General features: G+C 54.6%; 209 protein-coding genes, 1 tRNA gene and 2 pseudogenes (2 of these 212 running past the window's edge). 138 read left to right on the forward strand and 74 right to left on the reverse strand.

What is annotated here, in order from left to right; all coding sequences use genetic code 11:
- Window positions 1-1,154 carry the 5' portion of an RsiV family protein gene (locus tag DSD30_RS13265; RefSeq protein WP_114010138.1) on the reverse strand. Its footprint begins 541 nt before the window's first position, so 1,154 of the gene's 1,695 nt are visible here — the first part of the coding sequence; it begins with the start codon at window positions 1,152-1,154; the stop codon falls past the left edge of the window.
- Between the two features lie 146 nt (window positions 1,155-1,300).
- The gene (locus tag DSD30_RS13270; RefSeq protein WP_114010139.1) at window positions 1,301-1,891 is read right to left on the reverse strand and encodes a DUF1131 family protein; all 591 of its coding nucleotides are present in this window, start codon (window positions 1,889-1,891) and stop codon (window positions 1,301-1,303) included.
- Window positions 1,892-2,211: 320 nt separating this feature from the next.
- Here DSD30_RS13270 and DSD30_RS13275 point away from each other — a divergent pair, with 320 nt between their 5' ends.
- Window positions 2,212-2,721, forward strand: coding sequence for a ferritin (locus DSD30_RS13275; protein WP_114010456.1), 510 nt, complete (start codon window positions 2,212-2,214; stop codon window positions 2,719-2,721).
- Window positions 2,722-2,793: 72 nt separating this feature from the next.
- On the opposite strand, the gene DSD30_RS13280 is transcribed toward DSD30_RS13275, so the two are convergent.
- On the reverse strand, window positions 2,794-4,185 hold the full coding sequence (locus DSD30_RS13280; protein ID WP_114010140.1) for a dipeptidase: 1,392 nt from the start codon (window positions 4,183-4,185) through the stop codon (window positions 2,794-2,796).
- A 557-nt stretch (window positions 4,186-4,742) separates the two neighbouring features.
- On the opposite strand from DSD30_RS13280, the gene DSD30_RS13285 reads away from it, so the two are divergent.
- Both DSD30_RS13285 and DSD30_RS13290 read left to right on the forward strand, forming a co-directional pair.
- A complete protein-coding gene (locus DSD30_RS13285; RefSeq protein WP_245418467.1) occupies window positions 4,743-6,074 on the forward strand; it encodes an NAD(P)/FAD-dependent oxidoreductase in 1,332 nt (443 codons plus the stop codon).
- Window positions 6,075-6,097: 23 nt separating this feature from the next.
- Window positions 6,098-6,451, forward strand: coding sequence for a DUF5368 domain-containing protein (locus tag DSD30_RS13290; RefSeq protein WP_114010141.1), 354 nt, complete (start codon window positions 6,098-6,100; stop codon window positions 6,449-6,451).
- Window positions 6,452-6,528: 77 nt separating this feature from the next.
- On the opposite strand, the gene DSD30_RS13295 is transcribed toward DSD30_RS13290, so the two are convergent.
- Entirely contained in the window at window positions 6,529-7,350 is an 822-nt protein-coding gene (locus DSD30_RS13295; RefSeq protein WP_114010142.1) for a hypothetical protein, read from the reverse strand.
- A 203-nt stretch (window positions 7,351-7,553) separates the two neighbouring features.
- Window positions 7,554-9,143 (reverse strand): helicase HerA-like domain-containing protein, encoded by a 1,590-nt coding sequence (locus tag DSD30_RS13300; RefSeq protein ID WP_114010458.1) that lies wholly within the window; start codon window positions 9,141-9,143, stop codon window positions 7,554-7,556.
- Window positions 9,144-9,556: 413 nt separating this feature from the next.
- Between DSD30_RS13300 and DSD30_RS13305 the strand changes: the two genes are divergently transcribed.
- Window positions 9,557-9,934, forward strand: coding sequence for a DUF2267 domain-containing protein (locus DSD30_RS13305; RefSeq protein ID WP_114010143.1), 378 nt, complete (start codon window positions 9,557-9,559; stop codon window positions 9,932-9,934).
- A gap of 181 nt (window positions 9,935-10,115) precedes the next feature.
- A complete protein-coding gene (locus DSD30_RS13310) occupies window positions 10,116-10,526 on the forward strand; it encodes a DUF4332 domain-containing protein (RefSeq protein ID WP_114010144.1) in 411 nt (136 codons plus the stop codon).
- A 135-nt stretch (window positions 10,527-10,661) separates the two neighbouring features.
- On the opposite strand, the gene DSD30_RS13315 is transcribed toward DSD30_RS13310, so the two are convergent.
- Both DSD30_RS13315 and DSD30_RS13320 read right to left on the reverse strand, forming a co-directional pair.
- Window positions 10,662-11,405, reverse strand: coding sequence for an EF-hand domain-containing protein (locus DSD30_RS13315; protein ID WP_114010145.1), 744 nt, complete (start codon window positions 11,403-11,405; stop codon window positions 10,662-10,664).
- 237 nt (window positions 11,406-11,642) lie between these two features.
- A complete protein-coding gene (locus DSD30_RS13320) occupies window positions 11,643-12,137 on the reverse strand; it encodes a helix-turn-helix domain-containing protein (protein WP_157967701.1) in 495 nt (164 codons plus the stop codon).
- Between the two features lie 1,054 nt (window positions 12,138-13,191).
- On the opposite strand from DSD30_RS13320, the gene DSD30_RS13335 reads away from it, so the two are divergent.
- From DSD30_RS13335 to DSD30_RS13355, 5 genes are all read left to right on the forward strand, one after another.
- Window positions 13,192-15,015, forward strand: coding sequence for a methylmalonyl-CoA mutase family protein (locus DSD30_RS13335; protein ID WP_114010149.1), 1,824 nt, complete (start codon window positions 13,192-13,194; stop codon window positions 15,013-15,015).
- A gap of 19 nt (window positions 15,016-15,034) precedes the next feature.
- Entirely contained in the window at window positions 15,035-17,179 is a 2,145-nt protein-coding gene (scpA, locus tag DSD30_RS13340; protein ID WP_114010150.1) for a methylmalonyl-CoA mutase, read from the forward strand.
- A 138-nt stretch (window positions 17,180-17,317) separates the two neighbouring features.
- Complete coding sequence (locus tag DSD30_RS13345) at window positions 17,318-17,638, forward strand: heavy metal-binding domain-containing protein (RefSeq protein ID WP_114010151.1); 321 nt, start codon at window positions 17,318-17,320, stop codon at window positions 17,636-17,638.
- Between the two features lie 47 nt (window positions 17,639-17,685).
- The gene (locus DSD30_RS13350; protein WP_114010152.1) at window positions 17,686-18,273 is read left to right on the forward strand and encodes an LOG family protein; all 588 of its coding nucleotides are present in this window, start codon (window positions 17,686-17,688) and stop codon (window positions 18,271-18,273) included.
- Window positions 18,273-18,758 carry a GNAT family N-acetyltransferase gene (locus DSD30_RS13355; protein ID WP_157967702.1) on the forward strand — a complete coding sequence of 162 codons (486 nt, stop codon included), beginning with the start codon at window positions 18,273-18,275 and terminating at the stop codon, window positions 18,756-18,758. Before DSD30_RS13350 ends, DSD30_RS13355 begins: the two co-directional genes overlap by 1 nt.
- Here the strand turns inward: DSD30_RS13355 and DSD30_RS13360 are convergent.
- Both DSD30_RS13360 and DSD30_RS21560 read right to left on the reverse strand, forming a co-directional pair.
- Window positions 18,755-19,426 carry a haloacid dehalogenase type II gene (locus DSD30_RS13360; protein ID WP_114010154.1) on the reverse strand — a complete coding sequence of 224 codons (672 nt, stop codon included), beginning with the start codon at window positions 19,424-19,426 and terminating at the stop codon, window positions 18,755-18,757. The genes DSD30_RS13355 and DSD30_RS13360 overlap by 4 nt on opposite strands.
- Window positions 19,427-19,449: 23 nt before the next feature.
- Complete coding sequence (locus DSD30_RS21560; RefSeq protein WP_157967703.1) at window positions 19,450-19,749, reverse strand: hypothetical protein; 300 nt, start codon at window positions 19,747-19,749, stop codon at window positions 19,450-19,452.
- Between the two features lie 157 nt (window positions 19,750-19,906).
- Between DSD30_RS21560 and DSD30_RS13365 the strand changes: the two genes are divergently transcribed.
- Both DSD30_RS13365 and DSD30_RS13370 read left to right on the forward strand, forming a co-directional pair.
- Window positions 19,907-20,761 (forward strand): branched-chain amino acid aminotransferase, encoded by an 855-nt coding sequence (locus DSD30_RS13365; RefSeq protein ID WP_114010155.1) that lies wholly within the window; start codon window positions 19,907-19,909, stop codon window positions 20,759-20,761.
- Window positions 20,762-21,055: 294 nt separating this feature from the next.
- Window positions 21,056-21,403 (forward strand): hypothetical protein, encoded by a 348-nt coding sequence (locus DSD30_RS13370; protein WP_157967704.1) that lies wholly within the window; start codon window positions 21,056-21,058, stop codon window positions 21,401-21,403.
- Between the two features lie 123 nt (window positions 21,404-21,526).
- Here DSD30_RS13370 and DSD30_RS13375 read toward each other — a convergent pair whose 3' ends face one another.
- The 3 genes from DSD30_RS13375 to DSD30_RS21565 form a co-directional block, all read right to left on the reverse strand.
- Entirely contained in the window at window positions 21,527-22,126 is a 600-nt protein-coding gene (locus tag DSD30_RS13375; RefSeq protein WP_114010157.1) for a superoxide dismutase, read from the reverse strand.
- Window positions 22,127-22,342: 216 nt separating this feature from the next.
- The gene (locus DSD30_RS13380) at window positions 22,343-23,419 is read right to left on the reverse strand and encodes a glycosyltransferase family 4 protein (RefSeq protein WP_114010158.1); all 1,077 of its coding nucleotides are present in this window, start codon (window positions 23,417-23,419) and stop codon (window positions 22,343-22,345) included.
- 39 nt (window positions 23,420-23,458) lie between these two features.
- On the reverse strand, window positions 23,459-24,214 hold the full coding sequence (locus DSD30_RS21565) for a hypothetical protein (RefSeq protein WP_157967705.1): 756 nt from the start codon (window positions 24,212-24,214) through the stop codon (window positions 23,459-23,461).
- Between the two features lie 45 nt (window positions 24,215-24,259).
- Here DSD30_RS21565 and DSD30_RS21570 point away from each other — a divergent pair, with 45 nt between their 5' ends.
- Window positions 24,260-24,850 (forward strand): GNAT family N-acetyltransferase, encoded by a 591-nt coding sequence (locus DSD30_RS21570; protein ID WP_157967706.1) that lies wholly within the window; start codon window positions 24,260-24,262, stop codon window positions 24,848-24,850.
- A 67-nt stretch (window positions 24,851-24,917) separates the two neighbouring features.
- Here the strand turns inward: DSD30_RS21570 and DSD30_RS13390 are convergent, their stop codons facing one another.
- Window positions 24,918-27,038 carry a S9 family peptidase gene (locus DSD30_RS13390; RefSeq protein WP_114010160.1) on the reverse strand — a complete coding sequence of 707 codons (2,121 nt, stop codon included), beginning with the start codon at window positions 27,036-27,038 and terminating at the stop codon, window positions 24,918-24,920.
- 93 nt (window positions 27,039-27,131) lie between these two features.
- Window positions 27,132-27,641 (reverse strand): GNAT family N-acetyltransferase, encoded by a 510-nt coding sequence (locus tag DSD30_RS13395; RefSeq protein ID WP_114010161.1) that lies wholly within the window; start codon window positions 27,639-27,641, stop codon window positions 27,132-27,134.
- Between the two features lie 94 nt (window positions 27,642-27,735).
- Between DSD30_RS13395 and DSD30_RS13400 the strand changes: the two genes are divergently transcribed.
- On the forward strand, window positions 27,736-28,071 hold the full coding sequence (locus tag DSD30_RS13400; protein ID WP_114010162.1) for a 5-carboxymethyl-2-hydroxymuconate Delta-isomerase: 336 nt from the start codon (window positions 27,736-27,738) through the stop codon (window positions 28,069-28,071).
- Window positions 28,072-28,299: 228 nt separating this feature from the next.
- On the opposite strand, the gene DSD30_RS13405 is transcribed toward DSD30_RS13400, so the two are convergent.
- Both DSD30_RS13405 and msrB read right to left on the reverse strand, forming a co-directional pair.
- Window positions 28,300-28,830: a DUF3592 domain-containing protein gene (locus DSD30_RS13405; protein WP_157967707.1), complete on the reverse strand. Its 531-nt coding sequence runs from the start codon at window positions 28,828-28,830 to the stop codon at window positions 28,300-28,302.
- Window positions 28,831-29,012: 182 nt separating this feature from the next.
- A complete protein-coding gene (gene msrB / locus DSD30_RS13410; protein WP_114010164.1) occupies window positions 29,013-29,408 on the reverse strand; it encodes a peptide-methionine (R)-S-oxide reductase MsrB in 396 nt (131 codons plus the stop codon).
- A 567-nt stretch (window positions 29,409-29,975) separates the two neighbouring features.
- On the opposite strand from msrB, the gene DSD30_RS13415 reads away from it, so the two are divergent.
- The 8 genes from DSD30_RS13415 (at window position 29,976) to DSD30_RS13450 (ending at window position 36,782) form a co-directional block, all read left to right on the forward strand.
- Complete coding sequence (locus tag DSD30_RS13415; protein WP_114010165.1) at window positions 29,976-32,390, forward strand: putative monovalent cation/H+ antiporter subunit A; 2,415 nt, start codon at window positions 29,976-29,978, stop codon at window positions 32,388-32,390.
- Window positions 32,387-32,797 (forward strand): Na+/H+ antiporter subunit B, encoded by a 411-nt coding sequence (locus DSD30_RS13420; RefSeq protein ID WP_114010166.1) that lies wholly within the window; start codon window positions 32,387-32,389, stop codon window positions 32,795-32,797. Before DSD30_RS13415 ends, DSD30_RS13420 begins: the two co-directional genes overlap by 4 nt.
- A gap of 6 nt (window positions 32,798-32,803) precedes the next feature.
- Window positions 32,804-33,181, forward strand: a complete 378-nt coding sequence (locus DSD30_RS13425) for a Na+/H+ antiporter subunit C (protein ID WP_114010167.1) — start codon at window positions 32,804-32,806, stop codon at window positions 33,179-33,181.
- Window positions 33,182-33,195: 14 nt separating this feature from the next.
- On the forward strand, window positions 33,196-34,896 hold the full coding sequence (locus DSD30_RS13430; RefSeq protein ID WP_114010168.1) for a Na+/H+ antiporter subunit D: 1,701 nt from the start codon (window positions 33,196-33,198) through the stop codon (window positions 34,894-34,896).
- On the forward strand, window positions 34,896-35,372 hold the full coding sequence (locus DSD30_RS13435; RefSeq protein WP_114010169.1) for a Na+/H+ antiporter subunit E: 477 nt from the start codon (window positions 34,896-34,898) through the stop codon (window positions 35,370-35,372). The genes DSD30_RS13430 and DSD30_RS13435 overlap by 1 nt, the downstream gene beginning before the upstream one ends.
- Window positions 35,369-35,728 carry a cation:proton antiporter gene (locus DSD30_RS13440; protein ID WP_114010170.1) on the forward strand — a complete coding sequence of 120 codons (360 nt, stop codon included), beginning with the start codon at window positions 35,369-35,371 and terminating at the stop codon, window positions 35,726-35,728. The genes DSD30_RS13435 and DSD30_RS13440 overlap by 4 nt, the downstream gene beginning before the upstream one ends.
- On the forward strand, window positions 35,725-36,075 hold the full coding sequence (gene mnhG / locus DSD30_RS13445) for a monovalent cation/H(+) antiporter subunit G (protein WP_114010171.1): 351 nt from the start codon (window positions 35,725-35,727) through the stop codon (window positions 36,073-36,075). Before DSD30_RS13440 ends, mnhG begins: the two co-directional genes overlap by 4 nt.
- A 293-nt stretch (window positions 36,076-36,368) precedes the next feature.
- Complete coding sequence (locus DSD30_RS13450; RefSeq protein WP_114010172.1) at window positions 36,369-36,782, forward strand: Ros/MucR family transcriptional regulator; 414 nt, start codon at window positions 36,369-36,371, stop codon at window positions 36,780-36,782.
- 83 nt (window positions 36,783-36,865) lie between these two features.
- Here the strand turns inward: DSD30_RS13450 and DSD30_RS21895 are convergent, their stop codons facing one another.
- A complete protein-coding gene (locus tag DSD30_RS21895; RefSeq protein ID WP_245418469.1) occupies window positions 36,866-37,264 on the reverse strand; it encodes a DUF6477 family protein in 399 nt (132 codons plus the stop codon).
- A 242-nt stretch (window positions 37,265-37,506) separates the two neighbouring features.
- On the opposite strand from DSD30_RS21895, the gene DSD30_RS13460 reads away from it, so the two are divergent.
- Together DSD30_RS13460 and DSD30_RS13465 are read left to right on the forward strand one after the other, a co-directional pair.
- Window positions 37,507-37,914: a helix-turn-helix domain-containing protein gene (locus DSD30_RS13460; protein ID WP_114010173.1), complete on the forward strand. Its 408-nt coding sequence runs from the start codon at window positions 37,507-37,509 to the stop codon at window positions 37,912-37,914.
- A 41-nt stretch (window positions 37,915-37,955) separates the two neighbouring features.
- Window positions 37,956-38,786, forward strand: a complete 831-nt coding sequence (locus DSD30_RS13465; protein ID WP_245418470.1) for a DUF6456 domain-containing protein — start codon at window positions 37,956-37,958, stop codon at window positions 38,784-38,786.
- Window positions 38,787-38,800: 14 nt separating this feature from the next.
- Here the strand turns inward: DSD30_RS13465 and DSD30_RS13470 are convergent, their stop codons facing one another.
- Window positions 38,801-39,220: a SufE family protein gene (locus DSD30_RS13470; protein WP_114010461.1), complete on the reverse strand. Its 420-nt coding sequence runs from the start codon at window positions 39,218-39,220 to the stop codon at window positions 38,801-38,803.
- A gap of 312 nt (window positions 39,221-39,532) precedes the next feature.
- On the reverse strand, window positions 39,533-39,901 hold the full coding sequence (locus DSD30_RS13480; protein ID WP_114010175.1) for a DUF5330 domain-containing protein: 369 nt from the start codon (window positions 39,899-39,901) through the stop codon (window positions 39,533-39,535).
- A 624-nt stretch (window positions 39,902-40,525) separates the two neighbouring features.
- On the opposite strand from DSD30_RS13480, the gene DSD30_RS13485 reads away from it, so the two are divergent.
- The 3 genes from DSD30_RS13485 to DSD30_RS13495 all read left to right on the forward strand — a co-directional run bounded on the left by DSD30_RS13485 (window position 40,526) and on the right by DSD30_RS13495 (window position 43,774).
- Window positions 40,526-42,448, forward strand: coding sequence for a PAS domain-containing sensor histidine kinase (locus DSD30_RS13485; protein ID WP_114010176.1), 1,923 nt, complete (start codon window positions 40,526-40,528; stop codon window positions 42,446-42,448).
- 74 nt (window positions 42,449-42,522) lie between these two features.
- Window positions 42,523-43,377 (forward strand): peptidoglycan-binding domain-containing protein, encoded by an 855-nt coding sequence (locus DSD30_RS13490; protein ID WP_198662953.1) that lies wholly within the window; start codon window positions 42,523-42,525, stop codon window positions 43,375-43,377.
- Window positions 43,378-43,420: 43 nt separating this feature from the next.
- A complete protein-coding gene (locus DSD30_RS13495; RefSeq protein WP_245418471.1) occupies window positions 43,421-43,774 on the forward strand; it encodes a DUF1491 family protein in 354 nt (117 codons plus the stop codon).
- 63 nt (window positions 43,775-43,837) lie between these two features.
- Here the strand turns inward: DSD30_RS13495 and DSD30_RS13500 are convergent, their stop codons facing one another.
- Window positions 43,838-46,387 (reverse strand): hypothetical protein, encoded by a 2,550-nt coding sequence (locus DSD30_RS13500; RefSeq protein WP_245418472.1) that lies wholly within the window; start codon window positions 46,385-46,387, stop codon window positions 43,838-43,840.
- A gap of 102 nt (window positions 46,388-46,489) precedes the next feature.
- Window positions 46,490-46,879: pseudogene (locus DSD30_RS22035) on the reverse strand (DUF2336 domain-containing protein); the annotation flags it as partial.
- 398 nt (window positions 46,880-47,277) lie between these two features.
- Here DSD30_RS22035 and DSD30_RS13505 point away from each other — a divergent pair.
- Window positions 47,278-48,102 (forward strand): hypothetical protein, encoded by an 825-nt coding sequence (locus tag DSD30_RS13505; RefSeq protein WP_138149159.1) that lies wholly within the window; start codon window positions 47,278-47,280, stop codon window positions 48,100-48,102.
- 35 nt (window positions 48,103-48,137) lie between these two features.
- Here DSD30_RS13505 and DSD30_RS13510 read toward each other — a convergent pair whose 3' ends face one another.
- The 3 genes from DSD30_RS13510 to DSD30_RS13520 form a co-directional block, all read right to left on the reverse strand.
- A complete protein-coding gene (locus DSD30_RS13510) occupies window positions 48,138-48,698 on the reverse strand; it encodes a DUF1254 domain-containing protein (RefSeq protein ID WP_114010181.1) in 561 nt (186 codons plus the stop codon).
- A complete protein-coding gene (locus tag DSD30_RS13515) occupies window positions 48,695-49,270 on the reverse strand; it encodes a DUF1214 domain-containing protein (RefSeq protein ID WP_114010182.1) in 576 nt (191 codons plus the stop codon). The genes DSD30_RS13510 and DSD30_RS13515 overlap by 4 nt, the downstream gene beginning before the upstream one ends.
- 200 nt (window positions 49,271-49,470) lie before the next feature.
- Complete coding sequence (locus DSD30_RS13520) at window positions 49,471-51,657, reverse strand: transglycosylase domain-containing protein (protein ID WP_198662954.1); 2,187 nt, start codon at window positions 51,655-51,657, stop codon at window positions 49,471-49,473.
- A 251-nt stretch (window positions 51,658-51,908) separates the two neighbouring features.
- On the opposite strand from DSD30_RS13520, the gene DSD30_RS13525 reads away from it, so the two are divergent.
- The 36 genes from DSD30_RS13525 to DSD30_RS13695 all read left to right on the forward strand — a co-directional run bounded on the left by DSD30_RS13525 (window position 51,909) and on the right by DSD30_RS13695 (window position 88,293).
- Window positions 51,909-52,430, forward strand: a complete 522-nt coding sequence (locus tag DSD30_RS13525; RefSeq protein ID WP_114010184.1) for a YcgN family cysteine cluster protein — start codon at window positions 51,909-51,911, stop codon at window positions 52,428-52,430.
- A gap of 320 nt (window positions 52,431-52,750) precedes the next feature.
- Window positions 52,751-53,338, forward strand: a complete 588-nt coding sequence (locus tag DSD30_RS21575) for a hypothetical protein (RefSeq protein ID WP_157967708.1) — start codon at window positions 52,751-52,753, stop codon at window positions 53,336-53,338.
- On the forward strand, window positions 53,223-54,584 hold the full coding sequence (locus tag DSD30_RS13530) for a DNA-packaging protein (protein ID WP_114010185.1): 1,362 nt from the start codon (window positions 53,223-53,225) through the stop codon (window positions 54,582-54,584). The genes DSD30_RS21575 and DSD30_RS13530 overlap by 116 nt, the downstream gene beginning before the upstream one ends.
- 90 nt (window positions 54,585-54,674) lie before the next feature.
- Complete coding sequence (locus tag DSD30_RS13535) at window positions 54,675-55,931, forward strand: phage portal protein (RefSeq protein ID WP_245418473.1); 1,257 nt, start codon at window positions 54,675-54,677, stop codon at window positions 55,929-55,931.
- 1 nt (window position 55,932) lies between these two features.
- Window positions 55,933-56,115, forward strand: a complete 183-nt coding sequence (locus DSD30_RS13540; protein ID WP_114010186.1) for a hypothetical protein — start codon at window positions 55,933-55,935, stop codon at window positions 56,113-56,115.
- 184 nt (window positions 56,116-56,299) lie between these two features.
- Window positions 56,300-57,013, forward strand: a complete 714-nt coding sequence (locus tag DSD30_RS13545; RefSeq protein WP_114010187.1) for an HK97 family phage prohead protease — start codon at window positions 56,300-56,302, stop codon at window positions 57,011-57,013.
- Window positions 57,014-57,045: 32 nt separating this feature from the next.
- Complete coding sequence (locus tag DSD30_RS13550; protein WP_114010188.1) at window positions 57,046-58,305, forward strand: phage major capsid protein; 1,260 nt, start codon at window positions 57,046-57,048, stop codon at window positions 58,303-58,305.
- A gap of 116 nt (window positions 58,306-58,421) precedes the next feature.
- The gene (locus DSD30_RS13555; protein ID WP_114010189.1) at window positions 58,422-58,982 is read left to right on the forward strand and encodes a head-tail connector protein; all 561 of its coding nucleotides are present in this window, start codon (window positions 58,422-58,424) and stop codon (window positions 58,980-58,982) included.
- Between the two features lie 8 nt (window positions 58,983-58,990).
- Window positions 58,991-59,347, forward strand: coding sequence for a phage head closure protein (locus DSD30_RS13560; protein ID WP_114010190.1), 357 nt, complete (start codon window positions 58,991-58,993; stop codon window positions 59,345-59,347).
- Complete coding sequence (locus DSD30_RS13565) at window positions 59,337-59,606, forward strand: hypothetical protein (protein ID WP_114010191.1); 270 nt, start codon at window positions 59,337-59,339, stop codon at window positions 59,604-59,606. Before DSD30_RS13560 ends, DSD30_RS13565 begins: the two co-directional genes overlap by 11 nt.
- A complete protein-coding gene (locus DSD30_RS13570) occupies window positions 59,603-60,016 on the forward strand; it encodes a DUF3168 domain-containing protein (RefSeq protein ID WP_114010192.1) in 414 nt (137 codons plus the stop codon). Before DSD30_RS13565 ends, DSD30_RS13570 begins: the two co-directional genes overlap by 4 nt.
- Window positions 60,017-60,047: 31 nt before the next feature.
- Window positions 60,048-60,461, forward strand: a complete 414-nt coding sequence (locus DSD30_RS13575) for a phage major tail protein, TP901-1 family (protein WP_114010193.1) — start codon at window positions 60,048-60,050, stop codon at window positions 60,459-60,461.
- A gap of 14 nt (window positions 60,462-60,475) precedes the next feature.
- Window positions 60,476-60,808 carry a gene transfer agent family protein gene (locus DSD30_RS13580; RefSeq protein ID WP_157967709.1) on the forward strand — a complete coding sequence of 111 codons (333 nt, stop codon included), beginning with the start codon at window positions 60,476-60,478 and terminating at the stop codon, window positions 60,806-60,808.
- Entirely contained in the window at window positions 60,805-61,044 is a 240-nt protein-coding gene (locus DSD30_RS13585) for a phage tail assembly chaperone (RefSeq protein WP_114010195.1), read from the forward strand. Before DSD30_RS13580 ends, DSD30_RS13585 begins: the two co-directional genes overlap by 4 nt.
- Window positions 61,045-61,061: 17 nt before the next feature.
- Window positions 61,062-61,658 (forward strand): phage tail tape measure protein, encoded by a 597-nt coding sequence (locus DSD30_RS13590; RefSeq protein ID WP_114010196.1) that lies wholly within the window; start codon window positions 61,062-61,064, stop codon window positions 61,656-61,658.
- Window positions 61,659-61,981: 323 nt separating this feature from the next.
- Window positions 61,982-62,608, forward strand: a complete 627-nt coding sequence (locus DSD30_RS13595) for a DUF2460 domain-containing protein (RefSeq protein ID WP_114010197.1) — start codon at window positions 61,982-61,984, stop codon at window positions 62,606-62,608.
- Window positions 62,605-63,498 carry a DUF2163 domain-containing protein gene (locus DSD30_RS13600; RefSeq protein WP_114010198.1) on the forward strand — a complete coding sequence of 298 codons (894 nt, stop codon included), beginning with the start codon at window positions 62,605-62,607 and terminating at the stop codon, window positions 63,496-63,498. Before DSD30_RS13595 ends, DSD30_RS13600 begins: the two co-directional genes overlap by 4 nt.
- A gap of 4 nt (window positions 63,499-63,502) precedes the next feature.
- The gene (locus DSD30_RS13605; RefSeq protein WP_114010199.1) at window positions 63,503-63,985 is read left to right on the forward strand and encodes an NlpC/P60 family protein; all 483 of its coding nucleotides are present in this window, start codon (window positions 63,503-63,505) and stop codon (window positions 63,983-63,985) included.
- Complete coding sequence (locus DSD30_RS13610; protein WP_114010200.1) at window positions 63,982-67,875, forward strand: baseplate multidomain protein megatron; 3,894 nt, start codon at window positions 63,982-63,984, stop codon at window positions 67,873-67,875. The genes DSD30_RS13605 and DSD30_RS13610 overlap by 4 nt, the downstream gene beginning before the upstream one ends.
- Before the next feature lie 41 nt (window positions 67,876-67,916).
- A complete protein-coding gene (locus tag DSD30_RS13615) occupies window positions 67,917-68,123 on the forward strand; it encodes a hypothetical protein (protein ID WP_114010201.1) in 207 nt (68 codons plus the stop codon).
- Window positions 68,124-68,203: 80 nt separating this feature from the next.
- Window positions 68,204-68,449 carry a hypothetical protein gene (locus DSD30_RS21580; protein ID WP_157967710.1) on the forward strand — a complete coding sequence of 82 codons (246 nt, stop codon included), beginning with the start codon at window positions 68,204-68,206 and terminating at the stop codon, window positions 68,447-68,449.
- 268 nt (window positions 68,450-68,717) lie between these two features.
- Window positions 68,718-69,044, forward strand: coding sequence for a PepSY domain-containing protein (locus tag DSD30_RS13625; RefSeq protein WP_114010203.1), 327 nt, complete (start codon window positions 68,718-68,720; stop codon window positions 69,042-69,044).
- 62 nt (window positions 69,045-69,106) lie between these two features.
- A complete protein-coding gene (locus DSD30_RS13630) occupies window positions 69,107-69,772 on the forward strand; it encodes a response regulator transcription factor (RefSeq protein WP_114010204.1) in 666 nt (221 codons plus the stop codon).
- A gap of 77 nt (window positions 69,773-69,849) precedes the next feature.
- Window positions 69,850-71,199: an ATP-binding protein gene (locus tag DSD30_RS13635; RefSeq protein ID WP_157967711.1), complete on the forward strand. Its 1,350-nt coding sequence runs from the start codon at window positions 69,850-69,852 to the stop codon at window positions 71,197-71,199.
- Window positions 71,200-71,364: 165 nt separating this feature from the next.
- On the forward strand, window positions 71,365-71,838 hold the full coding sequence (locus tag DSD30_RS13640; protein ID WP_114010206.1) for an RT0821/Lpp0805 family surface protein: 474 nt from the start codon (window positions 71,365-71,367) through the stop codon (window positions 71,836-71,838).
- Between the two features lie 170 nt (window positions 71,839-72,008).
- The gene (locus DSD30_RS13645) at window positions 72,009-73,421 is read left to right on the forward strand and encodes a hypothetical protein (protein ID WP_114010207.1); all 1,413 of its coding nucleotides are present in this window, start codon (window positions 72,009-72,011) and stop codon (window positions 73,419-73,421) included.
- Window positions 73,422-73,661: 240 nt separating this feature from the next.
- Entirely contained in the window at window positions 73,662-74,891 is a 1,230-nt protein-coding gene (gene ccmI, locus DSD30_RS13650) for a c-type cytochrome biogenesis protein CcmI (RefSeq protein ID WP_157967712.1), read from the forward strand.
- 54 nt (window positions 74,892-74,945) lie between these two features.
- Entirely contained in the window at window positions 74,946-75,398 is a 453-nt protein-coding gene (gene ccmE / locus DSD30_RS13655) for a cytochrome c maturation protein CcmE (RefSeq protein WP_114010209.1), read from the forward strand.
- A 138-nt stretch (window positions 75,399-75,536) separates the two neighbouring features.
- Window positions 75,537-77,522 carry a heme lyase CcmF/NrfE family subunit gene (locus tag DSD30_RS13660; RefSeq protein ID WP_114010210.1) on the forward strand — a complete coding sequence of 662 codons (1,986 nt, stop codon included), beginning with the start codon at window positions 75,537-75,539 and terminating at the stop codon, window positions 77,520-77,522.
- Between the two features lie 38 nt (window positions 77,523-77,560).
- Entirely contained in the window at window positions 77,561-78,070 is a 510-nt protein-coding gene (locus tag DSD30_RS13665; RefSeq protein ID WP_114010463.1) for a cytochrome c-type biogenesis protein, read from the forward strand.
- A gap of 100 nt (window positions 78,071-78,170) precedes the next feature.
- A complete protein-coding gene (locus tag DSD30_RS13670) occupies window positions 78,171-79,421 on the forward strand; it encodes a bifunctional alpha/beta hydrolase/OsmC family protein (protein ID WP_114010211.1) in 1,251 nt (416 codons plus the stop codon).
- A gap of 139 nt (window positions 79,422-79,560) precedes the next feature.
- A complete protein-coding gene (locus DSD30_RS13675) occupies window positions 79,561-80,823 on the forward strand; it encodes an Hsp70 family protein (protein ID WP_114010212.1) in 1,263 nt (420 codons plus the stop codon).
- 414 nt (window positions 80,824-81,237) lie between these two features.
- Window positions 81,238-82,758, forward strand: coding sequence for a Do family serine endopeptidase (locus DSD30_RS13680; RefSeq protein ID WP_198662955.1), 1,521 nt, complete (start codon window positions 81,238-81,240; stop codon window positions 82,756-82,758).
- Window positions 82,759-83,003: 245 nt separating this feature from the next.
- Window positions 83,004-83,681 carry a response regulator transcription factor gene (locus DSD30_RS13685; protein WP_114010214.1) on the forward strand — a complete coding sequence of 226 codons (678 nt, stop codon included), beginning with the start codon at window positions 83,004-83,006 and terminating at the stop codon, window positions 83,679-83,681.
- A 79-nt stretch (window positions 83,682-83,760) separates the two neighbouring features.
- Complete coding sequence (locus DSD30_RS13690; RefSeq protein WP_245418474.1) at window positions 83,761-85,248, forward strand: HAMP domain-containing sensor histidine kinase; 1,488 nt, start codon at window positions 83,761-83,763, stop codon at window positions 85,246-85,248.
- Window positions 85,249-85,311: 63 nt separating this feature from the next.
- A complete protein-coding gene (locus DSD30_RS13695) occupies window positions 85,312-88,293 on the forward strand; it encodes a bifunctional [glutamine synthetase] adenylyltransferase/[glutamine synthetase]-adenylyl-L-tyrosine phosphorylase (protein ID WP_114010216.1) in 2,982 nt (993 codons plus the stop codon).
- 224 nt (window positions 88,294-88,517) lie between these two features.
- Here DSD30_RS13695 and DSD30_RS13700 read toward each other — a convergent pair whose 3' ends face one another.
- The 3 genes from DSD30_RS13700 to DSD30_RS13710 form a co-directional block, all read right to left on the reverse strand.
- On the reverse strand, window positions 88,518-90,935 hold the full coding sequence (locus DSD30_RS13700; RefSeq protein WP_198662956.1) for a PAS domain-containing sensor histidine kinase: 2,418 nt from the start codon (window positions 90,933-90,935) through the stop codon (window positions 88,518-88,520).
- A 342-nt stretch (window positions 90,936-91,277) separates the two neighbouring features.
- Entirely contained in the window at window positions 91,278-93,980 is a 2,703-nt protein-coding gene (gene pepN, locus DSD30_RS13705) for an aminopeptidase N (protein WP_114010218.1), read from the reverse strand.
- A 383-nt stretch (window positions 93,981-94,363) separates the two neighbouring features.
- Window positions 94,364-95,797, reverse strand: coding sequence for a helix-turn-helix domain-containing protein (locus DSD30_RS13710; RefSeq protein WP_114010219.1), 1,434 nt, complete (start codon window positions 95,795-95,797; stop codon window positions 94,364-94,366).
- A gap of 430 nt (window positions 95,798-96,227) precedes the next feature.
- Between DSD30_RS13710 and DSD30_RS13715 the strand changes: the two genes are divergently transcribed.
- The 6 genes from DSD30_RS13715 (at window position 96,228) to DSD30_RS13740 (ending at window position 107,046) form a co-directional block, all read left to right on the forward strand.
- Window positions 96,228-96,920 carry a response regulator transcription factor gene (locus DSD30_RS13715; RefSeq protein WP_114010220.1) on the forward strand — a complete coding sequence of 231 codons (693 nt, stop codon included), beginning with the start codon at window positions 96,228-96,230 and terminating at the stop codon, window positions 96,918-96,920.
- 354 nt (window positions 96,921-97,274) lie between these two features.
- Window positions 97,275-99,416, forward strand: coding sequence for a methyl-accepting chemotaxis protein (locus tag DSD30_RS13720; protein ID WP_114010221.1), 2,142 nt, complete (start codon window positions 97,275-97,277; stop codon window positions 99,414-99,416).
- Between the two features lie 270 nt (window positions 99,417-99,686).
- On the forward strand, window positions 99,687-101,831 hold the full coding sequence (locus DSD30_RS13725) for a methyl-accepting chemotaxis protein (RefSeq protein ID WP_114010222.1): 2,145 nt from the start codon (window positions 99,687-99,689) through the stop codon (window positions 101,829-101,831).
- Between the two features lie 400 nt (window positions 101,832-102,231).
- Complete coding sequence (locus DSD30_RS13730; RefSeq protein WP_114010464.1) at window positions 102,232-104,430, forward strand: anthranilate synthase; 2,199 nt, start codon at window positions 102,232-102,234, stop codon at window positions 104,428-104,430.
- A gap of 261 nt (window positions 104,431-104,691) precedes the next feature.
- Window positions 104,692-106,047: an amidase gene (locus DSD30_RS13735; RefSeq protein WP_114010223.1), complete on the forward strand. Its 1,356-nt coding sequence runs from the start codon at window positions 104,692-104,694 to the stop codon at window positions 106,045-106,047.
- A 552-nt stretch (window positions 106,048-106,599) separates the two neighbouring features.
- Entirely contained in the window at window positions 106,600-107,046 is a 447-nt protein-coding gene (locus DSD30_RS13740; RefSeq protein ID WP_198662957.1) for an Lrp/AsnC family transcriptional regulator, read from the forward strand.
- A gap of 312 nt (window positions 107,047-107,358) precedes the next feature.
- Here DSD30_RS13740 and DSD30_RS13745 read toward each other — a convergent pair whose 3' ends face one another.
- Together DSD30_RS13745 and DSD30_RS13750 are read right to left on the reverse strand one after the other, a co-directional pair.
- On the reverse strand, window positions 107,359-108,717 hold the full coding sequence (locus DSD30_RS13745) for a GH1 family beta-glucosidase (RefSeq protein ID WP_114010225.1): 1,359 nt from the start codon (window positions 108,715-108,717) through the stop codon (window positions 107,359-107,361).
- 74 nt (window positions 108,718-108,791) lie between these two features.
- Window positions 108,792-109,817, reverse strand: coding sequence for a LacI family DNA-binding transcriptional regulator (locus tag DSD30_RS13750; RefSeq protein WP_114010465.1), 1,026 nt, complete (start codon window positions 109,815-109,817; stop codon window positions 108,792-108,794).
- 388 nt (window positions 109,818-110,205) lie between these two features.
- Here DSD30_RS13750 and DSD30_RS13755 point away from each other — a divergent pair, with 388 nt between their 5' ends.
- The 5 genes from DSD30_RS13755 (at window position 110,206) to DSD30_RS13775 (ending at window position 117,057) form a co-directional block, all read left to right on the forward strand.
- Complete coding sequence (locus DSD30_RS13755) at window positions 110,206-111,561, forward strand: ABC transporter substrate-binding protein (RefSeq protein ID WP_114010226.1); 1,356 nt, start codon at window positions 110,206-110,208, stop codon at window positions 111,559-111,561.
- Between the two features lie 403 nt (window positions 111,562-111,964).
- Window positions 111,965-112,975 (forward strand): carbohydrate ABC transporter permease, encoded by a 1,011-nt coding sequence (locus DSD30_RS13760; RefSeq protein ID WP_114010227.1) that lies wholly within the window; start codon window positions 111,965-111,967, stop codon window positions 112,973-112,975.
- A 1-nt stretch (window position 112,976) separates the two neighbouring features.
- A complete protein-coding gene (locus tag DSD30_RS13765) occupies window positions 112,977-114,134 on the forward strand; it encodes a carbohydrate ABC transporter permease (RefSeq protein ID WP_114010228.1) in 1,158 nt (385 codons plus the stop codon).
- 55 nt (window positions 114,135-114,189) lie between these two features.
- Window positions 114,190-115,827 (forward strand): beta-galactosidase BglA, encoded by a 1,638-nt coding sequence (gene bglA / locus DSD30_RS13770; protein WP_114010229.1) that lies wholly within the window; start codon window positions 114,190-114,192, stop codon window positions 115,825-115,827.
- A 117-nt stretch (window positions 115,828-115,944) separates the two neighbouring features.
- A complete protein-coding gene (locus tag DSD30_RS13775) occupies window positions 115,945-117,057 on the forward strand; it encodes an ABC transporter ATP-binding protein (protein WP_114010230.1) in 1,113 nt (370 codons plus the stop codon).
- A gap of 78 nt (window positions 117,058-117,135) precedes the next feature.
- On the opposite strand, the gene aptA is transcribed toward DSD30_RS13775, so the two are convergent.
- A complete protein-coding gene (gene aptA / locus DSD30_RS13780; protein WP_114010231.1) occupies window positions 117,136-118,461 on the reverse strand; it encodes an omega-aminotransferase AptA in 1,326 nt (441 codons plus the stop codon).
- Between the two features lie 208 nt (window positions 118,462-118,669).
- Between aptA and DSD30_RS13785 the strand changes: the two genes are divergently transcribed.
- A complete protein-coding gene (locus DSD30_RS13785; RefSeq protein ID WP_114010466.1) occupies window positions 118,670-119,218 on the forward strand; it encodes a cupin domain-containing protein in 549 nt (182 codons plus the stop codon).
- A gap of 55 nt (window positions 119,219-119,273) precedes the next feature.
- On the opposite strand, the gene DSD30_RS13790 is transcribed toward DSD30_RS13785, so the two are convergent.
- The gene (locus DSD30_RS13790; protein WP_114010232.1) at window positions 119,274-120,161 is read right to left on the reverse strand and encodes a bile acid:sodium symporter family protein; all 888 of its coding nucleotides are present in this window, start codon (window positions 120,159-120,161) and stop codon (window positions 119,274-119,276) included.
- 414 nt (window positions 120,162-120,575) lie between these two features.
- On the opposite strand from DSD30_RS13790, the gene DSD30_RS13795 reads away from it, so the two are divergent.
- Window positions 120,576-121,160: a copper chaperone PCu(A)C gene (locus DSD30_RS13795; protein WP_114010233.1), complete on the forward strand. Its 585-nt coding sequence runs from the start codon at window positions 120,576-120,578 to the stop codon at window positions 121,158-121,160.
- Between the two features lie 78 nt (window positions 121,161-121,238).
- Here the strand turns inward: DSD30_RS13795 and menA are convergent, their stop codons facing one another.
- The 3 genes from menA to DSD30_RS13810 form a co-directional block, all read right to left on the reverse strand.
- Entirely contained in the window at window positions 121,239-122,165 is a 927-nt protein-coding gene (gene menA, locus DSD30_RS13800) for a 1,4-dihydroxy-2-naphthoate octaprenyltransferase (protein WP_114010234.1), read from the reverse strand.
- A 220-nt stretch (window positions 122,166-122,385) separates the two neighbouring features.
- Window positions 122,386-123,159 carry a CbiX/SirB N-terminal domain-containing protein gene (locus tag DSD30_RS13805; protein WP_114010235.1) on the reverse strand — a complete coding sequence of 258 codons (774 nt, stop codon included), beginning with the start codon at window positions 123,157-123,159 and terminating at the stop codon, window positions 122,386-122,388.
- 319 nt (window positions 123,160-123,478) lie between these two features.
- Window positions 123,479-124,081 carry a DUF4202 domain-containing protein gene (locus DSD30_RS13810; protein WP_114010236.1) on the reverse strand — a complete coding sequence of 201 codons (603 nt, stop codon included), beginning with the start codon at window positions 124,079-124,081 and terminating at the stop codon, window positions 123,479-123,481.
- Between the two features lie 233 nt (window positions 124,082-124,314).
- Here DSD30_RS13810 and DSD30_RS13815 point away from each other — a divergent pair, with 233 nt between their 5' ends.
- The gene (locus DSD30_RS13815) at window positions 124,315-126,132 is read left to right on the forward strand and encodes an ATP-binding response regulator (RefSeq protein ID WP_114010237.1); all 1,818 of its coding nucleotides are present in this window, start codon (window positions 124,315-124,317) and stop codon (window positions 126,130-126,132) included.
- On the opposite strand, the gene DSD30_RS13820 is transcribed toward DSD30_RS13815, so the two are convergent.
- The 4 genes from DSD30_RS13820 to phnF all read right to left on the reverse strand — a co-directional run bounded on the left by DSD30_RS13820 (window position 126,127) and on the right by phnF (window position 128,683).
- Window positions 126,127-126,750 carry a response regulator transcription factor gene (locus DSD30_RS13820; RefSeq protein WP_114010238.1) on the reverse strand — a complete coding sequence of 208 codons (624 nt, stop codon included), beginning with the start codon at window positions 126,748-126,750 and terminating at the stop codon, window positions 126,127-126,129. The two genes, DSD30_RS13815 and DSD30_RS13820, sit on opposite strands and share 6 nt — an antisense overlap.
- A gap of 130 nt (window positions 126,751-126,880) precedes the next feature.
- Window positions 126,881-127,219 carry a hypothetical protein gene (locus DSD30_RS13825; protein WP_114010239.1) on the reverse strand — a complete coding sequence of 113 codons (339 nt, stop codon included), beginning with the start codon at window positions 127,217-127,219 and terminating at the stop codon, window positions 126,881-126,883.
- Window positions 127,220-127,308: 89 nt separating this feature from the next.
- Window positions 127,309-127,773 (reverse strand): YbhB/YbcL family Raf kinase inhibitor-like protein, encoded by a 465-nt coding sequence (locus DSD30_RS13830; RefSeq protein ID WP_114010240.1) that lies wholly within the window; start codon window positions 127,771-127,773, stop codon window positions 127,309-127,311.
- A gap of 145 nt (window positions 127,774-127,918) precedes the next feature.
- A complete protein-coding gene (gene phnF, locus DSD30_RS13835; RefSeq protein ID WP_114010241.1) occupies window positions 127,919-128,683 on the reverse strand; it encodes a phosphonate metabolism transcriptional regulator PhnF in 765 nt (254 codons plus the stop codon).
- 272 nt (window positions 128,684-128,955) lie between these two features.
- Here phnF and phnG point away from each other — a divergent pair, with 272 nt between their 5' ends.
- The 16 genes from phnG to ppsA all read left to right on the forward strand — a co-directional run bounded on the left by phnG (window position 128,956) and on the right by ppsA (window position 144,967).
- Entirely contained in the window at window positions 128,956-129,444 is a 489-nt protein-coding gene (phnG, locus tag DSD30_RS13840) for a phosphonate C-P lyase system protein PhnG (RefSeq protein WP_114010242.1), read from the forward strand.
- Entirely contained in the window at window positions 129,444-130,094 is a 651-nt protein-coding gene (phnH, locus tag DSD30_RS13845; protein ID WP_245418475.1) for a phosphonate C-P lyase system protein PhnH, read from the forward strand. The genes phnG and phnH overlap by 1 nt, the downstream gene beginning before the upstream one ends.
- Before the next feature lies 1 nt (window position 130,095).
- Window positions 130,096-131,238 carry a carbon-phosphorus lyase complex subunit gene (locus DSD30_RS13850; RefSeq protein ID WP_114010243.1) on the forward strand — a complete coding sequence of 381 codons (1,143 nt, stop codon included), beginning with the start codon at window positions 130,096-130,098 and terminating at the stop codon, window positions 131,236-131,238.
- A complete protein-coding gene (locus DSD30_RS13855; RefSeq protein WP_114010244.1) occupies window positions 131,235-132,161 on the forward strand; it encodes an alpha-D-ribose 1-methylphosphonate 5-phosphate C-P-lyase PhnJ in 927 nt (308 codons plus the stop codon). The genes DSD30_RS13850 and DSD30_RS13855 overlap by 4 nt, the downstream gene beginning before the upstream one ends.
- A complete protein-coding gene (gene phnK, locus DSD30_RS13860) occupies window positions 132,158-133,015 on the forward strand; it encodes a phosphonate C-P lyase system protein PhnK (protein ID WP_114010245.1) in 858 nt (285 codons plus the stop codon). Before DSD30_RS13855 ends, phnK begins: the two co-directional genes overlap by 4 nt.
- Before the next feature lie 13 nt (window positions 133,016-133,028).
- On the forward strand, window positions 133,029-133,802 hold the full coding sequence (gene phnL / locus DSD30_RS13865) for a phosphonate C-P lyase system protein PhnL (RefSeq protein WP_198662959.1): 774 nt from the start codon (window positions 133,029-133,031) through the stop codon (window positions 133,800-133,802).
- Between the two features lie 9 nt (window positions 133,803-133,811).
- Window positions 133,812-134,447, forward strand: a complete 636-nt coding sequence (locus tag DSD30_RS13870; RefSeq protein ID WP_114010246.1) for a DapH/DapD/GlmU-related protein — start codon at window positions 133,812-133,814, stop codon at window positions 134,445-134,447.
- A gap of 184 nt (window positions 134,448-134,631) precedes the next feature.
- Window positions 134,632-135,477 (forward strand): phosphonate ABC transporter ATP-binding protein, encoded by an 846-nt coding sequence (gene phnC, locus DSD30_RS13875; RefSeq protein WP_114010247.1) that lies wholly within the window; start codon window positions 134,632-134,634, stop codon window positions 135,475-135,477.
- An 87-nt stretch (window positions 135,478-135,564) separates the two neighbouring features.
- The gene (phnD, locus tag DSD30_RS13880; RefSeq protein WP_114010248.1) at window positions 135,565-136,479 is read left to right on the forward strand and encodes a phosphonate ABC transporter substrate-binding protein; all 915 of its coding nucleotides are present in this window, start codon (window positions 135,565-135,567) and stop codon (window positions 136,477-136,479) included.
- A gap of 284 nt (window positions 136,480-136,763) precedes the next feature.
- Window positions 136,764-137,732 carry a phosphonate ABC transporter, permease protein PhnE gene (phnE, locus tag DSD30_RS13890; RefSeq protein ID WP_114010250.1) on the forward strand — a complete coding sequence of 323 codons (969 nt, stop codon included), beginning with the start codon at window positions 136,764-136,766 and terminating at the stop codon, window positions 137,730-137,732.
- A 14-nt stretch (window positions 137,733-137,746) separates the two neighbouring features.
- Entirely contained in the window at window positions 137,747-139,321 is a 1,575-nt protein-coding gene (gene phnE, locus DSD30_RS13895; protein WP_114010469.1) for a phosphonate ABC transporter, permease protein PhnE, read from the forward strand.
- Window positions 139,322-139,374: 53 nt separating this feature from the next.
- Complete coding sequence (locus DSD30_RS13900) at window positions 139,375-140,076, forward strand: DUF1045 domain-containing protein (protein WP_114010251.1); 702 nt, start codon at window positions 139,375-139,377, stop codon at window positions 140,074-140,076.
- Between the two features lie 79 nt (window positions 140,077-140,155).
- A complete protein-coding gene (locus tag DSD30_RS13905) occupies window positions 140,156-141,310 on the forward strand; it encodes an alpha-D-ribose 1-methylphosphonate 5-triphosphate diphosphatase (RefSeq protein WP_114010252.1) in 1,155 nt (384 codons plus the stop codon).
- A gap of 50 nt (window positions 141,311-141,360) precedes the next feature.
- Window positions 141,361-141,966 (forward strand): phosphonate metabolism protein/1,5-bisphosphokinase (PRPP-forming) PhnN, encoded by a 606-nt coding sequence (gene phnN, locus DSD30_RS13910; RefSeq protein ID WP_114010253.1) that lies wholly within the window; start codon window positions 141,361-141,363, stop codon window positions 141,964-141,966.
- 225 nt (window positions 141,967-142,191) lie between these two features.
- Entirely contained in the window at window positions 142,192-142,353 is a 162-nt protein-coding gene (locus tag DSD30_RS21585; RefSeq protein ID WP_157967713.1) for a hypothetical protein, read from the forward strand.
- Window positions 142,354-142,561: 208 nt separating this feature from the next.
- Entirely contained in the window at window positions 142,562-144,967 is a 2,406-nt protein-coding gene (gene ppsA, locus DSD30_RS13915; protein ID WP_114010254.1) for a phosphoenolpyruvate synthase, read from the forward strand.
- A gap of 62 nt (window positions 144,968-145,029) precedes the next feature.
- On the opposite strand, the gene DSD30_RS13920 is transcribed toward ppsA, so the two are convergent.
- Window positions 145,030-145,103, reverse strand: a tRNA-Gln gene (locus DSD30_RS13920).
- A gap of 595 nt (window positions 145,104-145,698) precedes the next feature.
- On the opposite strand from DSD30_RS13920, the gene DSD30_RS13925 reads away from it, so the two are divergent.
- The 3 genes from DSD30_RS13925 (at window position 145,699) to hemH (ending at window position 149,669) form a co-directional block, all read left to right on the forward strand.
- On the forward strand, window positions 145,699-147,465 hold the full coding sequence (locus tag DSD30_RS13925; RefSeq protein WP_114010470.1) for a Ppx/GppA phosphatase family protein: 1,767 nt from the start codon (window positions 145,699-145,701) through the stop codon (window positions 147,463-147,465).
- A 99-nt stretch (window positions 147,466-147,564) separates the two neighbouring features.
- Entirely contained in the window at window positions 147,565-148,287 is a 723-nt protein-coding gene (locus DSD30_RS13930) for an RlmE family RNA methyltransferase (protein ID WP_114010255.1), read from the forward strand.
- A gap of 347 nt (window positions 148,288-148,634) precedes the next feature.
- Window positions 148,635-149,669, forward strand: a complete 1,035-nt coding sequence (gene hemH / locus DSD30_RS13935; RefSeq protein WP_114010256.1) for a ferrochelatase — start codon at window positions 148,635-148,637, stop codon at window positions 149,667-149,669.
- 46 nt (window positions 149,670-149,715) lie between these two features.
- Here hemH and DSD30_RS13940 read toward each other — a convergent pair whose 3' ends face one another.
- Window positions 149,716-150,741: an adenosine deaminase gene (locus tag DSD30_RS13940; RefSeq protein ID WP_114010257.1), complete on the reverse strand. Its 1,026-nt coding sequence runs from the start codon at window positions 150,739-150,741 to the stop codon at window positions 149,716-149,718.
- A 166-nt stretch (window positions 150,742-150,907) separates the two neighbouring features.
- Between DSD30_RS13940 and DSD30_RS13945 the strand changes: the two genes are divergently transcribed.
- Window positions 150,908-151,990 carry a DUF2793 domain-containing protein gene (locus tag DSD30_RS13945; RefSeq protein ID WP_114010258.1) on the forward strand — a complete coding sequence of 361 codons (1,083 nt, stop codon included), beginning with the start codon at window positions 150,908-150,910 and terminating at the stop codon, window positions 151,988-151,990.
- On the forward strand, window positions 151,991-152,173 hold the full coding sequence (locus DSD30_RS13950) for a hypothetical protein (protein ID WP_114010259.1): 183 nt from the start codon (window positions 151,991-151,993) through the stop codon (window positions 152,171-152,173).
- 90 nt (window positions 152,174-152,263) lie between these two features.
- On the opposite strand, the gene DSD30_RS13955 is transcribed toward DSD30_RS13950, so the two are convergent.
- Window positions 152,264-153,019: an LOG family protein gene (locus DSD30_RS13955; RefSeq protein ID WP_114010471.1), complete on the reverse strand. Its 756-nt coding sequence runs from the start codon at window positions 153,017-153,019 to the stop codon at window positions 152,264-152,266.
- A gap of 223 nt (window positions 153,020-153,242) precedes the next feature.
- Between DSD30_RS13955 and DSD30_RS13960 the strand changes: the two genes are divergently transcribed.
- On the forward strand, window positions 153,243-154,835 hold the full coding sequence (locus tag DSD30_RS13960) for an MBL fold metallo-hydrolase RNA specificity domain-containing protein (protein ID WP_114010260.1): 1,593 nt from the start codon (window positions 153,243-153,245) through the stop codon (window positions 154,833-154,835).
- A 69-nt stretch (window positions 154,836-154,904) separates the two neighbouring features.
- On the opposite strand, the gene DSD30_RS13965 is transcribed toward DSD30_RS13960, so the two are convergent.
- A complete protein-coding gene (locus tag DSD30_RS13965) occupies window positions 154,905-156,728 on the reverse strand; it encodes a methyl-accepting chemotaxis protein (RefSeq protein WP_198662960.1) in 1,824 nt (607 codons plus the stop codon).
- A gap of 575 nt (window positions 156,729-157,303) precedes the next feature.
- A pseudogene (locus DSD30_RS13970) lies at window positions 157,304-158,238 on the reverse strand (integrase core domain-containing protein).
- 142 nt (window positions 158,239-158,380) lie between these two features.
- On the opposite strand from DSD30_RS13970, the gene DSD30_RS13975 reads away from it, so the two are divergent.
- Window positions 158,381-158,575, forward strand: coding sequence for a hypothetical protein (locus DSD30_RS13975; protein WP_114010262.1), 195 nt, complete (start codon window positions 158,381-158,383; stop codon window positions 158,573-158,575).
- Between the two features lie 101 nt (window positions 158,576-158,676).
- On the opposite strand, the gene DSD30_RS13980 is transcribed toward DSD30_RS13975, so the two are convergent.
- Together DSD30_RS13980 and DSD30_RS13985 are read right to left on the reverse strand one after the other, a co-directional pair.
- A complete protein-coding gene (locus DSD30_RS13980; RefSeq protein ID WP_114010263.1) occupies window positions 158,677-159,876 on the reverse strand; it encodes a M12 family metallo-peptidase in 1,200 nt (399 codons plus the stop codon).
- 202 nt (window positions 159,877-160,078) lie between these two features.
- Window positions 160,079-161,137, reverse strand: coding sequence for a site-specific integrase (locus DSD30_RS13985; RefSeq protein ID WP_114010264.1), 1,059 nt, complete (start codon window positions 161,135-161,137; stop codon window positions 160,079-160,081).
- A gap of 161 nt (window positions 161,138-161,298) precedes the next feature.
- On the opposite strand from DSD30_RS13985, the gene dusA reads away from it, so the two are divergent.
- Window positions 161,299-162,276, forward strand: a complete 978-nt coding sequence (dusA, locus tag DSD30_RS13990) for a tRNA dihydrouridine(20/20a) synthase DusA (RefSeq protein WP_114010265.1) — start codon at window positions 161,299-161,301, stop codon at window positions 162,274-162,276.
- A gap of 159 nt (window positions 162,277-162,435) precedes the next feature.
- Window positions 162,436-163,266: a sulfite exporter TauE/SafE family protein gene (locus DSD30_RS13995; RefSeq protein ID WP_114010266.1), complete on the forward strand. Its 831-nt coding sequence runs from the start codon at window positions 162,436-162,438 to the stop codon at window positions 163,264-163,266.
- A 19-nt stretch (window positions 163,267-163,285) separates the two neighbouring features.
- Here the strand turns inward: DSD30_RS13995 and DSD30_RS14000 are convergent, their stop codons facing one another.
- The 3 genes from DSD30_RS14000 to cobS all read right to left on the reverse strand — a co-directional run bounded on the left by DSD30_RS14000 (window position 163,286) and on the right by cobS (window position 165,415).
- The gene (locus DSD30_RS14000) at window positions 163,286-163,969 is read right to left on the reverse strand and encodes a retropepsin-like aspartic protease family protein (protein ID WP_114010267.1); all 684 of its coding nucleotides are present in this window, start codon (window positions 163,967-163,969) and stop codon (window positions 163,286-163,288) included.
- Between the two features lie 174 nt (window positions 163,970-164,143).
- Window positions 164,144-164,341 (reverse strand): DUF1289 domain-containing protein, encoded by a 198-nt coding sequence (locus DSD30_RS14005; protein WP_114010268.1) that lies wholly within the window; start codon window positions 164,339-164,341, stop codon window positions 164,144-164,146.
- A gap of 207 nt (window positions 164,342-164,548) precedes the next feature.
- Window positions 164,549-165,415, reverse strand: coding sequence for an adenosylcobinamide-GDP ribazoletransferase (cobS, locus tag DSD30_RS14010; RefSeq protein WP_114010269.1), 867 nt, complete (start codon window positions 165,413-165,415; stop codon window positions 164,549-164,551).
- A gap of 242 nt (window positions 165,416-165,657) precedes the next feature.
- Between cobS and cobT the strand changes: the two genes are divergently transcribed.
- Window positions 165,658-166,689, forward strand: a complete 1,032-nt coding sequence (cobT, locus tag DSD30_RS14015; RefSeq protein WP_114010270.1) for a nicotinate-nucleotide--dimethylbenzimidazole phosphoribosyltransferase — start codon at window positions 165,658-165,660, stop codon at window positions 166,687-166,689.
- 95 nt (window positions 166,690-166,784) lie between these two features.
- Here the strand turns inward: cobT and DSD30_RS14020 are convergent, their stop codons facing one another.
- Window positions 166,785-168,317: a sensor histidine kinase gene (locus DSD30_RS14020; protein ID WP_114010271.1), complete on the reverse strand. Its 1,533-nt coding sequence runs from the start codon at window positions 168,315-168,317 to the stop codon at window positions 166,785-166,787.
- Between the two features lie 214 nt (window positions 168,318-168,531).
- Between DSD30_RS14020 and DSD30_RS14025 the strand changes: the two genes are divergently transcribed.
- Both DSD30_RS14025 and DSD30_RS14030 read left to right on the forward strand, forming a co-directional pair.
- Complete coding sequence (locus tag DSD30_RS14025; RefSeq protein ID WP_114010272.1) at window positions 168,532-169,158, forward strand: uracil-DNA glycosylase family protein; 627 nt, start codon at window positions 168,532-168,534, stop codon at window positions 169,156-169,158.
- 191 nt (window positions 169,159-169,349) lie between these two features.
- On the forward strand, window positions 169,350-169,829 hold the full coding sequence (locus DSD30_RS14030) for an Lrp/AsnC family transcriptional regulator (protein ID WP_114010273.1): 480 nt from the start codon (window positions 169,350-169,352) through the stop codon (window positions 169,827-169,829).
- A 104-nt stretch (window positions 169,830-169,933) separates the two neighbouring features.
- On the opposite strand, the gene DSD30_RS14035 is transcribed toward DSD30_RS14030, so the two are convergent.
- The 8 genes from DSD30_RS14035 to mobA all read right to left on the reverse strand — a co-directional run bounded on the left by DSD30_RS14035 (window position 169,934) and on the right by mobA (window position 178,345).
- Window positions 169,934-170,806: an NAD(P)-dependent oxidoreductase gene (locus tag DSD30_RS14035; RefSeq protein WP_114010274.1), complete on the reverse strand. Its 873-nt coding sequence runs from the start codon at window positions 170,804-170,806 to the stop codon at window positions 169,934-169,936.
- Window positions 170,807-170,904: 98 nt separating this feature from the next.
- Window positions 170,905-172,977: a glycine--tRNA ligase subunit beta gene (glyS, locus tag DSD30_RS14040; protein WP_114010275.1), complete on the reverse strand. Its 2,073-nt coding sequence runs from the start codon at window positions 172,975-172,977 to the stop codon at window positions 170,905-170,907.
- Between the two features lie 144 nt (window positions 172,978-173,121).
- Window positions 173,122-173,976 carry an ABC transporter permease gene (locus DSD30_RS14045; protein ID WP_114010276.1) on the reverse strand — a complete coding sequence of 285 codons (855 nt, stop codon included), beginning with the start codon at window positions 173,974-173,976 and terminating at the stop codon, window positions 173,122-173,124.
- A complete protein-coding gene (locus DSD30_RS14050) occupies window positions 173,973-174,683 on the reverse strand; it encodes an ABC transporter permease (protein ID WP_114010277.1) in 711 nt (236 codons plus the stop codon). Before DSD30_RS14050 ends, DSD30_RS14045 begins: the two co-directional genes overlap by 4 nt.
- Window positions 174,684-174,750: 67 nt before the next feature.
- Window positions 174,751-175,524, reverse strand: coding sequence for an ABC transporter substrate-binding protein (locus DSD30_RS14055; RefSeq protein WP_114010278.1), 774 nt, complete (start codon window positions 175,522-175,524; stop codon window positions 174,751-174,753).
- 461 nt (window positions 175,525-175,985) lie between these two features.
- Window positions 175,986-176,762, reverse strand: coding sequence for a transporter substrate-binding domain-containing protein (locus tag DSD30_RS14065; RefSeq protein WP_114010280.1), 777 nt, complete (start codon window positions 176,760-176,762; stop codon window positions 175,986-175,988).
- A 243-nt stretch (window positions 176,763-177,005) separates the two neighbouring features.
- The gene (gene mobB, locus DSD30_RS14070; RefSeq protein ID WP_114010472.1) at window positions 177,006-177,593 is read right to left on the reverse strand and encodes a molybdopterin-guanine dinucleotide biosynthesis protein B; all 588 of its coding nucleotides are present in this window, start codon (window positions 177,591-177,593) and stop codon (window positions 177,006-177,008) included.
- A 5-nt stretch (window positions 177,594-177,598) separates the two neighbouring features.
- Window positions 177,599-178,345 (reverse strand): molybdenum cofactor guanylyltransferase MobA, encoded by a 747-nt coding sequence (gene mobA, locus DSD30_RS14075; RefSeq protein WP_114010281.1) that lies wholly within the window; start codon window positions 178,343-178,345, stop codon window positions 177,599-177,601.
- A 303-nt stretch (window positions 178,346-178,648) separates the two neighbouring features.
- On the opposite strand from mobA, the gene apbC reads away from it, so the two are divergent.
- Window positions 178,649-179,791 carry an iron-sulfur cluster carrier protein ApbC gene (gene apbC / locus DSD30_RS14085; protein ID WP_245418476.1) on the forward strand — a complete coding sequence of 381 codons (1,143 nt, stop codon included), beginning with the start codon at window positions 178,649-178,651 and terminating at the stop codon, window positions 179,789-179,791.
- Window positions 179,792-179,871: 80 nt separating this feature from the next.
- Here apbC and DSD30_RS14090 read toward each other — a convergent pair whose 3' ends face one another.
- The 3 genes from DSD30_RS14090 to moaA form a co-directional block, all read right to left on the reverse strand.
- Window positions 179,872-181,092 (reverse strand): multidrug effflux MFS transporter, encoded by a 1,221-nt coding sequence (locus DSD30_RS14090; protein ID WP_114010283.1) that lies wholly within the window; start codon window positions 181,090-181,092, stop codon window positions 179,872-179,874.
- A gap of 226 nt (window positions 181,093-181,318) precedes the next feature.
- A complete protein-coding gene (locus DSD30_RS14095; protein WP_114010284.1) occupies window positions 181,319-182,284 on the reverse strand; it encodes a DMT family transporter in 966 nt (321 codons plus the stop codon).
- A 68-nt stretch (window positions 182,285-182,352) separates the two neighbouring features.
- Entirely contained in the window at window positions 182,353-183,378 is a 1,026-nt protein-coding gene (gene moaA, locus DSD30_RS14100) for a GTP 3',8-cyclase MoaA (protein WP_114010285.1), read from the reverse strand.
- Window positions 183,379-183,597: 219 nt separating this feature from the next.
- Between moaA and DSD30_RS14105 the strand changes: the two genes are divergently transcribed.
- Window positions 183,598-183,954, forward strand: a complete 357-nt coding sequence (locus DSD30_RS14105; RefSeq protein WP_114010286.1) for a gamma-butyrobetaine hydroxylase family protein — start codon at window positions 183,598-183,600, stop codon at window positions 183,952-183,954.
- 76 nt (window positions 183,955-184,030) lie between these two features.
- Here the strand turns inward: DSD30_RS14105 and DSD30_RS14110 are convergent, their stop codons facing one another.
- Window positions 184,031-184,633, reverse strand: a complete 603-nt coding sequence (locus DSD30_RS14110) for a L,D-transpeptidase (RefSeq protein ID WP_114010287.1) — start codon at window positions 184,631-184,633, stop codon at window positions 184,031-184,033.
- Window positions 184,634-185,270: 637 nt separating this feature from the next.
- On the opposite strand from DSD30_RS14110, the gene DSD30_RS14115 reads away from it, so the two are divergent.
- Window positions 185,271-186,581 carry an autotransporter outer membrane beta-barrel domain-containing protein gene (locus tag DSD30_RS14115; RefSeq protein WP_157967714.1) on the forward strand — a complete coding sequence of 437 codons (1,311 nt, stop codon included), beginning with the start codon at window positions 185,271-185,273 and terminating at the stop codon, window positions 186,579-186,581.
- A gap of 167 nt (window positions 186,582-186,748) precedes the next feature.
- Here the strand turns inward: DSD30_RS14115 and DSD30_RS14120 are convergent, their stop codons facing one another.
- Entirely contained in the window at window positions 186,749-188,365 is a 1,617-nt protein-coding gene (locus tag DSD30_RS14120; protein ID WP_114010473.1) for a fumarate hydratase, read from the reverse strand.
- Between the two features lie 34 nt (window positions 188,366-188,399).
- Between DSD30_RS14120 and DSD30_RS21590 the strand changes: the two genes are divergently transcribed.
- The gene (locus tag DSD30_RS21590; RefSeq protein WP_138150274.1) at window positions 188,400-188,612 is read left to right on the forward strand and encodes a hypothetical protein; all 213 of its coding nucleotides are present in this window, start codon (window positions 188,400-188,402) and stop codon (window positions 188,610-188,612) included.
- 141 nt (window positions 188,613-188,753) lie between these two features.
- Complete coding sequence (gene fumC / locus DSD30_RS14125) at window positions 188,754-190,142, forward strand: class II fumarate hydratase (RefSeq protein ID WP_198662961.1); 1,389 nt, start codon at window positions 188,754-188,756, stop codon at window positions 190,140-190,142.
- A 142-nt stretch (window positions 190,143-190,284) separates the two neighbouring features.
- Here the strand turns inward: fumC and DSD30_RS14130 are convergent, their stop codons facing one another.
- The 4 genes from DSD30_RS14130 to DSD30_RS14145 form a co-directional block, all read right to left on the reverse strand.
- Window positions 190,285-191,238 (reverse strand): sugar-binding transcriptional regulator, encoded by a 954-nt coding sequence (locus DSD30_RS14130; protein ID WP_114010289.1) that lies wholly within the window; start codon window positions 191,236-191,238, stop codon window positions 190,285-190,287.
- A gap of 237 nt (window positions 191,239-191,475) precedes the next feature.
- Window positions 191,476-192,408, reverse strand: a complete 933-nt coding sequence (locus tag DSD30_RS14135) for a sugar phosphate isomerase/epimerase family protein (RefSeq protein ID WP_114010290.1) — start codon at window positions 192,406-192,408, stop codon at window positions 191,476-191,478.
- A 1-nt stretch (window position 192,409) separates the two neighbouring features.
- Complete coding sequence (locus tag DSD30_RS14140) at window positions 192,410-193,933, reverse strand: glycerol-3-phosphate dehydrogenase (protein ID WP_114010291.1); 1,524 nt, start codon at window positions 193,931-193,933, stop codon at window positions 192,410-192,412.
- Window positions 193,934-193,988: 55 nt separating this feature from the next.
- Window positions 193,989-195,530 (reverse strand): FGGY-family carbohydrate kinase, encoded by a 1,542-nt coding sequence (locus tag DSD30_RS14145; protein WP_114010292.1) that lies wholly within the window; start codon window positions 195,528-195,530, stop codon window positions 193,989-193,991.
- 468 nt (window positions 195,531-195,998) lie between these two features.
- Here DSD30_RS14145 and DSD30_RS14150 point away from each other — a divergent pair, with 468 nt between their 5' ends.
- From DSD30_RS14150 to DSD30_RS14190, 9 genes are all read left to right on the forward strand, one after another.
- Entirely contained in the window at window positions 195,999-196,667 is a 669-nt protein-coding gene (locus DSD30_RS14150; protein ID WP_114010293.1) for a DUF2291 family protein, read from the forward strand.
- A 74-nt stretch (window positions 196,668-196,741) separates the two neighbouring features.
- A complete protein-coding gene (locus tag DSD30_RS14155; RefSeq protein WP_245418485.1) occupies window positions 196,742-198,223 on the forward strand; it encodes a sugar ABC transporter ATP-binding protein in 1,482 nt (493 codons plus the stop codon).
- A 51-nt stretch (window positions 198,224-198,274) separates the two neighbouring features.
- Complete coding sequence (locus DSD30_RS14160) at window positions 198,275-199,321, forward strand: ABC transporter permease (RefSeq protein ID WP_114010475.1); 1,047 nt, start codon at window positions 198,275-198,277, stop codon at window positions 199,319-199,321.
- An 88-nt stretch (window positions 199,322-199,409) separates the two neighbouring features.
- Window positions 199,410-200,357, forward strand: coding sequence for a D-ribose ABC transporter substrate-binding protein (locus DSD30_RS14165; protein WP_114010295.1), 948 nt, complete (start codon window positions 199,410-199,412; stop codon window positions 200,355-200,357).
- A 338-nt stretch (window positions 200,358-200,695) separates the two neighbouring features.
- Complete coding sequence (locus DSD30_RS14170; protein WP_114010296.1) at window positions 200,696-202,237, forward strand: FGGY-family carbohydrate kinase; 1,542 nt, start codon at window positions 200,696-200,698, stop codon at window positions 202,235-202,237.
- Window positions 202,234-203,001, forward strand: coding sequence for a DeoR/GlpR family DNA-binding transcription regulator (locus DSD30_RS14175; RefSeq protein WP_114010297.1), 768 nt, complete (start codon window positions 202,234-202,236; stop codon window positions 202,999-203,001). The genes DSD30_RS14170 and DSD30_RS14175 overlap by 4 nt, the downstream gene beginning before the upstream one ends.
- Complete coding sequence (locus DSD30_RS14180) at window positions 202,998-204,695, forward strand: glycerol-3-phosphate dehydrogenase/oxidase (protein ID WP_114010298.1); 1,698 nt, start codon at window positions 202,998-203,000, stop codon at window positions 204,693-204,695. The genes DSD30_RS14175 and DSD30_RS14180 overlap by 4 nt, the downstream gene beginning before the upstream one ends.
- Before the next feature lie 328 nt (window positions 204,696-205,023).
- Complete coding sequence (locus tag DSD30_RS14185) at window positions 205,024-205,788, forward strand: DeoR/GlpR family DNA-binding transcription regulator (protein WP_114010299.1); 765 nt, start codon at window positions 205,024-205,026, stop codon at window positions 205,786-205,788.
- A 3-nt stretch (window positions 205,789-205,791) separates the two neighbouring features.
- Window positions 205,792-206,568: a triose-phosphate isomerase gene (locus DSD30_RS14190; protein WP_114010300.1), complete on the forward strand. Its 777-nt coding sequence runs from the start codon at window positions 205,792-205,794 to the stop codon at window positions 206,566-206,568.
- A gap of 278 nt (window positions 206,569-206,846) precedes the next feature.
- Here DSD30_RS14190 and derI read toward each other — a convergent pair whose 3' ends face one another.
- Window positions 206,847-207,302: a D-erythrulose-4-phosphate isomerase gene (derI, locus tag DSD30_RS14195; protein ID WP_114010301.1), complete on the reverse strand. Its 456-nt coding sequence runs from the start codon at window positions 207,300-207,302 to the stop codon at window positions 206,847-206,849.
- A gap of 351 nt (window positions 207,303-207,653) precedes the next feature.
- On the opposite strand from derI, the gene tkt reads away from it, so the two are divergent.
- The 4 genes from tkt (at window position 207,654) to DSD30_RS14215 (ending at window position 212,280) form a co-directional block, all read left to right on the forward strand.
- On the forward strand, window positions 207,654-209,663 hold the full coding sequence (gene tkt / locus DSD30_RS14200) for a transketolase (RefSeq protein WP_114010302.1): 2,010 nt from the start codon (window positions 207,654-207,656) through the stop codon (window positions 209,661-209,663).
- Between the two features lie 73 nt (window positions 209,664-209,736).
- The gene (gene gph / locus DSD30_RS14205; RefSeq protein ID WP_114010303.1) at window positions 209,737-210,393 is read left to right on the forward strand and encodes a phosphoglycolate phosphatase; all 657 of its coding nucleotides are present in this window, start codon (window positions 209,737-209,739) and stop codon (window positions 210,391-210,393) included.
- A gap of 145 nt (window positions 210,394-210,538) precedes the next feature.
- Window positions 210,539-211,192, forward strand: coding sequence for a fructose-6-phosphate aldolase (fsa, locus tag DSD30_RS14210; RefSeq protein WP_114010304.1), 654 nt, complete (start codon window positions 210,539-210,541; stop codon window positions 211,190-211,192).
- 428 nt (window positions 211,193-211,620) lie between these two features.
- Window positions 211,621-212,280 (forward strand): GntR family transcriptional regulator, encoded by a 660-nt coding sequence (locus tag DSD30_RS14215; protein ID WP_114010305.1) that lies wholly within the window; start codon window positions 211,621-211,623, stop codon window positions 212,278-212,280.
- A gap of 13 nt (window positions 212,281-212,293) precedes the next feature.
- Here DSD30_RS14215 and DSD30_RS14220 read toward each other — a convergent pair whose 3' ends face one another.
- Window positions 212,294-212,623, reverse strand: coding sequence for a hypothetical protein (locus tag DSD30_RS14220; RefSeq protein ID WP_114010306.1), 330 nt, complete (start codon window positions 212,621-212,623; stop codon window positions 212,294-212,296).
- 271 nt (window positions 212,624-212,894) lie between these two features.
- Window positions 212,895-213,569 (reverse strand): HAD family hydrolase, encoded by a 675-nt coding sequence (locus DSD30_RS14225; protein WP_114010307.1) that lies wholly within the window; start codon window positions 213,567-213,569, stop codon window positions 212,895-212,897.
- Window positions 213,570-213,990: 421 nt separating this feature from the next.
- Between DSD30_RS14225 and rpiA the strand changes: the two genes are divergently transcribed.
- The 7 genes from rpiA (at window position 213,991) to DSD30_RS14260 (ending at window position 219,959) form a co-directional block, all read left to right on the forward strand.
- A complete protein-coding gene (rpiA, locus tag DSD30_RS14230) occupies window positions 213,991-214,689 on the forward strand; it encodes a ribose-5-phosphate isomerase RpiA (protein ID WP_114010308.1) in 699 nt (232 codons plus the stop codon).
- Window positions 214,690-214,752: 63 nt separating this feature from the next.
- The gene (locus DSD30_RS14235; protein WP_114010309.1) at window positions 214,753-215,262 is read left to right on the forward strand and encodes a DUF2059 domain-containing protein; all 510 of its coding nucleotides are present in this window, start codon (window positions 214,753-214,755) and stop codon (window positions 215,260-215,262) included.
- Between the two features lie 252 nt (window positions 215,263-215,514).
- Window positions 215,515-216,894: a glutathione-disulfide reductase gene (gene gor, locus DSD30_RS14240; protein ID WP_114010476.1), complete on the forward strand. Its 1,380-nt coding sequence runs from the start codon at window positions 215,515-215,517 to the stop codon at window positions 216,892-216,894.
- The gene (locus DSD30_RS14245) at window positions 216,887-217,393 is read left to right on the forward strand and encodes a GNAT family N-acetyltransferase (protein ID WP_114010310.1); all 507 of its coding nucleotides are present in this window, start codon (window positions 216,887-216,889) and stop codon (window positions 217,391-217,393) included. The genes gor and DSD30_RS14245 overlap by 8 nt, the downstream gene beginning before the upstream one ends.
- A 42-nt stretch (window positions 217,394-217,435) precedes the next feature.
- Complete coding sequence (locus DSD30_RS14250) at window positions 217,436-218,074, forward strand: gamma-glutamylcyclotransferase family protein (protein WP_114010311.1); 639 nt, start codon at window positions 217,436-217,438, stop codon at window positions 218,072-218,074.
- A 244-nt stretch (window positions 218,075-218,318) separates the two neighbouring features.
- Window positions 218,319-219,020 carry a phosphatidylserine decarboxylase gene (locus DSD30_RS14255; protein WP_114010312.1) on the forward strand — a complete coding sequence of 234 codons (702 nt, stop codon included), beginning with the start codon at window positions 218,319-218,321 and terminating at the stop codon, window positions 219,018-219,020.
- 54 nt (window positions 219,021-219,074) lie between these two features.
- Entirely contained in the window at window positions 219,075-219,959 is an 885-nt protein-coding gene (locus DSD30_RS14260) for a CDP-alcohol phosphatidyltransferase family protein (protein WP_425359466.1), read from the forward strand.
- Window positions 219,960-220,045: 86 nt separating this feature from the next.
- Here DSD30_RS14260 and DSD30_RS14265 read toward each other — a convergent pair whose 3' ends face one another.
- From DSD30_RS14265 to DSD30_RS14275, 3 genes are all read right to left on the reverse strand, one after another.
- Window positions 220,046-223,387 (reverse strand): efflux RND transporter permease subunit, encoded by a 3,342-nt coding sequence (locus DSD30_RS14265; protein ID WP_114010313.1) that lies wholly within the window; start codon window positions 223,385-223,387, stop codon window positions 220,046-220,048.
- Between the two features lie 5 nt (window positions 223,388-223,392).
- On the reverse strand, window positions 223,393-224,514 hold the full coding sequence (locus DSD30_RS14270; protein WP_114010314.1) for an efflux RND transporter periplasmic adaptor subunit: 1,122 nt from the start codon (window positions 224,512-224,514) through the stop codon (window positions 223,393-223,395).
- 87 nt (window positions 224,515-224,601) lie between these two features.
- Window positions 224,602-225,210 carry a PadR family transcriptional regulator gene (locus tag DSD30_RS14275; protein ID WP_114010315.1) on the reverse strand — a complete coding sequence of 203 codons (609 nt, stop codon included), beginning with the start codon at window positions 225,208-225,210 and terminating at the stop codon, window positions 224,602-224,604.
- A 239-nt stretch (window positions 225,211-225,449) separates the two neighbouring features.
- Here DSD30_RS14275 and DSD30_RS14280 point away from each other — a divergent pair, with 239 nt between their 5' ends.
- Window positions 225,450-225,755 carry a hypothetical protein gene (locus tag DSD30_RS14280; protein WP_114010316.1) on the forward strand — a complete coding sequence of 102 codons (306 nt, stop codon included), beginning with the start codon at window positions 225,450-225,452 and terminating at the stop codon, window positions 225,753-225,755.
- Between the two features lie 297 nt (window positions 225,756-226,052).
- Window positions 226,053-226,373, forward strand: coding sequence for a hypothetical protein (locus DSD30_RS14285; protein WP_114010317.1), 321 nt, complete (start codon window positions 226,053-226,055; stop codon window positions 226,371-226,373).
- Window positions 226,374-226,430: 57 nt separating this feature from the next.
- Here DSD30_RS14285 and DSD30_RS14290 read toward each other — a convergent pair whose 3' ends face one another.
- Window positions 226,431-227,024 carry a hypothetical protein gene (locus tag DSD30_RS14290; RefSeq protein ID WP_114010318.1) on the reverse strand — a complete coding sequence of 198 codons (594 nt, stop codon included), beginning with the start codon at window positions 227,022-227,024 and terminating at the stop codon, window positions 226,431-226,433.
- A gap of 123 nt (window positions 227,025-227,147) precedes the next feature.
- Entirely contained in the window at window positions 227,148-227,888 is a 741-nt protein-coding gene (locus tag DSD30_RS14295; protein ID WP_425359467.1) for a cation efflux transmembrane domain-containing protein, read from the reverse strand.
- 106 nt (window positions 227,889-227,994) lie between these two features.
- On the opposite strand from DSD30_RS14295, the gene DSD30_RS14300 reads away from it, so the two are divergent.
- From DSD30_RS14300 to DSD30_RS14320, 5 genes are all read left to right on the forward strand, one after another.
- Window positions 227,995-228,405 carry a MerR family transcriptional regulator gene (locus DSD30_RS14300; protein ID WP_114010320.1) on the forward strand — a complete coding sequence of 137 codons (411 nt, stop codon included), beginning with the start codon at window positions 227,995-227,997 and terminating at the stop codon, window positions 228,403-228,405.
- Between the two features lie 102 nt (window positions 228,406-228,507).
- On the forward strand, window positions 228,508-228,960 hold the full coding sequence (locus DSD30_RS14305; protein WP_114010321.1) for a YtoQ family protein: 453 nt from the start codon (window positions 228,508-228,510) through the stop codon (window positions 228,958-228,960).
- A gap of 110 nt (window positions 228,961-229,070) precedes the next feature.
- Window positions 229,071-229,862 carry an AzlC family ABC transporter permease gene (locus DSD30_RS14310; RefSeq protein WP_114010322.1) on the forward strand — a complete coding sequence of 264 codons (792 nt, stop codon included), beginning with the start codon at window positions 229,071-229,073 and terminating at the stop codon, window positions 229,860-229,862.
- Window positions 229,862-230,158 carry an AzlD family protein gene (locus DSD30_RS14315; protein ID WP_114010478.1) on the forward strand — a complete coding sequence of 99 codons (297 nt, stop codon included), beginning with the start codon at window positions 229,862-229,864 and terminating at the stop codon, window positions 230,156-230,158. The genes DSD30_RS14310 and DSD30_RS14315 overlap by 1 nt, the downstream gene beginning before the upstream one ends.
- A gap of 39 nt (window positions 230,159-230,197) precedes the next feature.
- Window positions 230,198-230,686 carry the 5' portion of a type 1 glutamine amidotransferase gene (locus tag DSD30_RS14320; protein WP_114010323.1) on the forward strand. It continues 240 nt past the right edge of the window, so only the first 489 of its 729 coding nucleotides appear in the window; its start codon is at window positions 230,198-230,200; the stop codon falls past the right edge of the window.

Consider the following 230,686-nt stretch of genomic DNA (forward strand, 5'->3'; position numbering starts at 1 on the left):
AAATGGAAGGTCAGTCCGGCAATCTTGCCGGACAGTTTTGAGGGCACCAGCGTGAAGGTGTTGAGCAGATCAAGATCCGGGTTGAGATCCTTCAGCCATGAATCCTGTTCGATGCTGATTGTCGTACCAAGGCGTATGGACTTCTGGCGCACGATATCGGCGCGCATATAGGCAGCAATCAGATTGATCGTGGCCTTCAATGCGTCATCATTCTGGCTTCCGAACAAATCGCGCAAACCAAAGGCCTTCTGTGAGCGGTGATCGAAGTTGAAGCTCAGAAGCTGAACATGCTTGTGTGCATCGCTCTCGGTGATGGTTTCCTTGAGAAACAGCGAGCTGAGCTCCGAGGACGAAAAGCGGTCTTCCACCCGACCGGAAATAACCCGTTTCGGTCGATCTGTCCCGCTCGTGTTGCCCGGATTGGCTTTCTGCTGCGCGCGCAGCTCCTGCCATTGCGAAAGGGCTCTGTTTTCCAGTGTTCCACGCAGAATTCTGCTGATCCAAGGATGCTCTACCAGAGCATTCGGCATCAGATAGGAAATCGACGTATCTTGCGCATAAAGAAGGAAAGGACGTTGCTCGGTGAAAAGCACTGAAAAGCGCTGCCGTAAGCGGGGACCTTGCGGCACAATATTCGGTGCGCTGTCTTGTTGTGTATCCTTGGCTTCGGCTGTTGCGTCTGATGGTTTGAGCTGGCTTGCCGCCGCCGGCATGTCGGGGGCCTCTCCGACCGAGTCCTGCATTTGGCTTTTGTCGAGCGTGGTGGGCACATTCTCAAGGACAGGACTGGTCAGCGCCCGTGGCATGCTCTCAACTGGCACTGCCGGATCCGATGCGGTCTCCGATTTTCTCTTTGTAGCATCCGGGCCTGAAAGCTCGTTCTGCTGAGCCGGGGCAGCCTCAGTCCTGTTCTCAACCAGTTTGGCTGGCGACGGCTTGAGCGTCGGGGTGGAAGGCAACAGGTCAATGCCCAAATCCTGGGGAGTGTCTTGCACCATAAAGCTGACCGGTTCTGCCAGTCCATCTGCCAATGCAGTGCCGTTGAGCAGCAACCCGCCCAGCAAGGTCAGGGACAAAAACAGGCGAGCGGCACGGCTGGTGCCATGCGCATCCATGCATTTGCCCTGATTGATCACTGCAAGCGGATTTTGCATTTGGGAGAAGGTCCGATCCGAAAAGAAAAACACTTTAACTATAAACATGCATCTGCACATAAATGAGGCAAGGCCCAATGACGCTCTTTTGCTCACCTTTTAAACACTTTAGGCCGCAAGGAGGAGGATTGGGAGAGAAAATTGGATCAAGGTGTCCAAAGAATGCGTTGCAGGGTGGCCTGATCAAACTGATTGGCAGGAGGCAAACGGTCAAATGGGCCGGTGAAGCCGGAGATCGCGAAAATCAGCGTGACTTTTTCGGTGTTGGCCGCCTTGCAAATCCCCATGCCGCGCCAAAGACCAGTGCCCACCCGGCAGGCACTGCGTGGCAGACGTGATTGCGCAAAGGACATGCCAAGACGCTCGCCATTCGGTCCGGCCACCGCATCGCCAACGCCATGAACAACGCCGATCTTGCCGCCCGTGCCTTTGAAAATCTGAGCCATCTGCAAGCCATTGAGAAAGGCCGCATACGTCCATTGCGTTCCAGTTTCACCAGCGGTCTGAATCGTTTCGATCTGATAGCCCGGCATGGCCGCGCCAATAGCCTTCGGCCCATAGCTGGTCTCAGATGTTAGGCCCGCAACGCCTGCATCGGTCACACTCAACACTGCCTTGGGGGGCGGTGCTGCACCCTGATTGCCAATCGGCCCCATGGAAACACCGCAAGCTGCAAGCGTTGCGCTGACAAACACGAATGCCGCAGGGCGCAGAATTTTAGTAAGGAATGCACGCATGAACTGAACTGACTGCTTTCTTCTTTTGTTTTGATGGCCGCTTGAGAAACGCCCATATCCGGCCAATGACGGGCCTGACAACGTCGGGTCAACGGTTCGCTCAAGACCGTTAGAACGAGAGCCTAACACCTAGTCCCACCGGGTGAAAGTAGTCATGGCCGTCCAATGGGGATAAGCAAGGGGTTAACCATCATATTTGGATTGATCTTGACTTAATATGCGGCTTACATTCAACAAATCACGTAAAATGGCGCGATACCAAGCCCTTCACGTTCTGTTACCCGGGAACGGTGGCAGTCTCAAGACAAGGAATGACACGCATGCTTAATGATACTGTTGCTGAAAAACTCAATGCTCAAATCAATAGCGAGCTGTTTGCCTCTCACCTCTATATGTCGATTGCGGCCTATTTCGCCTCGCTCGATCTGACCGGCATGGCAAAATGGTTTCAGGCCCACTCGATTGAAGAGCATGAGCATGCCCGCAAACTGTTCAACTTCATGGAAAAAAGAGGCGGGCGCATCACCATCGGCAAGCTGGACGCACCCAAGGCGGAGTTTGACTCACCTGCGGATGCCTGGAAAACAGCGTATGAACATGAGAAGCATGTAACGGCCGCCATTCATGATATTTTCTCTGCCGCTGCAGAGGCTCGCGAATATGGCACCACGGCCATGCTGCAATGGTTTCTTGAGGAGCAGGTCGAGGAAGAGGATACCTTCCGCCGCAATTACAAATTGGCGCTGGCTGCGGGCGATGATGAGTGGAATCTTCAGGATATGGATGACCGTCTGGGGCAGCGAGCGCCAGCCCCGATGATCGAAGAATAAGCATGGCTTTGCCACAAAGGAACACAAAAAAGCCGGGCAACGCCCGGCTTTTTTGTCTTTCAATCAAGGCGATCAGGCATCAGCCAACGATGCAATCACCCGTGCCCAGGAGCGAATGCCCTTGTGGTAGCTCTTGAGATTATACTTCTCGTTTGGCGAATGGATATTGTCCTCGTCAAGCGCAAATCCGATCAGCATCGAATCCATGCCCAAAATCGTCTTGAACTCACCGACGATTGGAATCGAGCCACCCATGCCCATCAGAATGGCATCCTTGTTCCATTCATCCTTCAGGGCTTGCGCCCCTTTGGCCAGTGGCGGGAAGTCCGGCGACAGGCTGTGCGCTGGTCCAGCACCATGCTCTTCGAAGGTTACCGTACAGTCAGCCGGGACGCGCGCCTCGACAAAGGCTCGCAGATTGTCGCGGATCTTGTCTGGATCCTGCTGGCCCACCAGACGGCAGGAGACTTTTGCTGACGCCTTGGAAGCAATAACCGTCTTGAAGCCATCGCCGGTATAGCCACCCATAATGCCATTGAATTCGCAGGTTGGTCGCGCATTGATCTGTTCATAGACGCTGTAACCGGTCTCACCGGCCGGGATCGACAGATCAACTTCACCAAGGAAGCTCTTGCCGTCAAATGGCAGGGCATCCCATTGTGCCTTGACCTCTGGGGTCAACTCCTGCACGCCTTCATAAAAGTCCGGGATCTGAACGCGGCCATTCTCGTCATGCAAGTCGGCAAGGATTTTGCTCAGGATGCGGATCGGATTGGCAGCAGGCCCACCATACATGCCCGAATGCAAATCGCGGTCAGCCGCTGTGATGATGATTTCCTCACCAACCAGGCCACGCAACATTGTGGTGATGCTTGGTGTATCCGCATCAAACATGCCTGTATCACAGACCAGAGCCAGATCTTTTGACAGCTCGTCCTTGTTTGCATGCAGGAACGGCAACAGGCTAGGGGAGCCGCTTTCCTCTTCTCCCTCAAACAGGAAGGATACCGCCAGCGGCAGCGAGCCCGCAACGGCCTTATAGGCACGGCAGGCCTCAACAAAGGTCAGCAACTGTCCCTTGTCGTCCGATGTGCCGCGGCCCATCATCATTTTTACGCCTTTGCGCTCAACGATGGTTGGCTCGAACGGATCGGTGTTCCAAAGGTCGACCGGATCGACCGGTTGCACATCATAGTGACCATAAAACAGCACACTGGGACCGGCTTTTTCTGCTTGGTCAGCATCATGGGCAACGACCATTGGGTGGCCGGGTGTGTCCCGTACTTCTGCCGTGAAACCGATGCCATTCAGCTCGCCCGCCAGCCAGTCAGCGGCTTTTCTGCACTCGTCATTATAGGCTGGATCCGTCGATATGGATTTGAACCGCACCAGCGCTTCAAGACGGGACAGGGACTCATCGATATGAGCATCGATATGATCAAGTACGGCATCAAGTTTAGACATCGAACATCCTTGTTGGATTATGTGAGTTCGTCGGGGGGAGGGGCGCAAAGAGCCCAATTGGGAAGAGGTCAATCTAACAGCAAGATGCCTCACTTGCCAGACAGCGGGGAGTGCTTTTTCCATCTCATGCACCGGCGTAAGGGAATCACTTCCAGTCTGAGGTAGCCAAATTGAGACTTGGGTGTAGTCAAAAGTAGCATGTAATTTGCGTCTTTTTCTAAAGTTAGTATATTTCGCAAATAAGATAATTATAATATAAAGACGCCATAAAAGACCGAAAGGTCAGTGAATTTGACCGTTATGTCATGGAATTTTTGCTCTGAATTTACCTAAATAACTCAGTATTTCAGAGGGTTAAGCCTGTTTTGTGGCCCCTGCTATTCCGCAGGGCAGCTGTGCGACACGTGCGGCTGGTGGTCGCAAGACCGGGCTTTGCCAAACAGAGTGATGTGAATATGGCATAATCAAAGTGCAACTCAGGGGCGTTCATCCTTCCGCTGCGCACCGCGCATGGAGCGGGTGTCACCCCTCAACAGGCTCAGCACGGGAGGATCCAGATGTCCCAAATGCTCAAAGCGCTCACCCGCCCATCGCGCCGGGATCTGCTCAAATTTACCGCAGGCAGTGGTCTTCTTCTGACGGCAGCGGCCGCAGCATCCAACAGCAAGGCGCAAACCAAGACCAAGGCTCATATCGTTATCGCCGGTGCTGGGGCTGCCGGTCTTGCCGCGGCCAACCGGCTGGCCGCGCGGCTGGATGGGGTGAAAATCACCCTGATTGATGGTCGCAAACGTCATCTTTATCAACCAGGTTTCACGCTGATTGCTGCAGGCCTCAAACCGGCCAACTATTCCGTTTCCTCCACCCGGGAATGGATGCCATCGGGGGCGGAACTGATCGAGGAAGCCGTTGCGGAGTTTGACCCGGAAGGCAACAAGGTCATCACCCAGAGCGGCAAGGCCATTGCCTATGACTACCTGCTGGTTACAACCGGTTTGATGTTGGATTTCGATGCCATCGAAGGCTTCGAAAAGAGCCTCATCGGCAAGGACGGCATAGGGGCGGTTTATGCGGGGCCGGAAGAAGCTGAAGCCACATGGCGAGAAATGGACCGCTTCACAGATACAGGCGGCGTCGGTCTTTTCTACCGACCAGCGACCGGTATGAAATGTGCCGGTGCGCCACTCAAATATACCTTCCTGACCGATGATCGAGCCCGCCGCAAAGGAACACGCGGCAAGATCGAAGTCCATTATGCCGCGCACAATAATGGCTTTTTCGGTGTGCCGATCGTCAATGAAAAGCTGCGCATGCTATTTGCCGACCGCGGCGTCAAGCCTGTCTTCAATCATGTGCTCAAAGCCATCGATCCGGGCAAGAAGATCTGCACCTTTGCCACACCGGACGGTGACAAGGACATGCCTTATGACTTCACCAACGTCATCCCGCCCATGCGGGCACCCGACGCTGTGTTGAACAGCCCACTGCCGATCCATCCGGGCGATATGGCCAAAGGCGGCTGGGTGGATGTCGACAAATACAATCTGCGCCACAACCGCTTCAAAAATGTCTGGGCGGTTGGCGATGTTGCAGGCGTGCCAAAGGGCAAAACCGCTGCCTCGGTCAAATGGCAGGTACCGGTGGCGGTCGATCACATAATTGCCGACATCGAGGGCAAGACGTCCGACGAAGTCTATAACGGCTATACCTCTTGTCCGCTGATTACCAAGATCGGACGGGCGATGCTGATCGAGTTTGATTACAACAACAATCTGGTGCCCAGCTTCCCCGGTGTCATTGCACCACTCGAAGAACTCTGGATTTCCTGGTTGATGAAGGAAATTGCGTTGAAAGCCACTTATTTGGCCATGGTGCGCGGCCGCGCCTAACCCTCGGCAAAGGAGTTGAAACAATGAAAGAACTGACACTTTCCACCCTGCTGGCGGTTTTCGAGGAAGTTTTCGGCCCCGCCCTTTTCTGGGCGCTGGTTGCACTGGCAGTCATCGGCCTGATCGCCTTTCTTTATGTGCTGTTCCGGGAAAGGACACTCGCTTCGGGGCGCTTCCTGCGTTCCGAGATTGTCGGCGTCATTGGTGGCTTTGCGGCCATCTGGTTCGTCCAGACCATGACCTCTTCAGGCTATGGAGACATTGGCGGCCCGATCGATCTGATTATCCTCGCCTTGATCTGGATTGCCGGAGCGGTTGGTACGGTCATGGTGGCCTACACGCTCCAGGGACTGCTATTCAGCAACACCAAAGCCTGAGCAGTCTCTGACTTGAGAAAAACAAAACCGGGCTCTTGGCCCGGTTTTTTGCGTCTTGCGAAGGCAAGGGAAGGGGGTCACAGGAAAATTACCTCTTCCTCTGCCGAAGACCCACTGCGGCCCGGCGCTTTCAGGCGCTCGAGGGCGTCTTCGCGGTCCGGATCAGACGCCGGTTTTTCGCTTGGCTGACTGGCGGGCGATGGCTCGGGTTCTCTGCTTATGTCGCGCCGTGACAGGTTCAGAACATCGCTTTGGGACGGGGGCTCTTCCTCAGTGCCGTCAACAGCCAAGGTCTGGGATGCAGGCAAAGAAGCAGCTTGGCTTTCTCGGAACGCATCGGATTTCGCTGATGATTGATGAGTCTGACCTGATGGGATGGGAGAGGGCGAAGATATCGAACCAAATGCCGGATCGTCCTTTGGAGCTGGCATGGCTTTGGTTTCCCGATGCTCCTGAATTTTCGGGGCTGACCAGCCCAGCTCTTCATCGCTCATCGGGATATAGCGCGCGGCAAGCTCCAGATGCTTTTGCACGGTTCCAGTGGAGGCCGGCAGGATCACCAGCGAGGCAAAACCCAGCTTTCTGGCATTGAGCACATCCTGAGTCGTCGCTTTTTTGGAACACAGGATCAGGCACACCCCGCGCCCTCCCGCAAACTCGACATTGCGTGCCGGAATGAGAATGTTGGCAATGTCCTGCGGTCCATAGGCTTCATCAACAAACACCACATCAACTTGGCCTGCCCCAATTGTGATAGTGGCCTGCTTGATGTCGGTCATGGAGATCGGATTGCGAATGTCACAATTCTTCAGCAGTTCTGCCCACAATTGCCGGTCATGCTTGCGTGGTGCAAGAATGAGAACCGAGAGATCTTTGATTGGTTTTAAGCGACGCGACAAGATGGCCTCACACTTCGAGATATCTATGCCAAATCCTCCCGCAGCAAAGACAAAGCGCCACGAAAGGATAAATTGTTGGTCAATGACTAGACGCCCTGAACAGGCAAGCCAGCAAAGGGTTCGTCTAGTGTCCGCTAGAATTCCTTGGATTTCGTAAACAGATACAGTTACTTTTGACTAATCATAGCGGTCGAAAGTCGCAGTCATCGCCCGCTTTTCAGACTGCCCAGAATGCCGCGCACCAAAGCTTTGCCAAGCGAAGTGGCGACCGAACGGGCAACGGACTTCATGGCCGCTTCAGCGACCGATTGCCTGTTGGAGCGGCGGCTGGTCGTCCTGCGTCGTGATTGCCGTGTTGGACGGTCGTCGCGGCCGAAATCCGGCAATGAGAAGCCTGTACGGCCTCGTTTCATGCGGCCTTGCTCTTCGCGTTGTTTGTCTTCCTTGGCCCGCTGCGCCGCTTCGCGCTTGGCCTTTTCGGCCGCCTGTTCCTTGAGGATCTCATAGGCGCTTTCACGGTCAACGACAGTGTCATAGACCCCCAATACCGGGCTGTTATTGATCACTGCTTGCCGCTCGGCCGACGTGATTGGCCCCAGACGTGAGCTAGGAGGGCGGATCAGGGTTTGTTGCACCATGGAAGGCACGCCCTTTTTCATCAGCGTCGACACCAGAGCCTCACCAACGCCCATTTCCATGATCACCTGGCGGGTATCAAGCGCGGGATTGGGCCGGAAGGTATCAGCGGCCACCTTCACGGCCTTCTGGTCGCGGGGTGTGAAGGCACGCAGCGCATGTTGCACCCGGTTGCCAAGCTGGGAGAGAACCCCATCGGGCACATCGAGCGGGTTCTGGGTGACGAAATAGACACCGACGCCCTTGGAGCGGATCAGCTTGACCACTTGTTCGACTTTCTCGACCAGAATCTTCGGCGCGTCATCAAACAGCAAATGGGCTTCATCGAAGAAGAAGACGAGGCGAGGGCGGTCCCGGTCGCCGACTTCTGGCAGCTCTTCAAACAATTCAGACAGTAGCCACAACAGGAAGGTCGCGTAGAGACGCGGCGATTGCATCAACTTGTCTGCTGCGAGCACGGAGACCACCCCGCGTCCGTCACGGGTGGTGCGCATCAGATCAAGGATATTCAGCGCAGTCTCGCCAAAAAACTGCTCTGCGCCCTGTTGTTCGAGCACCAGCAGATCGCGCTGGATGGCGCCGATCGAGGCGGTGGAAATATTGCCATAGGCGGCAGACAGTTCCTTGCGTCGCTCTTCCATATTGACCAGCAAGGCACGTAGATCCTTTAGATCAAGCAGCAACAGACCCTCGTCATCGGCCAGTTTGAAAGCGATGTTCAAAACCCCTTCCTGCGTGTCATTCAGCCCCAAAAGGCGTGCCAGCAGCAACGGGCCCATATCTGTGATCGTGGTGCGGATCGGATGGCCCTGTTCGCCGAACAGATCCCAAAAAATGGTTGGCATGGCTTCAAACACATACTTGTCTGCAAAACCGATTTTCTCCGCCCGCTTGGCGAGGAAATCCTTCGGTTCGCCCGCCGCTGCCAAGCCGGACAGATCGCCCTTGACGTCGGCACAGAAGACCGGCACCCCTGCATTGGAAAAGCCTTCCGTCAGGATCTGGAGGGACACCGTTTTGCCCGTCCCCGTTGCCCCGGTAATCAGGCCGTGTCGATTGGCCAATGCCAGATTGAGATATTCTCCCTGACTGGTCTCGCTCCCGTCTGCATTGGTAAGAAAAGAAGTTCCCAGATAGACCTTGCCGTCCTGCAGCATGTGCTTTCCCCGTTCCTCATCCTGGTCCTGCGACCATTGGGCATCCTGATTTTGCATCCACTCCCATGATCTATTCATACAGCGTTCAGGCAGCGTGCGATAAGGCTGAATGCGACAGAAGAGATCAATCCCACACCGATTCTTTTACGGTGCTTGTCACAAGCCTGCAACCGGCTTTTCGGAAATTGCTCTCGCATTGTGTCGCTGGGCTTAGATGGATAAGACTTGTGTCTGAGACGGACCATCTATGCTCTTGCCTTTGATGCAAGCATGTGTAGGGTAACGTACACGTAAGGTTTGAATCGGGAGACGGACCACCTTCCCAAATGCTTTGGATGAGCGGGGAGCGACCGTCGAATTTGTTGAAGGCAGTCACCAGCCAAGGGGAAGGGACTGCTGCAAGGGAGACTAGAATGCAAGACGTCATTATTTCGCGCATCGCATCGGCCGCGGGTATTTCTGAAGAGATGGCTCAGGCAGCGGTGAAAATCATCCTCAACTTCCTTGCTAAGGAAGCCGACACCGACAAGGTGGAGCAGATTGCCGGAGCGCTCAATGCCAAGGAATTGCTTGAGGCAGAGAGCAATTCGGGCGGCGGACTGCTCGGTGGCCTGATGGGCGGCATGGGTGGTGCTATGGCCGCTATGAGCGAGCTGAACAGTGCAGGTCTCGGCATGGGCGAAGTGAAGTCCGTTGCTGGCGAGATGATTGACATTGCCAAGGAACATGTCGACGAGTCGATTGTCGATGAAGTGATTTCATCGGTCCCCGGCCTGAGCCAAATCATCTAGTCAGAAAGCGGCCCTTGCGGGTCGCTTTTTTTTGGCCCACTCTGGCTATGACGCGGTTGTTAACTGATCGGAACTTGATCAGTTGGCGACCACGGCGGGGATCAAATGGGGAGCCTGTCCAGTCTAATCATGAGCAAAAAGCTGGTTTGCAACGGACAGCGTTTGAACAGAGGAGAGAAGAATGTCGTCCTATCCAATTGCGAAAATCGAGGGTATCGGTCCAACCTATGCGGAAAAACTCAAAGCCGTAGGCATTTCCAACACCAAGGCTTATCTGGAGCGTGCAAAGGATCCGGCTGGCCGCAAGGCGCTGGAAACCGAGACCGGGATTGAGCATGCCCGCATTCTGAAATGGGCCAATATGGCTGACCTGATGCGGATCAAGGGTGTCGGTGAGGAATATTCCGAACTGCTCGAAGCCGCTGGCGTCGACACGGTCAAGGAATTGCGCAACCGCAATGCAGCCAATCTGACCGTCGCCATGAAAGAAGCCAACGAAAAGCGGAAGCTTGTTCGTCAGGTACCAGCCCAGAGCAATGTTGAACAGTGGGTGGCGCAGGCAAAAGAACTGCCGCCAATGATGACCTACTAAGCGAGTGCGAGCGGCTGGCCATCGCGGTTCGCGCGGTCAAAGGCTTGCCAGATGTGACAAGGAAAAGAGCTGGGCCAACCAACTATGATTGGCTCAGCTCTTTTTTTGCAAATGGCCGGTCTGAAACGGTAGGGATTATTGGGCTTGTTGTTGCCAGCGCATGCCCATACCGCGGCCCATTCCTCGGCCCATGCCCTGTCTCATCCCACGGCCCATACCGCGTTGCATGCCTTGTTTCATACCACGGCCCGGTCCCCAGGTCTGGTTGGACTGGCTGTTGTTGGCCATCTGCCCGTTGCGCGGCCCGAAGTCCGCGCTTGTCACTTTGCCGTCACCCGAACGATCCATACCGTCAAGCCAACGCTGGGTTTGAGCCAAGAATTCTTCCTTGGTCACGAAACCATCCTTGTTGGCATCATTGAAGGCGAGATCCATGCCAAACAGGCCACGCTGCCCATTGGTGGCTTCCTCTGGCGGCATTCTCTGGTTGGTCAGGAAGGCCGTGAACTCCTTGGCGACAATTTTGCCGTCTTCATCGTCATCCAGCACGCTGAAAAACTCGGCTCGACGCTCGTTGGCTTCTGCAAGGCTGACGGTGCCGTCTTCATCACTGTCCCAGCTATCGACGAACACCGGTTCTCCGGTGCGCTTACCACGGTTGGGGAAGGCGTTGGTCTGAGTCTGATTGAAGTCCATTCTGCGGCCCATTCCCTGCCGCATGCCTGGTCCCATTCCTTGCCTCATGCCGGGGCGTTGCATTTGGAATTGACCGTTATTCTGTGTCATTTGCTGGTTGGTCTGATAACCGGGGCCAAAGGCCATTGCTGCGCCGGTCATAGCAACTGCCGCAATCAGAGCTCCGCTGAGAAGAGTTTTCATGATGGTCTCCTGTGTCGAGTTGGTCTGTATATTCAGATCTTAGCAACAATAGGAGCGGTTGACGTGGCTCTGGCGCCAAACAGGCAAATGAGATCCCAGTTTTTTGGTAACCCACTGTATCGTGTTTCCGGACGGACAAGCTTTGTTACAAAACACAAAAAATGCCGCGATGAAGCGGCATTCTTTGCAAGGCAGACCGAGAATCGGTCTTGCTGTCATCATCGAAGAGCCTATTGCTCAGGCAAGTGAGATCTGGGCGTAACGCAAAGCTTCAACCACCGTCTGGGTCTTGTTGGCCGCTTGCATCTTCTCTGAAGCATTTTGCAGATGGGCATGCACCGTCCGCTGGGAAATTTCCAACTCAACGGCAATGTCATTGGCAGTCTTGCCTTCCGCCGTCTTGCTCAGAACCATCTTTTCGCGCACAGACAGTTCGCCGGGACGGGGCGGCAGCAATGGCTTGACGCTGTGCATCGCTTCCATATCGCGACTGATCATGCTCATGGCATTGCACAGGTCAGCATCGGAAATGGTAACGTTGGCGCCGGCCAGAAGGATCAGTATCTGCAACTGCTCGAGCGGAATATGCATGCCGATCAGTGAGTCGAAACCATTCTGGTCACCGCTATTGCGTTTAAGCAAACCATATAGAGGAGCGTTTGCCAGCCATTCGGTTTCTGCGCCATTTGATAGCAAGCGGACCGGCCTGTAAGCCACCGCAAGACGTCGCACGAGCGCATCATTACCGCGAATCTGTGACAATTGAACCGGCGTGAATGGCTCTTGGCCCCAATTTTGGTGAAGCACGAGCTTGCTCATGTCACGACCAGGAAGGGGGATGCCCGAAATCAGAACACGTTCCACACCATAAGTGCGAAATCGTTGCCCAATTTCCTGATATAAACCTTTTGTGCCACCGCGATTCTGTCCGGACAGAATCGCCTCGTTGGCAGACCATTGGGTATGGAACATTTATCTTTTTCTGCAATTCTGGTGTTGCGATCTGAGCGCCCCATCGAGACGCCTGATTTGTTATTTAAGGCAACATGAATCGCAATCCCGAACATTCAGGATCGAAATACAGTCGCTTTCCCCACTTTTACCCGTAGATATACCTGAACCATTGTTCCCTAAAGGGCAACCCAAAAGAGTGACAGCGCGACCATAAATATGGGGTTCTGAACAGATGTGAACGGCGGTTATAACGTTGGATTTGGCAAAAATGACGATGGTTTCGTCAAGTCTGCGAAAAAAACAATCGACCTATGCCTGTAAGACAAAGCGGAAATGCCAGATCACCGGTGCGATGATTCGTAACAGTCTGGACTAGGCAGGGGTTAGGCATTTTCCCTGAGAATTTCGCCAGTTTCCGCAGCCTGAGAAAATGTATTTGAGACATATCAAACCCAAACCGGACCATTTGGCCAGCTTGCGGAACGGACGGGTGGGTCTTAAACCATAGTTGGATCCCGACCAGTTCGGTCACCTTCAATCCGTCGTTGAATCGTTGGGCCAGAATGGCTTCCGATTTCGGGTCCACGGCATTCGACAAGAACATCATGAGAGCTGAGGAGAATAGCGCATCTTTGGACAGGGACTTGCGATATAACAAAGCGGTCGATGTTCAGTGCTCTATCATTCAGTTCAGATGCATGTTTCGCAAGGGAAGCGCCAAACCGCTGAGTGAGCGAGAGGGGCGGCGTTTGGGAAACTCAATCCGAGGTTGGAGCAGGGGCGCGAGCGGCGTGTTTCCTGTATTCATCTTTAACTAACTGGAGCGAACACGATGAGCGATGCTCTGAGGATAACTGACACTTTTCCTGGCTTCTCCCGTGATGAATGGGTTGCGGCAGTAGAAAAGGCCCTCAAAGGGAAACCTGTTTCCCGCCTGACCACCAAGACCGTTGATGGTCTTGAAGTGGAACCAATGTATCACCGTGCCAAAGGCAAAGAGCCTCTGGCCATGCGTGCAGACAACACCCCTTGGGCTGTTGCTCAGCGCGTCGACAATCCAGATGTCGCTAAAGCTAACAAGCAAGCGCTGGACGACCTGAAAAACGGCTCCAACATGCTGGTTGTTCCTTTCGCAGGCAGCGCAGCCGCCCGTGGCTACGGTATTGCCGCTGACAAGGACGCAATCGCCAAAGCACTCGACGGTGTCATGCTTGACGTCGTTAGCCTCCGCCTCGAAGGCGCTGGCCAGGCTGCTTTCGTAGAGTTCGTTGAAGCTAAGGGCGCTGCCCCAGCTGGTCTCTGCCTGTCCTTCGGTTTTGATCCTCTGGGCAATTTCGCTTCCACTGGTGGTGTTGCTACCGGTTGGGCAGCTGAACTGGCTGAAACCATCCGTGGCTTGCAGGACAAAGGCTTCAAAGGCCCATTCATCACTGTTGATGGCCGTCCTTACCATGATGCTGGCGCTTCCGATTCTCAGGAACTCGGCGCTGTTGTCGCAACCATCATCACCTATGTGAAGGCGCTTGAAGAAAACGGCTTTGACACCGCAGAGGCATTTGGTCTCATCGATGTCACCCTGTCCGTAAGCGCTGACCAGTTCGGTTCCCTGTCCAAACTGCGCGCCATGCGTAAACTGTGGGCGAACCTGCTGGATGCTGCTGGCGTTGAGTTCAAAGCGCTCAGCCTGCATGCTGAAACCTCCTTCGCTATGACCACCCGCCTGGATCCATGGGTAAACACCCTGCGCGTATCCACCGCTGGCTTCGCTGCTGGTGTTGGTGGTGCAAACAGCGTTTGCATCCTGCCACATGCCATCGCACTTGGCCTGCCAAATGCTCTGGGTCGTCGTATCGTTCGTAACCTGCAGATCATGCTGATCGAGGAATCCAACCTCTATCGCGTCACTGACCCTGCAGCTGGTTCGGGCTATGTTGAAGATCTGACCGACCAGTATGGCAACGCTGCTTGGGCTCTGTTCCAGGAAATCTTTGCTGCCGGCGGTATTGACGCAGCTCTGAAATCCGGTCTGGTTCAGGAAGCTATCGCCAAGTCGAGCGAAGTCCGTAACGCACTGATCGCCAAGCGTAAAGAAGCGCTGACCGGTTCTTCCGCATTCCCGAACATTCTGGAAGGCGAAACCGCTGTTGACGAAGCTGAACGCACCGAATTGGCTGCTGCTCCAGCAGGCGAATCTTGCGAACCTCTCAAAGTCTTCCGCTACTCCATGCCTTTCGAAGCGCTGCGTGATGCTGCCAAAGCTGCCGGTGAACCAACCGTCTTCTTTGCACAGATCGGTAAAATTGCCGAATTCACCGCACGTGCAACCTGGGCGAAAAACTTCTTCGAAGCCGGTGGCATCAAGTCTCTGTCCGATCAGAACTTCTTGGAAACTGGCGAAATCGGCGCAGCCTTCAAGGCTTCCGGTGCGAAAATCGCTTGTCTCGTAGCGTCTGATGCTCGCTATGAAGAAATGGGCGAAGAAGTTGCCAAGGAACTCAAAGAAGCTGGCGTTGAAATGCTCTGGCTGGCTGGTCGTCCTGCTGACATCATGGAAAAACTGTCTGCTGCCGGTGTTGAAGCTTACTGCTTCGAAGGCTGCGACGTTCTTGGTGAACTGCAGAACATCCACGCTCGTTTGGGCATCGCGCAGGCTTAAGGCTTAAGGAACTTGAATTATGAGCAAACTCCCTAATTTTGCCGACGTCGCATTCAAGCCTGAAGGCCCAGTGGCCAATGGCTCCGACGCTTCCTGGATGACCCCTGAGGGCATCGCAGTGAAGAACACCTACACCGATGCTGACATCGCATCCTACGACTTCCTGGACAGCTACCCAGGTATGGCTCCGTTCGCTCGTGGCCCATACCCGACCATGTATACCCAGCGTCCTTGGACTGTTCGTCAGTATGCCGGTTTCTCCACCGCTGAAGAATCCAACGCATTCTACCGTCGTAACCTGGCCGCTGGTCAGAAAGGTCTCTCCATCGCGTTTGACCTTGCAACCCACCGCGGTTACGACTCTGATCACCCTCGCGTGGTCGGTGACGTTGGTATGGCTGGTGTGGCCATCGACAGCATCTACGACATGCGCACCCTGTTCGACGGTATTCCGCTCGACAAGATGTCCGTGTCCATGACCATGAACGGCGCCGTTCTTCCAGTTCTGGCTCTGTACATCACCGCAGCTGAAGAGCAGGGCGTAGACCAGAAGTTGCTGGCCGGTACCATTCAGAACGACATTCTGAAAGAGTTCATGGTCCGTAACACCTACATCTATCCACCAGCACCTTCCATGCGCATCATTTCGGACATCTTTGCGTACACCTCGCAGAACATGCCGAAATTCAACTCGATCTCGATCTCCGGTTACCACATGCAAGAAGCAGGTGCGACCGCTGACCTCGAGCTGGCATACACCATCGCCGATGGTCTGGAATACATCAAGTCTGGTGTAGAAACCGGCCTCGACGTTGATGCCTTCGCACCGCGCCTGTCCTTCTTCTGGGCAATTGGCATGAACTTCTTCATGGAAGTTGCCAAAATGCGCGCTGGTCGTCTGGTATGGGCGAAATTGGTCAAGGAACGCTTCAATCCGAAGAATCCTAAATCCTACTCCCTGCGTACCCACTCCCAGACTTCTGGTTGGTCTTTGACCGCTCAGGACGTTTACAACAACATCGGTCGTACCGCGATCGAAGCAATGGGTGCGACCCAGGGCCACACGCAGTCCCTGCACACCAACGCGCTTGACGAAGCACTGGCTCTGCCAACTGACTTCTCTGCTCGTATTGCTCGTAACACCCAGCTGTTCCTGCAGCAGGAAAGCGGCACCACCAAAGTGATCGACCCATGGGGTGGCTCCAACTATGTTGAGAAACTGACTGCCGAGCTGGTAGAAAAAGTACTCAAGCATATCGAGGAAGTCGACGAACTGGGCGGCATGGCAAAAGCCATCGAATCTGGTGTTCCTAAGCTTCGCATCGAAGAAGCTTCTGCGAAAACTCAGGCTCGCATCGACTCCGGTTCCCAGACCGTTGTTGGCGTGAACAAGTATGTTCCAGAAGTTGACGAGCAGATCGAAGTTCTTAAAGTGGAAAATACGGTTGTTCGTCAGCAGCAGCTTGAAAAACTCGAGCGCCTGCGGGCCGAGCGTAGTCAGGCTGATGTCGACTCCGCTCTGACCGCTCTGACCAACGCATGTGCGGCTGGCGATGGCAACTTGCTTGACCTCTCCGTGAAAGCTGCTCGCGTTAAGGCAACTGTTGGTGAGATCTCCGACGCTATCGAGAAAGTCGTTGGCCGTCACAAAGCAGAGATCAAGTCCATCTCCGGTGTCTACCGTAAAGAGGCTGCTGCGATGTCCGACAAAATCGAGAAGATCGAAAAACTGGTTGCTGACTTCGAGAAAAACGACGGTCGTCGTCCTCGTATCCTCATCGCCAAAATGGGCCAGGACGGCCACGATCGCGGCCAGAAAGTGGTTGCATCCGGCTTTGCTGACCTCGGCTTCGACGTTGATATCGGACCTCTCTTCCAGACCCCAGAAGAATCTGGCCGTCAGGCAGTTGAAAACGACGTTCACGTCGTAGCAGCTTCCTCTCTGGCAGCTGGTCACCTGACCCTGGTTCCTGCTCTGAAGAAAGTGCTCGAAGACGAAGGTCGTGGCGACATCATGATCGTTGCTGGTGGTGTTATTCCTCCACAGGATTACGATGCTCTCTACGAAGCTGGCGCTGCAGCGATCTACGCTCCAGGCACCGTGATTGCAGACTCCGCAATCGACGTGATCGAAAAACTCAACGAGCGTCTCGGCTACAAATAAGTCGCCCAACGTTCGAACGAGATAGGAAAGCCGCCCCACGGGGCGGCTTTCTTTTTATCTGGCATCTTGATCCCCTTGTCACAGATCCCACCTATGGATGATCCAAGCCGCATTCAGCAGCCATAGGGGGATACATCCATGCTGATCACCACCACCGATAATGTCGAAGGCCACCAGATCGTTGACTATAAAGGCATGGTCAATGGCGAGGCCATTCTGGGTGCCAACGTCTTCAAGGACTTTTTTGCCGGAATCCGAGATATCGTCGGTGGTCGGGCCGGAGCCTATGAAGGCGAGTTGCAAAAGGCGCGGGACATTGCCCTTGACGAAATGACCGAATATGCCCAGCGCCTCGGAGCCAATGCTGTGATTGGCGTTGACGTGGATTATGAAACGGTCGGTGAGCGTGGCTCGATGCTGATGGTCGCAGCCTCTGGTACTGCTGTCGTCATCAAGTAACGAATCTGCAATAGTCTCACGCAAACAGAACAGACAAGAGACTTGCCATGAAGAGCATCTGCATTTTTTGCGGCGCCAGTTGGGGCCGCAAGAAGGAATTTGAACAAGCTGCCATCACCCTATCGAAGGAAATCGTGCGCAGAGGTTACCGCGTCGTTTATGGCGGCTCCTCGGTTGGTCTGATGGGCGTCGTCGCCGATGCCGCATTGGAAGCGGGTGGCGAAGTGATTGGGGTCCTGCCCGATGCCTTGATGCGCAAGGAAGTCGACCACAAAGGCCTCACCGAGCTGCATATTGTCGACAGTATGCATACCCGTAAAGCCATGATGGTCGAACTGTCCGATGGTTTTGTCTCGCTCCCCGGTGGGGCAGGGACCATGGACGAAATGTTCGAGGTCTGGACATGGGGCATGCTCGGTTGGCACGGCAAGCCATCTGCGTTGCTCAATGTCGATGGATATTATGACCATCTCATCAAGTTCTTCGACAACATGGTGGCCGAAGCCTTTGTCAAGCAAGGCCACCGCGATATGCTGATTGTTGAGGAACAGGTGACCGCATTGCTCGATCGCATGGAGGGCTATCAAGCCCCTCAGAATGTCGGCAAATGGATCACCAAGGAAAGCCTGACCTGATGACTGGTCTCCAGACTCTCGACTTCATTCGCCTGTCCGAACTGCCAGACCTTGCCGCACCATGCGCCGCCTTTCATGCGGATTTGAGCGGTGATGACAGCATAGAGGGCTATGAAATGCGCTTGGCTGCCTTCCGCAAGCTGGCGCTTGATGGTGAGCAGGAAGATGCGATTGTCGCTTACCGGGCAGACGGGGAGAAGGAAGGGCAGATTGTCGGGCTCGCGGCTCTGGTCCAGACCGATACCGAAGCCTTTGACGATCTTGGACCTTGGATTTCAGGCATCTCGGTTGCCCCTGATCTGAAAGGCTCGTCTCTGGCCCTCGATCTGGTCGAGAAGGTCGAGGCCATCGCCCGTGACTATGGCTTCGAAGAGCTGTTCATCGCCACTGGAGAGCCGGACCTGCACCGGACCAGCGGCTATCAGAAGATCGAGCCATTCGACAAGAACGGCTCGGAATTCTGGGTGTTGGGCAAGGCGCTTTAAAGATTCAGAAGCCCTGTCAGATCCTTCAGCTGCGCCAAGGGTGAGAAGTCGCGATACTCATCTGGTTGGCCGGTCCTGTTGATCCAGACCGTCTGGAAGCCATAGGCGCTCGCCCCGGCAATGTCCCAGCGGTTTGAAGACTGGAAAGACACCGCACTGGGGAAACAGCGAAAGGCAGTGGTCACCAGATCGTAGGTCGCCGGCTTTGTCTTGAAGGTGCGAATGCCATCGACCGACAGGACATGATCAAACAGGTCGCCAAGACCATTGCGCTCCACTGCCGACGACAGCATGGCGGGTGAGCCATTGGACAGAATCGCCAGTTCTTTCCCGCTTCCCTTCAGCTGCTCAAGAATGGTGCGCACTTCTTCATAGGCATCCAGCTCCTCATAGGCCGCCAACAAATCGCCGCGCACAGCACGGTCAACTTCGGGATATTTGCTAAAAGTAAAGTCGAGTGCGCGCTCGGTCAGAGCCCAAAAGTCGACATAACGCTCCATCAGGGCATAGATCCAGCTATATTCCAGTTGCTTTAGTCGCCACAGATCGGAAAATGCCTGTGCGTCTGGACCGAGACGATCGCCATGGCGGCGCACGGCAGAATGAACATCAAACAAGGTCCCATAGGCGTCAAATACGAAAATGGAGCATGGATCCTGTCCCGCCATGTCTCTCTCCCCCTTTTTTATCGTCAGGTTCTTTTTTTATTCAGGTTGGCTTTGCCTTCAGGCCGAAAGCCATTTTGACTTGTTGCCTCGGCGCCGCAAATAACAGGGCCGGAGCGGAAAGGCAGAGTTGCCCATGGTTGACCATATTTCAAGGGGGCAAAGGGTCGTAGGCACCCCATAGGCGAGATGGTGGGGTAAAAGTGCGTAGTTTGAGAAGGTTTCTTGCGCTTTCTTTGCTCTTTCAACAGAAGAGAGAATGATTTGCACCTTATTTCATCAATAGACAGGAATGTCTTGACCTCTGCGCCCAGTTTGGTTTCCATTCAGATCTGAAAAATATCCTGCCATGCCTGCCGAAAGGCACCCCGGACACATCGCAATGCAAAGGATCAGGCCGGCTCCCGTGAAGGGTCAAAGGCCGGGAAAGTACCTGTATGCGCGAACCAGACAAGGCATGGGACAACAACTGAGGGAAAGACGATGACGGAATTTTCAAAAACCTGGACCTGGTACAAAGGGGAATGGCATGAAGGCAATCCGCCACTGATGGGCCCTCGGGCCCACGCCTTCTGGCTTGGCTCGACGGTTTTTGACGGCGCCCGCGTGTTTGACGGTGTGATGCCTGATCTCGACCTTCATTGTGGTCGCACCAACGATTCGGCCTCGGCTCTTGGTATGAATCCGACCATGCAGGTTGGTGAAATGATGGAGCTGACCAAGGAAGGCGCGGCCAAATTCGACGCAGGCTCTGCCATCTATGTGCGCCCGACCTATTGGGCCGTTGGGCAGGGCAATGGTGTCATCGCCGCCCATCCTGATGAAATCGACTTTTGCCTGACGCTGTTCGATGCCCCCCTGAACAAGACTGGCAGCATCAGTGTCGGCACCACCTCATTCCGTCGCCCGACAATTGAAACCATGCCGGTCAACGCCAAGGCAGCCTGCCTCTATCCCAACAATGCTCGCTGTCTCAACGAAGCCATTGCCAATGGATTTGACAATGCGCTTGTTTGCGACATGTTGGGCAATGTGGCTGAACTGGCCACCGCCAACGTCTTCATCGTCAAGGACGGCATCGTCAAGACCCCGATCCCGAATGGGACATTCCTCAATGGCATCACCCGCCAGCGTGTCATCAAGCTGCTTCGGGAAGCCGGCGAAACCGTGGTCGAATGTACCCTGAAGCCGCAGGATTGCCTTGAGGCTGACGAAATGTTCTCGACGGGGAACTATTCCAAGGTCACCCCGATCCACACATTCTGTGATCGTGAGCTTGGTATCGGCCCCATCGCCGAACGTGCGCGTGCGCTCTATTGGGACTATGCCCACAAATAGAGGGCCAATGGAGCGTGAAAATTGGGCATTCACAAAGGGGAGCATTGCTCTCCTTTTTTTGTTCTTGGAGTTATTGCATCCGTTAACATCCAGTTGGGCTATTGCCCAGCTTTTGACATTTTGCTGATCTAGATATCCAGTGAGCGTCAGGAATGGACTGCCATTCTTGACAGGTTTCTGATCCTTGCAGTCTGCACCACGCCCATTGTGGCATGCCTGTCGGTCAAGTCAGGATCACGAAGACAGAATATTGAAGAGGTCCATCCCCGGATCTCTAATCTCAGGAGCTTGATTTTGGCGAGAAAGAGTCTTTATGCGTTTCTCTCATTGGCAATCACGCTCTCGGTCATAGCCGGACCGATGGTCATGCTCTCCTTGCCATCGCTCGCTGCCCAGCGCCCCAATCCCAAACCGGAAAAGTGCTTCGCGCTGGCCAAGCAAATCGGAGCCTCGCGGGTCTGGTGGGGGCGCCATGTAGGCTCGCGCGAGCGAGACACGATGTTTGACTGGGGGCCGCGCCGGGAATATTTCAATGCAATCGGCTGTTTCAAGAGCCGTCAGGATTGTGAGAATTGGCTTTATTGGAAGCGCACCGAATTTTATGACTTCCACGCCATCAAACCCTGCCGGCGCGGGCTCTGAGAGAGCGAAATTGGCTGAGGTGCAGCAGGCGAAGTAGAACAAGACAAAAAGAAACCCCGCCTCTTGAAGAGACGGGGTTTTCCTGTTTCTGAGGTCGTCAGTCAGAGACAGGTGCTTTTTCCCTTAGGAAGCAGCTTCCAGAAGCTCGGCGACATAGTCCCAGTTGATGAGATTGTCGAACCATGCTTCGAGATATTTCGGACGCGCATTCCGGTAGTCGATGTAATAGGAATGCTCCCAAACGTCACAGCCCAAGAGCGGCACGCCACCATGCACCAGCGGGTTTTCGCCGTTCGGGGTCTTGGTGACAGCCAGTTTGCCGTCAACCAGAGCTAACCAGCACCAGCCAGAACCGAACTGGGTCAGACCAGCATTGATGAAGTCGGCGCGGAACTTGTCCATGCCACCCAGATCAGATTCGATCTTTGCGGCCAGAGCGCCCGGTACACCAGCTTCCTTGGCGACCGGCTTCATCCATTTCCAAAAATGGATATGGTTGTAATGCTGAGCCGCATTGTTGAACAGGCCCGGATTTTTGCCGTAGCTTTCCTTGACGACTTCTTCGAGGCTCTTGCCTTCCAGACCGGAATCCTTCAGCAGGTTGTTGCCGTTGGTGACATAGGCAAGGTGATGCTTGTCATGGTGAAATTCGAGCGTTTCAGCGGACATGAAGTCACCGAGCGCGTCATAGGAATAAGGAAGTTCGGGAAGTTCAAAAGCCATCGAATATCTCCTTGTCGAAAAGCCAGCATCTCCGGGAAGGTTTTGCTGTTTGATTTAGGTCAAAATAGGGTCAAAGCGGTCCGAGAACAAGGGGGCAAGGTCAATTCTTCGACGAACTGCTAAAAAATTCACAATTGAAAAGAAAGAGATAGAGCAATTATTGCGTCTCTTTTGAGATGTGGCATCAAAATGGCTGCGGTCGTGCCTTCAAGGCACTCATCGCCCAGAGCGCGAAAGCAGCAGATTCTGCAATCGATAGGAAAAATGAGCACGTGAAAAATCCTCTTCGCGGATTCTCTCATAGCATGCCTTCTTGATGCGGTAGATATGCGCCCGATCGTCAAGCAACTCCTGAAGTTGTACCGCCAACATAAAAGCATCATCAATTGGCACCAAAGGCGCCACCATGCCACCTTTGAGAATATCCATCGCACCATTGGTGCAGGTGGCAACACAGGCAAGACCCGCATCCATCATACTGCACAAGTCAAGCGAGTAGGCAGTATCCCTTGAGGTCAGACAAAAAAGATCGATGCTGTTGGCCAACTCATAGCTCGATGCCACTCCGACAAACTCGATGAAGGGGGCGATATGATCCGCCAGTTCCTTCATGTCATGCTCGGTCGGTCCATTGCCAGCAACGACAAAGTGGATCTCCGGATGGCTCTGCTTGAGCAATTGCGCCATGTGAATGAAAACCCCAAGCCCGTCCCCCTCAAGGAAAGGAGCGGAGGTGCCGATGCGCAGCGGGGTCTGCTCGTCGGGCAAGGTTTTGACGCTATCAAACCGGCATTCATAGGGATAGGGCAGAACTTCAATCGGCGGACCATCCTCGATCAGGTCTTTCGCAAGGTCGGCAATGCCGGAATTCAGGACAATGATCTGGTTGGCTGCGCTGAAGCGCTCAACCTGATCATCGTGGCAAATGCCGACCACCTTGCGGGCAATCACCCCAAGACCGCGACAGGCATAGCCCTCATGAGTCAGCGCTATATCATAGCGCCAGCGCCGCATAGCAGTCAGGATCGGCCACAATTGGGGCGTGCGCATCAGCAGCTTGCGGGCAAAGTCAGACAGGGGATGCAACGTTAACCCCTCGGCTCGTGCCCTGTCTGCCAACCGTGAGCCATTGGGAGCTATAATCGTGATGTCAAACTGCTGTGCGTCCAGCAACTCATCGAGATACAGCATGTAGGCCGCCTCGGCGAGAGCGGCGTCCGCACGGTCCGGCGCAAAAAACAGTAGGCTCGGACGGTGGGCTGCCTGTTCATTGGCCATGACATCTTTATGCATAACGCTAACAACCTGAAGAACGCGCCCACAGAAGGCGAATCACACTGAAGTTCCGACAATGGCCTGATATGGCAGGTTTGCACAAATGCTGCAACACAGTCTGTGGTGCCCAGGCGTCTCACGAGCATGAACAAGCCAGTATGGAGTATCAGCTGCCATATTCTCTTTTCCCCAAGGCCGTTTGGCTTTCGTTAACCCTAAAGCCCTTTCTTTCTTGCGATCCGCAGGAGGGAAACATTCGGAAACACAATCTGAAGGTTTTTCGCCTAACTTTTGGGCAGACACCAGATGGTGGCTCAGGCGACGGACGTGGGGAGATATGTCGTGCCCAACAGGCATTGTTTTAAAATAGAATATCTTGATGCATTTGATTTTCTGAGCGAAGAATTTCAGACCTTGTATGAGACAAGCAACGCAACGGTGTTCCAGCATCCGTTGTGGCTGCATCTGATGTATCAGAATCTCATTCCCAAATGCGGCGTTGATCCCGTCATCATAACGGTTCGTGACCCAAACAATGGCAGCTTGAAATCTGTGCTGCCGCTGGTGCGCAGTTCCTATGTGGGACTGAGTTGTATCGAGCCTGCAGATTTGGGGATTTGCGACTATAATGCGGCGATCACGGTCAAGGAACTTGGCGACGATTTGCTTTCCGATGACAGGTTGCGAGAGAAGATTATCAATGAACTGCGCCCGGTTCATTTGATCTTTTTCCGGAAAGTCTCGAAAAGTTGTGAGGTCATAGAGCAGATGCTCGGTGAAGGCGACGTTGGAGTAATGGAAAGCTGCGCTCATGACGTCGACCTTTTCGCCCCGTATGAGGATTGGAAGAAGGCAATCATGTCTTCAAGCTTTCGTAAGACCTTGCGGCGCAATCGACGCAAGTTGGAAGAGTTCGGCGAAGTTTCCTATGAAGTGCTTGATGACCCAATAGAAATTCAGCTGGCAATGGATCTGATGCGCGAGCAGCGATCCGCGCGCTATGACGACGACCTGTTCCAGCAGGATGCTTTCTTTGACTTCTATTCGAAGGTTGCCAAGGAAGGGGCCCGGATCGGTCTGGCCCAAACATCGATCCTGCGTGCCGGGGGCGATGTTGTTGCAGTGGAATTTGGCCTGATCCATAACCATTGCTACCACTTCATTCTCGGAGGCATCACGGAAGGGCGGTATGCCAAATTGTCGCCGGGTATCCTGGCCATGGACTATGTGCTCGAATTTCGGGCCGAGCAAGGCGACCGTCGTGCGGACTTTACCATCGGGGATGAAGCCTACAAGGCACGCTTTGGGGCAACTCCAACCCCGCTCAAGCATATGGCGCAGGCTGAAAGCCTGATGGGATCATTGGCGCTTCAAGCCTATAATCAGGGCGGTCTGATCAAGACCATTGCCAAGAAGGTTGTCAACATGACCAGTCAACGCTTTGGTTGATCGCCATCGCTGAAGCCAAAATAAAAAAGCCGCCCAACATGGGGCGGCTTTTGTTTTTTGGGGGCCATCAGAGCTTGCCGCTGATCTTCAGAGCAAAGGCATATTCAAGTGCCGTTTCCTTCAGGCGATCAAAGCGCCCGGACGCGCCCGCATGACCGCTGTCCATATTGATCTTCAGCAGCAGCAAATTGTCGTCCTGTCGCTTTTCGCGCAGCTTGGCGACCCATTTTGCAGGCTCCCAATAGGTTACCCGAGGATCGGTCAATCCACCAACAGCCAGGATGGCCGGATAGGACTGTTCCCTGACCTGGTCATAGGGGCTGTAGGCTGCGATCGTGCGGTAGTCTTCTTCCGAAGCGATGGGATTGCCCCATTCTGGCCATTCTGGCGGAGTGAGGGGCAGCGTGTCATCGAGCATCGTGTTGAGCACATCGACGAACGGCACCAAAGCCAGAATGCCAGAGAAAAGATCCGGTGCCATATTGGCAACCGCCCCCATCAGCATACCGCCAGCCGATCCGCCTTCAGCCACAATCCGGCCGCGCGCGGTATATCCTTGTTCGACGAGGAACTCCCCTGCAGCAATAAAGTCCTTGAAGGTGTTTGGTTTCTTCTCGCGTTTGCCGTTGGAGTACCAGGCAAAGCCCTTCTCCTTGCCTCCGCGAATATGCGCAATGGCATAGACAAAACCGCGATCCACCAGTGAGAGCGCATTGGTCGAGAAACTGGCCGGAATGGAAATGCCGTAGGATCCGTAGCCATATAACAGGCACGGAGCCGAACCATCGAGCGGCGTATCCTTGCGATAGAGCAGGGTGACTGGCACCTCGACACCATCATGACTGGCAGCCATCAGGCGACGGGTGACATACTGTGAGGCATCATGTCCTGACGGGATCTCCTGTTCCTTGCGCAGGGTCCGCGACCGGCTGGCCATGTTATAATCATAGGTACGCGAAGGGGTCGTCATCGAGCTGTAGCTGAAGCGGATCACGTCGGTGTCAAACTCGAGCGAGCCTCCCAGCCCGAGCGCATAGGCCTCTTCCTCGAAGGCAATGGCATGTTGCGCGCCGTTGGCGATGTTGCGGATCTGAATCCGGGGCAGGCCATTGGCCCGCTCCATCCAGACCAAATGGCGCTTGAATATTTCATGGCTGAGGATCAACCGGCCCGGCTCATGGGCAATCATGTCTTGCCAATGCTCACGGCCCGACTGGGTCGGCGCAGCGGTGACCAGCTTGAAGTCCTCCGCTCCATCCGCATTGGTGAGAATATAGAGGATCCCCATGCCCTCATCGACGCTATATTCGATGCCAGACTCGCGAGCGGCAATCAATCGGGCCTTGGCCTCATTGTCCCGTGCGTCAAGCAAATAGCATTCACTGGTCTCATGGTCATGGCAGTCGATGATGATGTGATTGCCCGACTGGCTTTTGCCAATGCCGACAAAGAAACCGGGATCCTGCTCTTCATAGATCAGTGCGTCATCGCTTTGGGCTGTGCCGATCTTGTGGCGGAACACTTTGCAGGGGCGGTGGTTGTCATCGAGCCATGTATAATAGAAATGGCTGCTGTCCGCACTCCATATTGCTCCACCAGTGGTGCCTTCGATCTGATCAGACAAATCCTCACCGGTCGCCAGATTGCGCACCCGGATGGTGAAATACTCTGACCCCTTGGTGTCCACTGCCCAGGCAAGGCGCGCATGATCCGGGCTGTGAGCGGTCGACGCCAGCCGGAAAAAGGCATGCCCTTCCGCTTCCTTGTTGCCATCGAACAGGATCACTTCGTCGCCGCCTTCGCGCGGGGTGCGAACCACCAGAGGATATTGCCCGCCTTCAATGAAGCGCGAGCTGTAGGCAAAGGGACCGTCAGGGGAGGGAACGGAGCTGTCATCCTGCTTGATGCGCCCCTTCATCTCCTCGAACAAGGCATTTTGCAGGGTTTCCGTGTCAGCCATTTCCTGATTGGTATAGGCGTTTTCGGCCTCCAGGTAGGATTCAATGGCGTCGGGCAAGACCTCTCGGCCCTGATGCATAACCTCCTGCCAATTGTCCGCCCTGAGCCAGGCATAGGCGTCGGTCATTTCGATGCCATGATGGGTAACGCTGTAAGCGCGCTTCTCGGCGCGGGGAGCATCAAGCGGATAGGCGGCCTTGGTGGCTTTAGAAGCGGAAAACTGAGACATTATGCTTTCTTTGTTTCGGGTCCATTCGTGAAGTCCAGAGGTAAGGTCTCGCAGTACATTCTGCAAGCGCCCGCCTTGCGGCGCATCTGTTGTTCACGGGCTTTTGTTCAAATGGCGATAGACGAGGTCCTGTGGCTCTGGTCTTGCTGCATCCGGGTCGGGAACGGCCCCCATTCGCTCTGCAAGGCGCCGGGACCGGTCATTGGCCGGGTCCATGTAGCTGACAAGGCTTTGAAGCCCCAAAGAGGCGAAAGCCCAGTCCCGGAAAGCGCAGGCGGCTTCAAAGGCATAGCCTCGACCTTCTGCATGCGGATAGACAAACCAGCCCAATTCTTTTTCAGCAAAAAGCGGGCCATGATTGATGCCAACCTGACCGACGCACAGGCCGGTTTCTTTCTCCTCGATCATCAGGGCTCCGTGGCCAAAGAGCGGCCAGTTGGCGACATCATGGCAGAACATGCCCCATGCTGCAGCTATATCATGCGGCCCTCCCATATACTGGGCGCGGCTTGACTGCATCAGGGCAGAATAGTCTGGCCAATCCGAGATCATCATGGGACGTAGCCGTAAACGAGCGGTCTCGATTTCTGGGATCGGTGTCATCAAATTCGCTTTGCTGAAAAGTCTGTATTGAAAAGTCAGGTATAAATGCTAGCTATAAGAGCCTCAGGGACAAGCCGCAAGGAGGAGCAATCCGATGCCGCATATGGTAATTTCTTACGCCAAGCCGATTGAAGAAAAAGTTGATATCGCAAAAATGGTTCAACTTGTCTGGGACACAGCCGACAAGACCGGTTTGTTCAATCCCGCTGCTATCAAGGTGCGCGCCCTGCCGGTGGAACACTTTTTGACTGCCAATACAGATCAGCCCTTCATTCATATCGATGCAAAATTGTTTGCCGGACGCACCGATGCGCAGAAACAGGCGATGATTCAGGATCTGTTCAATGCGTTGAAAGGGCTGGTGCCTGACACGGTTTCGCTTAGTGTCGAGGCCATCGACATGGACCAATCCAACTATATAAAAAGCTGACTCACAGCGTGTGAGGCATGGTGAAGTAAGGCGAGATCCAGTTTCCACTCGTTTGGCTGGTGACGGTGTTGGCGACGCTGTGTCCGAGACAGCATCGCTGGCGGAGTGGGAGGCACTCTGAATGACCTTTCCGCTTTGCAAGGGTTCGGCAACTGATCGGGATTGGATAGCCAGAGTGATCGGCCGGTGGATCGGATCCCGCAATGCCGCGCAAATTCAGACAGCCATTCAGGCCGATTTGGCCTGACGTGCAACGCGCCGTCGCAGCAGGGTGATCAGGAAAATGGCCGTGGTCGTCAAGCCAATTGCAAGTCCTGCGGAAATGGCCTGCAACGGCCCGATCGTGTCTGACTTTCTCAATACGCTCTCAGCAGGTGCCTCAGGATTGTAATAGACGGTCACTTCGGAGCCTTGTGCCAGATCCTCGATCTCCGTTTCCGCAACCCCTTTCAAGGTGCGGTCCGGATGATGACGGCTCAGCTCAGTCCCGATCAGGAACGAACCGTCCACCTCATAGCGATAGCGCACCTGCGGCTGGAACATTTCCATCTTGGAGCCGTCTGCTTTTGTGGTTTCGATGCTGCCGACACTCACTGCCACAATCTGCCCCTTGCTCGTCTTCCAGTTTTCCGGGATCTGGGCTTCCTGATAGCCGATATAGCCAAGTCCCGCATAGACAAAGGCCCCAAACATAATGGCCAGCAGGGGCAATAGGACAAGAAGAGAAGAAGAGCGGCGAGGGGAAGTGTCTTGGGTCATGTTCCTGTCCAGCAAGTGCGAGTCGAACGCCATTCCCACGCTGAAAAAAGCGTGGGTGCAGATGGCGCGACTGTACCCGCCTCAAGGCGAAATGCAATGCCAAATAGGCCGGATGCTCAGGATCGGTAACAACTTGCGTCGAAGACCGAAGGACCGATGGATGGCAGAAGCGGTGAGCGCCTTCACGCCTCGGGTTCGAACTGCAGGGCCACCCCGTTCATGCAATAGCGTAGACCGGTCGGTGCGGGGCCGTCGTCGAACACATGGCCCAAATGGCTGTCGCAATCGGCACAGCGTATTTCGGTCCGTTTCATGAAGAGCTTGCGGTCGACATGCTCGGTGACAGCTTCCGCATTCGCCGGTGCATAAAAGCTCGGCCAACCGCTGCCGGACTCATATTTGGTGCCCGAATGAAAGAGCAAATTGCCGCATGCTACGCAATGATAATGCCCGTCCCGCTTTTCAGCATTCAGCGGCGATGTGCCGGCCCGCTCCGTGCCATGCTGGCGTGTAATTCTATACTGCTCGTCCGTCAAAAGGGACTTCCAGTCAGCATCGCTCTTTTCGATTTTGCTCATGATCTCCTCACCCTCATTTTTTTCGTTTCTGCATATTGTACTCACCGAAAAACGACAAATATACAATCTGTTACCGGACCGATACGGGATCCTTGTCAGGACTTGCGAGAAATCTGGCAGATTTTGCGCAGGTCCTATTTGTATCTGATCCATTCTACCACTGCATAACCTAGAGGTCGTTTCACGCTTTTTCACATATCAGATATTACGTGTATATACTTGGTGTTGGATTGAAGTGAATCGGAGAAAAGGAGAAGATCTTTAATTCCGAAACGGAAGGTTTTTTGTCAAAGAATGCGCAATAAGTCGAATTTGTGTAATTTTTTTGCTTTGTTTTATTGAATGGCTAACGGTTGAGGCTTTACCAATAGCGCAAAGGGCAGCATCCTTTGGTTCTAACACTAGAAAATGCGAATCTGTGAAACAAGCAGTTGCTACTGACTTGTGAGACTTGAAACTGCGAGGTTTGAGGTCTGACCAAGATGGAACGGGGCAGGTGCCCAGCGCGATTCAGGGGGGAGCCTGGGGCGCGAATAACAGACAAAGAAGCTGAATGGGGTTTGACGCATGGCGTTTGAATTCAGTGATGGATTATACTTTGCGATGGCTGCGCCCTTTGTCGCGGCTTTGATTGCGCCTCACTTATGGAGATTGATGGGTCACAATGCAGCATGGCTGCTGGCTCTCGTGCCCGCCTCGATCTTTGTCTATCTCTGCGGTTTTATCGAATTGGTGGCTCACGAAGGCGTTGGAGTGAAGCCGACCCCCATCACCTGGTTGCCGCAATACAATATTCAGTATTCGCTGTTTGTTGACGGGCTGAGTTTGCTCTTTGCCCTGCTGATTTCCGGCATTGGTATCTTCATCATTCTCTATGCGGGCGGCTTTTTGCGCAAGCATCCAGAGCAGGGGCGCTTCTTTTGCTTTCTGTTTCTCTTCATGGGGTCAATGCTGGGTGTGGTTCTTGCCGATAACCTTCTGACCTTATTTACCTATTGGGAGCTGACGTCCATCACGTCCTTCCTGCTGATCGGGTTCAACCATCTCAAGCGAGCGTCCCGGCGTGCGGCCATGCAGGCCTTGGTGATCACTGGCGGCGGCGGGTTGGCTCTGCTGCCCGGCCTCATTCTCATGGGCTATGCTGGTGGCACCATGGAAATGAGCGAGTTGATTGTGATCGGCGACGTTCTGCGCGAACACTCGCTCTATGTCCCGATGTTGATTCTGATCCTGCTGGGTGCGTTCACCAAATCGGCTCAATATCCGTTCCATTCCTGGCTGCGCAATGCGATGGAAGCGCCAACTCCGGTCTCCGCCTATCTCCATTCCGCGACGATGGTCAAGGCGGGAGTGTATTTCCTGATGCGCGTCCATCCGGTGATGGGCAGCACCGAATTGTGGATGTATACCCTGCAAATCGTTGGCGGCTTTACCATGCTGATGGGCACGCGCATGGCTCTGCGCCAACTCGATCTGAAGAAGGCACTGGCCTACACCACCATCGCCTCGCTTGGCCTGCTGGTTATGCTCGTCGGCACCTCGTCTGAAGCGGCCATTGCCGGTGCTGTGCTGTATCTCTTCGCCCACGCCTTGGCCAAAGGTGGCCTATTCATGATGGTCGGGACCATCACTGACAAATGCGGCACATCTGAAATCGCCGAATTGCGAGGTCTGCGCCACAAAATGCCGATCACATTCGTCGCGGCAAATCTGGGCGCGATGTCTGTTGGCGGCATCTATCCCTTCCTGGGCTTTGTTGCCAAGGAAGAGATCTATCGCGGACTGCAAGGTGGCTCATGGAACGAAATCCTGCTGACCATCATCGCAGTGGCCGGTAATTCGATGATGTTCGCGGCCGTTTTTGTGGTGTCGCTGAAACCATTCCTTGGCGAGGAAACCGAAAAGATGAAAGGCGCTCTGAAGGATTTTCAGCGCGGCCCGTGGTTGCTGTTGATCGGCCCGATAGCCCTGTCTTCGCTTGGTCTCCTTTTCATGTTCATCGGCCCGTTCCTCAGCGATAATTTGCTGACCCCGATGCTCTATTCGGTGCTTGGATACCATTCCTCGGCCAAATTGACCTTCGCGGTCCATTTCAATGAAGCGCTGATCCTGTCTCTGGTGACGATTGCTGGCGGTATCTTCATCTATTACGAGGCTGACTATATTCGCAGCATCCGCCAAGGGATTATTCGCACGATTGGCAAGGGGCCTGACGACTTTTTCGACACCTTTGTCACCGGCTTGATCCGCTTTTCTGCGCGTGTCACCCGTTTGTTGCAGACCGGCAATCTGGAAGTGTATCTGGCCGCAACCTTCGTTGTCGCCGCCGGCACCATGCTGACGCCAATGATCCTGTTTGACGAACTGCCCGACTGGCCCTCCATGCCGTCATTGCACTTTTACGAGTGGGCCGTGGTGTTACTCGCAGTCGTTGGACTGTTTGCGGTCATCATAGCCAAGACCCGACTGACAGCGATCATTTCGCTGGGCATTCAGGGTTTCTCGGTTGCTCTGATCTTCCTGATGTTCGGTGCGCCCGATCTGGCTTTCACCCAGTTCATGGTCGAAACCCTTTCTGTTGTCATCATTGCTCTGGTGATGAACCGGCTGTCGCTGGAAGAAAGGGACAAGCGACCGCTCGCCCAGACCGTTGGCGATTCCGCTGTGGCCATTGTCGTTGGTGGGTGCCTTGGCTTGCTGCTGATGTCTGTTACGCAAGGCTCCTTCGATACCAGCCTTCCAAACTTCTTTACCGACTATAGCCGCGTCATCGCCCATGGCCGCAACATCGTCAATGTCATCATCGTCGACTTCCGTGGCCTTGATACGCTGGGCGAGATCGCCGTGGTGATGATCACAGCACTCTGCGTCTTCACTCTGACCCTTGGTACCGCCAAGCAGTTCCGCGGCGGGCAGGGGGCAAAGGATGCCGCATTGCCGTCGACACAACAATCTCAGGATCAGAAGGGGGCGGATCAATGAACACTCTGATTTTCAGAACCATTGCGCCATTCATCGCCGCGCTGATGGTCCTCTTTTCGATCTTTGTCACCTTGCGTGGCCACAATGATCCCGGCGGTGGGTTTATTGGTGGCCTGATCGCAGCCTCTGCCTTCGCCATGTATGGCATTGCAGCGGGTGTTGAGAATGTGAGGCGTGCGCTCTACTTCCAACCGCTGAGTGTGGCTGCCTTTGGCTTGATGCTTTCGGCCCTGTCCGGTCTGTTGTCGATCACCCAAGGAATGCCATTTTTGACCAGTCAGTGGGCCTTCCCTTCCATCCTCGGGGTGGAAGTGGCTTTGTCGACACCACTCTTTTTCGATCTCGGGGTTTATTTCGTCGTTCTGGGCGGCATCACCTCAATCGCGCTGAAGTTGGAGGAGGAATAAGGCACCATGGAAACCATTCTCTCTATCCTGGTTGGCGTTTTCTTCTCCGTCAGCGTCTATCTGATGACCTCGCGGTATCTCATTCGCATCATTCTGGGCATTGCCATTCTAGGCAATGCGGTCAACCTGACGATCTTTACGTCCGGGCGATTGATGCGTGAAGTCCCGCCGATCATTCCGCTGGATGCGATGGTTCCCGCAGGGCCCACCGCCAATCCATTGCCGCAGGCACTGATCCTGACGGCGATCGTGATTTCCTTCTCATTCCTCGCCTTCCTGCTGGTGCTGGTCTATCGGGCCTATCAGGAATTGGGGACCGACGACGCAGTAGAGATGCGCGTGGCCGAACCGGCAGATGAAGACCTGCCGCCGGTAAGTTTCTAGGGAGACGCTGAGTTATGGCAGGAAATCTGGATCACGCCGTAGACTATTCTGCGGGCATGTTAATGGAAGCGACCCACATCGCGGACTGGCTGATCATTGCACCGATCATTCTGACGATCGTTGGTGGCGCCTTGCTTTTGATGCTGAGGGAAAAGACCAAACTGCATGGCGCTTTGGCGACCCTGATCATGGGCTTGCTGGTGCTGGTTGATGCCTTGTTGTTGGCGCGGGTGCTGGATGTCGGCCCTATTGCCATGACGATGGGACGCTGGCTGCCGCCCTTTGGTATCACCTTCACCGTTGATGCCTTCGGCGCTTTGATGGCTCTGATATCGGGCGTTGTGGCCCTTGCTGTTTGTATCTATTCACTGGTCGAGATTTCGGTCACCGGTCGCCGTTTCGGTTTCTATCCCTTGCTGATGCTCTTGATGACCGGGGTGACCGGCTCGTTCCTGACCGGCGATATCTTCAACCTCTATGTCTGGTTCGAGGTGATGCTGATCTCGTCCTTCGGTCTGCTGATCCTTGGTGGAGAACGGATCCAGCTCGACGGGGCGCTGAAATATGCCATTCTCAACCTGCTGGCAACAACCCTGTTCCTGATTGCCACCGGCTTGCTTTACGGTGCAGTTGGAAGCCTCAATATGGCTGACATTTCGCTGAAACTGCCCGCCGTACAGGAAGCAGGCGCACCGATCATCACCATCGGGGCGCTTTATTTCCTCGCCTTCGCCATGAAGGCTGCGGCCTTCCCGCTCAATTTCTGGCTCCCGGCCTCCTATCACACGCCCAATATCGTGGTGTCAGCCTTGTTTGGTGGTATCCTGACCAAGGTTGGCGTCTATGCCCTGATCCGGACGATGATCCTGTTGTTGCCGGACACCCGGATCATTTTGAGTGAAGTGATTGCCTGGGTGGCGGTCTTCACCATGATCTTTGGGGCTCTTGGCACATTGGCGCACAATGATATCCGCCGGGTCTTCGGCTATCTGGTCATTTCCGGTATCGGCCCCATGCTGGTCGGTGTCGCCCTTGGTTCGGAAGAAGCCATTTCCGGAGCCATCATGTATGCCGTCCATTCGATCATCGCGCTGACCGGGCTCTATCTCGCTTTCGGCATCCTGATGCGCAAGAATGGCGGAAAATACAATCTCTCCGACGTGGGGGGAGGCTACAAAGCCTCTGATGGCCTGTCGATCCTGTTTCTGGTCTTGGCCTTCGGGATTGTTGGCCTGCCACCATTCTCCGGTTTCTGGCCCAAATTCATCCTCGTCGATGCGAGCATTCATGCCGGTCATGGCTGGCTGGCCTTTGCCATCCTCTTCTCCGGTTTCCTGACCACCATCTCGGTTGGCCGCGTCTGGGCGCACGCTTTCTGGCGCGGTGGCCCCATCGGCACCACGGATGGCCAATTGGGCATGCCCTTGCAGGGTTTGACCAGATCGGTCCGCAGCAAAACCTACTTGCCGGTTGGTGCTTTGGTGGTGATTGTTTGTTTGATTGGGGTCTTTCCCTCGCCGCTGCTTTCCATCGTGCAGTCCGGTACCCAGTCGCTGCTAAATCCCGAGCGGTATGTCTCTGCGGTCTTTTCCGCAGCGACCGCACAGCAAAAGGCAAAACAGGCAGAGAAGGCACAACAGCCAAAAGACCATGAGGACACGGTCAAAGGCCATGACACCAAGACCGAGCCTATGAAACAGGAAGGAGCGCACTGATGCAGAATCTTCTTCTCGTCAATATCTTGCTGGCTTTGGTGTGGGCTGCCGTGAGCAGTTCCTTCACCGTTCCGAACCTGCTCTTTGGCTTCATGCTGGGTATGATCGTTCTGTTCATTCTGCGCGAACAGGTAGGTGCCTTCAGTTATCTGGGACGTGCTCGGCGGGTGCTGTCGCTTCTGATGCTGTTCCTGCGCGAACTAATGAAGTCCGCCTTCCGCGTCGCCAAATTGGCGCTGAGCCCCAAACTGGAATTGCGTCCCGGTTTCATCGCCTATGATCTGACCACTGACCGCGATATCGAAATCACCATTCTAGCCAACATGATCACCTTGACCCCCGGGACTTTGTCCGTCGACGTCTCCGACGACAAGAAAACACTCTATATTCATGCTGTTACTTTTGATGACCTTGAAGAGCTACGCTCCGAAATCCGTGACGGATTTGAGCGCAAGATCATGGAGGCATTCAGATGATGGAAGGTCTGACTTTTCTCGATATAATCATTTTACTCACCTTGGTGATCCTGTCGATTTCCTTCTTGTTGACCAGTGTCCGGATCATCAAAGGACCCAGTTTGTCCGACCGGATTGTCGGGCTGGATATGCTGGTGGCTGTTGGCATCGGTTTCATTGCAGTCTTCGGCGTGAAAACTGGCTATTTTCTCTATGTCGATATCGCGATTGCGCTTGGTCTGGTGGGGTTTTTGTCAACGGTTGCTTTCGCCCGTTTCGTCTTGCGTCACGGTGATGACTCCGTCTTCCATGACAAGAAAGAGGCCGCTGAGGCCGAGCAATTGGCAGAAAAAGCCAGAAAAGGGGATGCGTCATGATTCATGATTTCGTTGCCGGTTTGTTGTTGTTGATTGGGGCAGTCTTCATCTTGTCTGCATCCATCGGTCTTCTGCGGTTCCCCGACGTCTACACCCGTATGCATTCCGCTTCGAAGGCCGGGACCGTCGGGTCAGGCGTTCTGCTGCTGGCGCTCGCTGTCTATTCGATGGAGTTCAGCGTCGTTAGCCGAGCCTTGGCGGGAATAGCCTTTTTTCTGATTACCGCACCAATTTCTGCTCATCTGATTGCCCGTGTTGCCTATATCACAGGAACCAAACCATGGAAGGGCACGGTCATCGATGACTATGCTGCTAACGTCAATGAAAAGAAGCACAAACAGCCTTGATACCGTTAGGGAAGATGATGTAGAAAAAGTGGGGTGATCTGAAGGGATCTTCCCTTGAATTTATCTAATATGCTGTTTTCTCTGATTATAGTTTACTAATATTTTGCTTTGCATTGATGCGTTGCCCACAAGTGACCAAAGATTTGGTCGTTCTGTCTTGAAGTAAAAAGCGAGTTCCACTACTACTGTAGCAAATGCTTGCGGCTTTGCAGCCCCGCGTCAAAATGTTTAGCTCTAGCGTTTTCTCTCTCCACGAGAGATTGTGAGCAATTCAACAAGAAAGAATCCAAGAAATGTCGGAAAGCTCAGACAATAATGTGCTTATTGAACTGACCGCAGATATTGTGTCGGCCTATGTCAGCAACAATGCGGTCCCGGTGAACGATCTCTCGGGACTGATTGGTGACATTTACAAGGCACTGGAAGACACCAAGAAACCAGTGACCGAAGAAGTGGTCGAAGCTCCGAAACCAGCTGTAACCGTCAAGAAGTCGATTACACCTGATTTCATCATCTGTCTCGAAGATGGTAAGAAATTCAAGTCGCTCAAGCGGCATCTTCGCACCCATTACAATCTTTCCCCTGAAGAATATCGGGAAAAATGGGGCTTGCCTGCCGACTATCCAATGGTCGCGCCAAGCTATGCGGAAGCCCGTTCCAATCTGGCCAAGAAAATGGGCCTGGGACAACAGCGTCGTAAGAAATAGGTCTGCTCTCCAGCAGACGTCAGACAAGCTATGGAAAGGCAGCCTCTGGGCTGCCTTTTTTGTTTCGCGATCAAAGGACGCGCTCAATCCCGGCCTTTGCGCCTTTCATGCATCAGCCGCAGTTTTTCAGCCCGCAGCGCCTGACTTAGGCCGATGTGACGCGCGAGAGAATAGCGCCAATGACCCGTTCGGCCGCGGGCTCGCTCTCCTTTGACCAGCAGTGTCAGTTTTTGCAGCACTGCTTTGGATGACACCCGGTCCAGCCGGTCGATATCTGCCGGAAACAGATGTAAAAGACCCGGCAGATCTCGCCGACGATCGTAGATCTTCTCCCCGTGTCGCAAGCTTTGCTCCACTAGGTCAGGGCAGACAGCTTGTTTGGATGCAAATGGTTCGAGGAGTCGGTGGGCGGGGACAAGATCGCATTGCGCTGAAGCTTGTCCCTGCGCGCAGTCGTTGCGCCAATCCGTGCGTTTTGTCATACACACAGTGTCTACTGCAACCAAAGGGCGAGTATAAAGTGAGTGTTCGTATGACAGATTTCTTACATGAACAGCCGGGTTAACTGTCTGAAAAACAGAAATATTCACTTTATCAACGAGCTGAAGAATAAATTTTCAAAAAAATTTTAAGCCACAACTTATACCGAATGCACGTTAAAGTAGTATTGTCAGGGGTAAATTTTCCTAACAATTCTTTCGGATGGCAATAAGGGAGACTAATCATGAATATGCAGCTAAACAGCACACCTGCTGATAGTGAACTACGGTCTGTTGAACCAAGGGGATTTCTGGACCACGACAGAACAATCCCGGCATTGGTGATTGTCGATGAATTGGTGGCTCGCACCTACCGCATGCCGCGTTCGGCACTTTATGCAGATACCCGTTGCCGCAAAACGGTCGCCTTTGCTCGACAGGTTGCCATGTATCTCGCTCATGTCAGCCTCAGTTACCCCTTGAAACAGATTGCCGGCCATTATGGGCGCGATCGGACCACGGTCGCCTATGCCTGCCGGGTCGTTGAGGATCGTCGGGAGGAAGAAGAGACTGAACTGCTGATCAACAGCCTTGAAAGCGCCCTTGAAACCATGATGCTGATCACACCTCTGACCTGCCGGAGGCCAAAATGAACAGACGCAAGACGGAGAAGATGCACTCAAAGGGGAAACCGATGATGCGACCTTGTCTGTCTGTCTTGTCGGCAGATGAAGTGCGGCTGCTCAAAGCTTGCCTCAAGTCCAAGGCGGCCGGGGTGAAAGCCAAAGAACCAGCTGTTCTGCACGATTTGCTGAGCAAAGGCTGCCTGAAGCAAGAGGGTGAGCAGATTTCCGTTACACCGGAAGGACGACAGGCCTTGCGTCGCGCGCAGCTGGCAAAGGAAGAAGATCTGATCTTTGCCGCTCAACATCAAGTCCGCACACGGATGGTCAAGGATCCAGCAAACAACGATGTGTCCGACATGGACAGGGGGCAGCCTTTGCCCAAAGGCGCTGAGCATCAGCCCCGCCCATGGATCAATCGCAAGGAAAGTCCGCTGGCAGCACTGGCTCTGCGCAAGAAGCCAGATGGTAACCCGATGCTGTCTTCCTCTCAATTTGAAGCGGGCGAACGCTTTAGATTGGATTTTGAACGGGGACAAATGGCCCCGATGATGGGGATCAATTGGGATAAGCTCGGCAAAGCGGGCGGTGGAAAGGGGCAGGGGTCATTCGGGCGTATTGAGATCAGCGACAATGCCATGGGAGCCCGTCAACGCTTCAGCCAAGCCGCCCTTTACGTGGGTGACGAACTGTTCGGAATTCTGGTTGACTTTTGTTGTTTCCTGAAAGGGCTCGAAACCATTGAGAGGGAGCGGCAATGGCCAGCCCGGTCCGCAAAACAGATCCTCTCATTGGCCCTTGATCGCCTTGCCCGTCACTATGGCTTGTCTGAAAAAGCGCAGGGGCCTTTGCAAAATCTCATTCGACACTGGGGAACGGAAGACTACCGCCCGCAAGTCTGACCGAAGGGCGCCCCTCAGGCAGAAAGGGCGGTCTGTGCATCGGTCTTGATACGCCCGATCATTGCTGAGAGGCCGTTCGAACGCTGTGGCGTCAGATGGTCTCTTAGGCCGATCTGGTCGAAGACTGCTTCTGCATCAATGCCAACAATGTCTTTTGCTGGTTTGCCCGAGAAGGTTGCCAATGCGATCGCAACCAGACCTTTGACGATATGGGCGTCGCTGTCGCCCTTGAAGGTCAGAATCGGATTGGCGCTGTCCCCTGATTGTTCGGTCTTCAACCAAACCTGTGAGACACAGCCTTGAACCTTGTTGGCATCATTCATCTCTTCTTCTGCCAACGGCTCCAGTTCCCGGCCCAGCTCGATAACATAGCGATATCTTTCCTCCCAATCCTCGATGAAGGAAAAATTCTCGATCAACTCTTCGACGGTCATGGGCATGGTGGTGCAGTCTCTTCCTTTGGGCCTTTGTCCGCAGAGCAGACTAAACAAGCCTGTCACGACGAGCAAGATGCAGGAAGACAAAGACGAAAAGAAAAAGCGCCGAAATGAAAGGGCAATTTCATTTCGGCGCGGCCACTGGCCCAGTGGGACGAGTATGGTCAGTCTCCTGAAGGGACCTGAGTGATGAGGTGGTTGTCATGGGTTTGACATAGTGGTCTCATCAGGGGTCTGACCCGGGGAAACGGGCGGCTTTACGGTCTGGCCTCCCGAAATTTGGAAATATGGTGGTAAGACAGGGCGTCTCTATTGCTGCAGATCGTTGACCAAAGCTGTGAGTTGCTTTTGATCATGGGCCAAACGATCCGATGGTTGATTCTGTGCCAGTTCGGTTTCTGCTGGGGCCTTCTCGTCTGATTGATCATCAAGATAGACATACAATTGCTTGGCGCCGTAGCGTGCCTTGGCGGCGAAATTATCAAGCGCCACTTCTCCCGCTGCACAGACGTCAGGTTGCCGCGAGCAAAAGCCGGTGAAATCGCTCAGCGCTGCCTGTGCGGCTGAAATTGCCTGAGTCGTGGAAAGCGACGCGTCCGATTGCTCGCTTCCTGGCTCTGCAGGCAGAATCAGGATGACCAGGGAAAGCCAGAATGCTGCTCTGATCAGGAATGACATTGTTTTGCCCTTTCATTACCCATATGCGGAGATCCAAGCTCCGATACCGTCCCATAATTGTGCCCTTGCGGATCTCTTTTGGATCCTTGCTTGCCAGGGCCAGCTTCTAAGAAAATCCGGCTCCCTGTTGGGCTTGAGCCTCAAGATAGAGGAAAGATCTCAAAGTCAGTTTGAGGGATTGAGTCAAAATCAATTCAAATTCGATCTATTCTGTAAGACACTGGTAACACTTCGGAAATGTCGTGGATTCCTGCGGTATGGAAGGCCCGTGACAGGGCCGAAATGTCTCTCCACATCGAAGGGAAAACCGCATTGCCCAATCTTTTAGACCGTTATACCCACAGGACTAAACGACAGATATCTCAAAAGAAATAAGGGGTGGAGGCGTTTTCGGAAGGAGTTTGTTAACCATAAAAGCGCTTTCTGAGCCAAAAGTGCCCAAAATCGGTTGCTGCTGCTTTCACGTTCACTTCCCAATGCCGATTTTTAGCGTTCCTTAAAAGTCTGCATGGCACTCTATGGCTCACAATACCAATCGGATCGTCCTTCCGAGACCCTGAGTTTGTATTGCGTATTCTTTTGTGGCCAGACCTTCATTGGCCATAGTCCGGGCGAGGTAAGACAGTGCAAGACGCGTTTTGGGCCAATACTCCAATCCAGTCCGTCGTAGATGGCCTTCTGCATGCAAGCGGCAAAGAAAGTGACAGTGAAAAGGCCCGTCACAGGGTTTTTATCGCGGTGCATCTCTGCGTCGGTGTGGCTGCGCTTGCGTTTTTGCCGCTTGTGATCCTGTTGTCCGGCCAACTTGATCCAACGCTATCAACGACTCTGTCTCTTGTTCCTCTCTGGATGCTGGCGCCGCTCGTTTCTGTCGCTTATCTGTCCAAGACCGGCAAACTTGGCAATGCCTTCCTGCTGACAGCAACTCTGACAGCCACCTTCATTGGTTGGATCGCCGCGATGACCGGTGGACTCTATTCCCCTCATTTGATTTGGCTTGGCGTCATCCCATTGGAAGTGGCTTTGGCAGGCAACAGTCGAATCATCAAGCAGGCATTGCTAATTTGCTTTGCTGCCATTGCCTGTCTCTTCGGTGTGCAGGAAGGGCAGCTGCTGAGCACATTGCAAATCACAAGCTCGGCTCAATCTTTCATTGGCAGCATGTCCATCATTCTTGCCATTCTCTATGCCGGATTGCTGGCAGTGCGCATAGAACATCTGCACCGCTTCAGAGTGTCCAGCCTTTCTGCCAAGGAACTGCATTATCGTTCGCTGGCCAATACCGTGTCTGACATGATCACGCGCCACGACCGGTCCGGCGATGTGACTTATGCCTCAGATGCCAGCTTCTCGTTGCTTGGCATGCCGCCAGAAGCGCTCTCCGGCAATAACCTGTTTCATCAAGTGCATATCCCTGATCGCCCGGCCTATTTGCGGGCCTTGTCCGATTGCATGAACCAGCCTGCTGATTGCAATGACCCGGTAACCGTGGAATTGCAGGTCATGCGCAAGGTGGACCCGGCCAATGCCAAAGAGGAAAGCGCCGCCGCTCCATCCCTTCTCTGGGTGGAAATGAAATGCTCTCCCAAGCGCGATGACACAGGTTACATTGTTGGTGTGATCGCCGTGTCCCGGGACATTTCCCAGCGCAAGAAAAACCAATTTGCTATGGAAGAAGCCCGTGCTGAGGCCGAAAAGGCCAATGAAGGAAAAATCCGGTTTCTGGCCAATGTGACGCATGAGTTGCGCACGCCACTGAACACCATCATCGGCTTTTCTGAAATTCTCTGTCATCCAGAACTGTCCTGCGACAATGAAGAGCGCAATCGCGAATATGCTGAGTTGATCCACAAGGGTGGCAACCATCTGTTGCAGTTGGTCAACAGCCTGCTCGATATGTCGCGGCTGGAATCTGGTAATTTCGAAGTCAACGCTCAGGCCTTTGACCTCAATGATCTGGTCATCGGTTGCAGCCGTATGATGCAGGCTGAAGCTAATCGTCGCGGTATCACCCTATACAGCCAGTGTGGCAACGATCTGCCCGACGTCAATCTAGATCCGCGTGCCTGCCGCCAGATCGTTTTGAACCTGTTGTCCAATGCTTTGAAATTCAGTGACAAGGGCGATCAGGTCTGTATCTCCGTAGGCCGCGTGCGGCCATCAGTGAAGGACAATATGACGGCAACCGAGCTGTTGATGATCAAGGTGAGTGACACGGGCATTGGCATCGATAAGAAAGACCTTCCCAATGTGGCGCAGCCGTTTGTTCAGGCGGAGAGCAGTCTGCAACGTCGCTTTGAAGGCGCAGGAATTGGCCTGTCGATCACCCGTGGTTTGGCTGAACTGCAGCATGGCTCCTTCCACATCAAGAGCGATTTGGGCAAAGGGACGACTGTTACCATCACCCTGCCGGTCGATATGGAAAAAGATACCGTCAAAGAAGCGACAAATTCGGTGGCCACATTGAAGGAGCACGTTGGGGATGGCGGCGAAAAGGCAGTCGCTCATAACGGAACAGTAAGCATTTCTGGTAAAAAGATCGCCTGATCTGCCAATGGAATATACGCATCGCCGGCTGGATGAATGGACCCGGCATAATCTTGGAACGAGGTTACAATCAGATGTCTGATACCTATGATACATATGAAGACTGGGAAGAGGAGGCCAAGAACAGCCCGCTAACCCTGGTTGGCATATTGGTATTGGCTCTCACCAGTTCCGCGATCATTGGCAATGCTCTCTACAATCAGCCGAAATCAGCCGAAAGAGACATGATGAAGCGCACGGTCAAGCAGACCAGCGCGCCTCAGATCACCGGCACCGTTGGATCATCCCAACTTGACGGGTCAGCAATCAGCAAGGATCACGCAGCCCTCACCCTTGCGGTGCAGCGCCAACTCACCATGGCGGGATACTATGTCGGTCCGCTTGATGGTATGGAAGGGGCCCAAACCCGCGAAGCCGTGGCGGCCTATCAGGATGCCAATGGAATGACCACCGACGGGCGCGTTACTATGGCCCTTTATGATGTCCTGACCGGACGCAAAGCCGCGCCACAGCGGACCAAAACCCCAGTGGTGGCGTTGCCGCAGCCGCAGAACGCGTCATCGGATGCGGTCAAGCTGGAGACCATGCCGAAATCCAAACCGCGTTCCATTAAGCTTGCCAATCAAACGGCTCGATCGAACCGAGTGGCTGTTCCGATGCCTGCGAAGCCGCAGCAGACCAGCCTGGCACGCGGTCCGGTTCCGCCGCAGTCTATTCCCGTCTCAACACACGATCCAATGCTGGCCAAGGTGCAGGAAGCCTTGAAGACTGTTGGCTATGTCAATCTGTCTGTAGATGGCCTGATGGGAGACCGCACCAGCACGGCCATCGCCGATTTCCAGCGCAATCGCGGTCACCCGGTCACCGGTAAGGTCAATGATCGGTTGTTGCAGGAACTGATGATCATGGGTTATCTGGATCTCGGATAGTCAGTTTCTTCCAACACAATCACCATATGGAGACGGTTTGCCGATGCGCATTACATCGGACTTGTGGGTCGCGGCCTATTTGCGCACCCGAAATGCCAAACACAAACCGTCAGTCCTGATGCGCCGGGGGGCTTCGGAGGCGGGCGCCATTTTTCTGCGCGTCGATCGCCTCGATGGAACCTTTGACCTTTACCAGCCAGCAAGTCAGTTTGCCTATCGCGACGAGCATATTGCCAGGGGAGAGCGCCTGTTTGAACCCTGCTTGCAAGGCGTCAACGTGTTTGATGTGATGGACAAAATCGAGGCTGAGGAAAAGTTCGACGGTGATTTCTGGTTGCTCGAAACCGAATGCCCTGAAGGCTCACACGATCTCATTCTGGCTGACGAGATGGACTGAGCAAAAAGAAAACGCCCTGCAAAGACAGGGCGTTTCTAAAAATTCCATTCTGATTGATCGCCTCTAGGCGCGATCTGCATCCGGAAGGCGACGCCCGAATTTCGGAGTAACCTTTGCTGCGGCCTTATCGTTGTCAACAAACCCTCGTTGTCGAGCCGACGCTGAGCCCTTGCCTTCATCATGGATGGTTTGATGTACAAAACCGGGCTTTCTCACTTCACCAAACAGGTCACGGACAATCCGCGCGGCAGCTGCGGGGTACAGCTGATGATAAAGCGTCATCAACTGGGCAACCTTGTCATAGCTGTGCGAGACGGCATCCGGTCCATGCAGAACCATTGAAAGCGTGCTGCCTTCATCAAGTCCGATATGATAGAGGAAAGCAACAAGCGCTTCACCGCCCGTATCACACAGCAATGCATTCATCTGCACACGGCTATGGCCTGATAGTGTGTGCAGCATCTCCGACAGCTCTATGCGGTCATTGCTGAAGCGCGCCATAACGAGTTGCTGCGCCGTTTCTTCATCAATCAAGGTGCGCTGGTTTCGGTTCTCGCCAGCCATCGCAGCTTCTGGCAATGTCTGGGCCATAACTTCTTGAAGCAAGGTCAGTCGGGTCTCCTGATCCAATGCATAAAAGCTTTCCGACATCCCGTCTTCAGGCCGTGTCACCCCTTGAATTTCACGCAAATGTGGCGCATGGGGCAATGGTGTCGTGGCTTCGACCTCTGTTGGGATTGCGACCGTTTCTGCTGGTGTGTCTTCCCTTGCAGTTGCAGGCATGTCCGCGGCCTTGAGGCTTTCATATTCCTCAACATCGACCACCCTGTGGGCGGACATCTCTGGCAGATCCGTCATGTTTTCTGCTGCATTTGCAGAGGGTGGTGTGGTATCGGCTGCCAACGCGGCTTTTTCTCTTGCCAATTGCTCAAGCACCACCTGCATAGGTGCAATTTCCACCTCGGACAAAGCGTAAGAGCGGCCATTTTCATGGATCGTAATGTCGATTGGCTCGACCAGATCAACATAAGGCGTCACTCGTTGAGACTGCCCAAGCAGAAGCTCCGTCGCCGATGGTAAATCAGGGGTCGCTTCGACCAGATTAAGATCATCAAGGGACATCACCCTTGGTGCGAAACCGGTATTGACGTCAGTGCGTGTTGGGACAACCTTGGCATCCCTGTCAGTTGCGGCCGGCTTTGGGGTAAAAGCAGGATCAAGCGGACGGGAGTTAATTCGAATATGTTTGTCCTTGATCGCCTCTGCTTTGGCAGGCACCGCTTCAGGGACGTCGTCCACCTTGTCCGGCTCAGCGTGCGAAGCTGCAGCTGTGGCCACCAGATCCTTTGCCGACTTGGCTGGTCCTAAGTCCGTTGCTTGCACCGTTTCGACAAAGCCTGCTGTGGCACGGGTGGCACTCTCCGAATCGAAGTCCCGGTTCAGCTTTTCCAACGCACTTAGCCAGTCATCTTCAGTGGCTGATGACAACTCAACCTTTTTCGCTGCGCTCGCAAGCAGCGCGTCCGCCAATGCGTCGCTGTCTGCACTTGTCCGTTTGCGTATTGTGAGGGTGATTTGCGGTTTGCGCTTTTCCTGATCCTGCAATGTCGCAGGCTCTGTCCCTGCAGGCATTGTCTTCTCACTCGACAGAGAAGTTGAATGGGTGTGTGCAACGCTTGCGGTGGCCACTGTGACGTCTTGGGATTGCTTTGCAACCGAACGCTCAGGCTCGACAGGAGCCGCATCATGCAGCAAGGGTGCTTCGGCGGCAGCTTCCATGTCCAAACCATCAGGGGTCCGGAAAGAAATCGTCGCGGTTCTCAAAACCGGGTCGATCACTTCCAGCGGAGGGATGGGGGCATTGGTTGAATCGAATGCGCCGATGGTGAAGCGCATCTGGTCCGCATCAACGCCAGCGGCACCCATCGAGTCTGCTTCCATCCGCGCCAAATCTTCATCCGCAAGGGAGGCAGCCAGCGCTTCGATGGCGTCATCATCCAGTGTAGACCAATCGACCTCACCCGCAGTGATGGCCTCGTCCTCTGCTTGAATCAGATCGCTCTCAGCCAGCGTCTTGGCCATGGCGTCAATGGCGTCCTCATTGACTGCTGACCAATCGACTTGGCCTGCGGCAAGCGCATCATGATCCATTTGCGCCGAATTTTCCTTGGCCAGCGATCCGGCCAGTGCCTCGATGGCTTCGTCATCGAGCATTTCCCAGTCATCGCCGCCGAGTTTTTCAAGCAGCGCAAAGTCGCTTTCATTCAGAAAGTCTTCGTTTCCAGACGCGGTTTCAGAGATTGGCGCTTCGGCATCCGTATCAATCTGAGCCTCCGGTGCCACGGGAGTATTGGGCTTCATCGGGGCGTCTTCTGCTTCTTCAAACAAGGAATCGAGTCTCTGTTGCAATGTATCCGGCTCATCAAGGGTCAAAGAGGCGTCAGAGAGATGATCAGACTGGACTTGGTCGGTGGTGACACCTTGTTCAACAGGGTCGATGGAATCCCCTGAAACGGACGTGGCGTCAAGGGCGTTCGGCTGATAGTGGGCATACCAATCCTGCTCCATAGAAGAGACCAGTGTGTCCAGAGTGTCGTTCGTCTTGTTCGTCATCGCCTGCTGTCCCGTCAAGCTGGGTTCGATCCTGCCTATGCGTTTAATTCGTTGTTTGAGCCCATCCGATAGCCCCGATAGATACGCCATATTGTGGTAAAGGCGCTCGGCAACCGCTGCTTCACCAAATGAGAGCAAGTGTGACACCAGCACTGGCGGCAAGTCGTGCCGATGGGCAATTGCTTGTCGCTCTGCCGCCGTTCCCTGCAATATCTGCGTTGTCAGTTCAGCTTCGCCCAAAATGGGCGAGTGTGCAAGTATTGGCATTGCTACGCGTTTGTCGTCACAACAAAGCAGCGTCAGAACGTCGAGCGGGATATGGTGCGATTTGCAAATGCGGCTGGAAACTTGAATGCGTTCTTCGAGTTGGGCTGAGTTATAGAAGCGATGAAACTCCGACGAAAAACGCGCCTGCGTCTTTGCATCAAACCGGCCCGCCGACAAATAAAGAGCGGTGACCGAGGACAAGCTGGTTCTTTCAGAGCTGGTCATTTATTTGACCCCTCAATAAATCGAAAGAACAGAGTGCGGCGACGCTTAACCGACATTCACTTGATCCTGAACGCTTGTAATGTGAAATAATCCAACGCGGCAATCGTGGTCTGCAAACTTTAAATTCTTGTTAACCATGATCAAGACTGGACAATTATCCACCAACCGAACCACAGATAAAACCAAACGCCAGACGCTCGACAATCGCGACTTGGAAACTTTGGGCTTCTGAGAAACAATCAAACCGTGCGATTCGATCCAATCGGTTAAGCAAGTATAACTTGGTTGGTCCCGGATCAACTATAGGCAAGAGAACCTGTTTGGTTGCAGCATTGATTAGTCAACACAAAATTGCTGGCAAAAGACAAAAGCCACTTGGACGCCTCACGGCAAACAGCATGATCATGATTGCCGTTTGTGCAGGCCTTGTTGGATGCACGTCGACGCAAGGAGATCTTGGCCGGCCAGCAAAGAATGGCTTCGCGGAAAGCTTGATGGAGCTGGGTGGAGAGGCACGGGCCAAGCTTTCAGGTGAGCTTTACTCTGACTTCAACCGTACGGATGAAGAAAAGCTGATGCGTGACAAGGCGTGGATTCTGATCCGCCCGCCGCACGCAAAGGATTGGGTATCGCCTAATTTGTGGAATCTCTTTTCCATTCGAGATGTGACGGTTCACGTTCTGACCGAAACCCAGAGGACGCGTCTGACCAAGGAAGTCGACAGCGCTTTTGAATCGAAAAACTACTATCGCGCCCTTCGAACCGAACAATATGCCTCCCACCATGTGCGATATGATCGGGTGATAACGGACATAAATCAGGACCGCGAGGCATTTGCTGGCTTCGTACCGGTGGCCGAACGGGTGCTGGAAATGGACCGGCAGCGGATGGCTGCCCTTAGCCGCCTGTCCGACATGGATCCCCGGCAACTGGAAGATGCCTATGCTCGCGTGGACGAAAATCGACGATTTATTGGCTGGGTCTGGCGGGCGCTGCAATATCGTATGCGCGCCTATGCCTATGCGATCAAGAGACTCGAAGTCGAAACCCCTTCGCCCAAGGTGGCGGATGCTAGCCGCGCTTTGAAACGTCTTGAAGAGGATTTCCAGCGTCAGAATGGGGCAATGGATGCCGCGCCGAACGATCCTGATGCCTCAGCAGAGCGACGGTCACGTTACAGCCGTCGCCAATGGGCCAAGGATGATCCCAATCTGGTGAAATAGGGAGCCGGATCGGATTTGGCACGGGTCGGTGCTGGTTACTGCCCGGCCTCGGTTTCCCAGAGTGGTTCACAAGACACAAGGCGCATTGCCTCGGTGAGGCGCGCACGTTCCTTTTCATCATCAACGAAGCCACGCAGCAGCAAAAGCCCCTTATCGTCGTTGGCTTGAATGACAATGGTCGTGTCGTCGATCAGATCACGGCGCTCGCTGAGCAGACGATATTGCCCCTTTGTGCCTAGGATCACATTGATATTCGGGCCAGACACTTCGTTTGTCAGGCTATATTGGCTGCGGCCATAGCGGTCGAGATAATTGAGGCTCCAGAAGTCGGTTTGCAGATCCCCTTTCATGGCGATCGGTGCACCCGAAATGTCGGTTCGGCAAAGACCATAGACAAAGGTCGGGTCGAGATCGTCCGACAAGGCAACCGCCTCATGAGGGTCGGAGATAACCAACACCCGGTGCATCGGACCCATGGTCAGAACCCGGTGCCAGATATCATTGATCGAATAATAGGGAAGGGCGAAAATGGTCCCGATGTGAATGAGCACACCGGTCAGGAGTGCCGCTGCCAGGACATAGAGAACGCGGATCATTGGCAACTCACCCATGCAATCTTTGGCAACTCGATTTCGCCCAATCCGACTCCCGTTGTCAGCGACGTCTGATAGAGTCGCAAAACCAGCGAGTAGGATCCCACCGGATTGGTCATCAACCAGTTGCCACCCATGGCATCGGGCCCGGTCGTTACCTCAAATTCCTGCCCACTCAGCCAAGCCACATTGCGGCTGTGAACGCTGTAGCGCAGAGAGGGATTGTCAATCAGCTCCCCCTTTTCTGTCAGGACGGAAAGGCTCCAAAGTCGCGCGGGTAGATGTCCTCCGCGGATGTCATACTGGCACGCACCATCAAGCGGCGTGCCGTCGTCATCGCTGGTGGCAACAAAAACCAGACCCTCTCCGGCACCCATTGGCACCGAGCCACGGCGGGCCTGATCGGCGATTGTGTAGGGATTGGCATCCGGTCCGATGGAGTTTGGCCAAGAACGCCAAGCCCCCACCTTGAGTTGCTCCAACTGATCGGCATTGTTGACCGCAAAGAAGGCGCTGCCTGTGCCCAGACCCGCCGCAACGACGATGAACAGAAGTATGTCCCTCAACAACAACACGCCATACGATCCTTGCAGCGCTCCGCGAATGTCATTCTGACCTGTAGATCAGAATCCTGTTTCATGCCCGGGCATTAACCCGGCAAGAGTTTCAGTTCACATCCGTACAGGGATTTGCCGAAAGGTCAATTGGTGATTGGGAATAATGCGCAAAAGACTACGTGCAATTCAAGAGTTTGTGCCCGAAAAGTGCAGGTGTGTCAGTTGTTTTTCCAGTTGGCCTGCAGGTCGATGAGGCCACTTTGCGTCGGGGACTTCATCGGGATCAGGCCACTGAGTTTTTGCCGTCCACCCACGAAGCTGCTGGCTTGAGGAGTTGGCGAAGACTTCAGCTTTTGCGCTTCAGTTGAGCGGAACAAGCCCGAAAGCGTGTCAAGTTGCTTGACCACATCGGGACTCAGACGCTGGTTGCCGCGCTTGGTCTTGAGATCCTTGATCCGCCCGCCAGCGGCTAGCTGAATGGCGCTGTTGTGCTTCTGTAGACTATCCGCGTCATCGACGAAAGGCAGGGGCTTCAAGGCAATCTGCTGATGGGCGGCGCTCATGATGGCCTGCCAGGTCATAGCTGGCAGGCGCCCGCCGGTATTGCCTCTATAGGCCGAGGAGTTGTTGTCATTGCCGAACCAGACAGCGGCAGAATAGTTTCCGGTGAAGCCACAGAACCAGGCATCCTTATAACCGGTTGTCGTACCCGTTTTGCCCGCTGCCCGAATGCCCGGCAATTGTGCCCGTCTCCCGGTGCCGCTTTCAACCACCGTGACCAGCATCTGATTCATTCGAGCAATGGCTTCTTCCGGGATCACCTGCTCGATCTTGACGTCACGCTTGCGATCAAAGATGACCCGGCCTTTGCTATCGAGCATCTGCAGCACGGCATGCGGTTCAGACTTTTTGCCACCATTGGCAAACACCGCATAGGCCGTTGCCATTTCCATGACCGTAACCTCGGCTGCCCCCAACGGCAACGAGCGGGTGATCAACAATTCGGACTTGATCCCCATCTTGTGTGCAGTCTCGACTATCTTGTCGCGGCCAATCGCCTGTGCCAGTCGAACCGGCACTGTGTTGATTGATCGTTTGAGGGCATTGGTCAGGGTGACCGGGCCGGCATAGCTGCGGCCATAGTTACGCACCGACCAGTCACCAATGGTCAGCGGAGCATCCTGAATGACGGATTTCGGTGTATAGCCATTCATCATGGCCGTCGTATAGACAAAGGGTTTGAAAGAAGAACCAGGTTGTCGTTTGGCATCGGTTGCGCGGTTGAACTGGCTCTTGCCATAATCGCGACCACCGACAATCGCCACCACGGCACCATTCGGCTCCATCAGGACGGCTGCACCTTCGGTTACACCAACCTGTTTGCCATTTTCACGCAAAACGCGCTTGACCGCCTGTTCTGACTGCTTCTGCAAGGTCATATCGATCGAGGTCTTGACGGTCAGAACCCGGTGCTGACTACCCGCCAGTCGTTTGACCTCGTCAAAGGCCCAATCAAGGAAATGATTTGGTGTTTCCGCGTCATTCTTGTCAATCGGTGTTGCTGGATCACGCAAGGCGCCAACGATCTGACCCTCTGTCATGAAGCCAGCCTGAACCATATTGATCAGCACTTCCTTGGCGCGGGCACGGGCCCGTGGCAAATTGACATGCGGGGCATATTTGGTCGGCGCTTTGAACAGGCCTGCCAGCATCGCCGATTCTGCCAAAGTCAGATCCTTGGCCGATTTGCCGAAATAGAATTCTGCCGCCGCCGCAATGCCGTAAGCGCCGCCACCCATATAGGCGCGGTCAAGATAAAGCTTGAGGATCTCTCGTTTCGTCAGATGGGTTTCCAGCCACAGAGACAAAAAGGCCTCATCGATTTTGCGTTTCAGTGTTCGTTCGTTGGTTAGGAAAATATTCTTAGCCAACTGTTGCGTAAGGGTCGAGCCGCCCTGAACCACGCCGCCTGCGCGGGCATTTTCGACCATCGCGCGGGCAAGACCGAAGAAATCGATGCCGAAATGTTCGAAGAATCTTCGGTCCTCGGTCGCAAGAACCGCCTTGATGAAATGGTCCGGCAGGTCCTGCAATTCAAAGGAATCATCCTGCAAAATACCGCGGGTGCCGATTTCATTGCCAAAGCGATCAAGGAAGGTAACGGCATAGTCTTCCTGAGCTGGCAAACCATTCTCGGTCAGCTCGAAATTCGAAATTGCAAGGGAAAGGGCGAAAATCGAGCCGAACACCGCCATCGTCAAGCCACCGGACAGGGCCTGAACCAGCCAGAATTTCCAGCCATTGACCGAGAAGCGGCGCATGAAGCTGTTGCTGGTGTCGATGAAGCGTCCCAGCATGCCCCAGAAGTGGTAGACAGCTGTATCGATCAGGGCATCAAACGCCAAAAGCTTGGTCTTAAGCTTGGTTTTTGTCCTATTTTGATACGGATCGCGCAACATTCGGGGCAACTTCACTGAGGTTTAAAAGTTTAGGTATGAGTTTTTTCATATTTGGGGGGTGCTGTGCAAGCCTGATGCCAAGCAAACGCAAAAGAAATCTCTCAAGTGGGAAATCAGACCCTAAAAGCCTTCCTCCCTTGACAGTCAAAGCAAAGCGGGCCAGTCATCAGAGCTGACCGAAAACAGGACTTTCATCCATGACAGATTCCAACGATTTCCTGACACCTGCATCCAAGGCCGACGCTGAGACCAAACCGTTCTGGCAGCGAAAAAGCCTGTCGGAAATGTCAAAAGCGGAATGGGAATCGCTTTGCGATGGCTGCGGCCGCTGCTGTTTGAACAAGCTTGAGGACTGGGACACTGGCGAGATCATCTGGACCAACATTGCCTGCACGTTGCTGGATGATCAGACCTGCCGCTGCAAGGATTATGACAACCGGCTGGAAACCGTGCCCGATTGCGTGCCACTGAATGTCGAGAAGGTGCAAAGTCTATCCTGGTTACCACCCACTTGCGCCTATCGCCTGCTCGATGAGGGCTTTGACCTTTATTGGTGGCATCCCTTGGTATCCCGCGATCCCGATAGCATCCATCAGGCTGGCATTTCGGTGCGCGACAAGGTGGTGTCAGAAGATGGAATGGCGGTAGAGGAATATGAGCAGCATGTGGTTTTTTGGCCCGGATTCGAAGACGACGAGCCACCAAAGCCACTCAAGTGAGTGATTGGTTGTATTTGTTTGAAAAGTAAAGTCTTGAAATTGCAAGATAAATTGATTACTCAATTTAAAAATACAACTTTAACGATTATTATTGTTGACATGCGAACGCAGGTCGTATAGACATTAGGTACAGTCGGAGAGGTGCGAGAGTTCACCACTCTGAGCTGTTTGGATTGCGTTGATCCGCAATCATTCGAACAACCGCGCCCCCTAGGTGCGGTTTTTTTGTGGCTACGCTCTGGATCTCCGGGACGGTGCTGAGCATGGCTCGCGCCGGACAGCGGGGCGGTGGGGCAAAGGGCGCTATATCAGGAACATGCATGAGCAAGAAGAGGTCGGACGAACGAGACTGGCAAGCCATTCGGCGTGCCTGGGAGGTTGGCGACAAGCCTGTGGCCCAGATTGCACAAGCATTTGGGGTTCATCGCGACACGATCTATCGGCGGGCAAAAGTCTGGCGGCAGGACGCAGCGGACCAGACATCTCAAAAGGAGACCCAAAAACAGCCAAGACGGGCCTCCGCACGAGGACAAAAGACAAAAGCCGCCAGCGCAGAGGCGCAGGACCATCTGACCATGGTACAGCGGCTGTTCAACGCGACGGACCAGCAGATCCGCCATCTCGAACAGCAGCATGAAAGCGGAGAGGCTGCGTTCGATGAAAAAGAAGCCCGTATGCTAGGCACCATTGCCCGAACGCTTGACAAAATCATGGATCTGACAAGTCAAAAACCCGCCGAGAGCGACGGGGATGGAGAGAGCGTCAAATCAAACAAAGCCGGAGACAAAGTCAATGAGCGAAGTGAAGAGCAACTCGATCTTGACCGCCTCCGCCAAGACCTTGCGCAGCGCCTTGATCGATTGCAGCAAAGCGGATCGGGCCCAATTTCTGGCGAGCCTGTCGATTGATGAACTCAATGCTTTACTGAGTGACTGGGAAATCTGGGCCCGGCCCGACCAACTGCCTCCCCAAGGCGACTGGACCACATGGCTGGTAATGGGAGGTCGAGGCGCTGGCAAAACCCGCACCGGGGCAGAATGGATCAAGGCGCTGGCATTGGGGCGCGCACCCTTTGCGTCCCAGCCCCATGGGCGCATTGCTCTGGTGGGGGAAACCCTGGGCGATGCACGCGAGGTGATGGTAGAGGGTGTTTCCGGCCTCTTGGCCATTCATACCAGAGACGAGCGGCCCACATGGCACGCGACGCGACGTCGGCTCGAATGGCCGAATGGCGCGATTGCCCAGACCTTCTCGGCGGAAGACCCGGAAAGCCTGCGCGGGCCGCAATTTGACGCCGCATGGGGCGACGAACTTGCCAAATGGCGTCAGGCAGACGCCACATGGGACATGTTGCAGTTTGGTTTGAGATTGGGGGAGCGCCCTCGTCAGATCGTCACGACCACACCACGCCCAACCGCTTTACTCAAGCGCCTTCTGAAGGACCCGCGCACCGTGACAAGCCATGCGCCGACCAAGGCCAACTTGGCCAATCTGGCACCTGGCTTTCTCGACACCATCGTCAGCCGCTATCAGGGCTCGCGTCTGGGGCGACAGGAACTTGATGGCGAATTGATCGAGGAACGGGCGGATGCGCTCTGGCAGCGTGAGCAGCTCGACCGTTTGCGCGTCGAGAGGCCACCGGACGCACTGGAGCGGGTCATCGTCGCGATTGACCCACCAGCCACGTCAACCAAGCAAGCCGATGCCTGTGGCATCGTCGCCGCAGGTCTCGATACAGCTGGTCATGCCTACATTCTAAAAGATGCCTCGGAAGGGCAACTCAGCCCAACCGCCTGGGCCAACAAAGCGATTGGCCTGTACAAGCGACTGCAGGCCGATTGTGTGCTGGCCGAAGTCAATCAAGGCGGGGAAATGGTCACGACCATTCTGGCCAATATCGATCCTAGCGTGCCTGTGCGCACGGTCCATGCAAGTCGGGGAAAGTATCTGCGTGCCGAACCGGTCTCTGCTCTTTATGAGCAGGGCAGGGTGCGCCATGTCGGCAATCTGTCAGAACTGGAAGACGAAATGTGTGACTTTGGCGTCAATGGCCTGTCCGATGGACGCAGTCCTGACCGGTTGGATGCCATGGTCTGGGCGGTCACCCATCTTTGCCTCACCGGGCAGGCTCAGCCAAAAGTCAGAACCATCTGAGCCATTTGAGGCTCGCCCAAGTCTGCCCTCTGCATCGATCCGGTCGATGGTGGAGAACAGCAAAATCCATTCAAACAAAAGGAAGCGCGCATGTTTCGCTGGACCTGGAAGGGGCCGGAGCGGTCCAACGCATCCAAAAGCCTCAATGCAATTGATCAAAGCGAAGACACAGTGGAAGCCAAAAGCTCCCGCACAGGGGCAATTGTCGCGATGCATCAAACCGGACGCCCCCGCTGGACGCCCCGCGATTATGGGGCGCTTGCGCAACAAGGTTTTGCCCGCAACCCGATCGTTTATCGCTCGATCCGGATGATCGCCGAAGCGGCTGCTTCGGTGCAGATCCTTTGCCAATGCGGCGACGAGCGGTTGAATGACCATCCAGTGCTCGCTCTCCTGCGTCGCCCCAATGAGGGCCAAGCGGGCGTCGATTGGCTTGAAATGGTGTTTGGCCATTTGCTCGTCTCGGGCAATGCCTATGTCGAAGCGGTCTATGGAGCCAGCGCCTTGCGCGAGTTGCATGCCCTGCGCCCGGACCGGATGAAGGTGATCCCCGGGGGCGATGGTTGGCCGGAAGCCTATGCCTATAGCGTCGGCAGCAGGACCGTTCGCTTTGTTCAGGAAACCGATAGCCAGCCGACCAACCCGATTTTGCATCTGACTTTGTTCCACCCCCATGATGACCATTATGGTCTCAGCCCTCTGGAAGCGGCGCAAACGAGCCTTGATGTTCACAATGCGGCTGCGGGCTGGAACAAGGCGTTGCTCGACAATTCCGCCCGTCCGTCCGGTGCGCTGGTCTATGCAGCCAATGAAGCAGGCAATCTGAGTGATGAACAATTTGAGCGCCTCAAACGCGAGTTGGAAGAAGGCTATCAGGGGGCGCTTAATGCCGGTCGCCCCTTACTGCTTGAAGGGGGGCTCGATTGGAAGAGCATGAGCATGTCGCCCCGCGACATGGACTTTATCGAGGCGAAAAACAGCGCTGCTCGCGAGATCGCTCTGGCCTTTGGCGTGCCGCCGATGCTGCTGGGGATCCCCGGCGACAACACCTATGCCAATTACGCCGAAGCAAACCGCGCATTCTGGCGCCAGACTGTCCTCCCACTCGCCACGCGATGCCTGCAATCCCTTGCCATCTGGCTGTCGCCCGCCTTTGACGCACCGTTTGATCTCAAAGTCGATCTCGATCAAATCTCCGCTCTGGCCAGCGAACGAGAAGCCCTTTGGCGGCGGGTCGGCGATGCATCCTTCCTGAGCGATGATGAAAAACGCGCCGCTGTTGGCTATGCCCCATCCGTGCCGGATCCGGAGACACGTGATCCCGAAGACGGCGAGGGAGGGTCATGATGTGGGCGATGCTTTGCAGATTTTTGCCAACAAAGGCGATCTGGCCCATGTGGCTCTCTTTCTCTGGGCCAGTGCTGCCAGTGCCTTGTTGGTTTGGAGCCTCAGAGAGCAGGCCGCGTCCAACCAGCGCTTTCAGGACTTCGTGGAGGAAGTGGCGCGGATTACCAGTCTGCTGGACCCATAAACCACAATCAAGTTCATCGCGCTGGTCTGTTCGCTCGCACCAGCATCGGGAAGTCTTCGCCCAGTTTGCTGAGCGTCTGCACGCCCATCTGAGCAAGCCTCCGGTTGCACGCGCCCGATTCATGGTGATCGGTTGATTCAAGAAACGCATGTAACGATTTGAATTCACTTAAAAAGGATGATCAATGAATCGTCATCATTCCCAACTTCGCGAAAAGAAAGCCATTGCCGTCTCTCTGGATCAGGTCGACGAAAAGGGGCTTTTTGAAGGCTATGCCTGCCTGTTTGGCAAGGAAGATCTTGGCCGCGACATCATCCGCAAAGGCGCTTTTCGAGAGAGCCTGTCCAAACGCGGCATCGGTGGCGTCAAGCTGCTCTATCAGCATGATCCAGCCCAGCCAATCGGCCACTGGAAGACCATCCGCGAGGATGAACGGGGGCTGTTTGTGCGGGGGCAATTGGCGCTCGATGTCGGGAAGGCGCAAGAAGTCCACGCCATGATGCAGGCGGGCATTCTTGACGGTCTCTCCATCGGCTTTCGCACCCTCAAGGGACGCAAGGACCCCAAATCCGGCGCGCGGCATTTGCTCGCGCTTGATCTTTGGGAAATCTCCGTCGTCACCTTTCCCATGCAGCCGGATGCGCGGATATCTTCCGTCAAATCCGGCTTTCCTGACGGAGCCCCCGCCCATGGCCCCTTCAGCAAACGCGCCTTGGAACGAAAACTCATGCAGGACGCGGGGTTGTCTCGTTCCCAGACCCGGGCGCTTCTGGCGCACGGCTTTTCCGGTCTCACAGGCAAGCAGGACGCTGTCTCCACCGGTTATCCATCCCAGCTGACCCAACTGCATCGGCTGACGCTCTCCATGCACAAGGCCACCCGTAGTCTCCTCAGCTGATCAATCAACCTATTTGAAAAGAGGGATACCCAATGGATCATTCCATTCTGCCCGCTCCTGAAACCAAATCGCTGGGTGATGCCGATCTCGGCTCTGCCTTTGATGAGTTCCTGCGCTCCTTTGAAGCCTTCAAGGACGCCAATGACGAGCGTCTTGATCAGATCGAAAAACGCTCCGTCGATGTGCTGACCGAAAGCAAGGTAAACCGCATTTCGAAGTCCCTTGACGATCAGCAGGCCGCCCTTGACGGCCTGCTGCTGAAATCCCGCCGTCCGGGCCTTGGGGGCAATACGCGTTTGGCTGGTGCGGAGACAATCCACTCCATGGAACACAAAACCGCCTTTGATCGCTATATCCGTTCTGGTGTTGAGCAGGATCTGCGTCAGCTCGAAGCAAAGGCCATGGCGACGACGTCCGATCCGGATGGCGGCTATTTGGTGCCTGATCAGATCGAAGCCGAAGTCGGCAAACGTCTGGCGGCCATTTCGCCCATTCGCGCCATCGCCGATGTACGGGAAGTCTCCGGCTCGGTGCTGAAAAAGCCATTCGCCATCAGCGGCCCAGCGGTCGGTTGGGTGGGGGAAACCGCTTCCCGCCCGCAGACTGACGCCTCCACCCTGTCGGAACTGGCATTCCCAACCATGGAACTCTATGCAATGCCAGCAGCCACCCCAAGCCTGCTGGATGACGGGGCGATCAATATTGAAGAATGGATCGCGGCCGAAGTGGAGGCAGCCTTTGCCCAGCAGGAAGGCGCAGCCTTCGTCAATGGCGATGGCGTCAACAAACCAAAAGGCTTCATGGCCGAAACGAGCGTCGATGAAGCCTCCTGGAGCTGGGGCAATCTGGGCCATATCAAGACTGGTGCCGCCGGGGCCTTTGCCAGTTCCGATCCGGGTGATGCCCTGATCGAGCTGATCTATAGCCTCAAGGCGGGCTATCGCCAGAATGCCCAATTTGTGATGAACCGCCGCACGCAGGCCACCATCCGCAAACTGAAAGACTCGGACGGCAATTATCTCTGGCAGCCGCCAGCGGGCGTTGGTGCCAAGGCGTCTCTGCTCAACTTCGCCATCACCGAAGCGGAAGACATGCCGGACATCGCCGCCAGCTCCAATGCAGTCGCTTTTGGCGATTTCAAACGTGGCTATCTGATTGTCGACCGCCTTGGCCTGCGGATCCTGCGCGATCCATTCTCCGCCAAGCCTTACGTCCTCTTCTACACCACCAAGCGTGTGGGCGGTGGCGTACAGGATTTTGACGCGATCAAATTGCTCAATTTCGCAGCCTGATCCTCCCCGTAGGGGCGGCTTGCCGCCCCTCAACTGGGCCTCTGTTCCTTCCATACTTGAAAAGGGCAGGGGCTTCTTTTTGCCAATATCCAACCAAATCACGGAGGAGATCCGGCATGTCGGCGACTTTATTGACACCACCCCAGATCGAGCCCGTCAGCCTGTCTGACATCAAGGCCTATCTGAAGATCGACCATAGCGAGGAAGACGATTTGCTGCGTGCTTTCCTCACCAGTGCGCGCATCCACCTGGAACAGTTGATCGGCCAGCATCTGATCACCCAGACCTGGCGGGTTATTCTTGATTGTCCGTTCGAGCGTGTGATGAGCCTGCCTGTCGCCCCGCTTGGCGCCATTCTCAGTGCCGCTTTCCTGTCTTCCGATGGTGTTTTGGTGGATTTGGGCAGCGAAGCTTTTTGCATCAACCAACCAAGCGGCCCGGCAACCATTCGCGCCATTGGCGGTCAAGTGGCCTTGGCTGGCTATCGCCTGCAACTCGATGTCGAAACCGGCTTCGGTGCAACGGCAGAAGAGGTGCCCGCGCCCTTGCTGCAAGCCATCCGGATGATCACCGCCGAATGGTATGAACGCCGCCTGATTGCCGATCCCGGCTCTTTGCCCGCACTCTCCAAGGCACTTGCCCCATTGATCGCGCCCTATCGCGCTGTAAGGCTGTGAGGGATGCCATGACCGAGACAAACGCCACTTCCTTCGCCTTTGATCCGTCAGCCTTGCGTCATCGGATCTGCCTCAAAAAGCCAGCTGAGCCTAATGCAGACTGGCAAACACCTGAAAGCCTTGAGACCATTGCCACAGTTTGGGCTGGCATCCTGTCCGCGCAGTCGAGGCAAAATCTGGCCGCAGACCAAATCGACAATGCTGAAGAGATCAGCTTTGTGATGCGGTATCGCAGCGATCTCGATGGCATTGCGCATGTCGAAGAAGGAGGGCAAAGCTATGCGCTCCAATCCATGCATGACCCGGATCACCGCAAGAACTGGCTGATCCTTAAAGTGCGAAGCGAGATTGGTCATGGTCTCTAGCGCCCAAGCCATCAAACAACTGACGCAAAGACTTCTTGCCAAATGCGCGCCGCACCTGATGGGCGACATGCTGGCTGAGGCCGAACGCGCGGGGCTGACTCTGACGTCTGAATTGGAGCAAAGAGAGGAGAGGGCAAAAATCACCCTGTCAGGGTCCGATTTGCTAACCCACCACTATGGCACACCGGATGTGCCCGCAGACCATTCGATCACCCGTATTCTCACCGCATCCGCCAACAACAGGAGGCGTTCGCCATGACTCTTGCAGCCGCGCAACTGGAAACAGCCACTCATGCGTGCCTCATTGCAGACACAAGTCTGACCGACTTGCTCGGTGGCGCCAAGATTTACGCCCAAGCGCCCCGCAAAAGCGCCTTTCCCTATGTCACTCTCGCAGTAGCTCTGTCGCGAGATTGGAGCACCGGAACTGATGATGGGGAAGACCATCGCCTGATCCTTACGGTTTGGGCGGCGATTGATCGTCGTGGGCAACTGACGGCAATATTGGATAGGCTCTCAATCCTGATGCAAAGGGAAAACCTGACCCTTCCAAACCACCATCTGGTCAATCTGCATCACCAAAGCAGCGAAATCCGTGCCGACCCGCGCAATGGCGCTTTGCAAGCTCTGCTGCAAATGCGTGCAGTGACTGAACCGAACGCCAATTGATGTCCCTCTCACCCAATTCTGGAGATTTTTCATGACTGCACAACGCGGTAAAGACCTCTTGCTCAAAGTGCGCAACGAAGCCGACAGCGCCTTTGTCACCGTCGCGGGCCTGCGGGCGCGCAGCCTATCCTTCAATGCCGAAAGCGTCGACATCACCCACACGGAATCCGCAGGGCAATGGCGCGAATTGCTCTCCGGTGGCGGCATGCGGCGGGCAAGCCTGTCTGGCAGTGGCCTGTTCAAGGATGGCGAAAGCGATGATCGTTTGCGGTCTTTGTTTTTCTCAGGCGAAACGGTCCAGTGGCAGGTCATCATCCCAGACTTTGGCACATTGGAAGGGCCATTCCAGATTTCAGCACTCGAATATTCCGGCCAGCATGACAATGAACTGACCTTCGAGATCGCCATGGAATCCGCTGGTGCCCTCAGCTTCACAGCGCTTTAGGGGGAGCAAGGAAATTGGCAAACAAAAGACGCGGAGAGATTGATCTCACCCTCGATGGTAAGACGTATCCTCTTTGCCTGACCTTCGGGGCCTTGGCCGAATTGGAAGACAAGATGGGACTTGCCAATATCGGTGAATTGGCGGGCCGTTTTTCCAATGGACAGGTCCGCAGCGCGGATCTTATCAGGATTTTGGGCGTGGCCTTGCGTGGGGGCGGCAACGATGTCTCTGATCGACAAGCCGCCTCAATGCGTTGCGAGGGAGGGGCGGGTGCTTTGGCGGTGGCACTGGTAGAGCTGTTGCAACTCACCTTTAACCCGGAACCAAGCCCCCCAAAAACACCATGAGGGGAGCAGAAAGCCAGCATACGGGTGTCGCAGAAGTGGCTTTTCCGTGGACCTTATATTCTGCCATTGCCTTGCGGGGGCTTTGTTGGACGCCAGAGATCTTCTGGCAATCCACCCCGCGGGAAGTGTGTATGGCATTCGCGGTGAATCAGCAGATTTCGCCTCCCTTTGATCGCGCGACCCTTGATCAGTTGCAACAAGCTTTCCCCGATGAGGGGCAGTCCCAACAGTTTTGACGAAAAGAGGAAATGACATGTCCGCAGAAGTCGTGGAAACAGCGGTCATCGAAGTGGAAGCCGATCTCAAGTCCTTCACCAGGGATCTCAACGCCGCCAAAAAGCAGGCCGATATGCTGGGTGACAAGGTTGGCGATGCGATGGCTGATGCCCTGATCGGTGGCCGTAGTCTTGAACAGATTTTTCGAAATCTCGCACTGGATGTCAGTAAGGGCTTTTTGACAGCAGGCATTGCCCCTTTGCGGGAGTTGGTCTCGGGCGGCGTTTCAAATCTTGCGCAAGGCTTTCTTTCTTCCTTGCTGGGTACGTCCGCATCACAGGGCATCGTCGGCGGCATGACACCCTTTGCAACAGGCGGCGTGGTCAATGGGCCGACTTTGTTCCCTATGGGGGCAGGGGCGGGCCTGATGGGAGAAGCGGGCCCTGAAGCCATTTTGCCGTTGCAACGAGGGCCCGATGGTCGCCTCGGCGTCTCTACCGGATCTGGCCAGAGCGCAGCGGTTTCCATCGTGATGAATATAACCACACCGGATGCGCATTCCTTTGCCAAATCGGAAAATCAGATAGCAACAAAATTAGCCCGCGCCGTCGGACGGGGACGGCGCGGGCTTTAACAAGCTGGTGCAAGACGAGGAGGGGCTCGATCACCAACCAACTGACAGGAGAAAAAGACATCTCTTACTCCTTTCAATCAGCCCCCGGCGCTTCATGGAAAGAGTGAACTGTGCAGTAAGTACACTATTTCATGCGACCAACTAACTCACCTTGATCAAGATCAAGCAAAGCGTGGAAACAAACTGGACCGACCGTCTAGGCACGCGGAGTCTGCAGTTTTACGCGTCTTTTTGTCAGCCTGCGCGTTAGCACCTGAGAGGGAAAATGCCTCTCTGGTGAAGGCGATCTTCTATGTTTATCTCCTTAGACCGGATCATCAAAAATGAACGGATTTCATGAAACTCTCTTCCCCTTGCATGTAGGCTTTGGCGCTTCGGGCGGGCCGATGCGCAAGACCGACATTGCGGCTCTGGTCTCAGGCTTTGAGGAGCGCAATGCCAGATGGGCCAACTCCAGACGCAGCTATGATGCCGGCACCGGTTTGAGGTCCCTGCGCGATCTGCAAACGGTGCTCTCCTTCTTCGAAGAAAGGCGAGGGCGGCTTTATGGCTTCCGGTTTCGCGATCCCCTGGATCATGCCTCCTGTCCCATTGGTCAGCAGCCGCAGGCAAGCGATCAGTCTCTGGGCTTGGGAGATGGTGAAACGGTCAGTTTCCATTTGACTAAGACCTATGGTGGCTTGCATGTCCCCTATCAACGCAAAATTACCAAGCCAGTGGCCGGTTCGGTGCTCATCGCGGTGGATGGCGCTGCGGTCAACGATGTCGCAATCGATGAAGCAACGGGGGTGGTCACCTTTGCCACCCCGCCATACGCAGGCAGCTCGCTGACAGCAGGGTTTCAGTTTGATGTTCCGGTCCGCTTCGACACCGACCAACTGGAATTCTCACTCAGTGGCTTTGAAGCCGGCGACATCCCGTCTGTGCCCTTGATGGAGATCCGCCTATGAAAAGCCTAACCCCTGACCTCGCTGCCCACTTGCAAACGGGAGCGACGACGCTCGCCACCTGCTGGATTCTCAAACGCACCGACGGCTTCACGCTTGGTTTTACCGATCATGATGAGCCTCTGACCCTGGAAGAGGTAACGTGCGAACCTGCTACCGGCATGACAGGCTCCGAAATGCGCCAAAGCCACGGCTTTGCCAGCGATGATCAGGACATCAGTGGCATTCTGTCATCAAGTGCAATTTCGGAAACCGATTTGATCTCCGGCCGCTATGACGGCGCGACTATCGAGACATGGCGGCTCAATTGGCAGTCGCCGGAGCAAAAACTGCACTTGCGCACCGGCTATCTGGGCGAAGTGAAACGCACAGAAACTAGCTTTCAAGCGGAAATTCGCGGGCTCTCAGTGGCGATGGAGCAGGAGCAGGGCCGGATCTATCAATATGGCTGTGATGCCACCTGTGGCGATCTGCGCTGCGGTCTCGATTTGACAAGGCCGGATTTGCATTTTGATGGCACCATAATTGCCACATCCAGCCAAACAAATTTGACCGTCAATTTCACCAACCGCCCCTCTGCTGGTCGCCTCGATCTCGGTCAGATGACGCTCTTGTCCGGTGAGGCTGAGGGCATGGTGTTTGACATCATGAGCCACAACCATGCCGAAGAGCACGATCAGTTGGAGCTTTGGTTGCCACTTCATGGCGATGTGGCTCCCGGTGATCAAGTTCTTGTCCAGGTGGGCTGCGACAAGAGCTTTGCGACCTGCCGCGATATCTATGCCAATCAGCAGAATTTCCGTGGCTTTCCGCACATTCCGGGAAATGACTTTGTGCTGAGTGCCCCTGATCAGCATCAGGTCAGGGACGGTTCTACCCTGATGAAGGAATGAGATTATGAAGGCGCGATCTGAAATCGCAATTGGGGTTGAGGATATTTTGTCCGAAGCGCTGAGCTGGGAAGGTACCCCTTACCGTCATCAGGCCAGTTGCAAGGGCTTTGGTTGTGATTGCCTCGGGCTCGTGCGCGGTGTCTACAGTGCCTTCTGGCCGAATGATACGCCTATCCCCACCTACAATCCGGGATGGGCAGATGCTGGCGGCACTGAAACACTGGCAGAAGGGGCGGCTCGATATCTCGTCTCCAAGCGGCTCGAAGATCGAAGCCCCGGTGATGTGTTGTTGTTCCGCTATCGGTCCGAGTTCCCCGCCAAACATGCGGGCATATTGCTCACTGGGAACCAGTTTCTGCATGCTCACCACAATAGTGCCGTTTGCCGTGCTTCCCTGTCCGACTGGTGGGAGAGACGCATCGCCTATGCTTTCGCCTTTCCCCTGTCTCTGGCGAGACAAACCAACAAGAGGGAGATACATCCATGACAACGCTGGTTTTGCGCACTGCTGGCAGTGTGATCGGTGGCTCGTTGCTCGGGCCACTCGGTGCAGCCATTGGGGGGGCTTTGGGAGCGAGTGCTGGCTATGCCCTAGACCAGTCTCTCTTTGGTGCTGGCTCTCGTTCGGCTGAAGGTCCGCGCCTGTCTGATCTGGAGGTCCAGACGTCCACCGAAGGTGCCCCGATCACACGGCTTTATGGCCGGGCAAGGCTCAATGGTCAGATTATTTGGGCAACCAACTTCACCGAAACGGTTACGCGTCGTGAGCAGCGCACCGGCGCGGCCAAAGGCGGCATGTCTGGAGGTTCCGTCGAACAGACAACCTACAGCTATTATGCCAACTTTGCCGTCGGCCTGTGCGAAGGTGAGATCGCCTATGTCGGTCGCATCTGGGCCAATGGCACCGAGTTGGACCTCAAGGACATTGCCTACCGGGTCTATCGAGGAGATGAAGACCAGTTGCCAGACAGCCTGATCGAAGCCAAACAGGGGGCTGGCAATGTGCCCGCCTACAAGGGGCTTGCTTATGTGGTGTTCGAAGATTTGCCGCTCGGCGCCTTTGGCAACCGCATCCCGCAATTGAGCTTTGAGGTGGTGCGCCCGGTCGGCAAGCTGGAAACACAGATCCGTTCGATGGTTATGATACCCGGCGCGACCGAGTTTGGCTATGACGCGTCCGAGGTGACCCGAAAAAACGGGGAAGGGGAATGGACGAGCGAAAACCGACATACCTCTGAACCGTTGACCGATTTTGAGACCTCGCTCGATCATCTTTGCACCCTGTGCCCCAATCTGGAACGAATAGCGTTGGTGGTCAGCTGGTTCGGCTCGGATTTGCGTGCGAGTCATTGTGCAATCAGACCGGCAGTAGAAGAGTCTGGCAAAGTAACCAAAGGTGCCACATGGTCCGTCGCAGGCCTGACAAGAGGCACCGCACCGGTGGTAAGCGAAAGCGATGGCCATCCTGCCTACGGCGGAACACCATCCGATGACAGCGTCAAGCACGCCATTGCCGCTATCCGGATGCGTGGGTTGGAAGTGGTTCTCTATCCTTTCGTGATGATGGATGTTCCAACCGACAATGTGCTTGTCGATCCATATGGAAATGTGAAACAGGCTCCCTATCCATGGCGAGGACGGATTACCTGCTTTCCCGGTCCGGGTCAGCCAAACAGTGCCGACAAAACCGATGAGGTGGACGCGCAAATCGCTCAGTTCGCCACTTTGCAAGACTGGAGCTATGCTCGTTTCATCCACCATTATGCCCAGCTCGCAGCTGATGCTGGTGGTGTCGATGCTTTTCTTATTGGCTCGGAGTTGCGCGGATTGACGTGGTTGCGCAATGCACAATCCGACTATCCCTTCGTGAATGTGCTCAAAACCCTCGCCGCCGAGGTGAAGAGCATTCTGGGCTCGGACTGTCTTCTGACATATGCTGCTGACTGGAGTGAGTATTTTGGCCACCAGCCTGTCAATGAACTCGGCGATGTTCACTATCATCTCGACCCTCTTTGGAGTGATGACAATATCGATGCCATTGGGATCGACAATTATATGCCTCTGTCTGACTGGCGGGCTGGCGACAGTCATCTCGACGCGGCCATGTCTGACAATGGTCTTGATGAAGCCTATCTCCAAAGCAACATTGCCGGTGGTGAAGGCTATGACTGGTACTATGCCAGCGAGGAGGACCGCCAGTCACAGGTCAGAACGTCGATTGCAGATGGGTTGGCAGGCAAAGATTGGGTCTATCGCTACAAGGATTTGGTGAGTTGGTGGCAAAATACGCATCATGACCGACTGAATAGGCAGGAAAGCGAAACCGCAACAGCTTGGGTGCCGCAATCAAAACCGATCTGGTTTACCGAGCTCGGCTGCCCAGCCGTCCATTTGGGACCGAATGAGCCCAACCGATTCCCGGATCCCAAGTCGGTAGAGAGTGGACTGCCACACCATTCTGTCGGTGCTCGGGATGATAGCGCTCAAAGAGCGATGCTTCAGGCTTGCCACTCCTATTGGTCGAACAACGAAGCGCACAGCAATCCCGTGTCTGCGCATTACGGCGGACCGATGGTCGATCCAGATCGGATCCATCTGTGGGCATGGGATGCTCGCCCATTTCCGGCCTTTCCTCTGAGTCGGGAAACATGGGCAGACAGCGAGAGTTGGAACAAAGGTCACTGGCTTAATGGGCGCTTGGGGAGCGCCAGTTTGAATGGCGTGATCAACACCTTGCTCAAGGACTTTTCCCTGCCGATGACAACCATCTCGGCGACCTTGCCAGTGATTGATGGCTTCGTTGTGGATCGCCCCATGTCGGCCCGATCCGCTTTGGAAGGAATGTGCAGTCTATTTGGGTTGAGCATGACAACGGCCAATGACCAACTGGCATTTCACCCCATTCAGTCGGTGTCTTGTACCAGCCTGACAACTGAAAATCTGGCTGAGAGCGAAGATACACCTCATATTCTCAAGCAGGCCGAAGCTTGGGAAAGTGAAGCCGCTGCCGTGTCGGTTGGATTCAAGGAGGTGTTTCTTGACTATCGCCAGTCTGTGGCGCGCTTTGCCCAGCCTGCAGCTCGGTCGCAACGAGAGGTCAATCAATCAACATCCATCCTGTCGACACAACCTGTCATGATGAATGCTGCAAGAAACTGGCTGCGGGAGCAAAACCATGCTCGGCACTCCATTCAGTTTTCATTGCCACCTTCACAAATCGCGTTAGAGGTGGGTGATGCCATCACGTTTGATATGGACGGAAGTCCACAACGCTATCGGATCGTAGAAATCGAGGATGGCGCTTTGCGCCAGATACAGGCAACCCGACTTGCACCACGCAATGCTGCCCCGATCGCCACTCGGAGCAGAGCATCTCAACATCTTAGTCATTCGACAATGCTGCCGATTATGGAAGTCCTTCATTTGCCGCTTCTTCCCGGCCAGAGTCAAAAGCCATACGCACCCTATCTCGCGGTTTATGCCAAACCATGGCAAGGGGCAGTCGCTCTTTATCAGGGAGACAGCACTACAGGATTTTCCTTTCGCCAAACCCTTGAAGTGCCGGCAATCATGGGAAATTTGCTGTCAGATCTAAAGCCCGCTTTGCCCAATGTCTGGGATCACGGAAGCCAGCTTAGAGTGAAGATTTACAACGGTAGCTTGGCCAGCATTCAACCCGAAGCTGTCTTGTCCGGAGGCAACGCTGCGGCCATTAGGGCGCAAGATGGCTCATGCGAAGTCTTGCAATTCACCAATGCGGAACTGACCGGCGATGACAGCTGGCTCCTGACTGGCCTGTTGCGTGGTCAATTGGGTACGGAAGAAGCCGCAAAATTGGGGGCCGTCACAGGTGCGTCCTTTGTTTTGCTCGATGAGGCCGTTTTGCCATTGGAAAGCTCGGAGCGGGATTTAGGCAAATCCCTAAACCTTCGCATGGTGCGAAGCGGGCAACTGATCAATGCAGCTGATACCAGCGACCAGATGATCGACATGACTGGACGCGGAATGCTGCCTTTGTCGCCTGTTCATTTGCGCCTGACGTCTGAGGAAGGGGGCGGGTTGCACTTCAGATGGCTTCGCAGGGATCGTTTGGGGGCTGACAGTTGGACTGGTGCAACCATTCCTCTGAACGAAGACACTGAGAGCTATCAGCTTCGTATTCTACATCCTCTGACAGAGCAACTGGTGCGAGAGGAGATCGTTACTCAACCCGAATGGCTCTACACCTTGCCAGTCCGACAGGCCGACGGAATAAGCGAAACTGATCATCTGATCATCGAGATCCGGCAGATCGGTCGCACAATCGGGGCTGGAGCCAAACTGTCCAGACGCATTGATCTGGAGACCCTCGGGATTTCAGACAGTGCCCCGAACTAACTTCCTATCTTTTTGCCATCAACAAACTGAGGAGATTATTCATGATCTATTCTTCCAACACCAAGCCTTCTTGGGAATCCAAGATCAACTGGACCCAGATTATTGCGGTCTTGGCAATGGGATTGGCCATGTTCGGCATTGATCTTGAGCCAGATCTGCAGGAGCGTCTTGCGGTTGCTCTCTCGAGTATTGCTGCGGCGGTGACAATTATTTGGCGCACCTGGTTCACAACAAAAACACTCATCTAGTCGCCACCGTCTCAAAACTTCGATTGACAGAACCTGCCTCCGCAACAGATGCGGGGCTGCACCATTTGGGAGATCTCGCAATGCTGGTCCTGAAGCAACTCTGGAAACTGGTTCTTCTTCTGCTGGATTTTTGGTCACTATTAAGAGTTGTTGATCGAAGCCCGAGCCCAAAAGGGGTGACTTTGAAAAGAGACTTCAATCATGCCTATCGCAGCAAATGGCCACATTCAGCAAAAAAAACAGAAGCTGGGCACAAGATTAATGGGGCTGACCAGTCTGTTGATGCTGACAGCCTGCACAACACCGATGGCTATCGGCGGGATTGATCCGACCAAACAGACTGCTTCGCTATCCGCCCTGACTGATGTCGATGTGGAGCCTCAGGCCATTTCGTGCTTGCTGTTTGACCCAATCCTCTGGTCAGTCGACGATACCGCGCCAACTATTCTCCAAATCAAACAACACAATCGCAAACTTTCGCTCTATTGCGAAACTTCGGATGAATGATTGTCATTTCTGACTGGGCCAAAAGATGAATGGAGTAACGCGCGCATATTCATGTTCAGTTCAGTGATCATTGACTAAATTGCCCTTATGAAAATTCGGACCATCATCTCTTTTCTGCTGTTGCTGGTCTCGCTGTGGGTCATTCTTCTGAGTTTTTCAGACACAGCAAAGGCTGCGGACTGTCTGTCAGCGCAGGAGACCCGTCAGGCGATCAACAGCGGACAGGCGCGCCACGTGGCCGGAATCTCGGCCGCGGTAAGCCGTGCTGCGCGAGGAGATGTCATCAATGTCAAACTTTGTAGAGGGGGCCGCGGACTGGTTTACCAGCTCGTCACGTTGTCACGTCAAGGCGCAGTCACCCGGTTTGTGATTGACGCCAAGTCGGGAGCAATCCTCTCAAAGGGCGGCTCGTGATGGGCAGCAACTGGTTCGTTTAGGTGGATGGCAAGATTGAAGACTGAGTTTTGGGGGTGCAAATGCGTGTGTTGGTTGTTGAAGATGAAGAAGCTCTGAATCGGCAGTTGAAAGAGGAGCTTGAAGAAAATGGCTATGTTGTGGATGTCGCCTTTGACGGAGAGGAAGGACACTTTCTTGGTGATATGGAAACCTATGACGCAGTGATCCTTGATATCGGATTGCCGAAAATGGATGGCATCAGCGTTCTGGAAGACTGGCGCAGGAATGATCGCAACATGCCGGTGCTTATTCTGACAGCCCGTGACCGTTGGAGTGACAAGGTGCAGGGCATAGATGCCGGTGCAGACGATTATGTTGCAAAGCCATTCCACATGGAGGAAGTGATTGCTCGTGTCCGGGCTCTTGTCCGGCGCTCTGCAGGGCTTGCGTCGAACGAGATCCATTGTGGTCCCATTCGTCTCGATACAAGGTCTGGGCGCGTGACGGTGGATGGTAGCTCGGTCAAATTGACCTCGCATGAATATCGTCTGCTTTCCTATTTGATGCATCATCAGGGTAAGATCATCTCCCGGACCGAGTTGGTCGAGCATTTGTATGATCAGGATTTTGATCGGGATTCCAACACCATCGAAGTCTTTATCGGCCGTTTGAGGAAAAAGCTCGGCGTAGATGCCATTCAGACCGTTCGTGGTCTGGGGTATAACTTGGTCGTTCCGGGTCGATAAGTTCCATGAAGTCCATCACGCGATATTTGCTGATCAATGCCTCCATCTGGGCCATCATCGTTGCTTTTGCATCGGGGTTGCTGCTGTCGGAAATGTTCCGCTCATCAGCCCTGCAAGCTTTTGATGAGCAACTTGATATCGTGTTGAAAGTTCTGGTTGGCGATCTTGCTGGGCAGGGAGTGGACGATACCGCGCTGGCCCCTCCCACAATCGTCGGAGAACCACGCTTTGGGCTTCCTTTGTCGGGTTGGTACTGGACTGTTAGTCGCGCGGGAAGTGAAGAGATTTTGCTCGCATCAGAATCCCTCGTCGGTGGCTCCTTCTCCATCTCTCAAGATACAATCACCAGCCTGACTGATGCGTTGGGCGCAAGTGCTCAGGGGCAGGGGCCGAACGGTGAGCGGATCCGAATCCTGCAACGTGAAATCTCCTTTGCGGAAGGCAACAAACTGATTGTGCGCGTGACAGGCAATCTCGAAACCCTTGAAGAGCGGGTATCATCCTTCCAGGCTCGCGCCTGGACGATCATGGCCCTGTTCGGTGCTATTCTGCTGGCGGTTTCCACTTTCCTTGCAAGAATGGCCTTACGCCCTCTGAACCAAATGAGCGAACAGGTAAGAAAAGTTGCTGAAGGCGAAGCCGAGTCTATCGAAGGTAGCTATCCCGTTGAGATCGCGGGCCTCGTGAATGAAGCCAATCTGCTGATCGAATCGAACAAGGAAACACTCGAACGCGCACGCACGCAGGTTGGCAATCTGGCCCATGCATTGAAAACACCACTATCTGTCATCGCCAATGAAGCGCGAAAAGTCGACAACAGTCATGCGGACCTGATTCAGACCCAGAGTGACTTGATGAAGGACCAAATCCAACTCTACCTCGAACGCGCGCGTATTGCTGCCCGCCGAAGTGTGATGGGCACTACGACAGATGTTGGGCCGGTCATGTCGCGGCTGGTATCTGCCATGCGCAAAATCCACCCTGAAAAGAGCATATCGTTTCATTCCCGAATTGGGCTGCCTATCAGTTTTAGAGGCGAAGAGCAGGATTTCGAAGAGCTGGTTGGTAATCTGCTGGACAATGCGTGCAAATGGTCGAATGGGGCTGTATCCGTGACACTTGCACTCACGTCTGAGGAGCAAAAACCTGCTCGTGGCAATGGGATACCGACGGACGCCATACGCTGGCTTACAATCACGATTGAAGATGACGGTCCTGGTATGACTGATGAACAAATCGTCGTGGCACTTCAACGCGGCCATCGACTTGATGAAAGCAAGTCCGGCTCAGGTCTGGGCCTGTCGATCGTTGAAGAAATCATCTCGATGTATCAGGGAAAGCTGGTTTTGGATCGATCAGAGCTTGGAGGCTTGAAGGCTAGGATGTTGCTGCCTGCTTTGATCAAACAGCAAGTCAACGACTCTTGATAAATGGATGCCGTTGGCAAAGCTCGATGCCATCGTGATACCCGGATCGCGCCAAACTTTCGACATGATCCGGAACTACTTCATCCTTTAATGCGTTTAGTCCAAGTCAGGTCAACTTGGGGCCGGTTGTCACAGGGACCCGGTTTGTACAAATAGGGGCTAGGAATGAAAAGAAAATCAATCGCAATTGTCGCCGTCGCAGGCATGTTTCTCGCTGGTTGTCAGAGTGGCAGCTTGGGAACTAAGGAAACACTCGGTGGCCTGACCGGAGCTGTGGCAGGCGGCATCCTTGGCAACCAGGTCGGTAAAGGTGAAGGCCGTGTCATTGCAACGGTCCTCGGAACGGCGATTGGTGCGATTGCCGGTTCAGCAGTAGGCCGTGCTTTGGACGAAAACGACCAGCGCTACGCTTATGAAGCTCAGAGCAGGGCTCTGGAATATGGTCGCTCAGGGGCTCCCGTTGATTGGCGTAACCCTGATACGGGTCACTATGGCCAAGTCGTGCCTAGTCAGGCTTACACCACCAATAGCCTGATGTGCCGCGACTACACGCACACCATTTATATCGATGGCCAGCCACAGACCGCGCGCGGACAGGCATGCCGCCAGAGTGATGGCACCTGGAAACCGGTGAGCTGAGGCACGACTTGAATTATTGGAAAAGGGCGGTGCGGCTTGCATCGCCCTTTTTTTGTTGCTTTCGGACGTCAAATGACTGAATTTTGAGCGCCGGATAGGATTTTTTAAGGCTTTATAAGCTTTAAATGGGGATGAGTGAAATGAACCGAAATACCTGCCGGAGAGCTTGAATGCCAGACAATGAAAAGATGAAAGAGAAGCTAGGTCGCTATCTTTCGACTTTGTCTGAAAGTGCGCAATTGCTCCTTCTCAAAAGTTTGGAGCGCGATATTGATGCCATAAAAGAGGATCGTGCCACTCAGTTGATTCTGGAAGCGCTGCTGAATATTCGCAGGGAGATCAAACCTGCCGTTCCAGTATCAGAGTTTGTTCGGAAAGAGATTTTCAAGCCTTGCGAACCGTTCCTCTCCGAGATCGACCACATCAACAAGATACAGGCACGCATCAGCCCCGCGTCAATTGAGGCAATCTGGCTGTGGATCGCCCGTGATATTGCCAGCCCAGAGCAAAAAGCACGCCTTGAAGAAGATACCAACGATCAGGATGGAAAACTTCTCAGTGGCAAAGTGAGAACGCTTTGTGAGGAACTGACCGCATCAGCCCAAACCTATGTCAACAAGATGAAGCGTGATCCCGACATCGCGCGTAAACTCGGCAATCAGTTGGGGGGAGCAATCATCTATGAAGACTTGCTCGAAGTGTTGCTATGTCAAGAAAGGTTGGAGAACCTAAAGCCGGTGATCAGCCGGTTACCTGCAGAAATTTCAAGCTGGAACGGTCCTGAAGGGACCGAAGCCTGCAATCTTCTTTGCAAAAGAGTGCAACAGGATCCAATGAAAGCGTCGTGGGTTTTTTCAGCGGTCACCCGTCATCTGACACAGCCCCGGTTGAAACTGCAACTGGCGACGAAACTGGCCGGGTCCGATGATGCCATTCAAGTTGCTGCGACTGTCTATGCGCCTGCCGTCAAGCAGGTGATGGCAGATCTTGAAGCGAGCCTTTCCCTGTTTCAGGCTTCTTTGAAGGATGGCGGCGATAAGAGCAATACGATCAAATACTTGTCGATGTGGCGTAAGCTGACAAAGGCTCTGGAAACCGAGCTTGAGCTACCCGTGCAATCGCCATGGGGCAAATCTGTTGCAGCGATGAAGACCAAGCTTTCCGAGCTGTTGAAGCAGGAAATTGTTCCGGCTCCGGGATTGGTTCGCAAGGTATTGCGTGCCCCTAAGAATGGTGCAAAAGAGCATGTTGACGAAAGCCTGTTGAACGACGCGATGAAGGCGATTGAAATCTTCCACCACGTAGAGCGGATGAAAGACATTCTGGCGCTGAACGCAGAGATATCCCGCATCCGCAAGGAACTTGACCAGTCCTTCGAGATTCTATCGACATCGATTGTTGACAGAACCAAGCAGGCAACCGGTGAAGATGTTGAAGTCTGCAAAGTGCTCGGAGACGCTGCCGTCACTTTGGCGCAGCATGTTTTTGACGAAAATTATGCGAATTCTCTCCGGCGACAGCTCCGTGCAGCATCGATGGTTCCGGAAGTGCCGGCAACAGAACAAAAAGCGGTTGGTTCCTAAACCCGCTACTCTCGTGCCATACCTGAGTTTGCTTTGGATGATTGCCTAGCAAGGTAAGCATGATGATCCTCTGCTTGCCTGAGCATCTTCGCAAGAACGTCAGGTGTTAAATATTAAATCTTCGTAACCTGCCGGTCCAATTGACAAAAAGCAAACGTCAAACAGATGAACATGAGTTAATTTGACTTCCCACGCAAAAGCGAAATGCTGTGTCGAGACCAAATTACGAAATGGACCCCTATGTTCTGGACCTTTGCTGCCATCCTGACATTCGCCGCTGTTGCTTCGGTAATCTACCCGCTCACGCGGAAATCTCGCAGATTGCAAAGTGCAGACGCCTATGATCTGACCGTATACAAGTCTCAGTTGAAGGAGATTGACGGCGATGTGGAGCGGGGCCTGATCGCTTCGGATGAGGCAGATGCAGCACGTGCGGAAGTTGCGCGTCGATTGTTGATTGCGCAGGAATCGCTCGAGAAATCTGAGCAAACCTCTTCAAAGCGCGCCTCCAGGAAAAAGGCTGTTCAGGAGAAACCTGCGACGCCATCAACCACAGCAAAAATAGTTGGTATCGCTGCGGTCATGATCGTCCCCTTCATTTCTATGGGCCTTTATGTGGTTCTGGGGTCTCCCACGCTGCAAAGCCAACCGTTGGCAGCACGCTTGCAAAAGCCGCCAGAAAAGCAAAGTCTGACCGAGTTGGTTGCCTCGGCTGAGAAGAAGCTCAAGCAAAATCCCGATGATTTGCAGGGCTGGAAAAAGCTCGCTCCGATTTATCTTTCCATGCGTCGCCCCAACGAAGCTGTAAAGGCCTATCACAATGTTCTGCGGCTGGAAGGCGAGACTGCTGAAACACTGACGGACCTCGGTGAGGCATTGGTGGTGCGTGAAGCTGGGATTGTGTCGGATCAGGCGTTTGATTTGTTCAAGAGGGCAAATCAGTTGGACGCCCGCTCTCCAAAGCCACGCTTCTTCCTTGCCATTGCTCTTGGACAAAAGGGGCAGGAGCAGGATGCTATCAAAACCTGGGATGCGCTGATCAAGGACTCCAAGCCGAGTGCCCCTTGGGTGTCATTTGCCAAAAGCCAGATTGCAGCCTTGCAAAAACGCCTCAATAGTGATGTTGCGGGTCAGAAGACGACAACGCCGCCGCATGGCGCAATGGCACAGAAAGAGTCCACCTTGTCCGGGCCTTCCGCAGAAGATGTCAATGCGGCGTCAGAGATGACCACTGAAGATCGCCAGCAGATGATCGAGAATATGGTGTCTCAGTTGGCTGAGAGACTGAACGAGGAGGGCGGCTCTGCTGATGAATGGGTCAGGCTCATTCGCGCTGAGCTGGTGCTAAACCGTCCAGATGAAGCTGCAAAAACTGTCGCCAAAGCGATGGAGTCGCTTCAGTCGGATGTTGAAGGCCTTGAGAAGGTCAAAGCGGCTGCTCGCTCTTTGGGTGTCTCTGTCAATCAATAATATCTCGAAACCAATCAGGCCAACAGAAGATGTGGTCGAAATGAGGATCGTTTCATGACAAGAAAAAAACGTAGAATGATGCTGATTGGTGGCGCTGGAGCGGTGTTGTTTGCTGCAGTCGGGCTCATTCTCTTTGCCTTGCAGGATCAGATCGTCTTCTTCAATTCACCCAGTGATCTGGCAAAAAACGGGGTCAAGCCTGGGCAGCGTATTCGGTTGGGCGGCCTTGTCAAGGAAGCCACTCTGATACGTGGTGAAGGCACCGAAATATCCTTTGTTGTGACCGACGGTGGGGCGGATGTGAAGGTCACTTATGCTGGCATCCTTCCGGATCTGTTCCGCGAAGGGCAGGGCGTGGTGACCGAAGGAGCCATGAAATCTGATGGCAGTTTTCAGGCTGACACCGTGTTAGCCAAGCATGATGAAACATATATGCCGAAAGAAGTTGCCGATGCCTTGAAAGAACAAGGCCATTGGCAAGAGCAAGAAGACGTTCAATCCAACTGACCCTAGGATTGCAACACAAAACTGGGACCACTGACATTGCCCGGACCTTCGCGCTCGCACATGCGATGGTCGGCCATGTCATTTTTGCAGCTGGCCAACCCGTCCAAGTGGTTTGTCAGCATTGATTGGAGAGACAGCATGATCATTGAACTCGGTCACTATATGCTCGTTTTGGCATTTGCCTTGGCCCTGATTCAATCCGTAGTGCCGATCTGGGGTGCGCAAAGCGGCAATGACCGGCTAATGGCCGTCGCCAGTCCCATTGCGGTGACCCAGTTTCTGTTTGTCGGATTGGCTTTTGCTGCCCTGACCAACGCCTATGTGACATCTGATTTCTCTGTCCGCAATGTCTGGGAAAACAGCCACTCAGACATGCCGCTGTTGTTCAAGTTCACATCGGTTTGGGGCAACCACGAGGGATCCATGTTGTTGTGGGTATTCATTCTCGTGATTTTCGGCGCGATGGTTGCGGTATTCGGTCGAAATTTGCCACCGCAACTCAAAGCCAACACCCTTGCTGTTCAGGGGTGGGTGACGGCATCCTTTTTGGCCTTCGTGCTCTTTACCTCCAATCCATTTCAGCGCATTGCGAATGCACCCATTGAGGGGCGGGATCTTAATCCGATCCTGCAGGATATTGGCTTGGCTATCCACCCGCCGTTGCTCTATCTCGGCTATGTCGGCTTTTCCATCGCCTTTGCCTTTTCGATTGCAGCCTTGCTCGAAGGCCGGATTGATGCTGCATGGGCCCGTTGGGTGCGCCCTTGGGTTCTTGTTGCCTGGGGCTTCCTGACCATTGGCATTTCCATGGGGTCATATTGGGCTTATTACGAACTCGGCTGGGGCGGGTTCTGGTTCTGGGATCCGGTTGAAAATGCCTCCTTCATGCCTTGGTTGAGTGGCACCGCCTTACTTCATTCCGCCATTGTGATGGAAAAACGTGGCGCGCTGAAAGTCTGGACAATCCTGTTGTCGATTCTGACCTTCTCGCTGTCGTTGTTGGGCACCTTCCTTGTGCGCTCCGGAGTCTTGACCTCGGTGCATGCCTTTGCGACGGATCCATCCCGCGGTGTGTTCATCCTTGCCCTGTTGGTTGCTTTCATTGGTGGTGGTCTCGCACTCTTTGCGTGGCGTGCTCCATTACTGCGGCAGGGTGGTGTCTTTGCCCCGATTTCGCGGGAAGGGGGGCTGGTGCTCAACAACCTGTTCCTTTCGGCAGCCACCGCAGCCGTGCTGGTTGGTACCCTTTATCCATTGGCGCTCGAGGCCATCACTGGCGCCAAGATTTCCGTCGGTGCTCCTTTCTTCAACGCTACATTTGGCCCGATGATGGTGCCTTTGCTTCTGGCGGTTCCCTTTGGTCCTCTGCTGGCTTGGAAGCGGGGAGATCTTTATGCGGCTTCCCAACGGCTGTACATTGCCTTCGGTCTGGCACTGTTCGTCATGGCGGCGAGCTTTGCGTTGATCGAAGGTGGGGCAGGTCTGGCACCGCTCGGTATTGGTCTTGCCGTATGGGTGATGATCGGGTCTTTGGCCGAAATTCAGTTGCGCGTGGGGCTTTTCAAAATGCCATTCGCAAAATCGCTATCTCGTATGAAGGGTTTGCCTCGCACGGTCTGGGGATCTGCTCTGGGGCATTTTGGTCTCGGCATGACTGTCCTCGGTCTGATCGTTGCAAGCGCCTTCCACAGTGAAAATATCCTTGTGATGAAGAAAGGCGATGTTACCGAGTTGGACGGCTATCAGTTTGAGCTGACAGGCTTCAAGGAAGAAGCTCGGTTCAACTTCGCTGACATGGCTGGCACATTTCGGGTCACCAAGGATGGGGAGTTTGTAACCGAACTGCATCCGATCAAGCGCGTCTACACGTCACGCAACATGCCGACAACGGAGACGGCCATCCACACGATTGGTGGCGTATCTCAGATCTACATGTCTCTTGGTGACAAGCAGAAAGATGGCGGCATCGCAGTGCGCATCTATCATAAGCCATGGGTCACCTTCATATGGCTTGGGACTGTCGTTATGTTCCTTGGGGGCTTTGTCTCTTTGACGGACCGCCGGCTACGCATCGGGGCACCAGCACGACGTGGACGGGCCAAACAGGCTGCAGGCACCGCATAACATCGATCGGGTTGATACAAGCTATGGACAAATTTTCCATGAAACCTCTCAGTCTCCTTTCAGCTCTTCGGTCCGTGATGCTCGCTTTAGCGATGGTTTCGGGGTTGGCGATCGGTATGGCGCCCGCCTACGCGGTCAATCCAGATGAAATACTCGATGATCCTGTGCTTGAAGAACGAGCTCGCCACATTTCTGCGGGATTGCGTTGTCTTGTTTGTCAAAACCAGTCAATCGACGATTCCGATGCCCCTTTGGCAAGAGATCTGCGCATTCTTGTGCGCGAGCGATTGGTTGCTGGCGACAGTGACGCAGAAGCGAGGGAGTTTCTGGTTAGTCGCTACGGTGAGTTCGTTCTGCTCAAGCCGACATTCTCTGCAAAAAATGTCATTCTCTGGGCTTTCGGACCGCTGGTTCTACTGTTTGGCTTGTTTGCAATTCATCGCCTTTATCGCAACAACAAACAGGTGGCTCAGACTTCAGCAGCCAAAGGTAGTGATCAGCTGAGTGAAGCTGAGCAGACGAAGCTCAAGAAAATTTTATCAGAATAGGGCTGTCCGAAACTGGCATTTCCTCTCATCTCTTCTAGATAAATAGACAAGAGGCGCGTCGGCTCGGCACGCTTTTTTGTTTATACATGAGGGGCTGGTCATGATCAGGAAAGAAAACTCGACACAGAGAGTAACCTTCGAAGGGTCGTTGGGCGATGTCCTGCAGGCCCGTTTGGAATTGCCGACAGGCCCGATCCGGGCCACCGCCATTTTCGCCCATTGCTTCACCTGCTCGAAAGACATTTTCGCCGCCAAACAGATTGCCACCCAGTTGGCGAGCAAGGGCTATGCTGTATTTCGTTTTGACTTCACAGGTCTTGGCGCATCGAAAGGTGACTTTGCCGACACCAACTTCTCTTCCAATATGGAAGACCTGTTGCGAGCTGCGGCAACCCTGCGTGAAGCAATTGAGGGGCCGAGCCTGTTGGTTGGCCATTCCCTCGGTGGGGCCGCAGTCCTTGCGGTTGCTTCGCAAATTCCCGAAGTAAAAGCTGTCGCCACCATCGGTGCCCCGTCTGATGTTCAGCATATCGAGCATGCCTTTGGCTGCCACATCGACGACATTCGTGATCATGGCGAAGCAAAAGTTTCTCTTGCTGGCCGTCCCTTCACGATCAAGAAACAGTTTTTGGAAGATCTGAAGGCGCATAAGCTTATCGACCAGATCGCCAGCATGAAAAAAGCTCTGATGGTGCTTCATTCCCCTATCGACGAGACCGTGGGCATCGACAATGCGTCTGAAATCTTCATGGCTGCCAAACATCCCAAGAGTTTTGTCTCCCTGGACCATGCTGATCACCTGATCACTGACAAGGATGACGCAGTCTATGTGGCCAATGTAATTTCCGCTTGGGCATCGCGCTTCGTTGATGGGGGCCATGCGCCGCAAAAAGAAGTGCCACTGGGTGCTTTGGTGGCTGAGACCGGATTGGGAAAGTTTCAGAACTATGTGCAGGTCGGACATCACACCCTGCTGGCAGACGAACCCAAGGATGTTGGTGGCCTCGACACTGGTCCAACGCCTTATGACTTTCTCGCCACTGCGCTAGGAGCTTGCACCACCATGACTTTGCGCATGTATGCGGACTTCAAAAAACTCCCTGTCAGTCACATTGCAACCGAGGTGATTCACAACAAGGTCCACGGGTCAGATTGCGCAGAATGCAGTGCGGGCGATATCGAAAAGAAATCCAACAAAAAGGGCAAGATAGATCGCTTCGAACGACGGGTAACAGTAGAAGGTGACCTTAGCGACAAGGACCGGCAATCCTTACTCCGCATCGCAGATCAGTGTCCCGTGCACCAGACCATGGAGCATGGCTGTGTGGTCGTCACCAGCTTGATGGACTAATCCTCGCACCAACTCTTTTCATCCAGAACAGGCTGTGATAAAGACGCCCCCCGGCACCCGGTGCAATCGCATCGGGTGCTTTTTATTCTGCATTGTGCGAAACAGAGCACGGCAGGCAAAATCGGATGGGAGCATGGGGATGTCAAAGTACGCTTATTGTGGACTGGACTTCGGCACATCGAATTCAACGTTGGGGCTCGTTGTCGATGGCAAACCAAAGCTCGTTGCGCTGGAAGCCGGAGACGTGACGCTGCCCTCTGCCTTGTTCTTCGATTTTGAAGATCATAAGGTGCACTTTGGCCGTGATGCGATTTCCACTTATATGGAAGGCGGCGAGGGCCGCTTGATGCGGGCGCTGAAGTCGATCCTCGGCACCTCCACGATCCATGAAGCAACCATGATCGGTCCGGAGCGCAAGCCCTTCACCGCAGTGCTTGCACTGTTTCTTCAGCATATGAAAAAGCAGGCGGAACAAGCCGCAGGTCAGGAGCTGAGCCATGTGGTGATGGGAAGACCCGTTCATTTCGTGGATTATGACGACGCCGCTGACAAGGAAGCCGAAGACACTTTGCGTGCCATTGCCGCGGAGGTTGGTTTCAAGCATATCGAATTTCAATATGAGCCGGTTGCTGCCGCGCGGGACTTCCAACAAACCAACAATCGTGAAGAATTGGCGATGATCATCGATATCGGCGGCGGCACTTCTGACTTCACAATCCTGAAAGTATCCCCGGACGAAACGAGGCGGACCGGCAAGCCATCCGATACAATTCTGGCCAATGCCGGCATTCATGTCGGAGGGACCGACTTTGATCGATGGCTTTCCCTTTCGCGCCTGATGCCTTTGCTGGGCTATCAAAGTCCGATGATCAAGGAAGGACGGTTGATGCCAGTCGGCTATTATCACGATCTGGCTACCTGGCAACGGATCAACTTCCTTTATGATCACAAGACCTTCAGCGACTTGCGTGTCTTGCGCAGAGAGGCAAAGGAACCAACCTTGATCGAACGCCTTTTGAAGATACTAGAGTTGCGTGAAGGCCATAGGATCGCACTGGGTGTTGAAGCAGCCAAGGTGGCACTGTCTGATCAAATGGAAACGGAGTTGCCCCTTGACTTCATCGAAGCCGGTCTGAAAGCACTGATGTCCCGCGATGATCTGGTCGAAGCGTTGAACGATGGCACCGACAGAGTGAAAAAGGTCATTTCGGAAGCCATCGCAAGCGCTCAGATCAAGGCTGACGATGTGTCGGTAGTCTTTCTCACAGGCGGCTCTACCAAGGTTCCTTTCATCCGCAACAGTCTAACCGCGATGGTGCCCAAAGCCCGGATCATTGATGGTGATGCGTTTGGCTCAGTCGGCGTCGGGTTGGCGCTCGAGGCGCATCAACGCTTTGCTTGACCGATATACCCCTTGCCAACAATAGGGCTTTGCTGTTTCAATTGAAGGGGCAAGCCCTTTGTTGAATGTGGCAAAAACTGGCCCAATTGGGGCGAAGTGGTCTGGTGTTTTATTACGTTAATCGTCCGATAATTGTCGGTGCATTTGTAACATTTTGATTTTGTTGCTGTTTTTATCTCATATCAACATTACGTAACTTTAATAGAAACACCTCGTCTCAGGCCAATTTTGCCCCATATAAAAATATGTATCGTACGGATGACGTATTTTGCGACGAATAGCCATCCTCAAATTTTGATGATGCCGCGACCGGATCCGTCAGGGCGCGACTCACGAATTAACTGACAGACCTTCATTTTACCGCAAATATGTGTGTCAATTTGCGGCTGACAGATCGAGCGGAGACAAGTTTAGATGAAGACGATTTTTAAGAAAGTACCAGTGAAAGCAACCATGCTGGCGTCCGCCCTGTCTTTGGGTGTTGTTGCCGGTGCAACCGTGCCAACGCTGATGACCGGACAGCCCGCCGCCAATGCGGAGCCCGTTCAAGTCACCACACCTGCCCGACCTTTGGACTTCACCGCAGTTGTGAAAGCTGTGAAGCCTGCGGTGGTTTCGGTTCAGGTCAAAACCCAGATTTCCACGCCTGAAGGCAACAAGTTCGGCATTCCCGGTTTTCCTGAATTCCGTGACCTGCCAAAGGATCACCCGTTCAACCGTTTCTTCCGTCGCTTTGGCGAAGAGCAGGAGGGGAATGGCGAGAAGCGCAAGCCGCGCCCACGGTTTGGCCAGTCTCAGGGCTCCGGTTTCTTCATTTCCGATGACGGGCTGGTGGTCACCAACCATCACGTGATTGACAAAGGCAGCGAATTTACGCTGGTCATGGATGATGGCTCTGAGCTGGAAGCCGATTTGCTTGGGTCCGACGAACGCTCCGATCTTGCTTTGCTTAGGGTAAAGAATCCGGACCGCAAGTTTGATTATGTGAGATTTGCCGAAGAACTGCCTGATGTTGGGGAATGGGTTCTCGCCGTTGGCAACCCGTTCGGTCTGGGTGGCACTGTTACAGCCGGTATCGTTTCGGCCCACGGTCGCGATATCAATGCCCGCAACTATGAGAGCTTCATTCAGATCGATGCTGCGGTCAACAAAGGCAATTCCGGTGGCCCGACCTTCAACCTGAAGGGCGAGGTAATCGGGGTGAACACCGCCATCTTCTCACCGTCTGGCGGCAATGTCGGTATCGCATTTGCCATCCCGGCGGAAGTTGCCAAGGATGTTGTCGCGGACCTGAAAAATGGTGGCAAGGTGAAGCGCGGCTGGCTTGGGGTGCATATCCAGAATGTCTCCGAAGACATTGCCGACAGCCTTGGTCTGGCCGAAGCCGCAGGTGCAATGGTTACCCACACCGATGAAACCGCACCTGCCTACAAAGCAGGTGTCCAGATTGGTGACGTCATCCTTGCCGTCGATGATGTGCCGGTGAAAAATACCCGCGAGCTTGCCCGTGCCATTGGTCGTGCAGAGCCTGAATCCGACGTGGAACTGACTATCTGGCGCGAAGATCAAGAGATCAAGTTGAAGGTCCATTTGGGGTTGTTCCCGGATCAGGTCAGCAACGACACCGATGAGCAGACCCAGCCACAACAACCAGCAGCCCCGGCTGAAGTTGAAGAATTCGGTCTCGAGTTGCAGGCAAGCCCGGATGGCGATGGGGTTGCCATTCTGAGCGTTGATTCGAACAGCATTGCGGCAGAGAAAGGTCTGGCAGAAGGGGATGTGATTCAGTCTGTTGCTGGCAAGAAGGTGGCAACCATCGGTGATGTGCGCAAGCAATTGTCCGACGCCAAGAGCGGCAACCGCAAAACCATCCTGATGCGGGTGAAAACCAAAAATGGTGTTCGTTTCGTCGCCCTGCCGTTGAAAGGCAACTAAGCGACAGATAGAATCAATTTCGGACGATTGGGCGCGGTCACCTTCTGACCGCGCCCTTTTTTGTTGTCCTGCCTGTTGTGATTTCCCTGATTTTGCCGACATGCTGGCCAAGTCTGTGACTTATCGCGGCTTTCCGACAATGCCCCTTTGCTCACAGTCAAAGACCGTTATAATCGCCATGATTTTCCGTGTCGCCTGAGGAGCGCCGTCCTCGTGGCGGAGAGAAGCAATAAAAGAGGAAAAGCATGCGCATTCTGATCATTGAAGATGACATTGAAGCTGCGAGCTACCTGATCAAGGGACTCAAGGAAGCGGGTCACGTCTGTGATCATGCCGCAGATGGTGATCAGGGCTATGCGCATGCAGCCAAGGGCGGGTATGATATTCTGATCATTGACCGTATGCTGCCTAAGCGTGATGGTCTTTCCATCATTGAACAGCGGCGCACGGAAGGCGACGAAACGCCAGTTCTGATCCTCTCCGCCCTAGGAGAAGTCGATGACCGGGTAACCGGCTTGAGAGCCGGAGGGGACGATTACCTCACCAAACCCTATGCCTTCTCGGAGTTGCTTGCCCGTATTGAGGTGATGGCCCGTCGGCGCAGCCCCGGTGAAGTCGAGACCATGTATCGCCTTTCCGATCTGGAATTGGATCGCTTGTCCCACACAGTGAAGAGGTCCGGCCAGACAATCCTGTTACAGCCGCGCGAATTCCGCCTGCTCGAATATCTGATGAAAAATGCAGGTCAGGTTGTTACCCGCACCATGCTGCTGGAAAATGTTTGGGACTATCATTTCGACCCGCAGACCAACGTCATTGACGTTCACATTTCCCGTTTGCGGGCCAAGATTGACAAGGGGTTTGAACCTGCATTGCTGCAAACCGTGCGTGGCTCCGGCTATAGCCTGCGCGAGCCTGATTGATGCTGCAGGCAGGGCTGCGGTCTTGCCTGTGAGAAAAGGATATCCCGGCAGAATGGCAGTGGGCTCGATTAATAAGATCATGCGAACGACAGCTTTCAAGCTGTCCGCAATCTACTTGATCATCTTCACGATCTTTGCCGTCTTTCTCATCGTCTATATCGCCATCAACACCCAGATTTTAATGACCCGGCAACTCAACTCGGCGGTTGAACTTGAGGTGAGGGGGCTGGTCGAGCAATATCGCTCCGGCGGTTTGCCGCACTTGGTGCAGGTCATCGAGGAACGATCCCGGCGGCCGGGCGCAAGCCTCTATCTGGTTACCGATTTTCGTGGCCACTTTGTAGCGGGCAACGTCTCGACCCTGCCCAAATGGGTTCTGGATGAGCGCGGTGCGATCCAACAAACGGTACCCTATCAGCGCTTGGGGGAAACCACGCGCAAGGAATACAACGCCGTTGTCAGCGTCTATGAGATTTTTGGCGGCTACCGTTTGCTGGTTGGGCGCGACGTGGGCGAGCGCGAAATCTTCCGCAAGGTGGTCGAGCAAGCCTTCATCGTCTCGGCGATCCTGATGATCCTGCTCGCCCTGCTGGCTTGGATATTCGTGTCCCGCAAGGTGCTCAAGCGGATTGATGTGATCGCCGAAGCTTCCCACCACATCATGGAAGGCCAATTGGACGAGCGCCTGCCTGTGACACAGGCAGGTGATGAATTTGACCGGTTGTCCGAGAGTCTCAACATCATGTTGTCGCGCATTGAAGGCTTGATGCATGGCTTGAAGGAAGTCTCTGACAATATCGCCCACGATCTGAAGACGCCCTTGACCCGCTTGCGCAACCGGGTTGAACTGACTTTGTCGTCTGATGACGCTGATAGCGAGACTTATCGCGCTGCGTTGGAGCAAACGCTCGAAGAGTCCGAGAGTCTCATCCGCACCTTTGATGCCTTGTTGCGGATTGCCCGTGTCGAAGCCAAATCCACCCAAATCGAAAAGGTATCTCTTGATATCGGCGCCATCGCCGCCGACATGGCCGAACTATATGAGCCTGTGGCAGAGGATGAAGGGGCCGAACTCACCTGGGATGCCGGACCGGGCTTTGAGATTGAGGCCAATCGAGAACTGGTCAGTCAAGCCATCGCCAATCTTATCGACAATGCGCTGAAATACGCCGTTCGTCATGCCGTTGAACGGCGCGGTCTCGCTGCGGATGATCACGACAAGCTACCGGATATGGCCCGCATTCATGTCTCCATAAGCCGCAAGGGAGACATTCCCAAAGACAGAGCCGTTGACAATCGGCCAATCCTTCTAACTGTTGCAGATAACGGTCCTGGCATCGCCAAGGAAGACCGGGTGCGGGTGTTGCAGCGCTTCGTGCGGTTGGATAAGAGCCGCAACCAGCCCGGCTCGGGTCTTGGTCTCAGTCTCGTCAATGCAGTCGCAACCTTGCATGATGCGACCATCATCTTGGGTGATAACGAGCCGGGGCTGATCTTTACGATCCAGTTCCCGCCTTTGGACACAAGAGATGATGACGAGATGGAGCAGACGCAGGAATCAGAATAAACCACCTGCCACCAGTTGTTGGGAGAGCGGGGACTAAAAAAATCAATATAAGGGGAAGTGGAGATGGCTCAAGAGGAACAAACTGGTGGCCTGATCGATCCATTCTGGCTGAAGGCGACAGCTCTGCCGTTGATGGGAGAGGCTGACGCAGCCTTCGAGCGCCTGCTTGACAGCCGCAAGAGCTTGTTGGCGCGGGATGCGACAGCAGAAGAACAGATTGCATCCCTTGATGCAGCGATGCGTGTTCCCAATCTCAAAGCCATGTTGGCTGCCACCTGCGAAAACTCTCCCTATTTGCGTGAATTGATGGCAAAGGACGCAGCGCGCTTGTCGTCCATTCTCAGTGAATGCCCAACCGCACGCATGGCACGGTTGGTGCAGCAGTCCATTGAGGAGCCGCAAGCCTCTCAGGCTGACATCATGCGCCATCTGCGTCTGATCAAACAGGATGCCGCGCTGACCATCGGCCTCGCTGATCTGGCTGGCCTGTGGTCCGTCAATCAGGTGACCAACGCTCTGACCGACATAGCCGACGCTACCCTGCGCGGGGCTCTGCGGTTCGTGCTGAGTGAGTTTCATCGCCGTGGCAAGCTGAAACTGCCATATCCAGAAGATCCCGAGCGCGATTGCAGCTACGTGGCGTTGGCCATGGGCAAGCATGGGGCAGGGGAACTGAATTATTCCTCCGACATCGATCTGATCATCATCTATGACGGCGACAAGGCCCCGTGTGATGATCCGATGGAGATGAGCAGCATCTTCGTCCGCCTGACCAAGCAACTGGTCAAGATCATGCAGGACCGGACCGCTGAAGGCTATGTCTTTCGTACTGACTTGCGTTTGCGTCCCGATCCGGGCGCAACCCCGCCAGCAGTCTCTTTGCTGGCTGCCCTGCAATATTACGAAAGCATGGGGCAGAATTGGGAACGTGCCGCCCTGATCAAGGCGCGTGCCTGTGCCGGGGATATTGCTGTCGGAGAAGGTTTCCTGCAAGAGATCGTCCCATTCATCTGGCGCAAATATTTCGATTATGCAGCGCTTGCCGATGTCCACTCGATCAAGCGCCAGATCCATGCCCACAAGGGCCATGACACCATCGCCATCAAGGGGCACAATGTGAAACTTGGGCGTGGTGGCATCCGCGAAATCGAGTTCTTCGTTCAGACACAGCAGCTTATTGCGGGCGGCCGGAATCCTGCGCTGCGTGGGCGGGAAACCATTCCCATGCTAAGCGAGCTTGTCAAACTCAGCTGGATCGAGCCTGAGGCCCGCGATGCCCTCACGAAAGCCTATGCCTTTCTGCGCAAAGTCGAGCATTGCATCCAGATGCAGCGCGACGAGCAGACCCAGAATTTGCCGCAAAGCGACGAAGGGATTGCAGAGATTGGTCGGATGATGGGCTATCCTGATGCCGATCAGTTTAAAAAGGACCTGCGAGGCTGGCTGGAATGTGTTCAAAGCCATTATGTTGAGCTGTTCCGAGAAGAGCATGAACTGGGGGCGGAAGGCGGCGGCAATCTGGTCTTCACCGGCGAGGATGACGATCCCGAAACGTTGGACACCCTGTCCCGCATGGGCTTTCAGAATCCCAGAGAAGTTACAGCTGCCATTCGCAGTTGGCATTTTGGCCGCTATCCCGCGACCCGGTCGACCAAGGCCCGGGAGCGCCTGACCGAGTTCACCCCTGATCTCCTGAAGGCACTGAGCAACACCGACAATGCCGATGCCGCTTTCCTGTCCTTTAACGAGTTTCTGGCCGCACTGCCATCCGGGGTGCAGGTTTTCTCATTGTTGCGCAACAATCCGCAGCTTTTGGAAATCCTCACCATCATTCTTGGCACCTCGCCGCGCTTGGCCGCAACGGTGGGACGCCGCCCACGGGTGATTGATGCCTTGCTGGATCCGGCTTTCTTTGGCGATATGCTGGAGCGGGACAATCTGGAATCCCAGCTGGACCGAATGCTGAAAGAAGCCACTCACTATGAGGAAGCTCTGGATGGTGCGCGTATCTTCGGCCAAGAGCAACTGTTCCTGATTGGTGTGCGCATTCTGATGGGGGCGATTTCGGCCTCACAGGCCGGTGCAGCCTATGCGATGCTGGCTGGTGTGATCATTCGCAAGATGCTCGATTTCAGCCAGAAAGAGCTGGAGCGTCGTCATGGACGCATTCCCGGCGGTCGGGTTGCTGTCTTGGCAATGGGCAAGCTTGGGGGGCGCGAAATGACGGCTGGCTCCGATCTTGATTTGATGCTTCTGTATGATCATGACGAAGGCGCCGCCTTTTCCGACGGTGAAAAACCGCTCGCCCCATCGCAGTATTTCGCCCGCCTCACTCAGAGACTGATCACGGCCCTGTCTGCACCTACAGCGGAAGGGGAACTGTATGAAGTGGATTTCCGGTTGAGGCCGTCAGGCAATTCGGGGCCGTTGGCAACGTCGCTCAAATCCTTTAAATCCTATCACGCTAAGGACGCCTGGACGTGGGAGCATATGGCATTGACCCGCGCGCGCGTGGTGGCGGGCGACAAGGCCTTTTCTCAAGTGGTGCGCGATGAAGTGGTGGGTATCCTGACCCAGCCGCGCGACGAAGCCGCCATCCGCAAGGATATTGCCCAAATGCGGGGCCGTATTGAAAGCGAAAAAGGCACCTCAGATCTCTGGAACATCAAGCAAGTGGCTGGCGGTCTGGTGGATGTCGAGTTCATCGCGCAATGTTATCAGCTGATCCACGCCCATACCCATCCGGCGGTCCTTCATGCCAACACAGCCGAAACCCTGCGCCTTTGCGTTGATGAAGGACTGATCGATGTGGGGGACGCAGATACACTTGTTCCAGCCATTCGGCTGTATCACGATTTGACGCAGATCGTTCGGGTTTGCTTTGCGGAACAGTTTGATCCAGACACAGCAACCAAAGCCTTCAGGCAAGCGCTGGTTCGTGTTTCTTTCGAGCCTGACATGCCGAGGCTGGAAGAGCGGATGCGTGATTGTCAGACTGCCGTCAGGGCCTGCTTTGAAAAACTGGTGGGTTCCGTCAAAAGCTAATGCAGGAGCTAATTCAGCGCGCCTCAAAAAATAAGAGCGGAAATTCGAAACATGTGGATCGAATTCCGCTCCAGGTGCCAGCATGTCGGAGGCGGCTGCTGATGCTCACTTGGTGCTGGTTTCCACCTGAGCGCCTCCTCCTCGGGAGAACTCTGGATGCATCCATCCATGACGGTTGCGCAGATGCTACCAAGGGGACAAAACGGTTTGCCTTCTCACATCCGTCAAGCAACATCATGTGCTTGATTCGTGGATTCTTCCTTGTGATGGGTCAAATTACGTAGATCTTCGTTGGCGGACAGTTTTTTGGGCAGACGTACCGATACGCGTGTTCCCTGACCAATGCGTGACCGAATTTTCATCGTGCCACCAGACAGACAAATGATCCGTCGGGCAATCGATAGCCCTAAGCCCGAACCTTTGTGTGTCTTGGTAAACTGGTTCTGCACTTGCTCGAACGGAAGACCAATCCGGTCTATCGCATCCTGCGGGATGCCGACGCCAGTATCGGTAATGGTGAGAACGGCCTGACCATTGCTTTCCGAACCGGTAATGGCAATGGTGCCACCTTCAGGAGTGAACTTGACCGCATTGTCGAGCAGATTGAATATCACCTGTTCAATGAGATGTGGATCGGCATGGGCTCCAAGATGGGCTGGCATCTTGTCGTGGAAGGAAAGATTGCGTAGCTCCGCTTTGCTCTCGATGCTGTCATCCTTGATTCTGGAAACCATCTCGGACAAGTCGACTGGCTCCGGAAACACTTCCAGTTCCCCATCTTCCAGCCTCGACATGCTCAGAATATCATCGATCAGATGCAGCAAATAGGCACCACTATTGTGAATGTCGTTGGAATAGTCGCGATATTTGTCTGTCTTGTGTTCGCCAAAAATCTCGTTCTTCATCACTTCCGAGAAGCCGATGATGGCATTCAGCGGTGTCCGTAGCTCGTGAGAGATGTTTGCAAGGAACTGCGATTTGACCCGGTTGGCAGCCTGCGCGTTGTCTTTTTCTCTGGCATATTGCTCGGTCATGACGACAAGCTGCTGTGCCTGTCGTTCCAAGGTTTGGCGAGACTGGCGCAAATCAGAGATCGTATCAATTAGCTGCTGTTCGCTTTCGAGCAGACGGCTTTCCTGCAGCTTCAAATTGGAGATGTCGGTGCCGACCGAAACAAAGCCGCCATCACTGGTGCGGCGTTCGCTGATTTGCAGCCAGCGCCCGTCTGCCAGTTCGGCTTTGTAGGTCCTTGCGGCCCGGGCCGCAGTGCCGGAGCGGTCAAACAGCAACTCTTCCGCATTGATTTCCTGATCGTCTTCAATGCCAACCACATGTGGTTGACCCCGGTCCATCAACTGATTGTAACTCAGGCCGATTATGTCTTCATCGCGGTCAATATTGTAAAGCTCCCGATAGGGCTGGTTGCAGAGCACCAGTTTGTGGCTGTCATCCCACAAGACGAAAGCTTCAGAAATCGTGTCGACGGCATCGCGTAGGCGCATATCTGCCCGCTTGCGTCGTTCATTCGCCGCAATCTGTTCTGTCACATCAATGACCAGTCCCATCAGATGCAGGCGGTTGTTCGGGCTCCGGGTCAGTTCAGCGCGAATTTGCAGCCAGACCCAGTGGCCCTTTTCATGGCGCATGCGAAATTTTTGGTCCATCATCATGGACTGTGTCGACAGGAGTGTTTCGATATGCTCGTGAAGATTGCCATCTTCGGGATGCATACGGGCATTGAGCTGGGCAAAGCCGATCAGATCGTCACTGGGCGCCATGCCGAGCAAATCATACATCGAGCGAGACCAGTAGATGTGACCGCGCGCCAGATCCCAGTCCCACAGGCCGGAGCGGGAGCGTTTGAGCGCGGCATCCATCCGACGGATCGCGGTGAAATAGATGTTGTCTGCTTCGCGTGCCCGTGCACCCTGACTGAAAAAGGCATAGACAGTGAGCAGAATGGTTCCACTCATCACGAGGAATACGATCACGCTGATCGCCACATCGCTCCGCCAGTTCCTGAAAATGTCGCTGCTCTTGCGCAACACCACGACCGACCCTCGGCCCGCCCCCAGATGATGCACGGTTGCCATGGCTTCCACGTCGTCATCCAGCGTGGTGCTGAACACCCCGGCACTCGATCCCAGATACTGAATGCCTTGCGACCGCCCCAACAGCGCCACGAGAGTTTTGCGCATGTCCTGCGCGTCTCGAGGGATGGACGCAACGATCATGCCGGTACTGTTGGTCAGATAAATCTGGTAATTGTCCGCCAGTTTCTGATTTGGCAGGGAGGCAAACAACCATTCCTGATACTGGTCCCTGCTTGGGGAGGTGGCTTGATAAGCAGGATTGGTTGACTGCGTCTGTTCAGGGAGAGTGGTCGAAGCATCCGGCAGGATTGGCTTTGCTGGCTGCTTGGTGGTGATCCGGTTGGCGTCAGCCACCCCTTGCTTTGTGTGCTTGGTATCATGGGCGTCCTGTTGGCTAGACACCCGTGCTGTAACCAAAGCGGTCAAAAGCTGGATTTCGGTTTCTGCGTCCGCTTTCAGGGAGAGTTTTTTAGATGCCAGATCATCGGCTCGCCAGAGGCCGACCAACGCAATGAAACTAAGGATGATCGCAGGAATAATATGGCGCAAGAGAGGTTCTTCTCGCACGCGGGACATGTAACTTGGCCCAGCCAGCAAACGTGCCGGCCCTGAGATGGGGTCGTTCATGTCCGAAGATTTCGATCCTAAAAAACGGAATCGAGTATCTTTATGCGCGCTGACTGTTCCAGCCTGCGTCATTGGAGGCCTCCTGACTGAAGCTTCTTTATTTTATTTATCCGGAGGTGTGCCGCATCTCCGATCCAAGGTTATTTGAATCGATGCGCAGCTTTTTGTCTAGAGTCCCGCATGAATTTTTTGGTTAACAAGGCGTTAATGTCGCCGAGATTACTTTAACACCGTTTCAGCCTGTTAAAGACTCAGGCCGATTACTCATTGCAAGCACCGATTGACGATATCAGCAACATCTTTTGATAGCATTGAGCTTTCAGCGATTCTGCGCAGCGCGTGCTCTGCGCTGGTTTGACGGTCCGCTTCCAAGGCGCGCCATGATCGAAAGTTGTTGGCCAATCTGGCAGCGGTTTGTGGATTAACTGTGTCTTGTTCCAACACGACGTCTGCGAGGAGAGAAAAACCGGCTCCATCCTTGCGATTGAACTGCAGTGCATTGTTTACGGCAAATGCTCCGATCAGAGCGCGTACCCTGTTCGGATTTTCCATCGAGAAGAATGGTGCCTTCATCAATGTGCGCAGTCGCGCGATGGTGCCTTGTTCCGGAATGGATGCCTGTAGCGACAACCATTTGTCGACGACGAGTGCGTCATCTGCATATCGTTGATGGAAGTCCGCAAGCAATCCTTCCGCGGTCGCTGGACGATTGGTCGCCAACGATGACAGGGCCGCAAACCGGTCGGTCATGTTGGTCGCATTCTCATAGTGATGCTGAGCGAGGGTGGTGACGGCCTCCGCTTTGGTTGCCAAGAGAAGATCCAGCAGGCAATTGCGCAAATCCCGTCGACCGGCTGCTGCGGCGTTCGGGCTATAGGGTTTATCATCCTGCAGGCTGGTATAGAGCGCAATCAACCGGTCCCCCAATTGAGATGCCAGCTCCTGTCGTAGTTTCGAACGTGCAGCGTGGATCGCATCGGGATCGACATCCTTGGCGATCAGACGGGCTATATCACCCTCGCTTGGCAGGCGAAGCATCTGGGCACGGAATGCGTGCTCGAGGCGTTCATCAAACAGACAGGCGTCCAGCGCCGACACAAGAAGCGGATCCACTTCGCAGACAACCGGTCGGTCGCAGTCCGCATTAGAGGGCCTGTGCGCATTTGATTGCTCGACGAGATGTTGTGTGAAGATCTGTTGTGCCGCTTCCCATCGATTGTAAGGGTCGCTGTCATGCCGCATCATGATCAGATTGTCATCCAGCGTTAAGTTGGTGCGTAAATGGACCGGTGCGGAAAAACCACGCAACATCGAAGGAATAGCGTCTTTCTCCACACCGGAAAAGACGAACTGATGCTGGCGGTCAGTGATGTGCAACAAAGTGCAGTCACGGTCACCAACCTGCTCGCCGCTCTTGCGATCATGAATCGCTTCAAAGCGCAGGCGTGATCCATCGCGCGCCACCAGACCGATCCGCAGCGGTATGTGCATCAGCTTCTTGGTCGTCTGACCCGGCGAAGGCGGACAGGATTGCTGCAAGGTCAGGGACAATTGCTTGTGTTTGGGATCGTAGAAATAAGTGGCAACGACCGTAGGTGTGCCCGCTTGCTCGTACCAGAGTGCGAACTGCGTCAGGTCGACGGCACATGTTTCGGAGAAGCAGGCCAGAAAATCCTCGATCGTCACGGCCTGACCATCAAACCGATCGAAATAGAGATCGAGACTCTCGCGGAAACCCTCGCTGCCGACAAGGCTGTGTAGCATCCGGCAGATCTCCGCGCCCTTCTCATAGACTGTCGCGGTGTAGAAATTGTTGATCTCTGCATAGGAATCCGGGCGGACCGGATGGGCGAGGGGACCGCTGTCTTCTGGGAACTGGCGGGAGCGAAGCTCGCGGACATCTGCGATCCGCTTGACCGGACGCGAGCGCATGTCGGACGAAAACTCCTGATCGCGAAAAACTGTCAGTCCCTCCTTCAGGCACAGTTGGAACCAATCCCGGCAGGTAACGCGGTTGCCACTCCAATTGTGAAAATATTCATGTGCGATCACTGCCTCGATCAGTGCATAGTCCGTGTCAGTTGCGGTCTCGGGCTTTGCCAGTACATATTTGTCATTAAAGATGTTAAGCCCCTTATTCTCCATCGCCCCGAAATTGAAGTCGGAAACGGCGACAATCATAAAGGTGTCGAGATCATACTCGCGTCCATAAGCCGTCTCATCCCATGCCATCGAGCGCTTGAGGGAATCCATGGCATAGGCCACTCGGTCTTCTTTGCCATGTTCGACAAAGATCTTAAGCGAAATCTTGCGGTTTGAGCGGGTAACAAAGTGATCTTCAACACAGGCCAGATCGCCAGCAACCATGGCGAACAGATAGGACGGTTTGGGAAAAGGATCGCGCCAAAGGGCATAATGCCAGGCTTCGCCATCAATATTCCCATCAGGTGGCAGCAGCTCGCCGCTTTCGACCAGATTGCCATTGGCCAGCAAATGCGTGAGGCGCTTGGGCGCTTCAATCCGCACATCATACGTGCTCAGGATGTCAGGACGGTCATAGAAGTAGGTGATTCTGCGGAAGCCTTCTGCTTCGCATTGGGTGCAAAAGGCACCATTGGAGGAATAAAGCCCCATCAATTGTGTGTTCTGGTTTGGGGATAAACGGGTCGTAATTTCCAATGTGAAGCGCCGATGCGGGGCATGATTCAAAGAAAACCGCATTGGATTTGCACTGAACCGCTCCTCCCACATTTCCTTGCCATCGAGACGCGCATCGACAAAATCCAATCCATCGCCATCCAAAATAAGGCAATGCCCTGCCGGATAGGCAGCCCGAGGCACAATTGTTAAACGTGAGATAACAGTGGTTTCTTCGGGGTCCAACCGAATGACCAATGACACGTGCTCGATTGTGTAGGGCGTGGGTTTGTAGTTGCACAGCCTGACGATTTTTTTGTCTTTTGTCATGAAGGATCGGTCTCGACGATGGAATATTACATAGTTGTGGGAATCTAGAAGAAACACCGAGGGGTTCGCAAGCCATCAACAAGGCGCATTTGCAACAATTGCGCAAATATGACGTAAAGGCCAGTTTTGCGGGATTTAATTCTAGCTGAGATTGTGGAGCGCCGACATCTTGCAATCAAGTTGCCAAGGCATTTGCATAAATTTAATGTTGGTACGAGAAAACCCGTTAGATGGCACCCTCGACCCTGTGAACGATGGGAAGAAACGCGACTTTTCGCAAAAATTGCAAAAGGAGCAACTCCTTTGCAAACCGGACGATCTCCAGACCTTTTACACTTTTGCAAACTGTGTCAGAGTCTATGAAAGTGATTTACTTCAATCACTTAGTGGTTGCCGCCCAGTTTGAACGGAACAAACTCTCGAACATCCGGGTCAACGATCAAGGTGCGATCAATTGGCGGCATGGCGCGTTGGTGGCAGTTTTCCCTTTCACAAATACGGCAGGAAACCCCTATTTTCTCAACACTGGAAGCGCTTTTCAGGTTTAGCCCGTCCGAATAGACCAGATCCTCCGCAAAAGACAATTCGCACCCAATGCCGATTGCATAGCGGCGTACCGGTGCATGATACCCAGCTCCGAATTTTGCAATACTGGTGGCAATGCAAAGATAGCGAACCCCATCTGGCATCTCGGCGATTTGAACCAGAAAACGACCTGGTTCTTCAAAGGCTTCGTGGACATTCCAAAGCGGGCAGTGGCCGCCAAAACGGGCGAATTGAAACCGTGTCGCAGAGTGACGCTTGTTGACATTGCCCGCTCGATCGACCCGTAAGAAATAGAACGGGATCCCCCGTGCCCCGGATCGTTGCATGCTGGATAGACGGTGGCCAATCTGTTCCAGTGATGCGCCGAAATAGTGGCTCATGCGTCTCAGATCATGACGCATTTCCTGAGAGACTTCCAGAAATCGACGATAGGGAAAACAGAGTGCACCGGCAAAATAGTTGGCTAGACCGATGCGGCAAATGGCTTCCGCAGCCGATGACTGAAAGTTGCCCTGAGCAACATGCTCCTCGATCAGATCGGAATATTCCAAAAGGGCAATTTGGTGCGCCAGAAGGAAAGTCAGAGAAGGGTCATCCTGCGCTGAGTTGAGACTCAAAACCCGGTTTTCAGAATCGAATTGGCGCATCGTCTGATCGTTGGCTGCATGATCCTGATACCGCACGCGCACATTGTGCCTTTGCTCAAGATAGGTTTGGAAATGGGGCAGGCGATTCCCTTCCAACATATTGTTGCGAATGGCCAAATCCTCGGCCGCTCGATCCAGTTGATCAATATAGTTATCGTGATAATGAAAGTAGTCTCGCACCTCTTCATAGGGCAACAGAGACCGATCTTCACCGGTATTTTTCTGTGACGACAGGGCGTCATCGAGCACCATCAGACGTTCATTCACACGTCGATGAGCGGTGTGCAAATTGAGGAAGGCCTGCGTGAGCCAAGGGGAGTTGGAAGCCGCCATTTTGAGCTCTTGCAACCCCGGATTCGTATCGCGAAAAAGCGGGTCGGCGAGGGCCTCTTTCAAATCGGCCAGGACACGATTGGTGTCTGCAGATGCCAACTCAGCCAGTGAAAGATTGAAATTCTGCGTCAGAGCCAGCAAGACAGTGGTTGTCAAGGGTCTTTGATTGTTTTCTATCTGATTGAGATAGGAAGTGGAGATGCCGATGCGTTCAGCAAAGCTCATTTGTGTCAAGCCAAAACTTTCACGCAGCGTTCTAACCTTCGGTCCGACAAACAGTTTTTCAGCCATTATACCCTCTGGACTTTTGCAAACTTTGCAAATTGCAAAACGCAACTGCGAAAACTTTCGCAAATTAACTCAATAAAATCAAGCCCTTCATTGACTTTCTTGCAGACCCGTCGTCTAATCACCCTCAAGCACTGGCCCTTTGGCCAATGCAGGTGAGATAAAAGAATATGCGGTATTTGCCGTAAACCGCAACGTGGTTGTTACTACGTACAATGCGCGAATTGACGCAGGTCATAGGAACCAAGGGTCGATCCGGCATATAGGCAAAAAGGGAGCTGGTCGAGACATTCTTCGAAAGAGCCACGAAGAAGAACCAAACCAAAGGGCTGATTTTCTAAGTCTGACTACGGGCGGGAAATGCCTTAGGGGTTTCGACCAAAACTTGTTTTGATCAACGCTTTTACTTCTCTTTGTGAGAAGGGGGAAAACCATGCTTCTACTCGACGATACTGGCAACGAAGTACGCCGCGGACTGGGTCATCACATCGAACAGGGCACCGTCAACTACCGCACGATTGTACTGGCTGAGCCACATCCGGTCTTCACCGAATGTCTCCTCAGCATGCTGGGCATCAAGCGGGAATATACTCCGGTTCTGGATTGTTCCGAACTGGAGCAGATGCTGAGCGCTGCGCCTGACCGGGAAGACACGCTGCTGCTGCTCAATCTGGATGCCACCTCCAGCCGCGGTTCCGCTGCATTGAATGATATTCGAAAGGTTTACAAACGCGCTCGCTTGATCCTGATCTGCAACGAATCCGATCATGGCCTTGCTCACTACGCCTTGGGCAATGGCGCTGACTGGGTTGTCTTCAAAACCGCGCCTGTATCCGAGCTGCGCGCAGTTGCAAAGCGCATCAAGTCCGGTATTGCCGATGACGCCCTGTTTGAAGAAACCGAAGCTGTCATCGAACGTTCTACCCTCTACTCCAAGCTCGCCAATCTGACGCCAAAACAGATGACCATCCTGCGCTATTTGCGTGACGGCCTTCTGAACAAGCAGATTGCCTATGAGCTGGGTCTGACCGAAGCAACGGTCAAACATCACATCTCGCTGATCCTGAAAAAGCTCAACTGCTATCGCCGCACGCAGGCCGTGGCGATTGCCAACCGCATGATGTAAGGACGCGGCCACTCCTCCCAAGCCGCTTGCGAGATGATGTTAGAAAGAGAGACGTGTCCCCTGCACGCCTCTCTTTTTTTTGTCTTCTGGGACCATGGAGACATCAAAATAGCAGATATGCTGAGTCGGACAGCAGCGGGCGTTTGTTCAAGGCTGTTGAAAAAGGATAGCTGATTTTGACGCAGCTCAGTGGACAGGCTTGTCAAAAATGCCGGTATTTTCGCCCTCACCATTAAGGAATGCCGGATTCTTCACGATTCTTAAGTGGGAAGCGTACGTTCGTTTACACAAAGGAAAGGTTGATGCCGAAGACTATGCGTAGTTTTAAGCGAGAATTCCTGCGGAGGAACTGGGATGTCACTGCTTCCTAAAAGACTATCAACCAAAATTCCAGTGATCGTGATCGGGTCAGTGACCTTGCTAGTCGCGGCATTGGTTTCCATCGCTGCCTGGATGGGAGGAAATACCTCAGTCAGCCTCACCGAAACCGCATTGATCAACGCGGCAAAAGGGCGGACCAGTACAGTGACGCTGTATATGGACCAATTGCGCGGCAAGATGAATACTGTTGCCAGTCACAACACCACGGCCGATGCGGCAAGTGATTTGTATGGCGGCTGGCGCGTCCTGAAAGCAGAAGCGTCCCAGACTCTGAAAAAGATCTACGTCACAGACAATCCGAATGCGCCAGACGAGAAGTACAAACTCTCAAAGATCGACCATGATAGCTATTATGGTCAGTCCCATGGCAAGCATCAGGAAGACATTGCAACGCTGCTTGAAGGTGGCGCATTCCGTGATCTGATGTTCATCGGCAAGGAAGGCAATGTCTATTATTCCTACCGCAAGGGAAAAGCTTTTGCTCGCAACATCAATGAAAGCGGTGCAGTCAGTTCTGAACTGAAGGTGCTGCTGGAGCCGATTCTCAAAATGGCGGCTGAGGGCTCTAAAGAAAAATACAAGGGCAATGGCTTCACCGGTTTTGTTGAGGTAGACGGCAAAGTAACCGCTTACATGGTTGCTCCTGTTGTCAAATGGGATCAGGTTCTGGCCGCCGTCGCAGTCGAAGTTGAAACCGAGACCCTTGCAAAACTGATTTCCGACTCTTCCGGTCTGGGAGAGACGGGTCAGATGATGCTGGTCTCTGCGGATTTGCAGCAAGTCGATTTTACCAACAACATCGTGCAGACGCTGCCGAAATCGCTGAACGAAATTGCGCTGAATGCTGTGGGTGGAACCATGGCAAGTGGTGATGCTGAAGTGAAGGGTGTCGCCAACCGCGCCGTGGCTGTTCCTATGGCCGTGCTGGGCACGCAATGGGCAATGATTGCGGAGCAATCCTATGACGAGTTGCTGGCACCATCCAACAAACTGACTCAGAGCTTGCTGTTGGTGGGTGGTGTGTTGTTGGTGATGATTGGTGGTTTCTGCGCCTACTTTGTTCGACACTCGCTGGCACCTTTGCAAAAACTCAATCAGGGTGTGACCCAGATTGCACAGGAGAACTTCTCTGTCGATTTGCCCGACAGCTCGCGTCCTGACGAAGTGGGAGAGTTGAGTCGTTCCGTTGAGATTTTGCGTACCAACGCACTGGAACGCCGTCGTCTGGAGGAAGAAGGTCGGCACGAGCAATCAGAGCGCGCCAAGCGTCAGCAGGCGATCGAAGCCATGATCGATGGCTTTAGAAATTCCTCTACGGAGCTGCTGAACAACGTGTCCACCAACATGGACGCCATGAAGGCAACGGCACAGATTCTCTCTGGGATGGCTGACGAGACCGCAGACAAGGCCACAGTGTCTGCGTCTGAGTCTGAAGTGGCTTCCAGCAACGTGCAGACGGTTGCGTCCGCAGCCGAAGAGCTGGCGGCCTCTATCGAAGAGATTAAGCGTCAAGTCACCGAAACCACCTCAGTGGTCAATCAGGCCACCAAGGCCACGCGCGTGACGACGGAAACCATCTCTGGTCTGTCCCTCTCGGCTCAGAAAATCGGTGATGTCGTCGCCATGATCCAGGCCATTGCCGAACAAACGAACCTGTTGGCACTCAATGCCACGATCGAGGCGGCACGTGCTGGCGAACATGGTAAGGGCTTTGCTGTCGTGGCATCAGAGGTGAAAGAGCTGGCCAACCAGACTTCCAAGGCGACCGAGGAAATTGCCAGCCAGATTCAGGGGATCCAGGGTGCCACTCAGGAAGCCGTCCATGCCATTCAGGGGATTGCCGAAACCATGGAAACGGTCAACGAATATACGCGGACCATTTCTCTGGCAGTCGACGAACAGGGCAGTGCGACTTTTGAAATCAGCCAGAATGTGGCCAAGGCTGCCAGTGGCACCTTGGCTGTGGCTGGCAACATGTCGCAATTGTCCCAAGCTGCAGCGGAAACCACTCAATCCGTGGACCAGGTCGAGCAGAATAGTCAGGATGTTGCCATTCAGACCAGCCGTTTGCGCGATGAAGTGGATCGGTTCCTGAAGGGTGTGTCTGCTGCTTAACTGATTTGGACAAAGCCAGACAGATGTTATCAACAGAGGCGAGGTCCGTCAGGCTTCGCCTCTTTTGTGCTTTGCTCAAACGTTGAGCAACTGAATAAATAATAAACAGTAATATGCAAAATAGTTTGTCAAAGATTGAGCTGCATGTAGGTAGTTTAACTTTGAAAATGAGGCGGAATTGTAAAATATTGAGACAACGATGATTTTTACCAATTTCTAATTTAAGTCGGCAACACTGAGGGAAACTTATCTCGAGACAAGAGAAACCTGATGTCGATCCTTCCAAAACGCCTCGTTACTAAAATTCCAACCATTATGGTTGGATCTATTATCGTGATGGCTGCGATTTTCGTTTCTGTGGCAGCATGGATGGGAGGCAATGCCTCTGTGCAGCAAACAGACGGGACGCTGCTCAATGTTGCGAAAAGCAAGACGAAAATTCTCGAACTCTATACAGAGCAACTGCACGAGAAAATGACCGCAATGACCGGGAATGTGGTCACCATAGACACCAGCTCGGAAATGTATGCTGGCTGGCGTATCCTCAAGGACAAGGCTGCTGAAACGCTGCATGGTCTCTATATTGCGAACAATCCGCATCCGCAGGACGAGCGTCACAAGCTGGCAACCGCCGAAGCCAAGAATGTCTATTACACCAAGGCCCATGAAAAGCACCATGTCGGTGTCGGTGAACTGCTCAAGGGCGACGTCTTTCGTGACATGATTCTGTTCAGCAAAGACGGCGATGTTTTCTATAGCTATCGCAAGTCTGACCTCTTCACCAAGTCACTCGCTGACGGTGCGGCTTTCGATGAGCGTCTGAAGGCTGTTGTCGAGCCTGTCGTAAAAATGGCTGCTGACAAGTCGACTGATCCTTTCACAGGTCAGTCTTTCACCGGCTTCATCGAAGTGGACGGCCATTTGGATGCCTTCATGGTTGCTCCAGTCTACAAGAATGACAAGGTAATCGCTGCTGTTGCATTCGAAGTCAACATCGACAAACTTGCCCAAATCGTCAATGACCGCACAGGTCTTGGCCAGACCGGGACCGTCGATCTGGTTACCGCTGATGGCCATCTGCTCGATTTTGACGCCATGAAATTGGTCAGCGCGACAGAAGAAGAAAAGGCGATGGCAACAACAGCATTGGATGCGGGCTCTGCTTCCGATGATCTGGTGATGAATGGCGCCAAGTTCCGCGCCAATGCCGCGCCGTTTGAAGCTTTTGGTTTGAAATGGACCGTCGTCGCACGCCAAACCTATGATGAGTTTCTGGCTGCCTCCAACAGTCTGACCAATAGCCTGTTATTGTTGGGTGTTTTGTCGTTGTTGATCATGGGTGGGCTGAGCGTATTCTTTGCCCGTATCTCGATGGCTCCGCTCCAGAAACTCAATCGGAGTGTGACCGAAATCGCACGCGAAAATTACGATGTCGAGCTGCCTGACAGTGAGCGCGAAGATGAAGTGGGTGAGTTGTCCCGTTCCATCGAGGTGTTGCGTGACAATGCCCTTGAGCGTCATCGGCTGGAAGCAACCAGTCAGCAGGACCAGACCATGCGTGAGAAGCGTCAACAGGCAATCGAGGTGATGATTGACGAGTTCCGGTCCTCTTCTATGGAATTGCTGGGGAATGTCTCGAGCAACATGGACTCTATGAAGCAAACAGCCAATCTGCTTTCCAGCATGGCTGATCAGACCTCGAGCAAGGCGACAGGCTCTGCCTCCGCCTCACAGGTCGCATCGGGTAACGTCCAGACCGTTGCTTCTGCGGCTGAAGAGTTGGCCGCCTCGATCGAGGAGATCAAACGACAGGTCAGTGAAACGACGCAGGTTGTAGAGTTGGCCACCAACGCCACCCGCGAAACCACCGAGACCGTGTCTGGTCTGTCCCATTCCGCCCAGAAGATTGGCGATGTCATCGCCCTCATTCAGGCGATTGCAGAGCAGACCAACCTGCTGGCCTTGAACGCGACTATCGAGGCTGCCCGTGCAGGAGAACATGGCAAGGGTTTCGCTGTTGTTGCCGCTGAAGTGAAGGGGCTGGCCAACCAGACTTCCAAGGCAACTGAAGAGATTGCCAGTCAGATTCAGGGCATTCAGGGGTCTACGGAAGACGCCGTTCGCGCCATTCAGGGCATTGCCGAGACAATGGAAAAGGTCAACGAATATACCAAGACCATTTCTCTGGCGGTGGATGAGCAGGGCAGTGCCACCTATGAAATCAGCCAGAATGTCGCGCGTGCCGCCAGTGGTACTCAGGAAGTGGCCGGCAATATGGATGAGCTGTCTGCAGCCGCTGCCGAAACCACCAATGCGGTCGATGAAGTCGAACAGAAATCCCGCGACGTGGCTGCGCAGACCGAGCGTTTGCGCGAGGAGGTCGATCACTTCCTCAAAGGCGTTGCCGCCGCATGATCAGGCAAACTGTTTCACCAAAAGAAACGGGGCTGTCATGGCCCCGTTTATGTTTGTTCTGACCAGTTGGTCAAGCTTGTAGGCGCAAAAGATTTCACGAAAAAGAATGCCTGCGTTCGAGTGGTCGCATAGACACTTGCCGCGACGCAAGAAATCGGTTAAATCAGAGCTATGACACATTTGATCGCAAACAATCGGGACTGGTGGTGGCAGACGCATTAACGGCGGCTGATCCTACCCTTTTGCTTGCATAAATTGAAAATGGGATATGGCCGTCGGATTTCCGGCGGCTTTTGTGTGTCTGGCAGGTCCTGCTCATGAAGTCGCCGAAAAGAAGCGGCTGAGACAAACAACCAAGACATGGATCGGCAATCACCGGATCCGTACCAGTGAGGGTAAAATGACGAATTCACAGCGCATACCCGTCTCAGCAGAGATCGAGTTTTTTCCAGACGAAGACTATATCACGGAAGGTGGTGTCGAAGTCCTCCGCTCCGCGGGTAAAGACAATTTCGAGACGGCCTTGTCCGATTGTCTCTCAAAGCTTGATGAACAGCGCGGCGTGGTGCTGGTCTCCAACTATGAATATCCCGGTCGTTACACCAGAAGCGAGTTCGGCTTCGTCAATCCGCCTCTGGTGATCACCGCGCGCGGCCGCACGATGACCATCGAAGCATTAAATGATCGCGGCGTGGTGCTGATGCCAGCCATTCACAAGACCATCAAGGACCTGTTTATCCTCAAGAGCTATCAGGCAGACGACACCCAGATTTCCCTCGAAGTGAAAGAGCCCGAGGGCACCTTTACCGAGGAAGAGCGCAGCCGTGTGCCTACCGTCTTCTCGGTGGTGCGCGAGATCGTCGCCCTGTTCAAATCCGGTCAGGACAGCATCCTCGGCCTTTACGGGGCCTTTGGCTACGATCTGGCCTTCCAGTTCGATTCCATTGAGATGCAGCTTCAGCGCCCGGATGACCAGCGCGACATGGTTCTCTATCTGCCCGATGAAGTGATTGTCGTCGATCTCTATGCCGAAGAGGCGACCCGCTATCGCTATGACTTTGCCTTTGAAGGCAACACGACCGAAGGCATGGAGCGCCCAGAGCGCAAGGATCCCTTCAAGCAAACCGACCGCAATCCGCCTGAAGGCGACCACAAGAAGGGCGAATATGCCAATGTGGCGCGTAAGGCGGTCGACTATTTCAAGCGTGGTGATCTGTTTGAATGCGTGCCCGGCCAAACCTTCTATGAGCCGGTCAAATGCCTGCCTTCTGCCATTTCCCGTCGTCTGCAACAGATCAATCCCTCGCCCTATGGCTTCATGATCAATCTGGGCGCCCAGGAATATCTGGTCGGTGCCAGCCCGGAAATGTTCGTCAAGGTTTCTGATGGCAATCTGGTCGAAACCTGCCCGATTTCCGGCACCATCCAGCGTGGTCGCGATGCGATTGAGGACAGCGAACAGATCCTCAAGCTGCTCAACTCCAAAAAGGATGAGAGCGAGCTGACCATGTGCTCTGACGTCGACCGCAATGACAAAAGCCGCGTTTGTGTGCCGGGCTCGGTCCGGGTCAAGGGCCGTCGACAGATCGAGCTTTATTCCCGCCTCATTCATACCGTCGATCACATCGAAGGTCGCCTGCGGGAAGGCCTCGATGCGATGGATGCCTTCCTGTCCCATGCATGGGCTGTCACCGTGACCGGAGCGCCAAAGCTCTGGGCCATGGACTTCATCGAGAAACACGAAAAATCGCCGCGCGCATGGTATGGCGGCGCGATTGGGATGATCGGCTTTGATGGCAACATGAATACCGGCCTGACCTTGCGCACCATTCGCATCAAGGATGGCGTGGCAGAAGTGCGTGCCGGTGCCACCTTGCTTTATGATTCCGATCCTGATGCGGAAGAAGCGGAAACCGAACTCAAAGCTTCCGCCATGCGGGCAGCTATCCGCGATGCGGCCAATCCGGAAAAACTCGCTGCAGGCAACCCGCACCGGCAGGTTGGCACTGGTGTCAAGATTCTTCTGGTCGACCATCAGGACAGCTTTGTGCATACGTTAGCGAACTATTTTCGCCAGACCGGGGCTGAAGTGGTGACCGTGCGGACGCCCGTCGCCGATGATGCCTTTGACAAGGTCCGGCCGGATCTGGTGGTCATGTCGCCGGGGCCGGGCTCGCCGCAACATTTCGACACCAAGACGACCATCACCAAGGCTCGCGCCCGCAATCTGCCAATCTTCGGCGTTTGTCTCGGCCTGCAAGCCATTGCAGAAGCCTTTGGCGGCTCCCTGCGTCAGCTCAGCGTGCCAATGCATGGCAAGCCTTCGCGCATTCGTCTACAAGGTGGTTCGCTGTTCAAGGGATTGCCAAAACAGGTGGTTGTCGGGCGTTATCACTCGCTGTTCGCTGATCCAGTCTCCCTGCCACAAGAGTTCGACATCACTGCCGACACGGATGACGGCGTCATCATGGCGATCGAGCATCGTAGCGAGCCGATTTCTGCGGTTCAGTTCCATCCCGAATCGATCATGACATTGGGTGGCAATGCGGGCATGCAGATGATTGAAAATGTCATTCTGCGGGTCAAGGCGGCGAAATAGCCGCAGGCAAAAGAGTGCGCGCCCCATTTGGGCGCGCACACCCTGTTTTTCTCCACAATTGCACTGCGAAAGCGCAAGCGTCCTCAAGCAAAGGCGACAAGGTTTCATTTTGTCGCTAACATGTTCGCAACTGCGTGCTTCTCTATTGATATCACGGGGGAATTTCACTGAGACACTGGACTCCAGCCAGCCGTCGCACTTGAAACAGTGAAATGAGAGGACATCAAAGAGAAGACAATTGATGTGGGCTAGGAGTGGCAAATGACGGCGCATTGGACAATCGCAACGGTTCGCAAGGCACTGGATGAGGGCAAGATTTCCTCGGTCGAATTGGTCAGTGCTGCCTTCACGGAAATCGAGAAAGAGGGAGGCGAGGGGAACCGCACATTCATTCGCACCTTCAAGAACACCGCCATCACACAAGCTGCAGCCTCCGATGCCCTGCGCAAAATGAATGTGCCTCAGGGGCCGCTTGCAGGCATTCCGGTCTCCCTCAAGGATTTGCTTGATGTGGCGGGAGAGCCAACCACTGCAGGCTCTGCAGAGTTGGCCAAAATCGCCCAACCGGCATCCGCTGACGCCGACATTGTCGCGCTCTTGCGCGCTGCCGGGGCTGTTATCCTCGGTCACACCAACATGACCGAGTTTGCCTATTCCGGCCTTGGCATCAATCCGCATTTTGGCACGCCACTCAATGTCTGGGATCGTCAGATTGGCCGCGTGCCCGGAGGTTCCTCGTCCGGGGCGGCCCTCTCGGTTGCGGAAAACATGGCTGTTGCTGCCATCGGGTCGGATACGGGCGGCTCCATCCGCATCCCGTCAGCCTTCAACCGACTTTATGGTTTCAAGCCGAGCTTCGGTCGTCATTCCCTCAAGGGAGTTACCCCGCTTGCTCGCTCCCTAGACACGGTTGGGCCTCTGGCCAACTCCGTCGAGTGCTGCCGCATTATTGACGCCGTGATGGCGGGACATCCTGTTCCTGAAGCCAACCTGCGATCCCTTGTGGGCAAACGCTTTGGCATTCTGGAAACCATTGCATTGGACGATCTGGATGTCGAGGTGGCGGGCAGCTTCGTGCGTGCGCTTGAAACAATCGCTAAGGCTGGTGCGCGTCTTGAGCGCATCAAGGTCGATGCCATCGAGCGTTTCTGGGACATTGCCAAACTTGGTAGCATTGTCGGGGCCGAAGCCTTCCACGCCCATCGTGGCTTCTTGCAAGGGCATGCCAACGGCATGGATCCCCGTGTCCGTCAGCGTCTGGAAGTGGCGGGTGGCATCTCATCTGCCGACTATCTCGACATGCTTGATCTGCAAAAGGACATGCAGGTTCGAACCCATCTTGCGACCCGCAATTATGATGCCGTCCTGATGCCGACAGTGGCCATCGCGCCACCGGAGCTCAAGCCGATCCTGGCGTCCGACGAACTCTACGGGGAAACCAACCTCAAGATTCTGCGCAACACGGCAATCGGTAATATCCTCGGACGTCCAGCCATGACCATTCCCATCGGTATGCCTGATGGTGCGCCAGTCGGCTTGATGGTGATGGGGGAGCATGGTGGCGATGCGGTGGTGCTCGATCACGCGGAATCGATCGACTACGTCCTGCGGCAATAATTGTCAGGCAGATACGCGTCCGGAATCAGTAAGTCGAAATAATTCAATCGCTGAATTAAATCTTCGAGTTTCACTGATAGCACAATCACTTAACGGGGTTGAACGAGGATAATTGGTGTCTTAAACGAAAGGCGTATGGACGGAAAAGCCGGAATATTGGTTGTTGCAGTTGCGAAACAAAACTGCCTAAATTTCAATCACAGCCATAAAATTAGCCGTTTTCTGCGCTTTTTTCCGTTGATTGGATGCTTGCTTTGTTGCTAGGCAGCAATTCTGTGTGTCTCCTATATAACGGCAACTGATTTATCCACAAGATATATTCTAATACCAATTTGTCTGGTGATCAGCCGATCACGCAACTTTTCCGCGTCGAGTAGGCGAGATACGCAACAATTAAAATTTGCGATGCATTAAAGCATAATTATTGTCGAATACTCGTTGGCGAGATGTATTGGTTTGGTGCGCATGCGTGATCTGGCGATCTTAGGATGCACTTGCATGGATGACGCAACTTGGTTATCAGGACGCTGTCCAATAAGGAAAAATACCAGCATGGATGATCTGGACCGGCATTTGTTGTTGCTTTTGCAAAAAGATGGCCGGCGCGCTAGCGCTGACCTTGCAAAGGAAATCGGACTTTCGGTAAGCGCTACCAATGAACGTGTGCGTAAGCTGATTGATTCCGGAGCTGTCGCTGCCATTGAGGCAGTGCTCGACCCTGTGAAAAGCGGGTTTGGGGTGACAGCCTTCATTTTTGTCGATTTGGATTACTCGTTTGACGAAAACGAATTTGTATCCAGCGTTGCCAGTTTTGATGAAGTGCAGGAGATGCACCATGTCACCGGACAGCATTCCTACCTTTTAAAGGTGAGGACGCGAACCAACGATGACCTGAACCACTTCATCGTTAAGTCGCTCAAAACCCAACCGGGAGTGCGGGCGACAGAAACGCAGATTGCGCTGAATACAGCGAAGGAAACCAGAGTTTTGCCTCTATAGGGAAATGTCTTAGCCCCAGTGGTTTAAAGATGCGGCCCCTGTAGTGGCAAAGAAGAGCGTCAGAGAAGGATAGGCAACCTCGTCCCCCACACATGGTTGCCAATAACAATAATTCTCTGCCGTAGGGCCCCACGGCCCAAATACGCAGTCCGTTTGGCCTGCGGGCTGGTCGTCGTTGTCCCCCGCAGCGGCGACCAGCTGAGGGACGCCATCCCCACCCCCAGATGGTGTCTCATAAAATCAAGGTTTTACTAAAAAGGCAGCCATCAGGCTGCCTTTTCTCTTTTTGCGTGGGCTTGCGTGGTGTTGCAGTCAGGCAAGAAATGCTTTGAACGCATGGTAGGACGCCTTGGGCAGGCGCTCCAGCGTATCAAAGTCGACATGAATGATGCCGAACCGCTTGTCATAGCCCAGCGCCCATTCGAAATTGTCCATGAAGGACCAGACAAAATAGCCCGTCAAAGGCACGCCATCTTCGATCACTTCAAGCGCTGCCTTGAAGTGCATGTCGAGATAGGCGATCCGTTCCTGATCATCCACTTCGCCGTCAATCAGATGGTCGTCGTTGGCCATGCCATTCTCGGTAACCGTCAGCGGCAGCGCTCCGGTATGGGTTTCGCTGATCCAGCGTAGCAGTGTGCTGAGGCCTTGGGGATAGACTTCCCAGTTCATTTCTGTCTTTGGCAGGGGGCCCGGCTCGGAGGTGAAGTTCGGCAGCGTGCAGCCCTCACATGGTTCCTTTTCGACCACCAGATTGCGGGTGTAATAGTTGATGCCCAGCCAATCAAGTGGCGCATTGATCGCCGCCATGTCGTCCTGCCAGCCCGTGGGGAGATAAGGCTCCAGATACGTCACGACATCTTCTGGATAGGCGCCTTTGAACAGGCCGCCAAGGAACCAGCGGTTATAGATTCCTTCAGCAATTCGAGCCGCTTCGATCGAGCTTTCCTGATCATCAAAGGGCGTTGTATGCTCAAAATTGAGCACTATTCCGAGATTTTTCTGCTCCATTGACCGCAAAATCGCCACCGCTTTGGCGTGGGACAACAATACATGATGGGACGCACGGGTCGCTGCGCGAATGTCGCGCAGCCCTGGTGCATGGATCCCGTGATAGTGGCTGAGCCATGTGATGCACCAAGGTTCGTTGAACGTTGCGACGCTTTCGAGGCGATCCCCCATGCGTGTGATCATGATCTCGGCATAGTTGGCAAAATGGTCGGCAATATCCCGGTTCTGCCAGCCCCCAAGATCCGACAAGGCGCTGGGTAACTCCCAATGATAAAGGGTGAGGTGGGGTTCGATATTGCGCTCCAGCAATCCATCCACGAGGCGATCATAAAAATCGAGGCCTTCTGCATTCACTGCGCCTTTGCCCTCAGGCATCACCCGCGCCCATGAGCTGGAAAAACGATAGGAATCAATGCCTAGGTCGCGCATCAAGTCGAGGTCACCCTGCCATTTGTGATAATGATCGCAGGCAATGGATCCATTCTCGAAATTGACCACATTGCCGGGACTGGTGGCAAAAGTGTCCCAATGGGAGCTGCCGGCGCCGCCAAATTTGCTGCCCTCGATCTGATAAGCCGAGGTCGACGTGCCGAACTTAAAGTCATCGGGAAAATCAGAGCGTGAAAGAGAAAAGGACGTTTGTCGTGTCAGTGCTGGCATTGGGTGCCTCATCGCATGTGATTGGATAGAGTTCGAGATTTGAAGGATCAGACGCCTCAGGTCCAGTCGACAGACTAATCGCCTAGATAGGGGCCGGTAGACCGACCAACCACGAGATCTGTCTCCCAGAGTTCTTGGGTGAGGGGTTGATCCGGATTGTTGATCCGGTCGAGCAGGATTTCCGCCAACCGCTTGCCAGCTTCCAAAATGGAGGAGCGAACAGCAGTGAATAGTGGCACACCTGAATGCTGCAAGAAGGAAAGCTGGTCATCAAAAGTCAGGATGGACAGATCACGCCCGATTTGCAGTCCCATTTCCTGTGCAGCACGCACCACCCCTAGGGCCGTCAAGACCGATGATGTGAGGATAGCGCTCGGTGCTTCATCGCGTTCCAGCAATGTGCGGGTAACCGAGTAGCCATAGGGTTCGATCATGTCGGAGGAGAAAATGAGTGCCGGATCAGGCTCGAGTCCATGCTCTCGCAGGGCTGCCTCATAGCCGATCTTGCGGCGATAGGCGAAATCCATTTCTTCCAGACCATTCAGCAGGGCGATGCGCGTGTGACCCAAATCGAGCAGGAAGTTGGTTGCCCGCTTGAAGGAACTGCGATTGTTGACATCGAGCCAGCAATATCGATCCTTGCTGACTTCGGTTCGTCCATGAACGACGAACGGCACCTTGAGGCTTTCCAGAAGATCAATGCGCGGGTCTTCCTTGAAAGGGCCGTGGACGATAAAGCCATCCACCCGACCTGAGCGCGTCAACTCGCGATAGACGCTTTCCTGTTCCGTATCCGGCACCACCGAGATGACCATGTCATAGCCGTTGCGCGAATAGGTCTCGCCAGCCCCGGCGATGAAATCGGAAAAGTGCGGGTTGATCATCGAATGTTGCGCATTTTGCGGCACAACATGGGCAACCGAACTCGCACGCCCCATGGCCAGTCGTTTGGCGGAAGAGGAGGGGTGGTAATTGTGTTTCTGCGCAGCTTCCAGAACCCGCAGTCGAGTCTTCTCGCCGACTTCCGGATAACCATTAAGGGCGCGGCTGACCGTCGTTTGGGACAGATTCAGAATGCTGGACAATTCTTTCAAATTCACGGCTGCGACCTCACAAAAGATGCGCACAGGCAAGGGCTTATGCAGGCCAAAAGATTTGGCCTGCTTCTGCTTTTCTGGCTCGGTGGGCGATAGGAAACCGTTTGCACAGCTATCCAAAGCCCTATCAAAAGTGATCTCTATCTTACACATAGTTTGGAAATTTCTGCAATACCGATTGCGCGGGGCTTTGATGCTGCATTTGCGAAATATGACAGTTTGGAACGATTGAAATCTGATTTTTCTCAAGAAGATTGCTGATTTTTGCCAAAAACTGCCTTGACTCTGCCAATCATCCAAAGCATGCTCAAAGCAATCCAAAGCGGTTTGAAAATCGCTTATCCATCAGAATAATTGTTGATCAACAAATGCCTTTGGGAGGTTTTGCGAAATGTTGAAGACACTAATGATGGGCGTTGCTGTTGCTGCTCTTGCTGCGGGTAGTGCGCAAGCCATGGATCATCTGAAATTCAAGCCGGGCGAAGATGCACGCTTGAATTGGGCGTCTTATGAAGCGCTCAAGAAAATGGATCTCAAAGGCGAAACCATTACGGTCTTCGGGCCTTGGCTCAGCGTCGATAAGGACCTGTTTGAAAGCGTTATCGCCTATTTCGAGGAAGCCACAGGCGCCAATGTCGAATATGCTGGTTCCGACAGCTTTGAACAGCAGATCGTGATTGATACCGGTGCAGGCTCCGCGCCGAATATTGCCATTTTCCCGCAGCCGGGTTTGGCCGCTGATCTGGCTTCCAAAGGCTTGTTGACCCCTCTGTCTGACGAAACCAAATCATGGGTCAAGGACAATTACGCTGCTGGTCAGTCCTGGGTTGATCTTGGTACCTACAAGGGCAAAGACGGCAAGGACGACTATTTCGGCTTCTTCTTTAAGGTCGATGTGAAATCTTTGGTCTGGTATGTGCCGGAAAACTTTGAAGATGCTGGCTATGAAGTGCCCGAAAGCATGGAAGAGCTGAAAGCGCTCAGCGAGCAGATCGTCAAGGATGGTGGCAAGCCATGGTGTATCGGTCTGGGCTCTGGCGATGCGACCGGCTGGCCTGCAACCGACTGGGTGGAAGACTTCATGCTCCGCACGCAGTCGCCAGATGTCTATGACAAATGGGTCACCAATGAAGTGAAATTCAACGATCCTGCCGTTGTTGGCGCGATCGAGGAATTCGGCTGGTTCGCGCGCAACGATGATTTCGTTGATGGCGGGGCAGGGGCCGTTGGCACCACCGATTTCCGTGATAGTCCGAAAGGTCTCTTCTCCTCTCCTCCGAAGTGCTACATGCATCGTCAGGCATCGTTCATTCCGTCCTTCTTCCCGGAAGGTACGCAGTTGGGTGAAGATGCGGACTTCTTCTACTTCCCTGCCTATGCCGGCAAGGATCTTGGCAAGCCGGTTCTGGGCGCAGGCACTCTGTTTGCGATTACCCGCGAGTCCAAAGGCGCGCGCGCTTTCATCGACTTCCTCAAGTCGCCAATCGCGCACGAAGTCTGGATGGCACAGTCTGGTCTGCTGACCCCGCATAAAGGGGTGAATGTTGATGCCTATGCGAATGATGCGCTGAAGAAACAGGGTGAAATCCTGCTCAATGCAACGACCTTCCGCTTCGACGGCTCTGACCTGATGCCCGGCAAAATTGGTGCCGGTGCCTTCTGGACCGGTATGGTTGACTATGCTGGCGGCAAGGATGCCCAGACTGTCGGTGACGAAATTCAGAAAACCTGGGACGCACTCAAATAAGCGAACCCATGCTGAATGTTGGGAGTCCCCCAACCTCCCAAACTGGATGGTTCCCGCTATGTGCGGGGACTGTCTGCTCGGGGCTTGAATGCTCCGTTTAACAAATGGCGTCACCTGTTCTGGTCGCAAATCATCGAAGGGCAAGACATGCCCGAAATGCCCATGATGCAGCCAGAGGCGAAATCGATCAGGATCGAAAACAGGACCAAGTCTTCATATCAGGCCAAAGCAAAGGCAACGCGGTTACCCGGGAGTGGCAACGAGCGAGGCTGGACTTTCAGCCGATTTGGAGCAGACTTGAGGAATGTTGGATTTCCAAGTCTTCAGCAAAAACAGATAAGCAGCGTTTTGATCCAATCCCGCATGGATTGTCGGAAAAACGCTCAAGGTGGAGCGCGACAGTATGGAACAAATTGCATCCGCACTCGGCATCGTCGTCGTCGGCGTCTTGGGTTGTGTGGTCTATTTCGTCGGTTCGAACTGGTTCCTGGATCGGCTATATCCAGCTGATGCAGCCTCACCGGAACAAAGTGTGCGCAACCTGGCGATGGTACACCGGATCAGACCTTGGCTGTTTCTTGGTCCGGCCCTTCTGGCCCTGACCCTCTATCTCGTCTATCCGGCCGTCGCATCGCTGATCTTGTCGGTTCATGACAAGAATGGTGACACCTTCATTGGTCTGAACAATTATATCTGGCTGTTTCAGGACCGCGAATTCCATCAGGCGATGTTCAACAACATCCTCTGGTTGGTCTTTGTGCCGGCCATGTCGACCTTCTTCGGGCTGGTCATCGCCGCCCTGACCGATCGCATCTGGTGGGGCAATATTGCCAAATCGCTGATCTTCATGCCGATGGCCATTTCCTTCATCGGGGCGTCGATTATCTGGAAGTTCATCTATGAATATCGTGGTGAGGGGTCGGTTCAGATCGGCCTGCTCAACGCTGTTGTTGAAGCCATGGGGATGGAACCTCAGGCATGGATCACGCTGCCTTTCTGGAACAATTTCTTCCTGATGATCATTCTGGTCTGGATTCAGACCGGCTTTGCCATGGTTATCCTGTCCGCTGCCTTGCGCGGGATCCCTGAGGAAACCATCGAGGCCGCGGTCATTGATGGTGCCAATGGTGTCCAGATCTTCTTCTACATCATGGTGCCGCAAATCTGGAAAACCATCGCCGTCGTCTGGACCACCATCACCATCACGGTGCTAAAGGTCTTCGACATTGTCTTTGCCATGACAAATGGGCAATGGGATACGCAGGTTCTGGCCAATCTCATGTTTAGCTGGATGTTCCGCGGTGGCGGTGACTTCGGGCGCGGGGCGACCATTGCGGTCATCATCATGCTGCTCGTTGTTCCGATCATGATCTGGAACATCCGTCAGGCCAACGCAGAAAATAAAGGGCTTTAACATGATCTCGGGATCCAAAACAAAATCGCCCTTGATGTGGGTTGTGCACCTGTCCGTTGTGCTTTTGGTCCTGCTCTGGACCATGCCGACCATCGGCCTGTTTGTCTCCTCGATCCGCGACAAGGATCAGCTGGCCGTCTCCGGCTGGTGGACAGCCCTGTTTTCCTCAGAGCAGAATCTGATCGGCCGCAGCCTTGGGCCGGACAGTCAGATTGAAAAAGACGGTGTCTTCGTCATCCGCGGCAACATTCTTGAGGAAACCGAAAAAGCCGGAAAGATCACGGCATTTGGCTGGCGTGCTCAGGAACCGACAGCCTATGAGCCGGGGGCCGTTGCGGAAATGCGCAAGGGTCAAACCCTCAAGGTTGAGGCAGATGGCTCCTATGAATTGACCTCTGCAACCAAATGGAAAGGCAGTCGCGGCAAACGGCTCTTTCATACCGTTGCCAGTCCACCGATCTTTACCCTCGACAATTACCGTGAAGTGCTGACCGCTGAAGGCATTGGCCGCAGCTTCATCAACTCGCTGACAGTGACCATTCCTTCCACCATCATCCCGATCCTGATCGCCGCCTTTGCCGCCTATGCGTTGGCTTGGATGCAGTTTCCGGGCCGTGCCATTCTGGTTGCTGTGGTGGTTGGCCTGCTGGTCGTGCCGCTGCAAATGTCGCTGATCCCGCTCCTCCAACTCTACAACAAGATCGGTGCCTTTATGGGGGTGCCTGCCAAGACCTATCTGGGCATCTGGTTGGCCCATACGGGCTTTGGTTTGCCGTTGGCGATCTATCTATTGCGCAACTATATCTCCGAGTTGCCAAAGGAGATCATCGAGTCTGCGCGCGTCGATGGCGCCAGTCATTTTGATATCTTCATCAAGATCATCCTGCCGCTCTCTTTCCCTGCTTTGGCCTCGTTTGCCATTTTCCAGTTCCTTTGGGTCTGGAACGATCTGTTGGTTGCCATGGTTTTCCTGGGCAATGGTGAGGATCAATTGGTGTTGACCGGGCGCTTGAGAGAAATGCTTGGCTCGCGCGGTGGCAACTGGGAAATCCTGACGGCTTCCGCCTTCATCACCATCATTGTGCCCCTTGGCGTCTTTTTCTCGCTCCAGCGTTATCTGGTGCGCGGTCTGCTCGCCGGCTCAGTGAAGGGTGGCTAGGAACATTCAACCCTGTTTTGCATAACAAGAACAACACAGACATATCGGAACAAACATGCAGAATACCAGCATTGACAAGGATTGGTGGCGTGGAGCGGTGATCTATCAGATCTATCCGCGGTCCTATCAGGATAGCAATGGCGACGGCATCGGTGATCTCAATGGCATCACCCAGCGCCTGCCATATGTGGCTTCTCTTGGTGTCGACGCCATCTGGATCTCGCCGTTCTTCACCTCGCCGATGAATGACTTCGGGTATGACGTCTCGAACTATTGCGATGTCGATCCGATGTTTGGCACATTGGCCGAGTTCGATGCCCTGATCGCCAAGGCGCACGAGTTGGGCATCAAGGTTATGATCGACCTCGTCCTCTCCCACACGTCCGACCTGCATCCATGGTTCAAGGAATCTCGCTCCAGCGCCGACAATGACAAGGCTGACTGGTATGTCTGGGCCGATGCCAAACCGGACGGCACCCCGCCCAACAACTGGTTGTCGATTTTTGGCGGCTCTGCGTGGGAATGGGACACAGGTCGGCAGAAATATTACCTGCACAACTTCCTGACCAGCCAGCCGGACCTCAACTTCCACAATATGGATGTTCAGCAGGCCCTTCTGGATGTGACCCGCTTCTGGCTTGAGCGCGGTGTCGATGGCTTCCGGTTGGATACCATCAACTTCTATGTCCACAGTCAGAGCCTGAAAGACAATCCGGCTTTGCCGCCAGAGAAGCGCAGCTTCAACACCACCACTGACGTCAATCCCTATGCCTTCCAGTCGCATCTCTATGACAAGAGCCAGCCGGAAAATCTTGAATTCCTGAAGAAGTTCCGCGCTGTTCTGGATGAATATCCAGCAGCGACCGCTGTCGGCGAGGTGGGTGACGAAGAGCGGGGGCTTGAGATTGTCGCGGACTACACCTCAGGCGGTGACAAGGTGCATATGTGCTACGGCTTTGACTTTCTGGGCCCTCGCGTACCGGATCCGAAGTTCGTCCATGACGTTTTCAGCGATTTGCACGAAGCTGCCCCTGACAGTTGGCCTTGCTGGGCCTTCTCCAACCATGATGTGGTCCGCTATGCAACGCGCTGGCCGGTCAATCCGGATTTGCAGGATGCAGCCAATCACATGCGCATTGCCTTGCTTCTTTCCATGCGCGGGTCCGTCTGCCTCTATCAGGGCGAAGAGCTTGGATTGGAAGAAGCCGACGTTGCTTTTGAAGATTTACAGGATCCGTATGGCATCCGCTTCTGGCCAAAATTCAAGGGCCGTGACGGGTGCCGAACGCCGATGGTTTGGGATGAAACCAAGCCACAGGCAGGCTTCTCCGAAGGCACTCCGTGGCTGCCCGTGGCCGATAGCCACAAGCCGAAATCGGTCGCTCAAATGGAAGCCCGCAATGGTTCGCTATTGCATCACTACCGCCAGATGCTAGCCTTCCGCAAACAGCATGTTGCCCTGATCAAAGGGGATTTGTTGTTTGTCAATACTGAAGGCAATGTGCTTACCTTCATGCGTGAATTGGGTGAGGACCGTGTCTTTTGTGCCTTCAATCTGGTGGGAGAGATGCAGGAGGTCGCCTTCGACAGCCTCAACATTGAACCACTTGAAGGCTGTGATTTCGGCGCTCAGATCAAAGAGGGCAAGCTGCGACTGCCTGCCTACGGCGCTTTCTTCGGCGCGCTCAAGTGACCTTTCTGCCCGCCGCCCGCCTGACAAGCCGGGCGGCTGGGTTAAACCCATTTCCAATGTCGCCTGACGGCCTGCTCAAGGCCAACCTGCGACGGACACAATCGACGGGAGGACAGGATGGCAAGCCTGAAGCTCACCAATATTGAGAAGGCCTACGGCTCGACCAAGGTTCTCAAGAATATCAATCTCGAAATCGAGAAAGGCGAATTTGTCGTCTTTGTCGGACCTTCGGGATGTGGCAAATCCACTCTGCTTCGAATGATTGCCGGGCTGGAGAGCATTACTGGCGGATCGCTGGAGATTGACGGTCAGGTCGTCAACGAGGTGCCTCCGTCCAAGCGTGGTATCGCGATGGTTTTCCAGACCTATGCGCTGTATCCGCATATGACCGTGTTCGACAATATGGCGTTTGGCATGCGCATCGCCAAGGCGAGCAAGGAAGAAATCCAGGAGCGGGTCACCAAGGCTGCAGAAATTCTGCAATTGACCCCATATCTGGAGCGTTTGCCAAAAGCTTTGTCCGGTGGTCAACGCCAGCGCGTTGCCATTGGTCGCTCGATCGTGCGCAACCCGAAAGTCTTCCTGTTTGACGAGCCTCTGTCCAACCTTGATGCCGCCCTGCGTGTGGCGACCCGCATCGAGATTGCCCAGCTCAATGAGAGCATGCCGGATGCGACCATGATCTATGTGACCCACGATCAGGTCGAAGCCATGACATTGGCCGACCGGATTGTCGTCCTGTCGACCCGTGGCATCATCGAGCAATGTGGCGCACCGATGGAGCTGTATCAGAATCCACGCAACGTCTTTGTCGCCCGCTTCATCGGCTCGCCTGCCATGAATGTCTATGACTGCGTTGTCACCGAGACCGGCGACCAGACCAAAGTTTCCTTCAAGACAGACGAAGCAGGCTTCACCGTTCAGGTGCCAAGTGCGGCCGAGTTCAAAGGCAAGAAAGCCAAATTTGGCGTTCGCCCGGAAGATCTCCGTCTGGCAGAGGAAGGCGAGGAAGCCCTGTATGATTGCGAAGTGCGGATCGTCGAGAAACTGGGTGAAGTCACGTTGCTCTATCTTGAGCCGCCGCAACAGGGAGCCGAGCCTCTGATTGCCAAAATTCCCGGCAATCATGACTTTTCCCGCGGCGAAAAAGTTCGTCTGACGGCAGACGATTCCAAGCGTCATCTCTTCACCGAGGACGAGCGCTCTTTCCGTTGGCTCAGCGAAGAATAAGCCAAAATGTCCCCACGACGAAAAGCCGGATGAGAGGTCATCCGGCTTTTTGTTTTGCTGTTCCTGCCAATAAAATGATCAGTCAATCGATTCCAAAACCGAGCGAATGATATCCATCAGTTCGTCAATCTGCTCTTTCTTGATGATCAGTGGTGGCGACAAGGCGATGATGTCGCCGGTTACCCGGATCATGGCCCCTTTTTCCCAGGCCTTGACCATTGCCTCGCTGGCCCGTGCGGTTGGTGCATTCGGACGTGATTCCAACTCGATGGCGCCGACAAGACCAAGGTTGCGCAAATCGATCACATGACGTGTGCCTTTAAGGCTATGGATCGCATCTTCCCAATAGGAAGAAAGCGAGGCAGCCCGCTCAAACAGCCCTTCCTCAGCATAGGTATCAAGCGTCGCAATACCGGCCGCCGCCGCCAGCGGATGACCCGAATAGGTATAACCATGGAACAGCTCAATCGCCGCATCGGCATGTTCCATGGCAGACTCATAGATCTTGTTGGCAACAATCACGGCCCCCGCAGGCACCACTGCATTGGTCAGGCCTTTTGCGGTGGTGATGATGTCCGGCTTCACGTCGAAATAATCCGCAGCACTGGCCGATCCCAGACGCCCATAGGCGGTGATCACCTCATCAAAGATCAACAGGATGCCATAGCGGTCACACAATTCCCGCAAGCGCTTCAAATATCCCTTCGGCGGCAACAGCACGCCGGTTGATCCAGCCATCGGCTCGACGATCACCGCTGCAATGGTCGAAGGATCGTGCAAGGCCGCGATGTCGATCAGCGCGTCAGCTCGTTCCACCCCATGCTCAGGGCAACCGCGTGAGAAGGCATTGCGCGCCAGATCATGGGTGTGGGGCAGATGATCCACCCCTGTCAGAAGCGAGCCGAAATGCATGCGGTTCTTGACGATGCCACCCACCGAAATGCCACCAAACCCGGTGCCATGATAGCCCCGTTCGCGGCCAATCAGTCGGGTACGGGCCGCGTCGCCCCGCATACGGTGATAATGCAAGGCAATCTTCAGGGCCGTATCGACCGATTCCGAGCCGGAATTTGTGAAAAAGACATGGTCCATGCCTTCAGGAAACAGGGCCGATACGCGCGTGGCAAACTCGAACACCTTGGGATGGCCGAACTGGAAGTTCGGGGCATAGTCAAGCTCGGCAACTTGCTTCTGGACCGCTTCGGTGATCCGGGGGGCATTGTGGCCCGCATTGACGCACCACAGTCCTGCTGTGCCATCGAGAATTTCACGGCCATCGGCGCTCTTGTAATGCATCCCGTTGGCAGACACGACCATACGGGGATCCTTTTTGAAGGCCCGGTTGGCGGTATAGGGCATCCAGAAACTGGACAGGTCATTGGGCTTGGAAGACATCTCGTTCATGTTCGCCTCGTCAAGGGTGATTTGTGTTTTTCCCGATTGTGCGAATTTTGCTGATAACGAACAAGTCTTTATCTTGATTGCCATAAGAGGCTGAAATTGCGTGGCTAGAAATTGAGATGTTTAGTATATTGAACAAATGAACATTTCGAGCGACGAGGCGAGCATGACAGAGGCACTGCAATCAGGTCGTGATGAGGCCGCTCACGACATCCGAACAGATATCGGTCAGCGACTGCGTCAGGTGCGATTGGCGCATGGCCTCTCCCAGCGGGCCCTGGCCAAGCGGGCAGGAGTTGCCAACGCCACCATTTCGCAAATAGAGAGCGGAGATGCCAATCCATCTGTCGGGGCACTCAAGCGCATCCTCGATGGACTTGAGATGGATATGGGCCAATTCTTCACCCTTGAGTTGAGCGATGGTGGTCGGCATTTCTACAAGGCCAGCGAGTTGGTCGAGATCGGGCGTGGCAAGACCTCGTTCCGGCTCGTTGGGGCAGATCGCCCACAGAAGGCCATTCAAATGCTGCATGAAACGCTGATGCCGGGCGCTGACACCGGCAGGGTCTTTCTCAGTCATCAAGGCGAGGAATGCGGTATCGTGATATCAGGCAGCCTTGAGGTGACCGTCGGCGAGGCGCGTCAGGTCTTGCGAGCCGGGGATGCCTGGTACTTCGATAGTGCGTTGCCACACCGCTTTCGCAACAAGGGGGCCGAGCCCTGTATTTGCATCAGTGCCTGCACGCCGCCCTCCTTCTGAAGGGGGACAAAAAAGGGCCCATAACGGGCCCTTTGATCGACGGATTGAAGCGCGCTTAGCTGTTATGCTTGGTTTCGACCGCGTTCGATGACAGCCGGTTGCCAACGGCGATCAGGATCAGCACGGAGACATTCATAACCAGCGCATAGATCGAGGACGGCACCATGAAGCGTCCGTCGCCGAGGAAATTGGCAATCACCAAAGCCAAGGCCACATTCTGCAAGCCGCACTCAATGGCGATGGTCAGCGACTGACGAGTTTCCAGCTTGAAGATCTGGCTGATGATCAAGGCAGACGCGATGGCCAAACCGTTCAACAGGATCACGGCGGGGCCAACGGTGCTCCAATGGGCTGTGATGCTGCTCCACTCGCTGTAGAAGGAGGTGAAGACGATGGCAGCGAAAATCGCCGAGGCCACAAATTTCGCCGGGCTTTCAATTCGCTTGATCAAGCTTGGCAGGAAATGTCGCAAGGTCATGCCGATTGCCAACGGCAGGGCAGAAATGGCCAGAACCTTTAACGCGGTTTCACCAAATGGCAGGGCATAGAGATTGGACTCGGAGCCAGCCAAACCCGTTTCGCGGAACAGAAGGAAGGCGGCAGAGAGGGCCGTTGGGATGGTAATGAAGGCAAGAAGGTTGGTGATGATCGTCAGCGAAATCGACAGAGCGGTCTTGCCGCGCGCCAGCACGGTGAGAAGGTTCGAGGTGATGCCGCCGGGGGCTGCTGCCAGAATGATCAAGCCGATGGCATAGACTGTGTCAAGTTTGGTGATCAACGCTACACCGAAGGCAATCAGAGGCAGAAACAGGATTTGTGCCACAATACCCGCACCGACAGCCCGCAATTGCTGAAACAGAGCTTTAAAATCTTGCAGTCGAACCGACAGTCCAACCGTAATCATGATCAGTGCCAAACCCAGAGGAATGAGAGGTGTGTTCACGTTGTAACCTTCCTGATGCCAGTCCTATGCCCGCGTCGACCAGCACTCTGATTTATTGCCTGCACCGACCATAGCCATTTTGGTCAGCACCCATCTTTGACGATAGTCATGCGGCATACGATTTTTCACATACATCGTAAGTCTTACACCTATTTGCCACATTTCTGCGCAGAAATACAAGCATTAGCAGCTATGCAAAAGTGGGGGAGAAAGCCCGAATTCCGGTGAAACAACGAGGCAATCTGGTGTCTTCATTCAGCATTTGCACCTTGATGGATGTGATCTGGAGCCTAACGATAGAAAGGAGTGTTTAAATTTGAACATGAATTGCATATTTATAGGGCATGATATCTTGACCCGTGGTCGGGCTTTCGATCATATGCCATCGTGATACCGTGATAATAAGGAACCAGCATGAAACAACTTCTCCTTGCCGCAACCCTCATCCTGACCGCCGCGTCTGCGCAGGCTGCGGACTGGTCCGTCGGCTCGATCACCGTTTCTGATCCCTTCGCCCGCGCGACTGCAGGCAAGGCAAAAGCTGGCGGTGGATTTCTGATGATCACCAATAAGGGCGAAGCAGATCGATTGGTCGCAGCCCGTGCCGATGTGAGTGCGACCACCGAACTGCATACCCACATCCATGAAGGCAATGTGATGAAGATGCGTCAGGTCGAGGCGATTGATGTGCCCGCCAATGGCGAAGTCGCCCTGCAACCGGGCGGTTTTCATGTCATGTTCATGGGACTCAATGGGCCGCTGAAAAAGGGCGAGACTTTTCCGCTGGAACTGACCTTCGAGAAGGCGGGCAAGGTCACGGTTGACGTCTCAATTGCTTCGATCGGGGCCAAAACGGCTCCGAATATGGACCATTCTAAGATGGACCATTCCGAGATGGATCATTCCACAATGGATAAGGCCGACATGAAGCATGACGACATGCAACAGGGCGACATGGAGAAGCATGATCACGGCAAGATGGATCATTCCAAAAACTGAACTCAGCCTCTGATATTGCTCTTGGAACGACAAAAGCCCGGCAATTGCCGGGCTTTTTGCGTGGTTCTGTTCGCAGGTTTACGCAAGCAGCATTATGGCACTGAAGGCAACGACCCAGACCAGCTGAAATTGTGATGTTGCGACCAGACATTGATTGAGATCGGCAGGCGTTTCAGCCAGAAACAGTTTGCGGATCGGCATGGTAAGCGCATAGGCGGCCAGAATGGCAGTCACCACAAGGCTCACCAGACTGACGGTCCCATGATGAATCAGATTGAAAACATGGATCATGCCAATGCAGGAGATCAGCATCATTGCGGTATAGAGGCGCTTGGTCTTGCGGGGCCCCAACTGGATGGCCAGCGTTCTGCGGCCACCTTCCTTGTCGCCAACCCGGTCGCGGTGATTGTTGACGGTCAGAACGGATGCAGCCGGCAGTCCGATATAGACACCCGACCAGAAACTGGTTGATGTCCATTCTCCAGTCAGCAAAAAGACACTGCCCATCACCGACATGATGCCGAAGAACAGAATGACAAAGACCTCACCCAATGGCGAGCCGGAAATCGGGTAGGGGCCGGAGGAATAACCAAAGGCGCAGACAATCCCGATCGCGCCGATGGCCAGAATGGGAAGACCACCAAAATAGACCAGATAAAGTCCACTGAGTGCCGCAAGCAGCAAAAATCCAACCGCCGCCTTGCGCACCGTGGTCACATCCATCAGCCCAAGGCTTGTCACGCGCGGTGGCCCCAATCGTTCACTGGCTTTGTCCAGACCAGAGCTGGCGTCTGTGGCATCGTTCCACAGATTGGTGGCAATCTGGATGGAGGCGGCGGAAATCAAGATTGCAGGCAGCATCAGCCAATGGACTGGAGCGGTGCCGTCAAGCACCAACAAGCCCGCCAGTAGCACCGGGGCAACTGACAAAATAATGGTTTTGGGTCGCGTCGCCATCAGCCAGACTTCAAGCGAGCTGAGGGTCATCTGTTCCTGTAGCGCCATGAATGTCTCCAGCTGGTTTGAGCTTGCATCTCTTGTCGGACGCGCCGTCGGTCGGCATTCAGAACGGTCGTATCATACTTTTGTCGTATGAGAAAATCCAGTCTCTTTGTGACTTACCCAGACTAATGGTCCAGCAATACCGACGTTTTGAGCCGCAAACAACAGGGGCTGGCCTAGCGTCCCCGGATAACTCACGGGTGCCGGAGGTGATCCCACAGGATCACTCTGCAGCGATCGAGAGGTGCCCGGCGGCCAATGCAGCCTCAATGTCCGCAGTCATCAAGTCACCCACCCAGTCCTGCCCCCCGACTGGGGTCAGAAAGTGGGTCTGCGGTGGCGCGACAGAGGCGAGTGCGGCCATATCGTCGACTGAGTGCGACCCCAGCCCGTTAAATAGCGGCAGGACCAGTGTGTTGGGCAGCATCGTGCCGATGACGCAGTTCAGATGTGGCGCTTCGTCGAGAAACGCACAGGAGACATCGCGGAAATAGTCGGTCGTGCGAAGCTGGTCCGCCAGTTCGTTTGCCCGTTTGCTCGACTGCCGGTCAACCGACGCTCCATGCGCAGCGATCAGCAAATGCGGCCGTGTGCCGGTTAGCTTCATGCGATTCATATCGCGCACCAAAGCGCCAGTGACTGCGTCCGCCAGCCAATTCGATACGCCAAAGGGCTGTAACAGCTGCGTCGGAGCGTTCACGTCTCGCGGATCCGACCCGGTGGCTTCGGCAATTTTCTTTGGCAGAATCCGATTGCAAAAGAAGCCATCGGCCATGAAGAATGGATAAATCAAACGGTTGGGAGCGGTTAGCCTGCTCCAGGCCTCGGCAATGCTGGGAGACCCACGCAACACGCCAGCTTCGATCTGGACGTCGCCAAGATTGTTCCGCACTTCGTCAGCCAGCTCCAACAGACGTGCATTATCGCAGCGCCCGCCACGTTCGCCATGGGCAACGATCAATACGGCCTGTTCCGAGGCATGTCTGTAACTGTGCATGGCGAACGGTCCAAAGTCTGTCTTGGGTCTGACTGCCAACGCATCTGCAATAGCAAAGCGAAGAACAGGAAAAACGAAACTTTACTGGTGCTCAAAAACACCTGCAATTGGTACGTGCCAAACCGACAGTCGGATCAGGTGGTCAGAAAACCCATCTCACCCGGTTGGCCCGTGACGACAGTCTAACATAATTCTCAATTCAGTATTTTACCGTATGGCGAAGAATTTTTCGAAATTTTCTCAGACTGTTGGTCCGTCTTTTCCTTTTGTCTGCATAAGTTGGAATGCGGGTAAAAGACCATTCTTGAACCGCCTGAGCTCAAGCCTCTTTGGCTGAGAGAGATTCGCGTGCCGCTTCAACAGCTCCCATCAGGGCATCCGACAATTCGAGATTGGCGATATGGGCCTGACCTGCGTCACTCATTTTCGGTAACACCTTGGCCAGGATGCTGATCACCTTGCTTGTCTCATGATCTGCGGCAAAGTCGAGGGCATAATGCTGCAAAAAGACCAGACAAGCGACATCCTCGACCAACTGGGCACGCGGGTCGCGTTTCAGGTTCTTTTTCAGCAGCATATCAGACACGACGCTCTGGGCATCTTCATCATAACCTTGTGCCGCCATGATACTGCTGACCTTTTGCGCGTGGTGGCGCTTGAGGGCATTGCGCCACTGGTGGTATCCGGGCCGGTCCCGCGGATAGTCATCGCGTGGGATGATCCAGCGTTCAATATGCTGCCCGCGTGCAGCAATCCGTGTGAGTTCGTCCGCTTCGGGCGCAAAGGCCTCGCACATCAGGCTCATGCGGATGCCATAGAGCAGTTCCTTCGGGATTGGAGCCCCCCCTTGGGCCAGCTCCAGACGAGGATCTGCTGCATTGGCCTGATCTATGGCTTCGATGACGGCTTCATAGGTGGACATGGGACACTCCGATCAATGCTCCCGATAACAGGATGCGGCAAGGCTTTGAGGAAGAAGCCTACGCAACAGTGCAAATTCACGCAAGCGGTTCGGCACCGCGTCCGAAATCAAAAGGCTTTTGTTCCCAAATGAGACGTTACCTTCTATATTGGACATGATCAGATACTTCATGCTTTAATATATTCGAAAGCGCGAAGAAACGGGAAGAACACCAACCAGACGGGAACGTGGCCATGGCTCTTTCGCAAACCTTTTCGGCGCCCTTGCCTCCTGATCGCGTTCATCAATATGTCGACGCTTTCCTTAAAACCCCAAATTCCATCTATATTGGCCACATCGCCTCGGCTGCGGTTCTGCTTTATATTGCCAGTCAGAATCCCGCCGTTCCGGTTTGGTTTCTCTATGTCTGGGCCTTCCTTGAACTGATCGGCTATCCTGTTCTGATGGAAGTCTGGCGGCAAGTCTATCTGCGCAAGGAGCGATCCAAGCGCAATCCCTATCTCTGGATCAAGCTGATGGACGTCTTGTCGCTAATGGTTGGCACCAGTTGGGGGGTGATGAGTTTTATCAGTCTCAATCCTGACAATGCGGCCCATTTCGCCATCCAGATGTCGATTGCAGCAGGTGCGACGGCCGCAGCCGTGCGTTCGCTCGCCATCTTTCCGCGCTCCTTCATACTTTATGTCATTCCCTTTCTGGGGCTTCTGGCCCTGCGCATCATGCTACTGGGGGATGATTTCATTCTGCTCGGCGGGCTGGTCGTTATTTTCATGCTGATGTTGCTGCGCTTCGGCTCGGATGTGATGGAATCCGTGTCGCAATATATTGACATCAGCACCGACAATCTCGACCTCGCGCAGCGCTACCGGGATGCAGCGGCGGAAGCCGACCACGCGAACCGGGAAAAGACACGACTGCTGGCTGCTGCCAGTCATGACTTGCGTCAGCCCATCCATGCCATTGGCCTCTATATAGAAACCTTACCGCTCGACAAGATGGATGAACGCAGTCGTACAACGCTCGAGCGTATTCGCAGCAGTCTGCAAACCCTGTCGAAATTGTTCAACTCGCTCCTCGATGTCAGCCTGCTTGACAGTGGCAAGGTGCAGGTTCGCCCGCGCCTGTTCGACCTCGAGGACATGCTCAATCATGTGCTCGACGACTATGAGCCATTGGCCGAGATTGCCCATGTTACTTTAATGCTCGAGTGCCCGAAGGTGGGCGTCATGGGTGACGCTATCCTAGTCAGACGGATGGTGCAGAACCTGCTCTCCAATGCCATCCGTCATGCCGAGGGAGGATCCGTGCGGATCCATGTCGAGCAATATCATGGGGAGGAAGGTGATCGCCTCTCAATTGCCGTCATAGATGACGGTCCGGGAATCGCAAAGGAACATCAAGCGGTGATTTTCGAGGAGTTCACCCAGATATCCCGGCGCGCGGGAAGGGTGAATGCAACCATGAACAGTACCGACAATCAGCAAAAAGGGCTGGGCTTGGGGCTTGCGATTGTCCGTCGACTGGCTGATTTGCAGGATTTGTCCCTCGATTTGCAAACCAGCCCGGATGGCACCTGCATCAAAATTCTCAATTTCCGGGCCGAAGCCCTGAAGCCACATAGCAAAAAACGCGAACAAGCCAGTGCCAAAATGGGTGCACGATTTCATCAAAAGCGCATTCTCTTGGTCGATGATGACCGGGAAACCCTCAAGGCAACCGAGGAACTGCTGGCAAAATGGGGGTGCCGTGTTTCGGCTGCTGCCAATCTCGCCGAGTTTGCCACGATTCAGGGACCGTTCGACCTGATTGTCAGCGATTATGCTTTTGAGGATGACTTTACCGGCATCGAGGTGGTGGAAGCCGCCCGCAGTCGCTTTGGTGCTGACTTGCGAGCGCTGATCATTTCGGGCGATTCCTCGGAATATGTGCAACAGCGCGTGAAGGACAAGGGGTTGTTGCTTATTCAGAAGCCGGTCCAGCCGGTGCAACTGCGCTCAGCCATGCTCGACCGATTCCTCTCCAGCCACGCCGGAGAGCAGATCCTGTCATGACAGGCCATAGCTGGCCGCCATGGCGGATGCCGCAGCTCTGTTGGAAACCCCGAGATTTTTCATCAGGGCCGAGACATGACTGCGCACGGTGAAGGGAGAGAGATCCAGCTCACGGGCTATCTCCTTATTCGACAGGCCATGGCGCAGCAATTTCAGGATTTCAATCTGGCGGGGCGTTAAGTCGCCAAGCGGCACATGATGCTGCTGTCCCATATCCTGCGACAGGGTTGCATCGCTGATGCACACCTCGATCTGTCCTTGCATGATGTTGCGGATCGCCCGCATCACTTCCTGTGAGGATACGGACTTGGAGATGAAACCATTGACCCCAAGGCCCATGATCTGTTCGATCTCGACCGGGTCGTTGAGCATCGAGACTGCAATGATCGGGCAAAGGGCGAAACTCTGCCGCAAGCGCTTCAAGTCGCGCATATAGTCAAAGCCAGGAAAAAGCAGGTCGGACAAGATCAGATCCGGGGAGGGTGATTTTGCAATCAGGCGATTAAGACTGACCCCATCGCCTGCTTCTTCCACCTTGGAACCGGGAAACAGGTCTTCCAGCAACAGCGTCATGCCAGACCGATAAAGCGGATGATCATCTGCCAGAATGATGCGCATATCGGTCTAACTCCCTGAAAACGGCTGTTTTGGGTTCTGTTCCCTCATAAAAGTCTGGTCCCAACTGTTGCCCTTGTCCAGATGTACATCTGTATATGGCAACCGATGATCGTCAGGCCCGCAGGCAATCTCAGTGGTCAGATTTTTCGAGGAAATGCTTGTCGAGACCCGTCAGATAATCAAGGCCTTCCTTGGTCAGCACGACCGGCGGCACATCGGCGCTCTTGACCATGCCCTTGCGGGCCAAGGCAGCCCAGACACCCCGATTGGTGAAGCCGCTGGCATCTGCTGCATGCACGGTGAATTCGCCGACATGGAAATGGTCTCCATGCGGGTGGGGCAGGCGCGGGATGGTCACCGAACCATCGGATCCCCAAGCTTCATCGGGTTGGGTGCGGCCGAGAATTTGCAGCAGCACAAGGGTGCGCAGCTGGAGTTTGTTCAGTTTGAGCGGATTGACGCGTTGCATGAATTGTCTTTCTCGAAACAATGATCAGGCCGATGCTCGCGGCCCGATCTGGCTTGTTGTGCGATCCTTACATCTGCGAGGTGACCGGCTCAGCCTTCATTCTTGAAGAAGCCGGTGATGCTTGCAGAGGCAATCTGGTTTCGCATGATATTAAACCGGACATAGGCCCCTGTCATGCTCGTTGTGTCAATCGCCTCAACAGAAAGCGCATGTAGTGTGAAGATATAACGATGGGCTGGATCATCCGGCGGAGGATAGGCACCGGTAAAGCCTTCAGTGCCCGCATCATTCAAGGCACTCAACGCGCTTTCCGGCAGGGAATCGCTGGCAATCTGACCGCTTTCGGTGACCGGCAGATTGGTGATGATCATGTGCCAGAAGCCAGAACCGGTCGGAGCATCAGGGTCATAGCAGGTCAGCGCAAGGCTTTTGGCTTCGCTCGGAACACCGGACCAGACCAGAATCGGGGAAAGGTCCTGTCCACCAAGACCGGCAGACACGGATTTTTGCGGTAGCGGATCGCCGTCGTTAAAATCTGGGCTAGTCAATTTCATATCAAATCTCCGAATAAAAATGGGTAGTTCGAGGAAAATGGTAGTCTTGTAAAACCTGAGTTTGAGGAAATTTCATGACAAAGCAAGGGGCGAATGCGCGCGCGCCACAGCCAGAAACGCGAGACCCGGTTCGCACAGATTGTCCTTATCGCTGCCCCTCTTCATTCATGTCTATTTCCAGATTGATCCGGTCCGCTGAAAAGCGGGTTTTCGAATATTCGATCGGGCGTCCCTTCAGATCATGGTTGATCGCATGGGTGACCAAGACGATGGCGCCGGGCGTCAGCCGCATGATCCGCACATCATCGACCGTCGCGTGATAGGCCTCAATGATGGTCGAATGCCGAACATAATCTGACAGCCCACACGCAGCAAAAGCCTTGGTTACCGAGCCAAGGTATTGATATTGTTTAGCAAAATCGGGAAACCGCGCTGCATCATACCAGGATGTCGACCGGCTGACCGGAATATCGTCCCCCATTCCGACAGTCCGTGCGCTGAAAACCGGCGCATCAAGCGGCAACCCCAACGCCTCTGCTACATCATGCTTGGCAGCCACGCGGTCACAGCTCACAAGAACCGTGCTGCCCGTCGTGCCCTGTGCCGCCATGCCCGCAGAAAAGCGTGTGCGCTTGGAAATCGGATAGGTCAGGCGATTGGGTTCGATGATGAAGGTGCCGCGTCCCTGTTCGGCCCGCAATATGCCATCATTGACCAGAGCCGAAATGGCCGAACGCACCGTATGGCGATTGACCCCAAATTGCTTGGCCAGCTCCATCTCGGGCGGCAACTTGCCACTGTCATCCCCAAGACCGGAGGATATGCCCGCCCGGATCGCATCGGCAATCTGTCGCCACAGGGCCACGCCGCTGCGCCGTTCAATCTCGCTTTTCAGGGTCTCGGAAGCCATCAATCGGTCCTTTGATCTTACCGCCCGGTCTGATTGGTCCTTTAGCGCGATTGCCTGCTGTAGTCCAGTTCCTGCTTACAGACTTTTGCGTATCTTGCTGGAAAGCGTATGCAATTTCCAATCGCCTCGCTAGGGGGCGCAATGTCCTAAGGACTTTCATCAGTCTTTGATCCCTTCGTCACATAGCTGTCACCATTGGTGCGTAGAAGTCGGATCAAATAGGTTGTCTAGTAAAATAGACAAATTTAAACCCCAGATGCGACGGATCTCCCATGGAAGACAAAAAAAGCTCTCAGGCGACGCCGCAGACGCTCTCCGCCGACCAGCTTGCCCACCAACGCCGACTATCGATTTTGGCCAATGCTCCAAAGCAAGATTTGCTGCAGGCTTGGCTTTCCCTTGAACTGGATCCCGGCTGCGAATTGCTGCGCGGCCCGGAAACTGGTTTGATCGCCCTACGTGGTCGCATCGGTGGCGGCGGTGCGCCTTTCAATTTTGGCGAAGCCACGGCCACCCGCGCCACGGTGCGGATGGAAAATGGTGCCATCGGCCATGCCATCATGCTCGGCCGCGATGCGGGCAAGACGAAGCTGGCTGCGGTCATCGACGCCTTGGCCACGGATCGCGCCACCGCTGATCTGATCGAACGCCAAATCCTGACCCCGTTGGAACAAGCCGCCAAAGAGCGCGACAACCAGAATGCCGCAGAAACGCAGGCCACAAGGGTCAATTTCTTCACCATGGTCAGAGGGGACGATTGATGCAGAGCGCACAACCCAACATGCCGAGCCCAAAGGACACCGCCAAGGCGATGCAGGGCGGTTTGAGTGAGCCAACCCTTCAGACCCAGCGCATTTTCCGCGCCATCATGGATGCCATGGCCCGCCCGGGCACCATCAAGTCCATCAAGACCGATGCCAGACCACCCGCAGGCCTGATGCCATTGGCTGGCGCAGTCTTGGCCACCTTGGCCGATGCCGACACGCCGCTCTGGCTCGATGAGAGCCTTGCTGCCAAGCCAGCGGTCGCTGATTGGCTGACCTTCCATGTCGGCGCGCCTTTTGCGGTCGAGCCAGCCCGCGCCACCTTTGCCGTGCTGAGTGACGCCCAAAAAATCGCCTCGCTCGATAGTTTCGCCCAAGGCCAGCAGGACTACCCAGATCGCTCCACCACCCTGATCATCATGGTGGACGAATTGAGCAAGGACAGCGACTGGAGCCTGTCCGGTCCCGGCATTAAGACCACTGCACCTTTCAGCGTCACGCCCATCTCACCGCTCTTCCTTGACCAATGGGCCGCCAACAATGGCCGCTTCCCACGCGGTGTCGATGTGATCCTCGTTGCCCCGGACGCCATTGCCTGTTTGCCACGCACCACCCGGATCAACAGCCACAAAGCAGGAGAGCGCTGAAATGTATGTTGCCGTAAAGGGCGGAGAAACCGCCATCGAGGCCGCGCACCAATTGCTGGCCGACCGCCGCCGGGGGGATCGCGATGTCGATGCCCTGTCGCTTGACCAGATTTCCGAGCAATTGTCTTTGGCCGTAGATCGAGTGATGAGTGAAGGGGCGCTTTATGATCGCGAATTGGCCTCACTGGCCATCAAACAGGCCCGCGGCGATTTGATCGAAGCCATCTTTCTGACCCGCGCCTACCGCACCACTTTGCCGCGCTTTGGTTATTCTGAGCCGATTGACAGCAGCGCCATGCAAATCCAGCGCCGCATTTCGGCGACCTTCAAGGATTTGCCCGGTGGTCAGATCCTCGGGCCGACCTTTGACTATACCCACCGTCTGCTCGACCCTGCCTTGGCTGGCGACGAGGAAGTCCCAGCCCCCCAAACGGCCGAACTGGCCGATGACGCCGAAGCCATGCTGCGCGTCTCTGATCTGATTGCCGGTGAAGGTCTGATGGAACCCGATGGTGTGCTGCCAGAGGGCAAGCAGGACTGGCCAGAGCCCGGCGACATCACCCGCAAGCCGCTCGATTTCCCGCTCACCCGCGACCAGCGCCTTCAAGCTCTGTCCCGTGGCGATGAGGGCTTCCTGTTGGCGCTCGGCTATTCCACCCAGCGCGGCTATGGCCGCAACCATCCCTTCGCTGGCGAAATCCGCATTGGTGAAGTGGATGTCATGGTCGAGGTGCCAGAGCTGGGCTTTGCGGTCTCCATTGGTCGCATTCAGGTCAGCGAATGCCAGATGGTCAACCAGTTCAAGGGCTCACGCACCGCGCCACCACAATTCACCCGCGGCTATGGTCTGGTCTTTGGCCTGTCGGAGCGCAAATCCATGTCGATGGCCCTGTGTGACCGCGCCTTGCGGGCCGATGAATTTGGCGAAGACATCATCGCACCAGCGCAGGATGAGGAATTTGTCATTTCCCATTCCGACAATGTGCAGGCCACCGGCTTCGTCGAGCATTTGAAGCTGCCGCACTATGTCGATTTTCAGGCCGAGTTGAAGCTGGTGCGCCAGATGCAGGCCGAATTCTACGCCAACCACAATCCTGATGCCGATCCGGCGCAGGCAGACAGCGATCAGGAGGCGGCACAATGAGCAATAAAGCGAGCATCACGAGCCTTTCCGACCCAAGCGCAATTGCCAATTACAATTTCGCTTATCTCGATGAACAGACCAAGCGGATGATCCGCCGGGCCATTCTCAAGGGCATTGCTATTCCCGGCTATCAGGTGCCCTTTGCCAGCCGCGAAATGCCCATGCCCTATGGCTGGGGCACCGGTGGGGTGCAGGTGACCGCCTCGATCCTCGGCCCAGATGATGTCTTGAAGGTCATCGATCAGGGGTCGGACGATACAACCAACGCGGTCTCCATTCGCGCCTTCTTTGCCAAGATGGCCCGGGTTGAGACCACCACCCAGACCAAAGCGGCCAGCGTCATTCAGACCCGTCACCGTATCCCCGAAGAGCCCTTGAGCGAAGATCAGGTGATTGTCTTTCAGGTGCCTATCCCCGAGCCTCTGCGCTTCCTTGAGCCGCGAGAGACCGAGACCCGCAAGATGCACGCGGTCGAGGATTATGGCCTGATGCATGTAAAGCTCTATGAGGACATCGCCCAGAAGGGGCATATCGCCACCAACTATGCCTATCCGGTCAAAGTGAAGGGGCGCTATGTGATGGATCCGTCGCCGACCCCGAAATTCGACAATCCCAAAATGCATCAGATGCAAGCCCTGCAGCTTTATGGCGCCGGGCGCGAAATGCGCATCTATGCCATCCCCCCTTACACCGATGTCGTCAGCCTCGACTTCGAAGATTATCCCTTTGAAATTCAGGCCTTTGACGAGCCTTGCGCTCTGTGTGGCGGCACAGGCGTCTATCTCGATGAGGTCATTCTCGATGACAAGGGCGAGCGGATGTTTGTCTGCTCTGACAGTGATTATTGCGAAGACCGCCGTGCTCAGGGTTTCCGCGGCCCGATGGCACCAGATGCCAATCATGATCAAGAGGTGCCAGCATGAGCCAGCCAAATTCCTCCCAATTCCATGGCAAAGAGTTTGAGGCCAAATCCTCGCTGGTTACCCAGCGCCCGACGGACCTCAACGAAGAGCCTTTGCTGCAGGTCCGCTCGGTCAGCAAATATTATGGCCGACGCGTTGGCTGTGAAGAGATCAGCTTTGATCTCTGGCCCGGTGAAGTGCTGGCCATTGTCGGCGAGTCCGGCTCTGGCAAAACGACCCTGCTCAATTGCATCTCCACCCGCCTGACGCCAACCTCCGGCATGGTCAATTACCGCATGCGTGACGGAACCATGCGCGAGGTCTTCCGGCTGGGTGAAGCGGAAAAGCGCTTTTTGATGCGCACCGATTGGGGCTTTGTTCATCAAAACCCTGCTGACGGCTTGCGCATGACTGTCTCCGCTGGTGCCAATGTCGGCGAGCGACTGATGGCCATTGGTCAGCGCCATTATGGTGATATCCGGCAGACCGCGACCGACTGGCTCGAACAGGTGGAAATCTCTGCCGACCGCATCGATGACGAACCACGCGCCTTTTCCGGTGGCATGCGCCAGCGCTTGCAGATTGCTCGCAATCTGGTCACCGGTCCGCGTCTCATCTTCATGGATGAGCCGACCGGCGGCTTGGATGTGTCAGTGCAGGCTCGTCTGCTCGATCTGATGCGTGGGCTCGTGGCCGAATTGGGACTGGCGGCGATTGTCGTCACCCACGATCTGGCCGTCGCCCGTCTGCTGTCCCACCGCATGGTGGTGATGAAAGGCGGTCGGGTCATCGAAACTGGCCTCACAGACCGGGTGCTGGATGATCCGCAAGCGCCATACACCCAGCTTCTCATATCTTCCATCCTTCAGGTCTAGAAAGGATCGATTGATGACGTCTCCCAACATTGAGATGAAGGCAACGCCGTTGATCGTCACCAACGTTGCCAAAAGCTTCGTCATGCATTTGCGTGGCTCCATCACCATTCCCGTGGTCTCGCGGGTCAATCTGGTGCTCCATGCAGGCCAATGCGCCGTGCTCGGTGGCCCGTCCGGGGTTGGCAAAAGCTCGATCCTGAAAATGATTTACGGCAATTATGCGGTCAATCAGGGCCAGATCCTCACCTGCCATCGTGACAAGATGGTGGATCTTGCCACCGCCGATCCCCGCACCATCCTCTCGGTACGCCGCGAAACCATCGGCTATGTCAGCCAGTTTTTGCGCGCCATGCCCCGTGTCTCGGCCATGGATGTCGCAGCCGAGCCGCTGGTTGCCCAAGGCGCGGATGTGGCGGAAGCCCGCGAGCGGGCCTGCGCGATGCTTGCACGGCTCAATCTGCCTGAAAAGCTCTGGCAACTTCCGCCTGCCACTTTCTCCGGTGGCGAACAGCAAAGGGTCAACATTGCCCGTGGGTTTCTCACCGATCACCCGATCCTGCTGCTTGATGAGCCAACGGCCTCGCTTGATGCCGCCAACCGCGCGATTGTCATTGATCTGATCGAAGAAAAGAAAGCCAAGAATGTCGCTCTGCTCGGCATCTTTCACGATGCCGATGTTCGTGACGCCATCGCGGACCAGATCATTGATGTCTCGAGCTTTGCCACCAATGCCCAACTGCAGACAGAGCAAGCCAGAGACAATCTGGTCGGAGCCACAAGCGCATAAGGAACGATCATGCCGGACCACCTGACCAATAAAACCCGCCTTGGTGTTGACCCTTTGATCCATGAGACAGCCAAAGTCAGCGACAGCCTGCTTGGTCGTTACACGGAGGTCGCCGACCGTAGCCGCATCGCCGAGACGACCATGGGCGACTATTCCTATGTGATGCTGGATTGCGACATATGGCATGCAGAGATTGGCAAGTTTGCCAATATCGCCAATGCGGTGCGCATCAATGCCACCAATCACCCCACATGGCGTGCCACCCAGCATCATTTTACCTATCGCGCGTCAGACTATTTTGCTGATGCAGACATGGATCAGGACTTTTTCGCCTGGCGTCGCGATAACAAGGTCCGGATCGGCCACGATGTCTGGATCGGTCATGGGGCAACCATCCTGCCCGGTGTGCGCGTTGGTCATGGGGCGGTGATCGGGGCAGGGGCGGTGGTCTCAAAAGACGTGCCTGATTATGCCATCGTCGGTGGCGTACCTGCCCGCCTCATCCGCGAACGCTTCCCCCTAGAGATTGCCAAACGTTTGATTGCATTGGCTTGGTGGGACTGGCCCCACGAGGATTTGCGCGCTGCGCTGGAAGATTTTCGCAATCTTCAAATTGATGCGTTTTTGGCGCGTTACGAGCGCTGATTGCAACGGCATTATTCCTGATCAAACGGCTATTTGTTTTGATGGTTTATCCGCAGGAAAGCATCGCCTGTCACACAACTGAAACATGCTTTACATGCGCCTTTCACAAAGAATTCGTAGATGTTCGCCAGATCGAAACGAACAATTCAAAGCGCATTGCTTGGCGCTTGCGGGAGAAAACCAGATGCTGGAATTGACCAATGTGACACGCCGCTTCGGCACCAATACAGCCGTTGACTCCGTCACAGTGACCATTCCACAAGGCCAGATGGTTGGGATCATTGGACGCTCTGGGGCGGGCAAGTCGACCCTGTTGCGGATGATCAACCGCCTCATTGACCCGTCCGAAGGCGCGATCTCCTGTGATGACAAAAAGGTCTCGTCGATCAAGGGGCGTGAGTTGCGCGATTGGCAGCGCGATTGCGCCATGATCTTCCAGCAGTTCAATCTGGTGCCACGGCTCGACGTGTTGACCAATGTCCTGTTGGGCCGTCTCAATCATCGCAACACGCTGCTTAATCTGTTTAACATCTTTACAAGGCAAGAGCGGGCCGAAGCCCTGATCGCACTTGAGCGACTGGGCATTGAGCAAACCGCCTTGCAGCGGGCAGGGACCTTGTCCGGTGGTCAGCAGCAGCGTGTCGCCATTGCGCGCGCCTTGATGCAGAGTCCCAAGGTCATCTTGGCAGACGAGCCGATTGCATCCCTTGATCCGCTCAATGCGCAGATCGTGATGGACAGCCTCAAGGATATCAATGAGCGGGACGGCATCACGGTGGTGACCAATCTGCATACCCTTGATACGGCGCGTGCCTACTGTCAGCGGATCATCGGCATGTATCAGGGCCGTGTGGTGTTCGATGGCCCATCCTCTGAGCTGACCAATGATGCGGTGAAGATGATTTACGGCTCTTTGGAAGATGCCGAAATCTCCGAAGCCATCACGTCGACCTCCATCAAGGAATCTTTCGAGCCAGCCGTCGCCCCGGTCGCGTCAATGGCTGCAGCCGAGATCGCTTCGCCAGCGTGAATAGGCCAACAGTGAACGAACCAAAAATCTTCGATTTAACAACAGGGATGACACCGGCAAAGCCGGTTGAAACCAGGAGACACGAACATGTTTAAAAAAGCAATTCTTGCCGCCGTTTCCGTGGCTGCTCTGGCAGCCGGTGCCGCTGCTCCTTCTTATGCTGCTGAAAAAGAATTCCGCATCGGCATTCTGGGTGGCGAAAACGAAGCGGACCGTCTGCGCAACTTCCAGTGCCTCGTTGATGCCCTGCCTGCTGCCATCGGCGTTGAAAAAGTTTCCCTTTTCCCTGCTGCCGACTATGACGGCGTGATTCAGGGCCTGCTCGGCGGCACCCTTGATTATGCAGAGCTCGGCGCTTCCGGCTATGCCAAAGTGTATTTGAAAGATCCAAAGGCCGTTGAGCCAATCCTGACCACCGTTCAGACCGATGGGTCGACCGGCTACTATTCCGTCATGGTTGCTCGCAAGGATTCCGGCATGTCCAAGCTGGAAGACATGAAGGGCAAAAAACTCGGTTTCGCCGATCCGGATTCCACCTCCGGTTTCCTTGTCCCATCTGTCACCCTGCCTGCTGCTATTGGTGGTCAGATCAAGGAATATTTCGGTGACACCGGCTTTGGCGGTGGTCATGAAAACCTTGTTCTCGAAGTGGTCAAGGGCAACTTCGATGCTGGCACCACCTGGTCTTCCGGCGTTGGCAAATTCGAAGATGGTTACACCTCTGGCAACCTGAAGAAAATGGTCGATAAAGGCATCCTCGACATGGGTGATCTGGTTCAGCTGTGGCAGTCCCCACTGATCCCGAATGGTCCGATCGTTGTGCGCTCGACCCTCAGCGACGACACCAAAGCCAAATTCAAAGCCTTCATGATGGCTCTGCCGGAATCCAACCCGGATTGCTTCTCTGCCATCCAGGGCGGCGATTACAAAGGCTTCACCGAAGTCAATGAAGAGTTCTACCAAGCCATCATCGCTGCTCGTAAGGCAAAAATCGGTTCTTAATCGGATCGCATTCTCAAGCATTTGAGAATGGATGACTGGAAATGAAATGATGGGTTCGGAGCATGTCCGGACCCATCGCAACTCTCAAATGCACATCAGGTGGATGAAGAGGCTGGCAACAATCAGGCACATGCCTGATTGCGCTTTTCCTTTTGTGCGATGGCATCAGCGGCTCAGCTGATCGTTCGGCAACCATCTCCAGTTTTGTGCGCTGATCCGGAACCAGCTCGCTGACCATTTAGGCGAGACTGCTCTGGACGCTTTTTCTTTAGTTCGGTGAAGACATGACAAACATGACGCCCACGATCCCCTTGTCGGAAAGCAACAAGACTGTTGAGCGCCATTGGCAGGACCTCAACCGCAAGCGCCGCACCTACACCCTGTTGTCGGTTGGGATATTGCTGGTCGCCTTGCTTTCCTCGCTCTGGTTCGCCAACGAAACCAATGCGGGTAAGTTCTTCGACCGACTGCCTTACTTTTTCGATTTCTTTCTGGATATGGTGCCCCGCGACGGACTGGAAATCTGGCGTGCCCTGTTTGATCTCGACACGCCTTACGCGGACGGATCGTTGAAATACAACTATCCCGAAGGTCGGATCTATCTGACCGAAAGCCTCTATCTGCCGGAATATTTCTACAAGATGCTGGAAACGATCAACATCGCGATCGTCTCAACCCTGATCGGCTTCTTTTTCGGCTTTATTCTTTGCTTCCTTGCTGCATCAAACCTCACCACCCGGAAATGGCTGCGCTTCGTGGTGCGTCGCATCCTTGAAGTTCTGCGCGCCTTCCCGGAGATTGTGATTGCAGGTTTCTTTGTCGCGGTGCTGACCCTTGGTGCAATCCCGGCAATGATCGCTGTGTCGATCCATACCATCGGCTCGCTCGGCAAGATGTTCTTTGAGGTGGTTGAGAATGCTGACATGAAGGCCGACGAGGGCTTGCGGGCGGTCGGCGGCAGCTGGGTCGAGCGGGTCTGGTTCGGCATCGTGCCGCAGATCCTGCCCAACTTCCTGTCCTACGGATTGCTGCGCCTCGAAATCAACGTCCGCGCCTCCACCATCATCGGTGCCGTTGGCGGCGGTGGCATCGGAGAAGCCTTGCGCCTTTCCATTTCCCGTGGCCATGAAGCCAAGACCTTGGCCATCGTCCTGCTCCTGTTTGTCACGATCATTGCAATCGACCAATTTTCCGCATGGCTTCGCAAGAAGATTGTCGGTGATCAGGCCTTCGCCTTTGGCGGCAGCATTTAAGAGGAGACATGACCATGACCACTTTAACCGCTTCTCAGCTCGACGCCGTCATGACCCGCCATCCGGAAGTTTTTAGAGCCAACTGGGTGAAACGTTTTCGCGGCTGGATCATTTCGGTCGGCATCATTGTCTATCTGATCTTTGCTTGGCAGTTTTTCCAGATCGGGCAGGTCCTGAACAATGGCAACTGGGGCATTGCCGGTTCCTATCTTGCCGATTGGGTGTCCTATGAAGTGCGCCCGGATGTCGAGTTTGATGATGGCTTCATCAAGGTCGAGTTTCCACGTTTCTCGCCCTTGGGTAAGGACCCGCATCCAAGCTGGATTACCGAGACCCGCAAGATCATCGATATCAAACCGGCAAAAGCAGAAGAGACAAATACCGCAGCAAAACCCGCCGAGGCCTTCAGCTTCATGGCGCCGGGGGCTGGCACAGCGGACAATCCGGTTGCTCCGGCCAAGACACCGGCAAAGGAACCCGTGATCAGCTTCATGGCCCCAAGCGCACCAACCGCCACCAATCCGGCAACGCCGAGCGTGACGACCACCATCGAAGCCAAACCGGAGCGCCGCGAAGAAACGGTCTATGCCGAAGTCGCCATCGGCTCCGGTGTGGTTCAAGTTGAACCGGATCTTGTCACCCTTGTGCGCGGTGAGGAGACCCTTGTCATCGACATCGTCAAGGATGAACGCGTGCGGGCGCGCGGGGCGCTTCCAGACTGGGCCACGCAGAAATATGAAGATGGCAAGATCATCGCCCAGTTTGGGGTTGACGGCCGCATTGAGGTTGAAAATGACGAGGTGAAAATCCGGCGCCGCTTCCTTGGTTGGGAGAATTTCATCTTCGACACCAATTCACCTTACTGGAACAAGAGCTTTGGCGAAGTGATGGCGCTGATCTCCTCCGGCGATCGGATCAAACCCGAAATGTCCAACCTGTCGCTGGCAATGGACAACATCATCAACAATGCGGAATGGCAACATGGAGATGTCTGGATCAAGCTGCTGCAAACCATCGTGATGGCCTTCGTTGGGACGTTGTTCGCGACGTTTCTGGCCTTTCCGATGGCCTTTCTCGCAGCGCGCAACATCACCCCGAACCGTCTTGGCAACCAGTTGATCAAACGTCTGTTCGACTTCCTGCGCTCGGTGGATATGCTGATCTGGGCGCTGTTTTTCACCCGAGCCTTTGGTCCGGGGCCTCTTGCGGGCATGTCGGCCATCTTCTTCACCGATACTGGCACGCTGGGCAAACTCTATTCCGAAGCGCTGGAAAATATCGACGACAAGCAGCGTGAAGGCGTCAAATCACTGGGAGCCAATCCGGTGCTGGTCCAACGCTATGGGGTGGTGCCGCAGGTTCTGCCGGTCTTTCTCTCCCAGTCGCTCTATTTCTGGGAATCCAACACCCGCTCGGCCACCATCATCGGCGCTGTCGGGGCAGGGGGCATTGGTCTCAAACTCTGGGAAGCCATGCGCACCAATCAGGATTGGGAGAATGTGTTCTACATGGTTATCCTTATCCTTATTGTTGTCTATGTCTTCGATAATATTTCAGGAAAGCTGCGTGCCATGCTCACCAAAAGCTAGGCACCGGCTGCCCGCCGCCTGAAGACTCATCCAAAGCCCCAAAGGAAACCGCTGTGCCGCGCTACGCTCTCTTCTTCGCTCCGCCAAAAGACGATCCTCTGACCGAAGCTGCCGCAATCTGGCTCGGTCGGGATGCCTTTGGTGGTGGCGACATTGATCGTCCTTCTCTGATGGACGGACAGTCGCGTGAAGCCTTTGATGCCATGACAGCCTCTCCGCGACGCTATGGGTTTCATGGCACACTGAAAGCCCCCTTTGAACTGGCGCCGGGCACCAGCATCGATCAGCTCGTACAGGCACTCGATACCTATGCGGCGGGCCTGAAATCCTTCACGCTGCCAATGTTCGAGGTCGGGCGGCTTGGTCCTTTCTTTGCCCTGCGCACAGAACGCCCGAGCGATGATCTCAAGGCACTGGCCTCCAGTCTGGTGCGCGACTTTGATCCCTTTCGCGCACCGCTCGATGCCCATGACATTGCCCGCCGCAAGCCCGAAAGGCTAAGCGACAGCCAGCGGGACAATCTGATGACTTGGGGCTATCCCTATATCTTTGATGATTTTCGCTTCCACATGACCCTGTCTGACCCGATCTCCGAGGAGTTGGCTGACCGGTTTGAACAGGCGGCAAAGTGCCATTTCGAAGCAGTTCTGACCGCTCCTCAATCCGTCTCGGCCCTCTCGCTGTTTGTTGAGGCTGAGCGCGGTGCACCCTTCAAGGTGCTTCACCAGTTCCCTTTTGGCTCTGGCTCAGCCTGACGCCAAGGGATCGCGCCATTTGTGGCTGCCGATTTGTTCAATGCGGGTGACCTTGCCCCACTTAGGAAAGACGTTCGACATGAACCGAGACCTCATTTTAAAAGACGCGCAAATCGTACTGAAAGACGAAATCCTGCGCGGCCATGTCCATGTCAAGGACGGCATCATCTGCGATATCTCGGAAGGTGAGCTGCCGGAGCCATTGGAAAGCATGGCTTATGATCTGCAAGGCGATTATTTGCTGCCGGGCTTTGTTGAGCTGCATACCGACCATGTGGAAGGCCATTATGCCCCGCGTCCGAAAGTCCGCTGGAACCCGATGGCTGCGGTGTTGGCCCATGATGCCCAGATTGCCTCTTCCGGCATCACCACCGTTTTTGATGCCTTGCGGGTGGGGCTCGATTCCGATGCCGACCTGACCTACGAGGACATGAAAGCCCTTGCTGACGCCTTCCATCGCGGTGTCGAGGAAGACACATTGCGGGCCGATCACTTCCTGCACTTGCGTTGTGAAGTCTCTGCCGACGACTGTATCACCGCCTTCCATCAGTTTGATAATTACCCGTTGGTCAAGCTGATTTCGGTGATGGACCATGCGCCGGGGCAGCGTCAATTTGCCCAGCTTGAGGCCTATGCGATCTATTACAAAGGCAAGCTGAAAATGACGGATGATGAATTTGATCTGTTCTGTCAGCGCCGAATGGAAGCCTCTGCCCGCAACTCCGACAAACACCGCAATGCCATCGCCGAAATTTGTCAGCAAAGGGGCCTGATCCTTGCCTCTCACGATGACGCGACCATTGCTCATGTCGAGGAGGCAATCGCTCAGGATATTCACGTCGCGGAGTTCCCGACCACCATGGAAGCGGCCAAGGCGTCCCATGACGCAGGTCTTGCTGTTCTGATGGGGGCACCAAATGTTGTGCGTGGCGGTTCACATTCTGGGAATATCGCAGCGGCAGACTTGGTCAAAGAAAGGGTTTTGGATATTCTCTCTTCAGACTATATTCCGATGTCACTGGTTCAGGCCGCCTTCATGCTTGCCGATGACGATCACGCCATCTCGTTGCCGGAATCTGTGCGTATGATCACCCACAATCCGGCTCAGGCTACGGGATTGGATGATCGCGGTGCTATTGAAATCGGCAAACGGGGCGATCTGGTCCATGTCCGCAAATCGGGCAACACGCCAGTGATCCGGCAGGTCTGGCGCAAGGGACAACGCATTGTCTGAGTGCGATGACAATTGAGAATGCAAGATGAGGGAAGGGTACGGAGATCGCAATGAACGAGCTTGGCATGCATGACCTGAGTGAAGCAGGATATGGCACGCTTGTGTTGCTGGTGGGGCCTAGTGGCTCGGGCAAGGACAGTGTGCTGAACTATGCCAGAGAAACCTTGAAAGATGATCCTCGCATTCTCTTCGTCCGTCGCTGTATCACCCGATCAAATGGCGATCCCAGCGAAGATCATGAAAGCATGAGCGTTGCGGCTTTCCAGAAGGCGGAAATGCAAGGGCAATTCGTCATTTCCTGGGGTGCGCACGGACTCTATTATGGTCTGCCTGCCAGTTTGCTCGCTCATTTGCAGACTGGCGGTGTGGCCATTGCCAATGGCTCACGCAAGACCATACCGGTGCTGCGCGACCAGTTTCCCCATTTCCATGTGATCAATCTGACGGTTGAACCTGACATTCTGGTCCAGCGATTGTCTGCCCGCGGGCGGGAAAATGCAGATGAGATCCGTCAACGCATCGCGCGGACCAAGAAGCTTGAAGCCGAAGATCTGTTTGACGAGGAAACCATTCATCTCGACAATTCCGGTGACATTGAAGCTGCCGGTCAAGTCTTCGTTGATATGTTGCTGGACTGGGCGGAGAATCCTGCCTGATCGCCCAATCTGTTGGAAAATGCTCCATCTGGAGTGGCGCTGCATTTTGCTACAATTTGGTTTAAATTGCTCCAGCAGGGTTATCGATTGCGAAGCTCTGTCTTCAAGATGCCGATTTCAAACCTTTTTACCAGATGCGAGCTTGCCTATAATGATGCGATCCAAACGCGCCCGATGCTACCTAGCATGACGGCGTTCACTGTTCCGCATCAGGAGGCACCGACGATGGTCAGTAACACGATGCTCGCCTATTTTGCTGCCTTGTTTGGCGTTCTGGCGATGATTGCTCCGCTGTTGAGCACCCCGGTTTCCCGCTTTGTTTTTGGTTCGGTGCTTGGCATCGTCGTCACCACCACCTGGCCTGTCGCCAAGATCCTGTTTGGTTAAGGCGCTCCAGGTCTGTCGCTCATTGGTGCTTCTACAACTGATGCCGCATACCGAAGCCTTGCGAAAAATGCTATTCTGTATAGCGGAAAGACCTTCCATGGCTTTGCATGACGTGAAGCCGATAGCGCGCTCTCCGCACGCGCTTAAATCCTAGTCTCACGCCCCAAGCATTCGGAAGGAAACAACGCCAACGTGAGGAGATTGGGTTATGAACAAAACAAGAACTCTTGTGTTGGATTTCAGACATCTCAGACGTGACGATGTCTCCATCGTTGGCGGCAAGAATGCGTCACTTGGTGAAATGATATCGCAACTTGCAGCAGAGGGCATTGCAGTCCCGTCAGGCTTTGCAACCAGCGCCGATGCCTATTGGTCCTATGTAGAATTCAACAATATTCGCAGCAAGATGGCCAACTGTCTCGATGAATGGCAGTCGGGCAAGACCAGCTTGGCTGAGACCGGGCGCGCCGTGCGGGACCTGTTCCTGCGCGGTGACTGGCCTCAGGATGTCGCGCAGTCAATCACGACTGCCTATCGAGGGCTGGAACGCGAAGCAGGACAGGATGATCTTTCGGTTGCCGTGCGCTCAAGTGCCACGGCAGAAGATCTGCCAGACGCCAGTTTTGCTGGCCAACAGGAAACTTTCCTCAATGTTCAGGGGGCCGATGCGGTTCTGCGTGCCTGCCGCCGTTGCTATGCTTCGCTCTTTACCGACCGGGCCCTAAGCTATCGGCAACTGAATGGCTTTGATCACATGAAGGTTGCGCTCTCCATCGGTGTTCAGCGCATGGTCCGCACCGATCTGGGCAGTTCAGGCGTGATGTTCTCCATCGATACTGACACCGGCTTTGACAAGGTGGTGCTGATCAATGCCGCATGGGGCCTGGGGGAAAATGTCGTACAGGGCGCCGTTGACCCGGATGAATACCAGCTCTTCAAACCTTTCCTTGCAGATGAAAGGGTGACGCCGGTCATTGAGCGCAGAAAGGGTGAGAAGGCCATCAAGATGGTCTTTGGCGACGCCGAGCATCCAACCCGCAACGTGTCCACTTCGCGCAAGGAACGCGATGCCTATGTCCTTGGTGATGATGACCTGTTGCAGCTTGCCCGCTGGGCGGTTCAGATCGAGAAGCACTATGGTTGTGCCATGGATATGGAATGGGGCAAGGATGGCCTGACAGGCGAACTGTTCATCCTGCAGGCCCGACCGGAAACCATCCAGTCCCGCCGCGAAGGCAACAGCATCAAGACCTATAGCCTCAGTGAGCGCGGTGAAGTCCTGTGCAAGGGACTGGCCATTGGGGACGGGGCAGTCACCGGTCGAATATGTCTGATCGAAAGCGCCAAGGATATCGATCGCTTTGTCGATGGTTCGATTTTGGTGACCGAAATCACCGACCCGGACTGGACCCCGGTGATGAAACGAGCCGCTGCCATCATCACCGACCATGGAGGGCGCACATCCCACGCTGCGATCGTCAGTCGCGAGCTTGGGCTGCCTGCCGTCGTCGGGGTGGGCAATGCCACCTATCTGCTCCACGATGGGCAGGATGTCACGGTGTCCTGCGCCGAAGGAGACGAAGGCATCGTCTATGCCGGCACTGCCACGATTGAAGCGAGCGAACTCGACATGTCGAGTCTGCCGGAAACCAAAACCCAGATCATGCTCAATCTGGCCAATCCCGGCACTGCCTTGCGCTGGTGGCGGTTGCCATCTGACGGCATCGGGCTGGCGCGGATGGAGTTTGTGGTCAGCAACACCATCAAGGTCCATCCAATGGCCTTGGTGAATTTTGACCAACTCAAAAGTGAGGAAGAACGGGTCCGGATCGAAACGCTGACAGCGGATTATACCGACAAGAAAGACTATTTCGTCGACAATCTCGCCCGCGGCCTTGCCCGTCTGTGTGCGGTGGCGCATCCCAAACCGATTATCATCCGGATGAGTGACTTCAAATCCAATGAATATGCTGGTCTGCTCGGCGGGCGCCAGTTCGAACTGGACGAAGAAAATCCGATGATCGGCTTCCGTGGTGCCAGCCGCTACTATTCCCCACGCTATCGGCAGGGCTTTGAACTGGAATGCCAAGCCATCAAGCGCCTGCGGGACGAGCTCGGCTTCACCAATGCCGTGGTGATGATTCCCTTCTGCCGCACGGTTGAGGAGGCAATCAAGGTGCTCGGCGTTATGGCTGACAACGGCCTCAAACGCGGTGACAAGGGACTGGAAGTCTATGTCATGTGCGAAATTCCAAGCAACGTCATCCTTGCGGCTGACTATGCCGATCATTTCGACGGCTTCTCCATTGGATCGAATGACTTGACCCAGTTGACCCTTGGTGTTGATCGGGATTCAGAGTTGCTCTCGGGCCTGTTTGACGAACAGAATGCGGCGGTCAAGTGGATGATCCGCCATGTCATTGAAGAGGCACGTGAAAAAGGATGCAAGGTTGGTCTTTGTGGTCAAGCACCAAGTGATCATCCTGAATTTGCCGACTTCCTGGTTGAATGCGGCATATCCTCGATTTCGGTCACGCCAGACAGCTTCCTCGCGGTCAAACTGCAAGTGGCGCAAAGTGAGCAGAAGGGACAGGAATCCCTAGGCGCAGCATAACGATGCGTTGTACGCACAGGAAAACCCGGAGCGGGCAGATCGCTGACAATGTAAGGGAGAAGTGGCTGGGGATCCTGGACTCGAACCAGGACCGACGGAGTCAGAGTCCGCTGTTCTACCATTAAACTAATCCCCAGCAGGGATGCGAAGCAGTTGCTCGCTCGGTAGTGACGGTTGGAATAATGACTTTGCTTTTGACAGTCAAGCTTCAAGTCCGAACAAAATTGTTTGGGTGGGGATAAAGACTGCGCCACTCTTCCGATGACATCCGTTTGACATCTTGGCTGCGGTGAAGTCTTTATCTTTCAATGGCAGATGCCCCTTGATCAGCGTTTTTTGTCCGCCTTGCGGACGCAATGATCGTGCGTGCATGGATGGTTAAACATGCAGGAAAAATGCGCTTTCCAGTGTCCGAGAGGCAATCGCTTCTTGCCCTTTGGGTGAGGGCTGATAGAGTGGTCTGTGACAAACTGATTGAATCGAATGCTGCGCGCCATGCCTTGTCCTCATGATTGCAGCGCAGCGGGAGACACACATTGGCACAAGACGCTGAGGGCACCCAAAAGGGTGGCCGCTCAGCTGTTGGACCTGATCGCGGGCTTTCCAACGCCTCCAATGCCGCTTATGCGGGCAATGGTCGAGCGGGAAAGTCAGATCGCGATGTGCCTTTACATGACAAGAGTGGCGAGAAGTCTGCCGCTGGAAATGACGCCAGAAATGCGTCCACTGTCATGTCACAGGAGCATTCTGCCACATCCGGTGTGACATCCGGGGCGGAAGACACAAAGGGCCAGCAGTCCGGGCGAAAAAGACGTCGCTCCCGTCCCAGACGGAAGAAGGGGGGACAACCTCCTCATGCGGGCAATGGGACACATGCGTCCAATCCAGGCTCAGGGCCTGATACCAACCCAGACTCAAAGTCTGCTGATCGCAAGCCAAATGACGCTGTGCGAGCGTCTACTGATGGAAAAACACCATCAGACGCACGGGGCATCGGGCAAGAGGCTGGACGCTCGGCGGATCAGGGGAGCCAAAAAAAGCGCTCCCGCCGCAAGTCGCGCAACCGCGATGGCAATCGGCCCAATCAAACCGCGCAGGAGCCCGCGTCGCAATCAAGAGACAGCGGTCAGCGAGACAACCAGCAGCGTGATGCAAAACGAAGCGAGACAAAGCAGGGCGAGGCCCGCAAGGGTGCAGACCAGAGCGGCCGTGGCAAGGGACAGTCGAGCAATGGTGCGCCGGCCAATGCACACCGTCATCGCAACGATCAGCCCCGACACGGACGCCCGCACGGCCACCCGTCGCAGGCCCGTGACGCATCCCGTCAGGCCTATGCCGCCCTTGATCTTGGCACCAACAATTGCCGTCTGCTGGTGGCCGAGCCACACGGTCAGAGCTTTCGCGTCGTCGACGCCTTCTCGCGCATCGTTCGTCTGGGCGAAGGTTTGTCACAAACGGGGCGCCTGAGTGAAGACGCGCAGGATCGCGCCATTTCGGCCCTTAAGGTTTGCCAGTCAAAGCTCAATTACCGGGCAGTCAAACGGTTTCGCCTGATCGCCACGGAAGCCTGCCGCCGTGCCACAAACGGTGGCGCATTCCTCCATCGGGTCTATCGTGAAACGGGCCTGAAGCTTGAAATCGTCAATCGTGAAACCGAGGCACGATTGGCTGTGTCAGGCTGTGCTTCGCTGGTGCATCCTGAGGCCGATGGGGTTGTGCTGTTCGATATTGGTGGTGGGTCGTCCGAAATTGTCTGGCTGGATCTCGATCCCGTTACTGATGAAGGCCTGCCCCTGCCGGGGGAAAAGCGCAATCGTCAGACACGCCGCGCCTTGCGCCACATGTCCGAACGCATTCGCTGCTGGACCTCCCTGCAAGTTGGCGTGGTCACCCTGTCTGAAAAGCATGGGGGCCACGTGGTGGATCGCGAGCAGTTCGAGGCGATGGTCAGCGAAGTACGCGACATGCTGCATGACTTCGAAGAGCGCGAAGCCCTGACTGAAGCCATCAAGACCAAGCATATCCATATGCTCGGCACATCGGGTACAGTGACGACGTTGGCCGGTGTCCATTTGGGCCTCGAGCGCTATGATCGACGTCTGGTGGATGGCGCCTGGCTGAATGCGACCGAACTCAGGGCGATGATTGCGCGCATTCTGGATATGGACTTCGAAGAGCGCACCAACAATCCATGCATTGGTCAGGATCGCGCCGATCTGGTGCTGGCAGGCTGCGCAATCCTTGAAGCCTTTCACCGTGAGTGGCCTTGTACGCAGCTTCGTGTGGCCGATAGGGGCTTGCGGGAAGGCATCCTGATGGAAATGATGATCGATGATGGCGTCTGGAATCCACGCCAGCCGACCAAGCCGGGGGAGCCGTCCAAAAAGCCGGGCAGCAAGAAACGTCGCTCCCGTCGCCGGGGTGGACGTGGGCAACGCGGCGCTCAAGGCACCGGTCAGGCGGCTGGTGCGGCCGGCAAACCGGACCAGAATGCTTGAATGGCTCCGTGTCAGAGAGCATATAGATCAGACAGCATTGGCCCGGATCACCGGGCCAGATAGAACGAACCAAACAGAAAAACAGTCGGAGCAAACGGAATGGCGAAGAAAACCGGAGGCGGAGAAGGACGGGGCAGCCGCGGCCTTCGCGTCGAAAAGGTCCGGGTGAAAACCGCTCGGGGCCGCAGAAGCTCATCAACCCGTTGGTTGCAGCGTCAGCTGAACGACCCCTATGTGCAACGCGCCAAGCAGGAAGGCTTTCGGTCCCGTTCAACCTTCAAGCTAATCGAGATGGATGATCGCTTCCAGTTTCTCAAGCCGGGCATGCGGGTGGTTGATCTGGGCTGCGCTCCCGGTGGCTGGTGTGACATCGCTGCGCGCCGTGTAAACTCCACCAGCGACAACCCGCTTGTGGTTGGCATTGACTATCTCGGTATGGATCCTCTACCCGGCGTGACGGTTTTGCTCAAGGACTTTCTCGATGATGACGCCCCGGACATGCTGATGGAAGCGTTGGGTGGTCAACCGCCTGATATTGTCCTGTCAGATATGGCAGCGCCGACCACCGGCCATAAACAGACCGACCATTTGCGTACCGTGCATCTGTTTGAAGTGGCAGCCCAGTTCGCCAAGGAGAATTTGCGTCCCGGCGGCGTCTTCCTCTCCAAGGTCTTCAAAGGCGGGACCGAGAATGACATGCTGGCTGAATTGAAGCGTGACTATCAATCGATCACCCATATCAAGCCCCCGGCAAGCCGCAAGGAAAGCCCGGAAATGTATGTGTTTGCCAAAGGGTTTCGGGGTCGAACGGACGAGGCGTGATTTTTTCAGGAAAATCGCTCTCGCAATGATCCAGCTCCTGACTTCATGCGTAAATGCTATGTCAGTTGATCAAGACACAACAAACTGTATTTGACCGCTCTTTGATCGCCACGCCTTACTTTCGTTTGGCGGACGTATCAAAGAGCGGTTTCTTTTGGTTGTCGTTGCCTTGACGATGGCTGACATGGGCTTTGAACCATTGCCGCAATTTCATGTATGTCGACGGAAGTCTTTGATGCATCAGGCCTTCAAGGCTGCTAAGACTGGACGAGCAAGATAGTTGCGGCCATGCGCAAGGACCACCAACGCAAACCGCAATTAAGACCAATTTGGACGAGGACCGCGCAATGATGACCCATTGGCCTGATAATCATCCACCTGTTGCCTATGGCAAAATCGGCATTCTGCTTGTCAATCTGGGCACCCCTGACGGAACAGACTATTGGTCCATGCGGCGCTATCTGAAGGAATTTCTGTCCGACCAGCGGGTGATTGAAGAACCAAAATGGAAATGGTGGCCGATCCTCAATGGCATCATCTTGCAAACCAGACCGCAAAAGTCTGGCAAGGCCTATGAGGAAATCTGGAACCACGAGGCCAATGAAGGCCCGTTGTTGACCATCACCCGGGGTCAGAGCGACAAACTGCGCGAACGTCTGTCCAGACACAGTTTTGCCCGTGATGTCGAGGTGGATTTTGCCATGCGCTATGGCAATCCATCGATCAAGTCGCGCATCCATGCGCTGCAGGAAAAGGGGTGCGAGCGCCTTCTGGTCCTGCCGCTCTATCCGCAATATGCGGCAGCGACGACGGCCACCGTCAATGATGCGGTCTTTGATGTCTTGAAAGACATGCGCTGGCAGCCTGCCTTGCGCACCTTGCCGCCTTATTATGACACGCCCGCCTATATTGATGCGCTGGCCACCTCAATGAAGAAGACCATTGAGGGGCTCGATTTCGAGCCAGAGCTGATCCTTGCCTCCTATCACGGCATTCCCAAACGCTATTTCGACAATGGCGACCCATACCATTGCCACTGCATGAAGACGACCCGCTTGGTGCGCGAGAAGCTTGGCTGGGATAAGGATTATCTGCAAACCACCTTCCAGTCGCTGTTTGGTCCGGAAGAATGGATCCGTCCCTATACCGACGAAACCGTCACCAAATTGGCGGAAAGTGGCGTCAAGCGGTTGGCCATCGTCAATCCGGGCTTCTCGGCCGATTGCCTTGAGACGCTTGAAGAAATTGATGGCGAAAACCGGGAGATCTTCATGGAGCATGGCGGCGAGCAATTTGCCCATATTCCATGCCTCAATGATAGCGACGAAGGCATGGACATGCTTGAAAGCCTGACATTGGCCGAGCTGCAAGGCTGGGTCTAAACGGCGTATCTCGCATTGTGAAAGGAAAAGGCTGGCCAGCGATGGCTCAGCCTTTCTTCACATCTTCAACCACCGCATCAATCGCATCCAGATGCGCCTGCTTGGCACTGTCAGAAATGAAGCTTGCCTTGAAGCTGTTTTTTGCCAGCGTGATGATGTCCTGTTCGTTGAGGTCGAGTGCTTGATGGACGGCGCGGTAATTGTCATTGAGATAGCCGCCAAAATAGCTCGGATCATCGGAATTGACCGTCACCAGCAGGCCCGCATCCATCGCTTTCTTCACCGGACTGTCGCCAATCGTCGGAATGCCTTTGAGGCGCAGGTTGGATAAGGGGCACATGGTCAGAGGCGTTTGTTGTTTTGCAAGTCGTTTTATCAGCGCTGGGTCATCAAGCGCCCGGTTGCCATGATCCACCCGTTCGATCTTCAGCAGATCCAGCCCCTCGCGTACATTCTCGGCTGTGCCTTCCTCGCCCACATGCGCGACCGGCGTGAAACCTTCCTTGCGGGCGGCCGCAAACACGCGCTCAAACAAAGGCGGCGGGAAACCTTTTTCCGAGCTGTCGAGGCCGACCGCGAAAATATGCTCCTTGTGTTTGCAGGCGCAATCAAGCGCATCAAAGGCTTGTTCTTCGGGCAAATGGCGCAAGAAACACATGATCAGCTTGGAGGTGATCTTCAGCTCTTTTTCTGCCCGCTCGAGCGCTGAGACAATCCCGCCCAAGACCGTCTCGAATGCAATCCCGCGATCCGTATGAGCCTGAGGATCAAAGAACATTTCCACATGAGTCAGACCATCCGCATGGACCTTGAGCAAATAGGCCCAGGTCAGATCATGAAAATCCTGCTCGGTCTGCAACACGCTCATGCCCAGATAATAGAGATCGAGAAAATCCTGCAAACAGTCAAACTCATAGGCCTTGGCGACATCTTCGACGCTCTCATAAGGCAGGGTGACCTTGTTGCGCTTGGCCAGTGCCAGCATCAAGTCTGGTTCCAAAGTGCCCTCGATATGAAGGTGCAACTCTGCCTTTGGCAGGCGATCAATCAGGGCATTGGCAAAATCGGTCATGTTTGGCGCTCGCGGTTGATTATGGAAAGGTCGATGATAGGCACATGCCGGCTTTTGGCAATAGGGTGCGGCACAAAAAGGCAAGGGCACCAGCCAGGAACCTTATCCTCCTGTTCGGGGCAGCTCCGATACTGGGAGGCAATGTCAACCAACGGAAATTGGAGCCATGGAACAATCACCTATCCTTTCTTTGCCTTACATTGCCGGTTCGCAGGATCAAAAGCACATCACGCACAATGAAGCTTTGCAGAAGCTCGATGTTCTGACCCAGCTGACCGTCTCGAATGCTAGCCTGACGACACCACCCACCGACCCAACGGAAGGCGATCGCTATATTGTCGCTCCGTCGGCAACCGGCGTCTGGTCCGGAAGAAGCGGCCAGATTGCAGCCTTTCAGAATGGCGCATGGGCTTATTACGACCCTCAGGAAGGCTGGCGCGTCTGGAATTGCGACGAAGGCCGACTGCTTGGCTGGACCGGCTCCGACTGGACACCCGTCGGCGGCAATCCGGAGGAAATCCAGAATGCCAACCATGTCGGTGTCAATGCTACTGCCGATGACACCAACCGATTGTCCGTAGCCTCTGCCGCCAGTCTGTTCACCCACGAGGGGGCAGGTCACCAGATCAAGGTGAACAAGAATGCTGCGGGCGATACAGCTTCTTTGCTGTTCCAGACCAATTGGTCCGGCCGGGCTGAAATGGGACTGAATGGATCAGACAATTGGTCCATGAAAGTCAGCGCCGATGGCGTCACATGGGCCGAGCCTTTGAAGCTCGACAAAGACAATGGCCGGGTGGTGATTTCCAACTCCAACCCAACCGCCCGGCTGATCTTCTCAACCGCCGTCCAATATGCCATCAGCGCCGCATCCCGGTTTGATTTCGATGCCGTTGCATGGAATGCAGGCAATCCTGTCGGATATGGGCCGCAAACCACCGGGGTCAATCAGGGCGGCTATATCTGCCCTTATGATGGTCTCTATCTGATCAATATCGCTGTGCAGACCGGCGGTGGCTCGATTCCTTTTCGCACCGAGTTGCTGAAGAACACCGCTTTGTTGCGGCGGATGTTCTTGGGCAATGATGCAACGACAGCCGGTTACGGCACCTTCACCCCATGCGAAACGGTGCTGGCCTTTTGTGCAGCGGGGGACGTGATCTCGATGCAGGTGGACAGCCGTGACAGCGGCGCGGTGATCTGGTCAGCGGGGAGCTATCTTGAAATCGCTTATTTGGGGGATGCGTAAATGATCACGGAAGACACACAGCTTGCAGAATTGAAAGTGTACCAAGCAATTCTGGCCCTGCGGCCTGATGCGCATTTCACATTGAAGGGTGAGCCAACGACCGAAGCTGACTATCTCACTGCCATCATCTGGCGCGATGATGACGCGCCGCCAAGTTGGGCAGAGATTGCGCCTCTGCTCTAAAGTCTGGCTGATCTGGAACAAAGAAAAGGCTCTCCGGCAGTTTGTCTCATTCGGGGAGCCTTCATGCACTGCTGGCCAATTCAGGCGAACCTAGACATGGCTTTCCGTGGCTTTGGTGATCAAGCCATGATCCACCATCACCTGCCAGCCTTCTTCCGGCGTATCGACAATGATGAAATGATCGACATCTTTGGGGTTGATGGTCCCATATTTGATCAATGTGTCAAAGTTCATGACATTTTCCCAGAAATCCCGCCCATGCAGGATGATCGGCATGCCGGAAATCTTACCCGTCTGCTTGAGAGTAAGAATGTCAAACAGTTCATCCAGCGTGCCAAAGCCACCCGGGAATGCCACCAGCGCATTGGCCCGCATGGCAAAGTGCATCTTGCGCAAGGCAAAATACTGGAACTCGAAGCTCAGTGTCGGAGTGACGAACGGATTGATATGCTGCTCGAACGGCAGATCGATATTGAGGCCGATATTCAGGGCACCTGCATCATGGGCTCCACGATTGGCCGCTTCCATAATGCCCGGCCCGCCACCGGTGCAAATGACATTGCGGTGGGTGCCATTATAGGGGTTCAACGCCCCGCCGCGTTCGGAAACGATCCGGCCAAATTCTCGTGCCTGCTGATACTCGATGTGATCCTCGGGTGTCCGCGCACTGCCAAATACAACCACGGTCGACATAATGCCGTGATCGCGCATGCCCAGATCAGCCTTGGTGAACTCCAGCTCCAACCGCGCACCGCGCAGCTCATCGCGTCGCAAGAAGTCGATATCCTCGTAGGCGAGTTTGTCATTGTTCATGGTTTTGGAAGGTCGTGGGCGCGCGCTGATCATGGCTATTGTCCGATTCCGCAGAGATCCTTTGCCAAAAGGAGTGCCTGCAAACAAGGTGGCTGGAAGATCGTCAGGATGCGCCATGCATGTCAGGGGCATCCAACTTGGGGATCAGTTTGAGGCCACATCGCTGCATTTCGGTAAATGTCTCATAAGTTTGTTGAAATTCTGCGAAATTGTGGAAAAATCAAAGGAGTAGCAAAGGTGTAGTTAGGGGGAGAGTATGGACGCAACACTCAAATTCTGTGGCGCATCGGGAACGGTGACCGGATCCTGTTATCTGGTTCAGACGGCAGGGCACCGTTTCCTCGTTGATTGTGGGCTCTTTCAGGGCACCAAGACAATCAAGGCGCTGAACTATGGTGACTTTCCCTTTGATCCGGCATCCATCGATTTCGCACTCCTTACCCACGCCCATATCGATCATGCCGGTTTGCTTCCCAAGCTCTACAAACACGGTTTCCGCGGCAAGACCTATATGACGGCGGCAACTCAGGATCTGTTGAGCGCCATGCTGCCTGACAGCGGACACATTCAGGAAATGGATGTGATGAATCTCAACCGCCGCAACGCCCGTCGCGGCAAACCGCAGATCGAGCCGATTTACACCCAAAAGGATGCAGAAGCCTGCCAGCAGTATTTTGAGCCTGTCGACTATGAACAATGGCTCGATATTGGCGGCATACGGGTCAAATACTGGAATGCGGGCCACATTCTTGGCTCTGCCTCAATCGAAATCGAAGTCCCCAGTGACGAGCCTGACGAACAAAGCCTGCGTTTGCTCTGGTCCGGGGATCTGGGCCCCAATCACAAGCTGTTCCACCCGGATCCGGGTGCCGCCAGTGATTATGACTATGTGATCAGCGAGAGCACCTATGGGGGCCGCGCGCGGCCGGTCGTCACATCCGATGAGAAGCGCCAAATTCTGCTGGAAGAAATTCAGACCGCTTTGAAAGGCGAGGGGCTACTGCTCATTCCAGCCTTTGCCGTGGAGCGAACTCAGGAATTGCTCGCCGATATCCTTATCCTCCAGAAAAGGGGGGAACTGCGCAATGTGCCAATCTTCCTTGACAGTCCCTTGGCGATCAAGGCAACGGAAGTCTTCAAGAAACATGCCGCGTCATTGGAAGATATTGCCGATCATCTCGATGACATCAACACTGAGCATATCCGCTTCACCGAAAGCGTCGAGGAAAGCAAGGCTATCAATCGGATCAAGTCCGGCGCGATTATCATGGCCGGCAGCGGCATGTGTGATGCGGGCCGTATTCGCCACCATATCAAGAACCATATGTGGAACAGCAACACGACGCTGTTGTTGGTTGGCTATCAGGCTGAAGGGTCTCTCGGTCGCCTTCTGCTCAATGGTGCGCGCAAGGTACGGATTCAGGGCGAAGAGATCCAGATCCGCGGCAAGGTGAAACAAATTGAGACCTATTCCGGCCACGCGGACGAAAATGAACTGATCGACTGGATCCGAGATCGTAAGCCCATCCGCCATGGCCTTTATCTCTGTCATGGGGAACAGGAAGCCTCCGAGGCGCTGAAAGCAGCCTTGGTTGCAGACGGCATGCACGAGGCCTTGATTTCAATTCCGACCATCGATGACGAGGTGCGGTTGTCGCGGGCAGGGCGGCCCGACTTCTTTGCCAATGTCAAACATCGTCTCAAGAAAGCCGACATGGTCGGGTGGGATGCCCACAACGAGTTCGCAGAGTTGCAGATCGACTTGAAAGAGGCGTTCGAACAACTGGCCGACGAGAAATCCCGCCGTGCACTGGCACGCAAGATTAAACGGGTGCTGGAAGAGAAATAGAGCAAAGCGGGACAAAGAAAAGCCGCCAGACCGAGGTCTGGCGGCTTTTCTTGCATTGGTTGGAATGATTCAGGCTGCGCGGATGCGCTGGATGAAGCTCCCGACCTGCTCGCGTAGCAGGTTCGATTGTTCTCCCAGACGCTGGGCTGCAACCATCACCTGTTCGGACGATGCACCCGCTTCCTTGGATGCGTCAGAGACAGAATTGATATTGTCGTTGACCAGTTCGGTTCCCTGTGCTGCCTGATGGATGTTGCCGGCAATTTCATGAGTGGTTGCATTCTGCTCTTCCATGGCAGCAGCAATGGTCGAAGAGATTTCCTCTACCCGCAGAATGACCTGACTGACATCATTCATCGCTTGTGATGCATGACCGGTTGCGGTCTGGATCTCGTTGATCTGAATGGCAATCTGGTCGGTCGCCTTGGCGGTTTGGCCTGCGAGTTCCTTCACTTCACCTGCCACGACAGCGAAGCCCTTGCCTGCTTCTCCGGCCCGAGCTGATTCAATTGTCGCATTGAGGGCCAGCAGGTTGGTCTGTTCGGCAATCGACGAAATCATTTCAACCACCTCTCCAACGCGCGCGGCAATGTCGGTGAGAATCCGAACCTGACTGCTGGTGTCATTGACTTTGCCGACGGCTTCCTTGGCAGCCAATGACGCTTCAACGATTTGCTTGCTGATCTCGGAGATGGTGCTGGTCATTTCTTCCGCAGCGGTCGCCACGGTCTGCACATTATGCATGGTTTGCGTCGAGGCGCTGATTGCCGATGTGGCTTCGGTCGAAGTTCGTTCAGCAACTTGCGACATCGTGGTCGCGGTCATGTTGAGATCGCTCGAAGAGCTTGCAACGCTTTCCACAATGCCGGTCACCTGCCGGTCAAACTCGTCAGCGAGCTGAACCATGAGGGCACGTTTCTCGCGTTCTTGCCTTGCAGCTTTCTCGGCTTCTTCCGCCTCGAAGGCTTTTTGCGCCCGGACGCTTTCATGCAGTACCGCAGCAATTCGGCATAGCGAGCCGATTTCATCATTGATCTTGCTTTCCGGCACCTGCGTGTTGAGATTGCCCATGGAAATCTGCTCCATGGCACCGGTGACATTGCGAATGGGACGGGTGATCGACCGAATGACCAGCATGCCGCCACCAATCAGGAACAGCGATGTTGCCAATATGATCGACAAGGTCAGCAAGCTGACAAAGGCATCCATATCTGCCTTTTGCGCCATGGCTTTTTGCATTTCGGCAGTGGTTGCCTCTTCCATCTTCTTGACATCTTCGATTGTTGCCAGATTGGAAATCCGCGCGCTTGCAACCTTTGCCAGAACCATTTGGTCCGCTTGGGTCCATTCAAGGAATTTCTTCTGATAATCTTCGATCAGTGGCTTGATGTCTTTCTGCACTGACTGCGGAATATCAGACGCCGCAACCGTCGCGTGGAATTCTTTTACCCGAGCATTGAACGTGTCGACATATTTCGGGTCGCGGCGCAGCATATAGTCTTTCTCGTGCCGCCGAAGCATCAGCATCTTGACCATGGTCTTGTCGATCGAGATATCGGGATTTTCTTTGCCAAATTCATTCAATTTGGCTTCCACGGTCTTCACCGAAGAGCGCAGTGATCCTTTGAGACCCTCTTTTTCCGACAAACCAGAAATCGTGCGCAATTTGGACACTGTTTCTACGTTGGCCAAGGCAATCTTCAACTTGTTTTCCAGATCAGCGTTGGCGTGGGACTCATCCTGGGTCTTTTCAATATGATGGGTAACGACGGATTGGCCCTGCGCAACAAGGGTTACGTCGTTGGTTAGCAAAAAGAGCTCCAGCTTGGTGGAAACGTCGCGGATCACGGCTTCTGTTTCATTGAGATATACGGAGGCCTTTTCGGCACTCAAAGCATGACTTGTTGCCGCATCTTTTTTACTGCTGCCCCAGAAAAATGCGCCTGACAAAACAGCCAAACCAATGAACCCAATTCCCAGAAGGCTCCAAATTTTGTGTGTTAGTTTCATTTGCTTGCTCTTTTGCTTTATTCAGATAAGAAAAACTAGGGTCAACACTAAGTGTTTGTTATTAAGGAATGACTAATTATGGAGTTAGGTAATGAAGTTATAACAAATATATATGTCGATAATTGCAGACATATAACTATACGTTACATAGTGTGATGCGTTACTACCTGAACGAGATTTTGAGTTCGATTTACGGCCTGCGAATGCTTTGTGTTGGCGTGGTAGATTAAAGTGACGCGCCTTTGCCTGCACATCTGAAGGGCCCACATTCCTCTTTCACCTAACAGGGGGCTTGCTGCAACGCGGGTTCCCCACCCCGGCCGGACCGTTCAACAAAGCTATGGCCAACCGCCTGTATCCGTTCGCGGGCCAATCTCGCGAACCTGTCTCTCTGGCTGACTTCGGAGCGATTGTTATGCCCCATTGATCAGCCCCACTTGAGTGGTCCGGTTTGAATGTTAGTGCATCGCGGGCCTTGTTTCCATCGGCACGATAGTTTCGGGCGCCGGCGGGCTGTAGCCTAATGCACTGTGTGGCCGTTTGGTGTTGTAGTGGTGCCTCCATTTCTCGATCAGGATCTGCGCTTCCCTCAAGCTGTAGAATATCTCTCCATTTAAGAACTCGTCTCGGAACCTTGCATTGAAGCTTTCGCAGTAACCGTTCTCCCAGGGTGATCCCGGCTCGATGTAAGCAGTCCTTGCTCCAACAGCCTTGATCCAATCACGCACGTTCTGGGCAACGAACTCTGGGCCATTGTCCATTGCCCGGCAGGCAAGCGCAGCGCCGCCGAGAGGGGCGCTTGTCATTGATCTGCCAACCGGCATCTCGCAACAAATCAACAATCCGCCGATAGCCATAGCGTCCATACTGCCGAGCCAACTCGATCATGTCCGCCACCAAACGCTCTTCATCGGCGCGTCCTTGTGGCAACCGTCTTTGCGTTGAACGATGTTGCCCCAGAACACGACAGACACGTCGCTCAGAAACGTTTACTTGGCTGCGGACATGATTGATGCAGGCACGACGGCGAGAAGGGCTTAGATCCCTCTCGGCGTTGCTTCGCAAAGCCTGGCGGTCAGCGGTATTCCCTTTGCAGCTTCAGACAGGATCAGCTTGTCCAGCGTCAGGTCAGAAACCGCCTTTCTCAAGCGCTCATTCTCCTTCTGGAGCCGTTTGAGTTCCTTGAATTGATCTGTGCCCATTCCACCACACTTCTTCTTCCCATTGACCGGCAGGCGATTGCAACAATCGCTGAGAGGGGGCGGTAATAGGTTTGCTCAGACACACCGATCTGCTGGATGGCATCAAGACGAGGCATCCCTTGCCCCGTCAAGATCTCAACCTGCCGTAACTTCGTGACAATTTCCTCTGGTTTGGGTCGTTTGTTCGCCATATCGAATCCACCGTTTCTCTAACTATAACGGTGGACCAATTCAGTGGGGGAGGATCAGGGGCAGGGCAGTTTTTGAAAGACCTCAAAGTCAATAACGATTTGGTCCGCCAGTATTGCACAAGCTCAAAGGGCAGGGGCTGATATGATCAGTGCAGAAACTAAAGACCTTATCTACATCGTCGGTCTGGTCGTGACTGTAGCTGGTTTGCATTTCATGCTGCGGGCGCGGGTGATGGTTCTGGAAGAGCGTGTCAGAGGCTATTCCAAAGCAATCGAGCGCGTCTTTGACAGCCTCAAACGGATTGAGGAAAAGCTGGACGAAAAGGCTGATAAATAGTTGTTCTGGCTTTGTGTTTGTCTGGGTGTTGATCTGAGATCGACACCCAGCATGGCTCAGTGAATAGCCGGAAAACAGTGGAGCCTGGAGTTATCAAGACTCTACCTAAATCCAGCCACCGTTTGAGTTCTCGACTTGATGACTTTCTTGACGTCATTCTTACCCTGAACCCCATATTTTTGGGGATATGAGTGGATTGCTATTCTTCGACAATTGGTTGCACAATTGTAAGCCATGACAGTTCTAAACTTCATTTCTGGATCTTGGTACCCGTATCCGAAGCTGAATGGGCAACTGCTTGCGTTGGCTGGATCGTGGCACCCTCCCAAGTTGTGCCCAACTTCATGGGTAAAGCTCTTGTTGCTGCCTACACATGAATGGTCGGTCACACCAAACGCGGATGAAGAGTTTGCATTAACATACGCATATCCACAATAGTCGTTCCGGTTGACAATCAAGTGAACCAAATCTGCTTTGTGCTCTTCCCTCAATGTATGAATGCTGTCAAGAAAACCATCTGACTTTGCCTTCAAGCGATGTAGATCAGTTTTCATAGAAGAAGACTCAGCGTAGGTCTCTACAGAATAGCCGGCGAGATTTAATCTCGTTTTCAGCCCTGTATTTTTGTAAACACTATTTGCGGTTGCGACTGCCAGCTGTGCATGGCCTTGAATGCTGACAATGGATTTCGCTGCTGATGGGGTATAGGCGATATAAATGTCGATGGTACTTGATGCGTTACTAGCATCTGGAGAAACCGAGCCATTGTTATCCTCGTCAGTTGGTGAGGATTTAGGGGGGGCATCGGGGTGTTCTTGAGGAAAAGCAGTAGGGTCGATTTCAATGATGGCGTGCGCGTCACCACCTAGTGGACGTATCTCTAGAATCTTATCTCCTGATGTCACTGTACCTGTGACCAGTCCGCGATCATCTACGATTATGACTGATTCCGTAGCAGTGATCTGCTCTTTAGGTGCGTCAAAACCTTCCCATCGATAGCTTTCCTTCGTTCCTTTAAGTTTTTTCATTGATGATTTTATCAATGAATAATCTTGGCCGTCTAAATTAAAAGGCAAGTTGTCTAGTTCAAGCAATCTTGTGTTTAAAGTTTGAACCTGCACGCTCTTGGCTGTTGGTTTGTTTTTAAGGGCTTCCAAAATTGTTTCTTGCTGTGGAGTAAGATCTGCCCCCGGAGGAAGTGGCTGAAAAAAACTTGCTGATTGTGCAAACGCACACATGGAAATAGTGCACCCGCCTAATAGCAGTGCTGTAAAAAGTTCCAATTTTAGTGTTTTGATCATTGACCTCCTCCGCGGTTGGATAATTGCGTAGTATTGATCGTGATGGTATAATATAAAATCGCAACCATTGGTATATATTACATGAATTTACTTATATAGAAAGGTGGTTTTTGAGCGACGTCGATTTAATCGGCGAATTCATCAGTTCAAAAACCCCGTGGGATGAATTACACGAATACAATTTGTTAGAAGCGATTGGCATTTAATCAGCAGCTGACCATCCCTCATACTTATCACCCACCTGCCGAATATGCGTATACCGTTTCAAGCTGGACCAAGATCGATGCCCGGTCACTGCTGCTGCATGTGGGATGCTGTAGCCCATTTCGAACAGGCGGCTGGTGCCTTCGTGGCGTAGGTCGTGAAACCGCAGATCCTTGATCTCTAGAAACTTGCAGGCCCGCGTGAAGGCAGCGCTGATGGATCGATGATTATAGGGAAAGATCTGCGGCGTTGTTTTGGACTGCGTTTCAATGATGGTAAGGCAAGGGTCAGGCAGGTCGCACCAGACATTGTTGCCGATCTTCTCGCCCGGATTTTTCATGTCGCGCACCAAAATGCGCTTACCTTCCTTGTCCAGATCATCCCACAGGATGGTGCAGATTTCTTCCTGCCGCCTTGTCGAGAAGAGCGCAAAGGGAATGATCACTTCCATTGGAATGCTCTGTTTGCGGTATTTGGCTTTCTGGATGAAATGATCGATCAGGGCGTCCAACTCTTGCAGCGTTGGTCTGCGTTCCCGGCTGGCTGCTCTGCCAGTCAAGCCGAGCCGTTTGGTGACTGCCATGGCGTCTGCGTGGGCCTGCTTGTCAAGTGGCATGCCCCAGGCAGGGCGGGCGATCGAGAAGATGGCCCCCAAGTGCGACATATAGTTTTGAGCGGTTTGAGGCGAAACGCGCTTGCTAAGCTCTTCTGCGAAAGCCACAAGCGCCTGACTGTCGATCTCGGCGCAACGCATCGAGGCGATATCATACTCATTTTTGATGGTGTTCAAGACTTGGGTCTTGGTGCGCCCGATCGCCTTCTGACTGGTGCGAACATATTTGTCGATCGCGTCGGCAAGGGTCTTGCCGGGTTGCTCGTGCAATGCATTTGGCTTTGCCAGATCAGCTTCGCGACGGACCAACCATTTTTCTGCGATTGCCCTGCGATCAAATGTTTTGTTCTCCCGGTGGACAATTTTGCCATCTCGCTTTATGACGATCTGCGCGAGAAAAGCGGTGGTTCCGTTTTTGCGTTTTCGTTGCGATATGGTGCCCATGGTACAACATCCTTTTCAGTGCCGTCATAACGGTACAACATCGGGTTGATTGGTACAACATAGCGGTACAACATGAGCGAAAATCGCCCTAAATAGGCTGAAAACGCATCAAATTGCCTCTGAATTTTCAACAGAAAAGGCTTTGTAAGTCATTGGAAAATATGAAAAAACAATATGAAACAATGACCAAGGTCTTTTCTGTAGCGCCCATGATGGAATGGACGGATAGGCACTGCCGCTATTTTCATCGGCAATTGTCCAAGTCTGCCTTGCTATATGCCGAGATGGTGACAACGCCTGCGGTCATCCACGGAGATCGCCAGCGGCTGCTTGGCTTTGATGATCAGGAACATCCGGTTGCGGTGCAATTGGGGGGCTCTGATCCAGATGAACTGGCCGAGGCCAGCCGCATTTGCACCGATTGGGGCTATGATGAAATCAATCTCAATGTCGGCTGTCCGTCAGATCGTGTTCAATCAGGTCGTTTTGGTGCCTGCCTGATGGAAGAACCTGATCTCGTCGCTCATTGTGTCGAAGCCATGAAGGGCGCCACGCCTTTGCCGGTGACGGTCAAATGTCGGATTGGCGTTGATCAGCAGGATGAAGAAGAGGCGCTCGACCGTCTGGTGGATTTGACCTTGGCCGCAGGCTGCGATGGCTTTACGGTCCATGCCCGCAAGGCTTGGCTTCAAGGACTGAGCCCCAAGGAAAATCGCGACATTCCGCCGCTCAATTATGACCGCGTTCATCGCCTCAAACAGCGACTGCCAGACGTCCATATTCAATTGAATGGTGGCCTTCAAACGCTTGACGAAGCCTTGCCGCATTTCCAGCAACTTGACGGGGTCATGCTTGGACGCGCCGCCTACCACAACCCGGCTTTGCTGGCGGACGTTGACAAGCACCTGTTCGGGGCTGAGGAAGCAACTGACCTGTTCGCTGCGGTTGAAGCCATGGTGCCCTATATCGATGCCCATGTGGCCGCAGGGGGGCGTGTCAATCAAGTGGTGCGGCACATGCTGGGTCTATTCTCAGGGCGCCCCGGAGCTCGTCGCTGGCGTCAAATCCTGACCATCGAAAGCGTCAAGCCAGACGCAACATCACAAGTGCTGCTCGACGCTTTGGCCGAAGTCAGCTAGGCCATGCGCCATCATGGACCAAAGCATATCAGGGTGCGGACCATTCCGGTCTTGACCGGATGGCTTTTCATGGTCAAAAAAGATGGCACAAAATAAGAATGACCGTTTCTCCCGGATCGTCGATCCGGCGTGATATGGAAAGTCTGGGGGAAATGTTCAATGCTGCAATCACTGGATCCGACACTCGTAACACTTGCCATCTCCCTGATGGGGGCGGGAGCCGTTGCCGGTCTGTTGGCAGGCGTCTTCGGAATCGGGGGCGGCGCCGTTCTGGTGCCCGTGCTTTATCAGTTTCTTGGCATTTTGGAAGTCGATGAAGCGGTGCGAATGCATCTCTCCGTCGGCACGTCTCTGGCTGTGATCGTACCAACCTCTCTGAGGTCTTATCTCTCGCACAAAAAGCGGGGGGCGGTTGATCAGGAATTGCTGCGCAACTACATGATCTTTGTGCCTCTTGGGGTGCTGTTCGGTGCGCTTCTTGCCGCTTATATCTCGGCCAACGGGCTGAAAGCTGTGTTTGCGGTCATCGCGCTCGTCGTCGCGTTCAAGATGCTGTTCGGCAAGGAGAGTTGGCGTCTGGCGGATGATTTGCCTGGCACAAAAGGCCGCAGCATCGCGGGCGTGATTATCGGGTTCTTTTCGTCCCTGATGGGCATTGGTGGCGGGGTGATGAACAACACCTTCATGACCCTGTTCAATCGTCCGATCCATCAGGCGGTAGCCACAAGCTCCGGTGTTGGCGTGCTGATTTCTATTCCCGGCGCCATCGGTTATATGTGGGCCGGTTGGGACAAGGCCGGGTTGCCTGACTTCTCGCTTGGTTTCGTCAATCTGCTGGCCGTCGGGCTGATCATTCCGATCACTATTCTGATCGCGCCTCTGGGCGTGAAGATTGCCCATGCCTTGCCCAAGACTGTCCTGTCCCGGATTTTCGGCCTGTTTCTGATCATCGTTGCCATTCGTTTCTTTTTGGCGCTGAATGGCAGCTAGAACCGCAGAGTGAGAAAGATCAGGGGCGCATCGTCAAACGGTCGCCCTGAACGGACCAGCCGCTCAGACGGTCCAGATAGGTCATGCCCAGCAGGCTCTGGAACAGATCGCCCTTTTGGGCCACCATGGCGGGCACACGGGCTTCGCTGATGCCGCCGATGCTGATATTATTGAGCCAAATGCGAGCAGCATGGGTTTGGCCATTGGCGGTGTTGACTGGTGATGAAAATTGCAACTCGCTGATCGGGATTCCGGCTTTTTCTGCATCTTCATAGGTGAGTACAACCGCGCTGGCGCCTGTATCGACGATCATCGGTAACGATGCACCATTCACCAAGGCCAGAACCCGGAAATGCCCATTGTCGGTCCGGCGGAACGTGACATCGCCCCCCTCGGATACCATTGCGACACCGGGGATCAGTTCTCCCTTGACCCGCTCGACCAGCATCTTGGCATCGTCCTTGAAGCTGTAGCCCAGCACGAGTGCGAAACCGATCAACAACCAGATGGCAGCTTGCTTGAGGTTCTCAAACAGGCCCGAGCGTCTTGTTCGTCCACCAGACAACAGATAGAGCAGCAGTGAACCGGTCAGTGTGATGCTGGCAACCATCTCAAGAGGATAACCGAACAGCTGGCCCTGATCATGGTTGAACATCAACAGCGCGACTGCCGTCGCTATGATCCCCAGCAGGACATAAAACATCGCGCATTCTCCCTTGGAACTTTGCCTATCGAAGATATGGGTCGCAAATGCGACAAGTCAAAGGCCTGCTAGACGCGAACACCATCGGCACGCGGGATAACAAACAGAAAAAGGGAAAAATGGGCAGAGCGCAGCGAATGAGGATCTTCAGGAATGATAGATAGAGTCTCTGGGTTAGCTGGATTTGCGAACGCGGCTGACACCAAAATGCACCAACAGACGTTCTTCAATTTCGGACTGCACCTGTTCGCGCTGTTCGTCGGTCATACGGCCCCATTCACGGATTTCTTCCATGCTGCGCGCACAGCCATAACAAAGGCCGCTGTGCCTCTCTATGGTGCATACTTTGATGCATGGTGATTTGGTGGCCATGTCGATGCTCCAACAACAGCATATTGCAACGTTAAACTGATTTTGCTGCAGCTCGAACTTACGCCCGATCAGACGTATACGTCAATTGGGTCACAAGGCGAGGTTCTGGATAAGCATTAGTATCTTCGCTGCGGCAAGATGTCTTGAATTGTGGTAAATTGTTGATTTTATTATGTTTTGCCTACTCACGCTGAATTGATGGGGCTGCTATGCGGCAGACGCAAAGAGCAATAAGCCGATACCAAAGGCAATTTCTCCCAATTGCTGCGAAGAACCCAGCACATCCCCGGTCTGGCCGTCAATATGCTTGCGTGCTGTCCGGACGACCAGCAGGGCAGACAAGACGACCATCGTGAAAGCTGACAAGGCTGACAAAAGACCGAAATGGGGAACGATACAAAAGGCGGTAGCGATCGCTCCCAGAGCGATTCCGATGGCGTAGGATTGGGTGTTGGGCTGGCCGATGCTGGCTGAGATGCCGTTGGTACGAGCCGCAGGCAGCGTGTACCAGACATGGAGAATCGGCACGCGCGACACCACACAGGACGCCAGATAGGCAATGCCTCCGACCTGCACGCCGTAATTCTCGAACAAGTAGGACAGAATCGAAATCCGAAGCAGAAGCGAAAAGGACAATGCAATCGCTCCATAGGCTCCAAGCCGGCTGTCCTTCATGATTTCAAGCTTGCGTTCCTTGGTATGCCCGCCCCAAAAGCCGTCTGCCACATCAGCAAAACCATCCTCATGCAGACCACCTGTAATGATGGCCATCGTTGCTATGGTCATAACCGCCAGCAACATCGCTGGCAGAGGTGCGGTAAAGGTCAGCGCATCAAACAGGGTAGCGGGCACCATTGCCACGAGCCCGAGAAAAAGGCCGACAATCGGCATGGCTCGGGTAGAGCGCGGCAAGTCTGGCATGCCTTCGGACACCTTGCCGAGAATCGGCGGCACTGGCAGTCGGGAAAAGAAAGCGATGCAATCAACGATATCCTGCCGCCAATCCTTCAAAATCGAAAGAGGCCCCTTTTGAATGGGTGTGTCAGCTGCGTCGGGCTTTCCATTGTCAGACATTACAATCCTCTTTTCGTGACGCAGGGGCTTTTGTCCAGTTGCCCCTGATGGCAGTTATCAGTATATCTTCGACGTAGCTTTTGACGAAGGCGCATAGCTTTGGCTTCGATGCGACAATTGCTCCCAACAAACTAGTCCATCACAACCGCTGTAATCAAAAGACCAAATTTTGTCATCACAAATCAAGTAGTGCCAAAGGTTGCTGTGCATGGCGACCTTTATCTGGCGAAAAAGGTGAACCAATGACGGCTTCCGCTTCTGGACTCCCATTTGACGACATTCTCGACCTTGTGCAGAAAATGCCTCCGGCCGATGAAGACGTGCGTGCAAAGGTGCGCGCGCGCAACGATATTCTGACCAAGCCGCTTGGTGCATTGGGGCGTCTTGAAGACTTGGCGGAATGGACTGCCGTTTGGCAGCGCAATGCAGAGCCAGCCATCAATCGTCCGCTCGTTGCTGTCTTTGCTGGCAACCATGGTGTCAACAAACACAATGTCTCTGCCTTCCCTGTGGAACTGAACCAACTGATGGTACAGGCATTCTCCTCTGGCGGTGCTGGCATCAACCAGATCTGCCTGACCAATGATATCGGCCTGAAAGTCTATGATCTGGCGCTGGATCATCCATCCGGCGACATCACCGTTGAGCCTGCATTGAGCGAAAGAGACTGCGCTGCCACCATTGCTTATGGCATGGAATCGGCTGCTGACGGTCCTGACCTGATCTGCCTTGGCGAAATGGGCATTGGCAACACCACCATTTCCGCCGCTTTGTTTGCGGGTCTGTTCGGCGGTACGGGTGAAGACTGGGTTGGTCGTGGTTCTGGTGTTGATGATGAGGGTGTGCAGCGCAAAATTGATGCCGTCAACAAGGCGCTGGAAACCCATAAGGATTATCTCGACAAACCGCTCGAAGTGCTGCGCCGTCTGGGTGGTCGCGAGTTCGCTGCCATGGTTGGTGCGGTGATTGCTGCGCGCTATCAAAATATCCCGGTCATCGTTGATGGGTTCAACACCACCGCTGCTGTGGCTGTGCTCTACAAGCTTGATCCGACAGCCCTCGATCACTGTATCTTCTCCCATGCCTCAGCCGAAGGCGCGCATCGCAACGCACTCAATATGATGGGCAAGACTGCTCTGCTGGATCTTGGTCTGCGTCTGGGTGAGGGCACCGGGGCCGCCATCGCAGCCAACATTGTCAAAACCGCATGCAATCTGCATACGGGCATGGCGACCTTCGATCAGACCGGTGTGGATGCACCCGAGCCAGTCTGATTGATGAGGCACGATCGTGATTGCCGATCAAATTGGAAAAGCCGGGCGCATGCCCGGCTTTTTCGTGCGGTCTTCAGGATAGGGCTCTGAGATGTCTATCCAGTGCGTTTGAGCTGGATGCGTGGGCGCTTTGTGGCCGGTGGCGTGACATCCATCACGCGGGCAGGCGGGAAGGTTGCCGTCACCTTGGTGCCTTTGCGCAGGACAGACTTGAGATCAAAGCTGCCATCATGCATCTCGACCAGAGCCTGAACAATGGAAAGACCAAGGCCAGAGCCTTCTTCCGCACTTTGGATCGCTGCCGTGCCTTGCCCGAAGGCACTCAGAACGGTCGAGATTTCCTCTTCCGGAATCCCCGGACCATTGTCTTCAACCGAAATATATTGTCCACCTTCTTCGGAGGCGTGAACCGACAGGATGATGGTGCCGCCTTTGGGAGTGAACTTGACCGCATTGGTCAACAGATTGAGCGTAATCTGACGGATTGCCCGCTCATCGGCCCAGACTTTCGGCAGGCTGCTCTTGATGTCGAGTTTGATCGTGATGTCCTTGGCCCGGGCCCGCAGGCGTAGCAGGTTTTCACAGTCTTCCGCGACATAGGCAAGCGTTACGGCTTCCTCGTTGAGCTTGTACCGCCCCGCCTCAATGCGCGACAGATCGAGGATCTCGTTGATCAAGTTAAGGAGATGCGAGCCAGAGGAATGAATGTCACCGACATACTCCTTATATTTTTCATTTGGTAGTGGCCCCAGCACCTCATTCTGCATGATTTCTGAAAAGCCGAGAATGGCATTCAAAGGCGTGCGCAACTCATGGCTCATGGTCGCAAGGAACCGGCTTTTTGCCGTGTTGGCCTCTTCTGCCTGACGGCGGGATTCGTCCGAAACGGCCTTGGCCTGTTCCAACTCGGTGATCAGGAAATCCTTTTCCATCCGGAAATTCAGCATCGCCAGCGTCGAGCTATATAGCCGTTTTGACAGGCTGAGAAAGAACACCATTGCCCCGATCGACATCAGCGACAAGGTTGTGTCGACCACCTCCACATTGACCGATGCCTCAAACACGATAAACACAGAAATTGGTAAGGCTCCGACCCAGACTGCCGCCGGAATGGAGAAGGACAGCATCGTCGTCATCGCAACAACGACCAGCATGATGGCAAAGTGATATTCTGCCAGATAGGCGGCATCTTTGGTGGTAGGCAGCACCAAGATGCTGGCCCAGACCAGTCCCGATACACCCTCCCAGAGCAGAAAACGCTTGTTCCAGCTCTCCAGATCAACGTCATCAGCCGAGAGTTTTTCAAACCGCCGGGCGATCACATACATCATGGCATGGGTGAGCAAAGCGGCAAGGATCCACAGCAGAGAATGAGCCGGGTCCGCCCAGAGCGTGGAAATCGCACCGACTGTCAGCAACAGCATCGGAACCGCCATGTGAGCTGAGGTGCGGTTCTGCGCATACATCATCAGCAGTTCATGGCGGAAGGAGGGGCGATAGCCTCCTTCGCTGTTCAGCTGTTCGCGGACATCGTGCACCGTGCGCAAAACAGCACGCCGACGCGCCGCCCGCGCGCTGCTGCCATCCGCATCCTTTTTTGACCGTTTGCTGGTGTTCCCGCCGGCCATGGTTGATGTCCCCTAAACGAACGTGACGTAATTTTCTCGGTATTCTCGCAATATTGTCTTAAAAAGCCGCTGATGAAGGTGGTTAATGAATGGTAAAATCGAAAAAGTCTAAAATTTGTTCTGGTTGGATATCTGCCTTGTTTCAGCACTTTAGGGGAGGGCGAGCACCAGACAGAGCTGTAAAATACTGACATCTTGGAAGGAAAGTTAACAGTTGAGTGACGCAGAGAGCACCATTCACACTTTGACCGAGCAGATTGCCGCCTGTCGACTTTGTCGCGATAGTCCAACGGGGCGGGCCTTGCCCCATGAACCGCGTCCGGTTGTTCGTCTGTCCGCAACCGCTCGCATCTGCATTGCCGGGCAAGCCCCCGGCAATTTGGTACATCAGACTGGCATACCCTTCAATGACCCGTCTGGTGACCGGTTACGGAACTGGATGGGAGTGGATCGCGAAGTTTTTTATGATCAAAGCCGCATTGCCATCGTTCCGATGGGCTTTTGCTTTCCCGGCAATGATGCAAAGGGGGGCGATCTGCCGCCGCGCAAGGAATGCCAGACCCAATGGCATGACCAGATATTCCGAGCCATGCCACAGGTCAGTCTGGTTTTGGTGATTGGTCAATATGCCCAACGCTATCATTTGGGCGATAGGCGCGAGGCGAATTTGACCGAAACCGTGCGAAAGGCATTGACCTATTGGCAGGAAGGCACGGTTCCAAATTATCTGCCCTTGCCCCATCCCTCCTGGCGTAACACGGGATGGTTAAAGCGCAATCCCTGGTTCGAGGCGGAAATTCTGCCTGCTTTGCGGGCAGAGGTTGCTAAATTTTTGTCCTGAAGTGTATGAAATGATTTACTAAGGTCGATGGTCTTCACAAAAAGGTGAGGTATCTCATGTGCGAGCACTGCTTGAAAGTAGAATGAACTTGCTCTAAATTCCTGCTCAGCTACATTGAAAAGAAATTTTTTGCACATGATCGCGTCGCGCTCACCGACTGGATCACACGCTACGACTAGGGAAATCCCTCCATGCTAGACCGTTTGGATCGCCGTATTCTTCAAATTTTGCAGGAAGATGCCACCATGCCCGTTGCCGAGATTGGGCGGCGTGTAGGCCTGTCGACGACCCCTTGCTGGCGCCGCATCCAGAAGATGGAGGAAGAGGGGGTTATCACGGGCCGTGTCGTGCTGCTTGACCCCGAAAAAGTCAATGCAAAAGTGACCGCCTTCGTCGCGGTTACCACCAACGAACATTCCGCCGACTGGTTGAAGCGTTTTGCCGATGTCATTCGCGATTTTCCAGAAGTGGTGGAGTTTTACCGCATGGCCGGGCAGGTCGATTATCTGCTTCGCGTGGTGGTGCCTGACATCGATTCCTACGATACCTTCTACAAAAAACTCATCTCACGCATTGAAGTGGGCGATATTTCCACTACATTTGCTATGGAACAGATCAAATACACCACGGCCTTGCCGCTGAATTATCTGCCGGAAAAAGAGACACGCTGATCGCATCCTCTGACCTTCTTGCGACACAAGACAGGATCCTCAGCAAAAAGAAAAACCCGCGCTATCCGAGCGCGGGTTTTCTTTTGCATAGCCGCCTTCAAACCTTACTTCTTGTCGAGCAGGGTGATCAGCGAGGAGGTATCCCAGCGATTGCCGCCCTGCGCCTGCACTTGGCTGTAGAATTGATCGACAATCGAGGTAACAGGAAGATGAGCGCCATTGGCGCGCGCTTCATCGAGCACGATGGACAGATCCTTACGCATCCAGTCGACCGCAAAGCCATAATCAAACTTGCCTGCCGCCATGTTTGAGGCGCGGTTTTCCATCTGCCATGAGCCAGCCGCGCCCTTGGAGATCACATCGACCACAGCGTCGACATCAAGCCCTGCCTGTTTGGCGAAATGTACGCCCTCCGACAGGCCTTGAACCAGACCGGCAATACAGATCTGGTTGACCATCTTCGTCAACTGACCTGCGCCAACCGGCCCCATCAAGCCAACCATCCGGGCATAGCACTCGATCACTGGCTTGGCTTTGGCAAACACCGCCTCGTCGCCGCCACACATCACGGTGAGGACGCCGTTTTCCGCGCCTGCCTGGCCGCCAGACACCGGGGCATCGATGAAGCCTACCCCTTGGGCATCGGCAACTTCGAACAATTCGCGGGCCACTTGGGCGCTGGCGGTGGTGTTGTCGATGAAGATCGAGCCTTCTGCCATCGTGGCAAAAGCGCCGTCATCGCCAATGGTCACTTCGCGCAAATCATCGTCATTGCCAACGCAGCAAAAGACGAAGTCTGCGCCTTTGGCGGCTTCTGCCGGGGTTGCAGCGAAAGCGCCGCCATGCTCGACCACCCATTTTTCCGCCTTGGCGGTGGTGCGGTTGTAAACGGTGACCTCGTGGCCGCCCTTGTTTTTCAAATGCGCCGCCATTGGATAACCCATGACGCCCAAACCGAGAAACGCAACTTTTGCCATTTGTCTTCTCCCCTCGTGATTGGCCAATCCCTCGCAGGTCGGGACAAGGAGGCCAAAAAAGAAAAGGGTGGCATCGGGCCACCCTCTCAATGTGATTTTCAGCCGGCGATTTTCGAGAAATCGGCAACCGTCAGCGTGGTGCTGCGAATATGAGTCAACATCCGCAGGCGATTGGTCCGCACCTCTTCGCGCTCATCATTCACCAGAACCTTTTCAAAGAAGGCGTCGACTGGCTCGCGCAGGATGGCAAGCGCAGTCATGGCGGCTTCAAAGTCTTCCGCAGCAACCGCTTCTTGCGCTGCTACGCGGGCCTTTTCAACGGCGCTGGCCAGAGCAATCTCTTCTGCCTCGTGCAAATGCGCCCCTTCGATGGTGCCATCAAAGCTTTCGCCGGATTTCTTCTCTTCGGCGCGCAGAATGTTGGCCGCGCGGCGATAGCCAGCCAGCAAATTGGCTCCGTCATCACTTGACAGGAAGGAGCCAAGAGCTTCAACCCGTTTGGCAATCATCAAAATGTCGTCCTGATCCCCAAGGGCAAAGACCGCATCCAGCAGATCGTGTCGTGCGCCTTTGTCTTTGAGGTGAACGCTGAGGCGATCAGCAAAGAAGGACAGAAGGTCATCGGACTGGGCAAAGCCATCGCGTGCCGTCACAAAGATGTCCTGCAGCGACAGACGGATCTGGTTGCTTTCCAGAATGCGGATCACACCAAGAGCAGCACGACGCAGGGCAAACGGATCTTTCGAGCCGGTTGGCTTTTCATCAATCGCCCAGAAGCCGGTCAACAGATCAAGCTTGTCGGCCAGAGCCACGGCGATGGCGACCGGATTGGTCGGCACGTCATCGGATGGACCCTGCGGCTTGTAATGCAGCTCGATCGCTTCGGCGACGGATGGATCTTCCTTCTGGGCAATCGCATAGTAGCGGCCCATCAGGCCCTGCAATTCAGGGAATTCAAACACCATGTCGGTGACCAGATCGGCCTTGGCCAATTGCGCCGCACGCGCTGCCAACTCAGGATCTGCACCAACCAATGGGGCCAGAGCCTTGGACAGAGCCACAAGACGGGCAACGCGCTCGCTCTGGGTGCCGAGCTTTTCATGGAAGACCATATTGTCAAGGCGACCAAGGCGGGCCTCAAGACCATTTTTCAGGTCGGTTTCCCAGAAAAACTTGGCGTCAGACAGACGGGCTCGAACCACTTTCTGGTTACCGGCCACAATCGTGTCGCCACCATCACTTGCGATCAGGTTGGAAACCAGAATGAACTTGTTCGACAGCTTGCCGGTTTTGGCATCTTTCAGAACGAAACATTTCTGATGCTCGCGGATCGAGGTCTGGATCACCTCGTCCGGCATGTTGAGGAACACTTCATCAAAGGCCCCCATCAGAACCGTTGGCCATTCAACCAAACCAGCGACTTCTTCGAGCAGACCCGCATCTTCAACCAACTCCAGCCCTTGCGCAAAGGCGAGGGTCTTGGCGTCGTTGAAGATGATTTCCTTGCGCTCGTCCAGATCAAGAATAACCTTGCGCTCTTTGAGGCCAGCTTCGTAATCGTCAAAGCGTTTGACAGCAAAATCTTCTCGGCCATGGAACCGGTGACCTTGGGTGGTGTTGCTGCTTTCGATGCCCTCAATCGAGAAGTTGATCACCTCGGAGACATCGCCATCCACCGACAGGCTGCAAAGGATCGAATGCAGCGGACGCACCCAGCGCAGGGCGCCTTCGCCCGCCTGACCCCATTTCTGGCTCTTTGGCCAAGGGAATTTGCGCACCACGTCGGGAACCAGATCGGTGATGATGGCCTCGGCCTTGCGGCCCGGCTTGTTGATCACCGCAACATAGAAATCGCCTTTTTTAGGATCGGACTGGATGGTTGCCTCATCGATGGAAGCAAGCCCAGCGCCGCGCAAAAAGCCTTCGAGTGCTTTTTCCGGTGCGCCGACGCGTGGGCCTTTGCGCTCTTCGGAAATGTCAGGGGAAGCGGCGGTCAGGCCAACGATGTTCAACGCCAGACGGCGCGGCGTCGCATAGGCCCGCGCGCCCTCATAAGTCAAACCGGCATCCACCAGACCCCCGGTGATCAGTTTTTTCAAATCTTCGGCAGCGCGGCGTTGCATCCGGGCCGGGATTTCTTCGGAAAAAAGCTCAAGCAGAAGGTCTGGCATGGTCGTCTCGAATTCGATCAGGAATGGAAGTGTTTCAGGTGGTTGCTCTAGCAAGCCACAGGCGAAAAGTCACTGATAAAATGGCATTCTGACAAAAAGAGGGGGCCTGAAGCCCCCAAATTTTGCACCCGCTGTGAACGGAGACTAGCTGCCATCGCGTCGCAGATGACGGGTCAGGCGATGTTCCAGAATGTCCCAAAGCCGCCGCATGATCTCGACAAACAGCAAATAGAAAATCGCGGCATAAATATAAGCCTGAAAATCATAGGTTTGCGAGAAGGCGCGGCGGGTCTCTCCCATCAGATCATAGACCGAAATGATCGACACCACGGCCGAGCCTTTGACCATCAGAATGATCTCGTTGCCATAGGGGCGCAACGCGACGATCAGGGCCTGTGGCAGGGTGATCTTGAAGAAAGTGACGAGCCTTGGCAGACCAAGGCTCATGGCACCTTCGATCTGGCCACGCGGCACATTCATCACCGCACCGCGCAAAATCTCGGCCTGATAGGCAGCGGTGTTGAGCGTGAAGGACAGAAGCGCAATTGACCAGCTGTCGCGGAACAGCCACCACATATTGATATCCTGCCAAAAATGACGGAACTGGCCAAAGCCGTAATAGAGCAGGAACAACTGCGCCAGCAAGGGCGTGCCACGGAAGAAATAGATATAGCCGAACGAGATCTTGTTGAGCAGCTTGTTCTTGGCCATTCGGCCATAAGCCAACGGCAGCGACAGGATGCCTCCGAGCAGAAGGGAGGAAATCACCAGTTCCAAGGTCGTCCAGAAACCCTTGATATATTTCGGCGCATAGCGCGAAACATAATCTGCATCGTAGGAAGTGTAGAGGAACCAGACTATGCCAACGAAAAACAAAATCCATGAAATCAGGAAGACGAGTCCAATGGCGCGCGACAAGGTGATCAAATCACCGCGCGCATCCGCCGGACGGGGGCGGGCTTCGAGCATCGTCTGGGCGATATAGGCTTGGCTCTTCATGTCCGAACCTCCCCGCGACGCACGCGCTTCTCAATTTTCTCCAGCCCAATCGAGGATACGAAGGTCAGCACAAGATAGATGACGCAGGCCAGTGAGAAGAACAGGAAGGCTTCCTTGGTGTTGCGCGCGGCAAGTCCGGTCTGGCGCATTGTGTCGGCAAGGCCGATGACCGAGACGAGCGAGGTTTCCTTAAGCAGGATCAGCCACAGATTGGACAGGCCGGGCAGGGCAAGCTTGATCAGTTGCGGCAGGATGACCAGACGCATGGTTTTGTACCATGACAAGCCCAGCGCATTGGCCCCTTCATACTGGCCCTGATTGATACCCTTGAAGGCGGAGAGAAAAACCTCGCTTGAATAGGATGCAAAGACGAAGGACAGGGCGATCATGCCGGCAACGAAGCTATTCACTTCCACCTGAATGCCGAAAACCTTCTGGAACAGCAGATTGATGAGAATTTGACCGCCATAATAGACGATGAACAGCGTCAGAAGTTCTGGCAGACCGCGAAAAATCGTGGTGAAAATCTTGGCTGAGTTTCTAACCGTCGGTTCCTTGGCATTTATGCCCATGGCCAGAAGAAAGCCAAATGCCAGTCCAAATGGCAGGGTTGCCAAACCCAGAGAAACCGTAATCCAGATCCCCGATGCAATCTCGTCTCCCCAGCCATTCGGGCCGAAGGACAAAAGCGCAAGATAGTCCGTCATCTACTGCTTACCTACATTAAAAGCCCGGCGGAAAGCCGCCGGGCAAAAAGATCGAAAATGGCTTCAATCAATCGCCATAAACGTCAAATGGGAAATATTTGTCGTTGATTTCTTTGTATTTGCCATTTGCGCGGATTGCTGCGATCGCTGCGGTGAACTTGTCCGCCAGCTCGGTTTCGCCTTTGCGAACCGCGATGCCTGCACCAGCACCGTGGATTTCTGGTACAGATTTCAGCGGGCTCAGGATTTTGCAGCATGCGCCATCATCAGTCTTCAGCCAGTCAGACAGCACGATGATGTCATCGACAACACCATCAAGACGGCCAGCCTGCAGGTCGAGCTTATATTCGTCCGCGGTCGGATACAGCTTCAGCTCGATGCCTTCCATTTTCTTCTCGGCAAATTCCGAGTGCGTGGTGGACGACTGGGCACCAATCAGCGCGCCTTTAAGGGATTCGGCGGAAGCGTCTTTCAGCTTGGAATCCTTAGGCACAGCCAAGGCTGGTGGGGTGTTGTAATATTTCTTGGAGAAGTCGACTTTCTTCAGACGATCCGGCGTGATCGACATGGAAGCGATAATAGCGTCGAATTTGTTGGCGATCAGGGCTGGGATCATACCGTCCCAATCCTGTACAACGAATTCGCACTCGACTTTCATTTCCTCACACAGGGCATCAGCCATGTCGATGTCGAAACCGACCAGCTTGCCATCAGCGGTGAGGCTGTTGAATGGAGGATAAGCACCCTCGGTGCCGATACGGACTTTGTCTGCAGCCTGTGCGCCACCAGCAGCCATCATGACAGCCGCTGCGGTGATTGCGATTTTCTTCAAGAGACGCATTGGTTTCTCCCTCTTGCCTCATGCATCGTGCGACAACATCCGAACAAATTTGTCGTAATGGTCGGCACGTTCTGGACCTGTTGCAGGTTCCTATCATTGCGCGGGTTGCCCGCGTGGGCAGCATATTCCCACTATTTTCGGCAAGTTGACAACAGGCAATGCGCCAAAATTCGCTTCACAGCCAAAAACCATCCATTTTCCCCAAAAATTCGGAAGAAAAATGCGCATGGTTCTGGCGTTTCAGAATGATGTGCGGAATCGAGGCTGAACTGGTGAAAGAGGGGATCCGTTATTTTGCCGGACCTGATCAAAAAGGCGTCAGATTGCCCATTCCTTAAGCAGAATGATGTGCTCTTTTGTCTCAGGCTTTGTACGGTTTCTCGGCCTTTCCGAGGAGAGATTCTATCTTGGGACACAAAAAAGCCGGGCATCCTGAGACACCCGGCTTTGATGGATTTCAATCATTCACCGCCATAGACGTCAAAGTCGAAATATTTGGCGTTGATTTCCTGATATTTGCCATTGGCCCGCAGGGCTGCAATGGCGGCGCTGAACTTGTCGGCCAGCTCTTTGTTGCCTTTCTTGACCGCGATACCAGCACCATTGCCATGAATTTCCGGCACTGGCTTGATCGGCATCAGGATCTTGCAGCAAGCGCCTTCCTCGGATTTCACCCACTCGGACAGGACCACGATGTCATCGACGACACCATCGAGGCGGCCGGATTCAAGATCGAGTTTATACTCGTCCGGGGTTGGATAGAGGTGCAGGTCGATATCTGCGATTTTCTTCTCGGCAAAGTCTGCATGGGTCGTGGAAACCTGTGCGCCGATGGACAAACCTTTCAGCTCATCAAGGCTTTCGCCCTTCAACTCGCTATCTTTCATCACAGCGATGGCGGATGGGGTATTATAGTATTTCTTGGAGAAGTCGACTTTTTTCAGGCGATCCTCGGTGATCGACATGGACGCGACAATGGCGTCGATCTTGCCGGCCATGACAGCCGGGATCATGCCGTCCCAATCCTGCATGACGAATTTGCACTCGACCTTCATCTCAGCACAAAGCGCGTTGGTGATGTCAACGTCAAAGCCGATCAGTTTACCGTCAGAGGTCAGCTGGTTGAAGGGAGGGTAGGCGCCGTCGATACCGATACGGACCGGATCACCCGCCTGTGCGGACAGGCTGGCAGCGGCGAGAAGGGAAGCAGCAGCAAGGATGGTTTTTGTGAATTTCATTGTAAGAGTCCCGATTTTGGGTTCGGCCAATCAGGCCAAGCAGATTGCGAAAGCGTGGACGGGCGAAAAGCGGTCTAAGACGCTCCTACCAAGCTGGTGACGCACGGTCTCGCGCTGCTCTCTCATCGACCAAAATTGCCTATTTGACAAGCAAACTGGCGATTTGCAGGGCATCCATTCGGGTAAATTTGACAAATTACAGGCCGATCTTGGCAATTTGCTCAATTTGACGGTCAGAACCGTCTATTTGCCAATCGGCGGCAGCTGCATTCTGTTGATAATGAAATCCGCAATTTTACGCACCTGATCGAGTTGAAACTCTGGCAAATTGTGTGGGTTGGCCATTGCACCTATGGTCTCGCTGGCAATCGCCACGATATTATTGTCGTCCGGCGAGAGGGGCGTCTGATCCTTGGCGTCAGCCCTGCGCACTTCGAGCTTGGGGAAGGCTTCATTCTTATAGCCCTCCACCACCACCAGATCGCAGGGCGAGAAACGCGGCAGGATGTCGCCAAGGAACGGTTCCTCATCCCAGGCATCCCGGCATTCGTGCATCAAAGCCCAGCGCGTTCCTGCTGCGACGAGGGCCACCTCGCGCGATCCGGCCTCCCGGTGACGAAAGCTGTCAGTGCCGGGCTTGTCGATGTCGCAGGCATGATGGGCATGCTTGACCGATGAAATCCGGTAACCGCGCCCACTCAATTCGGCAATCAGTCGGGTGACGAGGGTGGTCTTGCCCGAATTCTTCCAACCGGTCACCCCGAACACTTTGTGGCCGTGCCAGATGAAGGGCGTGTCACGGGGGGCGCTTTCCTTCCCTTTGATTGTCATCGCGCTCATCCTTCCGCCTGTTCCTTGAGGCCGGATGCAATGGCCTCGGCCACCGGGACATCATCCGGTTCATTGACGTTGAAGAAAGGGTCGATTTCGATATCGTCGATCATCTGACCGGAAAAATGGGCGTGGCTACAGGTCTGGCTCTCAGCCCAGAGGCGGGTCTTGCGTTCGCCAGAAGCGAGAAACGCTTCCAGACTGTCTGCTAGGGCAATCGGCCAGAGGCCAAAGGTCGGATGCACTCGATCGCCAGACTGCGCCAGCACGATTGCGGGCTCCGGCCCACCCATCGCCATGATGAACCGGTCCACAAGCGTGTCGGGAAAGAAGGGTGTGTCCACTGCGACCGTGGCGATCCAGAAGACCTCCGGGGCGTTTGCCTCTGCCCACCGCATCGCAGACAGAATACCGGAGAGGGGACCTGCATGGTCAGGCAAAAGGTCCCCGACCACATCCCAGTTCGCCCCGAAGCGCTCGTCACCATCATGACCGCTGACCACGATCTTGCCCACCTGTGGCTGAAGGCGCGTGGCACAGTGAGAGAGCATGGTCTCGCCGTCTATCTCGATCAATGCCTTGTCCTGCCCCCCCATGCGCGAAGATTGCCCCCCTGCGAGCACGACCCCAAGGGTCCTGTGGGCCCAGCGATTGCGGGCCAGAGCGGGATCGCCATCAAAGGCAGCCAGTTGGCCTGCCAGATCCATCGCTTTGAGATCAAGGGCTTCGAGCCGTTCTTTTTCGCCTGTCATGTTGGTATCCTTCCACCGGGCATTTGGCCTTCTAGTCTGACTGTTTGTCTTTGCAAACCACGTGACTATAATCAAGCCTTGTCTTGAGGCCCAGCTTGTCGCCGGTTTGAGCACTGCGCATGTGACCCGTACCTTTGACAGGCAGCGACAAAACGCCCGTTTGGCCTTGACCTTCGGCAAGCAAATGGCCAGCTATGGGCGATAGGGTCGAAGAATCCATGATCGGGCTTCATGGTTTGCTGCCCCATTCACTGAACAAAAAGGCCGCCACACGTGTTTTGGAAAAATAGAAAAGATGCATCCGTGACCAAAGACGCCATTCACGCAAAGCTGAAAGAGATCAAGACACCCGACGGGCGCAGTGATCTGGTTTCTGCCAATATGGTCTCCGAAATTTTCATCAAGGACGGATCGGTGATCTTCTCGCTCAATGTCGAGGCTGATGAGGCCAAGGCCATGGAGCCTGTGCGCCAGCAGGCCGAACGTGCAGTGCTTGCGCTGCCGGGGGTGGAAAAGGCGATGGTCGCGCTGACCGCTGAACGCAAACCCGGTACGGCCTCCGCGACAGCCAAGCCCAATCCAGCCCCGAAACCGCCGCAACAGCCCAAACAGCGTGCTCAGGGCGGCAGCGCCCGGATCACCGTTGAAGGGGTTCGTCACATCGTGGCTGTCTCATCGGCCAAGGGCGGGGTTGGCAAATCGACATCGGCCGTCAATCTGGCTCTGGCCCTGAAAGCCAATGGCCTCAAGGTCGGCATTCTTGATGCCGATATTTACGGCCCCTCCATTCCGCGCCTGCTTGGCATTACCGACAAGCCTGAAATGATCGAAGGCACGCGCACCTTAAAGCCGATGGAGGCCTACGGCATTGTTGCCATGTCGATCGGTTTTCTGGTTGAGGAAGATACCCCGATGATCTGGCGCGGCCCAATGGTTGTCTCGGCCCTGACGCAGATGTTGCGCGATGTGGCCTGGAACATCAATGGCGAGCTTGATGTGCTGGTCGTTGATATGCCTCCGGGTACCGGCGACATTCAGCTAACCATGGCGCAACAGGTGCCTCTGTCAGGCTCGGTCATCATTTCCACGCCGCAGGATCTGGCTTTGCTAGACGCCAGAAAAGGCATCGCGATGTTCGAGAAGGTGCAAATTCCAATCCTTGGTCTGATTGAGAATATGAGCTACTTCCAGTGCCCAAATTGCGGCGAACGGCACGAGATATTCGGTCATGGCGGCGCGCGTCAGACCGCCGCCGATATCAATGTTCCGTTTCTGGGCGAAGTGCCGTTGCATATCGATATCCGCGAGCGGGCGGACAGCGGCACACCGATTGTTGCAACAGAGCCGGATAGTGACCACACCGCCATCTATCTCAATCTGGCCCAGTCGGTCGCCAATGGACTGCAAAATGCAGGCAGGGTCGCGCCAAAGATCGTCTTTGAATAAACGGATCTACGCGATCCAACGACCAGACCAAAAAAGGAGCCTTTCGGCTCCTTTTTCAGTTTACCGCAGGTGTGTTGGCCTTAGTCGGTTTCGGCAAAGGTGAGAAACTGCACCAGATACCCAAACACGAGGGCAATGCCTGCGGTGAAGCACATCAAAAGCCCCATCGGCAGAACGCTGTCGGTCAGCATGAAGGCAACAATATAGCTGAAACCGGCACTGACCAGAGTGACAATCGAGCCGGACAGACCGGATGCGCTGCCTGCAAGGCGCGGGATGACACTGACCACCCCGACGCTGGCGCTGGGCATCACAAGCCCGTTGCCGATTCCAAGAAAGAAGGTTGCACCAAACAGGTAGGCCGGACCTTCAAGGCCAAGCAGACTTAGTATGACCACCGAAGCGGACGCTGCCAGCGTCAAAAGACAGCCAATCAGGATCATCTTGAACAGGCCGAGCCGCGAGGCATAGCGACCGGACAGAAAGTTGCCAATGCTGTAGCCAACTGCCACCAGAACGAAATAGAAGCCATAATGGGTTGGTGTCAGATGGAACATATTCTGGCTGACATAGGGCGCACCGCCCAGAAAAACGAAAAAGGTTCCAACCCCAAAGGCGCTGATCAGGGTGTAGATCCAGAAGCTGCTCATACCAAGCAGGGTGCGATAATCTGCCAACATGGCGCGGATCGAAGGGGCCTGACCCAGATGCTTGTTGGTCTCGGGCAAAGAATACCAAGCCCAGGCAACCGCAATCAGCGTCATCAATCCGGTGAAGATGAAGCCCGCCCGCCAATCTGCGAGGTCATCGAGCACACCGCCAATGATCGGCGCAACCATCGGCGCCATCGCCATGCCCATAGTCACATAGCCGAGCATACTCGCCGCTTCGGACGGTTTCCTGATATCGCGGACGATGGCGCGGCCCAAGACAAGCCCGGCAGCCCCGCCAGCCACCTGAATGACACGCCAAACGATAAGCATGTCCAGCGACGAAGACAGCGCACAGAGGAACGAGGCCAGTGCGGCGAAAAGCAAACCACCAAGCAACACGGGCCTGCGCCCGAACTGATCAGACAGGGGGCCTATGATTGGCTGAGTGAAGGCCGTTCCGACCAGACCAAGGGACAAGGTGAGCTGAACCAGCGTTGCAGGGGCGTTGAAATGGTCCTGCACGCTCGGCATGGAAGGGACATAAATATTCACGGCCATCGGGTTGACGGCCGTGACCGCTACCAGAATGACGATGGAGGGCAATAAGGCACCAGATGGCGCACGCATGGTTGGCGTCGCAAGACTCATAGACAAATCACTTCAAAACTTGGCCTGAATGCGGACAAAAACAGACCAGCAGACCGAAAGGGGGGAATTGAGGGCGCAAGGCAACTAAGGGGGGCTTGAAGGCCTCGCGTCCTCTAGGATGTAACATTGTAGTGAGGGTCTGCCAAGACGCATACGCATTTTTGAGTCGAACCTGCAAAATCGGAACGGCAACTTTGGCAGACGGACCAGAAGCTTTGAAAGGCGACTAACCGCCAGATTCCGCAGCCTCTTTGGCTTGGGCTTGCCGGCGCATGCGCGAGACAGTCCTCTCCCTGAAAATCGTGTAGATGCCGGAGGCAAGAATGAGGGCAATGCCGAACCATGTCTGCAGATCAGGAATGTCACTGTAGAAGACATAGCCATAGAAGAGCGAGATCGGCATCGAAATATAGCGGAAGGAGGAAACCACCGAGATCTCACCATTGTTCATCGCAATCACGATGGCATATTGGCCAAGGGTCAGGAACACTGCAGCCAGCGCCAGCATCAGCATGCTAATGGTCGATACTGGTTCCCAGCTTTCCGTCAGGTTCAACAGGCCACCGCCGATGGTTGACATCAGCATGGTGATGAAGGTCACGCCCCACAAAGGTGCACCGACCGGGATACGGCGTGTGATCACGTCACGTGCTGTTGCGCCGATCACAGCGCCCAACGCAAACAGCGAATAGAAAGTGAAGCCTTCCAGTCCGGGGCGAACGATCGCCATCACGCCCACAAAGCCCACCACAATGGCACTCCAGCGGCGTATCCCGACCTGTTCGCCAAAGAAAATCGCTGCCGCTGCTGTCGACGCCAGCGGAATCGTCAGCATAATGGCCCCGATGTTGGCCAACGGCAATTGCGCAAGCGCGGTCAAAAACAAAAGAGCCGCGATGGTTTCGCATGCCGCGCGCAACAGGATTGTCGGATGCAAAGCCGCCCGCAGACGCTTATATTCCTTTGTCCACGCCAACATGCAGGCCAGCAGCGTAAGGGCCACAATGCCGCGAACCACCACGACCTGGCCAGTCGAAAGGGATTCGCCACCCATTTTGGTCAGCAAATCGTTGGTCACAAAGAAAAGGATCGCAACCTGCATGATCATGATGCCATACAGATTGCCTTTGTCGGTACGGATCGCAGCCGCATCAACGCGCGTTGCGACCGTTCCTTGCGGCGCGGTAGTCATGAAGTCAGACCTTGCTTTATTCGGGGAGGCGGCAAACGCAGCAAGACAAGCGATGAATGCTTGATCTTCTAGCCACCGGTAACAGACATATGTCTGCCAATAGAGGGGCGATTATTATCTCTGTCAATGATAAAATCATGACCCTTGGGTTTGCGGGCAATTGCCGACAGGATTGCCTCGGTCAACGGGCCATCGCTCTCGGAAGCCCGCAAGGGGGCGCGCAGATCGGCGGCATCCTCCTGACCCAGGCACATATAGAGAGTGCCGGTGCAAGTGACCCGGACCCGGTTGCAGCTTTCACAGAAATTGTGGGTCATTGGCGTGATGAAACCGACGCGTCCTCCGGTTTCCTTTACCGTCACATAGCTGGCCGGACCGCCCGTCTTGTGCGCTGAAGGCTCCAGAGTCCAGCTCTGGGCCAGATCCCGTTTTAGCTCCGACAAGGGCAAATACATGTCAAGGCGCTCATGGTCGATCTCGCCCATTGGCATGGTTTCGATGAAAGTCACATCCATACCGCGCTGGTGGCAAAAACGGATCATCTCATCATATTCATCATCATTCACACCGCGCAGGGCAACGGCATTGAGCTTGAGCTTGATCCCGGCGGCAAGGGCGGCCTCGATACCATCCATAACCTGATCAAAACGGCCCCATCGGGTAATTTCCTTGAAGCGGTCCTCGCGCAGACTGTCCAGAGAAACGTTGATCCGCTTCACGCCAAGCGCCGCCAGTTCACTGGCATATCGCTTCAGTTGCGAGCCGTTGGTCGTCAGGGTCAGCTCTTCCAGCGCTCCGCTGTCCAGATGGCGCGACAGGGACCCGAACAGCGTCATGATGTCCTTGCGCACCAAAGGTTCCCCGCCAGTCAATCGCAGCCGTTTCACACCAAGGGAGACAAAAGAGGAGCAAAGGCGATCCAGTTCTTCAAGGCTGAGGACCTCCCTTTTGGGCAGGAAGTTCATATTCTCGGCCATGCAATAGAAACAGCGGAAATCACATCGATCCGTGACAGACACACGCAAATAGTTGACATGACGTCCGAACAGATCGATCAATGGCGCGTTTGCCTGTGCCAACTCATCATGCTGCATTGGGTCACTCTTTCTCTTACAAGACAGGGTCGTTTGGGATCTCGCACGAAAGATAGGGTGTGCGGGGCGGCCTAGTCAATCCTACTGAGGTTCAGCAAAGCGTGAAGTGATTTTCATGCAAACTGTCATTGAACCGGAGATGAGCATGGCATAAGTCTGGAAGGATACACTTGACTTTTTCGTAACTGCGGTGATGTCCGACAGGAAAGAAAGCCTTGCATGACCAATCCATGGCCAACCGAATTGCGCCTGTCTGAAGACAGGAAAACGCTCACCATCTCGTTTGACACGGCAGAAAGTTATGTCTTCACCGCGGAATTTCTGCGGGTGACATCGCCAAGTGCCGAGGTGCAGGGACACAGCGAACAGGAACGAAAGACTGTTGGCGGCAAACGAGACGTCGAGATCATGAAAATCGAGCCGGTTGGCAATTACGCGGTCCGCATTTCCTTCACCGACTTGCATGACACGGGCTATTTCAGCTGGGACTATTTCCTGAAATCAGGCCGGGACCATGAAGCAATCTGGGATGCGTATCTTCAGGCGCTCGAGGAAAACGGCCTCAGCCGTGACTGATTGGATTTGGTACGCGTGAAATGAAAAAAGCCGGCTCACAGGGAACCGGCTTTCTTTTGTCTGAAAACGTCCAGACTTATTTCTGATTGGCCTGGATCACGTGAACACGGGCACCAACACGCACGCGCTCATACAGGTCGATCACATCTTCGTTGGCCAGACGGATGCAGCCCGAAGACACGGCCTGACCGATGGACCAAGGCTCATTGGAGCCATGAATGCGGTAGATGGTGGAACCGATATACATCGCACGAGCGCCGAGCGGGTTGTTTGGGCCACCTTCCATGTGGGCTGGAAGATTAGGCACGCGCTTGCGCATGGCAGGAGGAGGAGTCCAGCCCGGCCATTCCGCTTTGCGGCTTACACGATGGGTGCCTGTCCACTGAAAGCCGGGACGACCAACGCCGATGCCATATTTTACGGCTTTGCCATCGCCAAGAAGGAAATACAGACGACGTTCCTTGGTATTGACGATGATGGTGCCTTTTGCTGCATTCGCATATTTGCCATCATAGCTGACGGTGCTGCGTTTAATCGGCGAACGACCACCACGAACGGACCCGTTGACTTCTTTCCAGGTGTTGGTGGTCATGTCGAAATATTTGGATGCCTGGGCGCCTGTGACAGCAACCGTGAGACCCAGAATCATGCCTGCGGCGAGAGAGAATAGTTTGCGCATTAAGTTTGCCCCGAACTTATCGAAAGGTTCAGGCAGTCTTCTATATCCGCAAGATTCATGCGTCACGAAGCCCTGCCTAGGAAAAAATTGCGATAATTTTGACAGGATCTTTCCTAAGAAAGGATGATCGTTGCAAGTGCTTTTTGGCTAGGAAGCGTTCACATTTGCGTTTTTGATGCAAAGCAAATGTACGTTGTGGCGATTTCGCAACAGTTGGGACTCTTCCTAAGGGCACTTGACTGATCAGTTGCCCCGAAAATTGGCACAACTCACTCTTGAGTGGAAAAAGTTGAATGATTGCAGCAAATAGGAGTGTCGAATCAATCTTCTACACGTTGAAGTCGATATTTCGGCCCAATCTCATGCGCTGATAGCCGAAAACTGAGGCCTTCCCTTACCTTGTTTTCCAACAAACGAATGGATCCTGTCGGCGGTGAAACATTCGGGAAACTACGACCAATCGGCAACGTTCCGATATATTTTGGCAGATTTTCTCTGGTTTTAATCATAGCCATCTAGGCGACAGGGCGCAAAAAGTGCTAAGGGCTTCGACGGGTGCTTCTTTAACGTAGAGTGGCGTTTGGTGGATGTGTGACTGATAGGTTGCATGAGAGTGGCCACGCGAAGGTTGATTGACATGAATGGATTGGCAAAACTGATTTTGGGTGCATTGCTCCTTGTCGGATCCGTTGCCCTTCTTCCTGAAGATGCAAAAGCACAACAGGTCAGCGCTTGTAGCACTGTTAAAACCGACCCCAATTACGACCCGCTCTGCAGCAGTACCTGTAATCTGGGTGAATATTTCCAGTATGTTTTCGATGCTGCCTATCGCCCCCATCTGTGCAACAGCATTCCGACTGCTTTTTGGTCCTATCAGAGACAAGTCGGTGAAGTCTCTTCCAATGGCAAATCGGCCAGTGGCAATGCCTCCTCTGTGAGTGCCGCCGCCAGTAACAGCAATGCCGCCAACGTCGCCTTGATGACACCCACACAGCGCGTCAGCGTTGGGTCCGCCATATTGCACTATGCGCCGACGGGCTCAAGCAGCGAAGCGTTGGACAAGATCAACGCCATGAATGGTGAGGAGGAGCCGCTCGACTATGGCGCGGCGCCTTTGGAAAAAGCGGTCTGGTTCAAGTTGCTCGGCACATTGGGTAACAAGGATGCCACTGCCCAACTGGCAAGTATTCGCATTCAGACCGGCGGCATCATGGCCGGGACGGATTTCTATTCAAACGAATATCTGCGTTTGGGCGTGCTTGGCTCCGTGTCGGATATCTCCGTCGATATTCACGAGAACAACAACGAACTCGATGTCACCGCCTGGAAGATTGGCGGCACCGGCACCCTCGAAATTGGTAAGTGGTATCTTGACGGTTTGGCGACTCATAGCTGGGAGAAGAACAGCGCCAGCCGAACTGTCGACATCAACGGTATGGGCGACTTGCGCAATTTTTGGTCCAAATTCACCAACCGCCGCATCAATGCCGCTTTTGAAACAGGCTTTCGATGGAATGTCGGGCGCTTGATGATTCAGCCCCTTGCCGGGGTGGATCTCAATTGGTTAAAGCAGGCCGAAGTGGTCGAGCAGGGCAACAGCTCAGCTTCTATCATCACCGCCAAGAACACGGTCTTTACCGGTTCGTCCAAGCTCGGTGTGAACCTGTCGTCGGTCATTCTGCTCGACAAAAGCTCGATCGTGCCAACCGTTGGCGGCTATTGGGGGCATCGGTTTGGTGAGCTCGAAAATGCCAACCGCATCTCCACCGATCAGGGTGTCAGCTATCAATATGTCGGAGCGAAACCGCCGCTTGATATCTTCAATCTCTATGCGTCCGTCATGCTCAATGTTGACGAGAGTCTGGCGTTGTCGGCAGGCTATCACGGTGCCTTCAATCGCTTCGAGCGCTACCATGCAGGCAATATCGCATTGCGCATTCGCTTCTGAGCCGAAGGCTCAAGGCTGCTCCGACGCGTTCATTCGACACTTCAACATATTCCATCAAGACTTCAATAAAGTCATTCAAGTGATTCATATATAACAAAAAACCCGGCGACTGCCGGGTTTCTCTTTTCGTGTTTATATCCGTGGATGGATATCCGGGCTGTTGAAGATTAACCCAAATTCAGTTCAGCAAAGAAATCGTTGCCTTTGTCGTCAACCACGATGAAGGCCGGGAAATCTTCCACTTCGATCCGCCAGACGGCTTCCATGCCGAGTTCTGGATATTCCACGCACTCGACTTTCTTGATGCAATCCTGAGCGAGACGGGCAGCCGGTCCGCCAATGGATCCGAGATAGAATCCACCATGGGCTTTACAGGCATTGGTGACCGCTTTTGAGCGGTTGCCCTTGGCCAGCATGATCATTGATCCACCAAAGGATTGGAACTGATCCACGAAGCTATCCATGCGGCCTGCCGTGGTGGGACCAAAGGACCCGGATGCGTAGCCTTCCGGTGTCTTGGCCGGACCTGCATAATAGATCGGATGGTTCTTGAAATATTCCGGCAATTCCTCGCCGGCCTCAAGACGGGCACGGATTTTGGCGTGAGCCAGATCGCGGGCCACGATCAGCGGACCGGACAGAGACAGACGAGTCTTGGTCGGATGCTTGGTCAGCTGAGCCAGCTGCTCTGCCATTGGCTTGTTGAGGTCGATCTTGACAACATCGCCGCCCAGCTCCTCACCATCTACGTCCGGCAGATATTTCGCCGGATTGGCTTCCAGCTCTTCAAGGTAAATCCCGTCCTTGGTGATCTTGCCAACGCACTGACGGTCAGCCGAGCAGGACACACCGATCGAGATTGGCAGGGAAGCACCGTGACGCGGCAGGCGGATCACCCGCACATCGTGACAGAAATATTTGCCGCCAAACTGCGCACCGATGCCCATCTGCTGGGTCATCTTGTGAACCTTTTCTTCCATCTCAAGATCGCGGAAGGCATGCGCGGTTTCAGAGCCTTTGGTCGGCAGCGTGTCATAATAATGTGCCGAGGCCAGCTTGGTGGTCTTCATGTTCAGCTCAGCAGACAGACCGCCGATAGTGATCGCCAAATGATATGGAGGACAAGCAGCGGTGCCGAGGGTTTTGATTTTCTCTTCCAGGAAGGCCAGCATCCGGTCTTCGGTCAACAGAGCGGGCGTGCCCTGATAAAGGAAGGTCTTGTTGGCCGAACCGCCACCCTTGGCGATGAACAGGAACTTATATTCGTCTTCCCCATCGGCAAAGATATCGATCTGGGCTGGCAAATTGTTGGCGGTGTTCTTTTCCTCAAACATCGTCAGAGGAGCCAGCTGGCTGTAACGCAGGTTCTTCTTGTCGTAGGCATCAAAGACGCCCTTGCTGATTGCGCCTTCATCAGAGCCGACCACATGCACATGTGAGCCCTTTTTGCCCATGACGATACCGGTGCCCGTGTCCTGACACATTGGCAGGATGCCGGATGCAGAAATGTTGGCATTCATCAGAAGGTCATAAGCAACGAATTTATCGTTGTCGGTTGCATCCTCGTCGTCGAGAATCTTGCTCAACTGTTCCAGATGGCCCGGGCGCAACAAATGGTTGATGTCCATGAAAGCCTGTTCGGTCAGCAACCGAATGCCTTCTTCCTCGACCATAAGGACGTCCTTGCCCTTGAAGGTTTCAACGGACACATAGTCCGACGTCAATTTACGGTAGGGGGTCTCATCCTTCCCGAGTGGGAAGAGCTTGTTCACCTGAAAGCTCATATCTGGTCCTCGTTCAGCGAAACAGGCGGCGGTGATGCCACTTGCTTTTACTCTTGCGCATGTCACCGAAGGTGCGGGAAGCAAAAGGTCAGACTTCGCTGCACGATCAGCTTTGCTCGCCTCCATCAGTGCGCTGTTTTCCCGGATTTTTCAACCCTTGGCGGTCAAAATCCAGAGCTTCATGCCACCACAACCTGTGGTGCGACAAAATGAAGGAAAACAAGCCTTTAAAACGCACATTACTTGAATTATATCTTCAACATAGAGACGGTGAACTTCATCCTAATGGACTTGTCGTTCCTTTCCTTTGTGCTGTGTCAATCTGCACAGAGACAGCCAAAAACAATTGCCCGAAACAAATGCTAAAAACACATGCTTGGAGACGATCATGACGATGCGAACGGAAACGGATTCCTTCGGCCCATTGGAAGTGCCGGAGGACAAGTATTTTGGTGCCCAGACAGCGCGCTCTCTGATCAACTTCCCGATCGGCGAGGAAAAAATGGCGGCACCCCTCATCCGTGCGCTGGGCATTGTTAAACTGTCTGCAGCCAAAGCCAATCTGGCGCTCGATAATATCGACCCGACCGTTGGCGATGCAATCGTCACCGCAGCGACAGAAGTGGCCCAAGGCAAACTTGATGATCACTTCCCTCTGTCAGTCTGGCAGACCGGCTCCGGCACCCAATCCAACATGAATGCCAATGAGGTGATCTCCAACCGCGCGATCGAATTGCTGGGCGGTATTCTGGGTTCCAAGGAGCCAGTTCATCCCAATGATCACTGCAATCGCAGCCAATCCTCCAACGACACCTTCCCGACCGCGATGCACATCGCGACCGCTGAAGAGATCAACAAGAGCCTGATCCCCGCTCTCGATGATCTGGCCATTGCTCTGGAAGCAAAATCCGATGCCTTTAAGGACATCATTAAGATCGGCCGGACGCACTTGCAGGATGCAACGCCGCTGACGCTCGGGCAGGAATTTTCCGCTTATGTCGCCATGGTCCGCAACAGCATCCGCCGAGTGCGTGCCACCTTGCCTGCGCTTTATGATCTGGCACAGGGCGGCACGGCGGTTGGCACCGGCATCAATGCCAAAATCGGCTTTGCCGAGAAGTTTGCCGCAGAAGTCGCCGACTATACCGATCTGCCATTTGCCTCCGCGCCTAACAAGTTTGAATCGCTGGCCACCCATGACGCCATGGTCGAAGCCCATGGGGCGTTGAATAGTGTCGCGGTGAGCCTGTTCAAGATCGCCAACGACATTCGCCTGCTCGGCTCCGGCCCACGCTCGGGGCTGGGGGAAATCTCCCTGCCGGAAAACGAACCCGGCTCGTCGATCATGCCTGGTAAGGTCAACCCAACCCAGTGTGAGGCCATGACGATGGTGTGCGCTCAGGTGATGGGCAACAACACAACGGTATCGATTGCTGGCTCACAGGGGCATTTCGAGCTCAATGTCTTCAAACCGGTTATCATCTTCAACACGTTGCAATCGATCCGCTTGTTGAGTGATGCCTGCAACAGCTTCACCGACAAGTGTGTCGTCGGCATCAAGGCCAATGAAGACCAGATTGCCGAGCTTATGGGACGCTCGCTGATGCTGGTTACGGCGCTGGCACCGCATATCGGCTATGACAATGCCACCACCATCGCCAAGACAGCCCACAAGAATGGCACCACTTTGAAAGAAGAGGCGGTCAAGCTCGGCTTCGTCAGCGAAGAGGATTATGACACGCTTGTCCGTCCTGAAAAGATGATTGCGCCCCAATAAGCGGGACCGAGAGCTGAATGACAAAAGCCACCGTTTCGACGGTGGCTTTTTCGTGTTCGGGTCAACGCATTTGACAGGTGAGCAGGTCTGACCTGCAAAGACTGGCCTGCAATGACTGGCCTACAATGACTGGCATGCAATGTCAGGCCAGCAAGGCGCGCGCCGTCCGCTCATCCGTGATCAGGCCAGAGAGATTGCGGCTGTTGAGAATGGCGCGGATGGCATCCACCTTTTGGTCGCCACCAGCGATGGCGACGATTTTGCTGTTGGTCATGCTGTTGCGGGATACGGACACGGTGCGCGAGGTGAGGGGTGTTTCTAGGATGTTACCATCCTGGTCAAAGAAATGGCCCAGCAGTTCGCCAATGGCACCAGATTTTGCAATCTCCGCAATCTCTGACTGTTCTATCATGCCTGAGGCGACCAGCTGCGTATCGGTGTCCACCGTACCGATCCCGACAATCTTCAGTGGTGCGCTTTCCGCCAGCTCGAAAACCTCATTGACGCCCCGTTGCGCCAACAGGATCTCTCGGTCATCGCTGGTGTTGGCAAAGAAGGGCACGGGCATCACATAGGCCTGCGCCCCGGTCTTTTCCGCCAGCATATGCATCACGTCGTGCGGGTTTGCCGAAAAATTGCGGGTCAGACCACCTAGCAGGGACACAAAACGCATCCCTTCTATGCGCATGCGCGGCAAAGTGCGGATGGCCGCCGCCAATGTGCGCCCGTGGCCGATACCGATCAGGGTTTCCTCGCCCATATCAAGCCAACGGCGCAAAAAACTCGCTCCAACGAAGCCAAGTGTTTTGATCGGCAGGCCAACTTCTTCCAGATCGGGTGCTACCTCGCATGTATCGAGGCCATAACGCTCTGAGAGAGCGCTTTCCAACTCGATGCATTCGATGATTTCGCCTTCGATGGTTACTTTGACAGAGCCCTCGGCCACCGCTCTGGCAATCAGCCGATGGGCCTTCACCGAGGGAACGCCGATCCGTTTGGCGACCTTTGCCTGCGTCAGGCCTCCAACATAATGAAGCCATGCAGCCCGGATCGCCAAACTGTGTTCGTTGTCCGGAAGGGGTCTCAATCCGCTCATCGGTCTATCCTTATGCATCTTCCCTCATGCTCCTGTCTCAAAGAGCAAAAGCCCTGCCGCCCATCCATCAAGGAAAGAGGCGGCATGACATCATCTTGTTTTGGGCATTGTTTCTTTATGCCCGATCATAGCGTCCCGCCGGATTATGGAACAGTCTGCTTTCGGCTGGGGAGGTACAAAATGCCATGCCCAATTGGTCCCCTTGCAGTTAACACAAAGAAAACCTTGCATTCCACCTCAAATTTTGAGGCTTTGTTCCCCACTGTCGATATGAGGCGCCCAAAAGGCAACGCTTTCTGCGATATGGGGAATGACCTGCCGATCATTCGGCTCGCGCTCCTTGAAGCTCAGCTCAAGACAGATTTCATTGTCCTTCGCGCCACCCGCTTTGAAAGCGGCAATCAACGGTTCGGGCTGGATTTGCCCCTTTGCATTATATTCGGCAATGAAAGGCCGATGCCCACCCTTGTCCATCAGGCTCTGCTTGATGTGAATGATCGGACTGACTGGCGGAATGGCGCGGGCCCAGGCATAGGGGTCATAGTCGGATGGATCCTCGGAGGTGACATCCCCATGGTCAATATCGGCCATCATCCACATTGGGATCGCCATATCAGCCTCTGAAATGCGGTCTTGCAGATCAATGCTGGCCTTGATGGTTTCGCCAAATTCACGGCCAACGCTCATCGGCTCCCAAAAGACAAAATCGAGACCGGCCCCCTTGGCATGTTCGGTCACTTCGGCCCAATGGTCGATGGCAATATCGATTAGCTCTTCACGCCGGGCCGGATCGTCAAAGTCCTTAAAAGTGAAGATGGCAAATTGAGTGCCGACCGACTTACCGCCAAGATCGCCAATGATGTCGGCAAAGCATTTGAACCAGTCGACATAATAGCGCCGCACATTCGGGTCCGGATGGCCGAAATGATTGAGCCTGCCATAAGGCCCGGTCATGCCCGAGGTCACCCGGGCACCGGTCCGCTCCAGCGCCTTGTCCATTTGCCGTGTCAGGCGACGGATCAGCGGCGCTGGCCAGCTGGGATTGATAAATTCATGGGTCAGCTGTATGTCGCGCAGGCGGATTTTGCCTGCGATGGCATCAATCAGATCATCCGGATCGGCAAAGCGATTGACCAGCGGATTGGTATTGAGCGAAAGGGTAAAAGCCATATCAGGATGCCTTTGCCGTTTCGTTGGTGTCCAGCGCTGCAAACCAGTCGGCAAAGGCGGCTTGCTCTTCCGCGCTCATATGCAGGCGATGTTTGGTCCGCCGCCAGATAATGTCTTCTGCGGTGCGGGCAAATTCCACATCCACCAGATAGGTGACTTCTGCCTCATAGAGATTGCCACCAAAATGCCGCCCCAACTCTTCAACCGATTTGGAATTGCCGGCAATGGCGGCAATGCGCGAGCCATAAAGCCGACCATAATGGTTGCGCAATGGCCGCGGCATCCACGGATAGTCCCGCTTCATCTTGTCTTGGAACAGGTCATAATCGGCATTTTCAAGGTCACCACCGGGGAGGGGCGCATTCTCGGTCCAATTGCCGCTCATGTCGGGGAAGAATTTCTTCATCCGCTTCAGGCAACCTTCAGCGATTTCCCGATAAGCCGTGATTTTGCCGCCAAAAATATTGAGCAAAGGCGCATTGTCGGTCTCGTCAAGATCAAAGACATAATCGCGGGTCACCGCGGACGGATTGCCACGGCCATCATCAAACAGGGGGCGGACGCCGGAGAAGCTTTCGATCACATCATCGCGATTGAGCTTTTCCTTAAAGTAGCGATTGACCACATCAATCAGATATTGGATCTCGCTCTCATCGGCTTCCACATCCTCGGCACGGCCTTCATAAGAAATGTCGGTGGTGCCAATCAGCGCCAGATCGCCCTCATAGGGGTTGATGAAAATAACGCGCTTGTCATGATTCTGTACCAGATAGGCATTTGCCCCGGTCCAGAATTTTGGCACGATGATATGCGATCCCTTGACCAGACGGATATTGCGCTTGGATTTGGAGTTGGCGACATTGTTGATGACATCGGACACCCATGGACCGGCAGCATTGATGATTGCCTTTGTCTTATAAGTCTTGGTCTCGCCAGTGAAGCTGTCAGTGGTGGTGACCTTCCACGCGCCATTCTCCCGGACCGCTTTGGTGGCAGGGCTGCGTGTGACGACGATTGCGCCCTTTTCCTTGGCCCCCACCGCATTCAGCACAACAAGACGGGCGTCATCGGCCCAACAATCAGAATATTCAAAGCCGATGCGATACTGATCCATGATCGCGGCCCCTTCCGGGTCCCGGCGCAGATTGAGCATCCGCGTGCCGGGCAGCTTCTTACGGCCCCCCAGGTGGTCATAAAGAAACAGACCAAGGCGAATGAGCGCAGCAGGGCGGTCCTGTGGGCTATGGGGCAAAACAAAGCGCAAGGGCCAAATGACATGCGGCGCGTTTTTCATCAGAACCTCGCGCTCGGTCAAGGCCTCGCGCACAAGGCGGAACTCATAATATTCCAGATAGCGCAATCCCCCATGCACCAGCTTGCCTGACCGTGAGGAGGTGCCCTGCGCCAGATCGTCCTTTTCACATAGAACGGTTTTCAGCCCACGTCCCGCCGCATCACGCGCAATGCCTGCGCCAAGGATACCGCCTCCAATGACAAAGAGGTCTACTTTGATTGAATCTGTCATCTCGACTCCTAAACCAGTGCGCTTCACCGGTTGCTTCAATAATGTTGGTAAATCGTCACAGGTCCTGCCAGACCGGAGCCATGGCTTTGCGCGACGATTGATAAGTCTGGAAGGTGGTCTCATAGATGGGCACGAGGTCCGGATTCGGCGCCTGCTTTTCGCCTAGAAGCGGCGTCACCCAGTCGGCAATACAGGCATCCATATCCGGATAGACCCCAATGGCGACGGCGGCCATCATGGCGCAGCCCGCAGCGCCTGCTTCCTCGCGGGCAGACGCACTGACCGGCACATTGAGAGACGAGGCCAACACTTCACGCAGGGCTGGCGACCGAGCCGCTCCGCCTGTCAGGCGCAGCTCGCGCGGCATCTCGCCCATCGCCTGATAGCAATCCCGGGCAGCCATGCCGAGGCTTTCCACCACGGCGCGGACCAAATCTGGATAGCGATGATTGAGGTTCATCCCGATGAGGCTGGCCCGTGCCTTCGCATCCACAAAGGGACCGCGTTCCCCCGCATCCGAAATATAAGGGTGATAAACAAGCCCGCCCGGTTTGGACTGCGCCATCCAGCCATCAATCCGCTTGACCAGATCTGCATGAGCGATCTTTTGCCCGTCTTCAGCCAACAGGTCATGGGCAACCGACAAGATCCAGTCAATATTCAGCGTCGCCGCCATATTGGTCTGCACCTGCGTCACCATATTCTCCACCGGGAGGCAGATCACATAGCCAGAGCCTTCCGCATTCAGATGCACATCCTCTGAGCGCACCGAACGCATATGAACGCCCGTTGAACCAACCGCGGAGCAGGCAACCCCAGATTCGCCCGTATGAACGCCAGCCCCAACTGTTGTCATCACCATGTCCACATAGCCAAGGGAGACGGGCGTGCCTTCCAGAAGACCGGTCGCTTCTGCAGCACTCGCACTTAGGGGGAGGGTGTCTTTCGAGCCATCAATGATGGGTGGCAGCAAATTGCGGTGGGTATAAAGACCCAAAGAATCGAGCACCGTGTCGCTATAGGTCCGGCTACGGAAATCGCCAAAGGTAAAACAGGCTTCCGACGGATCGGTGGCCCGCATGCCGGTCAAATTGAGAAACAGCCAGTCTTTGCAATGAAGGGCCACTTCTGCCCGATGCAGCAAGTCGGAATGATGCTGCGCCATATGGGCCAATTGCGTGCCCTGTTGGCAGGTATTGAGGCCCGTGCCAGTGGCTTCAAAGCGCGCCCGTTCATTGGCCCCGTGTTTCAGTCGGGCAACGGTCGGGGCCGCACGGCCATCGAGCCAGATCCAGGCATCGCAGACATCTTTATTCTGCTCACCCACCAGCCATGTGCCGTCGCCTTGCCCCGTCAATGCGATGGCCGCAACCCGAGAGGCCAGATTGTCGACTTCCTTGGAAAGACCTTTGATGGCGACAACGCACTCCGCCCACGTGCGTGGCAAGGATTGGGTCGCCGATCCATCCGGCCCCAATTCATAGCGGTTGCGAACCGCTGAGCTGGCAATCTGGTTGCCCGAAAAATCAAACGCAATTGCCTTGATGACGGAGGTCCCGGCATCGATCCCGATGATCAGGTCTGCACCATCCGTCATTGGTCATAGCCCCCGCAAAATTTGTAACGTTGACAATTTCCCATTTTCTTCCTCCTCCCACAGCTCCCGGCGTAGCTCCTTTTGGATGAATCGAAAAACACTATGAAAAACATTCGTTTACAGCGTGCTTTTCGGCGGTGCCGCGAGGTGTGTATACAAACTTCATATCATAAAAAATCTTGCCTGTGTGAATTTTTTTGCAGACAAAGTATTTTATTTCATCTATTGTTGGATCGTCGCAACCGAGAATTAACCGGTTTCGACATGTGCCGGGCAATGTGCTGTGGAGGGTGCATCCGGTGCAAAAAGGGGAGGAGTGGGTTCGCACATTTGCGCGCCGAGACAGTCATGTCTTCACGCTCCAAAATTGGAATTTTGCCCAATGCTGAGGCCGTCACTCTGGTCTTGCATCAGGCATCTGTTTCGGCGGCATCTAGGATCTGTCGGATCAAGCGGGAGGAGCGTAGAATGGCTGCAACCATAGCCAACGCCAAATCAAGACAGGGATCGACCCAAAGATCATCAAAAGGCTGGATGATCGCTTGTACCATGCTGGTTGCATTGGTGGGTGCGATTGCCTTGGACACCAAAGTGGTCGTGATTGGCTCTGCTGAAGATGCGCGGCAGGAAGCCTTCAACCCGGACCGCTTCGGGCAACAAAATTTCCCGCGCATTCGAGATGCGGTCATTGCCAAGGCACCTGATGCCACCGATCTGGCAGCTGGCCTGAAGAGCGACAAGAAAGCGGCGGTCAAGGAATATGCCACAATGGCAGGGGCATTTCCTGTCTTGCCTGTCAAACTGTCTGGCGTTGCTGGCAAGGGCTCTTCAGGCATCTTCCCGGTTTTGGTTGAAGGCTTGCCAGAAGGCACCAAGGTGCGGGTCCAGACCGGCCCAGCCATCAATGGCACCGAGTTGCGCGACATTGTCGGCGACATCGAGTTCGGTCAGTTCAAAAACCAAATCGAATACCAGGATGCAGGCGCAGGCATCAATCGTGCCATGGCTGCTGACATCCTGTCTGACTTGGATCGTGGCAGTCTTGAAGGCAAGTCCATCGAGGTAATTGGAGCCTTCAAACTGATTAATCCGAAAAACTGGCTTGTGACTCCGGTAAGCCTGGAGGTCAAACCATGACCGCAGCAACGCCAATCGCAACAGCCAGCGCCGCACCAGAAGCCGTGCGCGCCGCAGGCAAGAGCGAAGTCGTGATGAAGGCGCGGAATATTTCCAAATCCTTCGGTGCTATCCACGCCCTGCGCAATGTGAATTTCGACGTCCATAAGGGCGAAGTGACCACCTTGTTCGGCGAAAATGGCGCAGGCAAATCGACCTTGATGAAGATCCTGTCCGGCGTCTTTCGGCCCACCTCGGGCGAGATCATCCTCAATGGCGAGGATGTCAGCTTCAGCTCGACGGTCGATGCGCGTGATATGGGGGTTTCGATCATCCATCAGGAATTGTCGCTGGCTCCCAATATGAATGTGCGGGATAATATTTTCATTGGACGTGAAATCACTAGCCCGAAAGGCGTTGATTTTGCAGAAGAAGAGCGCCAGACCCGCGCCCTGATGGAAGAGTTGCAGGAAGATATCGACCCGCTAACCTTGGTTGGTGATCTGCGGCTTGGCCAGCAGCAGCTGGTAGAAATTGCCCGCGCTTTGTCGGTCAATTCGCGCATTCTCATTATGGATGAGCCAACTTCGGCTTTGTCGGCCTCTGAAGTGGACGTGCTGTTTGAGGTGATCCGCGACTTGAAAGCTCGCGGCGTCTCCATCGTCTATATCTCCCACCATCTCGAAGAAGCCTTGCAGATCACCGAACATGCGGTGGTGCTGCGGGACGGCACCGTCACCGCCCGCGCCCCGCGCTCGGAAATCGATCTGGAATGGATCGTACGCAATATGGTCGGCGAGGGGTTCGATCTTGGCAGTCCGCCACTTGGCTATGAGTTTGGCGAGCCAGCCCTGCAGATCGAAAATCTAACCGTCCACACCAATGGCGGCGCCCGCCTGTCGGTAGACAATTTGTCGCTCGAAGTGAAACAAGGCGAGATTATCTGTATTTATGGCCTGATGGGCGCTGGACGCACGGAGTTGATGGAATGCATCGCCGGGCGGTTGCCAGAAACAGGTGGCCGGGTGCTGTTGCGCGAGGAAGATATGGCAGGCTTGCGTATCTCAGAGCGCATCGCGCGTGGTCTGGTGCTGGTGCCCGAAGACCGCCAGAAGGACGGATTGGTTCAAACCATGACGGTTGGGCGCAACCTGTCGCTCGCGTCGATCCGCAATTTCAGCAGGAAGTTTTTCACCAACGTCAAGGACGAGTTGGAGATTATCGAACGGTCTATCAAGGAAGTGACCATCAAGACCGATGGGCATCAGGCTGCGATCAGCTCCCTGTCCGGCGGCAATCAGCAAAAGGTCGTGATTGGCAAGATGCTAGCGACCCAGCCGGACGTGATCGTCCTCGACGAGCCGAGCCGCGGCATCGATATCGGCGCCAAGGCCGAGGTTTTCAAAATCCTGTCGGAACACGCCAGACAGGGCATGGCTGTCATTTATTCCACCTCCGAGGTGGGCGAATGCCTCTCCATCGCTCATCGGATCATCGTCATGCGTCGGGGCAGGATCTCGGCAGAATTTGGCCATGACACCACAAAAGAAGCAATCATGGCCGCTTCAGGCGAGTGACGACAACCCAACAATATGAATGGATTTAATGTGATGCAGGAAGCGACAACCATGGCAGATCCGTCATCCACCAAAACCAGAGCGCCCGCCAAGCCCGGCAATGACTTCTCTCTGATCAGAATTTTGCTCGAAGGACGCGCCTTCTTCGCGTTGATTGTCATCATCGCAATCTTTTCCTTCCTGTCGCCCAATTATGCGACAATTTCCAACTTCCTGATCATGGCCAACCATGTCGCCATTTTCGGCCTGCTGGCCATTGGCATGCTGCTGGTCATTCTGAATGGCGGGATTGATCTCTCGGTCGGCTCGGTGCTGGCCTTGTCCGGGGTCTTTGCGGGCTTTCTGATGCAGGGGATCGAGTTGGAATCCCTCGGCATTCTGATCTATTTCCCAGTCTGGGCCGTGGTCTTGATCACCATTGCGCTCGGGGCCTTTGTCGGCTCGATCAGCGGCGTCCTCATTGCCTATTTCAAGGTGCCTGCTTTCGTGTCCACACTCGGGACACTCTATGTGGCCCGTGGCGTGGCGCTCCTGATGACCAACGGTCTGACCTACAACAATCTTTCGGGCCGTCCGGAATTTGGCAATACCGGCTTTGAATGGCTCGGCTTTAACCGCATTGCGGGTGTCCCGATCGGTGTCATCGTGTTGGCCGTGGTTGCCCTCGTTGTCAGCCTTGTACTGTCTCGTACCGCCTTTGGCCGCTGGCTTTATTCTTCGGGTGGCAACGCCCATGCCGCCGAGCTGGCTGGCGTGCCGGTCAAGCGGGTGCAGGTCATCGTCTATACCATTTCCGGGGCTTGTGCAGCGATAGCCGGGATCGTGCTCAGCTCGCAGCTGACGTCTGCAGGCCCAACCGCAGGCTTCACCTATGAAATGATCGCCATTGCCGCCGTTGTCGTCGGCGGAGCCTCGCTGATGGGCGGTCTTGGCACCGTGCGCGGCACCATGCTTGGCGCCTTCGTCATCGGCTTCCTGTCCGACGGTCTCGTCATTATCGGCGTGTCTTCTTACTGGCAGACCGTCTTTACCGGCGCCGTCATCGTCCTCGCCGTGCTCATCAATTCCATCAAATATAGCGGCAGAGGCGCGCGATAACTTTCTTACTATTCACTGTTCCGCCTGGGAGGAGATCCAGGTGCAAAACCGCCTTAGTCAGGCGTTTAACCAAGGGGAGACTATTTCAATGATCAAGTTCACCAAACAGATTCTGCTGGCAGCCGCCACCGCATTGCCTCTGATGGCAAGCCCGGTTCTGGCCAAAGATCTGATTTCCATCATCGTGACCGATCCGGCCAACCCATATTGGTTCACTGAAGGGGAAGTGGCAAAGGCGACCGCAGAAAAACTGGGTTACGAAGCCAATGTCTCCGCGCACAAGGGTGACACGAACGTCGAATCCAACCTTGTGGATGCAGCCATCACCAACGGCGCCAAGGCCCTCATCCTTGATCCGGCCAACGCTGATGGCTCCGTCGGTGTGGTCAAAAAAGCCACCGCAGCAGGCATCCCGGTCTTTCTTGTGAATGCGGAAATCAACGAATCCGGCATCGCCATCGCTCAGCTCGTGTCCAACAACGCACAAGGTGCTGCTCTGGGTGCGGTTGCTTGGCAGGAAATGGTCGGCGAAAAAGCCAACTATGTCGAGTTCTTCGGCAACCCTGCTGACAACAACGCGGCCACCCGTTCCAACGGCTACAACACGGTTTTGAGCCAATATCCTGATCTCAAAAAAGTGGCTGAAGAAGTGGCCAACTGGGACCGGACCCAAGGCTATAACAAAATGCAGTCGATCATTCAGGCCCATGACAATATCGAAGCCGTTATTTCCGGCAACGATGAAATGGCTCTGGGCGCCATTGCTGCTCTGAAAGAAGCAGGCAAGCTGGACGGCGTGATCGTCGGTGGTTTTGATGGATCGCCAGACGCAGTTGATGCCGTCAAATCCGGCGAACTGGCCTACACCGTTCTCCAGCCAGTTGCTGTCTTCTCTCGTGAAGCCGTTGAGCAGGCTGATTACTACATTAAGAATGGCAAAGCCAAAGTTGCCAACGAAAAGCAGCTGTTTGATTGCCTGCTGATCACCAAGGACAATGTGGCCAACTATACCGGTCCATTCGTCCTGTCTGAATAAGCAACATTCGGACGTGTAAACTTGCGACCGGGTGGGGAACTTCCCGGTTGCATGCCCGCCCAAGGGCCCGCCCGATCCGCAATCCAGTCGCGGGTCGGGTGTTTTTTTGCCGCTGCATATACCGGGCTTGAAACTCTGAGGAAATGTGAGAAAGTCTGAAAATAACATTAAAAAATGAGACAATAACAAAAAGAGTTGATAACATTTAGATGAGCATCGTCATGCGCCTGTGTCTGTCGCGCTGATTTTCAGCTGGCCGAAAACAAGGCCCGAGGCGAAGTCCGTGACAAAGATTGGCACAAATAGGCGCAAACCCTCTTTTCACAGGAGTGGAATCCATGGCCTACCTTCTCGGAATAGACAACGGCCTGACCAACTCGAAGGCGGTTGTCTTTGATCTTGATGGAAACGCGATTGCCACGGCACGCCGCCGCATTGCCCAGCGCATGCCACAGCCCCATTTTGTTGAACGCGATATGGTCGAGCTTTGGCTGGCCACTGCGGGGGCGATCAAGGAGGCCCTTGAAAGCGCAGCCTGTCAGCCGTCTGAGATTTTGGCGGTAGGGGCGACCGCCCATGGCGATGGGCTTTATCTGCTTGACCATGATCAGCAGCCCTTGGGCAATGGCATCCTGTCGCTCGACAGTCGGGCCGGAGACATCGTTACGGACTGGCAACAGGGCGGAACAGACCGGGCCGCCTTGGAACTGTCCGGCCAATGTCCACACTTGTCCGCACCTGCGGCGCTTCTTGCATGGATCCGTCGTCACCAGCCGGAGCGTTTTGACAAAATAGGCAGCGTCATTGCCTGTAAGGACTGGCTGCGTTTTTGCCTCACCGGAACCGTTGGCACCGATCTGACCGAAGCCAGTATTTCCTTCACCGATCCACATAGTCAGGACTATCGCGGGGACATTTTGACCCTTTACGGGCTGGAAAGTCTGTCCGGTGCCCTGCCAGACATTGCACTTCCAGACGAGATCGTTGGATATGTAACAGACGAGGCAGCCATGGTGACGGGTCTTGCCAGAGGCACGCCCGTGGTTGCGGGGCTGCATGATGTCACTGCGTCTGCCCTTGGGGCTGGTGGATATGGGGTGGGGAGCGTGGCCATTGTTGCTGGCACATACTCGATCAATGAAACCGTCTCAAACGCACCCAAGATCGATCCGCGATGGTTTTGTCGCAACGGCATCCGGCGCGGGGAATGGAACAATATGGCCATCTCACCGGCATCTGCGGCCAATTATGATTGGGTCCTCGATACATTCTGCCAGCAGGAAAAGGCCCAACATGGCGAGGCCTTGCATATCATGATCGCCGCTGAGCTTGAGACCGCACGCGATAACGCCTCCGCCATCCTGTTCCATCCCTATCTGTTTGGCTCTCCCCATGGTCCGGGCAGTTCGGCAGGCTTTCTGGGATTGCACGGCTGGCACGGGCGTGGTGATGTGCTCCGCGCCCTTATGGAAGGCATTGCCTTCAATCATCGCCTCCATTGCGATGCCTTGCGGGAAGGCTTTTCGCCCACGATCGCCCGACTGACCGGCGGCATTTCGCGCAATCCGGTCTATGCCCAACTCTTTGCCGATGCACTCGCTATGAAGGTCTCTGTTTCCGACGTGGACGAACCTGCTGCATGGGGGGCTGCTCTTTGTGCGGGCAGCGGAGCGGGGCTCTTTGCTTCTCCCACACATGATCCGCGCGCCGACGCTGGCTCCGATCAAATCGCTATCTATGACCCCAATCCCATCCACCGCCAGCAGCTTGACACGCTTTATGCTTTGCATTGCGAGGCCTCGGAAGCCTTGCGTCCGATCTGGCAAAAGCTTGAAGACCTGTCCCAATCCATGGCTGCCAGCAAAGGAGTCGCGCAATGAAGCCAAGAGAACGCAAAGATGCCATTGCTGCCTATGTGATGGAACAGGGCGACGTGCGGATTGATGATCTGGTCGAGCGCTTTGACGTCTCGCGCATGACCATCCTTCGCCATGTTGACGCCTTGGCCGCCCAAGGGGTGCTGCGCAAACTGCATGGATCGGTCACTGCCCAGCCATCCAGTGTCTATGAAAGCCTGTTCGCCTTTCGTCAGACCCAGAATACCGAAGAGAAGTCGGCGCTTGCCAAGGTTGCCGTTGAGGAAATCGAACCGGGGCAGGTGGTGTTTATCGACGAGAGCACCACAGCGAGCGCGATAGCGCCACTGTTGGAGGCCAAGTTGCCCGTGAAACTGGTCACCAACAGTCTGGGTCTAGCCAATATGGCCGTCGAGATCGAGGACGTGTCACTCTTGTTGGTAGGGGGCGACTATCACCCCACCTACAATGCCTTTATCGGTCATGTCTGCGAAAGCGCCATCGCGGCTTTGCGTGGCAATCTGTTTCTGTGCTCAGCTTCGGCGGTCAATGAAGGCTGCGCTTTCATTCAGGATCCGCAAATTATCCGGGTCAAACAGGCCATGTTTCGCGCCGCGCAAAGGCGGGTTCTAATGGTGGATTCCTCCAAGTTCGACAAGGTCGCACTGCATCATTTCGCGAGCCTGGATGATTTTGATCTGGTGTTGGTGGATGCGGCGGTGCCTTCCGCGACATTGGAGGCGCTGACCGCAATGAATGTCCCACTTAAACAGGTATCGAAGCGATGACCAAGGAATGCAATGCCAAGCCGGTTGATGTGCTGATTGTCGGGGCCGGGATCAATGGGGCGGGACTGTTTCGCGATTTGTGCCTGCAGGGCGTCTCGACGGTGTTGATCGACAAGGGCGACTATGGCTCCGGTACCTCGGCAGCCCCCTCGCGACTCATCCATGGCGGCATCAAATATCTCGAAACCGGCGAATTGCGCCTTGTTGCCCAGTCGACCCTTGAGCGCAATCTGCTGCTCAAAAACGCGCCCCATGCAGTGAAACCATTGCCAACCATCATCCCGATCTTCTCATGGTTCAATGGCGTATCAGCCGCTTTGCGCACCTTGTTCGGCTCTGTCACGGCCCCCAGAAGCCGCGGCGCATTGCTGATCGAGATTGGTCTCATCCTCTATGATCTTTATGGTGCGCGGGACCGGGTCATGCCGCGCCATCGCTTCTGGACCAAGGCCAAGGCCTTGGCGGAAATGCCCTTTCTCACGCCGCGGATCGTTGCGGCTGGCACCTATCACGACGCCATGGTGTGTGTTCCGGAGCGTTTGGTGCTCGAATTGGTCAAGGATGGACTTGCCACCGCTCCGCAATCCGAAGCGCACACCTACACTAGCCTTGAGCAAAGCCAAGGCGACATCGTGACGGTCTGCCATGAAGATGGCACACGGCAGACCTATCGTCCCAGAATTCTGATCAACGCTGCAGGGCCCTGGATTGATCGGGTCAACGGGCTTTTGGGGTTCGAGACGAAACTGATTGGCGGCACAAAAGGCTCGCACATTATCATTGATAGTCCAGAACTGGTCGCCGCCCTCAAGGGGCGTATGGTCTATTATGAAGCCGATGATGGCCGCATCTGTTTGGTCTTTGACTATCATGGCCGTGCTCTGGTTGGCTCGACGGATGTCTTTGCTGATGATCCGGATAAAGTGCGTTGCGAAGACGACGAAATCGCCTATTTTCTGGAGAGTCTTTCTGGTCTGCTGCCCGACCTGAAACTGGAGCGCAGCCAGATCGTCTATTGTTATTCCGGCATTCGGCCATTACCAGCGGCCGACAACACAGAGGCAGGTCTCGTCAGTCGAGATCATTCTTCCCCGCGTCACGCACCCGATGAAATGCGTCCCTATCCGGTCATTTCCCTTGTTGGTGGCAAATGGACAACCTTCCGAGGATTTGCTGAAGAGGTTTGTAATCGGTTGCTCGGTGAGTTGGGCCTAGAGCGACAAATTTCGACACGCGCTGCTCCGATCGGTGGAGGGGTCAATTATCCGCAGAGTGATCACGACAAGGCCAATTGGTTGAAACAGCAGAGGCAACTGCATGCGGTCAGCGAAACGCGGGCATGGCTATTGTTCGAGCGGTATGGCACGACCGCGAGCCAGATCATTGCGCTCGAGGCGTCCGGTTATCGGCTGATCAATGGCACTCGCGACCATTCTGACGTTGAAATTGACTGGATTGTTCGTAACGAAGGTGTCTGCCACGTGATGGACATACTGGTCCGCCGCACCTTGATCGGCGTTGATGGATCGCTGACGATCAACGCCCTTGATGACATTGCGCGCATTTGCGGGAACGCGCTGGGTTGGAGTGATGCCCGTATCCAGTCAGAAATCGATGATGCAGCGAGACAGTTGGCTGAGCGGCATCGGGTCACAATTTCCTCTGAAGGGTCCGGCTATGCCCCACTAGGATGAGGTGGGCAATCGTGCTTTTTTCCAGCCTTGGCCGCCCTTTGAAACAGGACGGCATTTTTCCTGCCTTGTTGCACACTCATATCGATAATTGGCTCCTGTGGGCAGGGGGCGTTCATCGCGCAGGATGACCCTTGCATGTAGGGGCGCTGTGGCTATGGTGAGATCAGACTCAGGCGTGGTTGATATGCATGATCCTTGCATCTTCAAAGCATGTTTGGTTGAAAAATATCACGAATAAAAATCACAAAATAACACAAAATTATTGATTTTGAGATGTTATGTGTTACAAATCAAAGGTCCGTAGAAATGCCGGACGTGGAGGTGTCGCGTGAGAGGCGAAGACCGTAGACAATTCATTATGGATCTCCTCGTGGAGCACAGGGCCGTCGATATTGATGACCTTGCCCAGAGATTCAGCGTGTCGAAAATGACCATTCACCGGGATCTGGACGAGCTTGAACAGAGCGGTGTCTTGCGGAAAGTGCGTGGCGGGGCGACGGCTGATGCCGGCAACCAGTTCGAAAGCGATTTTCGCATTCGCGCTCGGCAGGATGCCGATGCCAAAAACCGGATGGCTGAAGAGGCTCTCAAGCTGATCGAACCGGGCATGACGGTGATGATCAATGATGGCTCGATGTCAGCTGTTTTGGGCTCAATGCTGAGCCAGAAGCGACCTCTCACTGTCATTACCAACAATCAGGCCATCATCAGCGCCCTGCTGGGCGAGGTTGGTATTACATTGTTGGTTCTGGGCGGGATCTATTCAGCCAAGTTCAACGCCTATAGCGGTGTGGTGACCGAAGAGACACTTCAGCGGTTGCGGGCCGATATTGCTTTTATTTCTGCACCGGCAGTCTCGGGGCTGCAGGCATTTCATATGGATGACAACATTGTGCGGGCCAAGCAGGCGATGATGCAGGCCGCCACCCGCAAATGTCTGCTGGTAAACCATTCCCGTTTCAATCGCACAGCGCTTCACGTTTTGTCGGATCTCAGGAGTTTCGACTGGATCATCACCGATGGTGAGCCCGATGCTAACGTGTCCGAAGAGCTCAAAGGGGCGGGATTAACCCTCACTGTTGCAAGGACTTAACCCATGACTGTCACCCCTCGTTTCTGGATCGGCACAAGCTGGAAGATGAACAAGACGCTGGCCGAAGCCGTCACCTTTGCAGAAGGTCTGAAGGCAGCGGACGCCAGCCGTGATCCGCGTATCCAGCGCTTTGTCATTCCGCCGTTCACCGCTGTGCGCGAAGTCAAGGCCATGTTGTCGGACAGTTCGGTCAAGGTCGGTGCGCAGAATATGCATTGGGATGATGCCGGCGCTTGGACGGGGGAAGTCTCGCCCTTGATGCTCACCGACTGCAATCTTGATATTGTCGAACTGGGACATTCCGAGCGGCGGGAATTTTTTGGTGAAACCAATGAGACGGTCGGCCTCAAAACCGAAGCGGCTGTCCGTCACGGTCTAACCCCCTTGATCTGCATCGGTGAAACCTTGGCAGACAAGGAAGCGGGAAAAGCGGCAGACGTGCTGGCTGAAGAAGTGCGTGGCGCGTTGGGCAAACTGAGTGGCGAACAAAAAGAATCCCAGATCCTTTTGGCTTACGAACCCGTCTGGGCCATTGGGGTGAATGGCATTCCGGCCAGCGCAGACTATGCCGACGCGCGGCAGGCCGAAATTCTCGATGTGGCCGAGGAAATGCTGGGCTATCGCCCGCTTTGCCTCTATGGCGGCTCAGTCAATCCGGGCAATTGTGAAGAGCTGATTTCCTGCCCGAATATTGACGGTCTGTTCATCGGACGGTCCGCATGGCATGTCGAGGGCTATCTCGATATCCTGACCAAATGCTCTGCCAAGTTAGACGCTTAAGAGCCTGGATAAGGCGAATTTTGGGCGCGGTCTATCCGCGCCTTATTCGTAAGCAAGACAAACAAAAACGCCGCATCAACCCCATATGGTTGGTGCGGCGTTCCCGTCTTGAAAACTGTAATCGAGTGATAAAAATCACATCTCAGACCTGCGGTCTTGCGCCAAATTGCTGCTCACGATGGCGGTGACCTTGAATGAGGGCGAGCGGGGCGGCCTGTTGCCAGACGGGAGAGATCTGCCCCGGTTCGGTCCTGCGGAGGTCAGAGACCGAACAGCCCTCAAGCTTGATTATACTTTGCGTCAACCGCATCGATCGCGGCAACGTTGCTCGCAGAGCGACCTTCTGGATCAAAGCTCTCTTTGAGGAATGTGTCGGCAATCGTCTTGGCGACTTCAGCACCGATGACCCGTGCGCCCATAGTGATGATCTGCGCATTGTTCGACAGGGCGGCGCGCTCTGCGGAATAGGTGTCATGGGTGAGAGCGGCACGAATGCCCGGAACCTTGTTGGCAGCAATGCACACGCCGATCCCCGTGCCGCACACCAGAATGGCGCGGTCATAGGTGCCATCAATCACTTTGGAGGCAACCCGGTCGGACAGGTTGGCATAAAAGGCGTCTGGTCCGTCTTCGGTGCGCGAAATCTCTGACACGTCGTAAGAATCCTTGAGATGTTCGGCCAGAATCTTGGCGAGGCCTTCTCCGGCGCTGTCGCCTGCAATTGCAATTTTCATGATGGCTTCCTTCCCTGAGACATTGGCCCTGAGGCTCCAAATCAAGTGGTTCAAACATGATGAACCTTAAAACGACACCGGTCGCTGACCGGCGGGTCATTGTTGCTGATCTCCGCGGATGGTTGTCTGGGGCGCTTTGCTTGGTGCGCGGCACCGGTTCGCCCATCCGTTTGAGTAGCTTGTGACTCTTTTTAACGCCGAAACATCACAAAAACAACACAAAATATGTGATTGAGTTGTGATTTTGAGGGAATTGTCGCCAATAAATCACATAATTCTTTAAGATTTGTGATTTTCAGTTGTGATTATGTGATGTTTGGTGTAGGTAAGGGGCCATAGGAGGACAGTGTGATGATCAGTGACCCATTCATTGCCAGCAAAGAGAAGCTGGCTCCCGAGAATTTTGCACTCGCCAACTGCATTCGCGCACTTTCGATCGACGCAGTCAATGCCGCCAATTCGGGCCATCCAGGCGCACCGATGGGCATGGCAGATGCGGCGACCGTGTTGTTTCGCAATCATCTGAAATTCGATGCATCCCAACCCAACTGGCCGGATCGGGACCGCTTTGTGCTGTCCAATGGCCATGCATCCATGATGCTTTATTCGTTGCTGCATCTGACCGGCTACGAAGACATGACCATTGAGGAAATTCGCAATTTCCGCCAGTGGGGATCCAAGACGGCAGGTCACCCGGAATATGGTCACGCGCAGGGCGTTGAAACCACTACCGGCCCGCTGGGGCAGGGCATTGCCACTGCTGTTGGTATGGCCATGTCCGAGCGTCTTCTGGCCGAGGAATTTCCGGGTCTGGTTGATCACAACACCTATGTCATGCTCGGCGACGGTTGCTTGCAGGAAGGCATTGGTCAGGAAGCCATCAGCCTTGCCGGCCATCTGGGCCTGGGCAAACTGATCGTGCTTTATGATGACAATGACATCACCATCGACGGTCCGACTTCGATTTCCTTTTCTGAAAATATTCCCGGTCGCTTCGAAGCTTGCGGCTGGCATGTGCAATCCTGCGATGGCCACGACGCCAATGCCATCGATGCAGCCCTTTCTGCTGCCAAGGCGGTGACAGACAAGCCTTCGATGATCGCCATGAAAACCGTCATTGGTTTTGGGTCTCCCAACCGGGCTGGTACGGCTGGCGCGCATGGTGCACCACTTGGGGCCGAAGAGGGCGAAGCTGCCAAACAGGCGCTTGGCTGGACGGCTGAGCCGTTCGAAATTCCGTCCGATCTCGCCCAAGACTGGCGCGCCATCGGAGCCAAAGGCCAGACCGCCCGCATGGATTGGGAAACGGCACTTTCCGAGCATCCGCAAGCGAATGATTTCATTCGGCGCCAAGCCACACATTTGCCGCAAGCCTACGAAACCGCTTTGTCAGACGCGCGCGCCGCGCTCTTTGCTGAACCAGCCAAGGTCGCGACCCGAAAGGCGTCGCAAATGGCGCTTGAAGCCTTGGCAGGGTCTCTGCCAGAGCTGGTCGGCGGCTCTGCGGATTTGACCGGCTCGAACCTCACCCGTGTCCCTGCGGTCGATAGCCAGTTTACCCGCGAAAAACCCGGCCGTTACATCGGCTATGGCGTGCGAGAATTCGCCATGTCTGCGGCGATGAATGGCATGGCGCTGCATCGGGGCTTCATCCCTTACGGCGGCACCTTTCTGGTTTTCAGTGACTATGCCCGCAATGCCATCCGCCTATCAGCTTTGATGGGCATTGGCACGATCTACGTCATGACCCATGACAGCATCGGCCTCGGTGAAGATGGCCCGACCCACCAACCGGTCGAGCATATGGCAAGCTTGCGGGTCATTCCGGGGCTTCAGGTCTTCCGCCCGTGCGATGCGATGGAAACGCTGGAATGCTGGGACATTGCCATCCGCTCGCGCACCACGCCAAGCCTGATGGCTCTGTCCCGTCAGGGCGTGCCACAGCTGCGCACCGAGGCTGGCGATGAAAATCTCACCGCCAAGGGGGCTTATGTTCTGCGGCACTATGGTGAGGGCCGCGACGTGACCCTGATCGCCACCGGCACCGAAGTGATGCTGGCGGTTGAAGCGGCTGAAAAGCTGCATGCGGACGGTCTCAGCGTGGCGGTTGTCTCCATGCCTTGCTGGGAATTGTTCGACGCCCAGCCACAAACCTATCGCGATGATGTGCTGGGCACCGCGCCGCGCATTGCCATTGAGGCGGCCAGCAAGTTTGGTTGGACCCGCTATGTGGCAAGCGAAGATGATGTGATCGGAATGGATGGCTTTGGTGCTTCGGCACCAGCTGAGCGCCTCTACGAGGAGTTTGGCATCACGTCTGACGCCATCATTGCCCGCGCTCGCACACTCTGCGGTAAATAAAGAGTCCACGTGGCGGTTCGACCCGAAGCGGTCGCCCGCCACCTTGCAAATATTTCTTGGAAAGGACTGGGGCATGGCCCAGATCGTGTTTGATCTTGATGGAACGTTGATCGACAGCGCTCCGGATTTGCAGGCGGTTGCCAACAAGGTGCTGGCGGACGAAGGCAAGCATCCTGTGTCACTGGCACAAGTCAGTGCATTTCTCGGATGCGGAACGCCCACCTTCGTCCAAAGAATGTGTGAAGCATCGGGCATTTCTCAAAGCGAACATAAACGCCTGTTGGCAAACTTTCGTGCGCTCTATGACGGGGCGGTGCATCACACCAAGCCTTATCCCGGTGTTCGCGACGCTTTGCATCAATTGGCCTCAGACGGGCACCAACTGGGAATCTGCACCAACAAGCCGATGAGCCCATGTCTGTCTGTCCTGCGTCATTTGCAGCTCGATCCGCACTTTGACTCCATATTGGGCGGCGATAGCTTGCCGGTTCATAAGCCCGATCCGGCCCCTTTGTTTGCCACCTTTGATGCGTTGGGCAATGGGGATCGCATCTATGTCGGCGACAGCGAAGTTGATGCCGAAACCGCGCGACGGGCAGGAGTGCCGTTTCTGCTCTATACCGAGGGCTATCGCAAACAGGCGATTGAGGAAATGCCGCACACCGCAACCTTTACCCATTTTGACGAACTGCCCGGGCTCATCACCCAGACTCTGGCATCCATTCACTAGAGACGCCACAACAGCCACAACCCGCCGACAGATCGGCACAATCAGACGAATTCAACCGCGCCTCGTAACGGCCCCCGGCGACTGATCCAACCAGATACGCACAGGCAATGCCGCCCCCACGAGACGCTTACTGGAGGAATGAGAAATGAAATTCTTTGTCGATACCGCAATCATCGAAGATATCCGTGAACTGAATGATTATGGCCTGCTTGATGGCGTGACCACCAATCCTTCGTTGATCGCCAAATCTGGCCGTGACTTCAAGGAAGTGATCGCTGAAATCTGCGCGTTGGTCGAAGGCCCGGTTTCCGCCGAAGTGGCCGCCCTCAATTTTGACGGCATGGTCGCCGAAGGTGAGCATCTGGCAGGCATTGCCGACAATGTGGTGATCAAGCTGCCCTTGACTTTGGATGGCCTGAAGGCTTGCCGCCACTTCACCATGAAAGGCATCAAGACCAACGTTACCCTGTGCTTCAGTGCCAACCAGGCTTTGCTTGCTGCCAAGGCTGGCGCCACCTTCATCAGCCCGTTCGTCGGTCGTCTTGATGACCTCAATATTGAGGGTATGGAGCTGATCAGCGATATTCGTCAAATCTACGACAATTATGACTTCAAGACCGAAATCCTGGCCGCTTCGGTCCGAACCGCCAACCATGTCAAGGATGCTGCTTTGGCCGGTGCCGATGTTGCCACCATTCCGCCTGCGGTCATCAAAGGACTGGCAGGCCACGTGCTGACCGACAAGGGGCTTGACCAGTTCGCCAAGGACTGGGCATCCACCGGCCAATCAATCCTCTGAACCTGATTTTCGGGCGATTGTCTTCATCGCTTCAGTGATTTGATACAAGCAAAGGCGGCTGCGTGTCGCCTTTGCTTTTTTGTTTGACGCGACCGAATGGGAATGCCAGAGGTCAGATCTGGTTAAAACCGTCAGTTTGTATCCAATTTTGATAAGTGCTCTGTTTCGTGAAACGTCAAGACAGGTGTACATTCAGATTTTAGAAATGCTACAGGGTCGTGGCGCTCCGGGCCTTTGCAGGGTTTTCCCGAAGCAGATTTGCAATTCGATGGTCGATCGGTCTGCGCGGTTGCGACCAAACGAATATTGTATATGATATCATTACCATAACGGGCCGGTGCGGATCTTTTGCTTCTTTCGAGTTGCGATGGCTGTGCGGGTCTTGACCACACGTGACGCCAAAACCCGGATCTGGATAGCAAGAAACAATGGCTCAAATCCTCCGACGTACGACCACCAACATTGTTGCAGATGAACTGCGCAAACGCATTATGTCTGGACAGTTGCGCGAAGGGGAGCAGGTGAGGCAGGAAGCGATTGCGACCGAGCTGGGTGTCAGTCGCATTCCGGTGCGCGAGGCCTTGCGGCAGCTGGAAGCAGAAGGGCTGATAACGCTGGTCTCGCACAAGGGTGCGGAAGTTACCCGGCTGGAACCATCCGAAATCGCTGAACTGTTCGAAGTCCGCATCATGTTGGAAAGCTGGATGTTCGAACATGCCATCGAGCATATCACGGAAAGCCACCTGGAAGCGGCGGAAAAGCTGATTGCCTCAATGCGCAATGACGCGATGATCGAAGAGTGGGGTGCGTTAAACTGGCAGTTTCACGAAACCCTCTACACGCCTGCCCGTAAGCCGGCCACGATGAAGATCCTGCGCCGTGTCCACGATAATATTGACCGTTATGTGCGCCTGCAGATTACCTTGACAGAAGACAGTCAGGAGCGGGCGCATAGGGAGCATCAGGCCATCGTTGATGCCGCGCGCAACAAGAATGCCAAAGTCGCGGTCGCTTTGCTCAACGATCACATCAATCATGTGAAAGAGCAGTTGCTGGCGAACCTTGTATCCAAGGAAAGCCATGAATAGGATTGGCCATCGCTCAGTTTGAAGGCGTCCCTGCGGTTTGACCCGCTATGGCTGCCAAGTGCGGCAGACGGGCTTCCATCTCACAGAGATAGGCTCCATCGAACAAATGCACCTTCTGCCCAATTTCTACCTGCATGGCAGCCAACTGGACGCGATCGCCTGTCTTTGTGCTGACCTCATCTGAACGGGTAGCTTTGGACGCTTCGATTGCCTCAGACGCACCCGTTGGTGCCTTGAAGGCCGTAAAGGCCATCACCTGATAGGATTGGGCATAGACGAAGGCGCTGTAAAGCATCAGCATTTTGAACCAGTATTTGCCACCACCATTTTTCAATACGCGCATGGGACCTCTCTCATTTTTTGACGCATCTTTACCCGACTGGGTCGGGACGAGTGTCGCCGCAAAAAGGTTAAGAAAAATGCGTGAAAATGCCTATGCAAAGCTGCATAAGGCTCTGAAATGCCGACTCAATGATTTTGTGGTGACCACCAACTTAAAATCGTTGGTAAAGAAACCTTTGCTCAAAAATGGGACAAGGTTTAATCGATTTGAGAGGAAAGTGAAAACGGATTCACGGCGCATGCCAGCCGCAGTCTCTCAGGCGGGGATCTCGTTAGGATAGCTTCGCCAGCGCATCCGGCAGGGCGTCGAAATGGTCGATCACCAGATCGGCCCCCAATGTTTCGACCGGGATTGGCGTATAGCCATGACTAAGCAATATGACCGGAATGCCCGCGGCCTGCGCAGCGTCGACATCGGTTTTGGTGTCGCCAATCATTACGCTTTGTTCTGCAATCCCACCCGCCGTCGCAATAGTATGCAGGATGTGCTGTGGATGGGGTTTGTGATGGGCAACCGAGTCGGCTCCGCAAATGGCGTGGAACAGCTCTGCCAGACCCAGCTCCTGCAACAGTCGCTGCGACAGATACTCTTTCTTGTTGGTGCAGACCCCAAGACGCAGATTTGCTTCAGCCATGGCGCGGAGCAGACGGTCGGCGCCCGGATAGGGACGGCTGGTGGCGCTGATATTGGCAATGTAATGGTCAAGGAATGGTGCGTGGCAGGTTTTTAAAAAATCATCATCCACCACACGCTGATGATAGGCAAACCCCCGTTTCAGCGTGGCAATCGCGCCATGTCCCACATGAGAGCGGATATGCGCGTCGGGCACACCGGGCAGATCATGCATAGCCAGAACATGATTGAGAGCCCCGATCAGGTCGGGAGCGGTGTCAACAAGAGTGCCATCCAGATCAAACAGGATGCAGGAAAAACGATGGTCTTGCATGGGCACTCCGGCGACGCGGTGAGGGTGTCGTATATATGATCCAGACAGGCCGGAACAGCTGGTGATTGGTGCGACGGTTCATAAAGACCCTGTTGCTCTTTCTTTTACCTCATGCACCAATCCGGTTCAATCGCAACAGGTTGCCGCAAGAGACAGCACCTACGACCATGGCGAACGAGGTGGTGTGTATTTTCAAATGTGGAACCTTTGACCACAGGGAACAAGGGGGCTTTCTGCGCGTCGGCCCTTTTCCATTGGTTGATGCCGTGCTAAGAGCTTGGCGAACAAGGAAAGACCATCGCCCCGGCTTGTCCGCCATATCGTGCGAGGCCGTGAGTGCCGGGCACCCGATAAGGGCGCCTTTGTGCAACCATTCGGGCAAAAGCTTTTGGGCAAAAGGTCAGTAGGGAAGAGCATCATCATGAGTGAAGATCTAAAACGCCAAGCCGCAGCGGCAGCGCTCAACTATGTAAAAGACAATATGAAACTGGGAATTGGCACTGGTTCGACCGCCGTCCATTTTATTCGTCTGCTTGGTGAGCGTGTCGCCAATGGCTTGACGGTCATCGGTGTGCCCACCTCTGAGGAAACCGCGAATCTTTGCCGTGAAGTGGGCGTGCCGCTTACGACGCTCGATGAGACGCCGGAACTGGACCTGACAGTCGATGGTGCGGATGAAATTGACCCGCAACTGCGTCTGATCAAGGGTGGCGGAGGCGCATTGCTGCGCGAAAAGATCGTCGCCAAGGCATCTCGGGACATGGTTGTCATTGCGCATAAATCGAAGGTCGTCGAAACCCTTGGCGCATTTCCGCTGCCAATCGAAGTCATGCCCTTCGGTTTGGCTGCAACGACCCTTGCGGTCAAGAATGTCTGCGCCCGCTTCGGCATGCAGGGAGAGATCTCTGTGCGCAAGACTGCGGACGGTGAAAATTATTTAACCGATGGCCAGCATTTCATCCTCGATGCCACATTTGGCCGCATTTCCGATGTAGATGGCCTTGATATGGCATTGCGGGCCGTCCCCGGCGTGGTGGAAACAGGCCTCTTCATCGGCATCGCATCGACCGCCGTTGTTGCAAGCGATGACGGAATTGAAATTTACAAGCCACAGGCTTAGATGCCCTCCAAAGGCATCATTTGAAGATATAGCGACATTCGAGACCTTTAAGAGGATTGAACCATGAAAAAGACCACGATCGTGTCTATCTGTGCGGGCGCCGCGATGAGCGTTTGTCTTGCCTTGCCAGCCCTTGCGCAGGATGCGAAGGCCAACGATACGCACCTTCAGGCAGCGATCGACGTTGTGGAGCAAACCGGCAACATGCCCGAGTTTGAAAAACAGCTCGAGCTGATTGTCAAAAACTCCAAGGTTTGGCTGGTGCGCCAGAATCCAAATGCGGAAAAAGACATCTATGAAGTGGTCGACAAGATTGCTGAAAACTACAAGGATGACCGGAAGAACCTGGTCGCCAGCGCTGCCGTCGCGTGGGCGCGGTATCTGAAAGAAGACGAACTGAAAGACGTGCTGGCTTTCTTTAAAACCGAATCCGGTCAGAAATTCGCAACTTATCAGCCGCGTATTCTTGGTGAAATGCTTGGCAATATTCAGGCCTACTCGAAGGAAACGACCCAGCGCATCGTGGCTCAGTCCATCAAGGAACTGAATGCCAAAGGACACAAGTTCCAGTAAGCGTTGCCGATCGTGCGTTACAATCAGCGCCTCCAACTTCGGGTTGGGGGCGCTTTTTTGTCTGTATCAGGCGTAGTTTGGTTGCAAGAAAATCGCGGATTTGTGATCACTTGTCATGTGTCATCGCGGGCGATGATCAGGCTAGGGGCTTTCAATCTCTGTCCCACCCCTTATGTTTGAGACAAATGAGCGGGGTGAATGATCCTGCTGGGATTGATCACTGACGCTGTCGGGATGAAGAAAGAGGCGAAAATGAGTGAATTTGATTATGACCTGTTCGTAATTGGCGCTGGCTCCGGCGGCGTTCGGGCTGCCCGCATGGCGGCAACCTATGGTGCCAAGGTGGCAATTGCCGAGGAATACCGTGTTGGGGGAACATGCGTGATCCGTGGCTGTGTGCCAAAGAAGCTGATGGTCTATGCTTCGAAATTCTCTCATGAATTTGAGGACGCGGCAGGCTTTGGCTGGACGGTCGGGGAGAGCCAGTTCGACTGGAACACGCTGATCGCGAACAAGGATGCGGAAATTGATCGGCTCAATGGCCTCTATATCAAAAATCTCGAACGACACAATGTCGAGATCATCCAGTCACGAGCGGAGCTCGAAGCGCCGCATCGGATCCGGCTGACCGGTGAGGATCGCTCCGTCACGGCCCGCACCATTCTGATTGCCACCGGTGGCGTACCCAACCTGCCGCTGGACCTGCCGGGTGTTGAACATCTCATCACCTCCAATGAAGTGTTCCATCTCGACGAACAGCCAAAACGGGTGTTGATCACTGGCGGCGGATATATTGCGCTGGAATTTGCTGGCATTTTCAACGGTTTGGGCACCGAGACAACGGTTCTTTACCGCGGCGAAGAAATTTTGCGTGGTTTCGACGATGATGTCCGCGCCACCCTGCACGAGGAAATGGAGAAACGTGGCGTCCGGATCGTGCTCCATGATGTCCTGACCTCTGTTGAGAAGAAGGCTGATGGTCTGCATGTCACCACCAAACAGGGTGAGACGATGGTTGTTGATCAGATCCTGTCAGGGATTGGCCGCTCGCCCTACACCAAGGGGCTGGGACTGGAAACGGTCGGCGTCGAACTGGATAGCAAAGGTGCGATCAAGGTTGATGCGCAGAACCGCACCAATGTCGACCATATCTATGCGGTCGGGGACGTCACCAACCGGGTCAATTTGACACCGGTCGCCATCCGTGAAGGGGCTGCCTTGGCCGAAACCCTGTTCAACGACAATCCGACAATTGTCGACTATGAGAATATTCCCACTGCAGTCTTCACCCAGCCGGAAATCGGCACCGTTGGCATGACTGAAGCAGAAGCTATCGCAACCCATGACAATCTCGACATCTATCTCGCCAAGTTCCGTCCGATGAAAAACACGTTGGCGGGCAATGACGAGAAGATGCTGATGAAGCTGATTGTTGATGCGGACAGCGACAAGGTGTTGGGCTGTCATATTCTGGGCCCGGATTCTGGTGAAATGTCCCAGCTTCTGGGTATTGCCATCAAGATGGGGGCAACCAAGGCCAATTTTGATGCCACAATGGCAGTGCATCCGACCGCTTCGGAAGAGCTGGTCACGATGAAAGAGCCATCCAAACGCATCCGCAAGGATGACTGACACGCTCATCTTGAGGCCCATCAAACCAAATGACGTCGAGCCCGCAACCCAATGCGGCCTCGACGCTTGGTGTGGTGGAATTCTACCCTTGCTCAATGGCTTTGGTGCGTTGGATTTTCTGCGCATCGAGCGACTGTTTCATGACTTTCTTCTTGCCGGCATAGAGACAAAGGATGACCAACTGATCGTCGCCGATCTGGAGGGCCAAATTCTCGGATTCTATTGCCTTGAAACCCGAACCGGCGAGTTGACGGACCTCTGGCTCGCTCCTCAATGGCATGGAAAAGGCATTGCAACACGCATGTTTGGCGATGCCAAGGAGCGGAGCAGGCGCGCTGGCCGCGAAGAACTCAAACTGAAAGTGTTGGTCGGCAACCAAAGGGCCTTGGCATTTTATCGCAAAGAAGGCATGGAAGAGGCGGGTCGGCAGACTGCATTTGATGCGGCGCTCCAACAGAGGCTGGAAAAAATCATCATGCGGCTGAGGCTTGATGGCTGATCACAGCCTCGCTCAGCCCATCCAGAAACGGAAAAGATCAAAGTGACGCTCGAACAGGTACGAGAAAAACCACAAGAATGGGTCGGCTATTTTGGTTATGGCTCCCTCGTCAATGACGATACACGCAATGCAGAAAGCTTTGGCTTTGCCGGTCGTTTGAAGGGATATCGCCGCCGCTGGTCGATCTGGTCTGCCAGTGCAGAACGCCGCGCCTTCGGGTTCGGAGGGGTGGCTGCCTTGTCGGTGACTGCCAATGCCGAGAGCCTCTGCGATGGCCTTCTGATTTTTGACCGCAAGGACCATTTGCCCAAAGTTGACGAGCGCGAGGCAATGTATGATCGGGTAAAGCTGGACTTGTGCAATTTCTCCAGCAAGGAGAACCTGCCCGCTGGCATCGATTGTTACATCTATGTTGGCCACACCCCACACACCGAAGTCGCCGATCCGGATTATCCCATTCTACAGTCCTATGTGGACGCGGTGATGCAAGGGTTCCTGCACAAGTTCGGAGAAGAGGGCGTTGCGCGCTTTGTTGCGGAAACCGACGGCTGGCAAACCCCCATCGTTCAGGATCGCGACCGTCCCTTCTATCCGCGCTCAGTCACACTGAACCTGGAAGAAGAGGAGCTGATCGATCATTATGTGAAACTCAGCGGTGCCCCTCAGGTGTCTCTGCCCTGATCGATCCGATGCAACTTACCGACTTTTGACAAAGGGCCTCAATTGGGGCCCTTTTTGTTGGCTTTTCGGCTGGTTTGGCCTCCGTTTCACCCAGTCGGTGCATTGAGCCTTGGCGAATGGGAAAACTTTCGCTAAAAGCGAGCAACACCATATCTAAGAATTGGCGGCGCGTGGCTCGGGATAGAGGCCCTGGCCCGGTCCCGACATATCGGGCCGACAGCGCTCAACAAGAAGGCAAGTCTGAATGACAATCATTGACTCCATCAAAAAAAGCGTGGTCCCGATCCATCCGGAAGGCTATCCCTTCATTGCGCTGTTTGCCCTTGCATCCTGTGTGCTTGGATGGTTCTTCTCGCCTCTCTTCTGGATTGGAACCTTCCTTACCCTCTGGTGCGCCTACTTCTTCCGCAACCCGGAACGTGTGACGCCGCTGGAACAGGGGCTGGTTATCTCTCCTGCTGATGGCATGGTGTCAAGCGTTGGCCTTGCCACGCCGCCACCAGAGCTGAACCTGTCCACCGAGCCGATGATGCGCGTCTCTGTCTTCATGAATGTCTTCAACGTCCATGTGAACCGCGCCCCGGTGCCGGGCAAGATCAGCGCGGTCGCCTACAAGCCGGGCAAGTTTCTCAATGCCGAACTGGACAAGGCCAGCGAAGACAATGAGCGCAACAGCCTGATCATCGACAGTGCCTATGGCCCGATTGGCGTCACCCAGATTGCCGGCCTGATTGCTCGCCGGATCGTCTGCTGGTCAAAGCCTGAAGACACAATCGAAGCCGGCGAACGCTTCGGTCTGATCCGCTTTGGCAGCCGTGTGGATGTCTATATGCCTGCCCACATCATCCCGTCGGTGATTGTCGGCCAAACCATGATTGCCGGGGAAACCATTCTTGCCAATCTGGAAGGTGAACAACGTCCCGCCAAAGACCATCGCATCCAGTAATCCGCAAACAGACTAGCACCAGAACTTGAACTGCCCGCAAGGGGACAAAGGACCATGATGGAAGACAATTCGGATCACGGCATCACCAATCCGTTTCAAAGCTTCGATCCGGATGAAGACGAACCCAAGCGCCGCTTCAAGGCCGTTCCGTTTCGATTGCTGGCGCCCAATCTGGTTACGCTGATGGCGCTCTGCTCTGGTTTGACCGGGGTGCGGATGGCCATTGAAGGGCGGTTCGAGCTGGCTATGATTGCCATTGCTGCCGCAGCCTTTCTCGATGGGGTCGACGGGCGTGTGGCTCGCATGCTCAAGGGAACTTCGCGCTTTGGAGCCGAACTGGACTCGCTCACCGACTTCGTCAATTTCGGTGTGGCACCGGCGCTCATCCTCCATGTCTGGATTCTCCATGCCATCCCGTCGATTGGCTGGATTGCCTCGTTGCTGTTTGCCATTGCGATGATCTTGCGTTTGGCCCGCTTTAACGTGGCACTTGATGACAAGAACAAACCTGCCTGGCAGAAGGATTTCTTCGTTGGTGTCCCGGCACCTGCTGGCGCTCTGGCCGTCTTGGCTCCCATCTATCTTGAACTGGCAGGCATGCCGCATCATGATGAACTGGCGCTGATCGTCGTGCTCTATACGCTGTTGATCGCCATGCTGGTTGTCTCGTCTCTGCCGACCTATTCGGGCAAAACCGTTGGCCTGCGCATCAATCGCGCCTATGTGCTGCCGTTGATGGGGGGCTTTGTCGCAGCGGTTGCCATCCTCTTTTCCTATCCATGGGAAAGCCTGTTGGTGATCGTGTTTGGCTATCTGGTTTCCATTCCCTTTGCCCGCCGTGCATGGCACCGCAAAAATCGCATGATGGTTGCGGGTGAGCTGGGCGACGACGAGATCAAGACAGAGGCCGATTTGTTGGCCAACAAGGACGATGACTAGGACGCTTGCGGCCTCTCCGCTTGGCAACAAAAAAGGGCCCGCCGAATGGATCGGCGGGCCCTTTGCTTTGCTCGTGTCGCAAGCTTTTATTCTGCTGCCTGAGGCAGCTCGGATGGATGGCTTGGTTGTTCATCCTTCTTGCGCGGCTTCAAAGCCACCAAAGTACCCGTGTCCTTGGCCGCCAGATCAGACGCCTTTTCCGCCGAAGTCTCTTCAGCCAAAGGCTCCGATCTTTCTGTCTTGTCTGCCTTGCGCAGCCCGACCAGACGGGCCAGCAGCCCGAAGAACGGTCTCAATGTGACCGATGGGAAGGCCAGCAGCACAGGGATCAGCACCAGCGTCAACAGGGTGGAGAATGCAAGGCCTGAAATGACGGCGGTAGAAAGCTGGATCCACCAGGCGGCGGTGATCGACCCGACGGAGATCACACGGTTGAAGAAGTCGAAGTTGATCCCGGTCGCCATGGGGATGAGGCCGGCAATAGTGGTGATCGTCGTCAACAGGATCGGGCGGATCCTCTGGGCGGCGGTCTTGACCACGGCTTCGATCACGTCAACCCCTTCGTCTATGAAGCGGTTATAGGTATCGATCAACACGATGGCGTTGTTCACCACGATCCCTGCCAGAGCCACAACCCCGGTGCCGGTCATGATGACCGAGAAGCCTTGTCCGGTCACCAGCATGCCCAGCAATACGCCAAAGATGGACATCACCACTGTCGTCAGCGTCAGGAAGGTCTGATAGAAGCTGTTGAACTGGGTGATGAGGATCATCGCCATGATGAACAGTGCACCAATGGCCGCTTTACCAAGAAACTCGCCTGACTCCTTCTGGTCTTCATCCGCACCGCGGAAATTGAAGGTCACTCCGGCCGGCCAGTCCTGTGCCTTGATCCAGCTGTCGATCTCCTTGACCTTATCATCCACCGTCGTGCCATCACTCTTGTCCACTGTCGCCTTCACATTCATGGCAAAGAAGCCATCCTTGCGGGTGATGGAGGAGACCTTGGGCTTGGCTTCGATGCGGACGAAGTTGGAGATCGGAACCTGTCCGTTACTAGTCGGCAATTTGAGCATGTCTAGCTGGTCGAGATTGCGCTGTTCTTTGGGCAGGCGGACACGGATATCCAACTCGTCCTCGGAATCGTCGGGACGATACTTGCCGATCAACAAGCCATTGGTCACCAACTGGACCATCGAGCCGACTGGGGCGATGGCAGCATTGTAGCGGCCGGCTTCTTCCCGGTCGATTTTGAGCTCCCATTCTATGCCGGGCAGGGGACGGGCGTCCTCAATCTCCATCAGCTTATCGACATCCTCGAAGTGATTGCGCACGATGCCAGTCATTTCTGCGACCTGATCATAGTTCGCAGAAGAGATCTGAAGATTGATGTCCTTGCCTGTTGGCGGGCCTTCTTCCTTTTTGTTCACGGAGACGCGAATGCCGGGTATGTCAGCCGTACGGGCACGGATTTCCTCGAAAATCTGTTCCGCAGGGCGTCGGCAGCAATAATCCGTGAGTTCGAGATTCAGTGTACCAATGGCGTCGCTTGGTTTGTTGCTGTCACTGCCAAGCCCACCACCGCTGCTGATGCCGGACGGGTTCGAGACGGTAACGACATCACGAACGCCCTTGACCTGCAGCACTACATCCTCAACGCTTTTCACCAGTGCTCGGCTCTCAAGTGCGGACATGTTGCCCCGCGCCGAGACATGCACCATGGCGATGCGCGGCTCGTCATTCACGAAAAGCTCTGTCCCGGCGTTGTGCACCATGTAGGAGGTGACGATCATGAAGCCAAGACCGAGCACCAGCCCGATGGTCGCAAGGTTGCCAAGCGGGTTGGAGACGAGCATGTGCAGCCCGCGAATGTAGAAACCGGTGAGGCCGGTGACTTCCTTCGGGTCGAAGTGATGCCCGCCAGAAAGATGCTTGGCATTCTCGATTTCGATTTCACTCGCATGGGACTTGCCGATGAAGCTGCCAATGACCGGCAGGAACACCATGGCCGTGAGCAGGGCAACCGAAAGGACAATAATCACCATGATCGGCAAATAGCTCATGAACTCACCAATCATACCCGGCCATAGCAGCATGGGCAGGAAGGCGGCGAGCGTCGTGCCTGTCGAGGCAGCAACGGGCCAGAACATCAGCTTGGCCGCCCGGACATAGGCTTCCTGTCGCTTCAGTCCTTCGGCGATCTTGCGGTCGGCATATTCCACGATCACGATGGCGCCATCGACGAGCATCCCCACAGTCAGCACAAGCCCGAACATCACCATGGTGTTCAGTGTCATGCCGATCAGTGAGAGCACGAGGAAGCCCATCATGAAAGAGGTGGGGATCGCGATGCCGATCAGCAGTGCCGAGCGGAAGCCCAACGCAGCCAATACAAGCATCATAACCAGTGCGACAGCGGTCATGATCGAGGATTCAAGCGAGCCCAGTGTGTCGTTGACCGGCTCGGCCTGATCAAGCAGGAAGTCCACCTTGATGGCCGGGTTCCATGTTTTGATCTCGGCCTCAACCGCCTGACGTACTGCCTCGTTATTCTCGATGATGTTGGTTCCCAGGCGCTTGGAAACCTCCACGGTGATGGCGGCCTTGCCATTGACACGCGTGATGGTGGTCGGGTCCTTGAATGTCCGCTTGATCGTGGCGATATCACCCAGTGTAACGACACCTTCGCCATTCTGCTTGATGGGAATGGAGTAGACATCCTCGGCATCCTCGATGAGGCCGGGAACCTTGAGGTTAAAGCGCCCCTTGCCATTGTCGAGGAACCCAGCTGGCACCAGCTGGTTGTTGAGCGAGACCGCATTGATCAGCTCCGTCTGGGTCACATTGTAGGATTCCAGCCGCAACTGGTCGATCTCGACCACCAGCATTTCCTCACGCTGGCCAGACAAATTGGCCTCAAGAACCGTCGAGATGCCTTCAATCTCATCCTTTAACTTGCGCGCATGTTGATAGAGCGTCCGCTCAGGAACCGCACCGGATAGGGCGATGTAGAGAGTCGGCTGTTGCGACATGTTGAATTCGGAAATCGTCGGTTCATTGGCGTCCTCTGGCAATTCTGCCTGTGCCTGATTGACCTTGTCGCGCACGTCCGCAAGGGCTTGGTCCTTGTCGAAATCAATCGAGAATTCGAGCAGAATACCGGCATGGCCTTCTGAGGCTGTCCCGGTTAGCTCCTTGAGGCCATCAAGGCTCTGGAGCTTGTTCTCCATCGGCTTGACCAGCAGACGCGCAGCATCTTCAGGCGAAATGCCACTCTGAGAGATCGAGACATAGAAAATCGGGACGTCAATGTCGGGACTATCTTCCTTGGGGATGCCGATATAACTGGCGATGCCACCCATCACCAATACCGTCATCAGGGTCATGACGACGCGTCGAGCCCGCAATATGGCTTCAAGAATACCCATTGCGCCTACCTTTCAGATTCTGAGCTGGCAAGCTGATTGGCTTGCGCATTGACAATCTCGACCGGCTGGCCATTCTTCACATATTCCTGCCCGACGGTGATGACCTGAGCCTCTTGCGGCAGACCGCCGAGCCACATGCCGCCACTGTCGTTGGACAGGATTTTGACAGGGGTGAACTGTGCTTTGCCATCCACGACCAGCATCACGCCGACCAGACCGTCATCGGAAAGAGTGAGATGCGCCGGACTCATGTGATGGGCCATCACGGGCTTGAGATCGAGACGCGCTTCCGCCGTCACCCCGTCACGCAAAGATTTGTCTTTGTTGGGAATTTCAACCTCAACAAGAAAGGTCCGGGTTTCAATGTCGGAAGCAGGGCTAACATAGCGAACAGTGCCATCCAGTGTTTCGCCGGTGACAAGGCGGACATGGGCCTTTGCGCCTTCCGAAACCTGGGCAATGTCACGCTCGGACACCTGACCGACAACAAGCATCGGATCGGGCTGCATCAGCGTTGCGCAGGCGTCGCCTGCCTTGAGCTGATCCCCGACTTCCGCGATAGTCCCCTGAACAATGCCCGAAATCGGCGCAAGAATCCGAATGCGATCCAGTTCAAGACGGGCTTCCTTGGTGCCCACCAGAGCCGCGTCGCGCTGGGCCTTGAAGGCGGCCAGCTGGGTATCGGACGCATACCCCTTCTTGGAGAGAGCCGCTTTGGCCTGATAGTCGAGTTCGGCCTGAGCAAGAGCCGCTTCAGCCCGAGCCAACGCTGCTTCGCGGGAGCCGACATCGAGTTCACACATGAGGGCACCCTTGTTGACCCACTGACCCTTCTCGATCGGGCGTGCGCGTATAATCGCGGTGGTTTCGGAGCGAACGGTCACCTTGGTGTCCGCTTCCGTGCGGCCTCGAATAGTCAGTGAGGTTTCCATCGGCTCAATGTCGAATGCTGTAACAGCAACCCGTGTTGCCTTGATTTCAGTCTGATGGTTGCGGACCGCAGGAGGAGGTAGGGATCCGTCCTTATCCTGACCACTGAATACGGCCTGTCCGGTTGCCATCCAGCCAACAATGCCCGTTGTGAACAACAGGGCGAGGCCGTAGGAGCCTTTAAGACGCAATGCCATAAGAGTTATCCTCGTTATTTCACTTATTAAAAAGTGTATTCGCACAATAGGTTACGGTGCCGCGGACAGAGTTGCCCGCAGCTGAAATCAGCTTGCCTGTTGTTCGCTTGAGACCAAATTTGCAGCCTGACCTTCCTCTGCCAGTGCCACAAGTTCCACACCATGAGTCTTTAGATAGTCAATCGCTGACTGAAGACAAGCGCGTCCGTAGTCTCGAGCCCAATTTCCTGCATTTTCGAAGACTTCGGACTGTTCAACGTCCAGATTGCCTTCAGTCTGCTGTCGTTCGGGTGAGGTACAGGCGTCGATCAGGCCCATTTCGTCTTCCAGATGCACAATCTGCCGCGCCACTGCGGCCTCCACATCCTGAGGCTTCATGACACCAGCAAACAGCGAAATCATCAGAAACTCGGACCGATAGATATCCGGCTTGTGCGGTTGCATCAATTCGATCAACAGGGCTGCCCGTCCAGCATCCGTGATGGAATAGACCTTGCGTGCCGGTTTGCCGTCTTGCGTTTCATGGCGACAGGTCACCAACCCTTCCGCTTCCAGACGATTCAATGCCGGATAGATGGATCCATAGCTCGCCTCGACGAAAAAGCTGAAGTCGCCTTCCGTCGAAAATTTGCGGATGTCATAACCGGTCTTGTCGCCACAAAAGAGAATGGCAAGACAGATGCTGCGTACATTCATAAGGTATCCTGATCTGAACTTCGGGGCTGTTCGTATCCCTCAACAAAGGGATTAAGGTTTTTTACGATATCGCGGGGCAATATATGCTTGTTTGATATATTTGTCCATCGCATATATCCATGCGATATATGCATGACAGGCATGCGGTAATGCGTCTCAGGATAATTGCTTGATTTCGATGGCAACGCTGCGAGACAATAGAATTGGTCAAAAACTAGAAACCCCAGAGGAGCAGATCCATGCCGATCAACGACCTTGTGCCGCCGGAACGGCGGCAGGAAAAGGGCATTAAGGGCATCTTTCGAGATCCGCTCATGCGGCTGCTGGCGATCAATTGGGTCATCGGGTTATTTGCAACCATCATCGTCTTTGTCGGGCTGATCCTGACCAATGCTGCCGGGCTGCAAGACTTGATTTTCGGTAGCGACGAGCCTCTGATCCCGATGGCTCTGTTGTTCTTTGGGCTGCTGATCACCATTTGCAGTGTCGCGATGGGCATGGCCGTGATGATGGTGCCCAAGGATGACGATGACCAGATCTACTAGGTTACCCTGTGATGGCGCGGTCCCTGCCGCATACCAAGTGTTAACGCTATCACACCCTGTTTGGCGCGAATTGCAAAGGGAAGGTGGGTAAGCCCTGCGCCACCCTTCCGGCATTCATACTTCGCAAACCCTGTCAGCAGAAATGCGCCTCTAGCGTGCAAAATCCCCGCCAGTCTTTACGCGCCACAGAAACTTTCTGCGTCATTCTGAACAAGTAAATTGAACCTGAAGCGTGGTCAGCGCGTTTAATGAATGAAGAAAAATTAAACAGACATATTTCAGGCGGGGGCTAGAACATTGAATTTCAAACGAGGTTTCGAGGCACAAATATCGGCCGATGCGGTGAAGCAGGCCGCGTCCGCATTGGCATTGCAAATTCTGATCAAGGCAAGGGGCAGGGTTGCTGCTGTTGATCCTATCCGGACAATTCAGAAGACCGGGTTGCAGCTGGGGCTTTATTGCCTGTTGGTGGCCGGTTCGCTTGGCGTTGTGGTCAATGGCAGCAAACTGATTGTCGATCAGATTCATGCAAAGATGTTCGAAATGGGCTATGAAGTTGCCAAACAGAATTTGCCGAAAAAGATCCAGACGGCCAGCATTCGGTCTTCGGTCGAATAAAGAGCCATCGTACCATATCAATGAAGGAAGGGCGTCCTGATCAAGACGCCCTTTTTGTTATTCGGTGACTTCGAAAGGCAGGGAGAACTGGGTTTGCTTTTCGGAATTCTGATCCTTTAGGACATAGTGCGAGATATAGTTGCCCGGTTGCAGACCAGTTAGATTGATGGTCAGGGTCAGGTGGATTTCGCGGTTATGCATGCCAAGCGGCACGTTGACTTTGAGAAACTCATTTCGCTGGAACAGGCTCGCCCCTTGTGTGTCCGTCAAATTGTAGTCAACAGCCCAAGCGGCAAAAATCTTGCCATCGTCCCGAACGCCATACCCGAAACCAACCGGTTCTACATAGATGATCTGAGGTTCATTGACCTTGAAGATCGGCACCCGCTCTGAATAGGTGCCATAACCAGTGATGTTGGTCGCAAAGGTCGCTTTCTGGACAAACATCGGAATGCGTTGCCAATAGTCGTCTACGACCGAATTCAGGACCGCATAGGCCGCCTTGGGCTGACCGGAGTTGATCAAGGCGTCGGCCTCTTTCAACCGCTCTGCCGGATCGCTGGTTGACTGAGCGTTGGCAAGGGAAGGGACAGCGCCAATGGCACAAAGAACCAGCAAGAAGCTGGCCAGAAATGAACGCAGACTACGCATGGAATGAGCTCCCCAAAAACACGCGATAATAAGAGATAGACTGAATATAAGGCTAGGTTACCATGGAACGGCAGGGGCGAGAACCAAGGAAATGGTCGCGCCCTGGCCGGTGAATGCTGCCTGCTATGCGTGGCTTTGGCGATATTCCTGTCGCGATTGAACAAGGATCAACTGGGCTGAACGCAGGAACAAGCCTGCCATGGCAATAGCGACCAGAATGTCTGGCCAGGCCGAGTCCGTGACAAACACCATCAGACTCGCCCCCATGACGGCGACATTGCCAATCGCATCATTGCGTGAGCAGAGCCAGACAGAGCGCACGTTGGCGTCTCCATCCTTGTAGCGGCGGAGCAAAAGCACCGAGCCCAGATTGGTTGCCAGGGCCATCAGACCGATGACGCCCATCACTTCAGCCTTGGGAACATCCAGAAACATGATCTGATAGAGCGTCGCGGAAAGCACCCAAAGGCCCATCAGCAACAAGCTGATACCCTTGACCATAGCCGCCGTCGCGCGGACTTTAAGGCTCATGCCAATCACGGCAAGGCTCATGCCATAGGTCAGGCTGTCACCCAGAAAGTCGAGCGCATCGGCTTGCAAAGCCTGAGATCCCGCCAGCTTACCTGCCAGCAACTCTATCAGGAACATGCCGCTATTCAATCCGATCACCGTCCAGAGAATCGTCTTGTAGCGCTGATCCATCCCATCAAACACCGGATTGCCCGAGCAGCCACAGGCAGTGCCCGTTGCCTCTTGTGTGTCATGCATGGCTGTCTGTGCGTGATCATGCGGGTGATCCTTTGCCCCGCCGCAACAAGAGGAGGGGGCAGCCTGCGAGGAAGAATGGGAACAACTTGCGCTCATGATCGTGGCCTTTCTGAACTACTCTTTATCGTAGAGCTGGATTTCAATCAGTCACCATGACTATAATTGCTCTAGTGACTAGAGCTTCAAGGGGCAAAAACGCAAAATGTTTTCGATCGGTGAACTATCAAAGTCGAGTGGCGTAAAGGTGCCGACCATTCGCTATTACGAACAGATTGGTTTGTTGGAACCCACTGACAGAAGTCAGGGCAATCAACGGCGCTATGAAGCGGAGGGACTCAAACGCCTGACCTTCATCAAGCATGCTCGCGATCTGGGTTTTTCTCTCGATGGTATCCGGTCGCTCCTGCAGCTGAGTCAGCAGGAAGGCAAAGCTTGCCGCAAGGCGACTGCCATTGTGCAGGAACATTTGACCGACGTCCAAAAGCGCATCCAGAAACTCCAGCGACTGGAAAGTGAACTCGACCGCATGCTCGATTGTCACGAAAACTGTAAGGCCCAATGCTCCGTTCTGGAAAGCTTGTCTGACCACAGCCATTGCCTGAGTGAGCACTGAGGCGTATAGAAAGGCCTCAATCCTGTGCGTGACCGCACGCCATCAGCAAAAACAGCATTATGCCTTGTCCATGAAGGGATCGGGCAAGAGGGGTGCGGCTCTATGAACTGGTCTGTCTATCTGTCCGGAGAAATTCACACCAACTGGCGCGAGGAAATTGAGGCTGGAGCCAAGGCGCTCTCCCTCCCGGTCTCTTTTGCGGCCCTGGTTACCGACCATGGTGCTTCGGATGATTGCGGCGTGGAAATCCTTGGTGCCGAGGCTGACAAATTCTGGCACGATCACAAGGGCGCGCAAATGAATGCCATTCGCACCCGTACCTTGATCGAGGCTGCCGACATCGTCGTCGTTCGGTTTGGCGACAAATATCGCCAGTGGAATGCAGCCTTTGATGCAGGCTATGCCGCGGCCCTGGGCAAGCCGATCATCGTCATGCACAATGACGAGCATCAACATGCCCTCAAGGAAGTGGATGCAGCCGCTCTTGCGGTCACCAAGACGCCAGAGCAGGTTGTTCGCATTCTCAATTATGTCATTGAGGGAAAGCTGGGGTGAAGCGTTCGTCCCGTCCATCACTCAATGCAGGGCGCAATAATCAAATTAATTGATACCCTATAAAAATCAATTCATATGACGGATGGGTCTGGCCCGTCTATAAAGAATCCATGTGTGCAAAAAGACTTACCGATGACAGTATGACGCCCTCGCGCCTGTTTCTTGCAGGCGCCGCGCGCTCTGTCCCGATCATTCTCACCGCAGGGCCATTCGGGGCCTTGTTCGGTGCTCTGGCCATCGAAAACGGACTGACGGTCTTTGATGCTGTGTTGATGAGTTTGACCATCTTTGCCGGGGCAAGCCAGTTGGTCGGCCTTGAGCTGTTTGGCCAGAATATTCCCGGCTGGATCATCGTCCTGTCGATCTTTGCGGTCAATTTCCGTCATATCCTCTATTCCGCAGCCATCGGCCACCATCTGGCCAAATGGTCTTGGCCCAAGCAGATCGCCGGTTACTTCTTCTTGGTTGATCCGGCCTTTGCTGAATCCGAACAGCGCGCAGAGAAGGGGGAGGATGTCCAGTTTGCCTGGTATCTCGGGCTGGTCATTCCGACCTATCTGGCCTGGAATCTGTTGACCTTTATGGGCGCAATCTTTGGCAATTTTTTACAGGATTCCTATCGCTGGGGCATCGATTTCATCTTGCCGATCTATTTCATGGGACTGGTTATGGGCTTCCGCCGCCGGTCCTTCTGGTTGCCAGTGGTTGTCGTCTCTGCCTCCGCCTCGATCATCGCCAGCAAGACCATCGGCTCCCCTTGGCATGTCTCGGTTGGAGCGGTTGCCGGTGTGCTTCTTGCTGCCTTTGTATCGCCTGCAGCACGCGCCAAGCCGCAAAAGATTGATCCGGCGACCGACCGCATCGATCTCAACGCTGCCAAAAATGAAGAGGGACAGGCATGATTTCGAGCACCCTTCTGATCATAATTGGCGGTGCCATCGTCACCTTCATGACCCGCATTGGCGGCTATCTGGTTTTGTCCCGGTTTGAAACCATTCATCCACGGGTGCAGGCGGGGTTGGACGCCGTGCCCGCTGCAGTTCTCACCACATTGGTTGCCCCTGCCGTGGTCAATGGTGGTCCCAACGAGTGGCTCGCCTTCACAGCCGCGGTGATTGCGGGCCTGCGCCTGTCCATGGTGCCGACTGTGATGATTGGCACTCTGCTGCTTATTGTCTTGCGTTATTTCAATGGCTAGGATCGCCACCCGACCATTTGCGAAACAAGGTTTGACGGCATGAAAATCGGAATCCTGGCGACCTCTGCCCTGAATGAAGATCTGGCTGCACGGTTCGGCGACTTGCCATCGATGTTTTCCAAATTGCTTTCACCGCAAGACAGCAGCCTGACATTCGAAACCTTTGCTGTTTTTCAAGATGTGTTTCCCTCAACCATCGAGGCCTGTGATGCGTGGCTGGTTACCGGATCGCCCAACAGTGCCTATGAACGCCTGCCATGGATGCTGAAGCTGGAAGACTTCATCCGCCAGACATTGGCCGCCGGCATTCCGATGGTTGGCATCTGCTTTGGTCATCAGATCATGGCGCAGGCCATGGGGGGCAGGGTTGAAAAGGAACAGCAGGGCAAATGGGGCATTTCTGTCCATGATTACAGCCTCTCGCTGAATGGCTCCGAGCGTCCCGGATGGATGGATGGCGATGCGACACGCTTTGCCTTGCAAGCTTCCCATCAGGATCAGGTGACCGCATTGCCCGAAGGGGCAGAG

The sequence above is a fragment of the Cohaesibacter intestini genome, from assembly GCF_003324485.1.
Taxonomy (GTDB): domain Bacteria; phylum Pseudomonadota; class Alphaproteobacteria; order Rhizobiales; family Cohaesibacteraceae; genus Cohaesibacter; species Cohaesibacter intestini.

What these genes read in the sequence shown, in the direction of transcription:
- DSD30_RS13470 (WP_114010461.1), bottom strand. Translation starts at nt 39,220, where the DNA reads ATGACCGTCGAAGAGTTGATCGAGAATTTTTCCTTCATCGAGGATTGG.
- DSD30_RS13630 (WP_114010204.1), top strand. Translation starts at nt 69,107, where the DNA reads ATGCGTGTGTTGGTTGTTGAAGATGAAGAAGCTCTGAATCGGCAGTTG.
- DSD30_RS13665 (WP_114010463.1), top strand. Translation starts at nt 77,561, where the DNA reads ATGAAACCTCTCAGTCTCCTTTCAGCTCTTCGGTCCGTGATGCTCGCT.
- cobT (WP_114010270.1), top strand. Translation starts at nt 165,658, where the DNA reads ATGACGGCTTCCGCTTCTGGACTCCCATTTGACGACATTCTCGACCTT.
- DSD30_RS13825 (WP_114010239.1), bottom strand. Translation starts at nt 127,219, where the DNA reads ATGCAACGCGTCAATCCGCTCAAACTGAACAAACTCCAGCTGCGCACC.
- DSD30_RS14190 (WP_114010300.1), top strand. Translation starts at nt 205,792, where the DNA reads ATGACTGTCACCCCTCGTTTCTGGATCGGCACAAGCTGGAAGATGAAC.
- DSD30_RS14150 (WP_114010293.1), top strand. Translation starts at nt 195,999, where the DNA reads ATGGCTGCAACCATAGCCAACGCCAAATCAAGACAGGGATCGACCCAA.
- hemH (WP_114010256.1), top strand. Translation starts at nt 148,635, where the DNA reads ATGATGACCCATTGGCCTGATAATCATCCACCTGTTGCCTATGGCAAA.
- DSD30_RS13270 (WP_114010139.1), bottom strand. Translation starts at nt 1,891, where the DNA reads ATGCGTGCATTCCTTACTAAAATTCTGCGCCCTGCGGCATTCGTGTTT.
- DSD30_RS13510 (WP_114010181.1), bottom strand. Translation starts at nt 48,698, where the DNA reads ATGATCCGCGTTCTCTATGTCCTGGCAGCGGCACTCCTGACCGGTGTG.
- DSD30_RS13690 (WP_245418474.1), top strand. Translation starts at nt 83,761, where the DNA reads ATGCGAACGACAGCTTTCAAGCTGTCCGCAATCTACTTGATCATCTTC.
- DSD30_RS14290 (WP_114010318.1), bottom strand. Translation starts at nt 227,024, where the DNA reads ATGCGTAGTCTGCGTTCATTTCTGGCCAGCTTCTTGCTGGTTCTTTGT.
- DSD30_RS13955 (WP_114010471.1), bottom strand. Translation starts at nt 153,019, where the DNA reads ATGATCAGCGCGCGCCCACGACCTTCCAAAACCATGAACAATGACAAA.
- DSD30_RS13960 (WP_114010260.1), top strand. Translation starts at nt 153,243, where the DNA reads ATGGACGCAACACTCAAATTCTGTGGCGCATCGGGAACGGTGACCGGA.
- DSD30_RS13395 (WP_114010161.1), bottom strand. Translation starts at nt 27,641, where the DNA reads ATGACACCGATCCCAGAAATCGAGACCGCTCGTTTACGGCTACGTCCC.
- DSD30_RS14065 (WP_114010280.1), bottom strand. Translation starts at nt 176,762, where the DNA reads ATGAAATTCACAAAAACCATCCTTGCTGCTGCTTCCCTTCTCGCCGCT.
- DSD30_RS14310 (WP_114010322.1), top strand. Translation starts at nt 229,071, where the DNA reads ATGTGTGCAAAAAGACTTACCGATGACAGTATGACGCCCTCGCGCCTG.
- DSD30_RS14035 (WP_114010274.1), bottom strand. Translation starts at nt 170,806, where the DNA reads ATGGCAAAAGTTGCGTTTCTCGGTTTGGGCGTCATGGGTTATCCAATG.
- DSD30_RS13350 (WP_114010152.1), top strand. Translation starts at nt 17,686, where the DNA reads ATGAAGAGCATCTGCATTTTTTGCGGCGCCAGTTGGGGCCGCAAGAAG.
- scpA (WP_114010150.1), top strand. Translation starts at nt 15,035, where the DNA reads ATGAGCAAACTCCCTAATTTTGCCGACGTCGCATTCAAGCCTGAAGGC.
- phnL (WP_198662959.1), top strand. Translation starts at nt 133,029, where the DNA reads ATGACGTCTCCCAACATTGAGATGAAGGCAACGCCGTTGATCGTCACC.
- DSD30_RS14165 (WP_114010295.1), top strand. Translation starts at nt 199,410, where the DNA reads ATGATCAAGTTCACCAAACAGATTCTGCTGGCAGCCGCCACCGCATTG.
- DSD30_RS13310 (WP_114010144.1), top strand. Translation starts at nt 10,116, where the DNA reads ATGTCGTCCTATCCAATTGCGAAAATCGAGGGTATCGGTCCAACCTAT.
- DSD30_RS13930 (WP_114010255.1), top strand. Translation starts at nt 147,565, where the DNA reads ATGGCGAAGAAAACCGGAGGCGGAGAAGGACGGGGCAGCCGCGGCCTT.
- DSD30_RS13480 (WP_114010175.1), bottom strand. Translation starts at nt 39,901, where the DNA reads ATGTCATTCCTGATCAGAGCAGCATTCTGGCTTTCCCTGGTCATCCTG.
- DSD30_RS14260 (WP_425359466.1), top strand. Translation starts at nt 219,075, where the DNA reads ATGATGGAAGACAATTCGGATCACGGCATCACCAATCCGTTTCAAAGC.
- DSD30_RS14160 (WP_114010475.1), top strand. Translation starts at nt 198,275, where the DNA reads ATGGCAGATCCGTCATCCACCAAAACCAGAGCGCCCGCCAAGCCCGGC.
- menA (WP_114010234.1), bottom strand. Translation starts at nt 122,165, where the DNA reads ATGGCGCTACAGGAACAGATGACCCTCAGCTCGCTTGAAGTCTGGCTG.
- DSD30_RS14090 (WP_114010283.1), bottom strand. Translation starts at nt 181,092, where the DNA reads ATGAGTCTTGCGACGCCAACCATGCGTGCGCCATCTGGTGCCTTATTG.
- DSD30_RS13565 (WP_114010191.1), top strand. Translation starts at nt 59,337, where the DNA reads ATGGTCTCTAGCGCCCAAGCCATCAAACAACTGACGCAAAGACTTCTT.
- mobA (WP_114010281.1), bottom strand. Translation starts at nt 178,345, where the DNA reads ATGACAGGCGAAAAAGAACGGCTCGAAGCCCTTGATCTCAAAGCGATG.
- DSD30_RS14305 (WP_114010321.1), top strand. Translation starts at nt 228,508, where the DNA reads ATGAACTGGTCTGTCTATCTGTCCGGAGAAATTCACACCAACTGGCGC.
- DSD30_RS13940 (WP_114010257.1), bottom strand. Translation starts at nt 150,741, where the DNA reads ATGACCGATTTTGCCAATGCCCTGATTGATCGCCTGCCAAAGGCAGAG.
- DSD30_RS13975 (WP_114010262.1), top strand. Translation starts at nt 158,381, where the DNA reads ATGATCAGTGCAGAAACTAAAGACCTTATCTACATCGTCGGTCTGGTC.
- DSD30_RS13670 (WP_114010211.1), top strand. Translation starts at nt 78,171, where the DNA reads ATGATCAGGAAAGAAAACTCGACACAGAGAGTAACCTTCGAAGGGTCG.
- dusA (WP_114010265.1), top strand. Translation starts at nt 161,299, where the DNA reads ATGAAAAAACAATATGAAACAATGACCAAGGTCTTTTCTGTAGCGCCC.
- bglA (WP_114010229.1), top strand. Translation starts at nt 114,190, where the DNA reads ATGCAGAATACCAGCATTGACAAGGATTGGTGGCGTGGAGCGGTGATC.
- DSD30_RS13505 (WP_138149159.1), top strand. Translation starts at nt 47,278, where the DNA reads ATGATCATGATTGCCGTTTGTGCAGGCCTTGTTGGATGCACGTCGACG.
- DSD30_RS14295 (WP_425359467.1), bottom strand. Translation starts at nt 227,888, where the DNA reads ATGAGCGCAAGTTGTTCCCATTCTTCCTCGCAGGCTGCCCCCTCCTCT.
- phnH (WP_245418475.1), top strand. Translation starts at nt 129,444, where the DNA reads ATGCAGAGCGCACAACCCAACATGCCGAGCCCAAAGGACACCGCCAAG.
- DSD30_RS13435 (WP_114010169.1), top strand. Translation starts at nt 34,896, where the DNA reads ATGCAGAATCTTCTTCTCGTCAATATCTTGCTGGCTTTGGTGTGGGCT.
- DSD30_RS14175 (WP_114010297.1), top strand. Translation starts at nt 202,234, where the DNA reads ATGAAGCCAAGAGAACGCAAAGATGCCATTGCTGCCTATGTGATGGAA.
- DSD30_RS14095 (WP_114010284.1), bottom strand. Translation starts at nt 182,284, where the DNA reads ATGACTACCGCGCCGCAAGGAACGGTCGCAACGCGCGTTGATGCGGCT.
- DSD30_RS13500 (WP_245418472.1), bottom strand. Translation starts at nt 46,387, where the DNA reads ATGACGAACAAGACGAACGACACTCTGGACACACTGGTCTCTTCTATG.
- DSD30_RS13820 (WP_114010238.1), bottom strand. Translation starts at nt 126,750, where the DNA reads ATGCGCATCATTCTGGCAGATGATCATCCGCTTTATCGGTCTGGCATG.
- DSD30_RS13640 (WP_114010206.1), top strand. Translation starts at nt 71,365, where the DNA reads ATGAAAAGAAAATCAATCGCAATTGTCGCCGTCGCAGGCATGTTTCTC.
- DSD30_RS14055 (WP_114010278.1), bottom strand. Translation starts at nt 175,524, where the DNA reads ATGCGTCTCTTGAAGAAAATCGCAATCACCGCAGCGGCTGTCATGATG.
- DSD30_RS13775 (WP_114010230.1), top strand. Translation starts at nt 115,945, where the DNA reads ATGGCAAGCCTGAAGCTCACCAATATTGAGAAGGCCTACGGCTCGACC.
- pepN (WP_114010218.1), bottom strand. Translation starts at nt 93,980, where the DNA reads ATGACAAAAGACAAAAAAATCGTCAGGCTGTGCAACTACAAACCCACG.
- DSD30_RS13355 (WP_157967702.1), top strand. Translation starts at nt 18,273, where the DNA reads ATGACTGGTCTCCAGACTCTCGACTTCATTCGCCTGTCCGAACTGCCA.
- DSD30_RS13315 (WP_114010145.1), bottom strand. Translation starts at nt 11,405, where the DNA reads ATGAAAACTCTTCTCAGCGGAGCTCTGATTGCGGCAGTTGCTATGACC.
- DSD30_RS13420 (WP_114010166.1), top strand. Translation starts at nt 32,387, where the DNA reads ATGAACACTCTGATTTTCAGAACCATTGCGCCATTCATCGCCGCGCTG.
- rpiA (WP_114010308.1), top strand. Translation starts at nt 213,991, where the DNA reads ATGAGTGAAGATCTAAAACGCCAAGCCGCAGCGGCAGCGCTCAACTAT.
- DSD30_RS13695 (WP_114010216.1), top strand. Translation starts at nt 85,312, where the DNA reads ATGGCTCAAGAGGAACAAACTGGTGGCCTGATCGATCCATTCTGGCTG.
- DSD30_RS13710 (WP_114010219.1), bottom strand. Translation starts at nt 95,797, where the DNA reads ATGGCTGAAAAACTGTTTGTCGGACCGAAGGTTAGAACGCTGCGTGAA.
- DSD30_RS13715 (WP_114010220.1), top strand. Translation starts at nt 96,228, where the DNA reads ATGCTTCTACTCGACGATACTGGCAACGAAGTACGCCGCGGACTGGGT.
- DSD30_RS13290 (WP_114010141.1), top strand. Translation starts at nt 6,098, where the DNA reads ATGAAAGAACTGACACTTTCCACCCTGCTGGCGGTTTTCGAGGAAGTT.
- ppsA (WP_114010254.1), top strand. Translation starts at nt 142,562, where the DNA reads ATGAACAAAACAAGAACTCTTGTGTTGGATTTCAGACATCTCAGACGT.
- DSD30_RS13530 (WP_114010185.1), top strand. Translation starts at nt 53,223, where the DNA reads ATGAGCGAAGTGAAGAGCAACTCGATCTTGACCGCCTCCGCCAAGACC.
- DSD30_RS13390 (WP_114010160.1), bottom strand. Translation starts at nt 27,038, where the DNA reads ATGTCTCAGTTTTCCGCTTCTAAAGCCACCAAGGCCGCCTATCCGCTT.
- DSD30_RS13735 (WP_114010223.1), top strand. Translation starts at nt 104,692, where the DNA reads ATGACGGCGCATTGGACAATCGCAACGGTTCGCAAGGCACTGGATGAG.
- DSD30_RS13760 (WP_114010227.1), top strand. Translation starts at nt 111,965, where the DNA reads ATGGAACAAATTGCATCCGCACTCGGCATCGTCGTCGTCGGCGTCTTG.
- DSD30_RS14115 (WP_157967714.1), top strand. Translation starts at nt 185,271, where the DNA reads ATGAATGGATTGGCAAAACTGATTTTGGGTGCATTGCTCCTTGTCGGA.
- phnC (WP_114010247.1), top strand. Translation starts at nt 134,632, where the DNA reads ATGCTGGAATTGACCAATGTGACACGCCGCTTCGGCACCAATACAGCC.
- phnF (WP_114010241.1), bottom strand. Translation starts at nt 128,683, where the DNA reads ATGGCTTCCGAGACCCTGAAAAGCGAGATTGAACGGCGCAGCGGCGTG.
- msrB (WP_114010164.1), bottom strand. Translation starts at nt 29,408, where the DNA reads ATGAGCAAAATCGAAAAGAGCGATGCTGACTGGAAGTCCCTTTTGACG.
- DSD30_RS13285 (WP_245418467.1), top strand. Translation starts at nt 4,743, where the DNA reads ATGTCCCAAATGCTCAAAGCGCTCACCCGCCCATCGCGCCGGGATCTG.
- DSD30_RS13465 (WP_245418470.1), top strand. Translation starts at nt 37,956, where the DNA reads ATGATGCGACCTTGTCTGTCTGTCTTGTCGGCAGATGAAGTGCGGCTG.
- DSD30_RS13745 (WP_114010225.1), bottom strand. Translation starts at nt 108,717, where the DNA reads ATGCCAGCACTGACACGACAAACGTCCTTTTCTCTTTCACGCTCTGAT.
- phnN (WP_114010253.1), top strand. Translation starts at nt 141,361, where the DNA reads ATGAACGAGCTTGGCATGCATGACCTGAGTGAAGCAGGATATGGCACG.
- DSD30_RS14110 (WP_114010287.1), bottom strand. Translation starts at nt 184,633, where the DNA reads ATGCGCAAACTATTCTCTCTCGCCGCAGGCATGATTCTGGGTCTCACG.
- DSD30_RS14140 (WP_114010291.1), bottom strand. Translation starts at nt 193,933, where the DNA reads ATGACAGATTCAATCAAAGTAGACCTCTTTGTCATTGGAGGCGGTATC.
- DSD30_RS14215 (WP_114010305.1), top strand. Translation starts at nt 211,621, where the DNA reads ATGGCTCAAATCCTCCGACGTACGACCACCAACATTGTTGCAGATGAA.
- DSD30_RS14135 (WP_114010290.1), bottom strand. Translation starts at nt 192,408, where the DNA reads ATGGCTTTTACCCTTTCGCTCAATACCAATCCGCTGGTCAATCGCTTT.
- ccmI (WP_157967712.1), top strand. Translation starts at nt 73,662, where the DNA reads ATGTTCTGGACCTTTGCTGCCATCCTGACATTCGCCGCTGTTGCTTCG.
- DSD30_RS14105 (WP_114010286.1), top strand. Translation starts at nt 183,598, where the DNA reads ATGACCAATCCATGGCCAACCGAATTGCGCCTGTCTGAAGACAGGAAA.
- DSD30_RS13560 (WP_114010190.1), top strand. Translation starts at nt 58,991, where the DNA reads ATGACCGAGACAAACGCCACTTCCTTCGCCTTTGATCCGTCAGCCTTG.
- DSD30_RS13440 (WP_114010170.1), top strand. Translation starts at nt 35,369, where the DNA reads ATGATGGAAGGTCTGACTTTTCTCGATATAATCATTTTACTCACCTTG.
- DSD30_RS13950 (WP_114010259.1), top strand. Translation starts at nt 151,991, where the DNA reads ATGATCACGGAAGACACACAGCTTGCAGAATTGAAAGTGTACCAAGCA.
- DSD30_RS13490 (WP_198662953.1), top strand. Translation starts at nt 42,523, where the DNA reads ATGTCTGATACCTATGATACATATGAAGACTGGGAAGAGGAGGCCAAG.
- DSD30_RS13365 (WP_114010155.1), top strand. Translation starts at nt 19,907, where the DNA reads ATGACGGAATTTTCAAAAACCTGGACCTGGTACAAAGGGGAATGGCAT.
- DSD30_RS13360 (WP_114010154.1), bottom strand. Translation starts at nt 19,426, where the DNA reads ATGGCGGGACAGGATCCATGCTCCATTTTCGTATTTGACGCCTATGGG.
- cobS (WP_114010269.1), bottom strand. Translation starts at nt 165,415, where the DNA reads ATGTCTGACAATGGAAAGCCCGACGCAGCTGACACACCCATTCAAAAG.
- DSD30_RS13400 (WP_114010162.1), top strand. Translation starts at nt 27,736, where the DNA reads ATGCCGCATATGGTAATTTCTTACGCCAAGCCGATTGAAGAAAAAGTT.
- DSD30_RS14255 (WP_114010312.1), top strand. Translation starts at nt 218,319, where the DNA reads ATGACAATCATTGACTCCATCAAAAAAAGCGTGGTCCCGATCCATCCG.
- DSD30_RS13610 (WP_114010200.1), top strand. Translation starts at nt 63,982, where the DNA reads ATGACAACGCTGGTTTTGCGCACTGCTGGCAGTGTGATCGGTGGCTCG.
- moaA (WP_114010285.1), bottom strand. Translation starts at nt 183,378, where the DNA reads ATGCAGCATGATGAGTTGGCACAGGCAAACGCGCCATTGATCGATCTG.
- DSD30_RS14180 (WP_114010298.1), top strand. Translation starts at nt 202,998, where the DNA reads ATGACCAAGGAATGCAATGCCAAGCCGGTTGATGTGCTGATTGTCGGG.
- DSD30_RS13765 (WP_114010228.1), top strand. Translation starts at nt 112,977, where the DNA reads ATGATCTCGGGATCCAAAACAAAATCGCCCTTGATGTGGGTTGTGCAC.
- derI (WP_114010301.1), bottom strand. Translation starts at nt 207,302, where the DNA reads ATGAAAATTGCAATTGCAGGCGACAGCGCCGGAGAAGGCCTCGCCAAG.
- DSD30_RS13615 (WP_114010201.1), top strand. Translation starts at nt 67,917, where the DNA reads ATGATCTATTCTTCCAACACCAAGCCTTCTTGGGAATCCAAGATCAAC.
- mobB (WP_114010472.1), bottom strand. Translation starts at nt 177,593, where the DNA reads ATGACAATCAAAGGGAAGGAAAGCGCCCCCCGTGACACGCCCTTCATC.
- DSD30_RS13425 (WP_114010167.1), top strand. Translation starts at nt 32,804, where the DNA reads ATGGAAACCATTCTCTCTATCCTGGTTGGCGTTTTCTTCTCCGTCAGC.
- DSD30_RS13575 (WP_114010193.1), top strand. Translation starts at nt 60,048, where the DNA reads ATGACTGCACAACGCGGTAAAGACCTCTTGCTCAAAGTGCGCAACGAA.
- DSD30_RS13535 (WP_245418473.1), top strand. Translation starts at nt 54,675, where the DNA reads ATGTTTCGCTGGACCTGGAAGGGGCCGGAGCGGTCCAACGCATCCAAA.
- DSD30_RS13525 (WP_114010184.1), top strand. Translation starts at nt 51,909, where the DNA reads ATGACAGATTCCAACGATTTCCTGACACCTGCATCCAAGGCCGACGCT.
- DSD30_RS13830 (WP_114010240.1), bottom strand. Translation starts at nt 127,773, where the DNA reads ATGAAATTGACTAGCCCAGATTTTAACGACGGCGATCCGCTACCGCAA.
- DSD30_RS13415 (WP_114010165.1), top strand. Translation starts at nt 29,976, where the DNA reads ATGGCGTTTGAATTCAGTGATGGATTATACTTTGCGATGGCTGCGCCC.
- DSD30_RS13850 (WP_114010243.1), top strand. Translation starts at nt 130,096, where the DNA reads ATGTATGTTGCCGTAAAGGGCGGAGAAACCGCCATCGAGGCCGCGCAC.
- DSD30_RS14030 (WP_114010273.1), top strand. Translation starts at nt 169,350, where the DNA reads ATGCTAGACCGTTTGGATCGCCGTATTCTTCAAATTTTGCAGGAAGAT.
- DSD30_RS14170 (WP_114010296.1), top strand. Translation starts at nt 200,696, where the DNA reads ATGGCCTACCTTCTCGGAATAGACAACGGCCTGACCAACTCGAAGGCG.
- DSD30_RS14245 (WP_114010310.1), top strand. Translation starts at nt 216,887, where the DNA reads ATGACTGACACGCTCATCTTGAGGCCCATCAAACCAAATGACGTCGAG.
- phnG (WP_114010242.1), top strand. Translation starts at nt 128,956, where the DNA reads ATGGAAGACAAAAAAAGCTCTCAGGCGACGCCGCAGACGCTCTCCGCC.
- DSD30_RS13985 (WP_114010264.1), bottom strand. Translation starts at nt 161,137, where the DNA reads ATGGGCACCATATCGCAACGAAAACGCAAAAACGGAACCACCGCTTTT.
- DSD30_RS14265 (WP_114010313.1), bottom strand. Translation starts at nt 223,387, where the DNA reads ATGGGTATTCTTGAAGCCATATTGCGGGCTCGACGCGTCGTCATGACC.
- DSD30_RS21570 (WP_157967706.1), top strand. Translation starts at nt 24,260, where the DNA reads ATGTCTTCAAGCTTTCGTAAGACCTTGCGGCGCAATCGACGCAAGTTG.
- DSD30_RS14300 (WP_114010320.1), top strand. Translation starts at nt 227,995, where the DNA reads ATGTTTTCGATCGGTGAACTATCAAAGTCGAGTGGCGTAAAGGTGCCG.
- DSD30_RS14020 (WP_114010271.1), bottom strand. Translation starts at nt 168,317, where the DNA reads ATGGCCGGCGGGAACACCAGCAAACGGTCAAAAAAGGATGCGGATGGC.
- DSD30_RS13335 (WP_114010149.1), top strand. Translation starts at nt 13,192, where the DNA reads ATGAGCGATGCTCTGAGGATAACTGACACTTTTCCTGGCTTCTCCCGT.
- DSD30_RS14280 (WP_114010316.1), top strand. Translation starts at nt 225,450, where the DNA reads ATGCCGATCAACGACCTTGTGCCGCCGGAACGGCGGCAGGAAAAGGGC.
- DSD30_RS21895 (WP_245418469.1), bottom strand. Translation starts at nt 37,264, where the DNA reads ATGACAAAACGCACGGATTGGCGCAACGACTGCGCGCAGGGACAAGCT.
- gph (WP_114010303.1), top strand. Translation starts at nt 209,737, where the DNA reads ATGGCCCAGATCGTGTTTGATCTTGATGGAACGTTGATCGACAGCGCT.
- gor (WP_114010476.1), top strand. Translation starts at nt 215,515, where the DNA reads ATGAGTGAATTTGATTATGACCTGTTCGTAATTGGCGCTGGCTCCGGC.
- ccmE (WP_114010209.1), top strand. Translation starts at nt 74,946, where the DNA reads ATGACAAGAAAAAAACGTAGAATGATGCTGATTGGTGGCGCTGGAGCG.
- DSD30_RS13585 (WP_114010195.1), top strand. Translation starts at nt 60,805, where the DNA reads ATGAGGGGAGCAGAAAGCCAGCATACGGGTGTCGCAGAAGTGGCTTTT.
- DSD30_RS13275 (WP_114010456.1), top strand. Translation starts at nt 2,212, where the DNA reads ATGCTTAATGATACTGTTGCTGAAAAACTCAATGCTCAAATCAATAGC.
- mnhG (WP_114010171.1), top strand. Translation starts at nt 35,725, where the DNA reads ATGATTCATGATTTCGTTGCCGGTTTGTTGTTGTTGATTGGGGCAGTC.
- DSD30_RS13550 (WP_114010188.1), top strand. Translation starts at nt 57,046, where the DNA reads ATGGATCATTCCATTCTGCCCGCTCCTGAAACCAAATCGCTGGGTGAT.
- DSD30_RS14145 (WP_114010292.1), bottom strand. Translation starts at nt 195,530, where the DNA reads ATGACGGATGGTGCAGACCTGATCATCGGGATCGATGCCGGGACCTCC.
- DSD30_RS14045 (WP_114010276.1), bottom strand. Translation starts at nt 173,976, where the DNA reads ATGAAGAGCCAAGCCTATATCGCCCAGACGATGCTCGAAGCCCGCCCC.
- DSD30_RS14270 (WP_114010314.1), bottom strand. Translation starts at nt 224,514, where the DNA reads ATGGCATTGCGTCTTAAAGGCTCCTACGGCCTCGCCCTGTTGTTCACA.
- DSD30_RS14130 (WP_114010289.1), bottom strand. Translation starts at nt 191,238, where the DNA reads ATGAGCGGATTGAGACCCCTTCCGGACAACGAACACAGTTTGGCGATC.
- DSD30_RS13600 (WP_114010198.1), top strand. Translation starts at nt 62,605, where the DNA reads ATGAAAAGCCTAACCCCTGACCTCGCTGCCCACTTGCAAACGGGAGCG.
- fsa (WP_114010304.1), top strand. Translation starts at nt 210,539, where the DNA reads ATGAAATTCTTTGTCGATACCGCAATCATCGAAGATATCCGTGAACTG.
- DSD30_RS13305 (WP_114010143.1), top strand. Translation starts at nt 9,557, where the DNA reads ATGCAAGACGTCATTATTTCGCGCATCGCATCGGCCGCGGGTATTTCT.
- DSD30_RS13660 (WP_114010210.1), top strand. Translation starts at nt 75,537, where the DNA reads ATGATCATTGAACTCGGTCACTATATGCTCGTTTTGGCATTTGCCTTG.
- aptA (WP_114010231.1), bottom strand. Translation starts at nt 118,461, where the DNA reads ATGAACGAGATGTCTTCCAAGCCCAATGACCTGTCCAGTTTCTGGATG.
- DSD30_RS13685 (WP_114010214.1), top strand. Translation starts at nt 83,004, where the DNA reads ATGCGCATTCTGATCATTGAAGATGACATTGAAGCTGCGAGCTACCTG.
- DSD30_RS13280 (WP_114010140.1), bottom strand. Translation starts at nt 4,185, where the DNA reads ATGTCTAAACTTGATGCCGTACTTGATCATATCGATGCTCATATCGAT.
- DSD30_RS14155 (WP_245418485.1), top strand. Translation starts at nt 196,742, where the DNA reads ATGAAGGCGCGGAATATTTCCAAATCCTTCGGTGCTATCCACGCCCTG.
- DSD30_RS13995 (WP_114010266.1), top strand. Translation starts at nt 162,436, where the DNA reads ATGCTGCAATCACTGGATCCGACACTCGTAACACTTGCCATCTCCCTG.
- phnE (WP_114010469.1), top strand. Translation starts at nt 137,747, where the DNA reads ATGACCACTTTAACCGCTTCTCAGCTCGACGCCGTCATGACCCGCCAT.
- DSD30_RS13570 (WP_114010192.1), top strand. Translation starts at nt 59,603, where the DNA reads ATGACTCTTGCAGCCGCGCAACTGGAAACAGCCACTCATGCGTGCCTC.
- DSD30_RS14005 (WP_114010268.1), bottom strand. Translation starts at nt 164,341, where the DNA reads ATGGCCACCAAATCACCATGCATCAAAGTATGCACCATAGAGAGGCAC.
- DSD30_RS14000 (WP_114010267.1), bottom strand. Translation starts at nt 163,969, where the DNA reads ATGTTTTATGTCCTGCTGGGGATCATAGCGACGGCAGTCGCGCTGTTG.
- fumC (WP_198662961.1), top strand. Translation starts at nt 188,754, where the DNA reads ATGACGATGCGAACGGAAACGGATTCCTTCGGCCCATTGGAAGTGCCG.
- DSD30_RS13740 (WP_198662957.1), top strand. Translation starts at nt 106,600, where the DNA reads ATGGATGATCTGGACCGGCATTTGTTGTTGCTTTTGCAAAAAGATGGC.
- DSD30_RS13375 (WP_114010157.1), bottom strand. Translation starts at nt 22,126, where the DNA reads ATGGCTTTTGAACTTCCCGAACTTCCTTATTCCTATGACGCGCTCGGT.
- DSD30_RS21575 (WP_157967708.1), top strand. Translation starts at nt 52,751, where the DNA reads ATGAGCAAGAAGAGGTCGGACGAACGAGACTGGCAAGCCATTCGGCGT.
- DSD30_RS13720 (WP_114010221.1), top strand. Translation starts at nt 97,275, where the DNA reads ATGTCACTGCTTCCTAAAAGACTATCAACCAAAATTCCAGTGATCGTG.
- DSD30_RS13755 (WP_114010226.1), top strand. Translation starts at nt 110,206, where the DNA reads ATGTTGAAGACACTAATGATGGGCGTTGCTGTTGCTGCTCTTGCTGCG.
- DSD30_RS14120 (WP_114010473.1), bottom strand. Translation starts at nt 188,365, where the DNA reads ATGAGCTTTCAGGTGAACAAGCTCTTCCCACTCGGGAAGGATGAGACC.
- DSD30_RS21585 (WP_157967713.1), top strand. Translation starts at nt 142,192, where the DNA reads ATGGTCAGTAACACGATGCTCGCCTATTTTGCTGCCTTGTTTGGCGTT.
- DSD30_RS13855 (WP_114010244.1), top strand. Translation starts at nt 131,235, where the DNA reads ATGAGCAATAAAGCGAGCATCACGAGCCTTTCCGACCCAAGCGCAATT.
- DSD30_RS13730 (WP_114010464.1), top strand. Translation starts at nt 102,232, where the DNA reads ATGACGAATTCACAGCGCATACCCGTCTCAGCAGAGATCGAGTTTTTT.
- glyS (WP_114010275.1), bottom strand. Translation starts at nt 172,977, where the DNA reads ATGCCAGACCTTCTGCTTGAGCTTTTTTCCGAAGAAATCCCGGCCCGG.
- DSD30_RS13495 (WP_245418471.1), top strand. Translation starts at nt 43,421, where the DNA reads ATGCGCATTACATCGGACTTGTGGGTCGCGGCCTATTTGCGCACCCGA.
- DSD30_RS14225 (WP_114010307.1), bottom strand. Translation starts at nt 213,569, where the DNA reads ATGCAAGACCATCGTTTTTCCTGCATCCTGTTTGATCTGGATGGCACT.
- DSD30_RS13870 (WP_114010246.1), top strand. Translation starts at nt 133,812, where the DNA reads ATGCCGGACCACCTGACCAATAAAACCCGCCTTGGTGTTGACCCTTTG.
- DSD30_RS13680 (WP_198662955.1), top strand. Translation starts at nt 81,238, where the DNA reads ATGAAGACGATTTTTAAGAAAGTACCAGTGAAAGCAACCATGCTGGCG.
- DSD30_RS13380 (WP_114010158.1), bottom strand. Translation starts at nt 23,419, where the DNA reads ATGCATAAAGATGTCATGGCCAATGAACAGGCAGCCCACCGTCCGAGC.
- DSD30_RS13815 (WP_114010237.1), top strand. Translation starts at nt 124,315, where the DNA reads ATGGCTCTTTCGCAAACCTTTTCGGCGCCCTTGCCTCCTGATCGCGTT.
- DSD30_RS13905 (WP_114010252.1), top strand. Translation starts at nt 140,156, where the DNA reads ATGAACCGAGACCTCATTTTAAAAGACGCGCAAATCGTACTGAAAGAC.
- DSD30_RS14050 (WP_114010277.1), bottom strand. Translation starts at nt 174,683, where the DNA reads ATGACGGACTATCTTGCGCTTTTGTCCTTCGGCCCGAATGGCTGGGGA.
- DSD30_RS13645 (WP_114010207.1), top strand. Translation starts at nt 72,009, where the DNA reads ATGCCAGACAATGAAAAGATGAAAGAGAAGCTAGGTCGCTATCTTTCG.
- DSD30_RS13405 (WP_157967707.1), bottom strand. Translation starts at nt 28,830, where the DNA reads ATGACCCAAGACACTTCCCCTCGCCGCTCTTCTTCTCTTCTTGTCCTA.
- DSD30_RS13675 (WP_114010212.1), top strand. Translation starts at nt 79,561, where the DNA reads ATGTCAAAGTACGCTTATTGTGGACTGGACTTCGGCACATCGAATTCA.
- DSD30_RS13625 (WP_114010203.1), top strand. Translation starts at nt 68,718, where the DNA reads ATGAAAATTCGGACCATCATCTCTTTTCTGCTGTTGCTGGTCTCGCTG.
- DSD30_RS21565 (WP_157967705.1), bottom strand. Translation starts at nt 24,214, where the DNA reads ATGAGCGCAGCTTTCCATTACTCCAACGTCGCCTTCACCGAGCATCTG.
- DSD30_RS13725 (WP_114010222.1), top strand. Translation starts at nt 99,687, where the DNA reads ATGTCGATCCTTCCAAAACGCCTCGTTACTAAAATTCCAACCATTATG.
- DSD30_RS13805 (WP_114010235.1), bottom strand. Translation starts at nt 123,159, where the DNA reads ATGCACAGTTACAGACATGCCTCGGAACAGGCCGTATTGATCGTTGCC.
- DSD30_RS13605 (WP_114010199.1), top strand. Translation starts at nt 63,503, where the DNA reads ATGAAGGCGCGATCTGAAATCGCAATTGGGGTTGAGGATATTTTGTCC.
- DSD30_RS13945 (WP_114010258.1), top strand. Translation starts at nt 150,908, where the DNA reads ATGGAACAATCACCTATCCTTTCTTTGCCTTACATTGCCGGTTCGCAG.
- DSD30_RS13450 (WP_114010172.1), top strand. Translation starts at nt 36,369, where the DNA reads ATGTCGGAAAGCTCAGACAATAATGTGCTTATTGAACTGACCGCAGAT.
- DSD30_RS13545 (WP_114010187.1), top strand. Translation starts at nt 56,300, where the DNA reads ATGAATCGTCATCATTCCCAACTTCGCGAAAAGAAAGCCATTGCCGTC.
- DSD30_RS13595 (WP_114010197.1), top strand. Translation starts at nt 61,982, where the DNA reads ATGAACGGATTTCATGAAACTCTCTTCCCCTTGCATGTAGGCTTTGGC.
- DSD30_RS13430 (WP_114010168.1), top strand. Translation starts at nt 33,196, where the DNA reads ATGGCAGGAAATCTGGATCACGCCGTAGACTATTCTGCGGGCATGTTA.
- DSD30_RS13555 (WP_114010189.1), top strand. Translation starts at nt 58,422, where the DNA reads ATGTCGGCGACTTTATTGACACCACCCCAGATCGAGCCCGTCAGCCTG.
- DSD30_RS13795 (WP_114010233.1), top strand. Translation starts at nt 120,576, where the DNA reads ATGAAACAACTTCTCCTTGCCGCAACCCTCATCCTGACCGCCGCGTCT.
- DSD30_RS13300 (WP_114010458.1), bottom strand. Translation starts at nt 9,143, where the DNA reads ATGCTGCAGGACGGCAAGGTCTATCTGGGAACTTCTTTTCTTACCAAT.
- DSD30_RS14275 (WP_114010315.1), bottom strand. Translation starts at nt 225,210, where the DNA reads ATGAATGTACGCAGCATCTGTCTTGCCATTCTCTTTTGTGGCGACAAG.
- DSD30_RS21590 (WP_138150274.1), top strand. Translation starts at nt 188,400, where the DNA reads ATGCCACTTGCTTTTACTCTTGCGCATGTCACCGAAGGTGCGGGAAGC.
- DSD30_RS21560 (WP_157967703.1), bottom strand. Translation starts at nt 19,749, where the DNA reads ATGGAAACCAAACTGGGCGCAGAGGTCAAGACATTCCTGTCTATTGAT.
- DSD30_RS13460 (WP_114010173.1), top strand. Translation starts at nt 37,507, where the DNA reads ATGAATATGCAGCTAAACAGCACACCTGCTGATAGTGAACTACGGTCT.
- DSD30_RS13810 (WP_114010236.1), bottom strand. Translation starts at nt 124,081, where the DNA reads ATGTCCACCTATGAAGCCGTCATCGAAGCCATAGATCAGGCCAATGCA.
- phnE (WP_114010250.1), top strand. Translation starts at nt 136,764, where the DNA reads ATGACAAACATGACGCCCACGATCCCCTTGTCGGAAAGCAACAAGACT.
- DSD30_RS14220 (WP_114010306.1), bottom strand. Translation starts at nt 212,623, where the DNA reads ATGCGCGTATTGAAAAATGGTGGTGGCAAATACTGGTTCAAAATGCTG.
- DSD30_RS13980 (WP_114010263.1), bottom strand. Translation starts at nt 159,876, where the DNA reads ATGATCAAAACACTAAAATTGGAACTTTTTACAGCACTGCTATTAGGC.
- DSD30_RS13345 (WP_114010151.1), top strand. Translation starts at nt 17,318, where the DNA reads ATGCTGATCACCACCACCGATAATGTCGAAGGCCACCAGATCGTTGAC.
- phnD (WP_114010248.1), top strand. Translation starts at nt 135,565, where the DNA reads ATGTTTAAAAAAGCAATTCTTGCCGCCGTTTCCGTGGCTGCTCTGGCA.
- tkt (WP_114010302.1), top strand. Translation starts at nt 207,654, where the DNA reads ATGATCAGTGACCCATTCATTGCCAGCAAAGAGAAGCTGGCTCCCGAG.
- DSD30_RS14235 (WP_114010309.1), top strand. Translation starts at nt 214,753, where the DNA reads ATGAAAAAGACCACGATCGTGTCTATCTGTGCGGGCGCCGCGATGAGC.
- DSD30_RS13590 (WP_114010196.1), top strand. Translation starts at nt 61,062, where the DNA reads ATGTCCGCAGAAGTCGTGGAAACAGCGGTCATCGAAGTGGAAGCCGAT.
- phnK (WP_114010245.1), top strand. Translation starts at nt 132,158, where the DNA reads ATGAGCCAGCCAAATTCCTCCCAATTCCATGGCAAAGAGTTTGAGGCC.
- DSD30_RS13925 (WP_114010470.1), top strand. Translation starts at nt 145,699, where the DNA reads ATGTCACAGGAGCATTCTGCCACATCCGGTGTGACATCCGGGGCGGAA.
- DSD30_RS21580 (WP_157967710.1), top strand. Translation starts at nt 68,204, where the DNA reads ATGCTGGTCCTGAAGCAACTCTGGAAACTGGTTCTTCTTCTGCTGGAT.